The 175,883-nt window shown below is 60.8% G+C and carries 166 protein-coding genes, 2 tRNA genes and 3 pseudogenes; 63 read left to right on the top strand and 108 right to left on the bottom strand.

Annotated features, from left to right (window positions below; translation table 11 throughout):
* Nucleotides 1-108, top strand: a pseudogene (locus tag ACP7AP_RS05910) (IS5/IS1182 family transposase); the annotation flags it as partial.
* 107 nt (nt 109-215) lie between these two features.
* Here the strand turns inward: ACP7AP_RS05910 and ACP7AP_RS05905 are convergent.
* Nucleotides 216-956: an RNA methyltransferase gene (locus ACP7AP_RS05905; protein ID WP_426033181.1), complete on the bottom strand. Its 741-nt coding sequence runs from the start codon at nt 954-956 to the stop codon at nt 216-218.
* A 102-nt stretch (nt 957-1,058) separates the two neighbouring features.
* Between ACP7AP_RS05905 and ACP7AP_RS05900 the strand changes: the two genes are divergently transcribed.
* Nucleotides 1,059-1,679 (top strand): thiamine phosphate synthase, encoded by a 621-nt coding sequence (locus ACP7AP_RS05900; RefSeq protein ID WP_426033199.1) that lies wholly within the window; start codon nt 1,059-1,061, stop codon nt 1,677-1,679.
* Nucleotides 1,680-1,747: 68 nt separating this feature from the next.
* Here the strand turns inward: ACP7AP_RS05900 and ACP7AP_RS05895 are convergent, their stop codons facing one another.
* From ACP7AP_RS05895 to ACP7AP_RS05885, 3 genes are all read right to left on the bottom strand, one after another.
* On the bottom strand, nt 1,748-2,599 hold the full coding sequence (locus ACP7AP_RS05895; RefSeq protein WP_426033179.1) for a lysophospholipid acyltransferase family protein: 852 nt from the start codon (nt 2,597-2,599) through the stop codon (nt 1,748-1,750).
* A complete protein-coding gene (locus ACP7AP_RS05890; protein WP_426033177.1) occupies nt 2,596-3,381 on the bottom strand; it encodes a GNAT family N-acetyltransferase in 786 nt (261 codons plus the stop codon). Before ACP7AP_RS05890 ends, ACP7AP_RS05895 begins: the two co-directional genes overlap by 4 nt.
* A 118-nt stretch (nt 3,382-3,499) precedes the next feature.
* Nucleotides 3,500-3,697: a DUF3553 domain-containing protein gene (locus tag ACP7AP_RS05885; protein WP_426033175.1), complete on the bottom strand. Its 198-nt coding sequence runs from the start codon at nt 3,695-3,697 to the stop codon at nt 3,500-3,502.
* Nucleotides 3,698-3,739: 42 nt separating this feature from the next.
* Between ACP7AP_RS05885 and ACP7AP_RS05880 the strand changes: the two genes are divergently transcribed.
* Nucleotides 3,740-4,336, top strand: coding sequence for a histidine phosphotransferase family protein (locus ACP7AP_RS05880; RefSeq protein ID WP_426033197.1), 597 nt, complete (start codon nt 3,740-3,742; stop codon nt 4,334-4,336).
* Here ACP7AP_RS05880 and ACP7AP_RS05875 read toward each other — a convergent pair.
* The 8 genes from ACP7AP_RS05875 to ACP7AP_RS05840 all read right to left on the bottom strand — a co-directional run bounded on the left by ACP7AP_RS05875 (nt 4,326) and on the right by ACP7AP_RS05840 (nt 11,857).
* Nucleotides 4,326-5,585: a glutamate-5-semialdehyde dehydrogenase gene (locus ACP7AP_RS05875; protein ID WP_426033195.1), complete on the bottom strand. Its 1,260-nt coding sequence runs from the start codon at nt 5,583-5,585 to the stop codon at nt 4,326-4,328. The two genes, ACP7AP_RS05880 and ACP7AP_RS05875, sit on opposite strands and share 11 nt — an antisense overlap.
* 144 nt (nt 5,586-5,729) lie before the next feature.
* Nucleotides 5,730-6,857, bottom strand: coding sequence for a glutamate 5-kinase (gene proB, locus ACP7AP_RS05870; protein WP_426033173.1), 1,128 nt, complete (start codon nt 6,855-6,857; stop codon nt 5,730-5,732).
* Nucleotides 6,845-7,867, bottom strand: coding sequence for a GTPase ObgE (gene obgE, locus ACP7AP_RS05865; RefSeq protein WP_426033171.1), 1,023 nt, complete (start codon nt 7,865-7,867; stop codon nt 6,845-6,847). Before obgE ends, proB begins: the two co-directional genes overlap by 13 nt.
* Before the next feature lie 139 nt (nt 7,868-8,006).
* Nucleotides 8,007-9,059 carry a GNAT family N-acetyltransferase gene (locus ACP7AP_RS05860; RefSeq protein WP_426033169.1) on the bottom strand — a complete coding sequence of 351 codons (1,053 nt, stop codon included), beginning with the start codon at nt 9,057-9,059 and terminating at the stop codon, nt 8,007-8,009.
* Nucleotides 9,060-9,314: 255 nt separating this feature from the next.
* Complete coding sequence (locus ACP7AP_RS05855; protein WP_426033167.1) at nt 9,315-9,875, bottom strand: GNAT family N-acetyltransferase; 561 nt, start codon at nt 9,873-9,875, stop codon at nt 9,315-9,317.
* Nucleotides 9,876-10,100: 225 nt separating this feature from the next.
* Complete coding sequence (rpmA, locus tag ACP7AP_RS05850) at nt 10,101-10,370, bottom strand: 50S ribosomal protein L27 (RefSeq protein ID WP_426033165.1); 270 nt, start codon at nt 10,368-10,370, stop codon at nt 10,101-10,103.
* A gap of 6 nt (nt 10,371-10,376) precedes the next feature.
* Nucleotides 10,377-10,829: a 50S ribosomal protein L21 gene (gene rplU / locus ACP7AP_RS05845; RefSeq protein ID WP_426033163.1), complete on the bottom strand. Its 453-nt coding sequence runs from the start codon at nt 10,827-10,829 to the stop codon at nt 10,377-10,379.
* A gap of 182 nt (nt 10,830-11,011) precedes the next feature.
* Nucleotides 11,012-11,857, bottom strand: a complete 846-nt coding sequence (locus tag ACP7AP_RS05840; RefSeq protein WP_426033161.1) for a hypothetical protein — start codon at nt 11,855-11,857, stop codon at nt 11,012-11,014.
* Between the two features lie 252 nt (nt 11,858-12,109).
* On the opposite strand from ACP7AP_RS05840, the gene ACP7AP_RS05835 reads away from it, so the two are divergent.
* Nucleotides 12,110-12,199: transfer RNA gene (locus ACP7AP_RS05835), tRNA-Ser, on the top strand.
* A gap of 699 nt (nt 12,200-12,898) precedes the next feature.
* Here ACP7AP_RS05835 and ACP7AP_RS05830 read toward each other — a convergent pair.
* A pseudogene (locus ACP7AP_RS05830) lies at nt 12,899-13,902 on the bottom strand (transposase); the annotation flags it as partial.
* An 80-nt stretch (nt 13,903-13,982) separates the two neighbouring features.
* On the opposite strand from ACP7AP_RS05830, the pseudogene ACP7AP_RS05825 reads away from it, so the two are divergent.
* Nucleotides 13,983-14,252: pseudogene (locus ACP7AP_RS05825) on the top strand (N-acetylmuramoyl-L-alanine amidase); the annotation flags it as partial.
* Nucleotides 14,253-14,577: 325 nt separating this feature from the next.
* Here ACP7AP_RS05825 and gph read toward each other — a convergent pair.
* The 4 genes from gph to ACP7AP_RS05805 are packed head-to-tail and all read right to left on the bottom strand — an operon-like array spanning nt 14,578 to nt 19,007.
* Nucleotides 14,578-15,273 carry a phosphoglycolate phosphatase gene (gph, locus tag ACP7AP_RS05820; RefSeq protein ID WP_426033159.1) on the bottom strand — a complete coding sequence of 232 codons (696 nt, stop codon included), beginning with the start codon at nt 15,271-15,273 and terminating at the stop codon, nt 14,578-14,580.
* Nucleotides 15,266-16,663: a dihydrolipoyl dehydrogenase gene (gene lpdA, locus ACP7AP_RS05815; protein WP_426033157.1), complete on the bottom strand. Its 1,398-nt coding sequence runs from the start codon at nt 16,661-16,663 to the stop codon at nt 15,266-15,268. Before lpdA ends, gph begins: the two co-directional genes overlap by 8 nt.
* A gap of 9 nt (nt 16,664-16,672) precedes the next feature.
* Nucleotides 16,673-17,968 (bottom strand): alpha/beta fold hydrolase, encoded by a 1,296-nt coding sequence (locus ACP7AP_RS05810; protein ID WP_426033155.1) that lies wholly within the window; start codon nt 17,966-17,968, stop codon nt 16,673-16,675.
* Between the two features lie 10 nt (nt 17,969-17,978).
* A complete protein-coding gene (locus ACP7AP_RS05805) occupies nt 17,979-19,007 on the bottom strand; it encodes a transaldolase family protein (protein ID WP_426033153.1) in 1,029 nt (342 codons plus the stop codon).
* A gap of 130 nt (nt 19,008-19,137) precedes the next feature.
* Here ACP7AP_RS05805 and ACP7AP_RS05800 point away from each other — a divergent pair, with 130 nt between their 5' ends.
* Nucleotides 19,138-19,521, top strand: coding sequence for a hypothetical protein (locus tag ACP7AP_RS05800; RefSeq protein WP_426033151.1), 384 nt, complete (start codon nt 19,138-19,140; stop codon nt 19,519-19,521).
* Nucleotides 19,518-19,799 (top strand): hypothetical protein, encoded by a 282-nt coding sequence (locus ACP7AP_RS05795; RefSeq protein WP_426033149.1) that lies wholly within the window; start codon nt 19,518-19,520, stop codon nt 19,797-19,799. Before ACP7AP_RS05800 ends, ACP7AP_RS05795 begins: the two co-directional genes overlap by 4 nt.
* Nucleotides 19,800-20,025: 226 nt before the next feature.
* On the opposite strand, the gene ACP7AP_RS05790 is transcribed toward ACP7AP_RS05795, so the two are convergent.
* The 6 genes from ACP7AP_RS05790 to ACP7AP_RS05765 form a co-directional block, all read right to left on the bottom strand.
* Entirely contained in the window at nt 20,026-20,646 is a 621-nt protein-coding gene (locus ACP7AP_RS05790; protein ID WP_426033147.1) for an HGGxSTG domain-containing protein, read from the bottom strand.
* A 1,104-nt stretch (nt 20,647-21,750) separates the two neighbouring features.
* Entirely contained in the window at nt 21,751-22,296 is a 546-nt protein-coding gene (locus ACP7AP_RS05785) for a YaeQ family protein (protein ID WP_426033145.1), read from the bottom strand.
* 303 nt (nt 22,297-22,599) lie between these two features.
* Complete coding sequence (locus ACP7AP_RS05780; protein WP_426033143.1) at nt 22,600-23,331, bottom strand: amino acid ABC transporter ATP-binding protein; 732 nt, start codon at nt 23,329-23,331, stop codon at nt 22,600-22,602.
* A complete protein-coding gene (locus tag ACP7AP_RS05775; protein ID WP_426033141.1) occupies nt 23,328-24,002 on the bottom strand; it encodes an amino acid ABC transporter permease in 675 nt (224 codons plus the stop codon). The genes ACP7AP_RS05780 and ACP7AP_RS05775 overlap by 4 nt, the downstream gene beginning before the upstream one ends.
* Nucleotides 23,989-24,762, bottom strand: a complete 774-nt coding sequence (locus ACP7AP_RS05770) for an amino acid ABC transporter substrate-binding protein (RefSeq protein WP_426033139.1) — start codon at nt 24,760-24,762, stop codon at nt 23,989-23,991. The genes ACP7AP_RS05775 and ACP7AP_RS05770 overlap by 14 nt, the downstream gene beginning before the upstream one ends.
* A 398-nt stretch (nt 24,763-25,160) precedes the next feature.
* The gene (locus tag ACP7AP_RS05765) at nt 25,161-26,099 is read right to left on the bottom strand and encodes a helix-turn-helix domain-containing protein (RefSeq protein WP_426033137.1); all 939 of its coding nucleotides are present in this window, start codon (nt 26,097-26,099) and stop codon (nt 25,161-25,163) included.
* A 136-nt stretch (nt 26,100-26,235) separates the two neighbouring features.
* Here ACP7AP_RS05765 and ACP7AP_RS05760 point away from each other — a divergent pair, with 136 nt between their 5' ends.
* The 9 genes from ACP7AP_RS05760 (at nt 26,236) to ACP7AP_RS05720 (ending at nt 36,689) form a co-directional block, all read left to right on the top strand.
* Nucleotides 26,236-27,468 carry an ABC transporter substrate-binding protein gene (locus ACP7AP_RS05760; protein ID WP_426033135.1) on the top strand — a complete coding sequence of 411 codons (1,233 nt, stop codon included), beginning with the start codon at nt 26,236-26,238 and terminating at the stop codon, nt 27,466-27,468.
* Nucleotides 27,469-27,537: 69 nt separating this feature from the next.
* The gene (locus ACP7AP_RS05755; protein WP_426033133.1) at nt 27,538-28,443 is read left to right on the top strand and encodes a carbohydrate ABC transporter permease; all 906 of its coding nucleotides are present in this window, start codon (nt 27,538-27,540) and stop codon (nt 28,441-28,443) included.
* Nucleotides 28,443-29,291, top strand: a complete 849-nt coding sequence (locus ACP7AP_RS05750) for a carbohydrate ABC transporter permease (RefSeq protein ID WP_426033131.1) — start codon at nt 28,443-28,445, stop codon at nt 29,289-29,291. The genes ACP7AP_RS05755 and ACP7AP_RS05750 overlap by 1 nt, the downstream gene beginning before the upstream one ends.
* A gap of 16 nt (nt 29,292-29,307) precedes the next feature.
* The gene (locus ACP7AP_RS05745; RefSeq protein WP_426033129.1) at nt 29,308-30,396 is read left to right on the top strand and encodes an ABC transporter ATP-binding protein; all 1,089 of its coding nucleotides are present in this window, start codon (nt 29,308-29,310) and stop codon (nt 30,394-30,396) included.
* Nucleotides 30,396-32,348 carry a beta-galactosidase gene (locus ACP7AP_RS05740; protein ID WP_426033127.1) on the top strand — a complete coding sequence of 651 codons (1,953 nt, stop codon included), beginning with the start codon at nt 30,396-30,398 and terminating at the stop codon, nt 32,346-32,348. Before ACP7AP_RS05745 ends, ACP7AP_RS05740 begins: the two co-directional genes overlap by 1 nt.
* Nucleotides 32,349-32,351: 3 nt before the next feature.
* Nucleotides 32,352-34,427, top strand: coding sequence for an alpha-galactosidase (locus tag ACP7AP_RS05735; RefSeq protein ID WP_426033125.1), 2,076 nt, complete (start codon nt 32,352-32,354; stop codon nt 34,425-34,427).
* 244 nt (nt 34,428-34,671) lie between these two features.
* A complete protein-coding gene (locus tag ACP7AP_RS05730; RefSeq protein ID WP_426033123.1) occupies nt 34,672-34,884 on the top strand; it encodes a terminase gpP N-terminus-related DNA-binding protein in 213 nt (70 codons plus the stop codon).
* Entirely contained in the window at nt 34,884-35,090 is a 207-nt protein-coding gene (locus tag ACP7AP_RS05725; RefSeq protein ID WP_426033121.1) for a hypothetical protein, read from the top strand. Before ACP7AP_RS05730 ends, ACP7AP_RS05725 begins: the two co-directional genes overlap by 1 nt.
* Nucleotides 35,091-35,897: 807 nt before the next feature.
* A complete protein-coding gene (locus tag ACP7AP_RS05720; RefSeq protein WP_426033119.1) occupies nt 35,898-36,689 on the top strand; it encodes a dimethylarginine dimethylaminohydrolase family protein in 792 nt (263 codons plus the stop codon).
* Nucleotides 36,690-36,774: 85 nt separating this feature from the next.
* On the opposite strand, the gene ACP7AP_RS05715 is transcribed toward ACP7AP_RS05720, so the two are convergent.
* Entirely contained in the window at nt 36,775-37,263 is a 489-nt protein-coding gene (locus ACP7AP_RS05715; protein ID WP_426033117.1) for a hypothetical protein, read from the bottom strand.
* 90 nt (nt 37,264-37,353) lie between these two features.
* Between ACP7AP_RS05715 and ACP7AP_RS05710 the strand changes: the two genes are divergently transcribed.
* Complete coding sequence (locus ACP7AP_RS05710; RefSeq protein ID WP_426033115.1) at nt 37,354-38,355, top strand: hypothetical protein; 1,002 nt, start codon at nt 37,354-37,356, stop codon at nt 38,353-38,355.
* On the opposite strand, the gene cydX is transcribed toward ACP7AP_RS05710, so the two are convergent.
* The 7 genes from cydX to ACP7AP_RS05675 all read right to left on the bottom strand — a co-directional run bounded on the left by cydX (nt 38,352) and on the right by ACP7AP_RS05675 (nt 47,776).
* Complete coding sequence (cydX, locus tag ACP7AP_RS05705) at nt 38,352-38,477, bottom strand: cytochrome bd-I oxidase subunit CydX (RefSeq protein ID WP_426033113.1); 126 nt, start codon at nt 38,475-38,477, stop codon at nt 38,352-38,354. The genes ACP7AP_RS05710 and cydX overlap by 4 nt on opposite strands.
* Before the next feature lie 12 nt (nt 38,478-38,489).
* The gene (gene cydB, locus ACP7AP_RS05700; protein WP_426033111.1) at nt 38,490-39,653 is read right to left on the bottom strand and encodes a cytochrome d ubiquinol oxidase subunit II; all 1,164 of its coding nucleotides are present in this window, start codon (nt 39,651-39,653) and stop codon (nt 38,490-38,492) included.
* Nucleotides 39,654-39,657: 4 nt separating this feature from the next.
* Nucleotides 39,658-41,268, bottom strand: a complete 1,611-nt coding sequence (locus ACP7AP_RS05695) for a cytochrome ubiquinol oxidase subunit I (protein ID WP_426033109.1) — start codon at nt 41,266-41,268, stop codon at nt 39,658-39,660.
* Nucleotides 41,269-41,359: 91 nt separating this feature from the next.
* The gene (gene cydC, locus ACP7AP_RS05690) at nt 41,360-42,997 is read right to left on the bottom strand and encodes a thiol reductant ABC exporter subunit CydC (protein WP_426033107.1); all 1,638 of its coding nucleotides are present in this window, start codon (nt 42,995-42,997) and stop codon (nt 41,360-41,362) included.
* Complete coding sequence (gene cydD / locus ACP7AP_RS05685) at nt 42,994-44,646, bottom strand: thiol reductant ABC exporter subunit CydD (protein WP_426033105.1); 1,653 nt, start codon at nt 44,644-44,646, stop codon at nt 42,994-42,996. The genes cydC and cydD overlap by 4 nt, the downstream gene beginning before the upstream one ends.
* Nucleotides 44,647-44,823: 177 nt before the next feature.
* Nucleotides 44,824-46,626 carry an NAD(P)-binding domain-containing protein gene (locus ACP7AP_RS05680; protein ID WP_426033103.1) on the bottom strand — a complete coding sequence of 601 codons (1,803 nt, stop codon included), beginning with the start codon at nt 46,624-46,626 and terminating at the stop codon, nt 44,824-44,826.
* Between the two features lie 79 nt (nt 46,627-46,705).
* Nucleotides 46,706-47,776 (bottom strand): 2,3-butanediol dehydrogenase, encoded by a 1,071-nt coding sequence (locus ACP7AP_RS05675; protein ID WP_426033101.1) that lies wholly within the window; start codon nt 47,774-47,776, stop codon nt 46,706-46,708.
* Nucleotides 47,777-48,038: 262 nt separating this feature from the next.
* Between ACP7AP_RS05675 and ACP7AP_RS05670 the strand changes: the two genes are divergently transcribed.
* The gene (locus tag ACP7AP_RS05670) at nt 48,039-49,883 is read left to right on the top strand and encodes a sigma-54-dependent Fis family transcriptional regulator (protein ID WP_426033099.1); all 1,845 of its coding nucleotides are present in this window, start codon (nt 48,039-48,041) and stop codon (nt 49,881-49,883) included.
* A gap of 50 nt (nt 49,884-49,933) precedes the next feature.
* Here the strand turns inward: ACP7AP_RS05670 and ACP7AP_RS05665 are convergent, their stop codons facing one another.
* Both ACP7AP_RS05665 and ACP7AP_RS05660 read right to left on the bottom strand, forming a co-directional pair.
* Nucleotides 49,934-50,539: an RNA-binding protein gene (locus ACP7AP_RS05665; protein ID WP_426033097.1), complete on the bottom strand. Its 606-nt coding sequence runs from the start codon at nt 50,537-50,539 to the stop codon at nt 49,934-49,936.
* A gap of 180 nt (nt 50,540-50,719) precedes the next feature.
* Nucleotides 50,720-53,143 carry a class I SAM-dependent DNA methyltransferase gene (locus ACP7AP_RS05660; RefSeq protein ID WP_426033193.1) on the bottom strand — a complete coding sequence of 808 codons (2,424 nt, stop codon included), beginning with the start codon at nt 53,141-53,143 and terminating at the stop codon, nt 50,720-50,722.
* 544 nt (nt 53,144-53,687) lie between these two features.
* Here ACP7AP_RS05660 and ACP7AP_RS05655 point away from each other — a divergent pair.
* Nucleotides 53,688-54,461, top strand: a complete 774-nt coding sequence (locus tag ACP7AP_RS05655; RefSeq protein WP_426033095.1) for a nitrilase-related carbon-nitrogen hydrolase — start codon at nt 53,688-53,690, stop codon at nt 54,459-54,461.
* A gap of 142 nt (nt 54,462-54,603) precedes the next feature.
* Here ACP7AP_RS05655 and galE read toward each other — a convergent pair whose 3' ends face one another.
* The 9 genes from galE to ACP7AP_RS05610 form a co-directional block, all read right to left on the bottom strand.
* On the bottom strand, nt 54,604-55,590 hold the full coding sequence (gene galE, locus ACP7AP_RS05650; protein WP_426033191.1) for a UDP-glucose 4-epimerase GalE: 987 nt from the start codon (nt 55,588-55,590) through the stop codon (nt 54,604-54,606).
* Nucleotides 55,591-55,687: 97 nt separating this feature from the next.
* A complete protein-coding gene (locus ACP7AP_RS05645) occupies nt 55,688-56,656 on the bottom strand; it encodes a hypothetical protein (RefSeq protein WP_426033093.1) in 969 nt (322 codons plus the stop codon).
* Nucleotides 56,657-56,676: 20 nt separating this feature from the next.
* Entirely contained in the window at nt 56,677-57,981 is a 1,305-nt protein-coding gene (locus ACP7AP_RS05640; RefSeq protein ID WP_426033091.1) for a UDP-glucose dehydrogenase family protein, read from the bottom strand.
* Between the two features lie 158 nt (nt 57,982-58,139).
* Nucleotides 58,140-59,006: a glycine-rich domain-containing protein gene (locus tag ACP7AP_RS05635; RefSeq protein ID WP_426033089.1), complete on the bottom strand. Its 867-nt coding sequence runs from the start codon at nt 59,004-59,006 to the stop codon at nt 58,140-58,142.
* On the bottom strand, nt 59,006-59,419 hold the full coding sequence (locus tag ACP7AP_RS05630; protein ID WP_426033087.1) for a hypothetical protein: 414 nt from the start codon (nt 59,417-59,419) through the stop codon (nt 59,006-59,008). The genes ACP7AP_RS05635 and ACP7AP_RS05630 overlap by 1 nt, the downstream gene beginning before the upstream one ends.
* A gap of 10 nt (nt 59,420-59,429) precedes the next feature.
* Nucleotides 59,430-61,040: a DUF2793 domain-containing protein gene (locus ACP7AP_RS05625; protein WP_426033085.1), complete on the bottom strand. Its 1,611-nt coding sequence runs from the start codon at nt 61,038-61,040 to the stop codon at nt 59,430-59,432.
* A 245-nt stretch (nt 61,041-61,285) separates the two neighbouring features.
* Nucleotides 61,286-62,167: a DMT family transporter gene (locus tag ACP7AP_RS05620; protein WP_426033083.1), complete on the bottom strand. Its 882-nt coding sequence runs from the start codon at nt 62,165-62,167 to the stop codon at nt 61,286-61,288.
* A gap of 18 nt (nt 62,168-62,185) precedes the next feature.
* Nucleotides 62,186-62,791: a LysE/ArgO family amino acid transporter gene (locus ACP7AP_RS05615; protein WP_426033081.1), complete on the bottom strand. Its 606-nt coding sequence runs from the start codon at nt 62,789-62,791 to the stop codon at nt 62,186-62,188.
* Nucleotides 62,784-63,167: an ACT domain-containing protein gene (locus ACP7AP_RS05610; RefSeq protein ID WP_426033079.1), complete on the bottom strand. Its 384-nt coding sequence runs from the start codon at nt 63,165-63,167 to the stop codon at nt 62,784-62,786. Before ACP7AP_RS05610 ends, ACP7AP_RS05615 begins: the two co-directional genes overlap by 8 nt.
* Before the next feature lie 84 nt (nt 63,168-63,251).
* Between ACP7AP_RS05610 and ACP7AP_RS05605 the strand changes: the two genes are divergently transcribed.
* Together ACP7AP_RS05605 and ACP7AP_RS05600 are read left to right on the top strand one after the other, a co-directional pair.
* Nucleotides 63,252-64,139: a LysR family transcriptional regulator ArgP gene (locus tag ACP7AP_RS05605; protein WP_426033077.1), complete on the top strand. Its 888-nt coding sequence runs from the start codon at nt 63,252-63,254 to the stop codon at nt 64,137-64,139.
* Between the two features lie 229 nt (nt 64,140-64,368).
* Complete coding sequence (locus tag ACP7AP_RS05600) at nt 64,369-64,767, top strand: DUF6331 family protein (protein WP_426033075.1); 399 nt, start codon at nt 64,369-64,371, stop codon at nt 64,765-64,767.
* A gap of 274 nt (nt 64,768-65,041) precedes the next feature.
* On the opposite strand, the gene ACP7AP_RS05595 is transcribed toward ACP7AP_RS05600, so the two are convergent.
* Nucleotides 65,042-65,404 (bottom strand): DUF6525 family protein, encoded by a 363-nt coding sequence (locus ACP7AP_RS05595; RefSeq protein ID WP_426033073.1) that lies wholly within the window; start codon nt 65,402-65,404, stop codon nt 65,042-65,044.
* Entirely contained in the window at nt 65,404-66,600 is a 1,197-nt protein-coding gene (locus ACP7AP_RS05590) for a GTP-binding protein (protein WP_426033071.1), read from the bottom strand. The genes ACP7AP_RS05595 and ACP7AP_RS05590 overlap by 1 nt, the downstream gene beginning before the upstream one ends.
* Before the next feature lie 343 nt (nt 66,601-66,943).
* On the opposite strand from ACP7AP_RS05590, the gene ACP7AP_RS05585 reads away from it, so the two are divergent.
* Nucleotides 66,944-67,831, top strand: coding sequence for a DUF2189 domain-containing protein (locus tag ACP7AP_RS05585; RefSeq protein WP_426033069.1), 888 nt, complete (start codon nt 66,944-66,946; stop codon nt 67,829-67,831).
* Nucleotides 67,832-67,928: 97 nt separating this feature from the next.
* Here the strand turns inward: ACP7AP_RS05585 and ACP7AP_RS05580 are convergent, their stop codons facing one another.
* The 3 genes from ACP7AP_RS05580 to ACP7AP_RS05570 all read right to left on the bottom strand — a co-directional run bounded on the left by ACP7AP_RS05580 (nt 67,929) and on the right by ACP7AP_RS05570 (nt 70,510).
* Entirely contained in the window at nt 67,929-68,672 is a 744-nt protein-coding gene (locus ACP7AP_RS05580) for a YebC/PmpR family DNA-binding transcriptional regulator (RefSeq protein WP_426033067.1), read from the bottom strand.
* An 84-nt stretch (nt 68,673-68,756) separates the two neighbouring features.
* Complete coding sequence (locus ACP7AP_RS05575) at nt 68,757-69,701, bottom strand: DMT family transporter (RefSeq protein ID WP_426033065.1); 945 nt, start codon at nt 69,699-69,701, stop codon at nt 68,757-68,759.
* Complete coding sequence (locus ACP7AP_RS05570) at nt 69,698-70,510, bottom strand: TIGR00282 family metallophosphoesterase (protein ID WP_426033063.1); 813 nt, start codon at nt 70,508-70,510, stop codon at nt 69,698-69,700. The genes ACP7AP_RS05575 and ACP7AP_RS05570 overlap by 4 nt, the downstream gene beginning before the upstream one ends.
* Before the next feature lie 154 nt (nt 70,511-70,664).
* Between ACP7AP_RS05570 and ACP7AP_RS05565 the strand changes: the two genes are divergently transcribed.
* Both ACP7AP_RS05565 and pdeM read left to right on the top strand, forming a co-directional pair.
* On the top strand, nt 70,665-73,055 hold the full coding sequence (locus tag ACP7AP_RS05565; protein WP_426033061.1) for a ligase-associated DNA damage response DEXH box helicase: 2,391 nt from the start codon (nt 70,665-70,667) through the stop codon (nt 73,053-73,055).
* Between the two features lie 101 nt (nt 73,056-73,156).
* Nucleotides 73,157-73,798 carry a ligase-associated DNA damage response endonuclease PdeM gene (gene pdeM / locus ACP7AP_RS05560; RefSeq protein ID WP_426033059.1) on the top strand — a complete coding sequence of 214 codons (642 nt, stop codon included), beginning with the start codon at nt 73,157-73,159 and terminating at the stop codon, nt 73,796-73,798.
* Between the two features lie 104 nt (nt 73,799-73,902).
* Here pdeM and ACP7AP_RS05555 read toward each other — a convergent pair whose 3' ends face one another.
* The 5 genes from ACP7AP_RS05555 to ACP7AP_RS05535 all read right to left on the bottom strand — a co-directional run bounded on the left by ACP7AP_RS05555 (nt 73,903) and on the right by ACP7AP_RS05535 (nt 78,663).
* Nucleotides 73,903-74,637 carry a LytTR family DNA-binding domain-containing protein gene (locus ACP7AP_RS05555; RefSeq protein ID WP_426033189.1) on the bottom strand — a complete coding sequence of 245 codons (735 nt, stop codon included), beginning with the start codon at nt 74,635-74,637 and terminating at the stop codon, nt 73,903-73,905.
* Between the two features lie 171 nt (nt 74,638-74,808).
* Nucleotides 74,809-75,699 (bottom strand): bifunctional methylenetetrahydrofolate dehydrogenase/methenyltetrahydrofolate cyclohydrolase FolD, encoded by an 891-nt coding sequence (folD, locus tag ACP7AP_RS05550; RefSeq protein WP_426033057.1) that lies wholly within the window; start codon nt 75,697-75,699, stop codon nt 74,809-74,811.
* A gap of 9 nt (nt 75,700-75,708) precedes the next feature.
* A complete protein-coding gene (locus ACP7AP_RS05545; protein WP_426033055.1) occupies nt 75,709-76,587 on the bottom strand; it encodes a bifunctional 5,10-methylenetetrahydrofolate dehydrogenase/5,10-methenyltetrahydrofolate cyclohydrolase in 879 nt (292 codons plus the stop codon).
* Nucleotides 76,588-76,596: 9 nt separating this feature from the next.
* A complete protein-coding gene (locus ACP7AP_RS05540; protein WP_426033053.1) occupies nt 76,597-76,899 on the bottom strand; it encodes a chorismate mutase in 303 nt (100 codons plus the stop codon).
* Nucleotides 76,900-76,986: 87 nt separating this feature from the next.
* Entirely contained in the window at nt 76,987-78,663 is a 1,677-nt protein-coding gene (locus tag ACP7AP_RS05535; RefSeq protein WP_426033051.1) for a formate--tetrahydrofolate ligase, read from the bottom strand.
* A gap of 321 nt (nt 78,664-78,984) precedes the next feature.
* On the opposite strand from ACP7AP_RS05535, the gene ACP7AP_RS05530 reads away from it, so the two are divergent.
* Nucleotides 78,985-80,193 (top strand): calcium-binding protein, encoded by a 1,209-nt coding sequence (locus ACP7AP_RS05530; RefSeq protein ID WP_426033049.1) that lies wholly within the window; start codon nt 78,985-78,987, stop codon nt 80,191-80,193.
* On the opposite strand, the gene ACP7AP_RS05525 is transcribed toward ACP7AP_RS05530, so the two are convergent.
* The 16 genes from ACP7AP_RS05525 to ruvC all read right to left on the bottom strand — a co-directional run bounded on the left by ACP7AP_RS05525 (nt 80,190) and on the right by ruvC (nt 94,592).
* Complete coding sequence (locus ACP7AP_RS05525) at nt 80,190-80,801, bottom strand: MOSC domain-containing protein (protein WP_426033047.1); 612 nt, start codon at nt 80,799-80,801, stop codon at nt 80,190-80,192. The genes ACP7AP_RS05530 and ACP7AP_RS05525 overlap by 4 nt on opposite strands.
* Nucleotide 80,802: 1 nt before the next feature.
* Nucleotides 80,803-81,585, bottom strand: a complete 783-nt coding sequence (locus ACP7AP_RS05520) for a methyltransferase domain-containing protein (RefSeq protein ID WP_426033045.1) — start codon at nt 81,583-81,585, stop codon at nt 80,803-80,805.
* Entirely contained in the window at nt 81,582-83,495 is a 1,914-nt protein-coding gene (gene ftsH / locus ACP7AP_RS05515; RefSeq protein ID WP_426033043.1) for an ATP-dependent zinc metalloprotease FtsH, read from the bottom strand. Before ftsH ends, ACP7AP_RS05520 begins: the two co-directional genes overlap by 4 nt.
* Before the next feature lie 84 nt (nt 83,496-83,579).
* Entirely contained in the window at nt 83,580-84,848 is a 1,269-nt protein-coding gene (tilS, locus tag ACP7AP_RS05510) for a tRNA lysidine(34) synthetase TilS (RefSeq protein WP_426033041.1), read from the bottom strand.
* A complete protein-coding gene (gene ybgF / locus ACP7AP_RS05505) occupies nt 84,839-85,702 on the bottom strand; it encodes a tol-pal system protein YbgF (protein ID WP_426033039.1) in 864 nt (287 codons plus the stop codon). The genes tilS and ybgF overlap by 10 nt, the downstream gene beginning before the upstream one ends.
* A gap of 80 nt (nt 85,703-85,782) precedes the next feature.
* Complete coding sequence (pal, locus tag ACP7AP_RS05500; protein WP_426033037.1) at nt 85,783-86,310, bottom strand: peptidoglycan-associated lipoprotein Pal; 528 nt, start codon at nt 86,308-86,310, stop codon at nt 85,783-85,785.
* Nucleotides 86,311-86,394: 84 nt separating this feature from the next.
* Complete coding sequence (gene tolB, locus ACP7AP_RS05495) at nt 86,395-87,711, bottom strand: Tol-Pal system beta propeller repeat protein TolB (RefSeq protein WP_426033035.1); 1,317 nt, start codon at nt 87,709-87,711, stop codon at nt 86,395-86,397.
* Nucleotides 87,712-87,806: 95 nt separating this feature from the next.
* Nucleotides 87,807-89,060 carry a hypothetical protein gene (locus tag ACP7AP_RS05490; protein ID WP_426033033.1) on the bottom strand — a complete coding sequence of 418 codons (1,254 nt, stop codon included), beginning with the start codon at nt 89,058-89,060 and terminating at the stop codon, nt 87,807-87,809.
* A gap of 6 nt (nt 89,061-89,066) precedes the next feature.
* A complete protein-coding gene (gene tolR, locus ACP7AP_RS05485) occupies nt 89,067-89,531 on the bottom strand; it encodes a protein TolR (RefSeq protein ID WP_426033031.1) in 465 nt (154 codons plus the stop codon).
* Between the two features lies 1 nt (nt 89,532).
* Nucleotides 89,533-90,228, bottom strand: coding sequence for a protein TolQ (gene tolQ, locus ACP7AP_RS05480; RefSeq protein ID WP_426033029.1), 696 nt, complete (start codon nt 90,226-90,228; stop codon nt 89,533-89,535).
* 154 nt (nt 90,229-90,382) lie between these two features.
* Nucleotides 90,383-90,781, bottom strand: a complete 399-nt coding sequence (gene ybgC / locus ACP7AP_RS05475) for a tol-pal system-associated acyl-CoA thioesterase (protein WP_426033027.1) — start codon at nt 90,779-90,781, stop codon at nt 90,383-90,385.
* Entirely contained in the window at nt 90,768-91,463 is a 696-nt protein-coding gene (locus ACP7AP_RS05470; protein ID WP_426033025.1) for a DUF2161 family putative PD-(D/E)XK-type phosphodiesterase, read from the bottom strand. The genes ybgC and ACP7AP_RS05470 overlap by 14 nt, the downstream gene beginning before the upstream one ends.
* Nucleotides 91,460-92,071: a hypothetical protein gene (locus ACP7AP_RS05465; RefSeq protein ID WP_426033023.1), complete on the bottom strand. Its 612-nt coding sequence runs from the start codon at nt 92,069-92,071 to the stop codon at nt 91,460-91,462. The genes ACP7AP_RS05470 and ACP7AP_RS05465 overlap by 4 nt, the downstream gene beginning before the upstream one ends.
* A gap of 300 nt (nt 92,072-92,371) precedes the next feature.
* Nucleotides 92,372-93,400: a Holliday junction branch migration DNA helicase RuvB gene (gene ruvB / locus ACP7AP_RS05460; RefSeq protein WP_426033187.1), complete on the bottom strand. Its 1,029-nt coding sequence runs from the start codon at nt 93,398-93,400 to the stop codon at nt 92,372-92,374.
* Nucleotides 93,397-94,077 carry a Holliday junction branch migration protein RuvA gene (gene ruvA / locus ACP7AP_RS05455; RefSeq protein ID WP_426033021.1) on the bottom strand — a complete coding sequence of 227 codons (681 nt, stop codon included), beginning with the start codon at nt 94,075-94,077 and terminating at the stop codon, nt 93,397-93,399. Before ruvA ends, ruvB begins: the two co-directional genes overlap by 4 nt.
* Nucleotides 94,074-94,592, bottom strand: coding sequence for a crossover junction endodeoxyribonuclease RuvC (ruvC, locus tag ACP7AP_RS05450; RefSeq protein ID WP_426033019.1), 519 nt, complete (start codon nt 94,590-94,592; stop codon nt 94,074-94,076). The genes ruvA and ruvC overlap by 4 nt, the downstream gene beginning before the upstream one ends.
* 341 nt (nt 94,593-94,933) lie before the next feature.
* On the opposite strand from ruvC, the gene ACP7AP_RS05445 reads away from it, so the two are divergent.
* Nucleotides 94,934-95,137: a DUF1127 domain-containing protein gene (locus tag ACP7AP_RS05445; protein WP_304924648.1), complete on the top strand. Its 204-nt coding sequence runs from the start codon at nt 94,934-94,936 to the stop codon at nt 95,135-95,137.
* A 187-nt stretch (nt 95,138-95,324) separates the two neighbouring features.
* Here the strand turns inward: ACP7AP_RS05445 and ACP7AP_RS05440 are convergent, their stop codons facing one another.
* From ACP7AP_RS05440 to ACP7AP_RS05430, 3 genes are all read right to left on the bottom strand, one after another.
* The gene (locus tag ACP7AP_RS05440; protein ID WP_426033017.1) at nt 95,325-95,675 is read right to left on the bottom strand and encodes a hypothetical protein; all 351 of its coding nucleotides are present in this window, start codon (nt 95,673-95,675) and stop codon (nt 95,325-95,327) included.
* 119 nt (nt 95,676-95,794) lie between these two features.
* The gene (locus ACP7AP_RS05435) at nt 95,795-96,667 is read right to left on the bottom strand and encodes a 50S ribosomal protein L11 methyltransferase (protein ID WP_426033015.1); all 873 of its coding nucleotides are present in this window, start codon (nt 96,665-96,667) and stop codon (nt 95,795-95,797) included.
* 27 nt (nt 96,668-96,694) lie between these two features.
* Nucleotides 96,695-98,887, bottom strand: coding sequence for a primosomal protein N' (locus ACP7AP_RS05430; RefSeq protein WP_426033013.1), 2,193 nt, complete (start codon nt 98,885-98,887; stop codon nt 96,695-96,697).
* A gap of 75 nt (nt 98,888-98,962) precedes the next feature.
* Between ACP7AP_RS05430 and fsa the strand changes: the two genes are divergently transcribed.
* The gene (fsa, locus tag ACP7AP_RS05425; protein WP_426033011.1) at nt 98,963-99,616 is read left to right on the top strand and encodes a fructose-6-phosphate aldolase; all 654 of its coding nucleotides are present in this window, start codon (nt 98,963-98,965) and stop codon (nt 99,614-99,616) included.
* A gap of 42 nt (nt 99,617-99,658) precedes the next feature.
* Here the strand turns inward: fsa and ACP7AP_RS05420 are convergent, their stop codons facing one another.
* Entirely contained in the window at nt 99,659-100,039 is a 381-nt protein-coding gene (locus ACP7AP_RS05420; RefSeq protein ID WP_426033010.1) for a hypothetical protein, read from the bottom strand.
* A 242-nt stretch (nt 100,040-100,281) separates the two neighbouring features.
* Here ACP7AP_RS05420 and ACP7AP_RS05415 point away from each other — a divergent pair, with 242 nt between their 5' ends.
* From ACP7AP_RS05415 to ACP7AP_RS05405, 3 genes are read left to right on the top strand one after another with little or no spacing between them, the layout of a single operon-like run.
* Entirely contained in the window at nt 100,282-100,974 is a 693-nt protein-coding gene (locus ACP7AP_RS05415; RefSeq protein WP_426033185.1) for a DUF484 family protein, read from the top strand.
* A complete protein-coding gene (locus tag ACP7AP_RS05410) occupies nt 100,971-101,897 on the top strand; it encodes a tyrosine recombinase XerC (RefSeq protein WP_426033008.1) in 927 nt (308 codons plus the stop codon). The genes ACP7AP_RS05415 and ACP7AP_RS05410 overlap by 4 nt, the downstream gene beginning before the upstream one ends.
* Nucleotides 101,898-101,946: 49 nt before the next feature.
* Nucleotides 101,947-102,645 carry a CDP-alcohol phosphatidyltransferase family protein gene (locus tag ACP7AP_RS05405; RefSeq protein WP_426033006.1) on the top strand — a complete coding sequence of 233 codons (699 nt, stop codon included), beginning with the start codon at nt 101,947-101,949 and terminating at the stop codon, nt 102,643-102,645.
* Between the two features lie 103 nt (nt 102,646-102,748).
* Here ACP7AP_RS05405 and ACP7AP_RS05400 read toward each other — a convergent pair whose 3' ends face one another.
* The 4 genes from ACP7AP_RS05400 to ACP7AP_RS05385 all read right to left on the bottom strand — a co-directional run bounded on the left by ACP7AP_RS05400 (nt 102,749) and on the right by ACP7AP_RS05385 (nt 106,024).
* Entirely contained in the window at nt 102,749-103,609 is an 861-nt protein-coding gene (locus ACP7AP_RS05400; protein WP_426033004.1) for an EamA family transporter, read from the bottom strand.
* 75 nt (nt 103,610-103,684) lie between these two features.
* Nucleotides 103,685-104,557, bottom strand: coding sequence for a class I SAM-dependent methyltransferase (locus ACP7AP_RS05395; protein ID WP_426033002.1), 873 nt, complete (start codon nt 104,555-104,557; stop codon nt 103,685-103,687).
* A gap of 145 nt (nt 104,558-104,702) precedes the next feature.
* Nucleotides 104,703-105,137 (bottom strand): methylated-DNA--[protein]-cysteine S-methyltransferase, encoded by a 435-nt coding sequence (locus ACP7AP_RS05390; RefSeq protein WP_426033000.1) that lies wholly within the window; start codon nt 105,135-105,137, stop codon nt 104,703-104,705.
* An 11-nt stretch (nt 105,138-105,148) separates the two neighbouring features.
* Complete coding sequence (locus tag ACP7AP_RS05385) at nt 105,149-106,024, bottom strand: LysR family transcriptional regulator (RefSeq protein WP_426032998.1); 876 nt, start codon at nt 106,022-106,024, stop codon at nt 105,149-105,151.
* Between the two features lie 145 nt (nt 106,025-106,169).
* Here ACP7AP_RS05385 and ACP7AP_RS05380 point away from each other — a divergent pair, with 145 nt between their 5' ends.
* Nucleotides 106,170-106,361 carry a hypothetical protein gene (locus ACP7AP_RS05380; protein ID WP_426032996.1) on the top strand — a complete coding sequence of 64 codons (192 nt, stop codon included), beginning with the start codon at nt 106,170-106,172 and terminating at the stop codon, nt 106,359-106,361.
* A gap of 151 nt (nt 106,362-106,512) precedes the next feature.
* On the opposite strand, the gene ileS is transcribed toward ACP7AP_RS05380, so the two are convergent.
* The gene (gene ileS / locus ACP7AP_RS05375) at nt 106,513-109,494 is read right to left on the bottom strand and encodes an isoleucine--tRNA ligase (RefSeq protein ID WP_426032994.1); all 2,982 of its coding nucleotides are present in this window, start codon (nt 109,492-109,494) and stop codon (nt 106,513-106,515) included.
* 249 nt (nt 109,495-109,743) lie between these two features.
* Here ileS and ACP7AP_RS05370 point away from each other — a divergent pair, with 249 nt between their 5' ends.
* Complete coding sequence (locus ACP7AP_RS05370) at nt 109,744-110,160, top strand: group III truncated hemoglobin (RefSeq protein ID WP_426032992.1); 417 nt, start codon at nt 109,744-109,746, stop codon at nt 110,158-110,160.
* On the opposite strand, the gene ACP7AP_RS05365 is transcribed toward ACP7AP_RS05370, so the two are convergent.
* The gene (locus ACP7AP_RS05365) at nt 110,137-112,968 is read right to left on the bottom strand and encodes a DUF2339 domain-containing protein (protein WP_426032990.1); all 2,832 of its coding nucleotides are present in this window, start codon (nt 112,966-112,968) and stop codon (nt 110,137-110,139) included. The two genes, ACP7AP_RS05370 and ACP7AP_RS05365, sit on opposite strands and share 24 nt — an antisense overlap.
* Nucleotides 112,969-113,084: 116 nt before the next feature.
* Here ACP7AP_RS05365 and ACP7AP_RS05360 point away from each other — a divergent pair, with 116 nt between their 5' ends.
* Nucleotides 113,085-114,296 carry an FAD-dependent oxidoreductase gene (locus ACP7AP_RS05360; RefSeq protein ID WP_426032988.1) on the top strand — a complete coding sequence of 404 codons (1,212 nt, stop codon included), beginning with the start codon at nt 113,085-113,087 and terminating at the stop codon, nt 114,294-114,296.
* A gap of 21 nt (nt 114,297-114,317) precedes the next feature.
* Entirely contained in the window at nt 114,318-114,686 is a 369-nt protein-coding gene (locus ACP7AP_RS05355) for a DUF2237 family protein (RefSeq protein ID WP_426032986.1), read from the top strand.
* 16 nt (nt 114,687-114,702) lie between these two features.
* Here the strand turns inward: ACP7AP_RS05355 and ACP7AP_RS05350 are convergent, their stop codons facing one another.
* The 7 genes from ACP7AP_RS05350 to ACP7AP_RS05320 form a co-directional block, all read right to left on the bottom strand.
* Nucleotides 114,703-115,224 carry a helix-turn-helix transcriptional regulator gene (locus tag ACP7AP_RS05350; RefSeq protein ID WP_426032984.1) on the bottom strand — a complete coding sequence of 174 codons (522 nt, stop codon included), beginning with the start codon at nt 115,222-115,224 and terminating at the stop codon, nt 114,703-114,705.
* 53 nt (nt 115,225-115,277) lie between these two features.
* Complete coding sequence (locus tag ACP7AP_RS05345) at nt 115,278-115,721, bottom strand: hypothetical protein (protein WP_426032982.1); 444 nt, start codon at nt 115,719-115,721, stop codon at nt 115,278-115,280.
* 140 nt (nt 115,722-115,861) lie between these two features.
* Nucleotides 115,862-116,299 (bottom strand): PepSY domain-containing protein, encoded by a 438-nt coding sequence (locus tag ACP7AP_RS05340; RefSeq protein ID WP_426032980.1) that lies wholly within the window; start codon nt 116,297-116,299, stop codon nt 115,862-115,864.
* Between the two features lie 382 nt (nt 116,300-116,681).
* Nucleotides 116,682-117,911 carry a tryptophan synthase subunit beta gene (gene trpB, locus ACP7AP_RS05335; RefSeq protein ID WP_426032978.1) on the bottom strand — a complete coding sequence of 410 codons (1,230 nt, stop codon included), beginning with the start codon at nt 117,909-117,911 and terminating at the stop codon, nt 116,682-116,684.
* Between the two features lie 122 nt (nt 117,912-118,033).
* Nucleotides 118,034-118,480 carry a GNAT family N-acetyltransferase gene (locus tag ACP7AP_RS05330; protein WP_426032976.1) on the bottom strand — a complete coding sequence of 149 codons (447 nt, stop codon included), beginning with the start codon at nt 118,478-118,480 and terminating at the stop codon, nt 118,034-118,036.
* Nucleotides 118,471-119,526 carry a quinone-dependent dihydroorotate dehydrogenase gene (locus tag ACP7AP_RS05325; protein ID WP_426032974.1) on the bottom strand — a complete coding sequence of 352 codons (1,056 nt, stop codon included), beginning with the start codon at nt 119,524-119,526 and terminating at the stop codon, nt 118,471-118,473. The genes ACP7AP_RS05330 and ACP7AP_RS05325 overlap by 10 nt, the downstream gene beginning before the upstream one ends.
* Complete coding sequence (locus tag ACP7AP_RS05320; protein WP_426032972.1) at nt 119,523-119,861, bottom strand: DUF952 domain-containing protein; 339 nt, start codon at nt 119,859-119,861, stop codon at nt 119,523-119,525. The genes ACP7AP_RS05325 and ACP7AP_RS05320 overlap by 4 nt, the downstream gene beginning before the upstream one ends.
* A gap of 205 nt (nt 119,862-120,066) precedes the next feature.
* Here ACP7AP_RS05320 and ACP7AP_RS05315 point away from each other — a divergent pair, with 205 nt between their 5' ends.
* Together ACP7AP_RS05315 and ACP7AP_RS05310 are read left to right on the top strand one after the other, a co-directional pair.
* Nucleotides 120,067-121,575: a bifunctional metallophosphatase/5'-nucleotidase gene (locus tag ACP7AP_RS05315; protein WP_426032970.1), complete on the top strand. Its 1,509-nt coding sequence runs from the start codon at nt 120,067-120,069 to the stop codon at nt 121,573-121,575.
* Nucleotides 121,576-121,683: 108 nt separating this feature from the next.
* Nucleotides 121,684-122,238: a fasciclin domain-containing protein gene (locus tag ACP7AP_RS05310; protein WP_426032968.1), complete on the top strand. Its 555-nt coding sequence runs from the start codon at nt 121,684-121,686 to the stop codon at nt 122,236-122,238.
* Nucleotides 122,239-122,505: 267 nt separating this feature from the next.
* Here ACP7AP_RS05310 and irrA read toward each other — a convergent pair whose 3' ends face one another.
* Nucleotides 122,506-122,958, bottom strand: coding sequence for an iron response transcriptional regulator IrrA (irrA, locus tag ACP7AP_RS05305; RefSeq protein ID WP_426032966.1), 453 nt, complete (start codon nt 122,956-122,958; stop codon nt 122,506-122,508).
* A 148-nt stretch (nt 122,959-123,106) separates the two neighbouring features.
* On the opposite strand from irrA, the gene fabA reads away from it, so the two are divergent.
* The 4 genes from fabA to ACP7AP_RS05285 all read left to right on the top strand — a co-directional run bounded on the left by fabA (nt 123,107) and on the right by ACP7AP_RS05285 (nt 126,538).
* The gene (gene fabA, locus ACP7AP_RS05300) at nt 123,107-123,616 is read left to right on the top strand and encodes a bifunctional 3-hydroxydecanoyl-ACP dehydratase/trans-2-decenoyl-ACP isomerase (protein ID WP_426032964.1); all 510 of its coding nucleotides are present in this window, start codon (nt 123,107-123,109) and stop codon (nt 123,614-123,616) included.
* 64 nt (nt 123,617-123,680) lie between these two features.
* Nucleotides 123,681-124,910 (top strand): beta-ketoacyl-ACP synthase I, encoded by a 1,230-nt coding sequence (gene fabB / locus ACP7AP_RS05295; RefSeq protein WP_426032962.1) that lies wholly within the window; start codon nt 123,681-123,683, stop codon nt 124,908-124,910.
* A gap of 26 nt (nt 124,911-124,936) precedes the next feature.
* Nucleotides 124,937-125,725, top strand: coding sequence for an SDR family oxidoreductase (locus ACP7AP_RS05290; protein WP_426032960.1), 789 nt, complete (start codon nt 124,937-124,939; stop codon nt 125,723-125,725).
* A gap of 6 nt (nt 125,726-125,731) precedes the next feature.
* Entirely contained in the window at nt 125,732-126,538 is an 807-nt protein-coding gene (locus ACP7AP_RS05285) for a site-2 protease family protein (RefSeq protein WP_426032958.1), read from the top strand.
* A 202-nt stretch (nt 126,539-126,740) separates the two neighbouring features.
* Here the strand turns inward: ACP7AP_RS05285 and ACP7AP_RS05280 are convergent.
* Both ACP7AP_RS05280 and ACP7AP_RS05275 read right to left on the bottom strand, forming a co-directional pair.
* Nucleotides 126,741-126,814 (bottom strand) — tRNA-Gly (locus tag ACP7AP_RS05280).
* Between the two features lie 60 nt (nt 126,815-126,874).
* The gene (locus ACP7AP_RS05275) at nt 126,875-129,151 is read right to left on the bottom strand and encodes an adenosylcobalamin-dependent ribonucleoside-diphosphate reductase (RefSeq protein ID WP_426032956.1); all 2,277 of its coding nucleotides are present in this window, start codon (nt 129,149-129,151) and stop codon (nt 126,875-126,877) included.
* 341 nt (nt 129,152-129,492) lie between these two features.
* Here ACP7AP_RS05275 and ACP7AP_RS05270 point away from each other — a divergent pair, with 341 nt between their 5' ends.
* Together ACP7AP_RS05270 and ACP7AP_RS05265 are read left to right on the top strand one after the other, a co-directional pair.
* Nucleotides 129,493-129,915 carry a DUF1489 family protein gene (locus ACP7AP_RS05270; protein WP_426032954.1) on the top strand — a complete coding sequence of 141 codons (423 nt, stop codon included), beginning with the start codon at nt 129,493-129,495 and terminating at the stop codon, nt 129,913-129,915.
* Nucleotides 129,916-130,042: 127 nt separating this feature from the next.
* Nucleotides 130,043-130,954, top strand: coding sequence for a DMT family transporter (locus tag ACP7AP_RS05265; RefSeq protein ID WP_426032952.1), 912 nt, complete (start codon nt 130,043-130,045; stop codon nt 130,952-130,954).
* On the opposite strand, the gene ACP7AP_RS05260 is transcribed toward ACP7AP_RS05265, so the two are convergent.
* The 4 genes from ACP7AP_RS05260 to hisS form a co-directional block, all read right to left on the bottom strand.
* Nucleotides 130,955-131,296: a hypothetical protein gene (locus ACP7AP_RS05260; RefSeq protein WP_426032950.1), complete on the bottom strand. Its 342-nt coding sequence runs from the start codon at nt 131,294-131,296 to the stop codon at nt 130,955-130,957.
* A gap of 68 nt (nt 131,297-131,364) precedes the next feature.
* The gene (gene hisG, locus ACP7AP_RS05255) at nt 131,365-132,069 is read right to left on the bottom strand and encodes an ATP phosphoribosyltransferase (protein WP_426033183.1); all 705 of its coding nucleotides are present in this window, start codon (nt 132,067-132,069) and stop codon (nt 131,365-131,367) included.
* On the bottom strand, nt 132,066-133,184 hold the full coding sequence (locus ACP7AP_RS05250) for an ATP phosphoribosyltransferase regulatory subunit (RefSeq protein ID WP_426032948.1): 1,119 nt from the start codon (nt 133,182-133,184) through the stop codon (nt 132,066-132,068). Before ACP7AP_RS05250 ends, hisG begins: the two co-directional genes overlap by 4 nt.
* On the bottom strand, nt 133,181-134,824 hold the full coding sequence (hisS, locus tag ACP7AP_RS05245) for a histidine--tRNA ligase (protein ID WP_426032946.1): 1,644 nt from the start codon (nt 134,822-134,824) through the stop codon (nt 133,181-133,183). The genes ACP7AP_RS05250 and hisS overlap by 4 nt, the downstream gene beginning before the upstream one ends.
* 72 nt (nt 134,825-134,896) lie before the next feature.
* On the opposite strand from hisS, the gene ACP7AP_RS05240 reads away from it, so the two are divergent.
* Nucleotides 134,897-135,091 (top strand): SlyX family protein, encoded by a 195-nt coding sequence (locus ACP7AP_RS05240; protein ID WP_426032944.1) that lies wholly within the window; start codon nt 134,897-134,899, stop codon nt 135,089-135,091.
* Nucleotides 135,092-135,103: 12 nt separating this feature from the next.
* Here ACP7AP_RS05240 and ACP7AP_RS05235 read toward each other — a convergent pair whose 3' ends face one another.
* Both ACP7AP_RS05235 and dnaE read right to left on the bottom strand, forming a co-directional pair.
* Nucleotides 135,104-135,865, bottom strand: coding sequence for a sulfite exporter TauE/SafE family protein (locus ACP7AP_RS05235; protein ID WP_426032942.1), 762 nt, complete (start codon nt 135,863-135,865; stop codon nt 135,104-135,106).
* A 186-nt stretch (nt 135,866-136,051) separates the two neighbouring features.
* On the bottom strand, nt 136,052-139,534 hold the full coding sequence (gene dnaE, locus ACP7AP_RS05230) for a DNA polymerase III subunit alpha (RefSeq protein WP_426032940.1): 3,483 nt from the start codon (nt 139,532-139,534) through the stop codon (nt 136,052-136,054).
* A gap of 452 nt (nt 139,535-139,986) precedes the next feature.
* Here dnaE and xdhA point away from each other — a divergent pair, with 452 nt between their 5' ends.
* The 4 genes from xdhA (at nt 139,987) to ACP7AP_RS05210 (ending at nt 146,235) form a co-directional block, all read left to right on the top strand.
* On the top strand, nt 139,987-141,381 hold the full coding sequence (gene xdhA / locus ACP7AP_RS05225) for a xanthine dehydrogenase small subunit (RefSeq protein WP_426032938.1): 1,395 nt from the start codon (nt 139,987-139,989) through the stop codon (nt 141,379-141,381).
* Nucleotides 141,378-143,717 carry a xanthine dehydrogenase molybdopterin binding subunit gene (gene xdhB, locus ACP7AP_RS05220; RefSeq protein ID WP_426032936.1) on the top strand — a complete coding sequence of 780 codons (2,340 nt, stop codon included), beginning with the start codon at nt 141,378-141,380 and terminating at the stop codon, nt 143,715-143,717. Before xdhA ends, xdhB begins: the two co-directional genes overlap by 4 nt.
* A 204-nt stretch (nt 143,718-143,921) precedes the next feature.
* The gene (xdhC, locus tag ACP7AP_RS05215; RefSeq protein ID WP_426032934.1) at nt 143,922-144,896 is read left to right on the top strand and encodes a xanthine dehydrogenase accessory protein XdhC; all 975 of its coding nucleotides are present in this window, start codon (nt 143,922-143,924) and stop codon (nt 144,894-144,896) included.
* A 49-nt stretch (nt 144,897-144,945) separates the two neighbouring features.
* Nucleotides 144,946-146,235 (top strand): amidohydrolase family protein, encoded by a 1,290-nt coding sequence (locus ACP7AP_RS05210; RefSeq protein ID WP_426032932.1) that lies wholly within the window; start codon nt 144,946-144,948, stop codon nt 146,233-146,235.
* Between the two features lie 93 nt (nt 146,236-146,328).
* Here ACP7AP_RS05210 and ACP7AP_RS05205 read toward each other — a convergent pair whose 3' ends face one another.
* Nucleotides 146,329-146,937 (bottom strand): TetR/AcrR family transcriptional regulator, encoded by a 609-nt coding sequence (locus ACP7AP_RS05205; protein ID WP_426032930.1) that lies wholly within the window; start codon nt 146,935-146,937, stop codon nt 146,329-146,331.
* A 161-nt stretch (nt 146,938-147,098) separates the two neighbouring features.
* Here ACP7AP_RS05205 and ACP7AP_RS05200 point away from each other — a divergent pair, with 161 nt between their 5' ends.
* Complete coding sequence (locus ACP7AP_RS05200; protein WP_426032928.1) at nt 147,099-147,491, top strand: RidA family protein; 393 nt, start codon at nt 147,099-147,101, stop codon at nt 147,489-147,491.
* A gap of 155 nt (nt 147,492-147,646) precedes the next feature.
* Here the strand turns inward: ACP7AP_RS05200 and ACP7AP_RS05195 are convergent, their stop codons facing one another.
* On the bottom strand, nt 147,647-148,129 hold the full coding sequence (locus ACP7AP_RS05195) for a nucleoside deaminase (RefSeq protein WP_426032926.1): 483 nt from the start codon (nt 148,127-148,129) through the stop codon (nt 147,647-147,649).
* Between the two features lie 472 nt (nt 148,130-148,601).
* Here ACP7AP_RS05195 and ACP7AP_RS05190 point away from each other — a divergent pair, with 472 nt between their 5' ends.
* The 9 genes from ACP7AP_RS05190 (at nt 148,602) to ACP7AP_RS05150 (ending at nt 157,015) form a co-directional block, all read left to right on the top strand.
* The gene (locus ACP7AP_RS05190; protein ID WP_426032924.1) at nt 148,602-150,155 is read left to right on the top strand and encodes an ABC transporter ATP-binding protein; all 1,554 of its coding nucleotides are present in this window, start codon (nt 148,602-148,604) and stop codon (nt 150,153-150,155) included.
* Nucleotides 150,145-151,236, top strand: coding sequence for an ABC transporter permease (locus tag ACP7AP_RS05185; protein ID WP_426032922.1), 1,092 nt, complete (start codon nt 150,145-150,147; stop codon nt 151,234-151,236). The genes ACP7AP_RS05190 and ACP7AP_RS05185 overlap by 11 nt, the downstream gene beginning before the upstream one ends.
* Complete coding sequence (locus tag ACP7AP_RS05180) at nt 151,233-152,177, top strand: ABC transporter permease (RefSeq protein ID WP_426032920.1); 945 nt, start codon at nt 151,233-151,235, stop codon at nt 152,175-152,177. The genes ACP7AP_RS05185 and ACP7AP_RS05180 overlap by 4 nt, the downstream gene beginning before the upstream one ends.
* 22 nt (nt 152,178-152,199) lie before the next feature.
* Nucleotides 152,200-153,282: a BMP family ABC transporter substrate-binding protein gene (locus ACP7AP_RS05175; RefSeq protein WP_426032918.1), complete on the top strand. Its 1,083-nt coding sequence runs from the start codon at nt 152,200-152,202 to the stop codon at nt 153,280-153,282.
* Nucleotides 153,283-153,420: 138 nt separating this feature from the next.
* Complete coding sequence (locus tag ACP7AP_RS05170; RefSeq protein WP_426032916.1) at nt 153,421-153,903, top strand: VOC family protein; 483 nt, start codon at nt 153,421-153,423, stop codon at nt 153,901-153,903.
* 198 nt (nt 153,904-154,101) lie between these two features.
* Complete coding sequence (locus ACP7AP_RS05165; protein ID WP_426032914.1) at nt 154,102-155,178, top strand: NAD(P)/FAD-dependent oxidoreductase; 1,077 nt, start codon at nt 154,102-154,104, stop codon at nt 155,176-155,178.
* A gap of 286 nt (nt 155,179-155,464) precedes the next feature.
* Nucleotides 155,465-156,253, top strand: coding sequence for a glycoside hydrolase family 25 protein (locus ACP7AP_RS05160; protein WP_426032912.1), 789 nt, complete (start codon nt 155,465-155,467; stop codon nt 156,251-156,253).
* 109 nt (nt 156,254-156,362) lie between these two features.
* Nucleotides 156,363-156,605: a hypothetical protein gene (locus ACP7AP_RS05155; RefSeq protein ID WP_426032910.1), complete on the top strand. Its 243-nt coding sequence runs from the start codon at nt 156,363-156,365 to the stop codon at nt 156,603-156,605.
* Complete coding sequence (locus ACP7AP_RS05150; protein WP_426032908.1) at nt 156,602-157,015, top strand: hypothetical protein; 414 nt, start codon at nt 156,602-156,604, stop codon at nt 157,013-157,015. The genes ACP7AP_RS05155 and ACP7AP_RS05150 overlap by 4 nt, the downstream gene beginning before the upstream one ends.
* Before the next feature lie 174 nt (nt 157,016-157,189).
* Here ACP7AP_RS05150 and ACP7AP_RS05145 read toward each other — a convergent pair whose 3' ends face one another.
* From ACP7AP_RS05145 to ACP7AP_RS05130, 4 genes are all read right to left on the bottom strand, one after another.
* Nucleotides 157,190-159,685 (bottom strand): GcvT family protein, encoded by a 2,496-nt coding sequence (locus ACP7AP_RS05145; RefSeq protein ID WP_426032906.1) that lies wholly within the window; start codon nt 159,683-159,685, stop codon nt 157,190-157,192.
* Nucleotides 159,686-159,855: 170 nt separating this feature from the next.
* Nucleotides 159,856-160,665, bottom strand: a complete 810-nt coding sequence (locus ACP7AP_RS05140; protein ID WP_426032904.1) for a metal ABC transporter permease — start codon at nt 160,663-160,665, stop codon at nt 159,856-159,858.
* Nucleotides 160,658-161,431 carry an ATP-binding cassette domain-containing protein gene (locus ACP7AP_RS05135; protein WP_426032902.1) on the bottom strand — a complete coding sequence of 258 codons (774 nt, stop codon included), beginning with the start codon at nt 161,429-161,431 and terminating at the stop codon, nt 160,658-160,660. The genes ACP7AP_RS05140 and ACP7AP_RS05135 overlap by 8 nt, the downstream gene beginning before the upstream one ends.
* On the bottom strand, nt 161,428-161,943 hold the full coding sequence (locus ACP7AP_RS05130; RefSeq protein ID WP_426032900.1) for a Fur family transcriptional regulator: 516 nt from the start codon (nt 161,941-161,943) through the stop codon (nt 161,428-161,430). Before ACP7AP_RS05130 ends, ACP7AP_RS05135 begins: the two co-directional genes overlap by 4 nt.
* A 69-nt stretch (nt 161,944-162,012) precedes the next feature.
* Between ACP7AP_RS05130 and ACP7AP_RS05125 the strand changes: the two genes are divergently transcribed.
* From ACP7AP_RS05125 to ACP7AP_RS05115, 3 genes are all read left to right on the top strand, one after another.
* A complete protein-coding gene (locus tag ACP7AP_RS05125) occupies nt 162,013-162,936 on the top strand; it encodes a zinc ABC transporter substrate-binding protein (protein ID WP_426032898.1) in 924 nt (307 codons plus the stop codon).
* A gap of 79 nt (nt 162,937-163,015) precedes the next feature.
* Entirely contained in the window at nt 163,016-163,966 is a 951-nt protein-coding gene (locus ACP7AP_RS05120; RefSeq protein WP_426032896.1) for an aldose epimerase family protein, read from the top strand.
* Nucleotides 163,967-164,138: 172 nt separating this feature from the next.
* A complete protein-coding gene (locus ACP7AP_RS05115; protein WP_426032894.1) occupies nt 164,139-165,296 on the top strand; it encodes an MFS transporter in 1,158 nt (385 codons plus the stop codon).
* A gap of 145 nt (nt 165,297-165,441) precedes the next feature.
* On the opposite strand, the gene ACP7AP_RS05110 is transcribed toward ACP7AP_RS05115, so the two are convergent.
* The 7 genes from ACP7AP_RS05110 to ACP7AP_RS05080 form a co-directional block, all read right to left on the bottom strand.
* Nucleotides 165,442-166,002 (bottom strand): isochorismatase family protein, encoded by a 561-nt coding sequence (locus ACP7AP_RS05110; RefSeq protein WP_426032892.1) that lies wholly within the window; start codon nt 166,000-166,002, stop codon nt 165,442-165,444.
* Nucleotides 166,002-166,490, bottom strand: coding sequence for a DUF1993 domain-containing protein (locus ACP7AP_RS05105; protein ID WP_426032890.1), 489 nt, complete (start codon nt 166,488-166,490; stop codon nt 166,002-166,004). The genes ACP7AP_RS05110 and ACP7AP_RS05105 overlap by 1 nt, the downstream gene beginning before the upstream one ends.
* 147 nt (nt 166,491-166,637) lie before the next feature.
* Nucleotides 166,638-167,564 (bottom strand): ornithine carbamoyltransferase, encoded by a 927-nt coding sequence (gene argF, locus ACP7AP_RS05100; protein ID WP_426032888.1) that lies wholly within the window; start codon nt 167,562-167,564, stop codon nt 166,638-166,640.
* A gap of 147 nt (nt 167,565-167,711) precedes the next feature.
* Nucleotides 167,712-168,887: an aspartate aminotransferase family protein gene (locus ACP7AP_RS05095; protein WP_426032886.1), complete on the bottom strand. Its 1,176-nt coding sequence runs from the start codon at nt 168,885-168,887 to the stop codon at nt 167,712-167,714.
* A gap of 205 nt (nt 168,888-169,092) precedes the next feature.
* A complete protein-coding gene (locus ACP7AP_RS05090) occupies nt 169,093-170,427 on the bottom strand; it encodes an 8-oxoguanine deaminase (protein WP_426032884.1) in 1,335 nt (444 codons plus the stop codon).
* 198 nt (nt 170,428-170,625) lie between these two features.
* Complete coding sequence (locus tag ACP7AP_RS05085) at nt 170,626-171,426, bottom strand: inositol monophosphatase family protein (RefSeq protein ID WP_426032882.1); 801 nt, start codon at nt 171,424-171,426, stop codon at nt 170,626-170,628.
* Between the two features lie 161 nt (nt 171,427-171,587).
* Nucleotides 171,588-171,947: a helix-turn-helix domain-containing protein gene (locus ACP7AP_RS05080; RefSeq protein ID WP_426032880.1), complete on the bottom strand. Its 360-nt coding sequence runs from the start codon at nt 171,945-171,947 to the stop codon at nt 171,588-171,590.
* 417 nt (nt 171,948-172,364) lie between these two features.
* On the opposite strand from ACP7AP_RS05080, the gene ACP7AP_RS05075 reads away from it, so the two are divergent.
* Nucleotides 172,365-173,327: an NADPH:quinone oxidoreductase family protein gene (locus ACP7AP_RS05075; protein ID WP_426032878.1), complete on the top strand. Its 963-nt coding sequence runs from the start codon at nt 172,365-172,367 to the stop codon at nt 173,325-173,327.
* A gap of 175 nt (nt 173,328-173,502) precedes the next feature.
* Here ACP7AP_RS05075 and ACP7AP_RS05070 read toward each other — a convergent pair whose 3' ends face one another.
* The gene (locus tag ACP7AP_RS05070; protein ID WP_426032876.1) at nt 173,503-174,375 is read right to left on the bottom strand and encodes a LysR family transcriptional regulator; all 873 of its coding nucleotides are present in this window, start codon (nt 174,373-174,375) and stop codon (nt 173,503-173,505) included.
* 133 nt (nt 174,376-174,508) lie between these two features.
* Here ACP7AP_RS05070 and ACP7AP_RS05065 point away from each other — a divergent pair, with 133 nt between their 5' ends.
* Together ACP7AP_RS05065 and ACP7AP_RS05060 are read left to right on the top strand one after the other, a co-directional pair.
* Entirely contained in the window at nt 174,509-174,739 is a 231-nt protein-coding gene (locus ACP7AP_RS05065) for a DUF1127 domain-containing protein (protein ID WP_426032874.1), read from the top strand.
* Between the two features lie 154 nt (nt 174,740-174,893).
* Nucleotides 174,894-175,685, top strand: coding sequence for a Bax inhibitor-1/YccA family protein (locus ACP7AP_RS05060; protein WP_426032872.1), 792 nt, complete (start codon nt 174,894-174,896; stop codon nt 175,683-175,685).
* Nucleotides 175,686-175,883: the final 198 nt, after the last annotated feature.

Raw genomic sequence — 175,883 nt, 5'->3', positions numbered from 1 at the left:
GTTATGGCGCGCGACTTCGAGCGGCAGGTGGCGGAGTTGCAGATCAGGGCGGCGATCCTGAACCGATTTACGGCACTTGGAACGCCGCAAACTCAACGTGTGGGATGACTCTGTCCAGCGGAAGGGAAAACTCGACCTCAGGCTGATTTGTGCAACAGAGCCCGCGAACCCGTCAAAAGACCCCCCTAAAAATCAATGGTCCCAAGTTGGGATCGTCACTCATCCCCCTGCGACCGCAGTTTATAAGCAATCTGGCGCAGCATGCCGTGGAAGGTCTGAACCTCGGCCTTGGTCAGCCCCAACCGCGACCACATGTTCCGCAAGCTGGCCTTCATGCCCGGAATCTTCGCCTCGGGAAAGAAGAAGCCCGCCGCCTCCAGCCTCTCCTCAAAATGATCCCCCAGCTTCTCAACCTCAATCCCCGACGCCATCTCTGTCCGCGCCATCTCCATCACGACCGCCTCCGCAGGCTGGGTCTGCCGCCGCCATTCATACCCCAGCAACAACACACATTGCGCGAGGTTCAGCGAGGCAAACTCCGGGTTCACCGGCACCGTCACGATCGCGTTGGCCAGCACCACATCTTCATTCTCCAACCCCGCGCGTTCCGGCCCGAACAGCACCCCCACCCGCTTGCCCGCAGCCACCAACCCCCGCGCGTGTTCCATCGCGGCCTCGGGCGTATAGATTGGCTTGGTCAACTCCCGCCCCCGCGCGGTCGTGGCAAATACGAAATCACAATCCGCAATCGCGTCCTGCACCGACCCGAACAACCCCGCCTGATCCAGCACCCTCCCGGCCCCTGATGCCAAAGCCACCGCCGCCGAATTTGGCCAGCCATCGCGCGGGGCGACGATCCGCATCCGCTCCAACCCAAAGTTCAGCATCGCGCGGGCGCTCGCACCGATGTTCTCGCCCATTTGCGGGCGGACCAGAATGAAAGCGGGCGGGATCATGGGGTTTCTCCGGGTATGATGCCGCCTGATACGCCAGCCCGCCTTGCTAGCCAAGGCCAGCTTTCTGCGCTATCAGGGGCCAAATTCATGCAGGATACCCCGATGGCCGACCAAGACCGCCCGCAGATCACCCTGATCACCCCGCCCGCGATTGATTTGGAAACCTTCCCCGACCGCTTGGCCGCAGTGCTCGACAGCACCGATATCGCTTGCGTCCGCCTCGCCTTGGCCACCAAGGATGAGGAAATGATCCAGCGCGCCGCCGATGCCTGCCGTCTGGTCAGCCATGCCCGTGACGTCGCGATTGTGATCGAAAACCACCTGCTGATGGTGAACCGGCTTGGTCTTGACGGCGTGCATCTGACAGATGGCGCGCGCCAAGTCCGCTATGTCCGCAAGGAACTCGGCAGCGATGCCATCATCGGCGCGTTTTGCGGCGTGACCCGGCATGAGGGCATGAATGCAGGCGAGGCGGGGGCGGATTATGTGGCGTTTGGGCCGACAGGACCGACCCCGCTTGGCAATGGCGAGCAGGTCGATTTCGACCTGTTTGAATGGTGGAGTGCTGTGATTGAAGTGCCGGTGATCGCCGAGGGCGCTTTGACAGTGGAATTGATCGAAAAATTTGGCCCCGTCACCGATTTCTTCGGCATCGGCGAAGAAATCTGGCTGGCCGACAATCCCGCGACCGCGCTGCGGGTGCTGATGGCCCCGCTAGGCTAAGCCGATTTCATTCCCAGCGGGGAATGACTTGTGGATTTGCAAGCGTTTGCGGCATTAAACCACTACATCTAGTAGGTATTGGCGCGCTGGTCCAAGTTGCGGGCTGTCGAAGGTGGGTGGCTGGCCCGGATAACTGCCTCGCAATGCGCGGCAAGCTGCTTGCGGCTGGCGAAGGCATCGACCGCCACGGGCGGGTGAAAAATCACCTCAACCCGGCCCTGATGCCGTGCCGCCAGCACCTGCAACAGGTGCGGTGCGAAATCCATCTCGCCCCACCAACCATAGAAGCGCGCATCTTGGCCCAAAGGCGCATGGTAGATTACACTGACGGGCTGGATATGCAGGATATGGTCGAGACCGTGGGTGAAGAACGCCGCGAAAAGCGTTGATTTGAAAGGTAAAACCCGGATTGCATCGGTGCTGGTGCCCTCGGGGAAAAACATCAGTTTATGGCCCGCACGCAGCCGCGACTCAAAAAGGGCTTGTTGGCGCTTGGCTTCAGTGCCCTTGCGGGCGACGAAAACTGTGCCGGTGGCGCGGGCAAGCCAGCCTATCGCGGCCCAACGCTCTACCTCGGATTTAGCAACGAAATAGCCGCGTTGCACAGCATTCAAGGCGAAAATATCCAGCCATGACGAGTGGTTGGCGACCACGGCTCCCTTCACTTGCATGGGTTGTCCGCGTGTAACCAGCGGCAGGCCGAGGATCGGAAACACCAGTTTGCAGACGGCTTGGGTGATGTAGAGGGTCCACGGGCGGGATGGCCCGAACAGCGGGCGCTCGATCAGACGCAGCAGCAGCAAAACCAACAAACCGCTATAGATCACCAAGCCCATCGCCGCGCCACGCAGAGCCACGCGCAACCAGCCCATAGCACCAACGGGTGGCAAAGCCAGCGCATCTTGCCGCCAATCGCTCATGCCTCACGCCCCGATTTTCGGATGTAGAAATCACGGTGCTTGGCGCTCATTTGGGCGGTGTCCATCACCAGACAAACATCGGTGGTGTTGAAGGCATGATCGACCCAAGCGCCCTGCCCGACATAGCCGCCCAGACGCAAGTATGCTTTGATCAACGCAGGCGTGGCCAGCATCGCCGCCTTGCGGTCCAGCTGGTCCTGCGGAATCAGCGCAATCTGTGCCGCCTGCGCCGGGCGCGCGATGACACGCAACTCGGGCGGGGCAAGGTGGAAATGTTGTAAATAGGACAGCGGCTGCGCGAGAGCAGCCATATCGGTGCCATGGAAGGAGGCCGCGCCAAACAGAACCTCGATGCGATGGTCGAGTACATAGTCCGCCAGCGCGTTCCACAGCAAAAGCATCGCTGTGCCGCCGCGATAATCGGCATGGACGCAAGACCGCCCAAGTTCCAAAAGTTTGCGGCCCGAAGCTTTGAGCGTGGTCAGATCAAATTCGGACTCCGAATAAAACCGCCCCGAGACCGCCAGCCGATCCGAGGGCAGCAGGCGGCAAACCCCCACCACGTCTTGCAAATCCTCCGCCGAGCGCTGCGGATCAATCAGCAGCAGGTGGTCAAAATAGGGATCAAACTCATCGCGTTCTAACCGCGCATCATGGTCAGCAAGTGCTACGGTCGCGCCCAATTCCTGCACGAACACCTCATAGCGCAAGCGTTGCGCCGCGCGCAAATCGCGGTCGTCTTGCGCCAGACGTAAGATGAAGTGCTTGTCGTCAGAAATCATCGGCAGCATCCGGTCCGGCTGTTTGGGCGACAGGTTTTTTTAGGCTTTGCCGACCCGCAATGCAACCACGCGGGCGCTGGCCGTGATTGTGTTAACCCAAGATTAACCACATGCTGCGTCAATGTGAGTTCCGGGGCGCATTGCGGGGCGAGAAATCCGGCGTCAGTTCCACTTGTGAAAGGTCAATAACCACCTTGCCCGCATGTTCAAAATTCACCGTCACCCGGTTGCCAATACTGGATTGCACCTGCCCCAAGCCCCAATCGGGCCGCGCTGGGTGGCGCACCAGCATGCCCGGTTCCAGTAAAGCCGCCATATTCGCCTCGCTCGTTGAAGGATGACCGCAGTGACCGCCCAAATGCCTGACAAACCCGATCTTGCAGCCCTTGTCGGCTCGCGTATTTGCCATGACCTTATCAGCCCGATTGGTGCCATCGGAAACGGGGTAGAGTTGATGTTGATGGAGGGTGCGGCAAAGGGACCAGAAATGGCGCTGATCACCGAAAGCGTCGGTCATGCCAATGCCCGCATCCGGTTTTTCCGGGTGGCGTTTGGCGCCAGCAGCGCCGAGCAGCGCATCGGACGGAACGAGGTGATGGCGATTATCTCGGACATGACGCATGGCGGACGGATGCAGATCGACTGGGACAGCCCCGTCGATCTGCCAAGGCACGATGTGAAGCTGGTGTTTTTGCTGATCCTGTGCCTCGAGTCGGCTTTGCCCTATGGCGGGCGGGTGCAGGTGGAGCGTGGCGAGGCGCGCTGGACGCTGCGGGCGACCGCGGCCAAGCTGAAGATCGACCCAAGCCTGTGGGAGGGGCTGATCCATCCAGCGGCTTTGGCCGAGATTGGCCCGGCGCAGGTGCAATTCCTGCTGGTGCCCGAGGAGATCACCCGTCAGCATCGGCGGTTGACCACCGAATTGGCGGAGGGGGAAATCCGGCTTAGCTTCTGATCGTGCCATCGCCGGTGACCAGATATTTGAAACTGGTCAACTGATCCGCCCCCACCGGGCCGCGCGCGTGCATCTTTCCGGTGGCAATGCCGATCTCGCCGCCCATACCAAACTCGCCGCCATCGGCAAATTGGGTCGAGGCGTTGCGCATCAGAATGGCCGAGTCGAGCCGTTGGAAGAAGCGCGCGGCGGTGGCATCATTCTCGGTCAGGATGCTGTCGGTGTGGTTGGAGCCATAGCGTCGGATATGCGCGATGGCCTCATCGACACCATCCACCAGCTTGGCTGCGATGATCATGTCGAGGAATTCATGGCCGAAATCTTCGGGCACGGCCTGCACCGTGCCCGGTATTTTCAAGAGTTCGCCCGTGGTGCGGACCTCAACCCCCGCGCGCAGCAAGTCTTCGATCAGCACAGCGCCGTGTTTGGTGTAGAACTGCCAGTCGATCAAAAGGCACTCTGCCGAACCGCAAACCCCGGTGCGGCGGGTCTTGGAATTCAGCACCACGCGGCGGGCCTTTTCCAGATCGGCGTCGCGGTCGGCGTAGACGTGGCAGATGCCTTCGAGATGCGCGAACACCGGCACGCGGGCTTCGCGCTGCACAAGTCCGACCAAGCCCTTGCCGCCGCGCGGCACGATCACGTCAATGTAGTCTACGGCTTGCAGCATCGCCGTCACCATCTCGCGGTCGCGCGTCGGGATCAGTTGGATCGCATCAACGGGCAGACCGGCCTCGCGCAGCCCCTGCTGCATGCAATCGTGAATGGCTTCGGAGGAATGAAAACTCTCCGACCCACCGCGCAAGATCACCGCATTGCCGGCCTTCAAGCACAAAGCACCGGCGTCGGCGGTGACGTTGGGGCGGGATTCGTAGATCACGCCAACCACGCCCAAAGGGGTGGCAACGCGCTGGATATGCAGGCCAGAAGGGCGATCCCATTCCGCCAGCACCCGGCCCACCGGATCGGGATATTCGGCGACGCTGCGCAGGGCATCAACGATGCCACGGACGCGGTTTTCATCCAAGCGCAGGCGGTCCAGCATCGCGGGGCCGAGGCCTTTCTCTTTGGCATAATCCATGTCGATATAGTTGGCGTCGAGGATTTCCTGCCGCCGCGCCCAGACCGCCGCCGAACCGCCGATCAGCGCCGCATACTTGCGTTCCTGCGATGCATAGGCGAGTTCCGCCGCAGCCGCCCGCGCCCGGCTGCCAATATCGCGCATCACGTCCAAGACTTGCACGTCCATCTTCGGCCCTTTCACATTGGCCCAAATACTCCCGCCGGAGGCTTCGACATTTGCCTCAAGCACCTGCTTTCTCACCCAGGCCGGAATTTTAAGAAAAATTCCGTGCACGATTTCTGTTTCAGAAATCGATTTCGCCGCAGCGGTTCAAATCACCATATCATCGCGGTGCACCAAGGCCGCACGCCCCTGATAGCCCAGAATTGCCTCAATCTCACCCGAGCGATGCCCGGCAATCGCCTTGGCCTCCACCGCCGTGTAGCGCACCAGGCCTTTGCCCAGAGTATCACCGGCAGGCGACAGGATTGCCACCGGATCGCCACGGCCAAAACTACCCACGACATGCGTAACCCCCGCTGGCAGCAAAGATTTCCCCGCCCGCAACGCCGTCACCGCCCCCGCGTCCAAGCGCAACTCTCCACGCGGTTTCATCGCGTTGATCCAGCGTTTGCGCGCGGCTTGCGGGTCACTTTGCGCCACAAACCACGTCCGCTGCGCGCCATTGGCAAGCGCAGACAGCGGCCGCAGCACCGAGCCTTCCATGATCGCCATCGCACAGCCACCTTTGACGGCTGTTTTGGCGGCCAGCAGTTTGGTCTTCATGCCGCCTTTTGACATGCCCGAAATCGGATCGCCCGCCATCGCCTCGATTTGTGGCGTGATGGTTTCGACCAGATCGAAACGTTGCGCGGTTGGGTCTTCTTTCGGGTTGGCGGAGTAGAAGCCATCGACATCCGACAGCAGGATCAACTGATCTGCGCCCACCGTCACCGCGATTTGGGCGGCCAGACGGTCGTTGTCGCCAAAGCGGATCTCATCGGTGGCGACAGTGTCGTTTTCATTGACAATCGGCACCACGCCGAGGCCCAGCAGGGTTTCCATCGTGGCGCGGCTGTTCAGATAACGGCGGCGGTCTTCGGTATCCTCCAGCGTCACCAGCACTTGTGCGGTGGTGATGCCGTGCGGGGCGAGGACTTCTTCATAGGCACGCGCCAGCCGGATTTGACCGACGGCGGCGCAGGCTTGGCTTTGCTCCAACGTCAGGATGCCGTCGCCGAGGCCCAGCACCTTGCGACCCAAGGCGATAGAACCCGACGACACCAGCACCACATCAGTGCCGCGCACTTTGGCTTCGGCCACATCCATTGCCAAGGCCGACAGCCAGCCTTGTTTCAGGCCAAGCTTGCGGTCCACCAGCAGGGCCGAGCCGATCTTGACGACCAGACGTTTCGCGTCGCGAATATCGGGGGCAGTCAGGGGCTTTAAGGCTGCCACGGCAGGCCCTCCTCGACAGGGGCCTCGCGTTTGATTTCAACCATCAGGTTGCGCAAAGCGTCGATCAGGCCGATCCCTGCCACGCCGGAAATCACATGCACCGGGCCACCCGAGGCCTTTTCCAACGCTTTGCGGCGGGTGGTGATGGTGGCCTTATCCAGCGCGTCGCATTTGTTCAAAGCGAGGATGCGGGGTTTGTCGCCGAGGACTTCGGAATAGGCTTCCAGTTCCTTGACGATGGTGCGGTAGTCTTTGGTGATCGTGCTTGAGGTGCCGTCGACGAGGTGCAGCAGAACTTTGCAACGCTCGACATGGGCGAGGAATTGCATGCCCAAGCCGCGACCTTCGGAGGCACCTTCGATCAGGCCGGGAATGTCGGCCATCACGAATTCCGCGCCATCAATGCCGACCACGCCCAAGTTTGGCACGAGGGTGGTGAACGGGTAGTCGGCGATTTTCGGGCGGGCGTTGGAGACGGCGGCGAGGAAGGTGGATTTGCCGGCATTGGGCAGGCCCAGCAGCCCTGCATCGGCGATCAGTTTCAGGCGCAGCCAGATCGTGCGCTCGATGCCTTCTTGGCCCGAGTTGGCGCGGGCGGGGGAGCGGTTGGTGGAAGATTTGAACGCGAGGTTGCCCCAGCCGCCGTTGCCGCCCTTGGCAAGCAGAATTTTCTGTCCCACCGTCACCAGGTCGGCGATCACGGTTTCTTCGTCTTCATCGAGGATCTCGGTGCCAACCGGAACTTTCAGGATGATGTCGTCGCCGGTCTTGCCGGTGCGTTGGCTGCCCATGCCGCCCTGCCCCGATTTGGCGAAGAAGTGTTGTTGGTAGCGAAAGTCGATCAGGGTGTTCAACCCGTCGACGGCCTCGGCCCAGACAGAGCCACCGTTGCCGCCATCGCCGCCATCAGGGCCGCCGAATTCAACAAATTTCTCACGCCGGAAAGAGACGCAGCCTGCCCCGCCGCCGCCGGAGCGGATATAGACTTTGGTGAGGTCGAGGAATTTCATCGGAACGGCTTTCTGAAAGATAAGGTTAGGCGATACAGGATTGGGGGGCGGGACTCAAGCACGGGGATTTTTGGCGGGGTTTGGGGTGGTCCCAACTCGGGACCAAATTTTATCTTTATACGTCAGTTACTTAACCGTATCATTTTAACACATTATTAACCTTTGGCGGATCAAGCCGATAGATCAGGATCGGCACAGCGCCCCTTACAAGGCTTTCACCGATGCCTTCGCCGATTTGGCGGAAGCCTAGTTTGCGCAGAACAGCACCCGATGCCGGGTTGTCGGTGCAGTGATCGGCGAACACTTCCGCTAGACCAAAGCGTGCGATCATCGGCGGCAGGAAGGCGGCCATCGCCTCGGTCGCGATGCCACGGCCCCAGAACGCAGGGTCGAGGAAATAGCCGGTTTCCACCGGGTCATCCCAGATGCCGATTGCGCCGATCAGTTTGCTTTCAAACCAGATGCCGAGGCGGAAGCCCAAGCGCCCCCGCCATTGGCTTTCCGCGAGAGTGGCGCGCACGTCGGCTTCGGGCCACGGCGAGAGGTGCGAATTGGTCATCGGGGCGACCTGCGGATCGCCGCCGATGCGGGCGATATCGCGCCAGTCGCGCTCGATATCCAAGGGCGCAAGGCGCAGGCGGGGTGTGATGATTTCCAGCGGGTTGGCGGCGAGAAAGGCTTCGGGCGTCAGTAGCAGATCGACGTGGGGGCGATCTTGGCCTAAGGCGCGGCAGTGTTTCGGGCGGCGTCCAGTTTCGACAAAACCCAGTTTCGCGAGCACGCGGGCTGACGGCGCATTGCCCTCAAAGTAACCCGCCGCGACGGTACTTTCATCATACGCGAACTGCATGTCCAGCACGGCGCGGGCGGCTTCGGTGGCGTAGCCTTGGCCGTGGGCGCGGGGGGCAAGCCAATAGCCGAGTTCAAAGCCTGCGCCGATGATGCCGGCAAAGCCGCTGGCGTCTTCGATGGTAAAGGTTTCGCCGGGATAAGCGATCTGGGTGGCAAATTCATCGAAATCCGCTGCCGTGTAGGGCACGGGCACACGGGCGAGCCAGCCGGAGATGGCGAGATCGTTGAGATGTGTGACGACGGCGGCCTGATCGGAGGCGGCCACCGGGCGCAGGGTGAGACGCGCGGTTTTAAGATGGGGGCGCAGAGGCACTGAGCTTTGATGATAATCAGTTTTCATTGAACCGCCCTTTCTTTTCTTGCCCGATTTGTCCCGCGACAAATCGGGCCGCGCCTGCCTGCCCCGGCAGGCGCGTTTACACGCACCTACCAGGCAGACGCGGCCCGATTTCTAACCCATAGCTTGCTGCACAACACCCTTTGCTCAACGGCTTTCAGCCTTATGAGCAATGAACCAGAAAACTCTGCCCCGCAGAGTTTTCTTTCGGTTCGCGCGCGTCACAATGGGTTCGCCATAGTGCAAATGTGCCCCGCCTTACCCCAGCTTTTTCACATAGGTCCAGGTTAGCACGAGGCCATTGCGCGCGACCGAGAAGGTTTCGGCATCGCCCAGATATTGAAACCCGGTATTGGTCAGCACGCGGGCGGAACCGGGATTGTCTTGGAACACCTCGGCAAAGATCGTGCAGTTGGTTTGCGGGTTGGCGGCGACCAAAGCCTTGACGGCCTCGGACGCGATGCCGGTGTTCCAGAACGCGGGGGCCACCCAATAGCGGATTTCCGATTGGCCATGCGTGGGCTTGTGCGCGTCCATCGGTTTCAGGCTGATCACGCCCAACACCTCGGCCAGACCGGTGGCGGAACCGTCCATTACCCAGATCTGTTCATCCGAGCGCCCGCCCATAGCGCGGGTGACGAAGGCATCGGCAGCCCCCGGCGGCAAGGGATGCGGAATCGAATGGGTGGCTTCGGCCACGCGCTTGTCGCCCGCATACAGCGCGAACAAGCCAGCATCGGACTTGCGCACGGGGCGCAGCACAAAGCGGCCAGCGGCAATCTGACCATCGGTAGGAACAGCAATCATATCCAAAACCACGGACCTTCTCCTGCAAGCCATCTCGGGCCAAAGCGTGTCAGGTTTAGATTGAATCGAAAATTGCGGCCTCTCGCATACGCTCGAACGCGTTTTCCGATAAGGCAGATTCTATCAAAACCTGACACGCTCTAAACCCTATAAAACCCTATTCCTACGGCAGAAATAAGGAAGGGGACCGGTCTTTCGACCGATCCCCTGTCTACAATCACATTGTAAAGGTTCGGCTTATTCTGCGGCTTTCGCTGCCGGAAGCACAGAAATAAAGGTGCGGCCCTTGAAGCCTTTTTTGAAGGTGACATGACCCTCAACCTTGGCGAACAGGGTGTGATCCACGCCCATGCCAACACCTTCACCGGGGAACCAGGTGGTGCCGCGTTGACGCACGATGATGTTGCCCGGAATGGCCGCTTGGCCGCCGAACAGCTTCACGCCAAGACGACGGCCAGCCGAGTCGCGGCCGTTGCGGGATGAGCCGCCTGCTTTTTTGTGTGCCATGGGGGATTACTCCGCTACTACAGCGGCTTTGGCAGCGCGCTTCGGTTTTGCAGGAGCTTCGACAACGGGTGCCGGAGCGTTGTTATGGGCGGCGCGGCGGGCATCGGCAGTGCCGGTTGCAGCAGCAACACCAGTGGCATCAGCGCCTGCAGCCAGCACGTCAAGCACACGAACCAGCGTCAGGTGCTGACGGTGGCCTTTGGTGCGCTGCGACGAGTGCTTACGACGACGTTTGACGAAGTGGATGACCTTTTCGCCTTTGATCTGGTCGATCACTTCGGCTTGCACGGCTGCACCTGCCACGAAGGGCACGCCAATGGTCAGGCTTTCGCCGCCAACCATCAGAATTTCGTTGAACTGGATCTTTTGACCAGCCACGGCGTCAAGCTTTTCAACGCGCAGAACGTCACCCGCCTGCACTTTATACTGCTTGCCGCCTGTCTTGAGGACCGCGAACATGGGTCTTTCCTTCTCTTGCTCCGCGTCTTGTGGCCCCCTTACGGGTGTTCCGGGTTTCCCCGCCTCGGACAGCGCGCCCCTGTGGAGCGTCATGAAATAAAGACCCGACGAGATTCGCACCTCGCCGGGATGCGCGCTTATGCGGCGGGTCGGGCTTGGTGTCAAGCCGGAGTATGGCGGGGTTAGATGTCTTGTCCGGCCATCAGGCGGCCTGCGGATTGGCCGAGTTCCTTTGAGACCTGCACGAACATCGCATCAAACGCCACGAACATCGCGCGGTTGGCTTTTTTGCCCGCAGGGGTTTCCGAGAAGGCGATGTATGTGCCAAGTTCTTTGTCGCTGAGCGGCTGGTAGGCCAGCATCAGGAACGGATACAGCCATTCGGTGGTGTCGCGGCGCACATCGGCTTCCTGCGCCCAGACTTCCGCTAGCATATCATCTTCGGGCATCGGCTCGGGGAAAGCTCCGGCTGCGTTCATGCCGCGGTAGAACGCCAGATTGCCGTTCATCGCGCCCATGACGTTGGATTCGACAAGGTCGTTGATCTCGGCAAAGCGGTTGATTTGCTTTGCGCGGTGGGTTTTGGCATTCAGCGCGCGGCCCCAGAGTTTGGCTGCGGCCTCGGTGGCCTTGTCATCCAGCAAGGTTTTGCGGGCGTCAATCTCCAGCGCCAGAATGTGCTGACCAAGCGGGGTGCCGAAGAACGCCCGCATGGCCTTCTGGGTGGCGGGGTCGTTTTCCAGCGCTTTGGTCAGGGCCGCGTCGAAGATCTGGTGCAAACGGGCGGTGTCATAGACGCGGCTGACCACAACGTCCCAAGCCGCTCCATCTTGGCCGGGGAACAGATCAGCCTCCATATCCTTGCCATTGGCGAGGCCCTCGGTGCGCATCACCGCGATCAGGGCGTCGATCTTCAGGGTCTGGGTGAGGCTTGAGATATCAGGCTGGATGGCCTGCGTCTGCGCGTAAGATGGCAGCACAGTGGCAGGCAAGGCAAGACAAAGCGAGAGCAGGAGGGGGCGCAGCATGGGCGGGCCTTTCGCGGCGGATTGGCCCCGTAGTTACGGCGTTACGGCAGTGCTGCCAAGGGCACGGCAGACACAGATCGGTGAGTACGCGGGGCTTCGCTTGTCTGGCGCCGCGCGGCGGAAGCACTGGCGTGCGCGGCGCATGCGAGGGCTATGGGCGATGCACCCGCGCAGAGTCTTTGCAGTCCGTGATGAAATCGGGGTTGCAAGCGCGCTGCGACCCCGCTAAATCCCCGCCACGATCCCTACCGCGGAGAGGTGGCAGAGTGGTCGAATGCGGCGGTCTCGAAAACCGTTGTCGGTTTGCGCCGACCCAGGGTTCGAATCCCTGTCTCTCCGCCAATCCCATCCCATAACATGCTGAAACTATAGGGAAAAACGGGATTTCGCCTTAGTCGTCCACACATTATACACAGTTCGGTTTTTGCCTTTACATCGGGGTGACAAATTCGGTCTCGCAGACGGTGCATAGCCAAACGTCGTAGTCATCGGTGCCCCCGGTTCGAGGGTGTAATCTTTGAGTGAACACCGTTATGCACCCAGCAATGAGGACACTGGTAGTCGTTACCGTTCATCTTTTGGTAGGTTGCGCCCCGGCTTTTCTTGGCGGGGGCGACTGCATATTCTGCAAAGTTTAGCGCGTGCTGCTCTAGAGTGCGGATTTCCATCGTAGATTCCTTTTGTTGACGCTCCCCATCAATATGAGGAGTGCGCCCCTTGTTTACCAGACTCGATAGGAATGGCGCACAGCGCCATTGCGGGGGCGGGGGTGAGCACAGGTAGCGGCGAACCACGCAAGGCCCATGTAGAGCGCTCCTATTGAGTCCTTTGCAGGGCGGGGCGTTGCCCTAGGGTCTTGCGGGATGACGCGGCTTGCGCCGCTGATGATCGGGGCAGAGGCAGGAACATATCCCCGAACAAATCGAAGGCTTTCTGCCGCTATGCCGCAAAGCAACGCGCAGCGTTGGTTGGTGGCGATCAGGCCATTCTGCTGCGTATGAGGAGGATTAGAAAACAGTCCGGGGACTGTTTTCCCGACGATTGGCCGGGGTCGATGTAGTGCCAGGCGACGCCGGTATCGCCCGCCCATTTGAGGATCGCGGTGCTGGTGAACTCGGTGCCATTATCGCTGACGATGCAGCCGGGTTTGCCGTAAATCCGGATCATCGCGGTCAACTCCCGCGCAACGCGCGCACCAGAAAGGCTGGTATCGGCGATCAGCCCCAGATTTTCGCGGGTGCAGTCATCGTTGACCGCCAGAATACGGAACTTGCGCGATGCACCGAAGGTGTCGGACATCGAGCCATGTGAACGCCACTGGTTCGAGTGACCATGGCGAGGATCCAGTGACCACCGCACGTTTGGGCGGTTCAGTATCGGCATAGGAGCCCGTGTTCCGCGGGCGTGTTTTCTGCCACGCCGCCGCCGCACGGACAGGCCTTCCTCCCTGTAAAGGCGATACAATTTCTTCTCGTTCATCGTGAACCCCTCTCGCTCGAGCAGGATGCCAACACGCCGCCTCTCACGGTTTGCAAGCAAACCGTGAGAGGCCAGCGGATAGCCAAACCGGCGGCGGGCGCCCGCGATCTCATGCATCTTCTTGCGGATATCCGCATGATCAGGCGGGCGCTCGCGCCGCACGGTCTTGGGATCGACACCAACCAGGTCGCAGACCCGACGCTGCGAGATCTTATGATCCCGCAGCGCCCTAATCACCGCTTCCCGCCGCTGAGCTGATGCCGTCAGCGTTCGGCCCGCTCACTCGAACCAATGGCGTTCGGGGCCTCACTCCACAGCAGGTCTTTCAGCACGACAACGTCCAGCATCGTGTCTGCCACCAGACGCTTAAGCATCGCGGTCTCTTCCTCGAGATGCTTCAGGCGTCGGGCATCCGACACGTCCATCCCGCCATACTTGGCCTTCAGCTTGTAAAAACTCGCCGGGCTGATGCCGTGCTTGCGGCAAACCTTGGCCACAGTCAGCCCGGCTTCCTGCTCCTTGATCATCCCGATGATCTGCGTCTCGGTGAAACGGCTCTTTCGCATGCGTCTGCTCCTTTAGGGTTGGGCAGACTCTACATCAGACCGAGGGAACTTCCGGGGGGCAGGGCAATCGGGATGGGACTGTCGCCCCTGGACGCCGCGAGACCAAAATTTTGGATCACGTTGAGAGCCATAATCGCGGCACTCTCGGGATTTGCCTACTCGGAGGCTATGGCGCGTCGGCCAACGATCCGTTCGCTAAAAACTTCTCCGCAGCTCAGGCTGCGGCCGCCAAGCGGTTGATCGCAGAGATCAAAGGGAGGACAATGATCCGGAAAGTTTTGGGGCACAACGACTCTGCGGCGAAGGCCTGTCCGGGCTTCAGGGCGGGAAGATCGGGGCTGGCATTGTGACGCGCCGCTGGCGCATGACTACTGCCGCCACCGTGGATGCCGTTGCCGAACTGCACTCAGCAGGTATGGTGGCTGCCGCAGCAACGCGGCGGGTCTCGGAAGCCGGACCTTTGTCACGCGGATTTCGAAGACGACCCTGCAGGCGACGGGCATGGGCTTCTTCGGCATCTACGGCTCAACCGCCGCCCTAGCCACCACGCTGACCCTCGCCAACGTCGTGAGCTGCATTGGCATTGGCTTCCTTCGCGGCACTCATACCCGCCGACAACTGGTTACAAACAATGCAACCGTCGCGCCGATGCTTACCGACATGGGCGCTGTATTTTCAATCAACTGCGTCGTTTTGCTGCATCAAGCGGTCAATCAGGGCAGGAACCTCCTGCATGTTGTGAGCCACGGCGTCGGGAGCCAATTCGCTAATGTCTTTTTGGTAATAGCCCCACGTAACCGCAATCACTGGCAGGCCTGCAGCCTTGGCTGCGGCGACGTCCACCTCTGAATCGCCAATCATGATGGCCGGGCGCGACGCGGGATTGCCAAGGGGAAGGCAGCCAAGCAGGTGTGCCGGATCGGGCTTGGCCGCGCCGAATGTGTCAGGGCCAGCCACAAGTTCGAATGCTGTCAGCAGCCCCAAGTCCCGCAATAAGAGCCGAGCATTTGCTTCCAGCTTGTTCGTGCAGACGACCAGCCGCCAGCCTGCCTTCTGCAGTGCGTTCAAAACTTCTGCAGTGCCGGGATAGGCTTTGCTTTTACGCGACAGATTGGCCGTGTAATATTCAAGGAACCGTTCTACGGCCCGGGCCAGCACTTGCGCCTCCAATTGCGCACCGCGCGCCTCCAGGCCTTTGCGCACCAGTTCAGCCATACCATGGCCGATCAATTGGCGCACTTTGTTCAGACCCAAGGGCTGATAACCCATTTCTGTCAGAAGCCAATCCAGTGCGTCAGCCAGATCGGGGGCGCTGTCAACGAGTGTCCCGTCCAGATCGAATATGATGGTTCCGCGCGGTTTATCAGGCATGGATCGCTCCGTCTCGTGCGGCCAGCACCGCCTCGCGCAGGGCCTCTGACACGGTGGGATGCGGGAAGATGACGTTGGCAAGCTGCTGCGAAGTGGCCCCCAGCGAGACGGCGATGGTCATGCCGTGGATCAGTTCGCTTGCCTCGACTCCGATGATCTGTGCCCCGATCAATCGATCCGTCGCTGCATCGAATATGCATTTCACCAAGCCGTCCGGCTCACCCAGCACCAGCGCCTTGCCATTGCCGCGCAGCGAGAAGCGGCCGACCCTTACAGACAGACCGCTTTCGACGGCCTTTGCCTCAGTCATCCCGACCGATGCTATTTGCGGGCTGGCGTAGATGCAGTGGGGCACGGGTGAGATGCCGTGTCGCGTCTGCCCGGCAATCGCTTCGACGCAGGCGATGCCCTCGTGTTCCGCTTTGTGAGCCAACATCGGGGGCCCTGCGGCATCGCCGATGGCATAAATCCCGGGCACACTGCTGCGCCCCGCCGCGACAGTTTGCACCGCGCCGTTATTGAGCACAACGCCAAGTGCCTCAAGGCCAAGTCCGACTACATTTGCAACCACGCCCACAGCGCTGAGCAACCTTTCAGCGCTAAGCGTTGTGCCATCCGAAAGCAGGGCGGTCACGTTGTTTTCCCGGCGGTCAAGCTGACCGACTGTGACGCCTGTATGCATGGGAATACCGCGCTTTTGCAACGCCTTGGCCATCAGGCCAGAGATCTCGGCGTCCTCTTGAGGCAGAATGCGTGCGGCAATATCGATCAGCGTGACCTTTGAACCCATTGCGGCGTAGATTGAGGCGAACTCGATCCCCATCGCCCCTGAACCCACAACGATAAGGCTCGCCGGAACGGATACAGGCCGAAGCGCATGCATATAGGTCCAGACCAGATGGCCATCGGGTTCCAGCCCGGCCAAACGGCGCGGACTGGCCCCGGTTGCCAGGATCACATGTTGCGCCGCGTAAACCCCCGGACCCAGCGCGCCGCGCGGCGCGGCAGCGTCCGAAGCGGTCACCGTTACGTCACCTGCTGAGGTCAGCATTGCGGCACCCCAGATCACATCGACGCCGTTCTTCTTCAGAAGGAAGGCAACCCCCGCCGAAAGCTGCCCACTGACTTCGGTCGCCCGTCCAATAAGCTTGACGGGATCCAGTACTGGCGAAAGCGGGCTTATGCCTAAGCGATCCGCACCACTTGCCTCGCGCAGCACATCGGTTCCCTTCAGCATAACCTTTGTGGGAATACAGCCCCAATTCAGGCAGATACCGCCAAGATGCGCCCGTTCGATCAGCCCGACCTTAAGCCCCAATTGCCGTGCCCGGATTGCGGCCACGTAACCGCCGGGGCCTGCACCGATGATAAGGATGTCATAGTCATTCATCGACTGCATTCAGTTCGCTGACCGGATGGTGCGTGCAATCAGGGTCTGAAGCAGATAGGCAGCCTCGACCTGCGGCAAGTGGCCGACCCGGTCCAGCCGGTACAACGCGACATGCGCGGGCACGGCAGCCTCGACTTCCCGCAGCGGTACGATGGTATCCTCGCGTCCGGTGATGACAGCGCAGGGACCTTTGTAGGCGCGCAAAGCGGCGGTGGTCGAAAACAGTTGTGTCGACCCTTCGAATACGGCGCTTGCCACACGGCTTTGCGCCAGGGTCAGGCCTGCGGCTTCGCGTGCCGTCAAGGTTGCGCGGACGAGGACAGAGGCGAGGCTGGCCGGATCATGGACCAGTCGGCGCATCCAGGCCGAAAGGGCGGCCTCTGATCTTGCGGCAAGGAAACCTTCGACAAAGTCTCCGGCGATCGATGGCCCCAGACCGGCAGGCGAAATCAGCGTCAGCGACCGCACGTCCAGATCACCACGTTCCGTCAAGGCGGTGGCAACAGCGGCCCCAAGCGAATGGCCGACCAGATGGACACCACCCGGCAACGTACGTAACGTCTGCCCCACTGTGGCGACAATTGCGGCAAAGTCGGTAGCACCATGTCCGTGCGAGGCCCCATGCCCCGGCAGGTCAAGCGCCATCATCGGATTATCCAGCCCGATCCGACCGATCAGGGGGCGCCATGACGACAGGTCCGCCCCAAAACCATGCAGGAATACAACGGGTGTTCCTTGGCCAGATTTCAATGTACGCAGGTCCAGCATGCCACCCGACGCACCATTTGCGTCAAGGGCCGCATCGACATCGCGCAGCACAACTGCACCAAAGGGACCGGTGCCCGCGATCCGGGTCACGTCCATCCCGTGGTCGGATGCGATCCGCCGTGCCACGGGCGAGGCCCGAAGGCCCGTGTGTGCGACCGACGATTGATTGGTCGGCACGGGTTTGGGGGCTGCCACGACAGACTGGACCGGGATAGGGATCGGCGCAAGCGGGGCGGGCGCGACTGGAACGTCTGCTGCTTTGACGGGCGCAGGTTCGGCCTTTGTCGTCACAACTTCGCCGACCTCCCCAAGCATCATCAATGGTGTGAGCACGGGTGCTACGTCGCCGGTTTTGTAAGGCAGGCTGATGACGACGCCTTCAACAAATGCTTCGACCTCGAAGCTTGCCTTTTCGCTTTCCACCACGGCAACAAGGTCCCCCTTTTTGACCCGGTCGCCCAGCTTGACGTGCAGTTCGATTATCGTCGCCTCAGTCAGGTCTTGGCCGACCTGCGGCACCAAAATGGGATGAGCCATGTGTTCTCCATCAGGTGGATTGCGCACCGGCGCCTTCCAGCGCACGGGCGACAAAATCCACGGTTTTGCGTGTGGCAGCGGCAAATTCGGCAGCGGTGGTGGCAAAGGCGCCGAACTGGCAAAAGTCCGCAGGGACCATGCCGTCAAAATCATAGGCCTGCCGGAAATAGGGAAGTTGCCGCAGTTTGGCTATTACCTCGGGCGAGGGCGTTTGGTTGATCGCCTGTGGATCGAAAGACGGCAGACGATCTTCGGCTTGCATCAGTTGGGCGATGAAACCGGGCGGGCAGGTATAGACGAAATCCCCCCCGGCAAGATCGGCGATATGTCGGCTTTGTGCTGCCCCGCCCGACCCTGCATCACTCACCCGCATCGAACACTGCAACATCTTGGACGCATGACCCGTTTCTTTACCGTAGTGGTAGGCGCGTTTCATGACTGCCATTTCGCCGTCGATGATCTCGTCCGGGGTCAGCGTGATGCCACGCAGTTCAGCCTGCGCTTTCAGATCGCCGACATTGCCCAGTCTGGCCGACACATGGGTGATCACTGATCGCCAGCGCGACAGGTCGATGCCTGCCGCCCGCGCCCGCGCCAGCCCGCGCGATACGGCATTCATGCAGGCGACGTATTGCGACACGGTGAAAGAGGTGGTGTTGTTGGTGGAAATGCCGCGGGCAGTCAGCTCTTCGATGACAAGGTAGCCTTCGGCAGAACCGGGGATCTTGACCATGAGGTTTGGCGCCAAATCGGCCAGCTCAAGACCCTGCCTCAGCATCCGGTCATAATCACTGACAAAGCGTGGATCGACCTGGCCGGATACGTGGCCGTGCCGCCCCGCTGTCGCGAGATAAACCGGCAGGATCATTTCCGCCCCGAGACGCGCGGTTTCAAGATACGCCAGCCAGTAAATCCTTTCGACATCCGCGCCAGGATGGTCTTCGGCGATCCGGCGGATCCTGGCGATCCAGAATTCCGGATCGTTTTGGATTGCCTGCAAGGATAGCGGCGGATTCGTCGTAGCACCGCCAAAGCCCATGACGCCGCGATCTCTTGCATCGCGCGGGTTAAACAGGCGCGATAGTTGCGCTGCCCAATCCGCCTGTTTTTCGACAGGTGCCGTGACAAGGGCGATGCTTGAGGCGCGTGTTCTGCGCGGGATAGACCCGATGACCGGGACACGGATCGATGGCGAAAAAGGAGGTCGCCATCGGGCGCCTAGAGCGGCGTCAAGATTTACCACCCCCGAAGCCTTTGTGGCGGCTGAAACCTATGTGCGCGGTACGCTGGACTATCGGGCCGCGCGCGACGCGGCGTTGTATGATCCTGCTTATCAACGCGGATCCTTTGAGGTTGCAGTTCGCATCGAAGATGCTTTGGGGCGCAATCTTCTGTCTCAGGTGGAAGGTGTCGTTCTGACAGGGCCACGCAGTGGTATGAACCCACTAGGCGTCATGAATTTCGACGGCGGGATCGTTGTCGCCCAGTTCAGAATTGCAGCTACCGGGGAGCCCCAGCTTATCACGATGTTCCCGGTCGGGAGGCGCGAATGACCGTTCCCTACGAATTCATGATGACAACTCACCTGTTCCTGCATACGAACAACTATCGACCCAATGAGTTGAAGGCAGCAGTTGCGGAGAAGTCCGAATGGATCGAGCGCATCCAGCGGCAGTTTGACGAAGTGCTGCAAAGGCGTCCGGTGACAGTTGACTGGTATGCAGAGCATGCCAACGAATTGTTTGATGACGAGGAAACCTTGTACCGATATCTCAAGGAGGTCTACGACTACGTCTTCTCGAACGGTCCTTGGCCCGAGACTGAAGGCTGACGGCAACCCAGAGAAGGTTCGACGCCAGTCGCGTCCCCTCCGCCATATATTCCGTCAAATATTATATTACTTATAGGGACTTGCGCGATTTTAGTCGAATTCATCCCCCGCGACATCCCCCACTTGGCGCTGGATAGTGTTGGAAGTAGCGGGATTGAAGTGACCTGCGGTGTCGATCTTCAACCTATTAGACGCGACCCGCCACACCTCTCGCATTCCTCAAAATTCACATGCTTGTGCAGTTAACGCCGCCCCCGAAGGTCGGGTTACACACAGTGCGAACATTGCGATTTCGGTTCACAAGGGGCTCAGGGTCAATATATGTCGGCTGAAACACGGGCGGTGGCGGCATTGATGCACGCCGACTTTCTTCAAGTTCCGCGATAGTTGTGCATGCTTGAATGTTGCCCCCTTTACATTCGTCCATCAGGCGTTGAAGCGCTGGGCTGGGTGGAGGTGGCGCAGACGTCTCCATGCAACCTGTCAAACCTGTCAATAACAAACCGACCAAAATAATGCGCATTCTCTCTCCTGATGCTAAAGCCTGTAGCCCGCCAAAATTGTCGACACCGCATCCAATCGGAAGTTTGCACACAGCCAAGACGAACGCTCTAACGAGAAATGTCGCTGTGTGTTGCCAGTTTGCCCACCACCGCCGCTGCGCTTCTGCAATCCTTGCCCGCGCTTCCTCTGTTTTAGGCCCTGTGCTTTTGCCTCCATGAAATTTGCAGCGCCGTTTACAGGCTTCACTCTTGTTGCGACATGGCGCGCCATCCCGCGTCTTCGCCCCGCACACCACGCGATGCCGCGACGACCGAACGGCTTTACGTTCACGCCAAAGAGCCATCTGCGCATCCAGTGCCGCCCGCTCCGCCGCTATCCGCCTAACACCCCCCCGTGCGCGCGTACTGGTGCGGCTTAATCTGGCAGGCGTCCAAACCCAGAGCGCCAAACATCCGCAAGACTGCCCACCCTCGGCAATCCAGATGGGGTTTGCACTCCCAATAGGAAACGGTATGTTTGCCGACCCCGGCACGCTTGGCTAACGCGGTTTGCGACAAGTGCGCAGCCTTTCGCAGAAAAGCGGGTTCTGCCCCTGTCATGCTTTTTGCATCCCGGTTTGTCAGAGTCACTGCCGCGATTTCCTTGCCATCGCGCCAGAGGTGCAAGACGGGGCCGGGACGGATGGTAATGAGCATAGCGGGCCCGCCGATCTGGGCGCGAAAGTCTAAGCCGTGAATATCACGAGGTGGGGGAAAGGTGGAAAACCGACGCGGCTTCGTTGACGTTGACGTTGACGTTGACGTTGACGTTGACGGCTAAGCCGCCAATGCGGAATGCGATGCACATTTATTATGACTACCGCACCCATGTGCATCACACCTTGAAGAAAAAGCCGCTCGCCTACGCCGATCTGGCAGAATTTGTCCGCCTTTAGAACGCCGCCAACCGCCATGACCGCACGCCCACCTGATCCGATGCTAGCCCTGAAGGCCGCTGGCGCGTCTAAAGTCGCGAAGACTTGTCAGCCCGCGACAAGGCGAGCCTCGATCTGTCTGGCTAAAAGACAAAAGCCTGACCGATCTGGATAATCTGCCGGAACCCGATGATCTGGCCTAAGATATTATCGAAAATCTTGAAGCGGGATTGGAACGCCTGCGATCCGTTTTGGCGCCCTGGCGGCCATCGCCTTAACCAACAAAACCCGACGCGTCTCGATAGAACAACTTGCTTCAGAAAGCGGCGCGCCCAAGGGTGTCATGGTGGTGCAAAAGGTCTTTGAGCCGATCTGCGCCCACAACTGGGCAGAGAGCTTTCGGCCCAAAGCTGCCGTTCGCTTGGGACGCGACGCCGTGGAGCAGCTTCCTTGGTGCGGATATTGGTAAGGCACGTCTGACTGAGGGGCACCACCAAGCAACGCAAGTCGGTTCTTGTGGCGGGCATCCGTGACTTACGCAGCACTCTTCCATTTCAACGGGGTGAAGTAAACGATGCTGTCACCAACACTGACCATCACATCGCCGTCCTGAATATTGATCTGGAGCTTCATCGCGCGGCTTGCCAGCTTTGCCAGCGCGCCTGTGTCTTTCTCGGACAAACCAATCACTTGAAGGTTGTCAAAACGGGTGGTGCTGCCTTTGATCTTGTCCCACCACATCTCGGCCGTTCTGCCGCCATATGGGTAAACAATCACCTTATCGGCTTTGCTACAGGATTGCCGCATCACCTTCTCGCTGGGCAGCCCCAAGGCCACCCAGACATCAAGTTCGCCGCTCAGGCTTTTCTGCCAAATGTCTGGCTCGTCATCCGTTGACAGGCCCTTGGTCATTTCCAAATTCTCATGCGCGTTCAGCGCAAAAGCAATGATGCGCACCATCAGCCGTTCATCTGTCTCGGACGGATGCTTGGCAACTGTCAGTTTATGGGTCTCATAATAGTGGCGATCCATGTCAGAGACCGAAAGCTCAACTTTGTAAATGGTGGCATTCTGCGCCATGATTTATCCCAAAACTTCGAAGATTGAGCTGCGTACTGCGTCTGGTGATCTTGTGAAAGCAGATAACAAGGCCCGGCATTTTAAGGCGATTGGCTGTTGCCATGTTGTCGAACCTTACGGTGTAGAATGGCGGTTCTGTGTTAGGCCAACACCCTTATGGCGGCGTTTGAAGCGGGGCAAGTTAGCTCGGGCAGCCGGGTTGATCATCGCGCAGTCTCTTTGATCAGCGTTATTCATGACGTCGGTCTAAGATCACTGGGGCCATACCGCTCATTTCCGGCAACTCAACTATGTCAGAATGATCTATCTGACACGGCGCAGGAAATTTGCTGTGCGGATGTCTTTCGGCGTGTCGAAGATTTGGGCAGGCGTTCCCTCCTCCACGATGCGCCCACCGTCCATGAAGATAATCCGGTCGGCAATTTCGCGCGCGAACTGCATCTCATGCGTGACGATCAGCATCGTCTGCCGCCGTTCGGCCACACGGCGCATCAGGTCCAAAACCTCGCCCACCCATTCGGGGTCGAGCGCCGATGTGGGTTCGTCCAGCAACATCAGGGCCGCGTCCAGCGCCATGGCGCGGCCTATGCCGATGCGCTGTTGTTGACCGCCCGAAAGTGCGGCGGGGTAGCTTGCGGATTTGTCGGAAAGGCCGATCTCTCGCAGGATAGCGTCGGCCCGCGCCTCGGCCTCGGCACGCGGTTTGCGCTGCACGGTGATGAGGGCTTCGGTGATGTTGTCGCGGGCGGTCTTGTTGGCGAACAGCGCATAGTTCTGAAACACGAACGCCGTCCGGCGGCGCAGCGCAAGGATTTGCGCCGAGGTCGCATTTGCTGCGTCAACGGTCAGATCCCCGATACGGATCACGCCGCTGTCGGGGCGGTCGAGGTAGTTCACACAGCGCAGCAGGGTTGACTTGCCGGTGCCGGAGGGGCCGATGATCGCCACCCGCTCGCCTGCCGCAATGTCAAGGTCGATGCCGTCAAGCACAGTGTTTGTGCCGTAGCGCTTGGTCAATCCACGCATGCTGATCATCGGGCTATGGCCTTGTTCAGGTGGCGTTCCAGCTGCTTTTGCAGGAAAGACAGGGTTTCGACGATGGCCCAATACAACACAGCCACAACAAGGAACGCCTCGAAATACAAGAAGCTGCCAGCGGCTTCCTTCTGCGTGGCACCCATCATCTCGGTCACACCAAGGGTGAAGGCAAGCGAGGTGCTTTTGATCATGTCGATGAAGTAATTCACCAAGGTTGGTGCCGCCACGCGGGCCGCCTGCGGCAGGATGATCCGGCGCATCGACTGTGCCTGCGTCATGCCGACGGCCTGTGCCGCCTCCCACTGGCTGCGGTCAACGCCAAGGATCGCGGCGCGGATGCTTTCGGCCATATAGGCGGAAAAATGCAGCGTCAGCCCGATGATCGCCGCCGTCACGCCGTTGATCCCGGACAGGATTGGCAGGATTTGCGGCAGGCCATAGTAAAACAGGAACAACTGCACCAGCAACGGCGTGCCCCGGAAGAAGCTGATGAACAACTGCACAAACTGGTCCAGCACAGGCACGCGCATCACCCGTTCCACCGCCATCAGGCAGGCAAGCAGCAAAGCACAGACCATCGCGGCCAGCGCCATACCGATGGTCAGCGGCACATAGCCCAGAATGACCGGCACCAGACCAAGCATGTAGTCAACGTCAAGACCCCGCATCGCGTCTGCCTGTAGGCTGAGTCACGTCAAGACCCAGCCATTTTTCGGAAATAGCCTTCAGCGTGCCATCGGCTTTCATCTCGGTCAGCGCCGCATCCAGCTTGTCACGCAGAGCCTGGCCCTCGGCATCGTTGCGGAAGGGCAAGGCGTTCTGGATCTCGCTGAACGGGGGACCGGCCAGTGCCAGCGGCAACGGGCTTTCCTTGATCACCTGCGCCGAGGAGACACGGTCCATCACGAAAGCATCGATCCGCCCCAGCGCCGTGTCCTGCTCGATATTGCTTTCGTAGGTGCGGATGTCGATTTCACTGGCGAACGGCAATGCGCGCAGCAATTGCTCGAAGTTGGAGCCAAGGTTGACCCCCACCGAACGGCCCTTCAGGCTTTCAACGCCGGTGATCTCTGTCTCGTTGCCTTTCTTCACCACCACTTGCGCGCCGTCATAGACATAGGGCTGGCTGAAGGCGAATTTCGCCGCGCGTTCGGGGGTGATGGTGATCTGGTTGGCAACCGTGTCGATGCGTCCGGCTTCCAGCGCGCCGATCAGACCCGAGAATGACATGGTCGAGAATTCCACCGTATCGCCCGTCCGTTCGGCAAGCGCGTTCATCAGATCAACCTCAAAGCCCTGCAACTTGTCCTGCCGAACAAAGGTGAAGGGGAAATATCCGCCGGACATACCGACACGAATGGTCTCTGCAGCGGCAGGAAGAACGACGGCTCCAGCCAGCAGCACGGCAAGCGATAGAGATTTCAACATCTGATGCTCCTGTATCCAGACTACACAAGATGCTTGCGACAGGCGGGGAGATCAAGGCGCATTGCTGAACAAGCACGGCGGGGCTTCGGCCTTGAGCGGTTCAGGATAGTGAGACCTGATTTAGGGTGAAATCAGGTCGTTTTTCCTAAGGTGTTTCGTGGGCAGTGGAAAATAGTCTATTGTATACCGCCCGTTGATGCCGCTGAGTTTGAAAGCCGGCAAGTCCAAACGTCTTTTTCACCGATGGGCGATCTTTTCACCCCGGCGTCATGGCTCTTGGGAAAAAATCGCCTCGGGCGCATAATCTGCGCGTCCGCCAGCCAGAAAAGCTTGCTTATTGTCCAGTCTCTTGGCCGAGGCTGAATCACGCCGTACCTGCAAGATCAACGTATTCTGACTCAGGAAGAAAGCACGGCTTTCGCACGTAGTCTTTGGCGGAACTTTTTTGGGCGTTCGCCAAACCTGTCGGAAAAAGCCTCATAAAACCGCGAGATAGAGCCAAAGCCGGACTCGTAGACGATTTCGGTGATGGATTTATCCGTCGAGATCAACAGCGATTGCGCCGTGTCCAACCGGTGGCGGGTGATGGCTTGGGTTATGCTTTGCCCGACCGAGCGCTTGAAAAGCGACATGGCGTAATTGGGGTGCAGGCCACTGCTGGCCGCCACCGCTTCGGCCCGTACATCGCCAAGTGCATGTTCAGCCACGAACCGCAGCATACGTTCCACATGCTCGATCCGCTCTGCACCATGCGGGGCCAGGCTGGCAATCGCCGAGCCTTCCTCGCGCAGATCGCGCCAACCGTCACGCTCGATGCGCAGAACACGGGCGGTCAACTCATTTCGGATGATCTCGGTCAGGCTGGCATCGCCCGAAAGCAATTCTGCGCGCCACCGCATGAAAATATCGCGGTCCCAAGCGGTGAGATGCATCGCCTCGATCACCGCGCCGCGAAACACCGCATCGCGAAACTGGCTGAGCGACGCCAGCCCCAAAAACACCGACATCGGCACATACAGGCAGACAAACCGCGTAGGCTCGGCGCGCGCGATCACCTGATGCGGCACCATGCCCCAAAACAGGCACAACCGCCCGGCATCCACAGTCAGTTCCCGGCCGTCAAACCAATAGGTCATCTCGCCTTCCAGCACGAAATTCAGCTCGATCTGACTGTGCATATGCGGGCCCGCCATGCGCTGAACGTCAAGCGATTCACCGGCACAAAACCGATGGTCGCCAAACACCACAAGCGGATGGCGCGGGTCATACTCGGGATGCGCGGGCGTCGACTCGTCGCGCGCGCTGGCCAAATTTGGGGTTTGTAATTGCAGAGGCACCTTAGAATCCCGGAAGTATTACACGGCATGTCGGTAGAGTTTACTGCATTTGATGCCAAACTCAACCGCAACCAGATACTCTCAAGGATGAGAGATTTCTGGGACAAAACCGAATTTCGGTTTCAGGGAGGAAACCATGACACTCACCAAAGCCCTTACCGGGCTGGCGCTTAGCGCATTTCTGATGGGCACCGCCGCCTTCGCAGGCGAGATTGTGATCAACTCGGACCAATCAGACCCGACGCCGAAAAAGGCGATGGAAGAATTGATCGCTGATTTTCAGGTGAAATATCCTGACATCACCGTGAAATGGAACAATTTCGATCACGAAGGCTATAAAGCCGCGATCCGCAACTTTCTGACAGCCGATCCGCCGGATGTGGCCGCTTGGTATGCGGGCAACCGGATGGAGCCGTTTGTTAAAGCGGGGCTGTTTGAGGATGTCAGCGACGTTTGGGCCGCCAACGGTCTGGATGATCAGCTGAAATCGGCGGCCTCGTCGATGACCATTGATGGCAAAAAGTGGGGCGTTCCCTACACCTACTACCAGTGGGGCATCTACTACCGCAAAGACCTGTTTGAACAAAACGCCATCACGCCGCCGAAAAACTGGGCCGAACTGCTGGCTGCCAGCGAAAAGCTGAAAGCCGCAGGCATCACGCCTTTCGCCATTGGCACCAAGGCTTTGTGGCCAACCGCGGGCTGGTTTGACTATCTCGACCTGCGCGTGAACGGCTATGAATTCCACATGGATTTGACGGCTGGCAAGATCCCCTACACCGATCCGCGCGTCAAAGCCGTGTTTGAGAAATGGGCCGAGTTGGTCAAGCCGGGCTATTTCATCGAAAACCACGCCGCGATTGATTGGCAGGATGCCATCCCGCAAATGGTGCAGGGCAAGGCTGCGATGTATCTGATGGGCAACTTTGCTGTGGCCACGATGAAAGACGGCGGGCTGACCGAAGACCAGATCGGCTTCATGCAGTTCCCGGAAATCACCGCAGGCATTCCGATGTCGGAAGATGCGCCGACCGACACGTTCCACATCCCGGCAGGGGCGAAGAACAAGGAAGATGCCAAGGTGTTCCTGGCCTATCTGGCCTCGCCCGAAGCACAATCCAAGATGAACGCGACACTGGGCCAGTTGCCGGTCAACAACCAATCGGCAAAACCCACCGACACCTTCCTTGAGGCAGGCTTCACCATGCTGTCGAATGCACATGCATTGGCACAGTTCTATGACCGTGATGCACCTGCTGAAATGGCTAAGGCAGGGATGGAGGGCTTCCAGGAATTCATGGTCAAGCCTGACGATCTTGACCGCATTCTTGAGCGGCTCGAAAAAATCCGCGCCAAAGTCTACAAATAGGTCGGACTCCTCCCCCGACTGCGGGGTCGCCTTCGGGCGGCCCCGACCCGCTTTATTCACGAGGTCGATATGCCCCACGATCCCCAGCCTGCCGGGTTCTGGAAACGGAACCAGATGAAAATCGCACCCTATGTCTTTCTGGCACCGGGCGCGGTGATGTCCCTGATTTATGTGTTGATCCCGATTGTGCAATCCATCTGGATCAGCTTTCAGGACTGGGACGGTCTGGGTCCGAAAACTTGGGTCGGTCTGGCCAACTATGTCGAGTTGCTGGACGATGACACCTTCTATGTCGCTCTGAAAAACAACCTGCTATGGCTTGGGCTTTATTTGCTGGCGATCCCGATGGGACTGGCGGCTGCCTTGTTTCTGAACCAGAACGTCTGGGGCATCCGGCTGTACAAGTCGTTGTTCTTCTTCCCATTTGTGATCAGCCAGGTCGTTGTCGGCTTGATGTTCACCTGGTTCTATGCCCCCGATTTCGGCCTGTTTTCGCAACTGATCAAATGGCTGACCGGCAGCGAAGTGGCCATTCTGGCGGATGAGCGCTACGTCACCTATGGCATCATCGCCGCTGGGCTTTGGCCGCAAACGGCCTATTGCATGATCCTGTATCTGACCGGGCTGAACAATCTGAACTTTGAGCAGATCGAAGCCGCCCGGATGGACAATGCCCGTGGCTGGCGCTTGCTGCGCCATGTGATCTTGCCGCAACTGGCACCCGCGACCTTCATCGCCATGGTCGTCACGGTGATCGGTGCCTTGCGCAGCTTTGATCTGGTGTCGATCATGACGGCGGGCGGGCCTTATGGCTCCAGTCAGGTGCTGTCTTACTTCATGTATGAACAAGCTTTGTCCGAATACGGCTATCGCATGGGCTACGGGGCCGCCATCGCGGTGGTGCTGTTCCTGATCATGATGGTGTTCATCACGCTGTTCATCGTGCGGATGATCGCACAGGAAAGGAACCGCTGATGTTTCCGACCCCGATCCAGAAAGCCTCGGCCCCTGCCCGGCTTGCCTATAAGATCGCTTTGCCCATCGCTTTGGTGATCTGGCTGTTTCCGCTGATCGGGGTTGCAGTGACATCGCTGCGGCCTGCCTCTGATCTGGCGGCGGGCAACTACTTTGGCATGCCCTCGTCGATCGCCTTTGAAAACTACGCTTCGGTGTTTCGCGACAGCCCGATTGGCTGGTATATCCTGAACTCGTTCAAGGTCACGATCCCGACGGTGATCGGCGCGGTGGGTCTGTCGTGCCTGACCGGATTTGCACTGGCGGTGTACGGCTTTCGCGCCAATCTGTGGGTGTTCTTTGCCTTTGTGGCAGGCAACTTCATCCCGTTCCAGATCCTGATGGTGCCGGTGCGTGAGCTGACCCTTAAGGCCGGATTGTACGACACGACGCTGGGGCTGGTGCTGTTTCATGTGGCGTTCCAGACCGGATTTTGCACTCTGTTCATGCGCAATTTCATCAAGGGTATGCCATTTGCGTTGATCGAAAGCGCGCGGGTTGAAGGCGTCAGCGAATGGCAGATTTTCCGCCATATTGTGCTGCCCTTGATGCGCCCTGCCATCGCGGCGCTGTCGGTGCTGGTGTTTACCTTCGTGTGGAACGACTACTTCTGGGCCACGGTTCTGGTGCAGGGCCAACACGCGATGCCCGTCACGGCAGGACTTTATGCGCTGAACGGGCAATGGGTGGCGGCGTGGCATCTGGTATCTGCCGGGTCCATAGTAGCAGCCCTGCCCCCCGTGCTGATGTTTTTCCTGATGCAGCGGCATTTCATTGCCGGACTGACCCTTGGCGCGACCAAGGGCTGATGAAAAGGAGCCTGTCATGGCCGAAGTAAGCCTAAGCAACGTCAAAAAAGACTTTGGTGCGATCAGCATCATCAAGGGCATCGACCTAGAGATCAAAGACGGCGAGTTCTGCGTGTTTGTTGGCCCCTCGGGCTGCGGCAAATCCACCTTGCTGCGGATGATCGCGGGGCTGGAGGATATCTCGCAAGGTGCGCTGCGCATCGGTGGGCGCGATATGACCCAAGTCGGCCCGTCAGATCGTGGTGTGGCAATGGTGTTCCAAAGCTACGCGCTTTATCCGCATATGACGGTGGGCGAGAACATCGGTTTTGGCCTGCGGATGACCGGCCATGACAAGGCCGAGATTACCAAGCGCACGGCGGCGGCGGCCAAGATGCTGCAACTTGAACCTTTGCTGGCGCGCAAACCGGGCCAGCTTTCGGGCGGGCAGCGGCAACGGGTGGCGATTGGCCGCGCGATTGTGCGCAACCCCGAAGTGTTCCTGTTCGACGAGCCTTTGTCGAACCTTGATGCGTCGTTGCGGGTGCAGATGCGCGGCGAAATCTCGCGGCTGCATCAGGATCTGGGTGCGACGATGATCTATGTGACGCATGATCAGGTCGAAGCGATGACGATGGCCGACAAGATCGTGGTGCTGTCGGCGGGTCGCATTGAACAGGTCGGCAGCCCGCTAGAGCTGTATCACCGCCCGAAAAACCTGTTCGTTGCGGGCTTTATCGGCAGCCCGAAGATGAACTTTATCGCGGTTGATGCCCGCCCCCATGACGGTGGCATCGAAGTGACATTGCCCGGCGGGGCTGTGTTGCAACTGGCGGGTTCGTTGGCGTCGGCGGGCAAGATGACGCTGGGCCTGCGCCCCGAACATGCCAGCGCCACCGGTGCAGGCGACGCGGTGTTGCCCGCAAAGGTGCATCTGGCCGAACATCTGGGGTCGGAGACCTTGTTCTTCGTGGGCCTTGCTGATGGCACCGAAATCGCGGTCAAGGCCGATGGTCTGGCCCCGGAGCGCCCCGGTGACAGCATGCAGATCGGCTTTCCGGCCCGCGCCTGCCATTTGTTCGACGCGGGCGGCAATGCCGTGCTGAATGGGGATCTGACGCGCTGATGCTGGGAGTTTGTTATTATCCCGAACAGTGGGATGAAAGCCGCTGGGCCACCGATGCACGCCGAATGCGGGAATTGGGCATCGCTTACGTCCGCATCGGTGAATTTGCGTGGTCGCGGATCGAGCCTGCGCGGGATCAGTTCAACTTTGGCTGGCTGGACCGCGCCATGGATGTGCTGCACGCCGCAGGGCTGAAGATCGTGCTGGGCACCCCCACCGCCACCCCGCCGAAATGGCTGGTCGATGCATGTCCTGAAATTCTGCCCTATGATGAACAGGGTCGGGTGCGCGGCTTTGGCTCGCGCAGGCATTACACGATGTCATCAAAAACATGGTGGTATGAAAGCGCGCGGATTGTCACCGCCATTGCCAAGCGTTACGGCGATCATCCCGGTCTGGTCGGCTGGCAGACCGACAATGAATATGGCTGCCACGACACCACATTGTCTTGGGGGCCAGAAGATCTGCGGGCGTTCCGTGACTGGCTGCGCCGTCGCTATCAATCCTGCGATCAGTTGAACGAGGCTTGGGGCGCGGTGTTCTGGTCGATGGAGGTCGCCGATTTCGCGCAAGTCAGCCTGCCGAACCTGACCGTCACCGAAGCCAACCCGGCGCATCGGATGGATTTCTGGCGGTTTCATTCCGAACAGGTCGCAGCCTATGATCTGATGCAATGCGACATCATCCGCGCCCAGTCGCCGGGCCGCTGGATCACGCATAACTTCATGGGTTTCGTGTCGGATTTCGACCATTTCGCGGTGGCCGACCACCTTGATCTGGCCTCATGGGACAGCTACCCGATTGGCTTTGTTGAAAAATTCCCGTTCTCAGAGGCCGAGCGCAACCGCTGGGCGGAAACCTCGCATCCCGATATCGCGCCATGGCACCATGATCTGTATCGCGGCGTCGGGCGCGGTCGGTTCTGGGTGATGGAACAACAACCCGGCCCGGTGAACTGGGCCGCCTGGAACCCGGTGCCCAAGCCCGGCATGGTGCGGCTGTGGACATGGGAAGCCATGGCGCATGGCGCCGAGGTGGTCAGCTATTTCCGTTGGCGTCAGGCCCCGTTCGCGCAAGAGCAACATCACGCCGGCCTGAACCTGCCGGGGGTGGACAAATTATCGCCCGGTGGCCTTGAGGCAGGCCAAGTTGCGACAGAGATTGCCCAACTTGGCCCGCTGCCCGCCGTGCAGCAGGCCCCGGTGGCCATCGTGTTCGACTATGCCAGCTATTGGGCAACGATGGTGCAGCCGCAGGGCCGCGACTTCCGCTATGAAGAACTGGCCTTCCGCTGGTATGAGGCCCTGCGCCGTCGCGGGCTGGATGTCGATGTGGTCCGCCCCGGCGCAGCCTTGGACGGCTATGCGGCGGTGATCGTGCCGACGATGATCCATGTGACTGATGCCGCACAGGCGGCGTTGGAAGCGGCACAAGGCGTGGTACTGATCGGCCCGCGCGCAGGTTCACGGACCCGCAACTTTGCCGTGCCGCACGACTTGCCCCCCGGTCCGCTGCACGCCCTGACGCAGAACCGCGTGATTGAGGTCGCCTCGCTGCGCCCCGGCCTGTCGCACACGGTCGGCGGAGCGGTGCAAGGCAATGCCATCCGCTGGCGCGACCATGCCAAAAGTCAGGCTCAGGTGCTGGCTCGCTTTGACGATGGCGGCCCGGCTTTGACGCAACATGGCCGCGCTTTGCATTTGCTATGCTGGCCGGATCAGGCGTTGCTGGGGTCGGTGATGGATCTGGTCTGCCAAAACGCAGGCCTGCAAACCATGGCACTGCCCGAACATATCCGCCTGCGCCGTCGCGGTGATCTGTGGTTTTTCACCAATTACGGCCCTCAGGCATGGACCCTGCCCGATGGCTTTGATTGCCTGCTGGGCGGTCCTCAGATGCCACCGCACAGCGTCACCGTCGCCAAAGCCACAACCGAACCGAAAGAGGTCTAAGCCATGCCGCAATGGCGTCTGGATACCGCCCAGCAAACCCTTGTGCTGGCAAGCACAGGCGCTGTGCCTCAGGTGGTCTATTGGGGCCCGCCGCTGCCCTTATCCGAAGATCTGGCCGCCGTTGCGCTGTCGCAGGTGTCCGATCTGACCGGTGGGATGCTCGACCGCTTGCCCGATCTGTCGCTCTGCCCGCTGCCGGGGTCCGACTGGCAGGGCCAGCCCGGCATGGCGGTCAGCGACGTGGATGGCCGCCAGATCACCCCGCGCTTTCAGTTTGAACGTGCCGAGATTGCCCCAGACAGCCTGACGCTGCACAGCGCCGCGGATGGCCTGCGCCTGACCCACAGCTTCCGCACCCATACCACGGGCGTCATCGCGATGACGACCGCCCTGCACGCGGATCGCCCGGTGCGTCTGCATTGGCTGGCAGCGCCCGTGCTTCCCATCGCCGCCTTAGGCACCGAGATGATCGACGTGGCAGGCAAATGGCTGGGCGAGTTTCAGCTACAGCGCCAGCCTTGGTCAGTCGGTGCCCGCCTGCGCGAGGCTCGCACAGGCCGCTCGGGCCAGGAACATCCGCCCTACGCCCTGTTCCCCGAACCCGGCTGCACCAACACCGCAGGCACCGTGCGCGCGCTGCACTACGCTTGGTCAGGCGGGCATCGCATGGTGGCCGAAGAGCTGCCAGACGGGCGGCGTCAGGTGCAGTTTGGTCACGCATGGGGGGCCGAATTGGAAGCCTCGACCAGCTTCCAATCGGCAGAACTGCTGGCCGTGGTGTCAGACAGCGGGCTGAACGGCATCGGCCGGGTGTTTCAGCGCGACATGCGCAATCGCGTGGTGACATGGCCCGACCCGGCCCGCCCGCGCCCGGTGCATTACAACTGCTGGGAGGCGGTGTATTTCGACCACGACCTTGCCACCCTCTCCGACATCGCCAGCCGTGCAGCCGCCTTGGGGGCAGAGCGTTTCGTGCTCGACGATGGTTGGTTCGGGCGGCGCGACAATGACACCTCCAGCCTTGGCGATTGGACGGTGGACCTGCGCAAATGGCCGCAGGGCCTGCATCCGCTGATCCGCCACATCCACGATCTGAACATGACCTTTGGTCTGTGGGTCGAACCCGAGATGATCAACGCCAACAGCGACCTTTACCGCGCCCACCCCGATTGGGTGCTGGGGCGCGCCGATCAGACCACAGGGCGCAATCAACTGGTGCTGAACCTTGGGATACAGGCGGTTCAAGATCACCTGTTTGCGGTGCTGTCTGCGCTGCTGCACGAATACCCGATCGACTATCTGAAATGGGATCACAACCGCCTTCTGCCGGTGGTGGACGCAGCGCAAAGCCGTGGCATCTATGCCCTGATGGCCCGCCTGCGCGCCGCACATCCGCTGGTCGAACTTGAAAGCTGCGCCTCGGGCGGCGGGCGGATCGACGCAGGCATACTGGCACACACCCATCGCGTCTGGCTGTCTGATTGCCTCGATCCAATCGAGCGGCTGCGCATCCAGCACGACGCCGCACTGTTTTTGCCGTCTTGCCTTGTCGGCAGCCATGTCGGCGCGCGCAAATCACATACCACAGGCCGCGTGCATGCGATGTCGCTGCGCGCCTGGGTGGCCGCCACCCGTCACTTTGGCTTCGAGATGGACCTGCGCGCGCTGGATGCAGACGAGGCGCAGATATTGGGCCGCGTCACCGCCTGGTGGAAATCCAACCGCGATTGGCTGATGCAGGCCGCGACCTTGCGGCTTGACAGCGCAGACCCCGCCGTGATCGCCGAAATGCAACTCGCCGAAGACGGGGCGCGCTTTGTGCTAACCTCTGCGCAGATCGAGATGAGCCGGCAGATTCTGCCAAAAGCCCTACGCCTGACAGGGCTTGACCCGACAGCGCACTACGAAATCCGCCTGCTCAACCCGGAAGATGCGCCGCCGCAATCGCGCGCAAGATGCGCTTTGGCAACCGGCGTGCTGCGCCTGAGCGGCGGCGCATTGATGGCGCAGGGCATCCTGCTGCCGGTCGCATGGCCCGCGTCGATCTGGATGCTGGAGGGTAAAAAAATATCAGCATAGACTTCTGCAACTGGCACAACCGAAGCAGATTTTTTGCGCAAACAGCATGATGACAGCCCCACCGCATGTTGCCTGGCCAAACCCGAAGGCTGGAAAATAGCACGCGAATGACGGCTTTCCGCCTGACGCAGTCGTCATGATCAAGAATGTAGCATGTATTCCCTGCCGTGTGTTTCGGCGTGCAATTTTGCCCCCCTGATGTTCTGTCAGACCGTTCTTTGCCGGGCCGCGAACGGATGCAGGGATGAAGCGAGTGCATACGATCGCACGGGTTCGGCGGGCCTTCTACGTTCAGGGCTGGTCGGTCAAGAAGATCGTGCGGGGCCTGCAGGTGTCGCGGAATACCGTGCGGGAAAATCCTGCGGACGCACGAGACGGACTTAAGCTAAAAGCGCGAACGGCAGGTGCGGCGGAAGCACAGGCTTTCGGACTGATGATCCGCAATCGGCGTAGGTGATGGGCCTGCGGCAGAAAGATGTTGTTCTCTCAACCGGGATGGGGAGGCGGTATCTCATTGATCTTGAAACTGGTAAGTCTACAGCGCGCCTTGGTCCAGTCCTGATGATTGTCCGGCATCTTGCGATCATTCCAGGACTGGCCAATGCCATCCCAGAAAAGGCTTCCGGCACCCCGCCGTCCATCTTGCCATTTTTGGAGGATTAAATGCAGATACTCTTCGCCAGCAGGAAGGTTGCCGAACTTGTCCCGTCGGACATGGGCCCCGCGCTGATCTGTGATCCGGAATGGCTACGCTTGAAGTTTGCGACCTTCCGCGCCGCGCCATTGATCTGCTGGCAGAGGTGCCTTTCGTAGACAGCAACAGCCATCGCAATCGGCAAATGGGTCAACTCGACTCGCGCTGAGCATGACCTCGCCCAAGTCTCTGGCTTGCCTGATCGGATCGAGGCTCTGCAATGACCGCCGCACCATCCCAGATTACTCCACGGCTTACAGACTGGACCGCAGCCCGCGCCGCCTCAAACCTTCGCACCAACAATGGCAGCTTGGACAATGACCGGAACCGTTGCCAAACAGCGATCGGTGTCAGGTGGTGATCCGGCTGCAGCCCGGCGCGGCAGCTGATCTTGATTTGGACTCGCTGAATGCGCGGTTCCGCAAGCAGACCGGGTCAGGTCGCGCAGATTGGTTTACCGCGCTGCGCCAGACATCCCGCTGTAGATCCGGCCCGATGGCGAGATCGCGCAGCGCGCAATAACAGACCGCCCAGTGCCATCGCCCGCGCTGCGGCACTGCGGACTGCTTTGCAGAGAGGATCGGGGGCTTATACACACACAGGATGTATCAGCGCCAAACACGGGGGGGTGATCGCCCAACCTGTTTCTGGAATATACTGACACAGGAAAGGCTTAAGCTTTGGCTCGTCGGTTTTGGCTGCGGGCTGCCGCGCTTGGATTTGCGTGGGCGCGAAGTTTGCCTTAGTGTCGCGCAAATTCGGATCAGGAGTCTTTCATGCAGTCTTACACGTTCAGCCATGCCATCACGCGCAGACCCTCGGCCAGCATCATCGCGGGCTTGCGCGCGGTGGATACCGGCACACCAGATCTGGCGCTGATGCAGGCGCATCACGCGGATTATATCGCGGCGCTGATCTCGACCGGGGCGGAAGTCGTCGAATTGGCCGCGCTGGAGGCTTTCCCGGATTCGGTGTTTGTCGAGGATACCGCGTTGTGCCTGCCGAAAGGCGCTGTGGTGATGCGGCCCGGTGCGCCCTCGCGTCTGGGCGAAGCGGCGGAAATGGCACCGCATTTGCAGGCGCTTTACGGCCAAGTGTTGCGGATTGAGGGCGCTGACAGCTTCATTGAGGGCGGCGATATTCTGACCACCGAGACCGAGATTCTGGTCGGCCGCTCAGCGCGCACCAATGCCGCGGGGGTGGCGGAACTGAGGCGGTTGGTGGCGGATTGGGGCTATAGCGTGCGCGAGGTGTTCACGCCGCCGGGGGTTTTGCACTTCAAAACCGATTGCTCGCTGCTGGGTGCCGAGACGATCCTGTCGACCAAACGGCTGGCGGACTCGGGCTGTTTTGACGGCTATAAGGTGATCCATGTCACCGAGGGCGAGGAGGCTTGCGCCAATTCGATCCGCTTCAACGATCTGGTGATCATGCCCGCTGGCTTTGCAAAAACCCGCGCGACGTTGGAGCAGGCGGGCTATGCTGTGCGCGAGATTGGCAACAGCGAATGTGCCAAGCTGGATGGTGGGATGTCTTGCCTGTCACTGCGGTTCACGCCTGCGCGTTAATTTCACATTGGGGTAAATACTCCCGCCGGAGGCTCCGCCCGATATCGCGGATGCCTCCGGCGGGAGTATTTTTGCCAAGATGAAATCAGGGCGTCATCACGGCGGCTCGGTTGAAATCTGCATGGGCTTCGGTGCCATCATCATAGGTCACGCTGATCGTGATGGTCTGGATCGAGCCCAGCGCTGCGGTGAGGTAAATCTCTGCGCCCTCCAGCTTCAGCGCGTTGGGTTGCGGCTCGGCGTCATAGCAGGGCTCCATCGGCCAGACCTTGTCGGGGGCGGCGCCGTTCAATCCGTAGCGGATTTCGCTTAAGCCACAGCGCCATGACAGAAGCTGGGTGAAGTAGAGCAGATCCTTGCCGTCAAATGCGCGCACCGCGATCCAGTTGGCGCGGGTGGCGTCGAGGATCGGTTTGATCTCGGCGGCGGTGGTGAAGTTTTCGGCGCGGGCCGTAGCGGGGATTGTCGCGACGGCGACGGCGGGAATTGTCGCGACGGCGACGGCGGGAATTGTCGCGACGGCGACGGCGGGAATTGTCGCGATGACGGCAACAATCAGGGAATTCCTACGCATCTGAACCTCCTTTTGCTTTTGCTGCCCTGCAATCGCGCCTAATGTCGCGCCAACAGCAGCAGCACGGGGGCCCATCCCCGCGAGAGAAACATGACCGATCCCAAGCCCGCGCGGCAAGCGTTCAATATCGTCGCGGTGGTGCAGGCAGGGCGGCTTCAGTATGAGGCTTTGTTGCTGGCGGCGTCGTTGCGGGCGACCAACGCGGATTTTGCGGGCAAGCTTTACTTGGCCGAACCGCAGCAGGGCGGGGCTTGGCCGAAATCTGTTGCTGTCAGCGATGCAGCGGTGCGGGGGATGTTGCTGGACCTCGGCGCGGAGTTTGTGCCGTTTGAGGCGGTACATTTCGGGCAAAGCTATCCGCATGGCAATAAGATTGAGGCATTGGCGGCACTGCCGGATCAGCCGTTCTTGTTTCTGGACACCGATACGCTGATCACGGGTGATTTCGACACGGTGGGGTTTGATTTCGCCAAACCCGCAGCCTCGATGCGGCGCGAGGGGACTTGGCCTGTGCAAGAATTGTATGGGCCGGATTTGGCCGCGACATGGCGCGCGCTGTATAATCGGTTTGGCTTGGAGTTCGACGATACGATTGATCCGAGCCAGCCGCAGAATTACTGGCAACGCTTCCTATATTTCAACGCCGGGTGGTTTTTTCATGCCAGCCCGCAGGCGTTCGGGCAGCGGTTTTTGGACTATGCACTGGCCATTCGCGATGATCGGCCAGAGGCTTTGGTGTGTCAGGAAATTTACCCGTGGCTGGATCAGATCGCTTTGCCTTTGGTCATTCACAGCTTTGGTGGCGGGCGTCCGGGTGCTGCGCTGGCGGGTTTAGATGGCGATGTGACTTGTCATTACCGCACTTTACCTCTGCTTTATGCGCGGGAAAGTGACCAAGTGGTTGAAGTTTTAGAACATGTGGCAGGGCAAAAGGATTTGCGGCGGATTCTGCGGGATCACGAGCCCGCGCGGTTGATGATTTATCAGAACCGGGGTCGCAAGGTGCGGGCGTTGTTCGACCGTGACGACCTGCCCCGGCGCGAGCAGGCGATCAGGTTTGTGCTGAAGCGCGAAGGGCTTTGGCTGCGTTAGTCTTCGGCGTCGTCAAGGCTGCCGATTTTGCGGCTGTCTTCCAGCATCTCAAGCCACATCGCGTTAACCACCGCGAACATTGCGGCCAGCGGCAGGCCGAGCATCCAAGCGAAATACCACATATTCTTGTCCTTTCAGTAAAGACCGTGGGAGTTTTCCGAGACATCCGCCTCGGTGACTTTGCCCCAGAGCACTTTGTAAACCCACGCAGTGTAGATCAGGATCAGCGGCAGGAAGATCGCCGTAACCACCAGCATGATGAACAAAGTCAGGTGTGAGGATGAGGCGTTCCAGACCGTCAGCGAGGATCGCGGATCGCTGGATGAGGGCAGAATGAACGGAAACATCGTCAGCCCGACCGAGGCTATCATGCCGAAAATCGCCATTTTGGAGGCGAGCAGCGTTGTGATTTCGCGCCCTGCCCTCAGGCCGAGGAACGCCAACAGCCCGCCCAGCACACCCATCGCGGGGGCAATCACGATCCAAGGCCGCAGGGCGTAGGCCTGCATCCAACTGCCGCCCTTCGTCACCTCGAAATGCAGCGGGTTAGACGGGCCGTCGGTGAGGTAAGCGCCCGCGATCTGATAGCCGTCAAAGCCGTAGGCCAGCCAGAGGCCTAAGCCGATATAACCGCCAACCGCCACCAGTGCTGCCCACGACCCAATCCGACGGGCGCGGATTTGCACCGGGCCTTCCGCTTTCAGGGTCAGCCAAGCAGCACCATGCATCACCAGCATAGACAATGAGACGAGGCCAGCACAAAGCGCAAAAGGATTGAGAAGGCTGAGGAATTTCATGTACCAAACGCCTTCGTAGATCGCGTGCAGATCGTCGGTAAAATGGAACGGCACACCTTGCAACACATTGCCAACCGCGACGCCGAAGATCGTGGCAGGCACAGCACCGCCCGCGAACAATGCCCAATCCCATAGCGCCCGCCAGCGCGGATCGTCGCGTTTGGAGCGATATTTGAACGCCACGGGTCGGACGATCAGCGCCGCCAGCACCAGCCACATCGCCAGATAAAACCCTGAAAACGAAACCGCATAAAGTGGCGGCCAAGCGGCGAAAATCGCAGCACCACCGACGATGAACCAGACCTGATTGCCCTCCCACACCGGGCCTATGGTGTTGATCGCCACCCGGCGCTCGGTGTCGGTTTTGGCAACGAAGGGCAGCAAAGCCCCGACGCCCATATCGAAGCCATCGGTCAGCGCAAAGCCGATCAGCAGCACGCCGACCAAAACCCACCATGTCAGGCGCAGGGTTTCATAGCTGAGAAGTTCATGCAAGATCATGGTGTTACTCCGCTGGCATTGCGATGGCATCGGCGTTTTTGCGCCCCATCAGCCGGATTTCATGGCGCTTCATCCAAGCCTCGGTTTCGGCCACCTCAAGGAACGGGCCTTTGCGGATGTATTTCAGCATCAACCCCATCTCGACCACGAACAGCACCGAATAGAAGATCACAAAGCCCGCCAACGTGATCGCCACCTCGGTCATCGACAGCGCCGAGACCGACATCGCGGTGGGCAGCACGCCGTCCACCGTCCAGGGCTGGCGGCCAAATTCGGCAACAAACCAGCCCATTTCGGCGGCAATCCATGGTGCAGGGATCATCCAGACCGCCATATGCAGCGCCGGGCGCGGGAATTGCATCCGCTTGAACGAGGCGCGGTAGAAGAAGTAGATCATGGTGCCGATGAACAAAAACCCAAGGCCCGCCATGATGCGGAAAGCCCAGAACAGCGGCCAGACGGTGGGCACGGTGTCATTCGCGGCCATCTTGATCTGCGCTTCGGTCGCCAGATGCGGCGTATCGGTATATTTACGCAGGAGCAGGGCAAAGCCGAGGTCGGCAGAGTGCAACTCGAACGTATCTTTCACCACCGCAGGCGTCGCCTCACGCTCGGCGCGCAGGGTCAGCAGCGCCTCATAGGCGATCATGCCCGAGCGAATGCGGACCTCTGCCTGCTCCACCAGTTCCGTGATGCCGGGAATTTCGGCGGTCAAAGACCGGGTGCCAATCAGGCCCATCACATAGGGGATATGGATGGCGTAATGCGTCTCGCGCGCCTCTTGATCCGGGAAGCCGAAGGCGGTGATCGCGGCGGGGGCGGGTTCGGTGTGCCACATGCCCTCAATCGCCGCGAGTTTCATCTTTTGGCTGTGGGTGGCGTTGTAGCCGGATTCGTCGCCCAACAGCACGACCGAAAACGCCGAGGCGAGGCCAAACGCCGCCGCCACTGCAATGGAACGGCGCGCGAGTTCAACATGGCGGTCGCGCAGCAGATACCAAGCCGAGACGCCCAACACGAAGACCGAGGCGGTGACATAGCCCGCCGACACGGTATGAACGAATTTCGCCTGCGCCACTTCGTTGAACAGCACGGCCCAGAAATCGGTCATCTCCATCCGCATCGTCATTGGGTTAAATTCGGCCCCCACCGGGTCTTGCATCCAGCCATTGGCGATCAGAATCCACAAAGCTGAGAAGTTAGAGCCGATTGCAACCAGCCAAGCCACCGCGAGATGGGCGACTTTGCTCAGCTTGTCCCAACCGAAGAAGAACAGGCCGACGAAGGTGGCTTCCAGAAAGAACGCCATCAGACCCTCGATGGCGAGGGGTGCGCCGAATATGTCGCCAACGTATTGGCTATAGTAGCTCCAATTCATGCCAAACTGGAATTCCATGGTGATGCCGGTCGCCACACCAATCGCAAAGTTGATGCCGAACAATGCGCCCCAGAACTTGGTCATCTGCCGCCAGATCGGGCGATTGGTCATCACATAGACCGTTTCCATGATGGCGACGATGATCGACAGGCCGATGGTCAGCGGCACGAACAGGAAGTGAAACATCGCGGTGGTGGCGAATTGTAGCCGCGAAAGCTCAACAATGCCGAATTCCATGGATGTGCTCCTGCTGATCGGGGACCGATATCGCTTGCTGTTTCAAGCCTGCACCCAATCGCACGGGCTAAGCTATATCACAGATTATAATTTAAGGCAGCATCCGCACAATGTCAGCCCAATCCAGCTCGACAGGGCGATGTGACGCAGTCAGGATCGCGGCATGGGGCAGAGAGCGGCGGATGCCGTGCAGAACGTCGCGGGCGGTGGCGGTATCAAGCCCCTCGGTCGGCTCGTCCAACAGCAGGATCGCGGGGCGGCGCAACAGGGCCCGGGCGATGCTCAGGCGACGGGCTTCGCCGCCGGAAAGGCCCGCGCCACGTGGCCCGAGTTGGGCGTCAAGGCCGCCTTTGGCACGGATGACTTGGTCCAAAGCCACGGCTTGCAGCGCCGCCCACAGCGACGGGTCGTCTGCCTCGGGTGCGGCGAGGCTCAACGCTTGACGGATGCTACCCGCCATCAGGGCGGCGCGTTGCGGGATCAGGGTCAGTTGCGCACGCAGGGCCGTCTCATCCCAGTCGGGCAGTTTGTGGTCGCCCAGCCAGATCGTGCCACTGCTGGGGCGAAGCAGACCTGCGGCAAGCAACAAAGCGGTGGATTTTCCCGCACCGCTGGGGCCGACAAGGGCGAGGGTTTCGCCGGGATGCAGGCTGAAGCTGAGCGGGTGCAGACTGGGGCGGGCAGCATCGGGGCGGTGGTGGCTGACGGCCTCGAAGCGCAGCGTGGTCGCGGTGTGGTTTTGCCCGGTTTGAAGCGCGGGCGCGGACAGGCCCTGCACCACGCGGCGGGCGGCAAGGGTCATCCGGCCCAGTTCAGCCACCGCACGGCGCAGCGGGGATACGGTTTCCGACAAAGCGAGGGCGGCAAAGAAGCCCAGCGCGGCCAGCGCGGGGCTAAGCTGGCCGCGTTGCACCAGCGCCATGCCCAACGCCAAGGCCACCGTCGCCAGCCCGGTGCCAAGGCAAGACAGCGCAAGGCCCGCCCGCCGCTCGACACGGTCTTGCGCAAGGCGGGCGGCTTGCCTGCGGCGGTCTGCAGCCAGAACCGCGGCGGTCTGCGCCGCAAGTTGGCCGTAGATCGCAAGATCACCGCGCGCTTGCACCAGATCTATGACGCGGCTGCGAAAGGCTTGGGCTGCCAGTTCGGCGCGGCGCGAGGGCGCAAAGCCCGCCCTGCCCGCCCAGATCAGCACCACAGCGCCACCACCGACAAAGCCCAACGCCAAGGTGGCGGCAACGCCCACCCCCACCAGCGCCCAAAGCAGCGCAAAAGTAAGCAGTTGCGTCGCGATCCCAGCGATCAGCGGCAGGATCAACCGCAACGGCAGACCATCCAGCGCGTCAATATCGGCGGTGAGACGGTTCAGCATCTGCGGGCCACGCAGACGGCTCAGCCGGTCATAAGGCGCGCGTGTATAGCTTTGCAGCAGGCGCACCCGCAGGGTGGCAAAAGCCCGCAGGGTCGCGTCATGCGTTAAAACCCGCTCGCCATAGCGCGCGGCGGTGCGGCCTAAGGCGAGGAAGCGCACCGAGGCCGAGGGGCGGAACACGTCAAACGATACCCCAACCCCGGCCATCCCTGCCGCAGCGGCAGCGGTGATGAACCAGCCCGATAGCCCCAGCAAGGCGACCCCGGCCAGCAGCACCACCACACCCAGCAAAGCCCCGCGCAACAGCGGAATGCGCTGGTCGCGCCATATCCACAAAAACACCTGCCAAAGGGCCTTCATACCGGCGCCTCCAGCCGGATCACCCGGCCCATCCGGGCGGCCAGCGCCTCGTCATGGGTGGCGATGATCAGGCTGCACCCAGAAGCCGCCAGCGTCAGCAGACCTGCGGTGACGGTCTCGGCGGTAAGCGCATCCAGATCGGCGGTCGGCTCATCGGCCAGCAGCACTTCGGGGCGGGCGTGCAGGGCGCGGGCAAGGGTCAGTCGGCGCGCCTCGCCGCCCGAAAGCCCACCACCGCCCTCGCCCAGCCGGGTTGCCAGACCCTGCGGCAGCCCTGCGATCACATCTTGCATCGACACCGCCCGCAGCACGGTGGCCAGATCGCCGGACCGCCCGAGGCTGAGGTTATGCCGCAGGCTGGCGTTCAGAAAATGCGGCTGTTGTGGCATCCAGCCCAATCCCGCGCGCCAGCTATCGGCGGTCTGATCATTCAACGGCTGGCCCGCAACCCGGATGTGCCCCGCTTCAGGTTGCAGCATCCCGGCGAGCAACCGTAACAAAGTGGTCTTGCCAGCACCACTTGGCCCGAGCAGCGCGAGTGTCTCGCCTGCGGCAAGGCTGAAATCCGGCAGGGTCAGCACATGCTGTCCAAGCCGCACCCTCAGCCCCGTGGCGACGATATCCGCAGGCCCGGCCAACCGCGCCGCAGCAGCGCCCTGCCCCAGCAGCGGCGGATCGGTGCGCCGCTGCCATTCGTCCCATTCCACAGCCACCGCCAGTGCCGCCGCGCGGTCATGCCATGCGGCGGACAGATCGCGCAGCGGTTGGTAGAACTCGGGGGCGAGCAGCAGCAGGAAGATACCAGCGGCGGGGGTCAAAGGTGTGGCATAGCTGCCGAACCCCAGCAGGCCCAACAGCGAAAACCCGACATAGACCGCCACCATCGCAACCCCGATGGCGGCAAACAGCTCCAACACCGCCGAGGACAAAAACGCCACCCGCAGCACTGCCATGGTTTGCGCACGCAGACGGTCGGCAGCTTCGGCAAAGCTGTGCGCCACGGCCTCACCCGCGCCCAGCAACCGGATATCCAGCAGGGCTTGCAGGCGCTCGACCAGCAGATCGTTCAGGCTGCCGATCTCGGCCATCTGGCGCTGGCTGGCGGTTTGCGCAGCCCACCCGATCAGCGCCATGAACACCGGGATCAGCGGGCCGGTGATCAGAAAGATCACCCCCACCGCCCAGGATTGCCAGAACGCCAGCGCGAGGATCAGCGCGGGGACCAGCATCACCCGCGCCCGCGCCGGGGCGTAGCGGCTGACATAGGGCAACAGCGCGTCCAGCTTTTCGGCGGCGAGGGCGGCGATAATGCCTGCTGCGGGGCCGTCACTGCGGCACGCCTCGCGCGCCACAATCGCCGCCCGGCACTGGCTGGTGACGCGCAGACCTGCGGTGAAGGCAATGCCCTCGGCCCAGTGGTTCAAAAGCGCGCGCAGCACCCCCAATAAGGCAAATCCGGCGGCATAGGACCAAAGCGGCGCGGCATCGGTCAGCAATCCAGCCAGCGCACCTGCCACCAAAGCAGCTTGCAACGGCCAGATCAGCGCCGCCAGCCCCGCCAAAACCGCCGCCCGACGCAGCGCGCGCCGCTCGGGGCCTATCAACTCGGCCAGCTCTGTGGCTGTTGCCTGATCGTCCTGCCGCGTCATATCCGCCCTGCCTTTGACCCTGCGATGCCTAATCTGTGGTGCAGCTTAGAGCAACGCAATCCGGCCCGTGCAGGGCTGCCTGCGGCAATCGGTCTGAATGATCGGGGCTGGATCGGCAGAAGGATCGGGCGCTAGGATCACCCAACCGTCACCCGAAAACGGCGGTTGGGCTTACACTCAGCGCAGATGGTGCGGCGGCTCCAGCCCCCAGACCGAGGTGTCCAAGCCAACATGACGCGCCTTCAGTTGCAAGGCGAGATAGCGCGAATAATGCCGCGATTGGTGCAGGTTGCCGCCGTGAAACCACAGGCCGGGCTGCATCGTCGGCTTCCACATGTTGCGCTGCTCACCCTCCCACGGGCCGGGGTCTTTGGTGGTATCGGACCCAAGCCCCCAGCATTTGCCCACCTTATCCGCCACTTCCTGACTGATCAGATCGGCAGCCCAGCCGTTCATCGAGCCATACCCCGTGGCATAAACCACCAGATCGGCGGCCAGTTCGGTGCCATCGTCCAGCACCACAGCGCTTTCCGACAGATGGCTGATACCCTTGCCCGATTGCAGCTTGATCGAGCCGTCGATGATCAGATCACAGGCCCCCCCATCAATGTAATAGCCCGACCCCCGCCGCAGGTATTTCATGAACAAACCGGACTCGTCATCGCCAAAATCCAACTGGAACCCGGCCTTTTCCAGCGCCGCATAAAACCCCGCGTCGCGCTTCTTGATCTCGTCATATTGCGGCACATGGAAGCCCGCCATGATGCCATACGGCACCGAGGCAAAGATCATATCGGCCTTGTCATGCGTGATGCCATTCGCCACCGCCTGTTCGGAATAAAGCCCGCTTAGGCAAACATCCATCAGACTGTCGGATTTGACGATATGGGTGGAAGATCGCTGCACCATCGTCACATCCGCGCCGTTCTCCCACAGCGCCGCACAAATATCATGCGCCGAGTTATTGGCCCCGATCACCACCACCTTCTTGCCACGATAGCCATCCGGGCCGGGGTGCTGGCTGGAATGTTGCTGCTCGCCTTTGAAGACATCCTGCCCCTTAAAGACCGGCACATTGGCCTTGCCCGACATCCCGGTGGCAAGCACAAGCTGTTTTGGGTGCAGGATAACCTGCTTCCCGTCGCGCAGCACGGTAACGGTCCATTCACCCTTCGCCTCATTATAACTGGCGGATGTGGCGGTGGTAGAGGACCAGTAATTCAGCTCCATCACCTTGGTGTACATCTCCAGCCAATCGCCGACCTTGTCCTTCGGCGCGAACACCGGCCAATTTTCGGGGAACGGGATATAGGGCAAATGATCATACCAAACCGGATCATGCAGGCAGAGCGATTTGTAGCGGTTGCGCCACTGATCGCCGGGGCGGGGGTTCTTGTCGATCACGATGGTCGGCACCGACAACTGCCGCAACCGCGCAGCCAAAGCTATGCCGCCCTGCCCGCCGCCGATCACCAGCACATAGGGCTGATCGGCGTAGCCCAGCCGTGCGGCCTCATCCTCACGGTTTTCCTTCCACGTCTTGCGCATCGGATCATGGCCATGCTCGGCCCCCATCGGGCGGCGCAGCTTGCGCGGTTCTTCATGGCCCTTGAGTTCATGCAGCGTGGTCAGCAGCGTCCAGATCTTGCCGTCTTTCATCCGAATATAGCCCTGACCGCGCCCGCTGGCGGTTTCCAGCAGCAGCCAGCCTTCGGTGACTCCATCGGCGTCACTGACCGCTTCACCGGGGTCAAGGGCCAGCGATTTCGGCGCGATTTTCGGCAGTTGCGCCTTGGTCATCGCCGCAATCTGCGCGCGGCCCTCGCAGGTTTTCAGATTCCAAGTGAAGGCGGCCAGATCGCGCCAATAGCCGGTTTCCAGAAACAACCCGGCCACCGCAGCACCGTCCTGCGCCACCAGCGCGCGATTCAGATCGGCCACTAGGGCTGCGAGTGCGCCCTGAGGGGTATTATCAAGCATATGGTTTCCTCCCTTTTACTTTCATATTGAAGTGCCGCGCGCGGGCCCTCCCAGACCTGTCAGTCGCACGGCGGTTAGGTCATCCGAGATCAATCAGAATTTTCAACTGCGTTCCGACGGGGTCGAGCAAAACGTCAAAGCCCTGCGTCACGGCCTCATCCAACCGGATTTTCTTCGTCACCACCTTCATCGCCGGAATCGCTCCGCTTGCGATCAGGTCGATCACCCGCGGCCAAAGATGGGTCGGATAGGCCCAAGAGCCGCGAATATCGACATCCTTGAAGGTTTCATTGTGCCAGTTGATCGCCGAATTGCCCGGATGCAAACCAACCTGCACGATGGTGCCCTGCTTGCGCACAGCGTCAAGGCAGCTTTGCAGCGCCTTTTCATTGCCGACACATTCCAGCGCCACATCGCAGCCAACGCCGCCTTCGGTCTGCGCGCGGATCACAGCCCCAATATCGTCGCGCTTGGGGTTCAGAGTGATCACTTCGGGCAGGATACCCCGCGCCAGTTCCAGCCTTGTGTCGTTCAGATCGGACAGAAACAGCTTGGTGGCCCCAAAGGCCTTGGCGGCCAGCAGGGTCAGCATCCCAATCGGCCCGGCCCCGGTGATCAGCACCGAGTGACCCGCCGAAACCTGCCCGCGATCACAGGCATAAACCGCGACGGCGGTGGGCTCGACCAAGGCGGCTTCTTCATCACGCATCGCATCGGGGATTTTCACCACGTTGTAATCGTTCAGCAAAGCGGCCTCGGCCATGCCGCCTGAAATCCAGCTTAACCCCGCCAGTGCCAGATTTTCGCTGAGATGAAACAAGCCGCGATCGGCGAAATAATCCCCGGCGCGCGGCATGATAAGCGGTTGCACCGAGACCCGATCCCCGACCTGCACATGGGCAACGCCCGCGCCCACGGCGGTCACCACACCGCCAAACTCATGGCACAAAACCTGCGGCAGCATGGCCTTGGTGAACGGATGCGGCGCGGATGGAATAAAGATCGGACCGTAAGCATATTCATGCAGATCGGTGCCGCAGATGCCGACGAAACGGTTGCGGATCACCACCTGCCCCGGTCCGGGGGCCGGAACAGCGTCGATATCCTCAATCCGCAAATCCTTGGCGGCGTGGAAACGTAAGGCTTTCATTCTGGTCCTCCCTCAACTTGCAGACAGAGTGGCCCTGCGACACCCCACACCAAACCGCCAAAACCACATCAAACGATTTCAGCACCTTAGCCCGCCCCCCTGTTGCACCCCTGCACACACCTGTTGCACCCCCGTGCAACAGGTGCGCGCGCAGCATGGCGGAATGCTGCGCCATGCAGACGGCTGGGTTATGCAATCGGAAATTGTCGGCTAGGATCACCTCTGCCGCCCCCATCAAAAGGGGTGCGAGGTTGGAGGGCCGATGCAGACCGATATCGAGCATATCCGCGAAATCGAGGCTGCCGCCCGCCACGGCAGCGGCAGCCGTGATCCGCTGGTGGTGCAAAGCTGGCTGCGTTGTCTCGACAAGCACGGCCTTGACCCCACCGCGCGGGCCGAGGCCTATATCCTGCCCGACACCGCCCTGCGCCAGCACCGCGAACGCTCGGCAGACCTGATCTCCATCGCGCGCTCTGGCATTGACGATCTGTACAAGCTGGTCGCCGGGCAGAACTATGTCTTGCTGCTGTCGGACCGCGACGGCGTGACGGTGGAATATCTCGGCGAGGATAGCCAAAAGCAAGACCTGCGCCGCAGCGGCCTTTACATGGGCGCGGAATGGTCCGAGGCGCGGGCGGGCACCTGCGCGCTGGGGGCCTGCATTGAAACCGGTGAGCCGCTGATCATCCACCAAAGCGATCATTTCGATGTCACCCATGGCGGGCTGTCCTGCACTGCCGCACCAATCTATGACACCGCGGGCAGCTTGGCTGCGGTCCTGGATATCTCGCTGCTGTCATCCCCCCTTGCACGCGCCAGCCAGTTCCTTGCGCTGAACCTTGTGCGCCAGACTGCAAGGCGGATCGAGATGGCCAATATCATGGCCGAAAGCCGCTCGGATTGGGTGCTGCGGCTGGCCAGCAGCCCGGATTTTCTCGATGTCGATCCCGAGGCGGCGCTGACCTTGGATGCAGGCGGCCATGTGATTGGGATGACCAATGGGGCTGCCCGGTTGATGGCCCGCACGCTGTCGCGCGATTGGCGCAAGGGGCAGGGCCTGATCGGGCGGCATGTGTCCGAGGTGTTCGAGCTTGGCCTAGATACGCTCGAAGGCCTGACCCGCCAACGCGCCGCACGCGATCGCCTGATCCAGACCCGCGACGGCTACCGCCTGTTCGCCCATGCCATCGAGCCGCGCCGCATCCCCCAACCGCAACGCCCAAGCAACCCGGCGATCCCCCCCGCCCTGCGCGCTTTGGCGGGCGATGATCCCACGATGCGGGCGCTGCTTCACCGGGCGGCGACACTGGCACCGGGGCAGATGCCGCTGCTGATCACCGGGGCAAGCGGTTCGGGCAAATCCAGCCTTGCGCAGGCGATCCATGCGGTCAGCCGCCACGGCCCCTGCATCACGGTCGCCTGCGAAAGCCTGACCGAGGATGAGGCGGCGGTGCTGTTTGGCCGTGGTGATCCGCGTGGCCACAGTCCCGGCCTGATTGATGCCGCCGAGGGTGGCACGCTGCTGCTGGAGAACCTTAATGAGTTGCCGCCCCGCTTGCAAGCCCGCCTGCTGACGCTGATTGCGGCGGGCAGCTATCGCCCGGTCGGGGCCTTGCGAGAGCGCCGCTCGAACGCGCGGATCGTAGCCACGCTTGGCACCGATCCGCAAACCGGCATCCGGCCAGACCTTTTGCACCGCTTGGCGGGGGCGGCGCTGCATCTGCCCGCCATCCGGCAGCGGCAGGATTTGATCGCGCTGGCCGAGCGGCTGTTCGCCCGCGCCTTTGGTGTGCAGGTCAGCTTTGACGCGCAAGCCGCGGCACAGCTTGCGGCGCAAGACTGGGGCGGCAATCTGCATCAGATGGCGGCGCTGGCGGCAACTTTGGCCGCCAGTTACCCGCCGCAGGCAGGGGCTGTCACTTTGGGCCGCGCCGATCTGCTGCCGCATCTGCCGGGGGTCGCATCCGACAGCACCACCGGGCCCGCGCTGTTGCAGCATCTGCTGGCAGCACAGGGCTGGAACGTCTCTGCTGTCGCCCGCCTGATGGGGGTGGATCGCAGCACGGTGCATCGCCAGATTCTGCGCTTTGGTCTGCGCCGCAGCTAATCTTACGGCCCCAGAATCCTATGGCCCCACAAACCTATGGCCCGAGAAACCTACGGCCCCAGAAACCGCCCGCCGTCGGCGCGGCTGGCGTACCCCAGCGCGGCAAGGCTTTCCAGCAGAGGTTGCACCGAGGTGGTGCGGGCGCGGGCGAAGTGGCGGGCGATCTGGTCGGGGGTGGCCTCGCCCATCGCGGAAAGCGCCGCGCGGACGGCGGCGATTTGCTCGGGCATGGTTTTCGGCCAAGGGGCTTTGTCGGTGGATACCGCGGGGCCGATGTCCATCGCGGTCTGTTCGCCCTGCGTTGTGGCGGTTTGGCCTGCGGGATTTTGATACTCGGGGCGCAGCCAGCGGATTTGGCCGCTGGCTTCCTCTGTCGCGCGGGTGCGGTTCAGGGCGACAAGGTGGTGCAGGATTTCATCGTCGGACAGCGCGGCGGGCCAGCCGTAGGCTTCGGCCACGGCGGCGTCGATCTGGTCGTGCAGATCCCGCAGGATGCCGATCAGGCCCTGGTCGTAGGTTTCCTTATCGCGCCCCTCAATCCGTTCCCCCGCGCGGAGTTTTTCGAGACAGTTATACATCGCCGTCAGCGTCAGCTTGGGGTGCAACGCCTGCTGCCGCTTGCGATGCGCATCAAGGTCTTCACCGAGTTGCCGCAACCGGGCCTTCAGCGGCGCGGAGGGGGCTGGGAAGGGGAAGGGGTCGAAGCAGATTGAATTATTGTATCGCGGATCATTTCCGACACCCATCCAACCACACGTCGCTAGCGAGAATGTGGAATGTTGGCGTGAAGAAAGGATGGCGAGCAGGCTCGCATCATTTGAACCCACAATGACAACTTAACTTTCAGGCAAATCCAAAGTGCTCCAAAACTGGAAAATTCGATGTTTTGCAGTTCGAGAGGTTACAATGGTATACTCTAAATCAGCCGTTGCGCTGCGAAAGCTTCTGCCCGGATCACCAAACACCCACCAATTCTCTCTACGCCAATCCATGTCGTTTTCATCTCGAACGGGCTTAACCGTGTCGCGGACGTGCTGATACAGCCTTGGATATTTGCGTCGCGCCTCTGCTTCACTCAGGCCCCAAAAGTCGATAACCCATCTACGCCGATGAAGTTGTGTCATATCGTAGCCACCCAAGAATGGCCGAATGACGCGCTTTGTCTCAGCATCGGTGCCTTGGGCATGTTCGACAGCAAATTGTCGCGTAACAAGAAATCCTTTCCCAATCAAGAATGCACCTCTCGCCGAAAGCCCAAGGTTGGCTTTCAGTGGCTTGGCTTTCAGCACATCCGCCCCCACCCGCAAATCGGCGAAGATCGTGCCTTCGACCATGCTCAGCACCACATCGCGGCCCTCGTTGGCGTCGGCGATTTTTGACTCCGACGCCACGGTGAACAAGCGGCCCTCACTGCGACCCTTCTCGGCCACGGTCATTGCAATCCGCACCGCAGCCCCATCGCCCGCATCAACCCAAGGGTGGTCAGGGATGGCAAAGATCAGGCTGGCCGGGGTTTTTGCATCGTTCAGATGCGTCTCCAGCACCTTGCGGTTAAAGGTTTGCCGCAAGGAATTGGTGGTGATTAGCCCAAAGCGGCGGCAGCCCTTACCCTTCGCCGGGGCATAGGCGCGGGCGGCCAAAGCTGCCTTCTCCCACCAGAACATCACGAAATCAGCGCTATCCGGCACCTTCGGATAGGCCGCCCGGATCGCCTCGGTATAGCCATCGCCCAAAGCGTCGCGCATCCGGCTGGCGCCAATAAACGGCGGATTGCCGATGATAAAATCGGCCTCGGGCCATTTCGCCGGGCGGGGTTTGATGTAATCCCAGACTTGGGTGCGCGCAGTTGGATCAGGCACCCGCTCGCCGGTGACATTATGCACAATGGTGCCGATGCCATCCCAGCGCGTCACCAGCCCGCCATTGGCATCGCGGCGCTCTCGGCGCGCATCCCAATCCAGCACGGCATCGCGGTTCTCGATATTCTTGAAGTCGCGCAGAACAGGCTCGGCGGGGCTGGCCTTGCCATAGGTGCGGAAATGCCATTGCAGATAGCCGATCCACAGCACCAATTCAGCCACCGCAGCGGCCCACGGGTTCAACTCCAGCCCCAGAAACTGATGCGGATCAACGGTGTGGCCGGCCAGCCCCAAGGCGGCCTGATCCTGCCCCAGATCGCGCAGCAAGGCGATCACCTCGCCCTCAAGACGTTTCATCAGCTCTAGCGCGACATACAGGAAGTTGCCGGAACCACAGGCCGGATCAAGCACGCGAATCTCGCACAGGCGGCGGTGGAAGGCCTCGACCGTGGCGCGGGCGTCCTTGAGGTTGTCTTGGGTGGCATAGGTCAGCGCCGAGGCCTGCACATCGCGCCAATCGGCCCGCAAAGGCTCCATCACCGTCGGGCTGACAAGGCGTTCGACATAAGCGCGCGGGGTGTAATGCGCGCCCAGCTTGTGGCGCTGGCGTTTGTCCAAGGCCCGCTCCAGCAGGGTGCCAAAGATCGCGGGTTCGACCTCACGCCAGTTGTGGCTGGCGGCCTCAATCAACAGGCCGAGTTGCAGGGCATTGAGCGGCAGCGCGGTGGCGTGTTTGAACAGAAACCCGTTGAATTCCTTAAGTTTTGTCAGCAGGGTTTCTGATTTTCCACCCTTGTCCATGGCGCGGAAAAGCCCAGTCAAAACCGTATCGGCCATATCGGGCGTGCCACGCAGGCGCTTGAGAAGGTCGGTGAAACTGTTTTTCGGGATCAGTTCGACATCCTCGGCAAACATGGTGAACAGGCAGCGCATCAGGAAGGTGGCGACGTCTTCGGGCGCATGGCCCTGCCCCTCAAAGGATTTCCCCAGTTCCGCCAGATGCCCCGCCACCTTGCGGGTGACCTGCGCGCTGATCTTGGCGGGATCAAGCGACACCGGATCGTTCCAGAGCGCAATCAGCCGGGCGCGCACCTCGGGGTTGTGCAGATCGTCCAAGCTGATCCGATAGCGGTTGCCATCGGGAAACTGGGTATAGCCCTGACCTTGCCGCGAGAAATCGGCATAAACTTCAATGACATGACCAACATCGACCACCAGCAAAAACGGCGGCCAGCCATCTTCTTTCGCCACCGCACGGGCATAGCGATCGGCCTGATTGCGGGCGCGCAGCATGGTGTCATCCCATTTCGCCGAGCCACGCCGCGCATGGCCCTTCTGGGTAATCGCCGCGTCGTCCAGCAGGGAAAGCGGGGCGGCATCGGTGCCCTGCTTGGCCTCCAGAATGAAACATCCGCGGCGATAAAGGTCGATGCGGCCCCGGCTGATCGCTCCGGTATGGGTGAAGCTGACCGGGCGCTCAAAACGGTAGTCGTTGTTCTGGCCATCGCTGGTGGCGGGTTTGGGGGTTCAACCCCCAACAGCCGGGTCAGTTCGCCCGCAAAGCTGGGGAAATTCGCCATCTCACTGCCGCCAGAGGGTTTCCAGCGCTGGATAAAGTCTGCAACGGCGTCTGACATACTCACCCTGATCTGCAATGCACGTCCCGGCACCTTAGCGGCTGTGTGCAAGGCTTCAACGCCAATCAGCACCCAGCCGATAGGGCGTAACCAAAGCGGCACAGGTTTCTTCGCAAACCCGTTGACCGCGCTTGATATTTGGCTGGCGCAGCTCTCGGCCATCCGCGCCTGCACCTGGGCGCTAGCGGGCGACGGGGCGGTCTTCACCGCTGGGCTGACTGCGCTCGGTGAAATAGGTACTGCTGCTGGGGGTGACACGGCAAGCGCTGCGCGCCATGATGCGGCCAAACCAAAGCAGGAGCCCTTTGATGCCCGATGTTCGTCTTGCGCTGATGCAAGCCCCCTCACCCGCTGGAGATTGCGCGGCGGCCTTTGCGGCGGTCGAGCGTGGTTTGCGCGCGGCGGGGGCTGCGGGTGCTGACATGCTGGTGGTGCCGGAAAGTTTCGCGCCAGGCTATAACAGTGATGCGATTGCAGAGTTGGCGCTGCTGCATGGCGGGGCTTGGCAGGACCGTCTGGCCGAAGCCTGTCGCGCGGCGGGATGTGGGCTGGTGTTTGGCTATGCCGAGCGCGACAGTGATATAGTGTACAACGCCGCTTTGGCCTTGGGGCCCGATGGCGCGGAACTGGCGCATTACCGCAAAATCCAGCCTTATGGCCCACGAGAGGCCGCGATTTACCGACCGGGAGATGCCTATGTCACCTTTGATCTGGCCGGGCACAAAGCCGCACTTCTGATCTGCTATGACGTTGAATTTGCCCCCCATATCGCGGCTTTGGCGGCGATGGGCGTCACGGTTCTGCTGGTGCCAACCGCCAATATGCTGCCCTATACCCATGTGATGCGCGCCACCGTGCCCGCGATGGCGGCCAACCACGCGATGACGATTGTTTACGCCAATTATTGCGGCGTGGAGGGCGATTTGACCTATGCGGGCGCATCGTTGATCGTCGGCGCCGATGGCGAGGTGTTGGCGCAAGCCGGGATGGGTCCGGCGTTGCTGGTCGCAGATGTGCCGCAGGTGGCGGCTGCGCGGCTGTCAAGCCAAGCGCGCGATTATCGGGCGATCGGGCAAGGCTAAAATAACAAAGCGTTACCCATGATAATCGCCTCATATCGCGCAATACCACAACATATTGTGGAAAATGGCTTTGAAACTGTGCGAATACACAAGTCATTCCCAGCGGGGAAGACGAACTGACGCTATGCTCTGCAAGCCACTTTTAGCGCAGAAAGCCAGGTTTCTGGCTCCAACCCAGCGCATCGCGGATCATCTCGGGCAGGGTGGAACGCGCAGGCTGCCACCCCAGTTCAGCACGGGCGCGGTCAGAGCCTGACACCAGCGCCGCCGCATCGCCTGCCCGACGCGGGCCTTGAATGATCGGCACATCGCGGTTGGTCACAACACGGCTGGCGTCAATCACTTGCCGGACCGAAAAGCCATGCCCGGCGCCAAGGTTGAAGGCGCGGTTGCCGCGACCCTCCAGCAGCCAGTTCAGCCCCTTCACATGCGCCTCGACCAGATCCATCACATGCACATAATCCCGCACGCAAGTGCCATCCGGCGTCGGATAATCCTGGCCAAACACCGTCAGCGCCGGGCGGCGGCCTTCGATGGCATCCAGCATCAGCGGGATCAGATGGGTTTCCGGGCGGTGCTGTTCGCCGACTTCCGCCTCGGGGTCAGCGCCTGCGACGTTGAAATAGCGGAAGATCACATGGTTCAGCCCGTAAGCCGCACCAAAATTCTTCAGAATTTCCTCGATGGCCTTTTTCGAGGCACCATAGGAATTGATCGGATGCTGCGGCGTGTCTTCATCCAGCAGCACGCCGTCTTGGTCGCCATAGGTCGCGCAGGTCGAGGAGAACACGAAATTCATACAGCCCGCCGCCACCGCGGCCTCCACCAGATTGAGCGAGCCATTGACGTTGGTGCGCCAATACCGCCCCGGATCGCTCATCGACTCGCCAACCAGCGACAGGGCAGCGAAATGCATCACCGCAATGGGGCGATAGCGCAGGAAAGCCGCGTCGATCTGGGCACGGTCCAGCAGATCACCCTGCACAAACGGCCCGAATTTCACCGCCTCCGCCCAGCCGGTTGACAGGTTGTCAAACGCCACCGGCACAAAGCCCGCCTGTGCGAGAACCTTGCAGGCATGCGCGCCGATATAGCCCGCGCCCCCCGTCACCAACACATGCTTTTGCATCATCCGCTTTCGCCCATCGCCAGCCAATGCCTCGACTAAATGAGGGTTTTAGCGCCAAGGTCCAGCGCAATCGCCGAGACTTCGGGCAAATTTGACGTCACGCTGCGGCTGTTTCTACCGGATCGGCGCTAAGGCTGCTCAACTGCGCCAGCAGCGCCCCGGCCATCGCCGCAGGCACACAGGCGAGCGCATCGGCGACGAAGGTGGTGTGGAAATCGAGCCGCTTCAGATGGATAAAGCGGTGATAATGGATCAGCCGGGCCTTTTTCGCGCGGCTCAGCTTCAAGCGATCCGCGATAGAGAAGTTCCACAACTCATGTAGCACCTGATAGGAATAGCCGAACCGCTTCATGGTCAGCGGCAGCGTGATCTGATCCAGCCATGGCCGCTTGCCCTTGATCGGGCAGCCATGGTCAAAGTCGATGGCGGTCTGCAACCAGTCTTGCGCAAAATTCGTGGTCGAACCGGGGCGCGGCAGGTCGCTAAAGCTGACAAAGCCGCCGTTGAAATAAGGCAGATAGTCCAGCTGCCGCCCCCGCGTCAGTTGCACCCGATCCTGCGGCAACGGCAGGCCAAAGAAATCATAGGCGCGTGGCCATTTGTCGGGTTCTTTTCCCCAAGTCGGCAGGCCCTCGGGCACCACCGCCACTGCATTGGGATCGGCCAGATCAAGCCCGGTCAGCGAGCCAAGGCAGACCACATCGGTGTCAATGAACAGACTGCGGGTTGAGCTGCGCGGCGCCGCACAGGCAAGGATTTTGTTGCCGTGCGGATAGGGCTTGGCCCAAATCCCGTCAGCCGAAGGCAAGGGTCGCACCTGCACACCACAATGTTCGAAAAGCGCCCGTGTCACCTCTGTCAGACTGTCTGCCGAGCGCGGCGAGACATAGGCGATCAGGTCAACCTTACTGCGGTCAGGGTGATGCTTGGCCAAAGACGCGGCCAGCAGCAAGGACTGCGCCTCAAGCCCCATACCATCCACCACGAACAGGATCGACTCTTTGGCATCCACCATCTGCACCACCTCACCTGCACCAACCTTGCCAGAGCCTGTCACCCCCGGCAAAGCTTAAATCAGTCCTCGCTTTAGCGCCCCACCGCGACATAGGTTTCAAACCCGGCCTCGGTGGCTTCTTCCAGCGAGTAGATGTTGCGCAGATCGGCCATCCGCGGCGTGACCATCTTTTTCGCCAGTTTGCTCAGATCAAGCGCGCGGAACTCGTTCCACTCGGTCAGCAGCACCACCAGATCAGCGCCATGCGCCGCCTGATACGGGCTGTCGACCCATTTCACGCCGGGCAACAACGCCTCACCCTCGCGCTGGCCTTGTGGGTCAACCACCCGCACCTTGGCACCACCGCCGACCAAAGCCGGCACGATGGTCAGGCTAGGCGCGTCGCGCATGTCGTCGGTGTTGGGTTTGAAGGTGACGCCCAGCACCGCGATGGTCTTGCCATTCAGGCTGCCGTCACACAGATCAACGATCTTGTCGATCATCCGGCGCTTGATTTCATTGTTGACCTTGATCACCGTCTCGGTGATTTGCATCGGTACGGCATGATCCTGACCAATACGGGCCAAAGCCATGGTATCCTTAGGAAAACACGACCCGCCATAGCCGGGGCCCGCGTGCAGGAACTTATTGCCAATCCGACCATCCATCCCCATGCCCTTTGAGACATCCTTGATATCCGCGCCAACCTTCTCGCACAAAGCTGCGATTTCATTGATGAAGGTGATCTTGGTGGCCAGAAACGCATTTGCCGCGTATTTGATCATCTCAGCAGACTCAAGGCCCGTGTAGACCACCGGGAATTCGCGCAAGAACAACGGACGGTAGACATCGGCCATCACTTTGCGGGCACGTTTGGACTCGACCCCCACCACAACCCGATCCGGTCGCATGAAATCGTCAATCGCAGCGCCTTCACGCAGGAATTCCGGGTTTGAGGCCACATCGAACTTGGCATCCGGGTTCGCCGCCGCCGCAGCCTCGGCCACCTTGCGGTTGGTCCCCACCGGCACCGTCGATTTGGTGACAATCACCGCATAGCCCGTCAGCGCGCGGCCAATTTCCTCAGCCGCCGCCATCACATAGGTCAGATCCGCATGGCCATCGCCGCGCCGTGTGGGCGTGCCCACCGCGATGAAAACCGCATCCGCGCCCGCCACCGCCTCGGCCAGATCCAGCGTGAATGACAGCCGCCCGGCGCTGACGTTCTTGGCCATCAGCGCTTCAAGCCCCGGCTCAAAAATCGGCACCTCACCGGCGCGCAACCGCTCGATCTTGCCGGGGTCTTTGTCGACGCAAATCACCTCATGCCCGAAATCCGAGAAACACACGCCCGAAACCAAGCCGACATAGCCGGTTCCGATCATCGCAATCTTCATGCCAAACGCTCCTGGCTGTTCCAGTCTTGTCTTAGGCAGACAGCAGCACTGTGTCAAATCCGCGAACAATCAAAGCGTGGGAAATCAAACGGAAAGCTGCAAAACCTGTGCAAAAGGCCGGAGGATTTGCACCCCCGGCCCCATAGCTTTGCCGCCGCTTAGGAAATACAGGTGATCAGCACAAAGCCATCGCCGCCGCGCCCACCCTGTCCCGCAGTCACACCAGCCCCGCCGCCACCACCGCCAGAGCCGCGCGCGCCCATGCCACCCGTGCCGCCCGCGCCTGCGTTGGATGCCCCACCGCCCGAACCACCTGAGAAGGTCGGCGGCAACCACAACTCATACCCCGCCGCCCCAGCGTTACTGCCCGCAGCCCCGCCTGACAGCGTCGGGCACAGCCCCGCGCCATTCAGCGCGCCGCCCGGAAAATCGGCCGAGGTCGCCCCCGCGCCGCCCGCGCCGCCTGTGGTGAAGATATTGACGCCACCAAACGCCACCGCCGTGCCAGTGCCACCCGCCACAGCCCCACCCGCGCCGCCTGCTTGGCCCGCGATGCTGATAAAGCTGCCCAGCGCCGAATAGGCCCCGCCGGTAGATATGGTGCCCGCAGCCCCCGCAGCGCCCACCGCCGCCCCGGTTCCCGCACCGCCCGCAGCGCCACCATTCGCACTGGCCAAGCTGCTCGCCACCGCTGCGACCGGGGCGACGGCGATGGTCGAGATACCCCCCGTCCCCCCACTCGCACCGCCCGCGCCCGCCGAGACGAACAGCGTCCCCGGCAACAAAGCCGCCGCCACCACGATGCGCGACACCGCCCCACCGCCACCACCACCGCCACCACCCCGCGCCGTAGCCGAAGCCGCCGCAAAGCCAGCGCCGCCACCGCCACCGCCGCCGACCAGCAAGACCTCCAGCAGCACAGCACCCAACGGCACCGTGTAGCTGTACCACTGGCCCGCCGCCCCCGTGGGATCAAACCGCCTTGTCTGTCCCGCCTCTCGCGGCAGGAAATGCGGAAAACTCATCAGTAATCCCCCCCGAAACCCGCCACCGCATAACCGCCCGCAACCGCCGTGCCCAACGTCACCTGCACGCGGTAGCCGGGCGGCACCGGGATGTTCAACGGCAACTCGTTGCCCGACAGCGCCGCCACTTCCGAAAGCGTGGTCGCAGGCAGCGACAGCTCAGCAATCAACACATTGTTGGCCGCCGTCGCATTGGTCGCGCCGTTGTTCAAAAACACCCGCAGCACGCTTGCCACATTGGTGCCGCGTGGCCGAACATTCAGCTTTTGCAGATGAGACCCATTGGTCGCATCCGCCGTGAACACCGTATCAACTGTACCGGTGCCATCCTTGGCGATATTGGCGGCGGTGATGCCGCCTGCCCATTCGACACGGGCGATTTTTGAGAAAATCGGGGAAATATTGCCGGGCATTGCCGCTCTCCTAATTGATGAATGATTGTTGGTTCAGCGCGACCTGCAGGCCGTATTTCGCCGGTGCAGCCAGCGTCCAAACTGTGCCGCCACCCGACACCGTGACATCGCCCTTCGCCCCGTCACTGATCCCGGCGCTGATCGCTTGGCTGACCCCGGCGCTGCGCACCTTGACCTGCCCCGAGGTGGTGTTCAGCCAGACCATGCCGTTGACCGGGCTGGCCGGGTCCGCCGCCTGCCCGCCCAAATTCAGCACCTGCGGCAGCGTGGCCTGCCCCGTCGCCCGCGCCACTGTCATCGCGGTGTAAAACGTCGCCCCATCCGGGCTGACCTTGATCGCGAAATCATCCGACCCGGTGGTGCCCATCTCGGCCCGCCCGGAGAACCCGGTCTGAAACGTCAGGCTGGCGGTATCGGTTGCCCCAGCCTTGTTCAGCTTAACCTGATGCCCGGCTCCGGCATGGTTCAACAGCGTCGCGGGCGCGTTAACCGACAAGCGGTTGGTCGCATCCGGGGTAGCGCCCCCCAGACCCAGCTTGTCCGCCGTGACCGCCGCCGCAGGGGCCGCAATACTGGTGACCGTCGCGGCAAAGCTGACGCTGGGCGAGTTGATTACCGTTGTCCCCAGCGCCCCCGTCACGCTCGATCCGATATTGACCACTGTGATCGAGCCACTCAGCCCGCCGGTGCCCAGACTGATCGTCGAGGTGTTGCCCGATGCCGTAGCCCCGCTGCCCACGCTATAGGCGCTGGTCGCGGTCGAGGTGCCAAGGCTGGCGGTTGGGCCACTGACGGTAAACCCACCCGAAAACGTCTTCGCCCCGGTGAAGGTCTGCGTCACCGCAAGCCCCGCCAATTCTGTATTGGCATTCGGCAAAGTATAACTGCGCGTCGTGGCCGTCGTCACAGATGCCAGCGAAAAAGTCGCACGCTTGGTCGGATCAGCCGGATCGCGCAAGGTGAACCCACTGGCCAACACTCCCTGCGGCATCGCCACATAGCCAGTCGCCGCCGCCACAATCACCGCATCCAGAAAGCTGGCCCCATCCGGTGAGACTTTCAGGCTGAAATCATCCGAGCCTTGGGTGCCCAGCATCGCCCTGCTGGAATACCCGGTCTGAAATACCAGACTGGCACTGTCCCCCGCAGAAGCCTTGTTCAGCTTCATCAGATGCCCGGCCCCGGCATGATCGAACAAAGATGCAGGTGACGATACCACCAGCCGATTGGTCGCATCCGCCGTGGCTGAAACGCCCAACTGCCCCACCGAAAGCGGCCCGTCGGTCAAAGCCAGCCAAGCCGTGCCGTTGAAAACCGCCATCACCGCCTCGGCCACCACATAGGCCTGCCAGCCCGCCAGTGGCGTGAAAAACTGCCAAACTCCCGTCTCGAACAGCGCAATCTTCCCGGTCTGTCCAGCCCAAGCCCCGCTTGCCCCTGCAGGCACGATATAGCGGTCGCCCAGCACCGGGCTGACGGGCGGCGCACTCAAAGCCCGCGCCTTGACCGACAGCTGCACCATAAGATCCAGCAGCCGCACAGCCTCGTTATGGGTCACATGTTTTTGCGCTTGCGCGGGTTGGATCAGGGGCAGCGACAGGATTGTCGATGTATCGGGCATAGAAACCTCCGCAAAACGCTCGTGGAGGCAGAAGCTATGAAAAACCCATTAATGCCGCGAAAATACAGCGCGCGGTGGCAGAAATTGAAACGCAACAGCGGTCGGGAAAAGTATCAAGACGCCGCCCCGGACTTGATCCGGGGCCTTGTGGTGTGAAAAGAGGCCCCGGACCAAGTCCGGGGCGGCGTCTTGTCTGTGGCGGGTATCGCCTGATTTGCCGCAGGAGCAATCTGGCAAAAGCCCACTCAATCCTGCTGCAATGCTGCCGCATCCACCGCGTCGCTCCAAGTGACAAACGTAATCGCGCCAATAATCATCGCCCCGCCCAGCAGCACAAACATATCCACCGCCTCGCCAAACAAGATCGCCCCCAAAGCCGTCGCCCAGATCAGCGTCAGAAACGTCACCGGCTGCGTCACAGCCAGCGGAGCCGCCCGGAACGCCCGCGTCATGCAATAATGCCCCGAGGTCGCACAGCAGGCCACCACCGCCAGCCAGCCAAGCTGCGCCCAACTGACCGGAACCCAAACCCACCACGCCAAGGGGGCCAGCCCCAAAGTCACCGTCACCGACATCATCGCCACAATCACCGAGGCACTCGCCAACCCCGTCAACCTTTTGGCGAATAAATAACTTGCGCAGAAAAACACCGAAGCGCCGATCTGGCTGAGATGCCCGATATTCAGCGCCTGCACCCCCGGCCGCAGCACAACCAGCGCACCCGCCAACGCCATCCCAACCGCAATGATCCGCCGCACCGATAAAGACTCTCGCAAAATCACCGCCCCGGCGACCAGCATCAAAACCGGGTTCAGATAACCAATCGCCGTGGCATGGGCGACCGGGATGCGCGCCATCGCATAGAACCAGAACAGCACCGCAATCGTGTGCAGCAGCCCCCGCCATGCGAACAGCTTCAACACTTGCCCGCTCATCCCCCGCGCCAGCCCCGGCAGCACAGGCGCCAGCAGCAGCACTCCAAAGGCAAACCGCAAAAACGCTGACTGTGCGGCTGGCAAATCGGTGCCCAGATAGCGCACGATGCCGTTGACCCCCACAAAGGAAAGCCCCGACAGCACCATCCACATTACCCCCTCGCGGGGTCGTCCCAGATCAGTCATATACATCCGCGGACAGAACCAAGCCTAACCGTCAAAGGCAAGCCCAAGCGCAATGCCCCACATCGTCACACCGACAATAACCTCCAGCACCACCCATGCCTTCGCATTGGCAAACACCGGCGCCAGCAACCGCGCGCCATAGCCCAAAGCGGTGAAAAAACTGAAACTGCCCGCCGCCCCCGCCACCCCGAACGCCAGCCGATGCCCCGGATACTGTGCCGAGATCGAGCCCAGCAACACCACGGTATCCAAGTAAACATGCGGATTGGCCCAGGTCAGCACCAACACCGTCGTCAGCACCTTTGAGACACTGGCCGCAGCCCCCTCACCCGGCTGCAAAGCCTCGCCCCCCGCCAGCGCCGCCTTGAACCGCAACCCACCGTAAACCAGCAGAAAAACCACCCCACCCCAGCGCATCGCCTCACCAATCCACGGCACCGAGGCCGAAACCACGCCAAACCCCGTCACCCCCAGCGCAATCAAAATCGCGTCCGAGATAGCACAAGCCAGCACCACCACCCCCACATGCTCGCGCCGCAGCCCCTGCCGCAGCACAAAAGCGTTCTGTGCTCCGATCGCCAAGATCAGGCTCAGCGACACCAGATAGCCATGAACCGCCGCCTCATACATCGCTCAACACCCGCAGCGCCGCTATCGCCTGCAAGCGCTGCTCCCACGGCACAAACACATGATCATGGCAAAACCCCGCCACCACATTGGCGCTGATCCCCGTCGCCGCCAAAGTCTGCGCAATCGCCGCCGTCAGCCCCACCGCCGCCAGATCAGAATGTACCGACAAACTGATCCGCGCCGAAGCGGGTTCCACCACGATCCAATGCGCCTGAAGAACCTCAACCGTCGCAATCACTGTCATACGCTCCGACTCTGCCACTTGCGCAAACGCCCCAACCACTGCCGTATCGGTCGCTGCATAGGTATAAGCCGACCCGTGCAATTCCGGCTGCATCGACCGCAACAACACCGCCAAATCCGCCTCACCCGCCATCACGTCCTCCGGTTTCGGCTTGACCTAGCAGTCTGTCACGACTTCACTCAAGTTAATCTTTCTCCAATCAGATAAGCCCGCCTAATGTTTGATCCCGCCCAACTCTCAGCCCTCGCCGCCGTGCATCGTCGCGGCTCGTTTGACCTTGCCGCAGCCGAACTCCACGTCACCCCCTCAGCCATCTCGCAACGTCTGAAAGCGCTGGAGGAAACCGCAGGCACCCTGCTGATCCGCCGCGCCCAGCCCTGCACTGCCACACCTGCGGGCCTGCGGATGATCCGCCACCATGATGAGGTGACGCTGCTGGAGCGCACCCTTGCCACCGACCTGCCCTGGCTGTCACCCCGCCCCGCCACGCTGCGGATCGCGGTGAATGCAGATAGTCTGGCCACTTGGGTGATCCCGGCCTTGGCGGCGACGGAGGGGTTTCTATTTGATCTGGTGATCGACGATCAGGAGGTCAGCCAAGATTGGCTGAAACGCGGTGAGGTCGCCGCCGCCATCACCGCCCATCCCGGCCCGTTGCAAGGCTGCGATACGATCCCGCTGGGAAGCCTGCGCTACCGGGCCACCGCCTCGCCTGCCTACATGGCGCGGTGGATGCCGGAGGGGGTCACGCAGGCCAGCCTAGCTGCTGCACCGGCGCTGAATTTCTCGGACAAGGATCGGCTGCAACAGATCTGGGTGGAGCGGCAGACAGACGGTCGGGCAAAGCGGGCGGCGTTTCCGAGCCATCGGCTGGCCAGCAGTCAGGGCTTCGTCGATGGCTGCCTCGCGGGGCTTGGCTGGGGCATGAACCCGGAAGCTCTGGTCGCCCCCTATCTCGGATCAGGCCAGCTTGTTGAAATGGTCGCGGACACCCCGTTGGATGTCGCCCTGCACTGGCAATTCAGCCGCCTGACCGCCCCGGCTTTGGCCCAGCTGACCCGAGAAATCCGGGCGGCAGCGGCGCGGGTTTTGGTGCAGGGCTAGGGGTGGTCCCAACTCGGGACCTTTTTTTGTTGTTTTATATCAAGTGGATGGGGTGGGCGTTTTAACGGATTATTAACGATTTAGCCTCAAAAGCGGACAATCTGAGCCGTAGGATTGTTCAGCTTTGCCTGCCACAGGTGTTCTGTTTTTCAAAGCCTGCCTTAGGGAGATTAAGCTTGAGTAGCTTTAAGCCCGTTGCGAATATTGGCATAACAAATATATTTAAACGATGACAGAGTTCATTTTGCCGCCCGCCATCGCGAATCTTTGTAAAAACTGCGAGACCATTTGCGAGGTGGCATGTTGCGGCGTGGGTGCGTTTCATTTTTCGCCCTTTAACGTCATTAGCCACCTCACTTGGAGGCAAGGGCTTATCACAAAAGAGGATGTCGCTGCGATCAGATCAGAACTAGCGGTTGTTGATCGGGAGTTTCGCAGCGATCATTGGCAAGGGCGCAAGATACTGATTTCTGAACTTAATGCGATAATGACGCCTGAGAAGGTTCTCTTGCTTGTTGCCGAGATATCATTCGCTCTTTCAGAGGCCTGCGAAATCTACGCGGCTCAAAAACTTAGTGTTGATGAACGATACAAAAATTTTAATCTGCTTATGGGTGCGCCCGAATGACGGCCCTGTCCCGCACATCGGTCATCCCCCAAAAGCTTCCTTTCCCTCCCTCTCAAGCAAACAACCCGCCCGGAATCAAGGCGCTTTAGCGCCGCCGGGCAGCGCCTGACCGCCCCCTCGGGCGGGCGCTTCTGCTCTGTCTCGCTTAGAACTTCTGGGGAGTCGGTTGACGGATAAAGTGCCTAGAACGGGCGTTGCTGCGCCCACCCGGCGGTCAGGCGCTGCCCTTTGTTGTGACCTTGCCAGATAATACCCAACAGCTTTGACTCACTCATCAAGTAACGTGCTGCATCCCTTCCTTGCGGTTCAGCACCTGCCAGAACGGCATCGCAGGGGCTTTGCGTGGTCGCAGTTTAGCGGGTGCGCACGGAGCCACAGGGTAACATGCGCCCCAAACCGCCGCCGCATCCCGCGCAAGTTTGCGGGCCTGTGCTGCATCCATCCGCGCCCGCACTGCGGCCAGATTGCCACCAGCCTCAACCCATGCAAGCGCCCAAAGCCGGGCGACGGAGCGGGCGCTCCATGGCAGTTTGGCGCTTGCCAACCAGCGCCGCGCCTCGGCGGGTAAGGCGTCATAGGCCTGCATCGTGTCGGGGCGCGGGCTGCGGCGCAAAGACGTGGCGAGGTTGCCGTGCATCATACAGCCCCGCGAGCCCATGTCGGGAACGGGTCTGTCAGGTTGGCCCAAGCCTCGGGTGTGAAACTTTGGGCGGGCAGCAAAGCGGCGTCCAAGGCTGCGGTGATGGCCGCTTGATTCAGACCTGCGCCGATGAAGACCAGCTCTTGCCGCCGATCCCCCCAAGGCTCAATCCATTTCGCGGCGACCTCGGCCAAGGCGTCGGGATGCGTCGGCCAGCGGTTTTGCGGCACCGAGGCCCACCAGCCGCCCAGCGGGCTGACGCTGGACAAAGCCCCGGCAAGGCTGAATTCGGCAACCCAGTCTGGCCGGGTTGCCAGCCAGAAATGCCCCTTGGCGCGGATCACCCCCGGCAAATCGCCATTCAGCACCGCATGGATGCGCAGGGGGTCAAACGGCGCGCGGGCGCGGTAGACGAACGAGGAGATGCCGTATTCCTCGGTTTCCGGCGTGTGATGTGCAAAGCCGTAGAGTTCTTTCGCCCAAAGCGGATGTTCCTGCGCGCGGTCGAAATCGAACAGGTTGGTGTCGAAAATTGCATTCGGGCTGACCACAGAGTGGTCGGTTTCGATCAGCCGCGCATCCGGGTTCAGCGCGCGGATGATCTTGCGGGCGGCATCGGCGCGCTGCGGGCCTGCATCACTGATCTTGTTCAGGATGATCACATTGGCGAATTCGATCTGCTCGGTCAGCAGGTTGACCAAGCTGCGCTGATCGCCCTCTCCCGTGGTCTCGCCCCGGTCACTGAGGAAGTCGTGGCTGGAAAAGTCGTGCAGCAGGTTCAACGCATCGACCACCGTCACCATGGTATCCAGCCGCGCCACATCCGACAGGCTGTCGCCGTTCTCATCGCGGAAATCGAAGGTGGCGGCGACCGGAAGCGGCTCGGGAATGCCGGTGGATTCGATCAGCAAATAGTCGAAGCGGCCCTCCGCGGCCAGCTTGCGGACCTCGATCAGCAGATCATCGCGCAGGGTGCAGCAGATGCAGCCGTTGGTCATCTCGACCAGCTTTTCCTCGGCGCGTGACAGCGAGGCACCATCGCGGATCAGGTCGGCGTCGATGTTGACCTCGGACATATCATTGACGATCACCGCGACGCGGCGGCCATCGCGGTTGTTCAGGATATGGTTCAGCAAAGTGGTTTTGCCCGCGCCAAGAAAGCCGGAGAGGACGGTGACGGGGAGGTTGGGCATGAGGTGACTCCGTTATGTTATAATATAACGTATCAAAAGGCGATGCTGGCCGCAAGGTTAAGATGATCTTTTCCCCCGCACAGAACGATCACTGCTGGAATCCGGGCGTTTCAGCGCCGCCGCTTTCAGACGCTGCCACTTCAGTCAGAAACCGTCCCTATATCCGTGGCCGGCCCATCCTCGCGCGCCTTTTTCCATCCCGCCGATCATCCGCCGACACGCCTGCGTGACCCTGCTTATGGGGCGCGACTGTGGGCTGCATCCGTGCTAGGGTGAAGTCAGTGTTCCTTGGATGCGGTCGCATTCCTGCGATGTGCCCGCCAAAACAGGTGAAGGAAACGTCATGGCAGACACAATCGGCAATCCGCTCTCATGGGCTGCGCGGCGGCTTGGTGCGGGTGCTCGTCGCATCGAGGACGGCACGGCGGAAATCGCTGGCACCGACACGGCACCGATCATCATCACCGGCTTGCAGATCGGCGATCTGCGCATCGCGCTGAAAAAGGGGCTGGAGGATTTTCTGGCCCTGCGCACAGATGTGATCTTTGTGGTGCTGATCTATCCGATCATCGGGATGGCGCTGGCGGGAATAGCGCTGAACCGGGGCATGTTGCCGCTGCTGTTTCCGATGATTTCGGGCTTTGCCTTGCTTGGCCCCGTCGCCGCCATCGGACTTTACGAGATGAGCAGGCGGCGCGCGTTGGGGTTGCCGACCAGTTGGGCCGATGCGTTTGGCGTGCTTGGATCGCCATCGCTGTTCCCGATCCTGACGCTGGGGGTCTATCTGTTCGGGATCTTTCTGGCATGGCTGCTGAGCGCGAACCAGATTTACAATGCCACGCTTGGCCCGGCGGCTCCCGTCTCGGTGCAGGCGTTCCTGCAGGATGCTTTCACCACCCCGGCGGGCAGGCTGATGGGAATTGCAGGCATCGCCGTGGGGTTTCTGTTCGCCTGCGCCGTGCTTGCGCTGTCACTGGTGTCTTTCCCGCTGCTGGCCGACCGCCATGTCGGTGTGGTGCGGGCGGTGGTGACCTCGGTCAGTGTTGCGCGGCGCTCTCCGCTGGTGGCAGCGGCTTGGGGGGCAGTTGTGGTGATTGGGCTGGGGTTTGGCGTGCTGACCCTGTTTGTCGGATTGATGTTCGTGCTGCCGGTGCTGGGCCATGCCAGTTGGCATCTGTACCGCCGCGCTGTGGCCCCGCCGCTCGCTCGGGCTGCGCCGCAAGGCGAATAGCGCCAATTTGCTGACGCAGGGAAGTGAGAGCATTGAAAAAGCCGCGCAGGGTTTGTGCGGCTTTTGATCGGATGGCGGGGTGAACCCCGCCACGGGTTTACTCCAGCTGTGCCGCCACTTCTTCCGACATATCGAAGTTATGGGTGACGGTTTGCACATCGTCATCCTCTTCCAGCATGTCGATCAGGCGCATCAGTTTGGTGGCGGTATCGAGATCCACATCGGTCAGCACTTGCGCCTTCCAGATCAGCTTGGATTCCAGCGACTCGCCCAAGGCTTTCTCCAAAGCGTCGGAAACCTCGTTCAGGCTTTCCACCGAGCAGGTGATCCAGTGGCCGTCTTCATCCGATTCCACATCATCCGCGCCCGCATCCAAGGCCGCCATCATCACATCATCGGCGGAACCAGCCGAGGCAGGATAAGAAATCTCACCCACCCGATCAAAGCCGTGGCTGACCGAGCCGGTTTGCCCCAGATTTCCACCGCATTTGCTGAAATAGCTGCGCACGTTTGAGGCAGTGCGGTTCAGGTTGTCGGTCATCGCCTCAACCATGATGGCGATGCCGTTGACGCCGTAACCTTCGTAGCGGATTTCGGTGTAATCTGCGCCATCGCCCAACTGCGATTTCTTGATCGCGCGGTCGATCACGTCTTTCGGCACCGACACCGCTTTCGCGGCCTTTACCGCCAAACGCAGACGCGGATTCATATCCACGTCAGGCATGCCCATCTTTGCGGCGACGGTGATTTCCTTCGCGAGCTTAGAGAACACTTTCGAGCGGGCTTTATCCTGCTTGCCCTTGCGGTGCTGAATGTTCGCCCATTTTGAATGGCCTGCCATGACCCGTCTCCGATGCCTAATTCCGGTGCTGGGTTGCCTTACACCAGCCTGCCCTGCGGGTGCAACCCCGCCTGCAAATCGGGCCTATTCGTTCAACGGTTGCAGGGTTTGATGCCGCAGTTTCGGCTGTACAAGGCTCAACCCCGCCAGCATCACCGCCGCCGCCGCCCAGACCCAAGGGCTGAACCGCTCGCCCAGCAGCAGCATCGCCCAGATTACGCCCGAGGCGGTGACGATATAGCTGCATTGCGAGGCAAACACCGCGCCTGCTTTGGCAGCGAGCCAGACGAAGGCGGAATACAGCAGCGCGTGCATCGCGGAAGACGCGATCAGGGCCCATTCGGCGCGTCCGGGCGTAACGGGCATCGCAAAGAAATGACCCATTGCCAGCATGATCGGCGTACAAAGGATCAATCCCACCAATGACGCCCCGAACATCGCTTGCAACGCATCCATCCCCGCCGTTCCGGTCTTGGCGACATAGGTGCTTTCCATCGCGTAAAACAATGGGCCAATCATCGCGATGGGCAGGAAGGCGGCCATTGCCGGATCGGGCAGGCTGGCATTGGGCAAAGCGATCAGCAGCACGCCCGCCAGCCCCAGCCCAAGACCCGCCAAACGGCGCGGCGAAAAATTGTCCATGCCAAGCGCCATCGCCATCGGGAAGGCCAGAAGCGGCACCATCGAGATCAGGATCGACATGATCCCAGACGGCAAGCGCGCCACCGAGATGTAAAACGTGGCGTTCGGCACCAAGGTGCCAAGCACGGCGACAACGACGTAAAACCGCAAAGCCTCGGGCCGCAACGACAGGCGCTTGCCGCGCAGCAAGGTCAGCGCGCCCAGCACAATGGTGCAGACAGTGAGTTGCCAGAAGATCAACCCAAACGGCTTATGCCCGGTGGAGGCTGCAATCTTGCCAAGCGGTTGCGTCAGCCCCCAGCCAAGGCCAAGGCACAGCAGGATCAGCAGCAACTGCCAGCGTTTTGGCGCGGCTTGTGTCTGGGCTTGGAGCGGGATCGCGGTCATGGCGAGGATTGCTCTAACGTGCCGCCATTGCGGATCATCCTGATTTTCAGCGCTTTGCCAGTGCGATCATCGGTCTCAACATAAGCGCCCGACAACGTGGCCGGGCCTTCTGCGGGTGTAAACCGCGCGCTCGACATGCCGGTGATGAAGCGGCGCAAAGGCTCCAGCTTTTCCATGCCAATCACCGAGTTGTAATCGCCGCACATGCCGGCATCGGTCATATAGCCAGTGCCTCCGGCCAGGATTTGCGCATCCCCCGTCGGCACATGGGTGTGGGTGCCAACCACCAGTGACGCTTGCCCGTCGCACCAATGCCCCATCGCCATCTTCTCGGACGTGGCCTCGGCATGGACATCCACCACCGCCGCCTGCACCGCAGCGCCAAGGCGGTGGGTTTTCAGGATGGTTTCCACCGCAGAAAACGGGTCGTCAAACGGGCGCTTCATGAACACCTGCCCCAGTACCTGCGTCACCAGCACCTTGCGGCCTTGGGTGGCGTCAAAAATCTTCACACCGCGACCGGGGGCCACCTTTGAGAAGTTCAGGGGCCGGATGATCCGGGGTTCGGCTTCGATATATTGCAGCATGTCTTTTTGGTCGAAGGCATGATCGCCCAAGGTAAGGCAATCCGCGCCTGCGCCCAAAAGCACGCGTGCATGTTCCGCCGTAAGCCCCGCACCCTGAGATGCGTTCTCGCCATTGACCACGACAAAATCGAGGCCCCAATCGCGGCGCAACGACGGCAGGCGATCCACAATCGCCGCCCGCCCTGCCCGCCCCATCACATCGCCCAAAAACAGTATTTTCATAGGAATTGGCTTTAGGCTGCGACGGCAGCGGCGGCAAGTCTATCCGCGACATGTGACGGCGGTGGAAGCCTCCGGCGGGAGTATTTAGGCCAAGATGAAATTGTTTAGGAGACAGAGGGTTTTCCTGCGCGCCCGCGCGCCCTAGCTTGCGGGGATGGAATTACCCGCCGCCCTTAGCGAATGGTTTGCTGCCCAAGGCTGGGCCTTGCATCCGCATCAACTGGCGATGTTGGAGCGGGCGGCGGATGCCTCGACTTTGCTGATCGCGCCGACGGGTGGGGGCAAGACTCTCGCGGGGTTTTTGCCGAGTTTGGCGGAACTGGCGGCGGGTTCGCACAAGGGGTTGCACACGCTGTATATCTCGCCGCTGAAAGCGCTGACGGCGGATATTCGGCGCAATTTGCGCAGGCCGGTCGAAGGTGCTGGTCTGCCAATTCGCATCGAGGACCGCACTGGCGATACCACCTACACCCAGCGCCGCAGGCAGCGCGCCGATCCGCCGCATATCCTGCTGACCACGCCGGAAAGCCTGGCGTTGCTGCTCAGCTACGAGGATGCGCCACGGATTTTCGCCGGGCTGTCTCGGGTGATTGTCGATGAAATTCATGCGCTTGCCGAAAACAAACGCGGTGATCAGTTGATGCTGCAACTGGCGCGGCTGGAGACTTTGGCTCCGGGCCTGCGGCGGGTGGGGCTGTCGGCGACGGTAGAAGACCCGCCGGCACTCGCGGCCTTTCTTGGCGCGGGCACGCAGGTGATGCAGGCCGACCCGGGGCCGGACCCGGATATTTCGATGCTGATCACGCAACAACCGCCGCCTTGGGCGGGCAATGGCGCGCATTATGCGATTCCGGCGATTCTCGATCAGGTCAAGTTTCATAAAACCACGCTGATCTTTCACAACACCCGCGCGCAGGCCGAGATTTTCTTTCATCGGCTGTGGTTGCTGAATACTGACGATCTGCCGATTGGCATCCACCACGGCAGCTTGTCGCGTGAGCAGCGCGACCGGGTGGAGCAGGCGATGGTCGATGGTCGCCTGCGCGCGATTGTCTGCACCGGCAGCCTCGATCTCGGGATAGACTGGGGCGATGTCGATCTGGTCGTTCAGGTCGGGGCACCCAAGAACGTCAAGCGTTTGGTGCAGCGCATTGGCCGCGCCAACCACCGCTACAATGCGCCGTCGAAAGCGCTGCTGGTGCCTGCCAACCGCTTTGAGGTGGTGGAATGTCAGGCGGCCTTGCAAGCGGTGAAAGCGCATCAGCTTGATGGTGATCCACGCGGGCCGGGGCCGCTGGACGTTTTGTGCCAGCATATCCTCGCCACCGCCTGCTCGGCCCCGTTTGACGCGGATGCGCTTTATGCCGAAGTGATCACGGCGGGGCCCTATGCGGGTCTGACGCGGACCGATTTTGACAGCTGTCTGGATTTTGTCGCCACTGGCGGCTATGCCCTGCGCGCTTATGACAAATGGCAACGGTTGATGATCCGCGATGGCAAATGGTCTTTGCGTGACCCGCGTGCCGCCGCAGTGATCCGGCAGAACCTTGGCACAATCATCGACACCGAGACGCTGAAAGTGCGGCTGAAGGGGCGGATGGGTGGCACGCCTTTGGGCGAGATCGAGGAAAGTTTCGCGAGCACTCTGACCCCCGGCGATACCTTTCTGATCGGCGGGCAGGTGGTGCGCTATGACGGTTTGCGCGAGATGACGGTAGAGGTGACGCGGCAACCGGGGCGTGATCCGAAAGTGGCGGTGTTCTCGGGGACGAAATTCGCCACCTCGACGCAACTGTCCGAGCGGATTTTGCAGATTTTCCAGCAGGGGGAATGGCCCGATCTGCCCAGCCACACCGCGCATTGGCTGGCCTTGCAGCGTGAGGTCTCGCAGCTGCCGCAGCCGGGGCGGCTGCTGGTGGAAACCTTTGGCTATGAGGCACGGCAGCATCTGGTTTTGTATGGTTTCGCGGGGCGCAATGCGCAGCAGACCTTGGGCCTTTTGCTGACCAAACGCATGGAGGATCAGGGACTGCACCCTTTGGGCTTTGTCGCCACCGATTATGCCACGATGATCTGGGGGCTGACAGAGGTGCGTGATCCGGCGGCGTTGCTTGACCGTGCCAGCTTGCGCGCCGATCTGGAGGGTTGGCTGGGCGGCAATGCGGTGATGAAGCGCACCTTCCGCAATGTGGCGATCATCGCCGGGCTGATCGAGCGCAGCCATCAGGGCCGGCGCAAATCCGGGCGGCAGGCGACGTTTTCGTCGGATATCCTTTATGACACGCTGCGCAAATATGACGCGGGCCATCTGATGCTGGCGATCACCAAGGATGCGGCGATGCGCGGGCTGGTTGATTTCGGGCGGTTGGAGGCGATGTTGCAGCGGATCGGCGATAGGGTGGATCATGTCCGGCTGGAGCGCCCCTCGCCGCTTGCCGCGCCGCTGTTTTTGGAGATGGGCAAGGTTCCGGTTGACGGCAAGGGCCGCGAGCGTTTGGCGGAAGATGCGGCAGTGCAACTGATGCGGGATGCGGGGTTGACCTGAAACAGCGGCCAGCTTGGCGGGCATCGAGCCCGCGCGCCGGCGTTGCCACGGGATGCGGCCAGGTCTTGTCAACCTTGCCAGCACAGGGCAAAGCTGCGGCCATGTATCGGTTTTCGCTTGCCTCGGCTGATCTGCACGCCCTGCCTTCCGGGGCGTTGCATTGGCCTGCCGAACGGCTGTTGGTGGTGTCTGACCTGCATTTCGGCAAGTCGGAACGCCTTGCGCGGCGCGGCGGTGCGCTGCTGCCACCCTTCGAGACCCGCGATACGCTACAACGGCTGGATGATGATCTGGAGGCGACCGGGGCGCGGGTGGTGATCTGTCTGGGCGACAGTTTTGATGATCTGCGTGCCGCCGAAGCGATGGACCCCGCCGATCAGCTTTGGCTGACCCGGTTGATGGCGGGGCGCGATTGGGTCTGGATTGAGGGCAACCATGACGCGGGCCCATTTGCTTTGGGCGGCAGTCACCGGGCGGAACTGAAGATCGGGCCGCTGGCCTTTCGCCATATCGCCACGGCGCAAACGCCCGAGATTTCAGGCCATTATCACCCAAAGCTGCGGCTGGCAGGCCAAGTGCGGCGCTGTTTTTTGCTGGACGAAGTGCGCGTGATCCTACCCGCCTATGGCAGCTACACAGGCGGGTTGTGGAGCCATGATCCGGCGCTGACCGCGCTGATGCAACCACAAGCCCGCGCAGTGGCGATTGGCAAAACCGCCCTGCCCCTGCCGATGCCGCGCTAAAGCGTGTCAGGTTTGGATTTAATCGAAAATCGCGGCTTCTCGCAAAGGCTAGAACGCGTTTTTTGATAAGTAGGTTGCTATCAAAACCTGTCACGCGCCAGGCCCTACAGCAAGCCGCGCGCCACCAGTTTTTCACGGTGGTTCTTTGAGACCGGCAGACGATTGCCGCCCTCCAGCACCATGAACAGCTTGGCACCGTCGCGCTCGACCCCCTGCACCGCCTCCCATGCCACCCAATGCGAGCGGTGGATTTGCGCGCCCTCAACCGGAGCCGTCTCGGCCATCGCATCGCTGAACCGCATCAGAAGGCTGGTGATGCCAGAGTTGGACTGCACATCGACATAGTGATCGCGCACCGAAATCGACCACAAAGCGCCGGGCGCGTCCATCTCCAGCCGCTGCAGCAGCCGGGGCAGACGTGGCGCTTCGAGTTCTGGTTCCGTCGCCGTCGCGGGTTCGGGCGCGGCAGGCGGCGGGTCAAAGTCTGACGCGACCGTACGGCGCAACGACGACAGCCCCAGCGACAGCGAAAACACCAGCAGCATCAACTCACCCAAACCGGGATAGCTGACGGTGTCGGTCGGCGGGATCTGGTGCAAAAAATGATCCAGCATCGGCGCGATGATCAGGCTGGCAAGGCCCGCATTCAGCGCCGAGGCCCAGCGAAACCGCCACGGCGGCAGCGTGCTGAACACCAGCGCGCGGATCACCACCCCCACCAGCATAAACGCCGCCAACAGGGGTGCTACCGCCAGCAAACGCTGGCCAAAACTATAGGCCGCGTAGGTGCCAAACGGCCCGGTCATGGCGACGAATAGGATCAGGCCTGCCCAAAACATAAGGGACACGCCAGAGCTTATTTCTTGCTTAAATCTATGGGCGAACGCCGACATGGGCCTCTGGCGCGTTACTGGTTACTGCGGCAGTGCTTAGCGACTGGTTTGGATTGTGGCAATCATTTCAACTATCCAAATGGACAACTGCTGCGTTTTAACAACGCTATACGGGTATCAGGCGGTCAAACCGTCGGGTTCGGGAAGGCCATTGACGCGGCAACATGCCGTAAGGGCATTGGCGAGCAGGCAAGCGATGGTCATCGGGCCGACACCACCCGGAACCGGGGTGATCGCGCCCGCGACTTTCGCGGCTGATTCGTAATGCACGTCGCCCACCAGCTTGTTTTTGCCATCGCGCTCAATGCGGTTGATACCCACGTCGATCACCGTGGCTCCGGGCTTTACGTAATCTCCGGTGATCATTTCCGGGCGACCGACGGCGGCGACCAGAATATCCGCGCCCCGGCAGACAGCGGCAAGATCTTTGGTGCGGGAATGCGCGATGGTGACGGTGCAGCTGTCGCCCAAAAGCAGCTGCGCCATCGGTTTGCCAACGATGTTGGAGCGGCCCACCACCACCGCATTCAGACCCGCGAGGCTGCCATGATGGTCGCGCAGCATCATCAGGCAGCCGAGCGGGGTGCAGGGCACCATGCTCTTTTGCCCGGTGCCCAAGAGGCCAACATTGGAAATATGAAAGCCATCGACATCCTTCGCCGGATCAATCGTGTTGATGATCAGTTCAGAATTCAGATGAGCAGGCAGCGGCAACTGCACGAGAATGGCGTGAACTTTCGGATCGGCGTTCAAGGAATTGACCAGGGCCAGCAGATCAGCCTCAGAGGTGTCCGCAGCCAAGCGATGTTCGAAAGATGCCATTCCGACCTCAATGGTCGAGGCGTGTTTGTTGCGCACGTAAACCTGCGATGCGGGGTCTTCGCCGACCAGAACCACCGCGAGGCCCGGCTGGATGCCGTGGCTTTCGCGCAATTTGGCGACATGCGCCTGCACTTGCGCACGCACTTTGGCTGCAAAAACTTTGCCGTCGATCACTGTAGCGGTCATGTTATTCTCCTAGCTCGCAGCCGCGAAGGCGCTGCGATAATGGTCCATTTGCATCCGGGTCGCCAGAACGGCGTTTTTCATCAATGTGGCGACGGTCACCGGGCCAACACCACCGGGCACCGGGGTGATCCAGCCTGCCACGGATCGGCAGCTTTCAAAATCCGCATCGCCGACGGTTTTGCCATCGACCCGGTTGATGCCAATGTCGATCAGTGCTGAGCCGGGTTTCAGCATCGCTCCGGTGACAAGCCCCGGCTTGCCCACCGCAACAAACACCGCATCGGCGGCACGGCTGTGGACGGCGACTTGACGGGTCATGTGGTGGCAAACGGTGACAGTTGCGCCCAGCCCCATCATCAGGAAAGCAATCGGTTTGCCGACGATTTCAGAGTGGCCAATGACGCAGACATCCAAGCCCTCCAACTTCAGCGGCAGGGTTTTCAGAATCTCCACCGCAGCCACTGCCGTGCAGGGGCCAAGCGCCAGATCGTTATAGACGATATTGCCAATGCTAGCGGGGTGCATCCCCTCGACATCCTTCAGCGGATGCACCGCCTTTTGCAGCGCCTTCACCGGGATATGGCCGGGCAAGGGCCGCTGAATGATGATGCCATTGACGCGCGGATCAGCGTTCAGGCCCGCCAAAACGCCGATAAGCTGTTCCAGCGAAATGCTTTCAGGGTAATTCCGCGCCTCAAACCCGACGCCCGCATCCTGCGCCTGCCGTTGCTGGTTGCGCACATACAACTCCGCCGCAGCCACATCGCCCACCGAGATCGACACCAGTTTCGGCGTCCAGCCCGCATCCGTCAAAGCCTGCGCTTCCAGCAAGGTTTCGCCCCGCATCCGCGCCGCGATGGCTTTTCCGTCAATCAGCGTCGCCGTCATACCGCCCTTTCAGGGGCTATTCGGCCCCAGAACCTGTTCCTCTCGGGCAATCGACCATTCGATCAACCGCCGCCAAAGGTCTTCCGTCAGCGCAGGGTCCAAGCCTTCGACCAAGGCCCGCGCCCGCACGCGTTCGACCACCTGCTCGACCCGGTCTTCGATCCGCGCGGGCAAGTGTTCGATCTGTTTCAACGCAATGGCGCGGTCGATATAGCCCGCACGCGCCGCCAGTTTCGCCACGATCTCTGCATCCAGAAGATCAATTTGCACGCGGAGTTCCTGCATAGAATGGCAATCAGCGGGGGCCTTCATCGCGCTCTCCTTTGGGCTGACACGGAGTTAATTCCGATGCCGCCCAAAGGCAAGGTGACGAATGGCCCCAGCCGTTTTCGGGGCGGTTTAGAACAGCCCTTCGACGTTGCCATCCGCGTTCAGACGGATCACTTCGGCGGACGGCACTTTCGGCAGACCCGGCATGGTCATGATCTCACCGCAGATCGCGACGACGAAGCCAGCGCCCGCCGACAGCCGCACTTCACGCACGGGCACGGTATGGCCGGTCGGCGCGCCGCGCACGGTCGGATCGGTGGTGAAGCTGTACTGGGTCTTCGCCACGCAGATCGGCAGATGGCCGTAGCCCGCCGCTTCCCAAACCCGCAACTGGTCGCGGATCGACTTGTCGGCGATCACCGCATCGGCGTGATAGATCCGTTTGGCGATGGTTTCCAGCTTTTGGAACAAAGGCATGTCATCGGGATACAAAGGTGCGAAGTTGGCCGCACCAGACTCGGCCATTTGCACAACTTTATGCGCCAGTTCTTCGATGCCTTCCGACCCCAAAGCCCAATGTTTGCACAAGATCGCCTCTGCGCCCTGCTCGGCGACATAGGCTTTCACGGCTGCAATCTCGGCATCGGTGTCGCTGAAGAAGTGGTTGATCGCGACCACAACCGGCACGCCAAAGCCTTTGACGTTGCCGATGTGGCGGCCCAAATTCGGGCAACCTTTCTTCACCGCTTCAACGTTTTCCGCACCCAGATCAGCCTTGGCCACGCCGCCGTTCATCTTCATCGCGCGCACAGTTGCCACGATCACCGCAGCCGAAGGCTTCAAACCAGCCTTGCGGCATTTGATGTCGAAGAATTTCTCCGCGCCCAAGTCAGCACCGAAGCCCGCTTCGGTCACCACATACTCGCCAAGTTTCAGCGCGGTTTTTGTGGCGATAACCGAGTTACAACCATGGGCGATGTTGGCAAACGGACCGCCATGCACGAAGGCCGGGTTGTTTTCCAACGTCTGCACAATATTCGGCTGCATCGCGTCTTTCAAGAGAACGGTCATCGCGCCGTCGGCCTTGATATCGCGGCAGTAGATCGGGGTTTTGGCGCGGGTGTACGCGACAACGATATCGCCGAGACGTTTTTCCAAATCTTCCAAGTCATTGGAAAGGCACAGGATCGCCATGACTTCCGAAGCCACGGTGATATCAAAGCCGGTCTGACGCGGGAAGCCGTTCGACACGCCACCCAAGTTAACCACGATATCGCGCAACGCACGGTCATTCATGTCCATCACGCGACGCCAGACGATGCGGCGGGCGTCGATCTCAAGGCTGTTGCCCCAGTAGATGTGGTTGTCGATCATCGCCGACAGCAGGTTGTGGGCCGAAGTGATCGCGTGGAAGTCGCCGGTGAAATGCAGGTTCATTTCTTCCATCGGAACGACCTGGGAGTAACCGCCACCGGCAGCACCCCCCTTCATTCCAAAGTTCGGCCCCAGCGACGCTTCACGGATACAAACCACAGCCTTTTTGCCGATGCGGTTCAGGCCATCACCCAAGCCGACGGTGGTGGTGGTCTTACCTTCGCCAGCAGGCGTCGGGTTGATCGCGGTCACCAAAATCAGCTTGCCATCCGGGCGATCTGCCAAAGATTTGATGAACTCTTGGCTCACCTTGGCTTTGTCATGACCGTAGGGCAGCAGATGCTCGGACGGGATGCCAAGTTTCGCGCCAATCTCCATGATCGGCAACTTCTTGGCTTCGCGGGCAATCTCGATGTCGGTTTTGAAGGCCATTTCATTCTCCCAAGGGGCACGGACTGTCCCGTTGGCGACGTGATAGCGGAGAAAACGGCAATTCAAACGCGCTTTTCCGACTTCTTCCCATCCAAATTCGCCAGCTTAGGTTTCCGATCGGAAAGTGCGGGGCCGGTGGAGGAAAAATTCCATATCGGAATATATATTCCGCACGACCTGACGGCATTTGTCATTCGCTTTGTCCAACGCAACGCTTGAGCGAAAGCCACGCTTGGCTTAACCTTGGATCAGTTCAGCGACGATTTTTTATCTGCTTTGATTGCACTGCCCGCTTAGATCGCCTTTTCACAGGAGTTTTCCATGACCAATACCATTTACAACGCCGATATTCTTGCCCCAACCACCACAACCGTCACCCTCAGCGATGATGGCATCGGGCTGGATTGGCTGGTGGTTGGCGGCAGCTACCCGGTGGGCACTGATATCCGGCTCGGCTACTGGAGTATCAATGGCGTCTCGACCCAAGCCTCGGCACGGTTCGACCCTGTAGCGGGGCAAGGCCATCGTTTGGTGATCAACGGCCTGATAGAGAATGTGCGTGGCGCCAACAGTGCGGATTTCATCCAAGGCAATGAGGTTGCGAACATTCTATATGGCGACGCCGCAGCCACCGGGCCGGGTGGCAACGACACAATCTCGGGATTTGAAGGCAACGACTCGATTTTAGGCGGCGCGGGCGATGACGCAATCAACGGCGATCAGGGCAATGACTGGCTTTACGGCGGCACTGGCGCGGATAGCCTGAACGGCGGCGGCGGGCGCGATCTGATCAACGGCGGCGCGGGCGCGGATGTGATGTTTGGCGGCGCGGATGGCAATGATACGCTGTCCTATTACGGCTCGGTTGCGGGCGTGATCGTGGCGTTGACCTATGGCACCACCACGACAGGCGCGGGCGGCGATGCGCAGGGGGATATCATTGGCGGCTTTAGCGACATTATTGGGTCAAACTTGGCAGACCGTCTTACGGATACGGTCAAAACGGCGGTCAGCTTTGGCGGCAATGACAACAGCTTTTACGGCGGTCTGGGTGATGATGCGCTGATTCTGGGCGGCGGCGTCGATGATGGATATGGCGGCGCGGGCAATGATTCTCTGCTGGGCGAGCAGGGCAATGATCTGCTCGCGGGCGGTGATGGCAACGATGTGCTGGTGGGTGGTCTTGGGGCAGATCGACTTTATGGCGGAGCAGGCGCGGATCGCTTTGTGTTCCAAACCGCTCCAAGTTCGACCATCGCGCTGGCAGGCCGTGACACGGTGTTTGACTTTCACCACATCGAGGCCGATCACATTGACCTGCGCGGCATGGATGCGGTGCCGGGCGGCACAGATCAGGCCTTTACCTTCATCGGCACCGCCGCGTTTGATCACAGACTGGGTCTGGTGCATTACGCGACATCGGGCAATGACGTGATCGTCAGCGGCGATCTAAACGGCGATCTGACGGCAGATTTCGCCATTCTGGTCAAGAACGTCAGCGTGCTGGTGGTGGGCGATTTCTTTCTTTAGATTAGGGTCTTGCCGTCCCTAGCACCGCCCAGTTGCGCCCAAATCGGTTGATCCGGGATGAACAGCCGCATCTTTGCGCCCAAGCGAAGGGTGCCCTCGGCTTCCACCCAAGCGGTGATCCCGCGCAGGCCCTGCGCCGCGGGTTTGAAGGCTTTGCCGTACCCCGGATGAGTGTTCTCAATCGGGCGGGCGGGCAAGGTGCAGGGGCGGTTTTCCATATCGACCACAAGGGTCGCGCCGCCTGTCGCCTGCAAGCGCGACGAGGGCGGCAGACGGCTGAAATCCGGGATGCCTGCGATCACAAGGCTGGTGCCCAGCAGTGCGGGGTCCAGGGTTTCCAGCCCCATCTTCGCCGCGATCTGCGCCAGATCTTCCGCCGCCATCACCGCGAATTGCCGTGTGTTGCGGATGAGATGGTTGCGTTTATAAAGCGCCGCCACTCGGCTACAGGCGGGACGGTTGATGCCACCATGCGCCTCGCCTTCCGGGCCGTCGAAGCCCGCGAAAATCTCGTTTATGGGCGCGCTTTCCAACGCTGCATCGCGGTCTGCCACACGACCGATCCATGTGATGGTGCCGTAAAATTCGGTGGGGATAAGTGCTGGCATCTTAAACCTTTAGCGTGAAAAACACCCGCTTGAACGGGAACAGCACCGCGCCATCCTTTTGCAGCGGATAAGCGGCGGAAAGGCTGGCTTCATAGGCGGCGCAGAAGCTGGCGCGTTCCGCTTGCGACAGCTTTTCGACAATCGGCCGCATCGCGGTGCTTTCGGTGAAAGCCCGCACCGGATGCATCGCGATGGTCGGCTCTAACCGTTGGATATATTCGGTTTCCCAAGCCTCAACCGCCCCAAAGGGCGAGAGCAGCGCGTGATAGTCCTCAGCCTTGGCGCAGGGCGAGGTTTCTTTCGAGAAATCAAAGCGGTCAGGGAACATCGACCCGGCAATATCGCGCAAAAACCGATGCGAGGCGGCTTTGAACTGCCGCGGCATCTGCACCGCCAGCACGCCACCGGGGGCCAGATAGCCCGCCAGACGTGGCATCAGTTTGGGATGGTCGGCGACCCATTGCAGCGCCGCGTTTGAATAGATCAGCGCGGGCGCATTGAAAGGTTGCCAAAGTTCGATGTCCGCGCGGGTCAGACGGCCATAAAGCCGCAAATTTTCCGCTTCAGCCAGCATGGCTTGCGAATTATCGACGCCGTGCAGACGACGCCCCGGAAATCGCAGGATCAGGTCAGCCGCAACCGCACCATCTCCGCAGCCAAGGTCAACCACCTCGCCCTCAGGCAATTCCCCGACCTGCGCCAGCAAATCCAGTGCGGGCCGCAAACGCAAACCCCGAAACCTGGCGTATGTTTCGGGGCTCCAGTCTTGATCGCTTGCGCTCACGCAGAGGGCTCCGGTGCCGCAGGAGGCAACGCTTTCGGCTTGCGTGCCCGGGTTTTCGGGATTGCAATCACGCCAGAACCACCACTTGGTCCGTCGCCCATACCGTCATCGACCGCACTCGGCACGTCGCCAGCCACCACTTTGCGGATTTCCTCACCAGTCAGGGTTTCATATTCCAACAGCCCCTTCGCCAACCGTTCAAAGCCTTCGGCCTGCTCGGTCAGGATGCGGCGCGCGGTCTCGTAGCCCTCGTCGATCAGGCCCTTAACTTCTTGCTCGATCAGCATTTTCGTCTCAGCCGACACCGAAAGCCCGGCGGTTTTGCCCTGATAACCCTCATGCGCTTCGGCATAGTCGATGTTGCCAACCGCATCCGACATACCCCAACGCATCACCATCGCGCGCGCCAGACCCGAGGCTTGCTGAATATCGCCCGAAGGCCCGTTCGACACGGTATCTTCGCCCCATTTCATAATCTCGGCAGCTTTGCCGGCCATCGTCATCGCGATCTTCTGCTTGCACTCATCCTTGTGCCAGTTCAGCCGATCAATCTCGGGCAAGCTCACCACCATACCCAAAGCGCCACCGCGCGGGATGATCGTCGCCTTATAAACCGGATCGCATTTCGGCAAAGCCATGCCGACAATCGCGTGCCCCGCCTCATGATACGCGGTGTGCTCTTTCTGCTCATCGGTCAGCACCATCGAGCGGCGCTCGGCCCCCATCATCACCTTGTCTTTGGCATTTTCAAAGTCAGACATGGTGACAAAGCGGCGGCCAACGCGGGCGGCCAGCAACGCCGCCTCGTTGACAAGGTTTGCCAAATCAGCGCCAGAAAAACCGGGCGTGCCACGCGCGATCACCCGCAGATCAACATCCGGGCCCGACGGCACTTTGCGCGCATGCACCGACAGGATTTTCTCACGGCCTTTGATATCAGGGTGCGGCACATGGATGGTGCGGTCAAACCGTCCGGGGCGCAGCAAAGCCGGGTCCAGCACGTCTTTGCGGTTTGTGGCAGCAACGATGATCACGCCTTCATTCGCGTCAAAACCGTCCATCTCAACCAGCAACTGGTTGAGGGTCTGCTCACGTTCATCATTACCGCCGCCGACGCCGACACCACGCGCACGACCCACAGCGTCGATCTCGTCGATAAACACGATGCAGGGCGCATTTTTCTTCGCCTGTTCAAACATATCGCGGACGCGAGACGCGCCAACGCCGACGAACATCTCAACAAAATCCGAACCAGAGATTGAGAAGAACGGCACGCCAGCTTCCCCAGCAATAGCGCGGGCAAGCAAGGTCTTACCCGTACCCGGAGGGCCAACCAGCAGCGCGCCTTTCGGAATTTTGCCGCCAAGACGCGAGAATTTCTGCGGGTTGCGCAGGAATTCAACGATCTCCTCCAACTCCTCTTTCGCCTCATCAATGCCCGCCACATCGTCAAACGTCACCCGGCCCTGCTTTTCGGTCAGCAGTTTGGCGCGCGATTTACCAAAGCCCATCGCGCCGCCTTTGCCGCCGCCCTGCATCCGGTTCATGAAGAAAATCCACACCCCGATCAGCACGATGAACGGCAACCAGACCGACATCAGCGACAGGATGCCGGATTGCTGTTGGCTTTTCGCGCGCACTTCGACGCCCTTGGCCAGCAACCGATCTGTCAGCATCGGATCATTCGGCGCGATGGTGGCGTAGCTGGTGCCATCCTTGCTCTTCACGATCACGCTTTCGCCATCCAGCGTTGCCGAGGCAACTTCTCCGGCGTCAACCCGCTGAATAAATTCAGAATAAGGCACGTTTGTCGAGGAAGACGTGCCCGCCCCGGTGTTGAACATTTGAAAAAGGGCAAGGATCAGCAGAAAGAGAACGACCCAGAATGCAATGTTTCGTGCGTTACCCACGAACTTCTCCGTTTGATTGGCCGGGAGGCCCGTTTGGGGCCAATTTCGGCGGTTAGTCTCAAGATAGAGATAAGTCGCGCGGGTTCAATGCGATAAGACAAAGGAAGCGAAGCTGGGGCTGCAATTCGCGCACCAATCATTGGAAAATCCGGCCAGGGGTGCGGCAATAAGCGCATCACCGCGCCAGATTGCCGGGGTGACCAGCAGCGCATCGCGGGGATGGCCAACGCTGCGCCAGTCGTTGCAGGCGGCCAGACCTGCGGTGCCAAGCGCCCGGATGCTCAGATTGGGGGCATGTGGGCCGGTCAGGTGCCAGCGGTTGTCCCACAGTTGCGTGGTCGGACAGGCAAGGCTTTGCACCGCCTTCGCCTCGCGTAAAATCTGGATCGTATCGGTCTTGGCCTTAAAGCGCACGCCGCCAAGGGTAGCATCTTTTTGCGCAGCAATCGCCCATTGCACTGCCATCAGCCCGCTTTCGCGCGGCGGATATGCGACGCCCGAAGTCCAGCGCAGTGCGGCAATCAACAGGCGGCGTTGAATTTCCATCGGCAGCGCAAGATATCCGTCACGCGAAAAGCTCAATGATCCCGCCGCCGTCTGCGAGACCATCCGCGCCGTGTTGGCGAGTTGCCAGCCGATCGCCCCGCGCGCCATAGCAAGATTATCGCTGACCCCCGCCAACGTCGCCGCAGTAATTCCCAAAGGGCGCAGCGCCTGTAGCACACGGCGCGCCTTCACGCGGGCAAAGCCCTCATCGTCATTACTCGGGTCTTCCACCCAAGCCAAACCCTGCGCCCGCAGATACTGCCGCAAATCGTCCCGCGTCACCGACAGCAGCGGGCGCAACCAGCCAATGCCATGCTCTGGCCAAGCCACCCGCATCCCGGAAAGCCCGTCCAAACCAGCTTTCCGCGCCAGCCCCATCAGAAAGGTTTCAGCTTGATCGTCGGAGGTATGACCCAAAACCACATCGGCAATATCACGTTGATGCGCCCAATCAGCCACCAGTTTGTAGCGGGCGCGGCGGGCCTGATCCATCAGATTTCCCGCGATTTCACCATGATCCCAGACACTTGTCTGATGCGCAATCGCAAGCCCGGCGCAAACTTGCGCCACCATCGCGGCCTCTGCCGCCGCCTCGGCGCGCAACCCGTGATCTACAGTGATCGCTTCCACCCGCCAGCCGCGCAAGGCCCCGGCCCTGTGCATCAAATGCAGCAGCGCCATCGAATCGCCGCCGCCCGAAACCATCACCCCCACCACCTGCGGTGCAGGGTCTCGCCACGCATAGCTTTGCGCGACTTCGTTCAGCAGGCGCGTTTCTAAGTCAGAGGCTGGTCCGCTTACGGACACCCCAGCCCCTGCATCGAGACCTGCGCATTGGTGGCATGAATGGTGCCCGGAAAGCGGTTGCCAACCTCGGCCAAGGTGACACAAGCATCCGGGGTCTGGCCCAATACGCCCAAGGCCTGCCCCAGCTTCAGCAGCGATTCCGCCGCAAACGGCCCATCCGGTTTACCCGAAAACGCCTCCAGATAGGCCCGCGCCGCGTTGGCAGTATCATCCAGCTTGGTCAAAGCCTCGCCGCGGTTGAAATTGGCTTCCTCGCTTAACGGGCTGCCAGGATAGGATTGCGTAAAGGTCGCAAAGAGGTCCGCGGCGCCGCGAAAGTCACCTTGACCGAGCACCGCCTTGGCCCGGTCAAAATCGTTCTTCTCGCCCATTGCCAATTCCGGCGCATCTGCCGCCGTCGTATCTGTCGCGGCGGCCGGGGCCGGATCAGCCGCAGCAGCCGCCGGAGCCGGAGCCGGAGCCGCCGCAGAATTTCCGCCCGTATCGCCACCCAAAACCGGAGTTTCCGGGATATTCGACGGATCGCAACCCTCGGTCTGCTCGCACAGCCGGAACTCGATATCACCGATCCGGTTGGTGCCATCGCTGACCACCCGGTTCAGCTTCATCTCGATTTCCTCTGCCTTCGCGGTCACCCGCGTCAGCTCGGCCTCCATCGCATCCATCCGCTGCAAAGCGTCACCACCCGCAGCGCCGGTCGAAGCCGCCCCCGATTGCACCAGCTCGGCCTTCAAGGCGTTGAACTGCGCCGACAACTGGCCCAACTCGGCCTTCAGATCCGCAAGGGTCTGCGCCTTGTCCTGCGCAACCGCAGGCAAAGGGAGCAGAGCAAGACACAGAACCAGCCAACGCATCAGATCAGTCTCCGTTTCAAGTTGGGACCCGCCCTGCGGCAAGCCCCCATCAGTTCAAGTCGTCACATTAAGCGCCGGAACTAGGCTGCGGTTCCCATCGACAACACTGTCACAGCGCGGCGGTTTTTCGAATAGCAGCCCTCGTCAGAGCAGACCTCAATCGGGCGCTCTTTGCCGTAGGAAATCGTCCGCATCCGGCTGGCCGACACGCCCTGGCTGATCAGGAAATCCTGCACAGAAGCCGCACGACGCGCGCCCAACGCAAGGTTATACTCGCGGGTGCCCTGCTCATCGGCATGGCCTTCGATGATGATCGCGTAATCGCCATTGGTCGCCAGCCACGAGGCTTGCCCCGCCAACACGCCACGCGCTTCCGGCGTCAGCGTCGATTGATCCACCGGGAATAGCACGCGGTCGCCCACCGATTGGTTGAAATAAGCGATCGAGCGTGGATTGCTCGGGTCGCCCAGACCATTGGTGTTGATGCCAGAGCCTGCACCAGTGTTCATACCATCGGCACCCGTGCCGTTTTTATAGCGGTCGGGGTTGTTACAGGCAGCCAAACCAAGGGCGGCAACGATCAGCAGGGCTTTCGGAAGCAAAGTCATCAGGGGTTATCCTTTTCTTATGGGCTCGATTGCGCCCGTTATATCAGCTTTGCGCCGCCATGGGAATCAGTGGCGCATTAAGAATTACGGCAGCATCGGCGACCAAGACGGGTCAGAGGCCGGGCCTTCGGTCGGGATCGCCTTCAGGTTCCGCCCCGACACATCCACCGACATCAAGCCTGCCTGACCACCCGCGCCAGCACCCTCGCGAGTGAACATGATCACCCGGCCATTCGGGGCCCAGGTCGGGCCTTCATCCAGAAAAGACGCCGTCAGCAGACGCTCCTCAGAACCATCGGTCAGCATCGCGCCTATGTGGAAGCGGCCCTCGTTCTGCTTGGTAAACGCGATCATATCGCCGCGCGGGCTCCACACCGGGGTCGAATAGCGGCCCTTGCCGTTGGAAATCCGCTCACCTTCGCCGCCGCCTGCGCCCATCATATAGATCTGCTGGGTGCCGGAGCGATCCGACTCAAACACGATTTTCGAGCCATCCGGGCTAAAGCTGGGCGAGGTTTCAATCGACGGCGCATTGGTCAACTGGCTCATCGCGCCCGAGTTGATATCCATCGAGTAAATGTCACTATTGCCGCCCTTTTCCAGACTGAACACCACGGTGTTGCCATCCGGGCTGAACCGCGGCGCGAAGGTCATCGTGCCGGGCACTTCGCCCAGATTGCGGGTTTTCAGTGACCCCACATCCATCAGATAAATCGCCGGAAAGCCCGAGGCATAGGACGTAAACAAAATCCGGTCGCCCGAGGGCGAGAACCGGGGGGCGAGCACAATGCTGCTGCTATCGGTCAGATATTTCACATTCGCGCCGTCATAATCCATCACGCCCAGCCGCTTCTGGCGTTGGTTCTTCGGCCCACTTTCGGCGACATAAACCACCCGGCTGTCGAAATACGGCCCCTCGCCAGTGATCCGAGAATACACCGCATCCGCCACCTTATGCGCCATCCGCCGCCAACTGCCCGGAGTGCCCGCAAATTGCAGCCCCTCGCCCAACGGCTGCCCCGAGGCCACGTCAAACAGCCGGAACTTCACCACAATCCGGTCGCCCCCCGCCTGCACCGCCCCGGTGATCAAGGCTTGGGTGTTGATCGCCTGCCAATCGGGGTAGGAAATCGGCGCGTCGAATGAGGTGACGCGGCTGATATAAGCATCCTTCGGGGTCTCAATAAACAGCCCCGTGCCAGCAAGGTCCGCAGCCACCACCCGAGAGATATTCGCAGCAAGCTCCCCCGCCCCGCCCTCGTCGATAAAGTCAGGCACCGCGAAGGGCATCGGTTCGATCACCGGAGAGTTGATGTCGATGGTGATCTCGGCATGGGCGGCTGTGGTCAGGCTGCAAAGCCCGATCAGCAGTGCGGCAGCCAGGGTTTTGAAAGGGCGCATCTTGTCCTCGTTTTTCAAGGGCGAATTATGTGGCCTGCTCTGGCCTTGTGACTGTGCGGGTTCTGCGCGGGGTTTGCAGGGGAAAATTTGGGTGATCATCTCAGCCTCATGCCGCTGGCGTCGAAATTCAGGTTCATCACATTCCACTCGCTGTATTTGGCGGGGTCGAGATCGTAGCCAGCCTTGCCACCACAGCCCTTGACGCCTCGGATCACTGCACGACGGGCCGCATCAAAGGCTTGGACCGCCGCAGCTTCATCGCCGCCCGAGAAGGTGGTCATGGTGATGCCATTGCTATCCGGCGTGCCATCTTCCTTCATCTCAACACGCAAGGTCAGCTTGATCCGCTGCGCAGCCGTCGAAAGCGTGCCGATGTTCCAACATTGGTTAATCGAGACACGCAGCCCATCCTTTTCGCCCGCCGTCATCGGCGGACCTTCGGGAATATCGGTCTGCCCGCCATCCTGCACGGGCGCATCCGAAACTTCAGCCGCCAAAGCCGCATCAACCGCCGCCTGTGTCGCCTCTGCATCGGCCTTGGCCTGCGCGTCAGCCTTCTCTTGAGCCTTCTTCGCCGCCTTTTCATCCGCCTTGGCCTGCTTTTCAGCCTCGGCCTTGGCATCCTTCTCCGCCTGCGCATCCAGCGCCACCTGTGGGTCTTCCACCGGGGTTTCGACCACAGGCTTGTCCGGCCGGGTCCGCGGGCGCACGCTGGCGGTCGGGGCCAGTTCCGGCGCATCCGTTGCCACCGCATCCGGCGCAGTCTGTGCTGCGGCGTCTTCCGGCGCTGCGGCGGGCTTTTGTTCTTCGACCACAGGCTGATTGGTCGGCTGATCCGTCACCTCGGGCGTGGTCTGATCGGCCACCTCCGGGGTTTTCTCCGGGCTGACCATCGGCATATCGGTGATCTTAGTTGAGGACCGGGGCTTTGGCTTTACGGTGCTCAACGGCACCGGGATCGGCTGTTCTGCCTCGGCAATCGGGGCGACAACTGGCGGCGCTTCATTCGGCTGCGGATCGACGGCCACCGGAATATCGGGCGATGGCTGCGCGGGTTCCACCGGGCTCGGTTCGGCCACCGCCACCTCAGGCTCGACCGGAGCAGGCGCTTCGACCTGTGGTTTGGGCGCAGGCTTGGCGGCAGGCTTCACCTCGGGCTTATCCGCCTTCGGCTTGACGGATTTAGCCGCCGCATCCTGCATCGCCTTCAAATCCGATTCCGACACCATCGACACCTGCACCGACTCCGGTGGCGGCAGCTCGCGCGGCGCAAACAGCCAATCGCCCAGCACCACCCAGGTGATGACGACCGCATGGCCGATACCGGAAAGGATCTGGCTTTTGTCCATCGCGCGCTAGTTGCCGTCCATCTTCGGCCCGCCCGCATCGGTCACAAGCCCAATGTTGCTGAACCCGCCCGCCGACAGTGCCCCCATCACCTCCGCCACGCGGGTGTAAGGCAGCGCCCCATCGGCCCGCAGGAAAATCTTGTCGGATTTGCGTGTCGTCGCAATCGCTTGCAACTTCTTGATCAGATCGGCATCGGCGACTTCCGAGGTCTGGATCATCAGCACGCCCTCAGCAGTGATCGACACCGTCAACGGCTCCTCTTGCTCGGTCGGCAAGCTGGTCGCAGCCGTCTTCGGCAACTCCAAAGGCACCCCAACCGTCAGCATCGGCGCGGTCACCATGAAGATGATCAGCAACACCAGCATCACATCGACAAACGGCGTGATGTTGATATCGGCCATCGCCGCCGAGGAACCCCGCCGCCGCCTGCGCCCGCCGCCGCCAGATTTCTTGACAACCCCCGCGGCCATATCAGGCGTCCAACTGGCGCGACAGGATCGTCGCAAACTCATCGGCAAACGCCTCATACCCGCTGGTGATATGCTCGCTGTCCGCATTCAGCTTGTTATAGAAAATCACCGCCGGGATAGCCGCAACCAGACCGATCCCGGTCGCCATCAAAGCCTCGGCAATCCCCGGCGCGACCGTCGCAAGATCGGTATTCTTCGTCGCCGCAATCTGGGTAAACGCGTGCATGATGCCATACACGGTGCCGAACAACCCGATGAACGGCGCTGTCGCCCCCACGGTGGCAAGGAAGCTGAGCCCCTTGTTCAGCACCCCGGCCTCGCGCGCAATCGCCACGTCCATCGCCCGGTCAATCCGCGCCTGCGCGCCCGCGATCAAGCCGCCATCCTGCCGGTGCGAGCGTCGCCACTCCAGCATCCCGGCTGCAAAAATCTTCTCAGACGGCCCCTGCGGATCGCCGCCGATCTTCTCGAACAGCCCGTCCAACGGCTCGCCCGACCAGAACTCGCGGTCAAACACAGTCGCCTCGCCGCGTGATTTGCGAAACATAATGTGTTTCTGAATGATGATCGACCATGACCAAAACGACATCACAATCAGGCACATCATCACGAGTTTCACCGTGAGGGTTGCGCGAAAAAATAGGGCGAGCATAGAGAAATCAATCTCTTGCGCCATACCGACGGCTTCAGTGTTCATAACGCCTGCTCTTGTTATCGGGGCTCTTTGGCCGCCTATTGCCCTAATCTTAACAAGAATTGAACCCTATTGCCAACACAATGGCGCGATCTTGGCAACAAACCGCCCCTAAAGCTGGGTTGCGTGAACAGGTGCCTAAATTTGACGCGCGGCTTTAATGCAGCGCAGGCAACAGCTTAGCGCGCATATCCGCCGGAATACGCGCAGGGTGGCCCGCATCGGTCAGACACACCAATGTAATATGCGCCACAAACAACCGCTCGCCCCCGCGCAAAACCTGCTGCCGCAGTTCAATCCGCGCGCCCGAAACCGCCAGACATTGCGTCGTCACCGCCAATTCATCATCAAATTTGGCAGGCCGCAAATAATCCGCCTCCACCCGGCACACCGCAAACACCAGCCCCTGATCGGCTTTCAGCGCGATTTGATCCACCCCCAAAGCCCGCACCCACTCCGACCGACCGCGCTCGATGAACTTCAGGTAATTGGCGTAATAAACCACGCCCGCAAGGTCAGTGTCCTCATAATACACCCGCAAATCAAACTGATGCATCTTGCCCCCCCACTCTTGCGCAATCCAGCCGCGCAATCTCGGCAGCCTCCGCCACAATCGCCACCTGCCCCTGCGGCGTCAAAGCGTAAATCCCGGTGGAGACCCGCTCAAACCAGCCATAATGATCGGCACGCAAAATATCACCAGCCCGCGCCACACCAGCGGCTTTGGCGATGGCGGCGGGTTTCACCGCCCCCGCCTGCATCGCCAGCAAACACCGCAAAGCATCCTGCCGATACGCCGTCACCCGCTTGATGCCCGTCGTACCGCCCAAATTCGGATCGCCCACCCGCCGCTCAAACTCGCGCAACAACCGCCCCGCCCTGATGGTATTCTTGCGCGGGCTATACGGCGCGGGGTCCAGATGCGCCTCCACCTGCCCCGGTTTCACCGCCAAAAGCCCGAGCCCCAGCCGCCGACACAAAGCCACAATATCCTTATAGCGCAGCTTCCAGCCCTTTTCCGTCACCGGAACCGCCAGATAGACATCGTCAAACATCGCTTGACGCGCTACCCCCTGCATCACCAGCGCGAGGCTAAACGACAGCTTCATCTCAACCACCACCGCAGGTTCAACGCCGCGCCGCGCCAGAATATCGCAAGCGCCAACTTCACCCTTCACCACATAGCCCTGAGCCTCAAGATAAGCTTTCAGGTCCGGGTAAAGATCCGCCTCTTTCACAGCCGCGCCGCCAGCCGGAACGCATGTGACGCATCCCGCGCCACCACCGGCATATGCCGCGCATAGCCCGCCCGGATGATCCCCGCCACATTGGGGCGCAAAATCACCCGATCCTCGATACGCGCCAACGGCGACACCTCAACAAACGCCTTATCCGACCACAGCAAAATCACCTGTGCCGCCTGCGCCAAAGCCAAATCCTCTGCCGCGATCGCGGCCAGATGATCATCCATCCGCAAAAACACGAAACTCGCCTTGATCGCGCCATCGGGATCAAAGCGGAAAAACCGATACTGATTGGCCCCCGCCAGTTCAAGCCGATCACACAACGGCCCCAAATCCGGCACCAACCGCTCAAGGTTCGGCACCTGCGGCAACTCCGCCCAGTCGCGAAAGAAGAACACCATCAGGTTCGCGCCCAGTTCCGGGTCATGCTCGGCCATCTTATGGCTGGCGAGCGTCACCACCGCCTCAATCGCCCCCTTCATAACACTCAGAGTCTCCGCCTCGACCCCAAACACCACAGGCACAATCGGTCTACCCCAACGCGCGAACAGATAGCTGCCGTCCGCCCTGGTGAAAAACATCTGAACCTGTTCGGGTGTCATAAAGGCCTCCATCTTACGCCCCTCCGATAGCGCGGCTAGGTGCCATGCTCAATCCTGCAAGGCTGATCGGGTTGAGACATGCGCCTCCGGCTAAGCGGAATATGAGTATTCCGCTCTGGATATTTTAGCAGAGAGGATGACCAAAGAGCCTCAATCTGCCCGTTTCACATTGGCCTAAATACTCCCGCCGGAGGCTCTTAGGCATCCCCCAGCGTCACGCGTCAAAGCTTAACAATCCCTGAACGCCTACCTGCAAGCCCTTGATTCCATATAAACCAAACCCTTGTCCACGCGTGGACATTAGCCTTCAAACAAATCCGACTGGCCCGCAGGACGCGGTGCCTCCAACCCCAAATGCCGCCAAGCCCGCGCCGCCAACATCCGCCCGCGCGGGGTCCGTTGCAGCAACCCCTGCTGGAGCAAATAGGGCTCGATCACCTCCTCCACCGCATCCCTTGCCTCGGATAAGGCCGCCGCAATCGTCTCAACCCCAACAGGCCCGCCGCCGTAATGCTCGGCCAGCAGCATCAGATACCGCCGATCCGCACCATCCAACCCGATCTCATCAACCCCGAGCCGGGTCAGCGCCCGGTCCGCAATCGCGCGGGTCAGCCGACCATCGCCTTCGACGGTGACAAAATCCACCACCCGCCGCAACAGCCGCCCCGCGATCCGAGGCGTCCCCCGCGCACGCTTGGCAATCTCTCGCGTGCCTTCCGGGTCAGACGGAATCCCCAACAGCCGCGCGCCACGGGTCACGATCAAATCCAACTCATCCTCGGTGTAAAACTGCAACCGCATCGGTATCCCGAACCGATCCCTGAGGGGCGTCGTCAGCAACCCCAGCCGGGTCGTCGCACCTACCAGCGTGAACGGCTGCAACTCAATCCGCACGGTGCGCGCCGCAGGGCCTTCGCCGATCACCAGATCGAGCGCGAAATCTTCCATCGCCGGATACAACACCTCCTCGACAACCGGAGACAGCCGGTGAATCTCGTCAATGAACAGCACATCGCGCGGTTCAAGATTGGTCAGGATCGCCGCCAGATCACCGGGTTTCGCCAGCACCGGGCCGGAGGTCATCCGAAACCCCACCCCCAATTCGCGCGCCATGATCTGCGCAAGGGTGGTTTTCCCCAACCCCGGCGGGCCGTGAAACAGCGTGTGATCCATCGACTCGCCACGGATTTTCGCGGATTCGATAAATACCCGCAGGTTGGCACGGGCCTCTTGTTGGCCGACGAAATCCTCCAAAACCTGCGGGCGCAGGGCGCGGTCAAGGTCTTCGGGCAAAGCTTCGGGGCGCAGATCGGGGTCAGATTGCATCAGCGCGCCTTCGGAGCCAGCAGTTTCAACGCCGCCCGGATCAACGTGGCGGTGTCAACCTCGGGTTGTTCCACCGCAATAGTGGAGATCGCCTGCGCCGCCTCGCCATGCGCGTAGCCCAAATTCACCAGCGCCGACAAAGCGTCCGCCGCAAAGCCCGCGCGATTTTGCGCAAGTGTTGGTGCCACCACTTTGCGTGGGGCCATCGGCGTCACAGGTTCCAAAACACTTTCATCGGCTTCCGCCGCGACCGCCAGATTTGCCCCCATCGCCATGATAGACGGGGCTTTCGATTTCAACTCCAGTATCACCCGCTGCGCCAGTTTCGGCCCCACGCCCGGAGCCGCTTGTATCGCCCGCTGGTCGCCCAAAGTCAGCGCCCGCGCCACGCCATCGGCGCCCAACGTCCCCATGATCGCCATCGCGGCCTTGGCCCCAACGCCCTGCACGGTCGTCAGCAGCTTGTGCCATTCCTTATCCAGAAGTGTCGCGAATCCAAACAGTTGCAGCAGATCCTCGCGCACCAGCAGATCGGTATACAAAGACACCGCCTCACCCACCGAGGGCATCGCGGCCAAGGTGCGGTCGTTGACATAGACGATATAGCCAACCCCGCGCACGTCGATCAGCACCTGATCCGACCCGCGCCAATCCAGCCGCCCCGAAAGCTTCCCGATCATCCAACTGCCCTTTTCATCGCCGCCTGCAAACGGCCCGCGCTTTGCAGATGATGCGCGTGGCAGATCGCAATCGCCAGCGCATCCGCCGCATCTGGCCCCGCAATCTTCACGCCCGGCAGTTGCACCCGCACCATATGATCGACCTGGCCCTTGTCGGCATGGCCCACCCCCACCACGGTTTTCTTCACCGCATTCGGGGCATATTCGCCCACCGTCAGGCCAAACTGCGCGGGCACCAACAAGGCAATGCCACGCGCCTGCCCCAGCTTCAGCGTCGCCACCGCATCCTTGTTCACAAACGTATGCTCCACCGCCGCCGCATCGGGGGCGTATTGCCGCAAGACTTCGGTCAACTGGCTGTGCAATGAGAACAATCTTTGCGCCAGATCGCCGTCACCTTCGCCGGGGGCCGAGTGGCAAATGCCATTCGCGACATGGGTAAGTTTCGAGCCCACCACATCAATCACCCCCCAGCCGAGGTTGCGCAAACCGGGGTCGATTCCCAAAACCCGCATCCCCGCCCCTTTTTCTTTTGGTTTTTCGCAGATTTTCTGCTTTGGACAGAATTAGCACGAAAAGAGAACATCCGCCAAGGGGCAATTAAATCTTGCCGCGAGAACAACCGCAGATTATGCAGCTGCGCTAAAGCGACATTCCTTCTGCGAAACACGACCAAAATACGCGTTGTTTCCAAACCGCCTATAAAATAACGGCAGAATTGTGGCGGATGGCTATGCAATGGGCGCAATGCAGACCTGCTTGCGTGTCCGTTGCGCGCGCATTTAAGCATAGCTAAATACGTCCCACCGGAAGCATGGTGCTGTTCGGGTACAAAAGTTTGTAAAGGATAACCGCTATGGCCGCCTATGAGTCGTCCCGCGCGGCGCCGTTTGGTGCCATCTCGATTTTCCGTTCTGTTCAGGTCGTCTCGACGTTCGCGAACAGCTTCGCTGCTTGGAATGATGCACGGATCACGCGTCGCGCTCTGGGCAAACTGTCTGACCGTGAGCTTGACGATATCGGTCTGTGCCGTGGTGATGTGGAATTGATCGGTCGTTAACTGCTTTTGGATTGATCTGAAATCAGATCAGTCCATGCGCGGCGGACTGATCTTATCGGATGTAAAAAGGGTCGGTGCCGTGTGGCGTCGACCCTTTGCGTTTGTGGTGTTGAACAAATAAAAAACGCAGGCAAGGCCGCCGTGGCCCGCCTGCTTTGGTGCTAAAAATGGCTCGCTTAAATACGAGCTATTTGAAGGCTTGCAGACCTTCGTTGATTTTGCCTGCGACAAACACCGTCGCTGGGTCAGCCTGCATCAGCCAACCACCCAAGCGATCAAAGCCTTCGCCAACCTGCAAAGCCTGCACGCGCTGGTCATAAGATTTCGCACCAACCGATTGATAAATCATCCCCTTCAGACCGATGCCTGCGCAAAGCACTAACAGCAGCGGCAGCAGATACGAGCGGCGTTTGAGCGCAGGAGGGTTGAAGTAGGAGCGCCCGAGCGTTCCGGCGGGATAAAAGCCATAGCCTTTGGCGCGCTTTTTCTCAAAGCGCGCGACATTATTGTAAAAATCCACCAGATTCGGGTCGGCCATCCGAATAACTCCGTATTCACTGGCCCCCACCTTTTCATAACTTACGCGCAGATTATGGCAAAATTTAGGCGACACGCAAAGTTTGCCGTCATTTCGCCGTTAATCTTGCGTTAACCGTCTTAGTTCCGCCGCATCACCAGACACGACCACTCACCCAGATCTTCGCGGGCCTGCGGGGTGAAACCATTGGCAACATAGGCGGCGGTAATAGCCTCGGCCTGAACCACCAACAGACCTGACAGAATGATCAGGCCGTTTTGCGCCAGATGCTTGGCCATGTCCGGCGCAAGTTCGACCAGCGGGCCTTTCAGGATATTGGCAAACACCAGATCATAGGGCGCGGCTTCGGCCAGACGCGGATGCGCGAAACCGGCGGCCTCCATCGTCTCAATCCGGCCTTCCATATGGTTGATCGCAACATTGGCTTCGGCCACGTCAACGGCAACTTCGTCGATATCGCTGGCGATAACCAAAGCATCGGGCAGCACCGCAGCCGCAGCCAAAGCCAGCACGGCCGTGCCGCAACCGATATCCGCGACCTTAGCGGGGCGGAAGCCTTCACCATACAGCCGATCAAACGCCCGCAAGCAGCCCAAGGTGGTGCCATGATGGCCGGTGCCAAACGCCACCGTCGCCTCAATTTGCAGCGCGATCTTGTCGGCAGGCACCTTGTCGGCATCATGACTGCCATAAACGAAGAACCGCCCCGCCTCGACTGGCGAGAGTTCGCGGCGCACTTTGGCAACCCAGTCGATTTCGGGCAGCTCCGAGAGGACAAAGGGTTTGGCATTAAAGGCCATCGCCAGCAGTTCCAGCACAGCCTCTGACGGGGCTTCAAGAAAATACGCCCCAACTTCCCACAGCCCCGAGTCGTCCTCGATCTCAAACACGCCAACCCCGGTGGGTTCCTGTTCCATCTTCTCGATGGCTTCGGCCAAAGCATTGGCGGCGTCTTCGCCCATCAGGGTGGTCAAAGCGGTGTAGGTGGGCATTGGGCTATCCGTTCTAAGGTTGCGCGCCTAGTAAAAGCTTTGCGGGTCAATGTCGATGGAAAGCCGCAGATTGTTCGGCAGTTTGAACTGGCCGACCCATTCGGCAATCGCCACCTGCAAGGGCGCGGTCTTTTCCGCCTTGATCAACAGCCGCACCCGATGCCGCCCCCGTACCCGTGCAACCGGAGCAGGCGCTGGCCCATAAACCTGCGCACCCACTTTGCGCAACGGCCCATCGCGGCGGGCGAGTTCCGCGCCAAACTCAAACACCTGTGCCACATCCGGCGACGACAGGATAATTCCCGCCATCCGGCCATAGGGCGGCACGCCCGCCATGCGCCGCTCGGTCGCCTCCGCCCGCCAAAACGCCTCCTCATCGCCGCCCAAAATCGCGCGGATCACCGGATGCTCTGGCTGAAAGGTCTGCAACAGCGCGGTGCCGGGCTTATCGGCGCGGCCAGCCCGCCCCGCCACCTGCCGCATCAGTTGGAACGTGCGTTCAGCGGCGCGCAAATCCGACCCCTGTAAACCCAAATCCGCATCAATTACCCCCACCAGCGTCAACAGCGGAAAGTTATGCCCCTTGGCCACAATCTGCGTGCCGATAATGATATCCGCAGCCCCCTCGGCAATCGCCACGATCTGCTCTTTCAACGCGCGCGCTGATCCGAACAGATCCGACGACAGCACCGCGACGCGGGCATCGGGGAACAAAGCCACCACTTCTTCCGCCAGCCTTTCAACACCGGGACCAACCGGAGCCATCTTGCCCTCAACCTTACAGGCCGGACATTCGGTCGGGATCGGTTTGGTCGCCCCACATTGATGGCACTGCAAACGGTTCAAAAACCGATGCTCCACCATCCGCGCGTCGCAATCGTCGCAGCCAACCTGATGGCCGCAAGCGCGGCACAGGGTGATCGGCGCAAACCCCCGCCTGTTCAGGAACAGCAACGACTGCTCTTTCCGCTCAATCCGCACTTTAATCTCCGCCGCCAGCTTCGGCGAAATCCACGCGTTGGCGGCCAGCTTTTGCGCGCGCATGTCAATCGCCTGCATATCCGGCAGTTCCGCCGCGCCAAACCGCGCGCCCAAATCGAGGCGGCCATATTTGCCCGCCTCAACATTCGCCCAAGTCTCAAGACAAGGCGTAGCGCTCGCCAAAACAATCGGAGCCCCCACGATCGCCGCCCGCAACACCGCCATATCGCGGGCGTTATAGAACACACCTTCTTCCTGCTTATATGAAGTGTCGTGTTCCTCATCGACCACGATCAACCCCAGATCGCGGAACGGCAGGAACAGGGCCGAGCGCGCACCGACCACAAACGAAGCCTCGCCCTGCCCCACCATCCGCCACAACCGCCGCCGCTCGGTCATCGTCACGCCCGAGTGCCACTCCGCAGGCCGCGCGCCAAACCGGGCCTGCACACGGCTCAGAAAATCCGCCGTCAGCGAAATCTCGGGCAGCAAGACCAAGGCCTGCCGCCCCTTGCGCAGACATTCCGCCACGGCCTCGAGATACACCTCGGTCTTGCCCGACCCCGTGACGCCCTTCAACAGCGTCCCTGAATATCCCCCCTGCGCGACCAAGGCGACCAAGGCATCCCCGGCACTAACCTGATCCCCTGCCAACCGCGTATTCGTCACAGGGTTCAGGGCTGGATAGGGCAGATCGCGTGGTGCGTCCTGCTCCAACACCACCCCCAGCTTCACCAGCCCCTTGACCACCGCAGGCCCACAAGCCGCTTCTTCCGCCAATTCCCCCAAAGTCACGGGCGAACTTCCAAACCGCCTGAGCGCCTCAACCACCCGAAACCGCGCCTCGGTCATCTGATTGGGGATCACCGGCCCCAAAACATAGGTCTTCTTCATCGACGGCGGATTGCCCAGCCCCGGCGCGCGCGTCGCCAGTCGCAGCATTGCAGCCATCGGCGTCAACGTATACTCGGACGCCCGCGTCAAAAACGACCGCAACTCGGCCCGCATCGGCGCTGCATCCAGCACGCGGTAGATGCTACGAATACGCGCCGGATCAAACTTGCCCTCGCCCGCCCCCCACACCACGCCAATGACTTTGCGCGGCCCCAGCGGCACTTCGACGAAATCGCCATCTCCACATCCGCCCTCGGGTGCTTTATAATCCAACAGACGGCCCAAAGGCTCGGTGGTCAGCACGCCGACCAAATCCCCCGGCTGATAGACCCGCTCGGCCAGCATCCACTCTTTCCTTATCGCGCCGTTTTGAGGTAAACCCCCACCTAAGCAGTCGCAACCCACCCTGAGGATACGCCGATGAAATTCTTCGTAGATACCGCCGATGTCGCGGCCATCAAGGAACTGAACGATCTTGGTATGGTGGATGGCGTCACCACAAACCCGTCCATCATCCTGAAATCCGGCCGCGATATTCTGGAAGTCACCCGCGAGATTTGCAGCATTGTCACGGGCCCGGTTTCCGCAGAAGTGGTGGCGATGACCGCAGATGAAATGATTGCCGAAGGCCGCAAACTGGCCGAAATCGCACCAAACATCACCGTCAAAGTGCCGCTGACCTGGGATGGCCTGAAAGCTTGCAAGGTGTTGTCCGGCGAAGGTAAAATGGTCAACGTCACCCTGTGTTTCAGCGTCAACCAAGCCCTGATCGCCGCCAAAGCCGGGGCGACCTTCATCTCGCCTTTCGTCGGTCGTCTGGATGACATCAACCTCGACGGGATGGAGCTGATTTCCGACATCCGGCAAGTCTATGACAACTACGGCTTTGAAACCCAGATCCTCGCGGCCTCGATCCGCACGGTGAACCATGTCACCCAAGCCGCCTTGGTCGGTGCCGACGTGATCACCGCCCCACCTTCGGTGATCAAAGCACTCGCCAACCACCCGCTGACCGACGCGGGCCTTGCGCAGTTTGAAAAAGACTGGGCGAAAACCGGGCAGAAGATTCTGTAAATCTGTCAAGATTGGGCCGCCCTTGCTGGCGGCCCAGCTTACCTAGTTTTCAAACGGACAATTCGGCCCGTTCAACTTGGCGAAGATGAGTTTCACTGCTTGATCGAATACCCCCTCTGGCAGCAGAAACAGCCGCTCGTCTCTTGTTTCCAAGACGCTAACATCCGTCAAAGCGACTCGCCCCTCGCCGTCCCCGGCAATGATGGCGACATAGCCAATCGTCTTTGGCTCGCCGTTCTGCTCGCCCCAATGGCTCCATTCCATGCCTTTCAGCGACGTGATCGGTTTGCCTTTCTCGGCAAAGGCCTCAATCCTATGCACAAAATTTTCCCCAACGCGCTGCGTGCAGCCCTCACCACCGCCGAAAATGGCTTTGTTCTCCTTGAGAGCGGCGGCAAGACCTTCCTCAGAATGGTGCATCATACTTGTCGCAGCCATAAGATAGCGACCGTTCCCGCGTGGCGGGCCATCCGGTGTCCCAACACAGCCCATCAAGAAAACCACGGCAAGCCAGCGACCAATCCACATAGTATTCCCCCGTATTTTGACCGAGCCTAGCAGACACCCGCTTCTCCAGTCAAAACAGTGGCACCTATGCTCCGAACCATGTTAAAAGGTTGCAAAATGTAAACCTGCCGAAATGGTGGGAATTTGAGGCCAATACGATGATCGACCAGGAACTGCGCGACAAAATCCTCGCGGAACCCGAGGTTCTGCTGGAAGACCGCGATGTGATGAACGCCCTGATCGGCGCGAATGAGCGCTTGATGGGCAGCAATATCGTCGATCTGCGCGGCATTGCGATGGAGCGTCTTGAGGGGCGGCTGGACCGCCTTGAAGACACCCACCGCACGGTGATTGCAGCGGCCTATGAAAATCTCGCGGGCACCAACCAAGTGCATCGCGCGATTTTGCAGATGATGGACCCGCTTAGCTTTGAGGAGTTTCTCAAGACCCTCGCCTCCGATGTCGCAGGCACCCTCCGGGTAGATTGCGTGCGCTTAGTGCTGGAATCGGTGCAAGACGCTGAAGACCCCGCCCTGCGCAAACTGGGCGATGTGCTTTATGTCGCAGCGCCGGGGTTCGTTGGCGAATACATCTCGGGCGGGCGCAATGTGCCGCTGCGCCCCGTGGTGTTGCGGCAAGTGCTGCCACAATCCGACGCACTTTATGGTGAACGCGCAGGCTGGGTGCGGTCCGAAGCGCTGATGAAACTCGATTTCGGCAAGGGCCGTCTGCCCGGCATGCTGGTTTTGGGTGCCGAAGATCCGCATCAATTCAAACCCACCCATGGCACCGACCTTCTGGCGTTCTTCGCGGGCGTGTTTGAACGCACCATGCGGCGCTGGTTGTCGTGAACAGCCTTGCCATCCCGCCCGCGCAACGCGACGCGCTGGCGCGTTGGCTGGATCACTTGCGCGCATTGGATGCGGTGGCCGTAAATACGCTGACAGCCTATGCGCATGATGTGACAGGGTTTCTCGCCTTCCTCGCCATCCATCATGGCGAATCTGAAGGTCTGAAAGCCATCGCAAACGTCGATCAATCCGACCTCCGCTCATGGATGCAGTATGAGCGTGACCGTAAACTCTCATCTCGCAGTTTGGCCCGCGAGCTTTCCGCGGTGAAAAACTTCATCGCTTGGGTCACCGACCGTGAAAACATAGATGCAACTGCCGTACTTTCCCAGCGCAGCCCAAAGTTCCGCCGCAAACTGCCGCGCCCGCTGACCGTCGATGGTGCGCGCGATATGATCGCCCAAGTCGGCGCGCAATCGCGGACCGATTGGATCGCCGCCCGCGACATTGCCGTGCTGACGCTGCTTTACGGCTGCGGCCTGCGCATATCCGAGGCGTTGGGCCTGACCGGGGCCGCACATCCTTTGCCCGATACCCTGCGCATCATCGGCAAGGGCGGCAAAGAGCGCCTTGTGCCCACCCTGCCCATCACCCGTGATGCCTTGGCCGACTATGCCCGCCTCTGCCCCTATGATCTGACCCGCACCGAACCTTTGTTTCGCGGCGCGCGTGGCGGCCCCTTGAACCCCCGCCTGATCGCCTTGGTGATGGAGAAATCCCGCCTGCAACTGGGCCTGCCCGCCACCGCCACCCCGCATGCGATGCGCCACAGCTTTGCCACCCATCTGCTTTCGGCAGGCGGAGATTTGCGCGCAATACAGGAGCTTCTGGGCCATGCCTCGCTCTCCACCACCCAAGCCTATACGGCTGTCGATGCCGCCCGCCTGATGGAAGTTTACGAAAAAGCGCATCCCCGCGCCTGAACTGCCCCCCAACCCTTGCCCCGAATCCCGATTTGAGCGATCACAACGTATGGATATTCGTCTTAAAGCCCTTTCCGTCCACCTGCTGACCGCCTCTGGCGCGGTGCTTTCGATGTTCGCGATGCTCGCTGCGGTTGAAGGCAACTGGCGAGTGATGTTCCTGTGGTTGGTGGTGGCGCTGTTCGTCGATGGCATCGACGGCCCCCTCGCGCGGCGCTACGACACGCCCAACAACTTCCCGATCTACGACGGCGTGTTGATGGATCTGATCGTCGATTACCTGACCTATGTGTTTATTCCGGCCTATGCGTTGTTCAAATCCGGCATGCTGGATGGCTGGACCGGCTGGCTCGCGATCATCGCAATCTGCTACGGCTCGGTGATCTATTTCGCCGATACCCGGATGAAAACCAAAGATAAGTCGTTCTCGGGCTTTCCGGCCTGTTGGAATATGGTGGTGCTGGTGCTGTTTGCTGTCGCCCCCTCGCAGTGGGTGATCCTGATCGCGGTGATCCTGTTGACCGTGACGATGTTCCTGCGGCTGAAATTCGTCCACCCCACCCGCACCAAACGCTGGCGCTGGGTGACTTTGCCAATGTCACTGGCTTGGGTGATCTTTGCAGGCTGGGCGGCTTGGATGAACTTCGCCGAAGGATCATTGGCGCATTGGGGCTTGGTGATCACGTCTTTGTATCTGTGTTTGGCCGGGATCGTGCAACAGATCGTGCCGGACCGCGCGACGCATTGATTTCAGCGTGCCTTCCGCATCATAACGAAGAAACCACAATATGTGGTAGAAAACGGCCAGAAAATACGCCTTTAACACAAGTCACTCCCAGCGGGGAAGACTTTCACAGCCGCGTCAGGATCACTCCACCCACAATCACCGCCGACGCGATCGCCTTGCCCTTGGTCATCCGCTCGCCAAACGCCAGCCAGCCGATCAGCACCGCGAACAGGATCGAGGTTTCGCGCACCGCCGCCACCACCGCAATCGGCGCTTTCGTCATCGCCCAGACCGACACGCCATACGCCCCATAAGACGCGGCAGCAGCGATCATGCCGACGCCCCAAGCCTTGCGGTCGCGCGGCAACACATCAAGGCCCCGATAGGCCAGCATCCCGGTCGCAAACATCAACCCGTCAGCCACAAAAACCCACGCAACATAGGCAATCGCATCGCCCGCCACCCGCGCGCCATGGCCGTCAAGCAAGGTATAGCTGGCAGTGGCGCAGGCCGACCCCAGCGCAAACGGCAGCATCTTGCGGCTTTCGCCGTTCGAAAAGATCCCCTGCGCCATCAGCAAAATCCCCATGCCCAGCACGAAGATCCCGGCATATTCATGCAACGTCAGCGCATCGGCTGGCATCGCTGTTGGCCACAGCATCGCCAGCACCGGCCCCAACAGCGCCACGATCAACGGGGCCGACCCGCGCGCAATCGGGTAGACGCGCGAAAGATCGCCATGCTCATAGGCATAGGTCAGAAACGACTTGTAGAAGAAATGCGCGCACCCCGCCATCAGCACCCATTTCCACACCTCGGGCGCGGGCAGCGGGCAGAAACTGGCAACCGCCAACCCAATCGGCACTTCGCCAATCGACAGGATGATCATCGCCCCCATCCGCGAGGTTCCGGTTTTGATCAGTGCGTTCCAAAGCGCGTGCAGGAAAGCCGAGCCGAGAACGGCCAGCAGAATGGCAAAGCTCAAGTTCAATCCCGCCTGTAAGTGTCACCAAACCGTTACAGAGCGGTCATGAATAGGCAAGCCCTGCGTGGACTGGACCTATCGTTTTCTCAGCCATATCGAGCCGTTATTACGCTCCATCTGCTTGGTTTTCACCTGCTCAAACCGCTCAAACATATCCCCCGTGGCTTTCAGGCTGGGTCCAAGCTTTTGCAGCACCGCATCGTTGAACAACAGCACTTCATAGGCATTGCCATGGGTCAGCATAGCATCCACCAGATAGACCTCGTTCCACGATCTGTTGTCGTTAAACACCCACCGTTCTGGATACTCGAATGGATAGAAAATGTCGTGAATATGCACGATCACGCCCGATTTCAGCGCCGGCAGAATATGCATATATTCGTAATGCACATCGCTGCCGGTTTTCAGCACATGCGACGAGTCGATGAACAGGATGTCGCCCGCCTGCAGCGCCGCAAAGGTGTCCATCGGCAGCGATTGCACCGGCGCTTCGATCAGACACGAACTGTCTGGCGGGTTCAGACCCTTGATGCGCGTCAAGTCGATGTTGATCGTGGTGAACTTTTCCAGCTTGGCATCGCGCGTCCGGTCCAACGTGTCAAACATCACCGCCGAGGAATACCCCGCGCCGATTTCAATGATCTGGCGCGGGTTCAGCCAGCGCAGCATCGCCGACAGGATAGCGGCGTCGTAATACATGAATTGCGTGTTGTGACCGTAATATCGGAAGCCATCGGAAGGCTTCATCGGGAACGCCACCACCAGCGGCGCAATCTTTTCGTACAGCGCCCGCATCGCGTCATAATCCAACAGCGCATCGACGCGGTCATACTGCCGGGCGTGATGCTCTGACTGCCAAAAGCTTTGAAGTTCAGCCTGATTGCCAACGGGGCTGTAATAATGCCCCGGCTTGGCAAACAGTTTGACGCGCTGTTTTTCGTCATCCATCGTCGCGTCTCTCCACTGCAAAGCTTAACCATCACCACAGACTAGGGGCAAGTTTTGCCTTGTACAACAGGCACCTCTGTCCAATCAGGTATTCAAATCAGCAGGCCCGATCAAATCAGCAGGCCCGATCAAATTAGAAGCCCAATCAAATTAGAAGACTGGCAGCACCCTCCAATTTCAGCAGGAACACTTTGCTCTCGACCCCACCCTTTGCCGAAAATCCACCCAAGCCTTTGGCGGCCAGAATCCGGTGGCAGGGGATCAGCACCGGAAGCGGATTGGCGCCGCACGCCTGCCCGATGGCCTGCGCAGGGGCACCGATTTCTTTGGCAAGATCGCCGTACTGCCGCGTCTCGCCATAGGGAATCGCTGCCATCGCGCGGCGCACCTGTTCTGAGAAGCCGTGGCCAAAGTCCAATGGCAGATCAAATCTGGTCAGGCGGCGGTCAAAATAGGCGGTCAACTGATGGATTGCCTCAATCAAAAGTGGCGACTCGGGCGCTGGCCCGGTGTGCCAGTGCAGTGCCGTGATCACACCACCCGCCTCGGTCACACTGATCGGCCCCAACGGGCTTTGCATCCCCGCCTGTATCACGCCATCACACCCCCCGAAGCCAAAGGTCGAAACGCCTCGCGCAACATCTCTGCCAGCCCCTCAATCGCCGCAGACCCGCCGCGCGGATTGCGCTTTAATACCACCCGCGCCCGGTCGACGATGGGAAAGCCGTCGGCATTGGTCAACTCTCGGCACCCCGGCGGGATCGTGCTGCGCGACAGGGGAGAGATCGCAAGCCCCGTCCGCGCCGCCACCCGCAGACTTGCCGAAGTGTCACATTCAAACGCCGCCCGCCACGGGATGCTCTGCTGATCCAACGACCGCAAAGCAAAATCCCGGCACCAGTCGGACCTGAAATACACACCCACCGGCACCGGCTGTTGCAAATGCTGCGCATGCGCGATGGATGTCACCCAGACCGTCGGGTCCAGACACAACACCTCATCGCCCGAAGTATGGCTGCTGTCATAAATCACCGCCAGATCAAGATGATCCTCATCCAACGCCGCCTGCTGCGGGGCGGTGAAATCGCAGCGCACCGTCACCTCTACCCCCGGATGCCGCTCCGAAAACGCGGCCAAAGCGCGCGGCAAAATCGTTTCCGCATATTCATCCGGGATACCAATCCGCACCGGCCCCGCCAGCGGCTTCTCGCGCAGCGCCGTCGCCGCCTCCTCCAGCAAACTGGTGACACGCCGCGCATAGGGCAGCAGTTGTGCGCCGCGTGGCGTCAGCGCCACTCCACGCGGCAGACGGGTGAACAGCGGCTGCCCCAAACTCTCCTCCAGCTTGCGGATCTGCATCGACACCGCCGATTGCGTCCGCCCCACCCGGTCCGCCGCCGCCGTCACCGATCCGTTATCCACCACCGCCAGAAACGCCCGCATCAAATCGCTGTCGAGGGGGATCATCGCGCGCTGCCATCTATAAATACGATGGGAGGCATAATTTCTATGCGTTTGTCTTATGTCAAGGATTCGGGCAAAACAGGCTCATCCGAAACGAAGCTGTCCGATCAAACTGCACCATGCCAACCGCACCATGAAGGAGTCCGCCATGATCCGTTCCATCCTCGCCACCCTGCGCCAGCGCCACGCTTTGCGTCAGTCCATCGGCAGCCTGCTGCGCCGCGCCGATGATCATTTGCTGGAGGATATTGGCCTTACCCGTTGTGAAGTGCTGGGCTTGATCGCTCGCAGCGCGCCCGCCCAGCCGAAATCCGGCTATTTCGCGCCGTTTCACGCCTGAGACGACCCTGACGACTGGAGCGGGCAGAGGTTTCAGCCTCTGCCCGTTTTTTTGCATCAAGTTTTAGCCCAAAAACCCAAGCCCCCCGGACTTGATCCGGGGCGGCTTGGTAAACCGGAGGCCCCGGATCAAGTCCGGGGCGGCGTTGCAATCAGCCCAAAGCGTCGTTACAGCGCTTGCAGGTGCCTGCGTGCTTATGGCTGCCGACATCCGGCAGTATCCGCCAGCAACGCTGACACTTCTCACCCTCCGCCCGCTCAAACACCACGCCGATGCCCGGCGTATCGGGCAAACGGAACGCCTCGGCGGGTTCGGGATCGGCGGTCAGTTGCAGATCAGAGGTGATGCACAACTCGGCAAAATCCAGCGATTTCAACGCCGCCAAGATCGCAGTATCGGCGACATGCACGACCGGAGCCGCCTCAAGGCTCGCCCCGATCACCTTCGCCGTGCGCTGCACTTCCAAGGCCCCCGTGACCACGCGGCGCACGGTGCGGATGCCGTCCCACTTCGCCGCCAGCACCGGATTCAGCCACTCCGCAGGCGTCTCCGGCATATCCACCAGATGCACCGAGCTATCGTCACCGGGGAAGCGGCACAGCCAAACCTCCTCCATGGTGAACACCAGAACCGGGGCCAGCCACGTCGTCAAACGGTGGAACACGATGTCCAGAACGGTGCGCGCAGCACGGCGGCGCACACTGTCCACCGGGTCGCAATACAGGCAATCCTTGCGGATATCGAAGTAGATCGCCGACAGGTCGGTGGTGGCAAAGGTGAACAGCTTCTGGAACACGCCTTGGAAATCATAGCGCGCATAACCGGCCCGCACCTCGGCGTCCAGTTCCGCCAAACGGTGCAAAACCCATTGCTCCAACTCGGGCATATCGGTGTAAGCAACCTTTTCGGCCTCAGAAAACCCCGCCAAATTCCCCAGCAAAAACCGCATCGTATTGCGCAGGCGACGGTAGCTATCTGCCACGCCTTTCAGGATCTCCTTACCGATGCGCAGATCCACCGTGTAATCCGACAGCGCCACCCAAAGCCGCAGGATATCCGCGCCGTATTCGTCAATCACCGCTTGTGGCGCAACAGTATTCCCGACGGATTTGGACATTTTCATGCCCTTCTCGTCCAGCGTAAAGCCATGCGTCAGCACGCCGCGATACGGCGCGCGACCCTTGGTGCCGCAGGCTTGCAGCATCGAGGAATGGAACCAGCCGCGATGCTGGTCGGTGCCTTCCAGATAAAGATCGGCAATGCCGTCGCTGCTGCCATCCTCGCGGTCGCGCAGCACGAAAGCATGGGTCGAGCCGCTATCAAACCAAACGTCCAGCACGTCGTAGACTTGGTTATAATGCGACGGATCGACGATGCCATGCAGCATCTTTTCCTTGAAACCTTGCACATACCAAACATCCGCGCCCTCAGCCTCGAACGCCTCTTTGATGCGCGCATTCACGTCCTGATTGCGCAACAGGAAGTCCGCATCAGTCGGTTTCGCACCGACTTTGGTAAAGCAGGTCAGCGGCACACCCCAAGCGCGTTGCCGCGACAGCACCCAATCTGGCCGCGCTTCGATCATAGAATGCAGACGGTTCCGCCCCGCAATCGGCGTCCAGGTCACCAACTGGTTGATCGAGTTCAGCGCCCGTTTGCGGATCGTCTCGCCATAGGTCGACATGCCATCGTCGAGCGGCTTGTCAATGGCAACAAACCACTGCGGCGTGTTGCGGTAGATCACCGGAGCCTTCGAGCGCCAGCTGTGCGGGTAGGAATGCTTGACCTTGCCCTTTGCCAGCAAAGCGCCCTGCGCGTGCAGAGCCTTGATATTGCTGACGTTGGCAGCACCCTCTTTGCCCTCGGCATTGATGATGAACTGCCCGCCAAATAGCGGCAGGTCTTGACGGTAAGAGCCATCCGCCTCGACGTTATAGGTCATCGGCAGATTGAACTTGAGGCCCATCTGATAGTCATCATCGCCGTGGGACGGGGCGGTATGAACAAACCCCGTGCCTGCATCGTCGGTGACATGATCGCCGGGGAGTAAGGGAACGGGATAGTCCCACTCGCGTCTGCCGCCTTCAATACCGCGATAAGGATGATGGCAAAACAGCTCTTTTAGAACTGCGGAATTAACCCGTGCAACCGGGCACCAATTTGTCACTTTTGCCGCAGAAAATACCGCTTCAGCTAGCTTTGCCGCCACAATGAGTTTCTCACCGACCTTTGCTGTGCTGTTCTCGGCAATCCCAACCACTTCATATAGATAATAGTCGATGCTCTCGCTGAACGAGATCGCGCGGTTTTGAGGGATGGTCCACGGCGTTGTTGTCCAGATCACCACTGAGGCATCAACAAAATTTGGACCGCGTGCATCGTGTTCAGCCTCGGTTTCAGTAGTAGGCGCAGCCCCTCTTGCCGACGTGGGAATGACATGTGCTTTGGGTTCAACCTTAAACCGCACCCAAACCGTATGGCTCGTATGATCGTGATACTCGATCTCCGCCTCGGCCAGCGCGGTTTTCTCCACCGGCGACCACATCACCGGCTTCGATCCCTGATACAACGACCCGTTGCTGACGAATTTCATGAACTCATCCGCGATCACCGCCTCGGCGTGGTAATCCATGGTGAGATATGGCTTTTCCCACTTCCCCGTCACACCCAAGCGTTTGAACTCGGAGCGTTGCACGTCGATCCAGCCCTCGGCAAAGCGACGGCATTCCTGACGGAAATCGACGATGTCAACGTCGTCCTTGTTCAGACCCTTGGCGCGGTATTGCTCCTCGATCTTCCACTCGATCGGCAGACCGTGGCAATCCCAACCCGGCACATAGCGGGCGTCCTTGCCCATCATCTGCTGCGAACGCACCACCATATCCTTCAGGATCTTGTTCAGCGCATGGCCGATGTGCAGATGGCCGTTGGCATAGGGCGGGCCGTCATGCAGGGTGAACGGCGTGCGGGCATCCGCCACGGCCTTCTCCCGCAAACGGTCATACACCCCGATTTTCTCCCAGCGCGCCAGCCAATCCGGCTCGCGCGCAGGCAGGCCCGCCCGCATCGGGAAATCGGTTTCGGGCAGGAAAACGGTGTTGGAATAATCGGCAGAGGTCACATCAGCGCACATCGCGGCAGTCCTTGGAAGGGGGGCCTTGGTCGCAGGCCATAGAAATGGGGTATCGGTGGGGTGCAACGCACCAGACTCCCGGCGTCTGAAAGCTCAGAGCGCCGGGCCGATAATTCGAATTATGCGTGCGAATATGCGGTCCATCCGCGCCTTATAGAAAGCCCGCGCGGAAAGGTCAAAGCCCTGCGTCGTCTCGCAGCATTGCGGCCCGGCTGGAAAACCCTCAGCTTAGACGGATAGGAGCCCGATATGTCCCCCGCCAATTCTCCCCTCGCCCGTTTTCCCATCTCGCCCGCCCAGATCGAAACCGTTGTGCATGTCTTCTATGCAGGCGTGCGAAGCCATCAGGCCTTGGCCCCGATTTTCGCGTCACACATCAGCGACTGGCCTGCCCATGAGACGAAAATCGCCCTATTTTGGCGCAATGCCATCCTGCTGGAGGGCGGCTATGACGGCAATCCGATGGCGGTGCATAAGGCCGCAGGCAATGTCCGCCCCGGCATGTTTGATCCGTGGCTGGCGCTGTTCGACCAAACCCTCACCGACGAACTGCCGCCTGAGATCGCCAAAGCATGGTCCACGCTTGCCCATCGCATTGGCCGGGGCCTGCGCTATGGCCTTGTGGATAGCGCCAAGACCGCCTCAGGCATCCCGATCCTGCGTTGAAACCTCGCCCGCCCAGCGGTTCAGCCACGCGAGCCCCGCCAAGCACAGCCCAAGGCCCAAGAAGCTGACCACCCGCGTCAGCCCGGTCAGCCCCGCCGCATCCAGCAAAAATACCTTGGCAATCGTCAGCCCTATCACCGCCATCGCCACCCGCCTGAGCAGCCCCGAACGCCGCGCAATCGCCTGATAGAGCAGCCCCGCCCCCAGCAGCATCAGCGCGAGCGTGTAGCTGTAAAGCTCGCCCTGCACGACGCCAGACGCGCCGAGCCAATCGCCTTGCCAGAACCGTCGGATCTCAAGGCCAAGATATAGCGCCAGCAAGGCCAGCCCGACCACTAAGAACCCCAACCGCAAACGCCGCCCCAGCCCCGGCAGCTTCCACACCGCCGCCAGCAGCATCAACCCCGGCAAGCCATAGGCCAGCAGCAGAGTGTCCAAAACCAGCGGCCCGAGCACCAAAGCCCCCGCGTCTTCGGCATAGTAGCTGAACAGCGGGTTAAACGGCCCCACCGCCAGCGCCAAAGCGCCCGCAGCAAGCAACCCCGCCACCACAGCAATCGCCTGCCGCAATCGCAGCAACACCCCGCCCAGACGTGCCCGGTAAATCTGCATCAACATCAGCACCAGCCACGGCAGCGCATTCAGGCTCATCGACCAATACGTGTCGTAATTTCCGAACGATCCTTCCGGCAAAACCCAGCGCGTGATCAACACGTTGGCAAGAATAGCCCCCAACCCCGCCGCCGCCGATTCAAGCACGCCTTTCGGCAATACCCGCTCCTCTGGCAGCACCCGCAGCGCTGCGATCAACGCCACAATCACCCCACCAAACGCCAGCACCACCTGCCGCAAAGGTGCCTCAAACGCCCAATCGAGCCCCGGATCAGCCAGCAAGCGATAGCCCAAAACCGCCACCGCCACCTGAATGAACCAGCCCATCTCGGGCAGCTTGAACCGGCGATCCAACCAAGCCGCAACCAGCGCCAGCAGCGCCAAAGCCAGCGTCAAAGCGGTATGCGTCGTCACCAGGAACAGCGCCAAAGCGATCAGCGACAGCGCCGACAGCGTGGCATAGGCCGGACGCCTGCGATCGGGTCCGCGCGCGAACATCACCGCCAGCCCGACCATCCCAGCCGCCACCGCCATCACATGCAGCGCCCACGGATACGCCCCGATCACCCGCTCTGGCACCCACAGCAGCGCCAAAATCGCCACCGCAACCGGAGCCACCAAGGCCGCCGCCGCCCCGTGCAGCAAGGACAGCACCCCCTCCTGCCGCGATCTCCAAGCAAAAGCGCCCGAGATCAGCGCCGCCATCCCCACCAACCAAGTGATCGTCATCGGCGCCGCCACCTCTGGCCCGCGATCCGCCGCCCCCAGAAACTCCCCGAACATCGGCATCTGCGCCAAGCCAATCTGCAGCAGCATCAGCCAGAACCCCACCGCAGGCACAAAGCCCAAATCGGCCAGCCCCTCGGCCTTCTCAGCCCACACAACATAGGCCAACGTCAACAGCGCAAGACCGCCCAAACCCAGCATCGCCTCGGCTCCCGTGGCCCCCGCCAACAACACCAGCCCCAGTGTCGAGGCCAAAGCCGCCCCTGCAGCCAGCAGCACCGGGAACGGGGGGCGCACTTTGCCCATTATGCCCGCTATCAGTACAGACGGCCCGTCTTGCCGTGGCACCAAGCCGCGCTCTGGAATGGCAATCGAGATCACCGCCAGCCCCAGCAACAGCGCCACCCAGCCCAAAGCCCCCGCGCCCGCCGTCATCGACAACCAGCCGCCCGCATAGCCCAGCACCAGCGCCAGCACCGAGACCCAAGCCCAGCGCCGCAGCGTATCAACCCCCAGCCCCAAAGCCGCGATCAAAGCGAAATAACCATAAAGCCAAGGGGCCGCCTCGGCCCCGCCCGCCACCACAAAGGGGGCTGCAAACGCGCCCAACAGGCCGACGGCGATCAGCAAAGGCCCATAGAACCAGCCCAGTACCAACGCCAGCACCGCCGTCGCCACCAGCCCCGCGAAGGCCATCTGCGGCCCGATCAGCCCATACATCAGCCGCGCCGACAGCACGGCGGCGAACACCGACACCAGCCCAGCGCCTGCGAAAACCGAGGGCAGATAGGCGGTCGAGACATCCTCACCATCCCCCGACCGCCGCCGCAGCCATTCCCCGGCAGCAATCAGGCACAGCCCAAAGCCAATCCCGGCAAGCACCCGCAGCCCCGGCGGCAACAGCCCGTTTTCAATGCCATATTGTACAAAAAACACCCCGGCCAAAGCCAGCGAGGCGGCAGACACCGCGTAAACCCAATTCGCCTTTAACCAATCCGCAAGCCGCGAGACCACACTTGGCTCCGCAGGCATCTGCGACACCACCGGCGCAGGCCCAGCGGGTGTCGCGGCGACGCCACGCGCAGCAGCTGCCCGATCCCACGGTGTCATCGGCTTCACAGCTTCCACACCCGCGGCTGCATCCACTTTGGCTTCAACAACGGGCGCATCTGCTTCAGCCGCACCCGGCCCCGCTTCATTCAGAACCGGATCAACCGCCGCAGTCTCAGCTATCACCGTCTCAGCTATCGCAGTCTCAGCTATCGCCGTCGCAGCAGGGCCATCCGGCACGGGCACTTGCGCCACATTCCCCGCGCCCGCCATCGCCTGCAACCGCGCGGCCTGTGCCGCCAACTGCCGTTCCAAGTCACCGACCCGCCTGCGCAGCCCGCTTTGCCCGATCAGCAGCACGATGATCAGCACCGGAATGGCAAGCGCCACCAAGGCCAGCAGAACCAGCAACCCGTCCATCCGCGATCCCCCACACGTTTTCGGTACATTAGCCGCCGCCAGCCGCTCTGCACAGGGGGGAATATCCCACCCGATAAGCTCTTGCCGCCGCAGCAATAACCCGCACAAATGGCCGCATGAGCATCCAATCCCACCCGCTAACCATCGGCATCATCGGCGCAGGCATCGGCGGTTTGGCCGCAGCGGCACTTTGCGCCCAATCCGGCCACCGCGTCACGCTGGTGGAGCGTTTTGCCACCCCGCGCGCTTTGGGCTCTGGCCTTGTGCTGCAACCGGTAGGCCTTGCTGTGCTGGACGCCATCGGCGCAGATGCCCGCAGCTTTGGCGCACCCGTCACCCAGATGCTTGGCCATGCCGGGAAGCGCAAAGTCCTCGATGTCGCCTACAAACCCAACGCCCCCGGCCTTGCCATCCACCGCGCCAGCCTGTTCTCGGTGCTCTGGCACGCAGCCAGTGCCGCAGGTATCAGCTTGCAAACCGGGGCCGCTTGCCTCTCAGCGCCGATAAAAAACACTAAACGCCTGATCCTGCGCGACAATGCCGACCCGCTAGGCCCGTTCGATCTGGTGATCGACGCCTCGGGCGCAGGCTCGATACTCTCGCCGATGCAGGCCCGTCCCTTAAGCTTCGGCGCGGTCTGGGGCACCGTGCCTTGGCCCAAGGATACCGACCTGCCCCGCGATCAGTTGACCCAACGCTACCAGGCCGCCCGCCACATGGCAGGCGTGCTGCCGATTGGCCACCTTCCCGGCAATCCCACGCCCCACGCCGCCGTGTTCTGGTCACTGCCGCGCGCCAAGCTGGACGACTGGCCCACCCAAGACCTCGGCCAATGGAAAGCCGAGGTCACCCGGCTTTGGCCGCAGATGGCCCCCTTCCTGACCACCCTGCACAGCCCCGCCGACCTCACCCCCGCCCGCTACAGCCACGGCACCCTGCGCCGCCCTTACGGCGAGGCGCTCGCCTTCATCGGCGACGCAGCCCACCGCGCCAGCCCACAACTCGGCCAAGGCGCGAATATGGCGCTGCTCGATGCCTTTGCTCTCGCGCAGGCCCTCCACCTGCCGCTGACCGAAGCCCTGCCGCGCTACGCCCAGATGCGCCGCTGGCATGTCCGCGCTTATCAGGCGATGTCCGCCGCCTTCACGCCGATGTATCAGTCCGGCAGCACCACCCTGCCACTGCTGCGCGATCACCTGCTGGCCCCGATGGCGACGCTTTGGCCGATCAACCGCATCCTGACAGCGCTGGTCTCGGGCACCCTGCTGCCGCCCGTGGCCGGAATGAATTGGCCGCAAACCACTGGACAGCCGCCCGCAGCGCGCTAGGCTAGAGGCAAAGGAAATTCGATGCGTGACCCTTCCCTGAATGTGCTTGGCAGCGCGTTGGAAAGCTGCTCCTCCGCCCCCGTCACCGGATTTTTCCGTGATGGCTGCTGCAACACCGGGCCAATGGATCAAGGCCTGCACACCGTCTGCGCGCTGATGACGGCGGAGTTTCTGGCCTATTCCAAATACCTCGGCAATGATCTGTCCACCCCGCACCCGGAATACGGCTTTGCGGGCCTGAAACCCGGCGATCAATGGTGCTTGTGCGCGGGCCGCTTCCTGCAAGCCCATGACGAAGGTGTCGCCCCCAAAGTCCGGCTGAAATCCACCCACCAGCGCACGCTGGATGTGGTGGCCTTGCACATCCTGCAAACCTACGCCGCCGATTGAGCAGGCTGCCGCCGGATCACGCAGCGGTTTGCGGCACAGGCAGCCGCAGTGTGCCATCCTCATCCCGCATCAGATCCTCGATGAAAAGCGACAAAAGTTGCGAGCGCCCGCTGACCCCCGCCTTGCGATAAATCGCATTGGTCTGCGCTTTCACCGTGCCCTCAGACGTGCAGCGCAACGCCGCGATCTCGCCGGTCGACATGCCCTTGATCGCAAACAATGCCACGTCCTTTTCCGCAGGGGTCAGCCCCCATTCGGCAAACCGCTCGGCCAACAGCACCATGAACGCCCCCGAGGCCCGCCGCAGCCGGATTTCAGCCTCACGCCGATCCATAATCGCCCGGCGCAACAGGATCGCGCCCAGAACCACGCCCACAATCAGTCCGAACGCCGCCCAGATCTCCATGATCTCACGCAGTTCCCACGGCAGCGGAGTCGTCGTGATGCCAACAAAAGACGACAAGATATCCGACACGAAAAAAATCGCGCAAGCCGCCTGCAACAGAAAGATCGCAAAGACGAAAGCCGGATGTCTCACATGTGCTCCAAAATCCTCAGACGTCTAGCTGGCCGAGACGATGATAATTGCGATCAGTTCTCATTGCCATGCTCTCCGCCACCACCATTGCCTGAACCCTTACCTCCTGAGCCTTCACTTTCTTTCTCTTTCTCTTTCTCTTTTTCTTGTTCCGGTTCTGGTTCTGGTTCCGGTTCTGGATTATCTCCTGCGCTGGGCGTGCCCGAGTCCTCACTCCCCAGATCTTCACTGCCTGCGATCTCCGGTGCAACCCGGCCATCCTCCGCCAGCACCACGTCGCGCAAAATCTCGCCGGTGCGCGGGTTCAAAATGATCTCACGCGACGCACCACTGCGCGCCGCGACAATCCGCACCCGCCCCAGCAGGGTGGTTTCCACATTGATCTCGCGGTAGCCTTGGCCGCGCAACTGCGCCACCACCGAGCTTTGAAAGCTGTCCGCAACGGCTGCGCTGGCCGTAAAGACAGCGCCAAGCACGCCGCCAGCACAGTGCCGCAAGAAAACTCTGCGCCCTAAGAAAACTCTGCGGTTCATCCCGTTTCCCTTCGAGGCCGAAACCCGCCCCGGCTGCACCCACATTATCACCCATGCCAAGCCCCCCGGCAAGACCGGGGCGCTTGGCGCTTGCAAAACCGGCCTCAGTCCTCCGAATTGCCTTCGCCGCCACCATGACCGCTGCGATCGTGGTCGCTTTCGTTGTGGTCATTCGTCTCATGCTCGGGGCTTTCAACTGACTCGGGGTCATCCGTCGCACTGTTGTCGTCGGCGCTTTCGTCGCCCGTAAAATCGTGATCGGTGCTCGACACTTCCAGACCGCTGTTCGTCTCATCCGCCGCCAGAGTTTCGGATTCGTGTTTGATCACATCGCCGGTCACTTTGTCATAAACCACCTCGACCTTGACGCCGTCCTTGGCGGCCTCAACCTTGATCTGGTTCGGGCTTTCCTTCACCTCAATGCCCGAATAGGCTTGGTCCTGATAGGTTTTCACCACATCCGCCACGGTGATCGCCTGCGCCATGCTGGCCGAAAACGCCAGCCCTGCGATGAAGATCAAGGGTTTCGCTGTCCGTATCATCCTGTATTCCTGACTTTGCTGCACTGCCAAAACGAAGCCGCATCCGGCGACAGGTTCAGCGATGACAGCCCAAACAGCCGCTGCCTATTGGCGCAGAGTTAACCCCGCCCGGATCAGCCCAGAGTTTGCGGGTATAAACCGCAGTTTAGGCAAAACCCGGCGTAAGCGCGCGTTTTGGCGCTTGGCTGCGCCGAAAGCACAGCGGGAAACTATCCGCGAAAATCCCGAAAAATAATCCTATATCAAATGCTTAAGACATTGGTCTGAAGCTTCCGCGCCCGCGCTCAGACCATGGTCTGACCGGGCAGCAGGGTGATTCGGGCTACGCAACGAAAAGCCGCGCCGATTTGCATCGGCGCGGCCCCAGAACTTCAAACTGGCTTCAGATCTTCATATCAAAGCCAAGGTGCTTGGCGACGGTGAAAATATCCTTGTCGCCGCGCCCACACATATTCATCACGATGATATGATCCTTCGGCAAAGTCGGCGCGATCTTCATCACATGGGCGAGGGCGTGAGAAGGCTCCAGCGCCGGAATAATGCCCTCCAGCTTGCAAGACAGCTGGAACGCCTCCAAAGCCTCGGCGTCAGTGATGCTGACATATTGCGCCCGGCCCATATCGTGCAGCCAGGAATGTTCCGGGCCGATGCCGGGATAATCCAGACCCGCCGAGATCGAGAAGCCTTCTAAAATTTGCCCGTCATTGTCCTGCAACAGATAGGTCCGGTTGCCATGCAGCACGCCGGGGCGACCGCCGGTCAGCGAGGCGCAATGCTGCATCCGGTCATCAACGCCCTTACCGCCTGCCTCAACCCCGATGATGTTCACCGTAGGATCGTCGAGGAACGGATAAAACAGCCCCATCGCGTTCGACCCCCCACCAATCGCCGCCACCAGAGTATCCGGCAGACGACCCTCACCCTCTTGCTCCGCCAACTGCCAGCGGACTTCCTTGCCGATGATGCTTTGGAAATCGCGCACCATCGCGGGATAGGGATGCGGCCCGGCCACCGTGCCGATGCAATAGAACGTGTCGCGCACATTGGTCACCCAATCGCGCAACGCATCGTTCATCGCATCCTTCAACGTGCCACGCCCCGAGGTCACCGGAATAACCTCTGCCCCCAACAGCCGCATACGGAACACGTTCGGTGCCTGCCGTTCCACATCATGCGCGCCCATATAGACCACGCATTGCAGCCCGAACTTTGCACAAACCGTCGCCGTTGCCACGCCATGCTGCCCCGCCCCGGTTTCCGCGATAATCCGGGTTTTCCCCATGCGACGGGCAAGAATGATCTGCCCCAGCACATTGTTGATCTTATGCGCGCCGGTATGGTTCAACTCATCCCGCTTCATATAGACCTTGGCCCCGCCAAGATGCGCGGTCAGCCGCGGCGCGAAATACAGCGGGCTTGGGCGGCCGACATAATGCTTCCACAGATCATCCATTTCCGCCCAGAACGCAGGGTCAGTCTTGGCGAACTCATAACGCGCTTCCAGATCAAGGATCAGCGGCATCAGGGTTTCCGACACGAACCTCCCGCCAAACTTGCCAAAGCGGCCCTGTTCGTCCGGTCCGGTCATAAAGCTGTTGATGCCGTCTTCCATCGCTGATCTCCCCGTTTGTTGCTACGGATGTAGCGCCCTTGATCGCCGGGGAAAAGGGGCCTTCCGGCCCCCTCGCCCTACAGGGCTCACCCCCGGAGGATATTTGAGCGCAGAGGATGGGCTTAGAGGCTTTTCTTGTAGCCAATGTGGCTGGGCGTAAATCCAAGCCGATCATAAAACCCATGCGCCCGCGCCCGCGTCTTGTCGGTGGTCAGTTGGATCACCCGCGCCCCCGCCGCCCGCGCGCGTGCCTCAGATTCCGCCATCAACGCCTCGCCAATGCGTTGCCCGCGCAGATCGGTCACCACCCGCACCGCTTCGACCAGCGCGCGTTTGGTTCCCTGCCGCGACAGGCCCGCGAGGATAGTCAACTGGCACGTCGCCACAATCCGCCCGTCAATCTCGCCCACGATCAACTGGTGCATCGGATTGGCGGCGATCTCATCAAACGCCGTGAGATACGGCGCCAAATCACCACTTTCCCGCGCCTGCCCCAGCGAATCATCGGCCAGCAGTGCCACCAAAGCCGCCACATCCGCGCGCTTGGCGTCGCGAAAGCTTACAGCCATTGCGCGCGTCCTTTGCCCACCGCATCGGCGACCGAGGCATAACCCTCACGCTGCAACAACGCATCCAAGCCCCGCGCGATCTTCGCCGCCAATGAAATCCCCTGATACACCATGGCGGTGTAGAACTGCACCGCCGAGGCCCCAACGAGGATCTTCACAAACGCATCCTCGGCGCTGGCAATACCGCCCACCCCGATCAGCGGCAGCTTGCCTTCGGTCAAAGCCGAAAGCTGTGCCAGCATACGTGTAGACTTTTCAAACAATGGCGCGCCCGAAAGCCCGCCGATCTGATCTTTATCAGCACTTACCAAACCTTCTCGCGACAAGGTTGTATTGGTCGCGATGATCCCCGCCACCCCCGACGCCAGCGCCACCTCGGCAATCTCGGCCAATTCATCATCCGTCAAATCCGGCGCGATCTTCAAAAACACCGGGATCGGCTGCGCCAACTCTGCCCGCGTCTGCATCACCCCGGCGAGCAAAGCGCTCAGCGCCGCCCGCCCCTGCAAATCCCGCAATTTCTCGGTGTTCGGCGAACTCACATTCACCGTCGCAAAATCGACATGCGGCCCACAAACCGCCAGAACGCGGGCAAAATCCAACGCCTTGTCGCCTGAATCCTTATTCGCCCCAAGGTTCAGCCCGACCGGAACTGCGCCCCGCACCCGCGTCGAAAGCCGCGCCCCAATCGCCTCCGCCCCGTCATTGTTAAAGCCAAACCGATTGATCGCCGCCCGGTCCTCGGTCAGCCGAAACAGCCGAGGCTTCGCATTTCCCGGCTGCGGGCGCGGCGTCGCAGCCCCCACCTCGACAAAGCCAAACCCCGCCTGCGACAATGGCCCCACCACCGTCGCGTTCTTGTCAAACCCCGCCGCAAGCCCCACCGGATTGGGCAAATCCAGCCCCGCAACCGTCGTGCGCAACCGATCCGAAGTGATCACCCCCGGCAGCGGCACCAGCCCCGCCGCAAGTGCGCGCAACGAAAGCCCATGCGCGCGCTCGGGGTCAAACCTATGCAGCACAGCCAGCCCCAACGTCTCAATCAAAACACTCCCTCCGGGAAGATATGCCCCGCCGCCCCCAAAGGCAGCGATTTGTCCCACACCACATCCGCCAAAACCATATGCCGATACAGATGCGGAAACAGCGCCCCGCCGCGCGAGGCCTCCCATTTCAGCGCCGCGCCCAGCCGGTCGGCATCACAAGCCACCAGAACCAGATCCGACAGATCGGCGAAATACTTCGCCGCCGTCTCGGCCAGTTGCGGGGCTGCCGAAAAATGCACAAAGCCATCCGCCAGATCAACAGGCGCACCCGCCGTCTGACCCGCCGCCCGGAAAGCGTCCCATTCGACGCGCAGGAATATCTTGTAAATCAGCATGACCGCCTCATGCCCTGCGCCAGCCTTTCGGTCAAGGTCCGGCCTTTCGGTCAAGGTCCGGCCTTTCGGTCAAGGTCCGGCCTTTCGGTCAAGCATCTGTCATCAGCGCGTCACCGCCAAGCGCAATGCTTCGGAAATCCGGGCTTTGACAGATTCAAGCTCAGGTTGCACTCTACCCGCATCCAACCCCGAAGTGGAGATCGCCATGCCCCTGTCGCAAAGCATCCGTGCCGCGCTGTTGTCCGCCACCGCCCTGCTGCCGCTCACCGCACAAGCGGAAACAGTGAAACTGACCCTGCTCGGCGTCGGCGATGTCTATAACTTCACCGAGGAGGATGGTCGTGGCGGCTTTGCCCGCCTGAATGCGGTGGCGCGGGCCGAGCGCGCCGCCAACCCCAACACGCTTTACCTATTTGACGGCGATATGCTGTCGCCATCCTTGCTGTCGGGGTTTGACAAGGGCCAGCACACCATTGATCTGACCAACATTGTGCCCTTCGACCTTGCCGTTCCCGGCAACCACGAATTTGACTTCGGTCCGGCGAATTTCCTCGAACGGGTGAAAGCCTCGAAATATCCATGGGCCGCGATCAACATCACCAATGCGGATGGCACACCGATGACAGGCGTTGGCGGTGTCATGGTGAAAGATATCGCTGGCCTGAAAGTCGCCCTGATCCCGGTGGGGCAAGACACCTCGCCCTCAGTTGCCGCCACCGGAGATCTGAAATTCCAACCCACCGTCACCACCGCAATCAAAGCCGCCAAAGCCGCTCGTGCGGATGGTGCCGATATCGTGGTGGGTGTGGTGCAGACCGATATGGATAACGACCGCAAACTGCTGAAATCGCACGCCTTTGACGTGATCCTGTCGGGTGATGACCATTCTTACGCCACCGCCTATGATGGCGTCACGGTCTATGTCGAGACCTCGCTCGACGGCCAATTCCTCTCGCCTGTCGATCTGACCGTGGACATCCAAGAGAAAGACGGCAAGCGCGTGGTCACCTGGACCCCAGCCTTCCGCTTCATCGACACTGCCACCGTGCAGCACGATCCCGAAACGCAAGCCATGGTCGATAAACTCTCCGCTGGCCTTGATGAAACCCTGAACGTCGAGATTGGCACCACCGAAACCGCTTTGGACTCGCGCCGCAATGTCGTGCGCGCCGAGGAATCCGCGATGGGCAACCTGATCGCCGATGCCATGCGCGCGGCCACCGGCGCAGATGTGGCGCTGATGAACGGCGGCGGCATCCGCGCCGACCGCATCTATGACGCTGGCAGCAAACTGACCCGCCGCGATATCCTGACTGAGTTGCCGTTCGGCAATGTCACCGTGCTGACTGAACTGCCGGGCAGCCAACTGCTCGGCGCTTTGGAAAACGCCGTCAGCCAAGTCGAAAAAAGCGCGGGGCGGTTTGCGCAAGTCTCGGGTGTGACCTTCAGCTATGACGCCAGCGCCGAGCCGGGCGCGCGGGTGTCCGAGGTGATGATCAACGGCACGGCGCTGAACCCCGACGCGCTTTACAAAGTCGCGGTCAACAACTTCATGCTGGATGGCGGCGATGGCTATGACGCCTTGGGCGGTGGTCGTTTGATCACTGACACCGGGGCTGGCAATCTGGTGGCCAGCGATGTGATGAATTACGTCGAGACAGCCGGCACGGTGAAACCAACCGTAGAGGGCCGCATCAAAAAGCTGGGCCAATAATTATCACGAAAGCGTGATCACTTGGGGGTGGTTGAAACTTTCAACCGCCCCGTCCCGTTTCCTTGACATACGGCAGGAATAAACCAGCCGATTGATAGGGAAGCTGCCATGAAAACCACTGGGAAAACCTCTGCTCTTGTCCTCGCCTTCGCTTTGATTTCCGGCCCCGCACTCGCCGAAAACCCGATGGTGGGCGGCGCTGCGATGTATGAAAATAAAAACATCGTCGAGAACGCAGTGAACTCAAAAGACCACACCACCCTCGTCGCCGCCGTGAAAGCCGCAGGTCTCGTCGATGCGCTGCAAGGTGCTGGCCCGTTCACCGTGTTCGCTCCGGTCAATGACGCCTTCGCAGCGCTTCCCGCTGGCACGGTTGACACGCTGTTGAAGCCCGAAAACAAAGACATGCTGACCAAAATCCTGACCGCGCATGTTGTGGCTGGCCATTACACCACCGCGCAGATGGCAAAGAAAGCCAAAGCCTCGAAAGACGGCTATTTCAACATGACCACGCTGTCGGGTGATCATCTGTCGGCCAAAATGAAGGGCGGCAGCCTGTATATCTACGACGAATCCGGCACCGCTGGCAAAGTCACCATCTCCGACGTGGAACAGTCGAATGGCGTGATCCAAGTCGTGAACAAAGTTTTGCTGCCAAAGTAACCAGTTTGTGAAAGTAACCAGTGTCTGAAAGTAACCGGTGTGTGAAAGTAACCGGTGTGTGAAAGTAACCAGTGTGTGAAAGTAACCAGTGCTGGACGAGCGCCTGTATCCTTCTGTGCTCGTCCTATGGCGCGGTCTGCTCCCAATGCAGATCGCGCCGTTTTTATGACCGCACGCTTATCAAGCCTATCAGCTTTCCTCGCTTTGTCGCGCGCGTCCCAAGCGATGACTGCCGAAAGGCAGGAAGAGCCCGCCGTCAAACCAGGCTCATGCCCGCTTCAGCCGTATCACCACATCAACCCGGCTTACCGCCATGCCTTCCGGTGCCTCTGGCAAACCCGCGATCACCAACTGCTCTGCAGGCGCATCGGTCAAAGCGTGGCTGTCTTCCCAGTAGAAGTGCGGATGATCATCCAGTCTTGTGTCGAAATAGCTGCGTGCGCCGTCCACCACGACCTCATTCAGCAACCCCGCCTCACAAAACGCCCGCAGCGTGTTGTAGACCGTCGCTAAACTGACCTTCGCCCCCGAAACCCCAACCGCCGCATACAGGCTTTCCGCCGTGACATGCCGGTTCATACCGTCGCCGACCAACAGCCCCGCCAAAGCCAACCGCTGCCGCGTCGGCCGCAATCCGCCGCGGGCAAGCCATGTCGTGCTGCGCTGTTGTTCGCTCAAACCCATCGCTACTTTCCAAGGCAGGCCAAAGCCCGCATCCATCCTAGCCCCCTATATAGAGTGTAAAACCCGTGCTTTTCAAACGAAAACCCCAAACTCCCCTGCCCAGCCCCACCGCCCCACACTTGTTCGCCTGTCCGCCGGGTGTTACATGGGGAAAACGGCCAACCATTGGGGGGATTTCGAGGGCATGAGCAGTTTTCCAACTTCGTTCAACAAGGACGATCTGCTGAAATGTGCGCGCGGAGAGCTGTTCGGCCCCGGCAACGCACAACTGCCCGCGCCGCCGATGCTGATGATGGACCGCATCACCGAAGTCTCTGCCGATGGTGGCGAACACGGCAAGGGCCATATCGTGGCTGAATTCGACATTACCCCCGACCTGTGGTTCTTCGCCTGTCACTTCCCCGGCAACCCGATCATGCCCGGCTGTCTGGGCCTTGATGGCCTCTGGCAACTGACCGGCTTCAACCTCGGCTGGCGCGGCTGGCAGGGGCGCGGCTATGCATTGGGCGTCGGCGAAGTCAAACTGACCGGCATGGTCCGCCCCGACCGCAAGCTGTTGACCTACCGGATCAATTTCACCAAAGCCATCCAAACCCGCCGCCTGACCATGGGGGTCGCCGACGGTATTGTTGAGGCCGATGGCGAGGTGATCTATATCGTCAAAGACATGAAAGTTGCCCTGTCGGAAAGCTAATCTGACAAAATAGACCTGTCGGAATACCCCTCCGACAAAGCCTACCGCACAAAAGGAGATACCCATGCGTCGCGTCGTCATCACCGGGATCGGCATCATTTCCTCGATCGGCAACAACGCCACCGAGGTCGAAGCATCACTGCGCGCAGGCAAATCCGGCATCGTGTTCGCGCCCGATTACGCCGAGCATGGCTTCCGCAGCCAAGTTCACGGCATGCCGCAGATCACCTTGGCCGACCATATCGACAAGCGCGACCTGCGCTTCATGGGTCCGGGTGCTGCCTACAACTTCCTCGCCATGCAGCAGGCCATCGCCGACTCTGGCCTCGAAGAAAAAGATGTCTCCAACGAGCGCTCTGGCCTGATCATGGGCTCTGGCGGCCCTTCGACCTCAAACTTCTTCCTCGCCTTTGACGCCGTGATCAACAAGGGCGCGCCGAAGAAAATGGGGCCGTTCATGGTCACCCGCTGCATGTCCTCGACCAACTCCGCCTGCCTTGCCACGCCGTTCAAGATCAAGGGCGTGAACTATTCGATCACCTCGGCCTGCTCGACCTCGGCGCATTGTATCGGCAACGGCGTCGAACTGATCCAGATGGGCAAGCAAGACATCGTGTTCGCAGGCGGCGGCGAAGAACTCGACTGGACGCTGTCTTGCCTGTTCGACGCGATGGGCGCGATGAGCAGCAAGTACAACGACACACCCGAAACCGCCTCGCGCACCTATGACGCCACCCGTGACGGCTTTGTCATCGCAGGCGGCGGCGGTGTGGTTGTGCTGGAAGAACTCTCCCACGCGCTTGCACGCGGCGCGAAAATCTACGGCGAAGTCACCGGATATGGTGCCACCTCCGACGGTTACGACATGGTTGCCCCCTCGGGTGAAGGCGGCGAACGCTCGATGAAACTCGCGATCGCCACCCTGCCCGAAGGTCGCTCGGTCGATTACATCAACTCGCACGGCACCTCGACCGTCGTGGGCGACGTGACCGAAATGGAGGCGATCCGCCGCGTCTGGGGCAAAGGCCACACCCCGCCCGTCGCCTCAACCAAATCGCTGACAGGCCACTCGCTAGGTGCCACCGGCGTACACGAAGCCATCTATAGCCTGTTGATGATGAACGGTGATTTCATCGCCGCCTCCGCCAACATCACCACCCTGGACCCCGCGCTTGACCCGTCCGAAATCGTGATGACCCTACGCGAGGGCGTCAAACTCGACTCCGTGCTGTCAAACTCTTTCGGCTTCGGCGGCACCAACGCGACCCTGCTGATGAGCAAGTATCTGGCCTAATCCGCCACTAAAACGGGAGTGCCAGTATGGCTGATCTGATGAAGGGCAAGCGCGGGCTTGTCATGGGCGTGGCGAACGAACGTTCCATCGCCTGGGGCATCGCCAAAGCGCTGGCCGCTGAGGGCGCAGAGCTGGCATTTTCCTACCAAGGCGACGCCTTCGGCAAACGCCTTGCCCCCCTCGCCGCCACGGTTGGCAGCGAAGTGATGGTCGATGTCGATGTCACCGATGACGATTCCTTGGACGCCTGTTTTGCCACCCTGAAAGATACCTGGGGCAGCTTGGATTTCCTGATCCACGCCATCGCCTTCTCGGATAAAAACGAACTGACAGGCCGCTTCACCAACACCTCGCGCGGTAACTTCTCCAACACCATGGCGATTTCCTGCTTTTCCTTCATCGACGTGTCCCGCCGCGCTTCCGAGCTGATGCCGAACGGCGGCAGCCTGATCACCCTGACCTACGGCGGATCAAACCGTGTCACCCCGAATTACAACGTGATGGGCGTCGCCAAAGCAGCGCTGGAATCCGCCACCCGTTATCTGGCAAACGACCTTGGCCCGCAGCAAATTCGCGTCAACGCGATCAGCCCCGGCCCGATGAAAACCGTCGCAGGTGCCGCCATCGGTGGTGCCCGCGCCACCTTCCGCCATACCGAGGCCAACGCGCCCTTGCGCAGCAACGCCACGCTGGAAGCCATCGGCGGCACGGCAGTTTACCTGTGCTCCGACTACGGCGCTTGCACCAGCGGCGAGATCATCCATGTTGACTCTGGCTATCACGTGCTGGGTATGCCGCAGCAGGAAAACCTGTAAAATCCGGTGCTTGCCCTTATCCTTTCTCTCGGGCTGATCGCCATTACAGGCTATGCGCTGCGCGGTGGGTTCGCGGGCGCGGGATGGAATCGCGCAGGCTTTGATGTCAACGCCCTTGGCCTCTCTGCAGTGGCCATTGCCGCCGCCATCTGGTTTTTCGGCTGGCAATACGGGCTAGCCTTCATCATCGCGATCATGGTGCATGAAATCGGCCATGTCGCGGCCTTCCGCGTCTGCGGCCACAAAGATGCACAATTCCAGCTGATCCCGCTGTTCGGCGGCGTCACCGTGTCGCGCAGCCTGCCCGCCAGCCATGACCGCGACCTGTTCATCAGCCTGATGGGCCCCGCGATCTGTCTTGGCCCAATGGCTTTGTGCTTTGCCACAGCCAACCTGATCTTCCTGCAAGCCCCCGAGATTGCTAGCTTCCTCTACATCCAAGGCCTCGTCTTGGGCGGCCTGAACCTGTTCAACCTGCTGCCATTCTGGCCTTTGGACGGCGGTAAGATCGTGCGATTGCTGACCTACACCTTCTTCCCGAAAGCCACCCGAGCCGTCTCCATCCTGATGTCCGCCGCAGCCGCAGCTCTCTGCGTGGCGACGCATTCCTACATCCTGCTGTTCTTCGTGCTAATGGGCTGGCAAGGCCTGATCCAATCCGAACAACTGATCGAAATCCAACGCCCGATGCGCAAATCCACCGCTTGGATCGCCCTCGCCGCCTATCTCTGCACCGCAGGCGCGCTGTATCTGGGTGAAGCAATTCGTGCAAAGCCTGTTCTAAAGCGCCTTTGTGATCGCCGTTTGACATGAAAATATAGAGAAACCACAACATATTGTGTGTGGTCGCTATAAAAACACAAGTCTCTCCCCGCTGGGAAAGAATGTGAACCTACAAAGTGAAGTGGCAGATATGCTGGCACGGACTCAGGGCCATACCGCAACGAAATCTTTGCCTGATACGCCTGAAGCAAAAAGGCTCCCAACTGGGAGCCTTTACATCACCTTGAAATCTTGGAGCGGGCGGCGGGAATCGAACCCGCGTCTTTAGCTTGGAAGGCTAAGGTCTTACCATTACACAACGCCCGCGCTGCTGTCTTCTAGCATCCCCGGCCAGAAGGCTCAACACCCCTCACCCACATTTGGCCCTCACCCACACTTAGAATGGCCGCAATCCGAACAGGTCATGCAGCCCTCTTTCATCTGCAAGGCAAAAGATCCGCAGCTAGGGCAAGCCTTGCCACGCGGCGCCTCGCCCACCGCCATCACCTGCATCTGCGGGTCGGTTTTAAGCCCCATCCCCTCGCCCTCAATGAAGCCGATCGACACCAGATGCCGCTCAATCACCCCGCCGATCGCGGCAAGGATCGAGGGAATATAGCGCCCCTCCATCCAAGCCCCACCGCGCGGATCGAACACTGCTTTCAACTCCTCAACGACGAAGGAAATATCGCCGCCACGCCGGAACACCGCCGAGATCATCCGCGTCAAAGCCACGGTCCAGGCGAAATGCTCCATGTTTTTCGAGTTGATAAACACCTCAAACGGGCGACGGTGGCCTGCAATGATGATGTCATTGATGGTGATATAGAGCGCGTGTTCGCTGCCCGGCCATTTCACCTTATAGGTCTGCCCCTCCAACGCGGCAGGACGGTCCAACGGGTCGGTCAGGTAAACCACCTCACCGCCCGCCACCATCGCAGGTGCTTCCGCGGGCACCTTGTCACTGCTTTCCGAAACCGTCAGCACCGACCCCGTCACCGCATTGGGCCGATAGGTTGTGCAGCCCTTACAGCCCTGATCCCAAGCGGCCATATAGACCTCTTTGAACGCCTCAAAGGAAATATCCTCGGGGCAGTTGATGGTCTTTGAGATGCTGCTGTCGATCCACTTCTGCGCCGCAGCCTGCATCCGCACATGGTCCAGCGGCGGTAGGGTCTGCGCATTGACAAAATAATCCGGCAGCGCCGCATCACCCTTCAACTCGCGCCACAACCGCACCGCGTAATCGACGACTTCTTCCTCGGTCCGCGAGCCATCCTTTTGCAAAACCTTGCGGGTGTAGGCATAAGCAAACACTGGCTCGATCCCACTCGACACATTCCCAGCATACAAGGAAATCGTCCCAGTCGGCGCAATCGAGGTCAACAAAGCATTGCGAATCCCATGCGTGCGGATCGCGTCCCGCACGTCATCATCCATCTGCATCATATTGCCGCTGGCCAAATACCCTTCCGCCTCAAACAACGGAAACGCACCCTTTTCCTTCGCCAGATCGACCGACGCCAGATAAGACGCCCGCGCAATCGCATGCATCCAATCCTCGGTCTGCTTGGCCGCCTCAACCGAGCCATAACGCAAGCCAACCATCAGCAACGCATCGGCCAACCCGGTGACACCCAACCCAATCCGCCGCTTCGCCTTCGCCTCAGCCTGCTGCTCTGGCAAAGGAAACCGCGAGGCATCGACCACGTTATCCATCATCCGCACCGCCAGCCGCACCAGATCATCCAGCGCCACCAGATCGAGCTTGGCACCCTTGCCAAACGCCCCCGCCACCAGCGTCGGCATGTTGATCGACCCCAGCAGACACGCGCCATAAGGTGGCAAAGGTTGCTCGCCACAAGGGTTGGTCGCGGCAATCGTCTCGCAATAGCCAAGGTTGTTGGCCTTGTTGATCCGGTCGATGAAAATCACCCCCGGCTCGGCAAAATCATAAGTGTTGCGCATGATCTTGTTCCACAGATCGCGTGCTTGCAAGGTGCGGAACACCTTGCCCTGAAACACCAGATCCCACGACCCATCGGCCTTCACCGCATCCATGAACGGATCGGTAATCAGCACCGAAAGGTTGAACATCCGCAACCGCGCGGCATCCTTCTTGGCCTCAATGAACGCTTCCACATCCGGGTGATCGCAGCGCATCGTCGCCATCATCGCACCGCGACGTGAGCCCGCCGACATGATGGTGCGGCACATCGCATCCCACACATCCATAAAGCTTAAAGGCCCCGAGGCATCCGCCGCCACCCCCTTTACCTCTGCCCCGCGCGGGCGGATCGTCGAGAAATCATAGCCAATGCCGCCGCCCTGCTGCATGGTCAGCGCAGCCTCTTTCAGCGCATCAAAAATCCCGCCCATAGAGTCCGGCACGGTCCCCATGACGAAACAGTTGAACATGGTGACATTGCGCCCAGTGCCTGCCCCAGCGGTGATCCGACCTGCGGGCAAATACTTGAAACCTTCCAAAGCGGCATAGAATCGCTCCTCCCACACCGCTGGCTCCGCCTCAACCTCTGCCAAAGCCCGCGCGATTCGCCGCCAGCTGTCCTCGACCGAAGCGTCAATCGGCGTGCCATCCTGCGCCTTCAGGCGGTATTTCATGTCCCAGATTTGTTCGGCAATAGGGGCGGAGAAGCGGGACATTCAGTGGACTTCCTTCAAGTTTTGAAAATGAAAACAGGCGTAGAGGTGGGGCTTGAAACCCACAACCTTCTCACCGTAGAATGTCGATGCTGGTCGCACCGATAAGCCACTAGAAAGTGAGTGCTCGTCCATCGAGCTGCTCCACGCCTCTCCCTTTTATGCTCTAACATCCAAGGGAGAGGCCAAGATAGCTTCAACCTGCTGTGCGGGCAAGCCTTGAACCTACCAGATTTCGGGATACCATGCATCACCAATCACAGTGCTAAATAGAAAGCCCAGCGCCGAGTCGCGCAGTCAGCCACACTATTTGCCGCACGGTGCAAGGTCAGGGAACGGGACGCATGCTCAATATCCTAAAACTCAGCGTCGGGACGGAATCAGTCGATGACCTCACCCAATGGCACCGCGCCCACGCCCATGTCTGGGCCCCCGGCACCACCGAACACGTCACCCGCATGTGGCCAAAGCGCGAGGATGAAATCCTCGGCGGCGGCTCACTTTACTGGGTGATCAAGGGCGTGATCCAAGCCCGCCAGCGCCTTGTCGGCCTCGCCGAACGCCGTGGCCAAGATGGCATACTGCGCTGCGCCCTTGTGCTTGACGCGGAAGTGATCCGCACCGAAAACGCTCTACGCCGCCCGTTCCAAGGCTGGCGCTACCTCGATCCCGCCGAATCGCCACGCGACCTGCCAAAAACCCGCGCGCAGGACGACACCCTGCCCCCCGCCCTCGCCGCAGCACTGGCAGAAATCGGCCTGCGCTAATCCCTAAAACTTACCTAAAATTGTTTCATCTGTTCATAAATACCCCACGGGGGTTTGGGGGTGTGAAACCCCCAATCCCGCCATATCCACCCTTCCCTTCCCCCGAAATCCGCGCCACAACCCAGATATGATCAAACGTCCGCTCTGGCTCGCCGCAGCCCCGGTGATTTTCCTGCTGCTGTGGTCGGCAGGCTTCGGCATCGCCAAACTTGGCCTGCAACATGCCGAGCCCCTCACCCTGCTGGCCTTACGCTACACCTGCGTGCTAGCCCTGCTGCTGCCGCTTGCGCTGATCATCCGGCCGCCCTTGCCGAAAACCAAACGCGCCTGGGCCGACATCGCCATCACCGGCTTTCTGATCCAAGTGGTCTACTTCGGCCTCTGCTACATCGCCTTCAAAGCCGGAGTTTCGGCGGGCGGCGTCGCCATAATCGTCTGCCTGCAACCGATTCTGGTCGCCCTTGCAGCCCCTTACACCGTCGGCGAAAAGACCTCCACAAAAGGCTGGATCGGCCTTACCCTGGGCCTTGCAGGGGCCGCCATCGTGATCCTGTCGCGCTCCAGCCTACAGGCCGAAAACCCCTGGGGCATCCTGCTTGCCTTCGGTGCACTGCTCGGCATCACCGGCGGCACGCTTTATGAGAAACGCTTCGGCACCAATCAGCACCCGATCACCGCCAACCTGATCCAATACGCCACTGGCGCTGCCTTCACCCTGCCCGCCGCCTATTTGACCGAAGGCATGGCGGTGCACTGGTCGCCCGAATTCGTGGCTATCCTCGGCTATCTGGTGATCGGCAATTCCATCCTTGCGATCAGCCTCTTGCTGGCGATGATCCGCGCGAAAGAAGTCGCCCGAGTCTCGGCGCTGTTCTACCTTGTGCCCGCGCTATCCGCCCTGTTCGCTTGGCCGCTGCTGGGCGAGGCGATGCCGCCCTTGGCATGGGCAGGCATGGCGCTTGCGGGTCTTGGGGTGGCGCTTGTCAGCAAGAAATCCGGGATCAGCAAAAAGCCGAACGTTCCCATGCCAGAGGTCTGATCACCAGCCGCCCGGATTGCCCGGCTTGATTTTGCCGTGGCCTTCTTCGCCTGCTTCGCTCATCCAGACCACCTGCGCGCCGGAAATCGCAACCGACCAGCATACTTCCGGGTCTTGGCCATAAGTGAAGCACATTTTGTTGCCCTTCACCGCCCAGGCCCCGGTGTAATCCGCTGCGTGCAAACTGCCATCGGGGGCATAAAACTCGGCATACCCCCCCGAGGCCGCCATGCTGCCAGTCACGGTATTGCCGACCAGCGCCGCGCGAATCGCATCGCCCGTTGCCAGATCAGCCGCCAGGGCGGGCGTGGCAAGCAACATCAGCGGCAGAATATAGCGCACGGCGGGCCTCCTCGGTTGGTTCCAGAATTAACCCTTCGCCCCGCAAGGTCAAGCCGCTTCAAGCACCGTCAGATCACGGGCAGCGTCAGCCCCAGCTTCGCCGCCAACCGCTGCAACACCGCCCGCGCCTGCGCCCAATCGGCGGATCGGCTGGCAAACAACACCGCCTGACTTTGCAGAATCACCGAATCCGACAGGATTTTCAAATGGTTGGCCCGCAGCGTCTCACCCGAGGATGTAATATCCGCAATCGCCTCGGCGGTCAGGTTCTTCACCGTCCCCTCAGTCGCCCCCTGACTGTCCACCAGCTGATAATCCGCCACGCCTTGTGCTGTCAGAAACTCCCGCACCAGACGGTGATATTTGGTGGCAATCCGCAACCGAAAGCCATGCGCCGCCCGAAACGCCGCCGCCGCCGCGTCAAGATCATCCACCGTATCGACATCAATCCAGCAGCTTGGCACCGCGATGATCAGATCGGCATGACCAAAGCCCAAAGGTGCCAGTTCCGCCACCTGCACATCCCAATCCGCCAGCTTGTCGCGCACGAGGTCACTGCCCGTCACGCCCAAATGAATCCGCCCCGCCGCCAATTCGCGCGGGATTTCCCCCGCCGACAGCATCATCAACTCCACGCCCTCAATGCCCTCGACCGCGCCGGAATATTCCCGCTCGGCCCCGGTCTGCCGCATCACCACGCCACGGCTTCCGAACCACTCGAAGGTCTTTTCCATCAACCGGCCCTTCGAGGGCACCCCGATCTTCAACATCAGACTGCCCCCCCCGAAACCTTAGCCCGTAGCGCCGCGACCAAATGCGGCCGGATGATCCCCCCCACCGCAGGAATAGACCGCCCCGCCCCCAGCACCGCCGTCAGCGCATCATAGCGCCCGCCCGTCGCCACCGCAGGCATCCCCTCGGCATGGAAACTGAACACAAAGCCGTCGTAATACTCCATCGAGGTCCGCCCAAGGCTCGCCTCAAACGCCAGCGCATCCACTGCCACGCCCCGCGCCCGCAACGCCTCCAGCCGCGTTGCAAACCGATCCACCGCAGGCGCAATCGCGGGCAGCATCGGGGTTATCCCGCGCAAATGCCCCAAAGCCGCCTCAGCCGGGGCCTGCAACCCCAGCAAATCATACAACAATGCCGCCTCGGGTGCCTTGATCGGTGCGGCTTCGGCATCCTCAATCAAAGCTGCCGCGCGCGCCGCAATATCCTCCGGCGCGCGCAGCCCGATAAATGCCCCCGCCGCCGCGATCAATGCCTCCGGCGCGCCGCCCGCCAACCGCTCCAGCAAAGCCACACGCCCCGCAGGCACCGCCGCCCGCCCCGCAAAGCGATCGAGCAAAGCCCGAAACCGCTTGGGCCGCCAGATATGGCGCAACAACGCCGCCCGCCGCCGCTCTGTCGTCTCAAGGCCCCGCACCGCCGCCATCAGAATCCCGATGTCGCCCGTCACCGCCCGCAAGCCCAGTCCGCTGACCAGCCCGGCGAACAACGCGAACACCTCCGCATCCGCCGCCTCTGGCGAGGCGCGGTCAAACACCTCAAAGCCAACCTGCAAATACTCAGACGCCCGGTTGCCGAGATGCTCCTGCTTGCGAAACACCTCGCCCATGTAGCAATACCGCGCCGGGTCCGCGCCATCCGCCATATGCGCCTGCACCACCGGCACGGTAAAGTCAGGCCGCAGCATCATCTCGCCGCGCAACGGGTCGGTCGTCACATAAGCCCGCGCCCGAATATCCTCGCCATAAAGGTCCAGCAGAGTCTCCGCCGGCAGCAGCAAATCCGCCTCAACCGGCAAAGCCCCCGCCGCTTGGAACGCCGCGAACAGCAGCGAAGCCTCGGCGCGGATCGCGGCTTTACTGGCCGAAGGACTCATTGCCCGAGCATCTTCCGCACCGCCGCCACCAGATCACCGCGCTTCACTTCAACCTGCGCAGGCTGATCTTTCCATTCCTCAAGCGTCGCGCTTTCAGCAATCTTCGCGCCCAAAATCAGGTCTTTCAGGATCACAACGCCCTTCTCGGCCTCATTCCCGCCCTGAATAACCGCAATCGGCGACTGCCGTTTATCCGCATATTTCAACTGGTTGCCGAATTGCTTGGGATTACCCAGATAAACCTCCGCCCGGATACCAGCCGAGCGCAACTCGCCCACCATCGCCATATAATCCGCCATCCGGTCGCGATCCATCACGGTCACAACCACCGGCCCCGCCGTATCCGAGGCCCCCCGCCCCTTGGCAGCCAATGCCGCGAGCAACCGATCCACCCCGATAGAAACCCCCGTCGCAGGCACCGCCTGCCCGGTAAAGCGCTTGACCAAATCATCATACCGCCCACCACCCGCCACCGAGCCAAAAGACCGCTTGCGGCCCTTCTCGTCGAGGATTTCAAAGGTCAGTTCCGCCTCATAGACCGGCCCGGTGTAGTAGCCGAGGCCACGGACAATGCCCGGATCAATCCTTAGACGATCTGCGTAATAGCCTTGCTGAGCACAAAGCGCGGAAATCTCTGCGAGTTCTGCCACACCTTGCTTACCAACCTCTGAGCCTTGGACAAGCCGGGACAGATGCTCAAGAACAGCAGTATTCCAAACCTCGGCCTCAAGTGCGTCCAGTTGATTCCCAGCAACTTCTACCCGCCCACTGCCTCCAACCTTCGCAGCATCTGAATATAGTTCGACGGCCAATCCATCGGATAGCTTAGCATTTTTCTCTAAGTCCGCTTTGACCACAGCTCCGGCCTGAACGAACCCCATCACCACATCCGCCTGCGCATCGTCCAACCCCGCGCCCTTGGTGAAATCGCCGCTCTCATCTTTGCGCCCAGCGCCGAGCAACGCCCGCACGCCCTCGTCGCCCAAGCGATCAAACTTATCAATCGCCCTCAGGACAATCCCGCGCTCGGTCTCCTTATCGTCGCCCGCAAGCCCGGCGACTTCCATCACGCCATTCAAAACCTTGCGATTATTGACCTTGATCACATAATCGCCGCGCTCAATCCCCGCCGCTTCCAACGCATCCGACAACATCGCGCAAATCTCGGCATCAGCGGCGACACTCGCCGACCCCACCGTATCCGCATCGCATTGATAAAACTGCCGGAACCGCCCCGGTCCCGGTTTCTCATTGCGCCACACCGGACCCATCGCATACCGCCGATAGGGCGACGGCAGATCGTTGCGATACTGCGCCGCCACCCGCGCCAGTGGCGCTGTCAGATCATAGCGCAAAGCCAGCCAGTCGGCGTCTTCATCCTGCCAGCCGAACACACCTTCATTCGGACGGTCGACATCGGGCAGGAACTTGCCCAAAGCCTCGACCGTCTCGACAGCCGAAGTCTCCAGCGGATCAAAGCCATAGCGATGATAAACCTCGGCAATCTTGTCCAGCATCGCCTTGCGGGCGGTGACTTCCGCACCAAAGTAATCGCGGAAGCCCTTGGGGGTTTCCGCGCGCGGGCGACGCCCCACTTTCACGACCGGAGTTTTTTCGGCCGGGGTTTTGTCATTTGCCATAGCTTACAGCCTTCGCTTTTTCTCGCGCTCCGTGTAACGGATGGGGGTGCGCACAGCAAGCGGGGCAAGGCAATGGACAACACGGCACTGGAAGAACGCATCGCGCATTTGACCCGCGCCGTCGAAGACCTGTCGGATGTGGTCGCCCGGCAATCCAAAGACCTGGACCGCCTGCTGCGCCTGACCCAGCTTTTGGCCGAACGTGAGGCCGAGCGTGAAGGCCCCGGTCAAGCCCCAGAAGCCAACGTCCGCCCCCCGCACTGGTAGTCCCATTGGTGATTACATATTCACCAATCGGTAAATCGCCACGCCCAGCGCAAACAGCCCGACCGCAATCGTCAAAGGCCTGCGCGGGGCCATCTTTGCCAGATAGCCGCCAAAAAATGCCGCAGGCAAGCCCCCCAAAGCCAGACCAAACACCGTCATCCGCACTTGGCTCCAATCGGTTTCCTCACCCCACAACCCGAAATAATACGCCACGCCCAGCGCGGTAAACACCACGAAACTGACGATAAACTCCGAGAAATTCGTCGAGCCAATCGCATAGCGCGACTCAACGCCCGAGCCCAACAGCCCGGTGTTCACAATCGGCCCCCACGATCCACCGATGCCCTCAATCACCCCGCCCGCAAAGCCAATCGCCTGAAAACGCCGGGTTTTCGCCACCTGCAGCGCGATGCCATAAAACCCGCGATAGATAATATAGCTGCCCATCAGCAGCAGATAGGCGTTGACCAGATATTGCAGCGCATGGCCCTTCAGCCCAGACAGCAACGTCGCCCCCAATATTCCGCCAATCGAGCCAAACACCGCCAGCGCCCCGACAATCCGCCAGTCAATATTGCGATGATACAGGTTGGACAGCGCCGCCGTCCCCCCCGTCGGCAGTTTCGCCGCATTGACCGAGGCCGACACCAACGGCGGCGGCACACCTTGCGCCAGCAGCACGGCGGACGAGATCACCCCAAAGCCCATGCCCAATGATCCATCAATCAACTGCGCAATAAACCCGATGAGCATGTAGTCCCAGATACTATCCATGCTGATTCCGCCCTTTAATTACGACAATTCCCGTAGATATTTACTGATTTGATCCAGCAAACAACTATTTTCTTCTCTTTTGCAGGAATTTGGCAGAGATTCGACTCTTCTGCTCACAAAAGCGTCATCATCGGCAGAGTTTCGCACCTCGGCGTTATTGGCCATCACCGGGTCTCAGGCGCGATGTCACACCTCCTCGACCATCACCACGCCCTGCATCGCCTTGATCGCGCCCTTGATTTGCGCCGTCACCGGATAGCTTTGCGGCAGGGTCAGATCAATCTCGCGGCCCTGATCATCGGGCACACACAGGGTGATCTGCGCCTTGTTGCGCCCCTCGACCTTGGCCAAAAGCAGCGCAATCGACACCGCAGCTTCGGCCCGGTTCAGATGGATGCGCAACGCCTGCGCCCCCGCCGCATCCGCCACCTGATCAATCGGCTGCACCGCATTGGCGAGCAGTTTCAACGTCTCGCCCTCCAGCTCCGCCTTCACCGTCAGCACCACATTCATCCCCGGCTCCAGCAGATCGCGCGCCGCTTCCAGCGTGTCCGAGAACACCGTGACCTCATAAAGCCCGGTCGGATCGGACAGCGACACGAAGGCAAAGCGGTTGCCCTTCGCCGATTTGCGCTCCTGCTTGCTGGCCACCGAGCCTGCAATCTTGGCAATGCACATCCCCCGCTCGGCTTTCCGCGTCACCTCGGTCAGCGTCAACACATCGCGCCGTTTCAGCGCCGACATATAATCATCCAGCGGATGCCCCGACAGATAAAACCCAATCGCCAGATGCTCTTGCGTCAACCGCTCCACCGGCAGCCAACCATCGCGGAACGCCAGACGCGGCTCGGGAATATCCGCCCCCGACTCGCCGAACAGCGACACCTGCGAAGACGATTGCGCCTCATGGATCGCCGCCGAATAGGCCACCAGCGCATCCAAAGCCTCAAACACCCGCGCCCGGTTGCCATCCAGAACGTCAAACGCCCCCGCCCGCGCCAACATTTCCAGTGGCCGCTTGCCGACCCGCTTCATATCCACCCTGCGCGCGAAATCGAACAAGGTCGCAAACGGCCTCAAACCCCGCGCCGTCACAATCAGCCCCATCGCCTCGGGCCCCACGCCTTTCAACGCGCCCAAAGCATAAACCACCGCGCCATCGCGCACCGTAAACGTCGCCAAAGACGCATTGACACAAGGCGCAATCGTCTTGATGCCCAATTTGCCGACTTCGCGCTTATAAACCGCTAGCTTGTCGGTCAGATGAATATCGCAATTCATCACCCCGGCCATGAACTCGACCGGATGGTTCGCCTTCAACCAAGCGGTTTGATAGCTGACCACCGCATAAGCCGCCGCGTGCGATTTGTTGAACCCATAGTTGGCGAATTTCTCCAGAAGGTCGAACACCTCCCCGGCCTTTTTCACATCGACATTATGGGTCCTCTTCGCGCCCTCAACGAACTTGGGCCGCTCCTTCGCCATCTCCTCGGCGATCTTTTTTCCCATCGCCCGGCGCAGCAAATCAGCCCCGCCCAAAGAATACCCCGCCATCACCTGAGCGATCTGCATGACCTGCTCTTGGTAAACAATAATCCCTTGGGTCTCGGCCAGAATATGGTCAATCGTCGGATGGATCGACTCCAAGTCTTTCAGCCCGTTCTTCACCTCGCAGTAGGTCGGGATATTCTCCATCGGGCCGGGCCGATACAACGCCACCAAGGCCACGATATCCTCGATGCAAGTCGGCTTCATCCGCCGCAACGCATCCATCATGCCGCTGGATTCCACCTGAAACACCGCAACCGTCTTCGCCGCCGCATACAATTCATACGACGCCACATCATCCAGCGGGATCAGCCCGATGTCATTCTCCGCCCCCAGTTTCGCCTCATACAGCACGCGGCCATCAGCCGACTGATTCAGCGCCCGCCCGCCATCGTTGATCTGATCAATCGCGTTCTGGATCACCGTCAGCGTTTTCAACCCGAGAAAGTCGAACTTCACCAACCCGGCCTGCTCGACCCATTTCATATTGAACTGCGTCGCAGGCATGTCCGATTTCGGGTCTTGATACAGCGGCACCAACTCATCCAGCGGCCGATCGCCGATCACAACCCCGGCGGCATGGGTCGAGGCGTTGCGATACAGCCCCTCAATCTGCGCGCCATAATCCAACAGCCGCGCCACGACCTCCTCTTTCGCCGCTTCCCGCAGCCGAGGTTCATCCGCCAGCGCCTTAGTGATTGAAACCGGCTTCACCCCCTCCACCGGAATCATCTTCGACAAGCGGTCCACCTGCCCATAAGACATTTGCAACACCCGCCCGACATCGCGCACCGCCGCTTTCGACAGCAAAGCGCCAAAGGTGATGATCTGCCCGACCTTATCGCGGCCATACTTCTGTTGAACGTATTGAATAACCTCGCCCCGGCGATCCATGCAAAAGTCGATGTCAAAGTCGGGCATCGATACCCGCTCCGGGTTCAAAAACCGCTCAAACAGCAAAGCATAGCGCAAAGGGTCCAGATCGGTGATCGTCAGCGCATAAGCCACCAGTGATCCAGCCCCCGACCCCCGCCCCGGCCCGACCGGAATCCCCTTTTTCTTCGCCCAACCGATAAAATCCGCAACGATCAGGAAATAGCCCGGAAATCCCATCTTTTCGATGATTCCCAGCTCGAAATCCAGCCGCGCCTGATAGTCTTCCAGCGAAACCGCATGCGGAATAATCGCCAACCGCGCCTGCAACCCCGCATTGGCCTGACGCCTTAACTCATTGACCTCATCATCCGCAAACTTCGGCAGGATCGGGTTGCGCTTGAACGCCGCAAACGCACAACGCTTTGCTATCTCAACCGTATTTTCCACCGCCTCCGGCAGATCGGCGAACAGAGTCACCATCTCGGCCTCGGTTTTGAAATAATGCTGCGGCGTCAACCTGCGCCGAGGCTGCTGCTGATCGACATAAGCCCCCTCGGCAATGCAGATCAGCGCATCATGCGCCTCATACATCGTCGCCGCCGGGAAATAGACATCATTGGTCGCGACCAGCGGCAGATCCAACTCATACGCCGTTTCAATAAACCAGCGCTCCGTCGCAGCCTCTGCCTCGGTCAACCGCCCACCCTCGCCCGGATGCCGCTGCAACTCCACATAAAGCCGCCCCGGATAAGCCGCCGCCAACCGCTCCAACAACACCCGCGCTTTCGGCAGCTGCGCCGTCTGCACCAACCGCCCCAGCGGCCCATCCGCCCCCCCGGTCAAACAGATCAGCCCCGCCGCATACTTCTCCAACTCGGCAACCGTCACCTCCGGCAAAGCCCCGCCCTTGTCGATATAAAGACAAGAGTTCAGCTTCATCAGGTTCATATACCCCGCTTCATTCTGCGCCAGCAGCACGACCGAGGCCGAGGCCCGCAACTTCTCCCCCGCCACTCCCGGATCATAGGCGACGGAAACCTGACACCCCACAATCGGCTGCACCCCGGCGTCCCGCGCGTAAACCGAAAACTCCAGTGCCGCGAACATGTTGTTGCTGTCGGTGACCGCCACCGCAGGCATCTCATGCTTGGCGCAAAGTTTCAAAAGCGCCTTCACAGGCACCGCCCCCTCCAACAGCGAGTGTTCGGTATGGGTACGCAGATGGATGAATCGAGGTGCTGACATGGCGGCAGCCTAACCAGTTGCGACACTGGGCGAAAGGTGGATGGTGCACTGCAAGGCGGTGGGGCTTGGAATGACCCCAAAGCTACCCCTCGCCCCTGCGCAGGCCGGGCCTCGTGATTTCAGATCCGCCCACTTTCCACACAAGTGGCGATCCCTTGCGCGCACCTTAGTCGTAGGGTGGGTTTCCAACCCACCTCCCGCCAATCCTTAACAAATCCTTAAACTCACCACCCCAACCACTTGATATAAAACAAACAAATTTGGCCCCGAGTTGGGACCACCCCGCCATACCCACCAATTCCCAGAAACTCCTTTCGCAAAACCCATCAATCTATCGCTTGCACAACACCCCAGTCCAAGGCTTCATAGACCAAACGGCAGCACCCCCGCTTTACGCCGCATCGGGCGGGCGCGCGACATGTCCCTTGATACAGACCGCGGCAGGATGAACCATGACTGACACAGCGTTTCTCTTGAACGGAACGCCGGTGCGCATATCAGGCGGCAGCCCGACGCGCACCCTGCTGGAATACCTGCGCGAAGACCAATCGCTCTGCGGCACCAAAGAGGGCTGCAATGAGGGCGATTGCGGTGCCTGCACCGTCATGGTCACCGACGCAAACGGCCCCAAAGCCCTCAACGCCTGCATATTATTCCTGCCGCAACTCCACGGCAAAGCCGTCCGCACCGTCGAAGGCATCTGCGGCCCGAACGGCGAACTCCACCCCGTGCAAGCCGAGATGATCGCCCACCACGGCAGCCAATGCGGCTTCTGCACCCCCGGCTTCATCGCCTCGATGGCCACCGCCCACACCCTGCAACGCACCGACCACGACACCACCCTCGCCGGAAACCTCTGCCGCTGCACCGGCTACGCCCCGATCATCCGCGCCGCCATTGCAGCCGAAACCGCGAAGGTCCCCGACTGGATGAAGACCGACCAGCACAACCTGCCGGGCGCGGTGGGGACGGGGGAGGCGCATAGCCTCCCCGGCGCTTTCCGCCCGACAAACTCCGACGATCTCGCCGACTGGTATCAACAAAACCCCAATGCCACCCTGATCGCCGGGGCTACCGATGTCGGCCTCTGGGTCACCAAACAACTGCGCGATCTCGGCCAAATCGCCTTCCTGAACGCCGTCACCGACCTGCAACAGATCGAGCACTCCTCCGGCCAACTGCATATCGGTGCCGCCGTCACCATCACCCAACTGCGCGAGGCTCTAGTCCCGCTGCATCCCTCTTTCGCCGAAATGCTGCGCCGCTACGCCTCGGAACAAGTCCGCAACGCCGCTACCATCGGCGGCAACATCGCCAATGGCTCGCCCATCGGTGACGCCCCCCCCGCCCTGATCGCGCTGGGTGCCACTCTGCACCTGCGCAAAGGCCACGACCTGCGCTCCATCGCGCTGGAGAATTTCTTCATTGAATACCGCAAACAAGATCGCCACCCCGGCGAGTTCGTTGCCGGAATAACCATCCCCTCAACCGCACCAAACTTGCGCTGCTACAAACTGACCAAACGTTTTGATCAAGACATCTCCGCCGTGCTTGGCTGCTTCAACCTCACCACCGACAACGGTCAAATCACCCAAGCCCGCATCGCCTTCGGCGGCATGGCAGGCATCCCCAAACGCACCACCCATGTCGAAGCGGCCATCCTGAACCAACCCTTCACCCTGCAAACCCTGCAAGCCGCACTCCCGGCCTTCGAGCAAGACTTCCAACCCCTCACCGACATGCGCGCCTCCTCGACCTACCGCCTCACCACCGCGCAAAACCTGTTGATCCGCTACTTCCACGACATGAACGGCACCGCCACAAACGTCTTGGAGGTCTCCCTATGACCATCGGCAAACCCCTCCCGCACGACTCTGCCCCCCTGCATGTCACTGGCCAAGCCCGCTATCTCGACGACATCCCGCTGCCTGCGGGCACAATGCACGCCGCTTTCGGCCTGTCCACCTGCGCCCACGGCACCATCACCGCCATCGACCTCTCCGCCGTCAAAGCCGCCCCCGGCGTGATCAAAACCTACGCGAGCGCTGACTTCACCGAGATGCCCGATTGCTCGCCCTCCACCCATGACGAACCCCTGCTCGCCACAGATAAAGTCCATTACATCGGCCAACCCATTTTCCTCGTCATCGCCGACACCCACCTCAACGCCCGCAAAGCCGCCCGCCTCGGGACAATCACCTACGCCGAACTCCCCGCGCTGCTGACCGTCGATGACGCCCTGAAAGCCAATTCCCGGTTTGAGGCAGGCCCGATCATCTGGACAAAAGGCGACGCCGCCAAAGCCATCGCCACCGCCCCCCAAATCATCGAAGGCACGATGGAAGTCGGCGGCCAAGAACATTTCTACCTAGAAGGCCAGATCGCCGCCGCGATCCCGCAAGAAGACGGCATCCACATCTATTCCTCCACCCAACACCCCACCGAGATTCAACACAAAGCCGCCCACGCCCTCCACCTGCCAATGTCCGCTGTCCGCGTTGAAACCCGCCGCATGGGTGGCGGCTTCGGCGGCAAGGAATCCCAAGGCAACGCCCTCGCCATCGCCTGCGCCATCGCCGCCCGTGATCTGAACAAACCCTGCAAAATGCGCTACGACCGCGACGACGACATGATGATCACCGGCAAACGCCACGATCTGCGCATCAGCTACCGCGCTGGCATCGACGCCGCAGGCCGCATCTTGGGGATAGATTTCACCCATCTGATCCGCTGTGGCTGGGCGCAAGACCTGTCGCTCGCCGTCGCCGACCGTGCCATGCTGCACGCCGACAACTGCTACCATCTGCCCGATATTCGTATTGAGTCGCATCGCCTGAAAACCAACACCCAATCCGCCACCGCCTACCGTGGCTTCGGCGGCCCGCAAGGCATCATCGGCATCGAGCGCGTCATCGACCACATCGCCCACAGCCTGCGCAAAGACCCCAACGCGATCCGCAAACTCAACTACTACCGCGCCGCTGAACCCACAGGCCCCGGCACCGGCCACCGCGTAGGCTCCACCTATTCCCCCGCCAATTCCGCCCCCCAAACCACCCCCTATTTCATGGAGGTCGAGGACTTCATCGGCCAAGACATCACCGACGCCTTAGAGAAATCGAGCAATTACCAAACCCGCCGCGCCGAAATCACCGCATGGAACAGCACAAACCCAATCTTGAAACGCGGCATCGCCTTCACCCCGGTCAAATTCGGCATCTCCTTCACCCTTACTTGGCTGAACCAAGCCGGGGCCCTCGTGCATGTCTACCAAGACGGCTCGATCCACCTCAACCACGGCGGCACCGAGATGGGTCAGGGCCTGAACCAAAAGGTAGCCCAAGTGGCAGCTTCGGTGTTCGGCGTTGACACCGCTCAGATCAAAATCACCGCCACCGACACCGCCAAAGTCCCCAATACCTCCGCCACCGCCGCCTCGTCCGGGGCCGATATGAACGGTATGGCCGCACAAAACGCCTGCGAAATCATCCGCGCCCGCATGGCCGATTTTCTCGCCGACAAACTCGGCACCCACCCCAACGAAATCCGGTTTGAGCATGGGACGGTGCGCGCAGGTGGAGAAACCTACCCCTTCGCCCAAATCGCCGCATGGGCTTACCAAGCCCGGATTTCCCTCAGCTCGACAGGCTTCTACGCCACCCCCAAAATCAACTGGGACCGCGTCAAAGGCAAAGGCCGCCCATTCCTGTATTTCGCTTACGGAGCCGCCATCACCGAGGTCGTGATCGACACCCTCACCGGCGAAAACCGCATCCTGCGCACCGACATCCTGCACGACGCCGGAACCTCGCTGAACCCCGCGTTAGACATCGGCCAGGTTGAGGGCGCCTATGTCCAAGGCGCGGGCTGGCTGACCACCGAGGAATTGGTCTGGAACGCCAAAGGCGCGCTCACCACCCATGCCCCCAGCACCTACAAAATCCCCGCCTGCTCGGATCGTCCCCCCATCTTCAACGTCGCCCTCTGGGACAGGCCCAACCGCGAAAACACCGTCGGCAAATCCAAAGCCGTCGGCGAGCCGCCGTTCAACCTTGGCATCTCCGCCTTCCTCGCCCTCTCCGACGCCATAGCCGCCACCGGAGACGGCAGCCGCTACCCAAGCTTGGACGCCCCCGCCACCCCCGAGCGCATCCTGACCGCCGTGCAAGGCCAACGCCGATGACCCACCCGATTACCCGCCCGCAGCCGATTTTTGAGAAAAATCGTGGCCCCGGCTTGCACAGGTCTCGCCAAGCCGCGCTGTTGCAAAACTCAGCCCGACATGACACTGCCACCCTGCCACAGCCGTGCCACCGCGCGAAACCAATAACCGCAAGCCACAGCCCGACCCCGTTGGCGGCGGCACTCTGCTGCCACCAGCCCCGCCATGTTTGACCTCACCCAACTCATCCAAACCGTCACCCAACACGGCCCCACCGCCCGCATCGTTATCGCCGCCCACCAAGGCTCCTCACCCCGCGAAACCGGGGCCTCCATGCTGGTTTGGACCACTGGCCAATCCGGCACCATCGGCGGCGGCGCGCTAGAGCATCAAGCCACCGAACACGCCCGCACCCTGCTGGCCACAAATCAAAAATCCATCACCCGCAATGCCCTTGGCCCAAAACTCGGCCAATGCTGCGGCGGCGCTGTCACCCTGTTCACCGAAGTGTTCACCGCCGAAACCCTCCCCGAACCCACCCCGCTGATCGCCCGCCCCACCACCAACCAACCGATGCCGCTCGCCGTCAAACGCCTGCTGGCATCCGCCCGCAACCAAGTCGCACTCCCCGCCCCGCACCTGCTGCAAGGCTGGATGATCGAGCCCCTCGCTAAACCCCAACGCCAAATCTGGATCTGGGGCGCAGGCCACGTCGGTCGCGCGCTTGTCCACACCCTGTCGCCGCTCCCTGACCTCCAGATCACTTGGATCGACACCGCCCCCACCCGCTTCCCCGACGCCATCCCCGAAAACACCACCGCCCTGCCCGCCCTAAACCCTGCCCACGCCACCGAACTCGCCCCACAAAACGCCGAGCACCTGATCCTCACCTATTCACACGCCCTCGACCTAGAGCTCTGCCACCGACTGCTGCTGCACGGCTTCCAATCGCTGGGCCTGATCGGATCACAAACCAAATGGGCGCGCTTCCAATCCCGCCTGCGCGCCCTCGGCCATACCCCCCAAATCATCGCCAAAATCACCTGCCCGATCGGTGACCCAAGCCTTGGCAAACACCCAAATAGCATCGCCATCGGCGTCGCCGCCCACCTGCTGCGCCCCGCAGAGGCGGGTGCCCGCAGCCTGACCACCCGCAGACTGACCACCCGCAGACTGACCACCCGCAGCCGCACCGCTTGACGCCAATGCGAAAACCCCCAACCCTGCCGCAAACCTTCAAAGGGCGACCATGTTCGATCTGATCCTAAGAAACGCCAACCTCCCCGATGGCCGCACTGGCCAAGACATCGCCATCTTGGCCAACAAAATCGCCGAAATCGCCCCCCATATCCAAGCCAGCGCCCAAGAAGAAATCGACGCCACTGGCCGCCTCGCCTCCCCGCCCTTCGTCGACCCGCATTTCCACATGGACGCCACCCTCTCGCTTGGCCTGCCAAGAATGAACCGCTCTGGCACCCTCCTGGAAGGCATCGCACTCTGGGGCGAACTCCGCCCCACCCTCACCGTGGACGCGCTGGTAGACCGCGCTTTGCGCTACTGCGACCTCGCCGTCACCCAAGGCCTGCTGGCGATCCGCACCCATGTGGACACCTCTGACCCCAAACTCACCACCGTACAGGCGATGCTAGATGTCAAACGCCGCGTTGCCCCCTATATCGAGCTGCAACTGGTCGCCTTCCCGCAAGACGGCTACTACCGCGCCCCCGAAGGCGTCAAATCCCTCACCCGAGCCCTCGATATGGGCGTCGATATCGTCGGCGGCATCCCGCACTTCGAGCGCACCATGGCCGAAGGCCAAGCCAGCGTCGAAGCCCTCTGCCGCCTCGCCGCCGAACGTGGCCTGCCCGTTGATATGCACTGTGATGAGACGGATGATCCCAACTCCCGCCACGTCGAAACCCTCGCCCAGCAAACCATCCGCTATGGCCTGCAAGGCCGGGTCGCGGGCTCGCACCTGACCTCGATGCATTCGATGGACAATTACTACGTCTCAAAACTGATCCCGCTGATTGCGGAAAGCGGCATGAACGTGATCCCCAATCCCTTGATCAACATCATGCTGCAGGGCCGCCACGACAGCTATCCCAAGCGACGCGGCATGACCCGGGTGCCCGACTTAATGGCAGCTGGCATCAACGTCTCGTTCGGCCATGATTGTGTGATGGACCCGTGGTACGCGATGGGCTCGGGCGATATGCTGGAGGTTGGCCATATGGCGATCCATTCGGCGCAAATGGGCAGCCTTGAGGATAAAACCAAAATCTTCAACGCCCTGACCATCAACTCCGCCAAAACCATGGGCCTGCAAAACTACGGGCTGGAAAAAGGCCGCAACGCCGATCTGATCCTGCTGCAAGCCCGCGACCCCGCCGAGGCCCTGCGCCTGAAAGCCACCAAACTTCTGGTGATCAAAGCGGGCAAAATCATCGCCCGAACCCCGGCGCGTGTCGGTGCTTTGTTCCTAGAAGGTCGTCCGTCTGACATTGACCCCGCGATTGGCTTCGCGCCAGATTACTAGCGCCGCGCTTGCCCTAATGGAGAAGCCTCCGGCGGGAGTATTTCAAAAAGAGCAAGCGCTTCAGGATTGCTCTTTTCTAAATACTCAATCCTACTATGATGTCGGATCACGCCGCGCAGCCAAAAAACCGCTCAACAGACAGGTCAGCGCCTCAATAGCCTTAGGCAAAATCACCTCCGGTTGCGGGCTGGCAGCCACCCACAAAGCGGCGTTCAACGCAGCGCCATTGATCAAGCGCGCGGCAGCCTCAACATCAATCGGCTTCACAATGCCTTCCGCTTGCAGCAGAACAATCTTCTGCCGCGTCGCCGCAAGACACGCATTCTGGCTGGGCCATTGCGATGGATCGCCCAGAAATGCCGGCCCATCCAACAACACGATCCGTTGGATTTCAGGGTCCAGCGCCAACTGGATATAGGCAACACCCTCTGCCACCAATCCTTCCCACAAAGACGCGGCATCCACCGCCGCCGCCTGCGCCCGCTGCGCCATTTCACCGTCAACTTGCGCCACGACCGCAGCCAACAACCCCTTCTTGTCGCCAAAGTTATGATAGAGCGCGCCGCGCGTCAGGCCAGCTCCGGCGGTCAACTCATCCATTGACGCGGCCGCAAAACCATTTTCGGCAAAGGCCTTGCGCCCCGCCGCGATCAACTTTGCCCGGGTTTCTTCCATCATTTCGATGCGACGTTTCGCGGCCATTTCACCCTCATTCACATACGTGACGTATCTGTATTGACATACGAGCCGTATACAAGATAAATAACATACGCTCCGTATATAAGATCGAAGCCAGGATGTGTAGCGGCTTCTGTCAGCGGTTTTCTACCCAGCGCCCGAACCAAACCCAAAAGGATTTCCAAATGACACAGCGCAGCGCCGTCTTCCCGGCCAACCGCCACGCGCTTTACGAAGCGCATGGCTATTCCGCAGCAATACGCTCGGGCGATCTTTTGTTCGTCTCGGGCCAAGTCGGCAGTCGCGCCGACGGCAGCCCAGATCCAGACTTTGAGTCGCAAGTCCGGCTGGCCTTTGCCAATCTGGCCGCCACACTGGCCGCCGCCGGCTGCACATTCGACGATATCGTCGATTTGACCAGTTTCCACACCGACCCCGAAACCCAGTTCGCAACCATCATGCAGGTGAAAGCCGAAATCTTCGCATCCGCGCCCTATCCAAATTGGACCGCCCTCGGGGTGACCTGGCTCGCGGGTTTCGACTTTGAAATCAAGGTGATCGCGCGTATTCCCGATTAAATTCAGGCGCGTAACACCCTGCGCAGTTCAGGCCTACCCCTTCTGATCCGAAGGGAGGGGTGAGCCTTGCTGGCAGCAACGCATCGGGTGCGGTCCGCAGCGCAGACGCCGATTTATGTTGCATAAATCGTGACGATTTATGGCTGCATAAATCGCTACCCCCAAACCCCGACATGCACCAAAGCCGCTTCCTCCTCCAACATCGGCCCGATCACCTCTACCTGCCGCTGCCCCGCCGCAAACACCACCCGGCACGGCAAATCCAGCGTCGGATTCTCCGGGTGGTTGCCGGTAATCTCTTTCAACTGATGCTCTGACATCCCATACACAACACGGCGCAGTCCGGTCCAATAAATCGCCCCCGCACACATCGCGCAGGGCTCGGCCGAGGTGTAAATCGTACACTCTCGCAGCAATTCCACAGGCAGCGAAGTCGAGGCCCGCGTCATCAAAACCCGCTCGGCATGGCCCGTCATATCGTGATCCGGCATGAAGGCATTGTGCTGCACCATCAGCACCGCGCCATCCGGCCCGACCAAAATCGAGGCAAACGGATGCACTCCCGCCAGCTTGGCCTTCTCCGACTCTGCAATCGCCAGTCGCAACAGCGCCACATGATCCAGTGCTTCCCCCGCCATCGCCCACTCCTGTTCTGGCAAATCCTCCACCCAGACTCGCCGCGATAGCCGGCGCTTTCAAGACAAGTTTCGCATCCATTCCGCAGCAAAATTAAGCAAGTGTTTTGAGTTTTGCCTGATAACGCATCACAGCCGATAGAAGGCACAGCCTGCCCCAGCGCGCCGCCTCAGGCTAACATACTCATAAAATTATACTTTTCTCAAACTCTTCCCTGTCACAATTCCACCCCAGCCGCAGACGCGGCGCTTGCGACCTGAAAGCCATCCGGTTTAACCTGCATCAACCGATTTGCGCAAAAACCGGGCATCTGCTGCCACCTGAAAACCGCTCCGCCCGCCCGCTTTCAACAAAAACCACGGCCATTACCCACGGAAACCTTGAAAGTCTTTCAACCCCATTCCGCATAGCCACGCCGCCACCCGACAGTGTCCACTACGCCACCGCCTCACACCCCGAAGGACCAAGCGCCCGATGCAAACGCCGCCCCGCCTCGATCTTTCGGGCATCACCAAACGCTTCCCCGGCGTGCTTGCCAATGATCAGGTCAGCTTTGCGGTGCAACCCGGCGAAATCCACGCGCTGCTGGGCGAGAACGGCGCGGGAAAATCCACCCTCGTCAAAATGATCTACGGCATCATGCAGCCCGACGCCGGAGAAATCCACTGGAACGGCCAGCGCATCAGCATCGCCAACCCCAAAGCCGCCCGCAAACTCGGCATCGGCATGGTGTTCCAGCATTTCTCGCTGTTTGAGGCGATGACGGTGCTGGAAAACATCGCGCTTGGCATGGATGCCAAAATCCCCGCCCGCGATCTTGAGGCGAAAATCATCGCTGTGATGCAGCAATATGGGCTGAAATTAGAGCCGCATCGCATCGTCTCCACCCTCTCGGTCGGTGAGCGGCAACGCATTGAGATCGTCCGTGCCCTGCTGCTCAACCCCAACCTGTTGATCATGGATGAGCCCACCTCGGTGCTGACCCCGCAAGAGGTCGAACACCTGTTCGTCGTCTTGCGGCAACTTGCCAAGGAAGGCTGCTCGATCTTATACATCTCCCATAAACTTCATGAAATCAAAGCCCTGTGTGACAACGCCACCATCCTGCGCGGCGGCAAATTGGTGGATACCTGCGATCCGTCGCAGGAAACCTCGCGCTCGATGGCAGAGAAAATGATCGGCGGCAGCTTGAAAGACATCCAGCGCGGCGAGGGCCGCGCCTTGGGAACCGCCAAGCTGACCGTGCAGGGCCTGAACATCCCGAAAGACGGCCCCTTCGGCATAGCGCTGAAAGACATCAGCTTCTCGGTCAAAGCGGGCGAGATTTTCGGTATCGCGGGTGTCGCGGGCAATGGCCAGAACGCCCTGCTGCTCGCCCTTTCCGGTGAAACTCCGTCGCAAAACCCCGACGCCATCCAGATCGACGGCAGCAAAATCGCGGCCCTCACCGCCAAACAGCGCCGCCTTGCAGGCATGGCCAGCGTCCCCGAGGAACGCAACGGCCACGCCGCCGTGCCCGATTTCAGCCTGTCCGACAACGCCATCCTCACCGCGCGCGACCGCATGGGCATGGTGTCGGGCGGCATGGTCAACGCCCGTTCCGCGCGGACCTACGCAGGCGAGGTGATCGCCGCCTTCTCGGTCAAAGCCACCGGCCCCGCTGCGATGGCCGACTCACTCTCGGGCGGCAATCTGCAAAAATTCATCATGGGCCGCGAGATCATGCAAAAACCTCAGGTTCTGGTGGTCAGCCAACCGACATGGGGCGTCGATGCGGGGGCCGCCGCCGCGATCCATCAGGCCTTGGTAGACCTCGCCGCCACCGGATCGGCCATCGTTGTCATCAGCCAGGACCTGGATGAGCTGCTGTCCCTCTGCGACACCCTTGCCGTGATCAACGAAGGCCGCCTCTCAAAACCCATGCCCGTCCCCGGTGCCAATATCGAGGAAATCGGCCTGCTCATGGGCGGCATCCACGGCGATCCACAGTCGGGCGAACATAACGCGGAGCTTGCCCATGCGTCTTAAGCTGGAAAAACGCCCCGCCCCCAGCACCTTCATGCTGATCGCCACCCCCATCGCCTCGGTCCTGTTAACCATGCTGATCGGCGTCATCGTGTTCGACGCCATCGGCATCGACGGCCAGCGCGCCGTGGTCGATATTTTCCTGACCCCGATCCTCGCCAGCTACAAATGGCAGGATGTGGCGGTGAAAGCCGCCCCGCTGATCATCATCGCATTAGGCCTATCCATCGGAAATCGCGCGCAAATCTGGAACATCGGCGCCGAAGGCCAATATGTGCTCGGCGCACTTTGTGCCGCAGGCGTCGGCCTCGCCGCTGGCCCCGATGCCCATAGCGCCACCCTGATATTAATGATCCTTTCAGGCATCATCGGCGGGGCCGCTTGGGCCGCCATCCCGGCGCTGCTGAAAACCCGCTGGGACGTCAACGAAATCTTAACCTCCTTGATGCTCACCTACGTCTCGTTCCAAGTCTTGGGCTTCCTCGTCGGCGGCCCTTGGCAAGACCCGAACGGTCGCAACTTCCCAGCCACAGCACCCCTGCCCGATGGCCTCACCCTGCCGATCCTGTTCCCCGGCTCCACCGTACACCTTGGCGTCGCCGTGGCCCTGATCCTGCCCTTCGTATTCTGGCTGCTGATGTCCAAATCCGTGTTCGGCTTTCAAATCCGAGTCGTAGGCTCCGCCCCGCACGCCGCCCGCCACGGCGGCTTTGACGCCAAACAGACCATCTGGCTGGCCCTGCTGATCGGTGGCGGCATGGCTGGCCTTGCAGGCGCCTTAGAATTCACCGGCAGCCTGAAAGCCATCAACCTCGGCTTCCCCTCCGGCTACGGCTTTACCGCCATCATCGTCGCCTTCCTCGGCCGCCTCAATCCCATCGGCTGCCTGATCGCGGGCGTGGTCCTCGCCATCACCTATGTCGGCGGTCAAGTCGCCCAAACCACCGTCCACATCCCGAATTCCACCGCTGGCATCTTCCAGGCGATGATGCTGTTCTTCATCCTCGCCTCAGATATCCTGATCCGCTACCGCGTCCGCTTCATCCCCAAAAAATCCGCCAATTCAACGGAAGCGCGCGCATGAGCCCGGAATTCATCATCGCCTCGATTGTCACCATCGTCGGCCTCACCACCCCGATCCTGCTGGCAGGCTTGGGCGAACTCATCACCGAAAAATCGGGTGTGCTGAACCTCGGGGTTGAGGGCATGATGCTGATGGGGGCAATCTCGGGCTTCGTCATCACCGCGCTGACCTTCAACCCGTGGCTTGGCGCGATCGGAGCAGCCGCAGGCGGCGCGCTGTCGTCGATGCTGTTCGCCGTCCTCGTGCTGCAACTCAACTCCAATCAGGTCGCCACCGGTCTTGCGCTGTCGATCTTCGGCACCGGTCTGTCCTCGCTGATCGGCGTGTCTTTCACTGGGCGCATTGTGCCGCAGTTTGGCTCGATCTTCCCCGACGTTCTGGCGAAAGACCCGATCTGGAAGCTGTTCTTCGGCTACTCCCCCCTCGTCTATTTCGCCCTTGTCATGGTCCCGCTCACCGCATGGTTCCTGAAATCCACCCGCGCCGGCCTGATCCTGCGCGCGGTCGGCGAGAATGATCATTCCGCCCATTCCATCGGCTATTCCGTCACCGCAGTGCGCTACGCCGCCATCGGCTTCGGTGGTGCTATGGCAGGCATCGGCGGCGCTTATTTCAGCATGGTGATCACCCCGATGTGGGCCGAGAAAATGACCGCCGGGCGCGGCTGGATCGCCCTCGCGCTGGTGGTGTTCGCCGGATGGCGCACCGGGCGGCTCTTGGCCGGAGCCTACTTCTTCGGCTTCCTGATGTGGCTGGAACTCTTCGCCAAGGCCAATGGCTTTGGCAACAGCCTGCCGTTTGTCCAAGCGATACCCTCGCAATTCTGGGCGGCTATGCCATACGTTATGACAGTGGTGGCGCTGACCCTGATTTCGTCCCGTGGCAATGTCGGGGCCTCTGCCCCCGCCTGCCTCGGAAAGCCTTTCCTGCCCTCTACCTAAAAACACCAACTGGGAGACTAAAATGACGACACTCAACCGTCGCAGCCTGATGAAAGCCGTGGGTGCTGCTGCCACGCTTTCACTGACGGGCACCATGGCGCACGCCGCCGACAAGGTTAAAATCGGCTTCATCTTTCTCGGCCCGATCGGCGACTATGGCTGGACCTGGGCGCACAACAAGGGGCGCGAGGCGATTGACGCAGCCCTCGGCGATAAGGTCGAGACGCTTTATGTCGAAAACGTCGCCGAAGACGCCAGCGCCATCCCGCTGATCCGCGATCTGGCCAACCAAGGCTGCAAGCTGATCTTCACCTGTTCTTACGGCTATATGGACCAAACTTTGGCCGTCGCAGCCGAATTCCCCGATGTGAAGTTTGAACATTGCACCGGCTTCAAGCGCACCGATAACGTGGCCACCTACAATTCCAAATTCCACGAAGGCCGCGCCGTTCTGGGCACCATCGCAGGCAAAATGTCGAAATCCGGCACTCTGGGCTATCTCGGCTCCTACAAGGTCCCTGAAGTAGTCTTGGGCGTCAACGCCTTCGCCCTTGCCGCGCAAAAGCAAAACCCGGCTGCGACCGTCAAACTGGTGCTGATCGACAGCTGGTTCGACCCACCGAAAGAAGCCGCCGCTACTGAGACTCTGATCAACCTCGGCTGCGATATCGTCACCACCCACACCGACAGCCCCGGCCCGCTGCAAATTCTTGAGCAAAAAGGCCTGTTCGGCTTTGGTCAGGGCGCCGATATGTCCGCCTTCGCGCCCACCGCGCATCTTACCGCCATCGAAGACATCTGGGGGCCCTATTACGTCGCCCGCGCCCAAGCGATTGTGGACGGCACCTGGACCTCGACCGACACTTGGGATGGCATGAAAGAGGGCACCGTGGTGATCGCGCCCTACAATGCCTCGGTTCCCGCAGATGTGGTGGCCTTGGCTGACGCCGTGCAGGCAGGCTACAAAGACGGCAGCTATGACATTTTCACCGGCCCGATTTTCGACCAGGACGGGGTTGAGAAGGTCAAAGCGGGTGAGATCATGACGCTGGAACAACTCGCCACCATAGATTGGTTCGTCAAAGGCGTCGAAAGCGCGTCCTAAGCGGTTCGATCTAAACCACTAAGCCAATCCTTGCCCATAAATCAGGCCCGCGCACCCAGCGCGGGCCTTTTGCTTGCCTTGGCCTCGATCCGGTGAAAAACTACCTTGAATTCAATGCAAACCGAAAAGGCGATCCCCATGGCCAAAGCCGCAAAAAACACCATCTGCATCTGGTATGACAAAGACGCCGAAGCCGCCGCGAACTTCTACGCCAGCATCTTCCCCGATACGTCCGTCCACGCGGTCTTCCACGCCCCCGGCGACTACCCCTCCGGCCACAAGGGCGATGTCCTCACCGTCGATTTCACCGTCTGCGGCGTGCGCTGCATCGGGTTGAACGGCGGTCCTGCGTTCAAACACACCGAGGCGTTTTCCATGCAGATCGCCACCGATGATCAGGAAGAAACCGACCGCTACTGGAACGCCATTGTAGGCAATGGCGGCCAGACCAGCGAATGTGGCTGGTGCCGCGATAAATGGGGCATCAACTGGCAAATCACCCCCCGCACCCTGACCGACGCCTTGACCGCAGGCGGCGGCGAAGCCGCCCGCGCCTTCGCCGCCATGATGACGATGCAGAAAATCGACGTCGCCAAAATCGACGCCGCAAGGCGCGGCTGACCAACACGTGACAGGCTGAAAACCCACTAAACTTTATCTTAAATTTTTCATCTGTTCCTAAATATGCCACGGGGGTCCGGGGGTGTGAAACCCCCGGCACCAGCCCCAAACGCACGCAGTGTCAGCATAAAATCACACCTCCCCCCTTGCATTCCGCCCAACCATACCAACCAATCGCGCAAAACCACGGGGGCAGACATGCAGACAGATTTCCTGATCATCGGCGGCGGCATCGCAGGCGTCTCGGCAGCCGCCCGCCTGTCGGAACACGGCAACGTCACCCTGCTGGAAGCCGAATCCAACCTCGCCCACCACGCCTCGGGCCGCTCAGCAGCCCTCTATGAACCCCGCTACGGCCTCGCGCCAGTGGTTGAACTCTCCATTGCCTCAGGCGATTTCTTTCGCGCGCAGCCCAACGTGCTCTCGCCGCGTGGCATCATGATCTTGGGTCGCCCCGGCGAAGACGCCACATTCGAGCATGACATCGCCGACATGCACCTTCCCGAAATCACTTTTGAGCAGGCCCGCGCCATCGTGCCGATCCTCAACCCCGCAACCGTCACCCGCGCCGCCCTAGCCTCACACGCATGGGACATCGACACCGACCTGTTGCTGCAAAATTTCGCCCGCGAAGCCCGCGCCAATGGTGCCGAATTCCACCTCAACGCCCGCGCCACGGCCATCGCCAGAACCACCCAAGGCTGGCGCGTCACCACCGCCAACAGCGAATATGAAGCCACCATCCTGATCAACGCCTCCGGCGCTTGGGTTGACCAAACAGCAGCAATGGCTGGCATCAAACCCCTGGGCTTCCAACCCAACCGCCGCTCGATGGCACGCATCCCCGCCCCCGGCGGCCATGATGTCACCCACTGGCCGATGATGTTCGGCTGTGGCGAGACGTGGTATGCCAAGCCCGACGCCGGAGCCCTCATCGTCTCGCCCGCCGAGGAACACCCGATGGAGCCGCACGACGCTTGGGCCGACGATATGGTGCTGGCCGAGGGCCTTGCCCGCTACGAAGAATTTGTCACCGAACCCGTCACCAAACTGCTGTCAAACTGGGCAGGCCTGCGCACCTTCTCGCCCGACCGTGTGCTGGTGATCGGCCCCGACGCCCATGACCCCACATTCTTCTGGCTCGCGGGGCAAGGCGGCTACGGCTTTCAATCCAGCCCTGCCGCCAGTCAACTGGCATCCGACCTGATCACCGCAACACCGCCAAGCGCAAGCCCCACCCTGATCGCCGCACTGTCGCCCGCGCGCTTCGGCTAACCCCTGATTGGTTTGGTCTGGCGCAAAGAAATCGCAGCGCGCCAGACCTGTCGCATCAAATATTAAGGTCACTTCAACGATGGCGCGGCTCGGACCCACAACATGTTGTGAAAAACCCCGCTAAAATGAGTCAAAACCACAAGTCATTCCCAGCGGGGAATTTTACGCCGCCGTCAAACGCCTGTGCGTCAAACCAAATGCACTCGGTTCCAAAGCAGGGGGGAATTTCGCCTACGCCGCTATTTCCCCCACTGACAAACACCGCAGGCTCTGGCATTTTGGCGCGATGCATCGCGCCCTCACCCTCGCCCTGATCCTCACCCTCGCCGCCTGCGGCGGTCGCCGTGAAACCCACGAATCGACCGCTTCGCACACAGCGACCCCCAACCGCGCCAATTTCGGCGATGCCCATCCGCAAGATTTCGGCTCGACAGCCCCACAAGACCACCGGATCCACGGCATTGATGTCTCCAAATTCCAAACAACCGTCGATTGGCAAACCGCGCAAGCCAACGGCGTCAGCTTTGCCTTCATCAAAGCGACCGAGGGCGGCGACCAAGCCGACCCGCTGTTTGATCAACACTGGCGCGGCGCCGCCCGCGCAGGCATCCCGCGCGGCGCGTACCATTTCTTCTACCACTGCCGCCCCGCCATCGAACAAGCCCGCTGGTTCATCGCTCATGTCCCCCGCACGGCCGGGGCGCTCCCGCCAGTGCTGGATATGGAATGGACCCCAACCTCGCCGACCTGCCGCATCCGCAACAGCCCAGACCATATCCGCTCCGAAGCACAAATCTTCATCCGCGCCCTGCAAGCGCATTACGGCCAGCGCCCCATCGTCTACACTGCCATCGACTTCTTCGAAGACAACCAGATGTGGAAAGTCCAAGGTGCCGATTTCTGGCTGCGCTCGGTCGCAGCCCACCCGCGCGACCTCTACGCAGGCCAAAGCTGGACGTTCTGGCAATACAGCGGCACAGGCCAGGTTCCCGGCATCGCCGGCAAAGTCGATCTGAACGCCTTCGCAGGCAACGCCCGCGACTGGAACGCATGGTTGGCGGCCAACCAACGCTAACACCCTACGGAATTCCATACCCACCACAGACTCGCCCTAAAGGCGATTATCGGCTAGCCTGTCGAAGCGCTGCATATTTCAAGCGCATCCCGTTTTTCAGGAGGTTCGCATGACCCGTTTTGTGGTTGATCCGGGCGATATTGCCCTGTCGAAAGAAACGCAGGCCGCCATCAGTGGCGACATGCAAAAGCTGGTGCTCGGCCATCTGGCCGGTATCCACTACGACCAACCCTTCGTGACCAAATTCCCCCGCGATTGGTGGGGCCTCGTCGCCCGGCATGATTTCGACATGCTGTTTGACGCGGAAAAGCAACTCAACCGCGCCTTTGTCACCGCAAGGGCCGCATTATGAGTGTCGCGGGCGGTGATCCCCCCACCGCCCGCGCCAGCCACACCTGCCCCAGCGCCCCCGCCACTGCGGGCGCTGGTCTGCTTGGCGTGCTCGGCCCGGACGGAAAAATCCACAACCTGCGCACCCCGATGACGGTGGATGCAGATTTCCTGAACGCCGCGAAAACCGCAGGCCCACCCGAGGCCCGCATGCGCTTCACCGGCACCTGCCAAACCTCCGGCTGCGCGCAATGGACAGGCAGCCGCTGCGGCGTCATCGACCGCGCCATGGCCGCCCTGCAAGCCCACGCAACCCCCGACCTGCCGCCCTGCACCATCCGCGCCACCTGCCGCTGGTTCGCACAATCCGGCCCGAAAGCCTGCCCCACCTGCGCGCTGATCGTCACCGATACAAGGTTAGCGGCGGAGTAAAAGACCGCAAATCCCAATAGTTTGACTAAAATTTGCGCTCCGGCCCCCGAATTTCATCTGTTCTTAAATATCCCACGGGGGTCCGGGGGTGTGAAACCCCCGGCTTACGGCCAGCCACAAAACCGAAAGGGCGGCAGGATCACTCCCACCACCCTTCTTGAACCAATTGATGTTTCAGCCATCCACCCTGATCCGCGCATTGCTCGGATCAAACGGGCTATCCTCAACCACCACACAATCCCACAATTCTCGGTTCATCCGAACCTTCAGCTTGGTGCCAACTTCCGCCAGATCGGGCCGCACATAACCCATGCCGATTTGCTTGCCGAACGCCACCGAATAACCGCCCGAGGTCAGACGCCCAATCTTCACCCCGTCCAGCAACAGCGCTTCCTTGCCCCAAGGATCAGTATCGCTCGGCCCATCAATCAACAAAGTGCAGCATTTGGAGCGTATCCCCACATCCAGCATCGCCTGCTTGCCTTGGAAATCCTTCTTCAGATCAACAAACCGATCCAAAGCCGCCTCCAGCGGCGTCGCATCGCGCCCCAACTCGTTGCCAAACGCCCGATACGATTTCTCCTGCCGGAGCCAGTTCTGCGCCCGCGCGCCGACCAGCTTCAACCCATGCTTCTCGCCCGCCTTGAGCAGCAAATCCCAAAGATAGCGCTGCATCTCGATCGGATGGTGCAATTCCCAACCCAATTCGCCAGTATAAGCCACCCGGATCGCATTGACCGGACACATGCCCAACTCGATCCGCCGCGCCGACAACCACGGGAAGCGCTTGTTCGACAAAGCCGTCGCCGGGTTCTCGTCCTTGATCAGTTCCGCCAAAATCGCGCGCGCCTTTGGCCCCGCAATCGCGAACACCCCCCACTGAGTCGTCACGTCATGGATCTCGATATAGCCAAACTCCGGCGCTTTATCCTCGGCACACTTCCGCAAGAAATCGGCGTCATACGCCGTCCAAGCCCCGGCGCTGACCAGATAATAATCATCCTCGCCATTGCGCACGATGGTATATTCCGTCCGCGTCGTCCCCGCAGGGGTCAACGCATAGGTCAGGTTAATGCGGCCAACCTTCGGCAAAGCGTTGCAGGTGAACCAGTCAAGGAACGCCGTCGCCCCCGGCCCTTTCACCACATGCTTGGTAAACGCTGTCGCATCAATCAGACCCGCGGTTTCGCGAATCGCCTTGGCTTCCTCGACCGCATATTGCCACCAAGCCCCACGCCGGAACGACCGCGATTTGTGGTCAAAATCCTCCGACGCATTCAAAGGCCCGTAATAAATCGGCCGCTCCCAGCCATTCACTTGCCCGAACTGCGCGCCCAACGCCTTCTGGCGATCATAGACCGGGGCGGTGCGCAGCGGACGGCACGCCTCGCGCTCCTCATCCGGGTGGTGCAAAACGAACACGTGGTCGTAACATTCCTCATTCTTCCGCGCCGCATATTCGGTGGTGATCCACGAGCCATACCGGCGCGGGTCCAAGCTGGCCATGTCGATCTCAGCCTCGCCATTCACCATCATCTGCGCCAGATAATAGCCCGTACCGCCCGCCGCCGTGATGCCAAACGAGAAGCCTTCCGCTATCCACATATTCCGCAGCCCCGGCACCGGGCCAACCAGCGGGTTGCCATCCGGCGTGTAGCAGATCGGGCCGTTGAAATCGTCTTTCAACCCAACCACTTCCGACGACGGCAAGCGGTGGATCATCGCCATATACTCGGCCTCGATCCGCTCTAGGTCCAGCGGGAACAGATCGGCACGGAAGCTATCGGGCACCGAATACTCAAACCGCGCAGGGGCACCTTTTTCATATGGCCCCAAAATCCAGCCGCCGCGTTCTTCGCGCACATACCACTTCGCATCGGCATCGCGCAGAACCGGGTGTTCCGGGTTGGTCTTGCGATATTCCACCAACATCGGGTCAGGCTCGGTCACGATGAACTGATGCTCGACCGGAATCGCCGGAATTTTGATCCCCAACAACCGCGCCGTGCGCTGCGCATGGTTGCCGGTGGCCGTCACCACATGTTCAGCCCGGATTTCAAACGTGTCATCCGAGGCCACCAGATTGCCGCCCTGCTCGACCATCCGGGTGCAGGACACGATCCACTCAGCACCTGTCCACTTATACCCGTCCACCTGAACCTTGCGCTCAATGGCCACGCCGTGCTGCCGCGCGCCCTTGGCCATCGCCTGCGTCACATCCGCCGGGTTAATATAGCCGTCCTGCGGGTGATACAGCGCCCCAACAAGATCATCGGTGCGCAGCAGCGGCCAACGCTCTTTCATCTGCGCAGGGGTCATAAACTCATGATAAACCCCCGCCGTCTCGGCCACCGATGAATAGAGCATATACTCGTCCATCCGCTCCTGATTCTGCGCCATCCGCAGGTTGCCCACCACAGCAAACCCAGCATTCAGCCCGGTTTCCGCCTCCAGCGACTTATAAAAATCCACCGAATACTTATGAATATGCGTCGTCGCATAGCCCATGTTGAACAGGGGCAGCAGACCTGCGGCGTGCCAAGTGGACCCCGACGTCAGCTCATCGCGCTCCACCAGCATGGTATCCCACCCGGCCTTTGCCAGATGATAGGCAATGCCATTGCCGACCGCACCACCGCCCACAACCAGCGCCTTGACATGAGTCTTCATCGAGTCTCTCCGAATGGAATTTGCACCATATGTGCCGCAAGCCGCGCCGCACGGGCAAGGCCAGCCGACACATGACGGATAAAAACGACATAGGTGTCAAAAAGCGGCATTTTCCCGTGGGGCCACCAGACCGATTTTTGAGAAAAATCGTGGCCCGGATTTCTCGTCGCCTACGAGCGACGCATCCGGCCAAACACCGCCGCCAGCGTGAAAATCACCGCCGCGGCACTCACAATCGACGGCCCCGCAGGCGTGTCCTGCCAAAGCGACAACCGCAGCCCGATCAGACAGGCCAGCGCCCCAAACCCGGTCGCATAAGCCGCCATCGACTCCGGCGTGCGCGCCAGCCCCCGCGCCGCTGCCGCAGGAATAATCAGCATCGCCGCGATCAACAGCGCCCCCACGATCTTCAGCGCCACCGCCACCACCAGCGCCAAAGCCAGCGTCAAAACCAACCGCTCACGGTCGGGGTTCAGCCCCGAGGCATGGGCGAGATCCTCATTCAGCGTCGCCGTCAACAATGCCTGCCAGCGCCAGATCAGTAGACAAACCACCAGCAAAGACCCGGCCCAGATAAAGCCCAGATCAGCCTTGGACACCGCCAGAATATCGCCAAACAGATAGGTTGATAAATCCGCCCGCACCCCCGGCACATAGGAAATTGCCACCAGACCGAAGGCCAATGCCGAATGTGCCAGCACGCCAAGCGTCGTATCCATCGCCCAACCCCGCGCCGCCAAGGTAGACACCGTCGCCGCCATCGCCAACGCCACCAGCAGCGTGCCCAGCCCAATCGGCAGCTGCAAGGCCAGCGCCAAAGCCACGCCGAGGATCGCCGCATGGCTGGTGGCGTCACCAAAATACGCCATCCGCCGCCACACCACAAATGACCCGAGCGGCCCGGTCGCCAGCGAAAGCCCTAAACCCGCCAAAACCGCCCGCATCAGAAAATCATTCAGTCCCAGCAGGTTATCAAGCATGATTATGCCCATGATGCGGGTCAGACGGCGCGCGGCCGTGTGCGTCAACCAAATCCGGCTCGTGGCTGTGATCGTGTTGATGCTGATACAGCGCCAACGCCCCCTGCGATCCCAGCCCAAACAAAGCCCGATACTCCGGCGCGTTCGACACCACCACGGGCGAGCCCTGACAACAGATATGGCCGTTCAGACAGATCACCCGATCCGACGCCGCCATCACCACATGCAGATCGTGGCTGACCATCAAGATCGCCGCCCCGGTCTCGCGCCGGACCTCCTCGATCAACCGATAAAACCCCGCCTCACCGGGCTGATCCAACCCTTGAGTCGGCTCGTCCAAAATCAGCAGTTGCGGCGCAGACAACAAAGCCCGCGCCAACAGCACCCGCTGAAACTGCCCGCCCGACAGCCCCACCATTTGCCGCGCCTCAAGCCCCGGCAATCCAACCCGCGCCAGCGCCGCCGTCGCCTCAACATCCCCCACCCGCAGCGGCAGCGATAAAAACCGCCGCACCGTCATCGGCATCGAACGATCAATGCTCAGCTTCTGCGGCACATAGCCCAGCCGCAGCCCCGCAACCCGCGTCACAACCCCCGAAGCCAACGGCAAAATCCCCAACAACGCCCGCAAAAGCGTGGACTTACCCGAGCCATTCGGCCCCAGAATCGTCACGATCTCGCCAGCCTCAATCGCCAAAGACACATCCGACAGCACGGCCTCGCCACCAAATCGCACCGTAATACCTTGCGCTGCAAGCAGGCTCATGCCGCCACCTGACAGCTTGGGCACAGGCCAAGCGCCTCGATGGTAGAGCGTTCAATCACAAACCCGCTCTGCCCAGCCGCCACTTGCAACGCCGCCATAACCGGCGCGGCTGGGGCCTCCGCCACCACATTACAGCCCCGGCAAATCAGGAAAGCAGGCGCATGCGCTTCACCCGGATGCATACAGGCGGTAAAGGCGTTCAAGCGGCGGATACGATGCGCAAGCCCTTGTTCCTCAAGAAAATCCAACGCGCGGTAGGCCACCGGCGGTTGATTGCCAAAGCCCTCGGCGGCCAACCGCGTCAGCACATCATAGGCCCCCAAAGCCCGATGCTCCTCCAGCAAAATCTCCAAAACCCTACGGCGCACCGGGGTCAAGCGCAGGCCCTTCTCGGCCACCAAAGCCTCAGCCCGCGCCAGCGCATCCGAAGCGCAATGCGCGTGGTCATGCGCCGCAAAGGCCAGATCCGGCACCTCGCAGCCGGGGCAAGCGTCAGAATGAAGATGCGCCATACGGCCCCCTTGACATGTTATAATATAACGATCATACCGCCTCTCGTCGCCAAACAAAAGGCCTTACCGATGCGTTATATCATATCACTCGCGCTTGCCAGTCTGCCAACGCTTGCCCTCGCCGAAGTGCCGCAAGTCGTCACCGACATCCCCCCCGTTCACGCCCTTGTGGCGCAAGTGATGGGCGACCTTGGCACGCCTATCCTGCTGCTGGAAAAAGGCGCGGATGAGCATGATTTCCAACTTCGCCCCAGCCAGATGCAAAGCATCGCCGACGCCGACACCGTGATCTGGATCGGCCCGGAACTGACGCCATGGCTTGATCGCGCGATGACTGACAGCAAGGCCGTCTCGCTGACCCTGCTGGACGACAAAGCCACCCAAATCCAAGCCTATCCCGCGGGCCAAGGCGAGGAAGAAGAAGCCCATGACGAAGCCGCCGCCACCGAAGCCGCACACAGCCACGCCCACGACGGCACCGACCCCCATGCCTGGATGAACCCAGCCAATGCCGCGATCTGGACGGATCTGATCGCCGCCGACCTCAGCACCCTAGACCCCGAACACGCCACCACCTACGCCGCCAACGCCGCTGCAACCAAAGCCCGCATCACCACGATGGATGCCGAAATCACCGCGCAACTGTCTGCAATCAAAGACAAACCTTTTGTCACCTTCCACGCCGCCTACGGCTATTTCGCGGCCCACTATGGCCTCGCCCATCACGGATCACTCGCCTTGGGCGATGCCACGACCCCCGGCGCTGCCAAGCTGACCGAGTTGCAAGCCGAACTGAAATCCGGTGCCTACGCTTGCGCCTTCCCCGAAGTGCAACACGACCCCGCGATGCTGACGCAACTGATGCAAGGCACCGCCACCAAACTCGGCGCAGCCCTCGATCCTGTCGGCTCATCGCTGCCCTTCGGCCCCGATGCCTATGACAGCCTGATGCGCAGCATTGCCAAAACCCTGACCGATTGCCTGAACGGCTGACGCGCGCAAACGCCACCGCCAAACCCGCTTGACCTCGCGGCGATGATAAAGCTTCATCGCCGCAGGAAGCGGAGGGAGCATGGCACATTTCGGCACCACCAACAAAGGCGAAGCGGTTGAGAAAATCACCCTCAGCGCAGGCGATCTCACCGTCGCGGTCCTGACTTGGGGTGCCGTCCTGCAATCCGTGCGCCTCGCCCAAATCCCCCATGACCTTACCCTAGGTTCCGAAACCCTCGCCGATTACGAAGGCCCGCTGCGTTATCACGGCTCGATCATCGCCCCGGTGGTCAACCGCCTCAGCAACGCCCAAGCCCCGCTCGGCGACAAAACACTAGGCTTCCAAGTCAATTTCAACGGCCAGCATACCCTGCACTCCGGTGATGCAGGCACGCATCTGAAGGTCTGGCGCATCGCCCATGCCTCCGAAACCGAATGTCTGCTCGCCCTCACCCTCCCCGATGGCGAAGGCGGCTTCCCCGGCACCCGCAGCATCACCGCGCTGTTTCAGCTCGCAGCCCCCGCCAGTTTGCGCCTGACCATAACCACCACCACCGACGCCGACACCCTGCTGAACGCCACCAACCACAGCTATTGGAATCTCGACGGCAGCGCAGATTTCTCCGGCCACAGCCTACAGATCGCAGCCGATCACTACCTTCCCGCCACCGCTGAATTCATTCCGACCGGAGAAATCCGCCCCGTCAGCGATATGTTCGATTTCCGCAAACCAAAGCCCATCGCCCCGCAATCCCCAGACCTTGATAATTGCTTTTGTCTCAGCCAATCCCAACAGCCCCTGCGCGACGTCCTCACCCTGACCGGCCAATCAAACCTCAAAATGACCGTCGCCACCACCGAACCCGGCATCCAGATTTACGACTGCCGCCACGACCATTACAAAGGCCTCGCGATAGAGGCGCAGGGCTGGCCCGACGCCCCAAACAAACCCGGTTTCCCGCCGATCACCTTGGCAAAAGGCGAAACCCTGACCCAGATCACCGAATGGCGCTTCACGCCGCCTGCATGAAGCCAACCCGATAAAATCAAGCCCAAAACCCTATCCCTGACATCAAACCAACAGACCACACCGCAGAAAACTCGAACGCCGCCCTGACACAGTTGAAACAAAAGGTGCGCCTCCCCCCCTTTCCCTCTCCCGCGCCAAACCCTAAGCCTGTTGGCGCTAACGGGAGCAACAAATGCAGCACACACAATTCGGACGCTGGCCGGTGGCGGCAATGTTTGCCACCAATGGCTTCGTGATGGGCGCATGGGCGCCGCAAATCCCGCTGCTGCTAAACCGCCATAGCATCAGCAACACCACACTGGGCCTGCTGATCCTCGCCCTTGGCCTTGGCGCTGTCGGGGCCATGCTGTTCGCCGGTCGCCTGATCCAGACCTATGGCTCACGCAACATCGTCCGCGCCTTCGGCCTTGCCACCGTGCCCGCCCTGCCGCTGGTGGTGCTGGCCCCCAACCTTTGGCTGCTGACACCAGCGATGACGCTGATGGGTGCTGTGATCGGCAGCATGGATGTGGCGATGAACGCCAATGCGGTTGAGGTCGAGCGCCGCATGGGCCGCGCCATCATGTCCTCCAGCCACGGATTTTGGAGCCTTGGTGGCTTCATCGGCGGATTTGCAGGCAGCTTTGTGATCGCGCAATCGGGGGCCGAAACCCAAGCCCTGATCGTGGCATGTATCGCGCTGATCACCGTGCTGCTGGCTAGCCCAAAGCTGATCGCCGATGCCCCGCATCCCAGCGCAGAAAAGCCCATACCCCACGCTTTGTTCCCGCGTGACGCCTCGCTCTGGATTCTGGGCTTCATGGCGCTGTTCTGCATGGTGCCCGAAGGCGCGGTGCTCGACTGGGCCGCAATCTACCTAAGCCGCGAACTTGGCGCTGATCTGTTCCGCTCCGGCCTCGGCTTTGCCGGATTCGCGGGCGCTATGGCGGTGATGCGCTTTGCAGGCGACCGTCTGCGCAACCGGTTCGGCGCAGTGAAAACCCTGCAAATCTCCGGGCTGATCTCGGCTGCCGGTCTGCTCGGGGGGGCCGTTGCCCCGAATGATCTGATCGCCATTGCCAGCTTCACTTTCGCAGGTCTGGGTGTCGCCAATATGGTGCCGATCCTGTTTTCCGCCGCAGGCAACCACCCCGGCATGGCCGCAGGGGCTGCGATTTCCACCGTCACCATGGTTGGCTACGCGGGAATACTGGTGGCCCCGTCCAGCATCGGTTTCATTGCCGATCACATCGGCTTTCGCGCCACCTACGCCGCCCTCGCCGTGGTGCTGCTGGTGGTCACCGCCCTCGCGTCAAGGGTCAAAGCCGCCGATGGCGTCAGGCCGCTCTGACATCGTTTGCATGATCGCAGAGCAAACCTTTAACCTCTGAAAGTATTCCCCGCTGGGAATGACTTGTGGAAAAAGGCATATTTCAGAACGTTTTCCACAATATGTTGTGGAAAAGTGGGGGCTGTGCCGCTTTTGGCACAGCTGATCAGGTCGCCACCTGCGTCAAAATCTCATTCACGCTTGAGATATGCGCGAACTCGCCATCGAGATTGGCCAAAGTCAGCGCCAGCACATCGCTTGCCGCCATTTCGCGGCCATCGCGCAAGCGTTGGCGGAAATTGATCAAGGCATCGCCCACCACCGTGGTGGCATAGCCCAAATTCCCCGCCATCCGCGCGGTTGATTCCACACAGTAATTCGCAGCCCCACCGACAATCACCAACCCGGTGATGCCCTCAGTGGTCAGATGGTCAGCCAGCCCAGTGCCAATAAATCCAGACGAGCCCTGCTTGATAAATAAAGCCTCACCGGGCAGCGGAGCAGCCAGTGGCTGCACCGCCGATCCCGGCTGATCCGCATGGAAGCTGTCTTCAGGGTTTGGGTCGCTGTGATGCACATGCAGCACCGGCAAGCCCTTGTCGCGAAACGCGGCCAACAGGGTCGCAATGCTGGCATCCGCGTCAGGATTGCCCCAGACCATGCCGCGATCGCGGCGCGCAACAAAGTCCATCTGCACGTCGATCACCAGCAAAGCCGTTGACATCATCACGCCCCCAAAAAGTCGGTCTTACCCACCTCAACACCATTGGCGCGCAGGATATTATAGGCCGTCGTCATGTGAAAATAGAAATTCGGCACCGCATAACCGTGGTAATACTGCGCCGCCGGGAAGGACAATTCGCGCGGGCCCGCCTTCACCGCAATGGTGCGCGCCTCGGCGCCCTCAAACGCATCCGCCGGGATGGTGGCAAGGAAAGCAATCGTCTTGGCGATGCGCTCTTTCAACTCAGCCAGCGTGGTTTCGGTATCGGCAAAACTCGGCACTTCCAGCCCCGCCAAACGGGCAGGCGCGCCCTTGGCATGATCGCAAGCAATCGTCACCTGCCGCCACAGCGGCAACATATCCGCGATCAGCCGCAGCTGAGGGATCACCTCGGGCTTCAGCTTTTTGGCTTCAGCAAAAGCCTCGGCTTTGTCGAGGATCTTCGACAGCGCGGTCAGCGAATGGATAAAGGACGGAACTGGATTTTGCATGGGGCAGGCCTTTCAGGCGAATGACTGCCGCATGAAAGCAACCAATCCCCGCGATTTGCAAGGCCCTGCACGCCGCTCTGCGCTCCGTTCCGTCGCTTCTCGCCCCAACAGCGCAGAGCGACGGAACGGAGCGATAAGCGGCCAGCGTTAAACCCCCAAGCACCAGCGCATCACCGCCTTTTGGGCATGAAGCCGGTTCTCGGCCTCATCGAAAATCACCGAATGTGGCCCGTCCATCACCGCAGAAGTCGCCTCATCATTGCGGTGTGCAGGCAAACAATGCATGAACAACGCATCCGGCTTGGCGCGCGCCATCAAAGCCTCATTGACCTGATAGGGCCGCAACTGATTGTGCCGCCGCTCCTTTGCCGATTCTGGATCATGCATCGACACCCAAGTGTCCGTCACCACCAGATCTGCCCCGGTAACCGCGCGGGCTGGATCGCGCTCGATCGTCACCCGACTGCCCTTCTCGCGGGCAAAACCGATGAACTTACCCTCCGGCTCCAAAGTCTCTGGCCCGGTAAAGGTGAAATCAAAGCCAAACTGCCCCGCCGCATGCAGGAAGCTGCCGCAGACGTTGTTGCCATCGCCGGCCCAGACCACCTTCTTGCCCGCAATCGGGCCGCGATGTTCTTCATAGGTCATCACATCCGCCATGATCTGGCAGGGATGCGTGCGGTTGGTAAGGCCATTGATCACCGGCACCGTGGCGTGCTCGGCCATCTCTAGCAGCGTCGCCTCCTCAAAGGTGCGGATCATGATCAGATCAACGTAGCGGGATAGAACCCGCGCGGTATCGGCAATCGTCTCGCCATGCCCCAACTGCATCTCTTTGCCCGACAGCACCATGGTCTGCCCGCCCAGCTGCCGCACCCCGACATCAAACGACACCCGGGTCCGCGTCGAAGGTTTTTCAAAAATCAGCGCCACCATCCGCCCCGCCAAGGGTTGGTCATCATCCGGCGTGCCCTTGGGGCGGTTGTTGCGCGCGGTTTTCATCGCCAGCGCCGAGTCGATCATCGCCCGCAAATCGCTGGCATCAGTTTTGTGGATATCGAGGAAATGTTTCATGAAGCGTCTCTTGTTGGCCGAAGATCGGGGGTTTTACACCCCCAAACCCCCGTAGGATATTTGAGCAGAGAGGATGACCAAAGCGTCAGCCAAATACTCGTCGCGAGGCACAATGCGCTGCTTCGGCGCTGGGGTGGGTTAGGCGCATTATGCCGCCTCGATCCGCAGCGCGGTGCGATCCAGCCGCGCCAAAGCCTCGGCAATATCCGCCTCGGGAATGTTCAAAGCCGGCAGCAACCGCAGCACATTATCCGCCGCAGGCACCGTCAGCAGATGCTCAGCATAAGCGGCCTTGACGATATCAGAGTTCAGCGCCTTGCATTTCAGCCCCAAAATCAACCCCTGCCCGCGCACGGCTTCAAACACCGTTGGGTGCGAGGCGACCAAGCCCTCCAGCCCCTGCCGGAACTGTGCCGCCTTGCGCGATACCGCATCGAGGAAAGCATCCTCGGCCACGATCTCCATCACTTTTGCGCCCACCGCACAGCCCAACGGATTGCCGCCATAGGTAGAGCCATGCGTGCCTGCGACCATGCCAGAGGCGGCGTTTTCGGTGGCCAAAACCGCACCCAAAGGGAAGCCGCCGCCGATGCCTTTGGCGACCATCATGATGTCGGGATAAACCCCGGCCCATTCATGCGCAAACAGCTTACCCGTGCGGCCCACCCCGCATTGCACCTCGTCGAAAATCAGCAGGGTTCCGGTTTCATCACACAGATCGCGCAGGCCCTTCAGGCATTGGTCCGGCACCACCCGGATGCCGCCTTCGCCCTGCACAGGCTCGATGATCACCGCACAAGTGCGGGTGGTGATCGCGGCGCGGATCGCATCATGATCGCCCCATTTCAACTGCTTGAACCCCGGCATCAGCGGGCCAAAGCCCTTGACCATCTTTTCCGAACCCGCCGCCGCAATCGCCCCGGTAGAGCGGCCATGGAAGGCGCCTTCAAAGGCGATGATCTCAACCCGGTCAGCCATATCGTTGTCATAGTGATATTTCCGGGCCATTTTGATCGCCAATTCACAGGCTTCGGTGCCGGAATTGGTAAAGAACACCGTATCGGCAAAGGTCTTGTCCACCAGCATCTGCGCCAGCTTTTCCTGCTGCGGGATGCGGTAGAGGTTTGAGACATGCCAAAGCTGCCCCGCCTGCTCGGTCAAAGCCGCCACCAGCGCTGGATTGGCATGGCCTAACGCGTTCACCGCAATGCCTGCGCCCAGATCGAGATATCGGCTGCCATTCTCTGCCGTCAGCCAAGAGCCTTCGCCTTTGACAAAAGCCATCGGAGCGCGGTTATAGGTCGGCAAAACAGCGGTGATCATGGGCGGGCCTTTCACGGGAAAGCCTAGGCGTAGCCAAGGACTGTAAGGGAAGTCAACGAGGGAAGGCCCATATCGCCGGGCCAAAGCGGATCAATGCTTGGGCTTTTCAGCGCAGGCGTCGGGGACGGGCAATAATGGCGGTCCGGCTAATCATTCGCGATGGATAGCCGAAGTGCCTTGGCCTGTAAATGTTTTTCCTGCGGGCTCAGACCAAAGCCCACGCCAAAAGGTTCTGCCGCGCGATCACGCGGGCCAAATCAATCGTCACCATCTGCCCGCCCCGCACCACCGCGCGCCCTTCCACAAACAGATCGCGCACCCTCATTGGCCCGCAGAGAATCAAACTCGCCACCGGGTCCCAAGACCCCGCCGCCTCGATCCCCGACACATCCCAGATCGCAATATCGGCGCGCTTGCCAACCTCTAGCGATCCGCAATCCCTGCGCCCCATCACCTTTGCCCCGCCCAACGTCGCAATCTCCAACGCCTCGCGCGCCGCCATCGCATCCGCGCCGCGCGACACCCGCTGCAACAACAACGCCTGCCGCGCCTCCAGAATCAAATTCCCCGCGTCGTTAGAAGCCGAGCCATCCACCCCCAGCCCGACCTTCACGCCTGCGTCGCGCATCGCCCGCACCGGCGCAATCCCCGACCCCAGCCGACAGTTTGAACACGGGCAATGCGCCACCCCGGTACCAGACCTTGCAAACAAATCAATCTCGCCCGCATCCAGCTTGACACAATGCGCGTGCCAGACATCATCGCCCGTCCAGCCCAAATCCTCGGCATATTGCCCCGGACGACAGCCAAACTTCGCCAGCGAATAGGCGATATCCTCGTCATTCTCCGCCAGATGCGTATGCAGCATCACGCCCTTATCCCGCGCCAGCACGCCTGCCTCGCGCATCAGATCGCGACTAACGGAAAACGGCGAACAGGGCGCAATCCCGACCCGCAGCATCGAACCCTCGCCGCCATCGTGAAAGCGGTCCACCACCCGGATGCAATCTTCCAAGATCGCCGCCTCACGCTCCACCAAAGCATCCGGCGGCAGCCCACCCTCCGAGACACCAATGCTCATCGCGCCGCGGGTGGGGTGAAACCGCAAGCCCACCTCGCCCGCCGCCGCAATCGTGTCATCCAACCGCGACCCATTCGGGAACAGATACAAATGGTCCGAAGTCAACGAACACCCCGACAAAGCCAGCTCCGCCAGCCCCACCTGCGCCGAGAAAAACATCTCCTCAGGCCCAAACTTCGCCCAGATCGGATACAAAGTTTGCAACCAACCAAACAGCAAAGCATCCTGCCCGCCCGGCACCGCCCGCGTCAGCGTCTGATACAAATGATGATGCGTATTCACCAAACCGGGTGTGACCACGCAGCCCGGCGCCTCCACCACCACGCCTGCCGTCGAAAGCCCCTGCCCGACCGCCGCTATCACCCCGCCGCGCAGCAACACATCGCCCTGCGCAATCTCGCGGCGCGCGCCATCCATCGTCACCACGACATCGGCATTTCGGATCAGAATTTCAGACATGATTTCCCCGTCTCACCACCCCCTTCGGTGGATCAGGGAAGCGCGACAGAAGGGGGAGTCAAGGACTCGCGCAAGCCAACCCTAGCAAAGCCCAGTGCAAGCGCCAAGCCCGAACCACTGCCCAATTTCACATTGGTAGAAATACTCTCGGGGGGGCAGGGGGGCAGACAGCCCCCCACGATTTTTCTCAAAAATCGGCTACGCGTTCAGCAAAGCCAAAGCTTCAGCATGAATCGCCGCATTGGCCGCCGCCAACACCCGCCCACCCTCCAGACAGGGTTTGCCCGACCAATCGGTGACAATCCCGCCCGCCGCTTCAATCACCGCAATCGGCGCTTGCACGTCATAGGCTTGCAACCCCGCCTCGATCACCAGATCAATCTGCCCGGCAGCTACCAGGCCATACGCATAGCAATCCATGCCATAGCGCACCAGCTTCGCCTTCGGCGCCACCCGCCGGAACGCAGCGCCCTCCTCGGCGGTGCCCACTTCGGGGAAGGTCGAAAACAAAATCGCCTCCGACAACGGCCGCGCCGCCCGAGTCTTCAAAACCCTACGCCCCATCGGCCCGTTCACTTCCGCCCGGCCCAAACCACCCTCAAACCGCTCGCCAATATAGGGTTGATCAATCACGCCGTAGATCACGCCCGACGCATCGCGGACCGAGATCAGCACCCCCCAAGTCGGCGTGCCCGACAAATACCCGCGCGTGCCGTCGATTGGGTCCAACACCCAAGTCAGACCCGAAGACCCGATGACCGGTGCAAATTCTTCACCCAAAATGCCGTCCAAAGGCCGCGCTTGCGCCAAAATCTCCCGCATCCGCTGCTCTGACAAACGATCCGCCACCGTCACCGGGTCAAACCGCGCCGCTTCCTTGTTGTCCGCCGTCAGACCATCGCTGCGAAAATGCTGCAACGTCGCCACGCGCGCCGCATCCGCCAGCAAGGCTGCTGTGCGGATGATATCCTGCGCTTCATTGTCTAAAAATTTCGTCATGTTTCGCCCCATCACCGGGGCTTAAAACGACCGGGGCTTAAAACGCCCGTCGCCCGCAAGTGTCCAGCCTTGGCTAAGCACTTGCGGGCGAGCGGTCAAGCTTTGTAACCAGCGTAATTGGGGGCAATTCACGCCGGGTCACAAAGCTATGTGCTCAGCGGTTACGCAGCTTCACTCAATACACGCGCCAGATCGAACAGGCGCCTCCGCTGTGCTTCGGGGATGGCGTAATAAGACCGCACCAGTTCCAGGGCTTCTTTATCCGCCATCATATCATGTCCGGCTGCTGCGGCTTGTGCGCCATCGGCCAGACCTTCAAAAAAGAATGCAATCGTCACCCCAAGCGCATCTGCAATATCCCACAGCCGCGAGGCAGAAACCCGGTTCATCCCGGTTTCATACTTCTGGATCTGTTGGAACTTGATGCCCACCTTATCCGCAAGCTGTTGCTGCGTCATGCCGATCATCCACCGACGATGGCGGATGCGCTTGCCGACATGGGCGTCAACGGGGTGCTTCATAACAGTCTCCACTTTCAATTCTACCTAACACCATCATACAAAGCAATTTCCGTGCCAACTTTGCCAAAACCAACTTTCTCCTCAGATTCCCCGAACGCTTTCTGAAAACCTGTCTTTTTGGATATGTCCAATTATACAGGCGGAGAAGAAACAGCCGCCAGATGTGGGCTACACCCCTCTGCGTTTACGCCTGTCTGTTAACTCTGCTTAAGCGTGTATCCCATTTTGCGTCGCATTTTGCAATTAAGTCGGCTAAAAATTGCAAATTACGCCATTTTGCCGCTGTGGGATCGTTTCCAATTCGAATGGGATCGCTTCCATGCCCCGAAATTGTTGCACGCCACGCAATTCCGGCAATTTTCTTGGCCTTTTCCCGAAAAATCTGACACCACCCGCCCAGCAATGCGGAGGCGGAAGATGCAGGTTTGGCAACTCACAGCTTTGGGCAGCCCCGCGCAACGGGCAGAGCGGCCCTTGCCTACACCCGAACCGGGACAGGCCCGGTTGAAAATCTCCGCCGTCGGGTTGAATTTTGCCGATTTATTGATGGCCGAGGGCAAGTATCAAGAGCGTCCCGTACTGCCCTTCATCCCCGGCATGGAGTTTGCTGGCAGCATTGATGCTTTGCACCCCGACACACCCACCGCCCTCAAACCCGGTGCCCGTGTTGCAGGCTTTGCCAGTCACGGCGCTTTGGCCGAATACATCACCGCCCCCACCGCCAACCTGATCCCCCTGCCCGACAGCATGAGCTTCAAGCAAGCCGCCGCGTTCCAGATCGCCTATGGCACCTCACACTTGGCACTTGCCCACAAAGCCCAGCTGCAACCCGGCGAGACTCTGCTGGTGTTTGGCGCTGCCGGAGGCGTCGGCCTGACGGCGGTGGAAATCGGCAAACGCATGGGGGCAAAGGTGATCGCCTGCGCCCGTGGCCCGGAAAAGCTGGCCATCGCCCGCGCAGCCGGAGCCGACATCACCCTCGACAGCGACACGCCTGATCTGAAAGCCGCTCTCAAAGCCTTGGGCGGCGTCGATGTGGTTTATGACCCCGTCGGCGGTCCCGCCTTCAGCGCAGCGCTCTCTGCCTGCCGCCCCGAAGGCCGCCTGCTGACCATCGGTTTCGCCTCAGGCCAGTTGCCCGAGATCCCCGCCAACCACCTCTTGGTGAAAAACCTCAGCGTGATGGGCCTTTACTGGGGCGGCTACCTGACCTTCGCACCGCAAGTGCTGACCGACAGCCTGCGCACCCTGTTCCAATGGTTCGCACAAGGCGGCTTGCGCCCTCACATCAGCCACGAGCTGCCCTTCGCGGAGTATCCCAATGGTCTGGAACTGCTGCGCAGCCGTCAAGCCACCGGCAAAGTCGTGATCACGCTCTAACGGCCAACGACTCCTGCCTGAAGCCCGCCGATGCAAACGCCGCCAAAACAAACCCCCTAAAAATTATCTAAAATTGTCATCCTCTCTGCTCAAATATCCCACAGGGGTGTGGGGGTGTGAAACCCCCACGAAAGCTCCATGCAGCAGCCCAACGGTTGAGGTTAGCTCCCCCGCCTCAAGCCGCCGACCTGATCGCCCGTGACAAATACACCTGCCGGATCATCGCGGCCAAAGCCGAAACCGCCTCGGAATGTACCGGATCGGCGACATACATATTGACCTTGATCACCGCCAATTCCGGCAACACCCCGCCATGCGCAATCCGCTCGACAAACGGCGGCTCTGACCCCGCCAACACGGCATGCACCGCCAAATCGGCGGAAACGGATGCCTCAATCCCGCGCGTGTCATCGCTTTCCACCGCCATCTCCCATGGCATGCCAGCCGCGTTCAGCGCCGCCTGCACGCCTTGGCGGAAGATGCAGTTATGCGCGAAGGCCAGTCGCAACGGCCGCCCCTTCCAAGCCGCTCCATCCGGGGCTCCCACCCAAACCAACGGCAATTCCGCCAAAGTCTGCCCATCCGGGTCCACCGATTCTTCGGTGGTCAGGATCACATCACATTCGCCGCGCGCAAACTGCGCCTTCAACACCCGCGTAAACGACGAGGTCAGCGAGACTTTCATCTTCGGGTATTCCTTGGCAAACCGCCGCAGCACCTGCGGAATAGCCGGATAGACAATATCATGCGGCACCCCCAGCACGATCTCGCCCTCATGCTGATCCTGCGTCAGCCGACCAAAAACCTCATCATTCAGCGCCAGCATCCGTCGCGCGTAGCCCAAAAGCTGCTCACCGGAGGCGGTCAGCCCCACCTGCCGCGCCGAGCGGTCCAGCAGTTGGCTGTCCAGCATCTCCTCCAGCCGCTTGATCTGCATCGACACCGCCGATTGCGTCAGGTTCAAAAACCCCGCCGCGCGGGTGACACCGCCCGCATCGGCAATCGCCACGAAAGAGCGCAATGAGGTGAGGTCGAGATTTCGAGACATATCACAATCCTTGATGCGTTAAGTCAAAACCATTCATTTTCCTAATGTCACCGATTCGGGCATAAGGATCAAGTGCTGTGATGAAACAAACGACTCACATCACCGACGTCGATGAACCCTGAAAGGATACCACATGTTCGCCTCGCTCCACACCTCCACGCTGGCTGTCGCCCACGTGCAGTCGCGCGGCACTCTTGCTGACCTTGTCAAACGCCTGCGTTTGGCTGTGACCGCCCGCCGCCAGCGCGCCCAACTGGCCCGCCTTGACGATGCAATGCTCGCCGATATTGGCATCACGCCGCGCCAAGCCGCTGCCGAGTCCGCCCGCCCGGCATGGGATGTGCCGTCGACTTGGCTGCGCTGACCGGGCTGCGTTCACCACTGGTTAATGCGACATTTACGCCTCAAGGGTTTCCCGCAGCGGAAATCCTTGAAATCACCGCCAACAGTGCCAATATTGGTGACATTAGGCAGTGCGGACATTCGCACCCGCCTTCAGTCCATAATCGGAGGCTTCCATGGCTGACTATCAGACGATCCGCCCCTCGGGCCAGACCGCCGGCGTTGGTGCGCGGAGCGCCGACATCGACGCAGGTTTGCGGGCGCATATGAATAAAGTCTACGGGCTGATGTCCGTGGCAATGCTGATCACAGCACTTGCCGCTTGGGCAGTCGCGGGCCTTGCGGTCACAGATGTTCCGTCGCAAGCGGTAGCCCAGATTGGTGATCACACCTATCTCACCAGCTTCGGCTCGGCAATCTACATGTCGCCGCTGAAATGGGTGCTGATGTTCGCGCCGCTGGTGATGGTGTTCGCCTTCGGCGCGCTGATCCCCCGCCTGTCGGTCGCAGCAGCACAACTGTTCTTCTACGTCTTCGCGGCGGCGATGGGTATTTCGCTCAGCTCGATCCTGCTGGTGTTCACTGGCGCGTCGGTGGTTACTACCTTCCTTGTGACCGCGATCGCCTTCGCCTCGCTGTCGCTCTATGGTTACACCACCAAGAAAGACCTGTCGGCGATGGGCACCTTCCTGATGATGGGCGTGATCGGGCTGGTAGTGGCCTCGGTCATCAACATCTTCCTTGCTTCGTCGGCACTGGCCTTCGCGATCTCGGCGATCGGTGTTTTGGTGTTCGCAGGCCTGACGGCCTATGACACCCAGACGATCAAAAACACCTATCTGCAACACGCAGAGAGCGGTGACAGCGAGTGGATGGGCAAGTCGGCGATCATGGGCGCGTTGAACCTGTATCTCGACTTCATCAACATGTTCATGTTCCTGCTGCAATTCCTCGGCGACCGCCGCTAAGCCGCAACAACACTGCTAGAAAATCAAACCCTGCCAGCGACCAGCGCTGGCAGGGTTTTCTTTTGCTCTGAACCCCTGCCTGTTGATTTTCACCCAGAACTGAGCCGGTTAGGCGCATAATTTTCACTGAGAACTGAGCCATGTGAACCTACCCCCAAAGCGGAGAGCAGTGGGGGCAACGGAGTGATCCACATGGGA

Origin of the sequence: Cypionkella sp. TWP1-2-1b2 (assembly GCF_049896245.1) — a bacterium.
Lineage (GTDB): Bacteria > Pseudomonadota > Alphaproteobacteria > Rhodobacterales > Rhodobacteraceae > Cypionkella.
Note: the sequence above shows the minus strand (reverse complement) of the source record. Positions and strands in the feature narration are given on the sequence as shown.

Bases quoted from the DNA above. Each gene is read 5' to 3' on its own strand.
- ACP7AP_RS05060 (WP_426032872.1), top strand. From the start codon at position 174,894: ATGGCTGACTATCAGACGATCCGCCCCTCGGGCCAGACCGCCGGCGTT.
- dnaE (WP_426032940.1), bottom strand. From the start codon at position 139,534: ATGTCAGCACCTCGATTCATCCATCTGCGTACCCATACCGAACACTCG.
- argF (WP_426032888.1), bottom strand. From the start codon at position 167,564: ATGAAACATTTCCTCGATATCCACAAAACTGATGCCAGCGATTTGCGG.
- ACP7AP_RS05620 (WP_426033083.1), bottom strand. From the start codon at position 62,167: ATGTATATGACTGATCTGGGACGACCCCGCGAGGGGGTAATGTGGATG.
- ACP7AP_RS05675 (WP_426033101.1), bottom strand. From the start codon at position 47,776: ATGAAAGCCTTACGTTTCCACGCCGCCAAGGATTTGCGGATTGAGGAT.
- ACP7AP_RS05465 (WP_426033023.1), bottom strand. From the start codon at position 92,071: ATGACACCCGAACAGGTTCAGATGTTTTTCACCAGGGCGGACGGCAGC.
- ACP7AP_RS05580 (WP_426033067.1), bottom strand. From the start codon at position 68,672: ATGGCAGGCCATTCAAAATGGGCGAACATTCAGCACCGCAAGGGCAAG.
- ACP7AP_RS05170 (WP_426032916.1), top strand. From the start codon at position 153,421: ATGGCCAAAGCCGCAAAAAACACCATCTGCATCTGGTATGACAAAGAC.
- trpB (WP_426032978.1), bottom strand. From the start codon at position 117,911: ATGGAAGACGGCATCAACAGCTTTATGACCGGACCGGACGAACAGGGC.
- ACP7AP_RS05735 (WP_426033125.1), top strand. From the start codon at position 32,352: ATGCCGCAATGGCGTCTGGATACCGCCCAGCAAACCCTTGTGCTGGCA.
- ACP7AP_RS05090 (WP_426032884.1), bottom strand. From the start codon at position 170,427: ATGTCTGAAATTCTGATCCGAAATGCCGATGTCGTGGTGACGATGGAT.
- ACP7AP_RS05370 (WP_426032992.1), top strand. From the start codon at position 109,744: ATGTCCCCCGCCAATTCTCCCCTCGCCCGTTTTCCCATCTCGCCCGCC.
- ACP7AP_RS05840 (WP_426033161.1), bottom strand. From the start codon at position 11,857: ATGCTGCGCCCCCTCCTGCTCTCGCTTTGTCTTGCCTTGCCTGCCACT.
- ACP7AP_RS05900 (WP_426033199.1), top strand. From the start codon at position 1,059: ATGGCCGACCAAGACCGCCCGCAGATCACCCTGATCACCCCGCCCGCG.
- ACP7AP_RS05145 (WP_426032906.1), bottom strand. From the start codon at position 159,685: ATGAAGACTCATGTCAAGGCGCTGGTTGTGGGCGGTGGTGCGGTCGGC.
- ACP7AP_RS05600 (WP_426033075.1), top strand. From the start codon at position 64,369: ATGACAGAGTTCATTTTGCCGCCCGCCATCGCGAATCTTTGTAAAAAC.
- cydX (WP_426033113.1), bottom strand. From the start codon at position 38,477: ATGTGGTATTTCGCTTGGATGCTCGGCCTGCCGCTGGCCGCAATGTTC.
- ACP7AP_RS05805 (WP_426033153.1), bottom strand. From the start codon at position 19,007: ATGGGCTTTGGCGGTGCTACGACGAATCCGCCGCTATCCTTGCAGGCA.
- ACP7AP_RS05695 (WP_426033109.1), bottom strand. From the start codon at position 41,268: ATGGAATTCGGCATTGTTGAGCTTTCGCGGCTACAATTCGCCACCACC.
- pdeM (WP_426033059.1), top strand. From the start codon at position 73,157: ATGTATCGGTTTTCGCTTGCCTCGGCTGATCTGCACGCCCTGCCTTCC.
- ACP7AP_RS05875 (WP_426033195.1), bottom strand. From the start codon at position 5,585: ATGGACGTGCAAGTCTTGGACGTGATGCGCGATATTGGCAGCCGGGCG.
- ACP7AP_RS05800 (WP_426033151.1), top strand. From the start codon at position 19,138: ATGACCGGGACACGGATCGATGGCGAAAAAGGAGGTCGCCATCGGGCG.
- ACP7AP_RS05415 (WP_426033185.1), top strand. From the start codon at position 100,282: ATGATCGACCAGGAACTGCGCGACAAAATCCTCGCGGAACCCGAGGTT.
- ACP7AP_RS05140 (WP_426032904.1), bottom strand. From the start codon at position 160,665: ATGCTTGATAACCTGCTGGGACTGAATGATTTTCTGATGCGGGCGGTT.
- ACP7AP_RS05810 (WP_426033155.1), bottom strand. From the start codon at position 17,968: ATGGCTCATCCCATTTTGGTGCCGCAGGTCGGCCAAGACCTGACTGAG.
- ruvA (WP_426033021.1), bottom strand. From the start codon at position 94,077: ATGATCGGGAAGCTTTCGGGGCGGCTGGATTGGCGCGGGTCGGATCAG.
- ACP7AP_RS05440 (WP_426033017.1), bottom strand. From the start codon at position 95,675: ATGGCCGACCCGAATCTGGTGGATTTTTACAATAATGTCGCGCGCTTT.
- ACP7AP_RS05155 (WP_426032910.1), top strand. From the start codon at position 156,363: ATGACCCGTTTTGTGGTTGATCCGGGCGATATTGCCCTGTCGAAAGAA.
- ACP7AP_RS05595 (WP_426033073.1), bottom strand. From the start codon at position 65,404: ATGCACGGCAACCTCGCCACGTCTTTGCGCCGCAGCCCGCGCCCCGAC.
- ACP7AP_RS05185 (WP_426032922.1), top strand. From the start codon at position 150,145: ATGCGTCTTAAGCTGGAAAAACGCCCCGCCCCCAGCACCTTCATGCTG.
- ACP7AP_RS05905 (WP_426033181.1), bottom strand. From the start codon at position 956: ATGATCCCGCCCGCTTTCATTCTGGTCCGCCCGCAAATGGGCGAGAAC.
- ACP7AP_RS05490 (WP_426033033.1), bottom strand. From the start codon at position 89,060: ATGGACAAAAGCCAGATCCTTTCCGGTATCGGCCATGCGGTCGTCATC.
- ACP7AP_RS05120 (WP_426032896.1), top strand. From the start codon at position 163,016: ATGGCACATTTCGGCACCACCAACAAAGGCGAAGCGGTTGAGAAAATC.
- ACP7AP_RS05250 (WP_426032948.1), bottom strand. From the start codon at position 133,184: ATGAGTCCTTCGGCCAGTAAAGCCGCGATCCGCGCCGAGGCTTCGCTG.
- ACP7AP_RS05175 (WP_426032918.1), top strand. From the start codon at position 152,200: ATGACGACACTCAACCGTCGCAGCCTGATGAAAGCCGTGGGTGCTGCT.
- xdhA (WP_426032938.1), top strand. From the start codon at position 139,987: ATGACTGACACAGCGTTTCTCTTGAACGGAACGCCGGTGCGCATATCA.
- ACP7AP_RS05525 (WP_426033047.1), bottom strand. From the start codon at position 80,801: ATGCCAGCACTTATCCCCACCGAATTTTACGGCACCATCACATGGATC.
- ACP7AP_RS05125 (WP_426032898.1), top strand. From the start codon at position 162,013: ATGCGTTATATCATATCACTCGCGCTTGCCAGTCTGCCAACGCTTGCC.
- ACP7AP_RS05555 (WP_426033189.1), bottom strand. From the start codon at position 74,637: ATGTTTTGGGCAGGCCTGATCCTATTCGTCGCCATGACCGGGCCGTTT.
- ACP7AP_RS05785 (WP_426033145.1), bottom strand. From the start codon at position 22,296: ATGGCGCAGAATGCCACCATTTACAAAGTTGAGCTTTCGGTCTCTGAC.
- ACP7AP_RS05340 (WP_426032980.1), bottom strand. From the start codon at position 116,299: ATGATACGGACAGCGAAACCCTTGATCTTCATCGCAGGGCTGGCGTTT.
- ACP7AP_RS05530 (WP_426033049.1), top strand. From the start codon at position 78,985: ATGACCAATACCATTTACAACGCCGATATTCTTGCCCCAACCACCACA.
- ACP7AP_RS05210 (WP_426032932.1), top strand. From the start codon at position 144,946: ATGTTCGATCTGATCCTAAGAAACGCCAACCTCCCCGATGGCCGCACT.
- ACP7AP_RS05590 (WP_426033071.1), bottom strand. From the start codon at position 66,600: ATGCCCAACCTCCCCGTCACCGTCCTCTCCGGCTTTCTTGGCGCGGGC.
- xdhB (WP_426032936.1), top strand. From the start codon at position 141,378: ATGACCATCGGCAAACCCCTCCCGCACGACTCTGCCCCCCTGCATGTC.
- ACP7AP_RS05165 (WP_426032914.1), top strand. From the start codon at position 154,102: ATGCAGACAGATTTCCTGATCATCGGCGGCGGCATCGCAGGCGTCTCG.
- ACP7AP_RS05105 (WP_426032890.1), bottom strand. From the start codon at position 166,490: ATGCAAAATCCAGTTCCGTCCTTTATCCATTCGCTGACCGCGCTGTCG.
- ACP7AP_RS05895 (WP_426033179.1), bottom strand. From the start codon at position 2,599: ATGAGCGATTGGCGGCAAGATGCGCTGGCTTTGCCACCCGTTGGTGCT.
- tolB (WP_426033035.1), bottom strand. From the start codon at position 87,711: ATGCGCCCTTTCAAAACCCTGGCTGCCGCACTGCTGATCGGGCTTTGC.
- ACP7AP_RS05860 (WP_426033169.1), bottom strand. From the start codon at position 9,059: ATGAAAACTGATTATCATCAAAGCTCAGTGCCTCTGCGCCCCCATCTT.
- ACP7AP_RS05330 (WP_426032976.1), bottom strand. From the start codon at position 118,480: ATGGCTGTAAGCTTTCGCGACGCCAAGCGCGCGGATGTGGCGGCTTTG.
- ACP7AP_RS05615 (WP_426033081.1), bottom strand. From the start codon at position 62,791: ATGTATGAGGCGGCGGTTCATGGCTATCTGGTGTCGCTGAGCCTGATC.
- ACP7AP_RS05075 (WP_426032878.1), top strand. From the start codon at position 172,365: ATGCAGGTTTGGCAACTCACAGCTTTGGGCAGCCCCGCGCAACGGGCA.
- ACP7AP_RS05385 (WP_426032998.1), bottom strand. From the start codon at position 106,024: ATGATCCCCCTCGACAGCGATTTGATGCGGGCGTTTCTGGCGGTGGTG.
- ACP7AP_RS05710 (WP_426033115.1), top strand. From the start codon at position 37,354: ATGACCGATCCCAAGCCCGCGCGGCAAGCGTTCAATATCGTCGCGGTG.
- ACP7AP_RS05430 (WP_426033013.1), bottom strand. From the start codon at position 98,887: ATGCTGGCCGAGCGGGTCTATCAGCCGGGGGATTTGGTCGGCGTGCTG.
- ACP7AP_RS05310 (WP_426032968.1), top strand. From the start codon at position 121,684: ATGAAAACCACTGGGAAAACCTCTGCTCTTGTCCTCGCCTTCGCTTTG.
- ACP7AP_RS05775 (WP_426033141.1), bottom strand. From the start codon at position 24,002: ATGCGGGGTCTTGACGTTGACTACATGCTTGGTCTGGTGCCGGTCATT.
- galE (WP_426033191.1), bottom strand. From the start codon at position 55,590: ATGCAAAAGCATGTGTTGGTGACGGGGGGCGCGGGCTATATCGGCGCG.
- ACP7AP_RS05235 (WP_426032942.1), bottom strand. From the start codon at position 135,865: ATGGATAGTATCTGGGACTACATGCTCATCGGGTTTATTGCGCAGTTG.
- ileS (WP_426032994.1), bottom strand. From the start codon at position 109,494: ATGTGCGCTGATGTGACCTCTGCCGATTATTCCAACACCGTTTTCCTG.
- ACP7AP_RS05535 (WP_426033051.1), bottom strand. From the start codon at position 78,663: ATGGCCTTCAAAACCGACATCGAGATTGCCCGCGAAGCCAAGAAGTTG.
- ACP7AP_RS05190 (WP_426032924.1), top strand. From the start codon at position 148,602: ATGCAAACGCCGCCCCGCCTCGATCTTTCGGGCATCACCAAACGCTTC.
- ACP7AP_RS05130 (WP_426032900.1), bottom strand. From the start codon at position 161,943: ATGGCGCATCTTCATTCTGACGCTTGCCCCGGCTGCGAGGTGCCGGAT.
- ACP7AP_RS05180 (WP_426032920.1), top strand. From the start codon at position 151,233: ATGAGCCCGGAATTCATCATCGCCTCGATTGTCACCATCGTCGGCCTC.
- ruvC (WP_426033019.1), bottom strand. From the start codon at position 94,592: ATGCGGGTTTTGGGAATCGACCCCGGTTTGCGCAACCTCGGCTGGGGG.
- ACP7AP_RS05750 (WP_426033131.1), top strand. From the start codon at position 28,443: ATGTTTCCGACCCCGATCCAGAAAGCCTCGGCCCCTGCCCGGCTTGCC.
- fabA (WP_426032964.1), top strand. From the start codon at position 123,107: ATGAGCAGTTTTCCAACTTCGTTCAACAAGGACGATCTGCTGAAATGT.
- ACP7AP_RS05270 (WP_426032954.1), top strand. From the start codon at position 129,493: ATGCTCAATATCCTAAAACTCAGCGTCGGGACGGAATCAGTCGATGAC.
- ACP7AP_RS05670 (WP_426033099.1), top strand. From the start codon at position 48,039: ATGCAGACCGATATCGAGCATATCCGCGAAATCGAGGCTGCCGCCCGC.
- ACP7AP_RS05540 (WP_426033053.1), bottom strand. From the start codon at position 76,899: ATGAAGGCCCCCGCTGATTGCCATTCTATGCAGGAACTCCGCGTGCAA.
- ACP7AP_RS05085 (WP_426032882.1), bottom strand. From the start codon at position 171,426: ATGACGAAATTTTTAGACAATGAAGCGCAGGATATCATCCGCACAGCA.
- ACP7AP_RS05575 (WP_426033065.1), bottom strand. From the start codon at position 69,701: ATGACCGCGATCCCGCTCCAAGCCCAGACACAAGCCGCGCCAAAACGC.
- ACP7AP_RS05720 (WP_426033119.1), top strand. From the start codon at position 35,898: ATGCAGTCTTACACGTTCAGCCATGCCATCACGCGCAGACCCTCGGCC.
- ACP7AP_RS05680 (WP_426033103.1), bottom strand. From the start codon at position 46,626: ATGCTTGATAATACCCCTCAGGGCGCACTCGCAGCCCTAGTGGCCGAT.
- ACP7AP_RS05610 (WP_426033079.1), bottom strand. From the start codon at position 63,167: ATGGCGGGTGAGGCGGATTTGGCGGTGTTGTTGCGGTCGATGCAGCCG.
- ACP7AP_RS05565 (WP_426033061.1), top strand. From the start codon at position 70,665: ATGGAATTACCCGCCGCCCTTAGCGAATGGTTTGCTGCCCAAGGCTGG.
- ACP7AP_RS05880 (WP_426033197.1), top strand. From the start codon at position 3,740: ATGCCTGACAAACCCGATCTTGCAGCCCTTGTCGGCTCGCGTATTTGC.
- ACP7AP_RS05160 (WP_426032912.1), top strand. From the start codon at position 155,465: ATGCATCGCGCCCTCACCCTCGCCCTGATCCTCACCCTCGCCGCCTGC.
- cydD (WP_426033105.1), bottom strand. From the start codon at position 44,646: ATGACGCGGCAGGACGATCAGGCAACAGCCACAGAGCTGGCCGAGTTG.
- ACP7AP_RS05630 (WP_426033087.1), bottom strand. From the start codon at position 59,419: ATGCCCGGCAATATTTCCCCGATTTTCTCAAAAATCGCCCGTGTCGAA.
- ACP7AP_RS05745 (WP_426033129.1), top strand. From the start codon at position 29,308: ATGGCCGAAGTAAGCCTAAGCAACGTCAAAAAAGACTTTGGTGCGATC.
- hisS (WP_426032946.1), bottom strand. From the start codon at position 134,824: ATGGCAAATGACAAAACCCCGGCCGAAAAAACTCCGGTCGTGAAAGTG.
- ACP7AP_RS05290 (WP_426032960.1), top strand. From the start codon at position 124,937: ATGGCTGATCTGATGAAGGGCAAGCGCGGGCTTGTCATGGGCGTGGCG.
- ACP7AP_RS05760 (WP_426033135.1), top strand. From the start codon at position 26,236: ATGACACTCACCAAAGCCCTTACCGGGCTGGCGCTTAGCGCATTTCTG.
- ACP7AP_RS05275 (WP_426032956.1), bottom strand. From the start codon at position 129,151: ATGTCCCGCTTCTCCGCCCCTATTGCCGAACAAATCTGGGACATGAAA.
- ACP7AP_RS05605 (WP_426033077.1), top strand. From the start codon at position 63,252: ATGTTTGATCCCGCCCAACTCTCAGCCCTCGCCGCCGTGCATCGTCGC.
- fabB (WP_426032962.1), top strand. From the start codon at position 123,681: ATGCGTCGCGTCGTCATCACCGGGATCGGCATCATTTCCTCGATCGGC.
- ACP7AP_RS05135 (WP_426032902.1), bottom strand. From the start codon at position 161,431: ATGAGCCTGCTTGCAGCGCAAGGTATTACGGTGCGATTTGGTGGCGAG.
- gph (WP_426033159.1), bottom strand. From the start codon at position 15,273: ATGCCTGATAAACCGCGCGGAACCATCATATTCGATCTGGACGGGACA.
- ACP7AP_RS05890 (WP_426033177.1), bottom strand. From the start codon at position 3,381: ATGATTTCTGACGACAAGCACTTCATCTTACGTCTGGCGCAAGACGAC.
- xdhC (WP_426032934.1), top strand. From the start codon at position 143,922: ATGTTTGACCTCACCCAACTCATCCAAACCGTCACCCAACACGGCCCC.
- ACP7AP_RS05360 (WP_426032988.1), top strand. From the start codon at position 113,085: ATGAGCATCCAATCCCACCCGCTAACCATCGGCATCATCGGCGCAGGC.
- ACP7AP_RS05380 (WP_426032996.1), top strand. From the start codon at position 106,170: ATGATCCGTTCCATCCTCGCCACCCTGCGCCAGCGCCACGCTTTGCGT.
- ACP7AP_RS05420 (WP_426033010.1), bottom strand. From the start codon at position 100,039: ATGATGCACCATTCTGAGGAAGGTCTTGCCGCCGCTCTCAAGGAGAAC.
- ACP7AP_RS05640 (WP_426033091.1), bottom strand. From the start codon at position 57,981: ATGAAGATTGCGATGATCGGAACCGGCTATGTCGGCTTGGTTTCGGGC.
- ACP7AP_RS05205 (WP_426032930.1), bottom strand. From the start codon at position 146,937: ATGGCCGCGAAACGTCGCATCGAAATGATGGAAGAAACCCGGGCAAAG.
- ACP7AP_RS05080 (WP_426032880.1), bottom strand. From the start codon at position 171,947: ATGAAGCACCCCGTTGACGCCCATGTCGGCAAGCGCATCCGCCATCGT.
- ACP7AP_RS05635 (WP_426033089.1), bottom strand. From the start codon at position 59,006: ATGAGTTTTCCGCATTTCCTGCCGCGAGAGGCGGGACAGACAAGGCGG.
- ACP7AP_RS05240 (WP_426032944.1), top strand. From the start codon at position 134,897: ATGGACAACACGGCACTGGAAGAACGCATCGCGCATTTGACCCGCGCC.
- ybgF (WP_426033039.1), bottom strand. From the start codon at position 85,702: ATGCGTTGGCTGGTTCTGTGTCTTGCTCTGCTCCCTTTGCCTGCGGTT.
- ACP7AP_RS05110 (WP_426032892.1), bottom strand. From the start codon at position 166,002: ATGATGTCAACGGCTTTGCTGGTGATCGACGTGCAGATGGACTTTGTT.
- ACP7AP_RS05570 (WP_426033063.1), bottom strand. From the start codon at position 70,510: ATGAAAATACTGTTTTTGGGCGATGTGATGGGGCGGGCAGGGCGGGCG.
- ACP7AP_RS05315 (WP_426032970.1), top strand. From the start codon at position 120,067: ATGCCCCTGTCGCAAAGCATCCGTGCCGCGCTGTTGTCCGCCACCGCC.
- ACP7AP_RS05390 (WP_426033000.1), bottom strand. From the start codon at position 105,137: ATGCAAAGCCCGTTGGGGCCGATCAGTGTGACCGAGGCGGGTGGTGTG.
- ACP7AP_RS05395 (WP_426033002.1), bottom strand. From the start codon at position 104,557: ATGGATGACGAAAAACAGCGCGTCAAACTGTTTGCCAAGCCGGGGCAT.
- ACP7AP_RS05655 (WP_426033095.1), top strand. From the start codon at position 53,688: ATGCCCGATGTTCGTCTTGCGCTGATGCAAGCCCCCTCACCCGCTGGA.
- tolR (WP_426033031.1), bottom strand. From the start codon at position 89,531: ATGGCCGCGGGGGTTGTCAAGAAATCTGGCGGCGGCGGGCGCAGGCGG.
- lpdA (WP_426033157.1), bottom strand. From the start codon at position 16,663: ATGAATGACTATGACATCCTTATCATCGGTGCAGGCCCCGGCGGTTAC.
- fsa (WP_426033011.1), top strand. From the start codon at position 98,963: ATGAAATTCTTCGTAGATACCGCCGATGTCGCGGCCATCAAGGAACTG.
- folD (WP_426033057.1), bottom strand. From the start codon at position 75,699: ATGACCGCTACAGTGATCGACGGCAAAGTTTTTGCAGCCAAAGTGCGT.
- ACP7AP_RS05435 (WP_426033015.1), bottom strand. From the start codon at position 96,667: ATGCCCACCTACACCGCTTTGACCACCCTGATGGGCGAAGACGCCGCC.
- irrA (WP_426032966.1), bottom strand. From the start codon at position 122,958: ATGGATGCGGGCTTTGGCCTGCCTTGGAAAGTAGCGATGGGTTTGAGC.
- ACP7AP_RS05715 (WP_426033117.1), bottom strand. From the start codon at position 37,263: ATGCGTAGGAATTCCCTGATTGTTGCCGTCATCGCGACAATTCCCGCC.
- ACP7AP_RS05265 (WP_426032952.1), top strand. From the start codon at position 130,043: ATGATCAAACGTCCGCTCTGGCTCGCCGCAGCCCCGGTGATTTTCCTG.
- ACP7AP_RS05725 (WP_426033121.1), top strand. From the start codon at position 34,884: ATGGGCCTGCGGCAGAAAGATGTTGTTCTCTCAACCGGGATGGGGAGG.
- ACP7AP_RS05115 (WP_426032894.1), top strand. From the start codon at position 164,139: ATGCAGCACACACAATTCGGACGCTGGCCGGTGGCGGCAATGTTTGCC.
- obgE (WP_426033171.1), bottom strand. From the start codon at position 7,867: ATGAAATTCCTCGACCTCACCAAAGTCTATATCCGCTCCGGCGGCGGC.
- rplU (WP_426033163.1), bottom strand. From the start codon at position 10,829: ATGTTCGCGGTCCTCAAGACAGGCGGCAAGCAGTATAAAGTGCAGGCG.
- ACP7AP_RS05625 (WP_426033085.1), bottom strand. From the start codon at position 61,040: ATGCCCGATACATCGACAATCCTGTCGCTGCCCCTGATCCAACCCGCG.
- tolQ (WP_426033029.1), bottom strand. From the start codon at position 90,228: ATGAACACTGAAGCCGTCGGTATGGCGCAAGAGATTGATTTCTCTATG.
- ACP7AP_RS05770 (WP_426033139.1), bottom strand. From the start codon at position 24,762: ATGTTGAAATCTCTATCGCTTGCCGTGCTGCTGGCTGGAGCCGTCGTT.
- cydC (WP_426033107.1), bottom strand. From the start codon at position 42,997: ATGAAGGCCCTTTGGCAGGTGTTTTTGTGGATATGGCGCGACCAGCGC.
- ACP7AP_RS05780 (WP_426033143.1), bottom strand. From the start codon at position 23,331: ATGATCAGCATGCGTGGATTGACCAAGCGCTACGGCACAAACACTGTG.
- ACP7AP_RS05795 (WP_426033149.1), top strand. From the start codon at position 19,518: ATGACCGTTCCCTACGAATTCATGATGACAACTCACCTGTTCCTGCAT.
- ACP7AP_RS05730 (WP_426033123.1), top strand. From the start codon at position 34,672: ATGAAGCGAGTGCATACGATCGCACGGGTTCGGCGGGCCTTCTACGTT.
- ACP7AP_RS05790 (WP_426033147.1), bottom strand. From the start codon at position 20,646: ATGGCTCTTTGGCGTGAACGTAAAGCCGTTCGGTCGTCGCGGCATCGC.
- ACP7AP_RS05355 (WP_426032986.1), top strand. From the start codon at position 114,318: ATGCGTGACCCTTCCCTGAATGTGCTTGGCAGCGCGTTGGAAAGCTGC.
- ACP7AP_RS05195 (WP_426032926.1), bottom strand. From the start codon at position 148,129: ATGGCGGGGGAAGCACTGGATCATGTGGCGCTGTTGCGACTGGCGATT.
- pal (WP_426033037.1), bottom strand. From the start codon at position 86,310: ATGACTTTGCTTCCGAAAGCCCTGCTGATCGTTGCCGCCCTTGGTTTG.
- cydB (WP_426033111.1), bottom strand. From the start codon at position 39,653: ATGATCTTGCATGAACTTCTCAGCTATGAAACCCTGCGCCTGACATGG.
- ACP7AP_RS05545 (WP_426033055.1), bottom strand. From the start codon at position 76,587: ATGACGGCGACGCTGATTGACGGAAAAGCCATCGCGGCGCGGATGCGG.
- ACP7AP_RS05150 (WP_426032908.1), top strand. From the start codon at position 156,602: ATGAGTGTCGCGGGCGGTGATCCCCCCACCGCCCGCGCCAGCCACACC.
- ACP7AP_RS05755 (WP_426033133.1), top strand. From the start codon at position 27,538: ATGCCCCACGATCCCCAGCCTGCCGGGTTCTGGAAACGGAACCAGATG.
- ACP7AP_RS05095 (WP_426032886.1), bottom strand. From the start codon at position 168,887: ATGATCACCGCTGTTTTGCCGACCTATAACCGCGCTCCGATGGCTTTT.
- ACP7AP_RS05320 (WP_426032972.1), bottom strand. From the start codon at position 119,861: ATGCTGATTTACAAGATATTCCTGCGCGTCGAATGGGACGCTTTCCGG.
- ACP7AP_RS05740 (WP_426033127.1), top strand. From the start codon at position 30,396: ATGCTGGGAGTTTGTTATTATCCCGAACAGTGGGATGAAAGCCGCTGG.
- ACP7AP_RS05065 (WP_426032874.1), top strand. From the start codon at position 174,509: ATGTTCGCCTCGCTCCACACCTCCACGCTGGCTGTCGCCCACGTGCAG.
- ACP7AP_RS05885 (WP_426033175.1), bottom strand. From the start codon at position 3,697: ATGGCGGCTTTACTGGAACCGGGCATGCTGGTGCGCCACCCAGCGCGG.
- ACP7AP_RS05405 (WP_426033006.1), top strand. From the start codon at position 101,947: ATGGATATTCGTCTTAAAGCCCTTTCCGTCCACCTGCTGACCGCCTCT.
- ACP7AP_RS05445 (WP_304924648.1), top strand. From the start codon at position 94,934: ATGGCCGCCTATGAGTCGTCCCGCGCGGCGCCGTTTGGTGCCATCTCG.
- ACP7AP_RS05200 (WP_426032928.1), top strand. From the start codon at position 147,099: ATGACACAGCGCAGCGCCGTCTTCCCGGCCAACCGCCACGCGCTTTAC.
- rpmA (WP_426033165.1), bottom strand. From the start codon at position 10,370: ATGGCACACAAAAAAGCAGGCGGCTCATCCCGCAACGGCCGCGACTCG.
- ACP7AP_RS05070 (WP_426032876.1), bottom strand. From the start codon at position 174,375: ATGTCTCGAAATCTCGACCTCACCTCATTGCGCTCTTTCGTGGCGATT.
- ybgC (WP_426033027.1), bottom strand. From the start codon at position 90,781: ATGCATCAGTTTGATTTGCGGGTGTATTATGAGGACACTGACCTTGCG.
- ACP7AP_RS05585 (WP_426033069.1), top strand. From the start codon at position 66,944: ATGGCAGACACAATCGGCAATCCGCTCTCATGGGCTGCGCGGCGGCTT.
- ACP7AP_RS05365 (WP_426032990.1), bottom strand. From the start codon at position 112,968: ATGGACGGGTTGCTGGTTCTGCTGGCCTTGGTGGCGCTTGCCATTCCG.